Raw genomic sequence first — 230,075 nt, 5'->3', positions numbered from 1 at the left:
AGCGCGGCACGGGCACCAGCACGCCCCGACGGGCGTGATGCCGCAGGAGGACCCCGCCCCCTTCCCCTCCAGCGCATGGGACATGAGGCGGGCCCACCATCCGCCACGACTCCCAGAAGGAGATCGTCATGACCACGACCCTCGAACGGCCCGCGGTCCCCACCACACGGGATCCACGCGAGATCCTGAACGCGGTCGCCCCGCACGTCACCGAACTCACCGCCAACGTTCTCGAGAGCGGCATGAGCATCTGGGACCGCGAGGTCGCCCTGCTCCTGCGCGACCACACGATGGTGCGCGACATGGCCGAGCGCATTCTCGGCAACGCCGTCATGTACGTCCTCGGCTCCATCGAGCACCGCGACGTACACCTTGGCGTCGGCAGGCTCGTCGACGTCGGTGTCCGCCAGCTCATCCTCGACACACCTGTCTGGTGGGGCATCTGCCGCCTGTACAACGGCGGCCGGTTCAAGCACCACGCCCCGTTCATCCAGCGTCGGCCGGCGGCGGCCGGCTCGTGTTCTCCCAGCCGCCGGCCATCCCCGGGGCCTACGGCCCACAGGGCATGTACAGGGGCGGCTTCGCCGGGAAGGACATGTTCACCTACCGCTACAGCTACCGGCCGGCCGTCTGGGAGCGGCTGCTGACCCGCGCCGGCTTCGCCACGGCGGAAGCCACCGTCCTCGACGCGCCGGAGCCGGGCCACATCGGCACCCTCCTGGTCCAGGCACGGGCCTGAGGGCGCTCTCCTCACGGCCCGCCCGGCCGTGCTGTCAGTGCTGGGCCTACGGTCACAGCGTCCCCGTCCACGCTGCTGGCGCTCGTGCCAGGGACTCCGGGGCCGCGCCCGATCTCCAGCCCCTGGGAGCGACGACTTCGGCCCCAGGCCAGAAGACCTCTGACCTGGGGCCGAGCGGTAGGCCGTGTGGGACTCGAACCCACAACCAATGGATTAAAAGTCCACTGCTCTGCCAATTGAGCTAACGGCCCGCAACCTGCAGCATAGCGGGCCGACGTGCGCGGGCCGTGCCCCGTCCTCGGGGGAAACGGGGTGGGCACCCGGGAGGGCGAGGGCCTGGGTGGGGATGTCCGCGCCGGTGAGCGCGTGAAGCTGACGGGGCGGCCGCTGGGGCCACGGCCCCGGGAGCGGGCGCCCTTGGAGCGTCACGGAAGGTGCTGCGGCGGCCGATCACTTGCCGAAGTCCACCGGTCGGACCCGTTCACTCCCGATCCCCCACGACCCACCCGCGCGCATTCCCGGTCACCCCGATGCAACACCCGCACGCGTTGAGTTCGGATGGCCCCACGCACCGTCCCCGTAGGGCGATGCTGGGGCCATGTCTGAGTACGGCGAACACGTGCCTGCGTACCGGAAAGTCAGAGTGGTGGCCCACGAGGACGCACCCGCTGCCGCCCTTGCCGATGTCGAGGCCTGGGAGGCCCGAGAACGCTATCCGGATCTGATGTCCGGCGGAGGGCCGCTGTTCGCCGTGGTCCAGGAGCTGGAGTCCGGCGGCTGGGAGATGCTGACGCGCGCCGACGCCACCCCGCAGAGCGCGCGCGACTCCATGACCGCCATCTTCCGCAAGCGTGCCGAGGAAGTGGCTCTCGCCGGCGACACCGCGGGGCAGCAGGACCTGCTCGCCACCGCCGAACTGCTCGACTGGGAGCGGCACGACGACCTCACCGTGGCCGGCGTCCGCTACCGCGTCGCCCGCGCTGAACCGTTCATCCGCATGGGCCCCGACGGCCCCGAGGGCCCGCGCCCCTCCGACCCCGACCCGGCGCCCGTCGGCAAGTCGCACGAGTTCCGGAGCCCCACCCGCGGCTTCGTGATCGACCCGTTCGCCGGGACGGGCCTGTCCGAGAGCATCCTCCGCCTCGAACTGCTGGGGCTGGTCCGCAAGGCCGGCACCGTCCCCCACGAGGTCCGCTCGGACTCGCAGCTCGCGAAGCACTCGCACCCGGGCGGCGTGCTGCTGCCCGCCGAGTTCGTGACCGCCGAGTGTGTCAACGGGCACTGGCAGCCGACCGCGGGACCCTCCGAGACCCCGCAGGGCGCCCGGGACGCCCTCGCGATGTACCTGCGGGTGATGGCCCCGGTCCTGGAGCGCCTGGACGACGACGAGCGCGCGGAGTACGCCCGGATCGCCGACCGCCTCGACGCCGAACGCTGCGACGAGCTGGAGATCGGCGGCAAGCCCACCCGCATCGTCCGGGTCGAGCGCCTGGTCCGGGTCGGCCCCGACGGCCCCGAGGGTCCGCGCCCCTCCGACCCCGACCCCGACCCGCCCGCCGCCCTCCAGGCCCAGCAGCTGCGCGAGCAGGGCGTGAACCTGGACGACGACGAGGAGGACGACCCGTCCCCCGAGACGAAGGAACTCATCCACCTCTTCGAGCAGGAGCGCAAGCGGCAGGAGAAGCTGGCGGAGGGCTCGTAAGCCGCTTCGTTTCGGTTCTCCCCGGCTCTCGGGGTGACGGCGCGCCCGGGCGCCCTCCACGGCCGCCCGGGCGGGCCCGCCTACCCCCGCCGCTCGGCCTCCCGAGCAGCCTCCCGCGCGCTCTCACGGGCGATGGTCCGCTCGTGGTCCGGGTTGAGGAACCAGTGGCGTGCCGACGCCAGCCACCACGTCGACGCGAAGCCGAGCACGACCAGCACGGCGACCGGCGCGTAGTTGAACGTCTCCCAGGTCACGGGCGAGACCTGCGGCAGCATGAAGAGCACCGTGATCACGCCGACCCAGACCACCGCGACCACCCCGACCGGCCGCGACCAGCTCCCCAGGTGCCAGGGTCCCCGCTCGAACGAGTCCCCCTTGAGCAGCCTCAGCAGCGTGGGGATGACGTAGGCGATGTAGAGCCCGATCACGGCGATCGAGGTCACCGCCGCGTACGCCGTCACGTTGATCAGGTACGGCAGCCCGAGCACCAGCGCCCCCAGGGAGGCCAGCCAGACCGCAGCGACGGGCGTGCGGCTGCGCGGGCTGACGGTGTGCCACACCCGCGAGAGGGGCAGGGCGCCGTCCCGCGAGAAGGCGTAGATCATCCGGCTGTTGGCGGTGACCGAGGCCATGCCGCAGAACAGCTGCGCCCCGATCACCACGAGCAGCAGCAGCTTCCCGGCCGTCGCGCCCAGCGCGTCGAGCAGGATCTGCGCGGGCGGCGCCCCGGTCGGCGAGGCCAGCTCGCCGTCGTACGACTGGATCGCGAAGGTGAAGCCGAGCAGCAGGACGAAACCGGCCACCCACGACGTCCAGATGGACCGGACGATCCCGCGGGGACCTGCCGTCGACGCGTCGTGCGTCTCCTCCGTCATGTGCGCGGACGCGTCGTAGCCGGTGAACGTGTACTGGGCCATCAGCAGCCCGATGAGGACGACGTACACGCCGCTGCCCCAGCCGGTGTTGTTGACGAAGCGGGTGAAGACGAACGACGCCGACTGGTGGCTGTCCGGGGCGATGGCCAGCGCCGCCACGATCACCGCGACGCCCAGCACGTGCCACCACACGCTGACGCTGTTCAGCAGGCCGACGATGCGCACCCCGAAGGTGTTCAGCAGGCCGTGCAGCAGCAGGATCGCCGCGAAGAGCAGGATCGTGCGGCCCGGGGTCACCGTGAAGTCGAACTGGAGGTTCAGGTACGCGCCCAGGAACGACGCCGCACCGAAGTCGATGCCGGCGGTCACCGCGACCTGGCCCAGCACGTTGAACCAGCCCGTGAACCAGGCCCAGGCCGCGGCCGTCCGCTCCGGGGCCAGCCGGTGCGCCCAGAAGTAGAGGCCCGCGGAGGTCGGGTACGCCGAGCAGATCTCGGCCATCGCGAGACCGACGAACAGCGTCATCAGGCCGACGCCCACCCAGCCCCAGGTGATCAGCGCGGGGCCGCCGGTGTTCATGCCGAAGAGGTAGAGGGTGAGGCAGCCGGAGAGGACGGAGATGATCGTGAACGAGACGGCATAGTTGGAGAACGCCGACATCCGGCGGGCCAGGACCTGGGTGTAGCCGAGCTGGGCGAGACGCTCCTCGTCGGAGAGGACGGCGCCGGACGGCGGGGGGTCCTTCGCTTCGGACCGCTGACCCTTTCCGGACCGCTGACCGTCTTCGGGCGGCTGTCCGGGTTCTGGTGGCTGACCGTCCGTGGGCGGCTGACCGTCTTCGGGTGGCTGACCGTCCGTGGGTGGCGGTACGTCGGTCCGGGTCGCGGAGGCGCCCGCCCAGGTCGGGGGCACGTCCGGTTCGGCGGAGGGAGCGGCCGGGCCGGCCGGGGGGACGTCCGGGGCGGGGTCCGGCCGGGAGGGGACGGGGGGCTGCGAGTCCTTTGTCATGCACCCAGCGATTCCCCCACCGGGTCCGCGGCATGCGCACGCGCCACACGCGTATGGCGTGACAGGGGCGCGTGCCGGGGGCGGACGCGGGTGGATGGGGTGGGGATGGGGGTGGATGGGGTGGGGACGGGGGGGGGACGGGGGGGACGGGAGATGGGTGCGTACCGGCCGGGTGCCCGTGTCGGGGACGGTCGGTCGGGCGCGGCCCCGGGACGGCCGAACGGCCGGGGAGGGCCGCCGAATCGGCGGCCCTCCCCGGCCGTTCTCACGCGTTGAGCAGGCCGGACTCAGCCGTTGCGCTTCCAGCGCGGCTTGTCCTCACGGCGGCGGTACGTGCCGCCCGCCCCACCGGACGCGGAACCGGAACCGGAGCCGGAACCCCGGTGGTCGTCGCGCCGGCTGCTGGGACGGTCGTGGCCGCCCGGACGGTGGCCGCCGGAGCGGTGCGTGCCGGCGGGCCGGTCGTCGCGGCGGTCGCGGTTGAACGGCCGGTCGCCGCCGCGGTAGCCGCCGCGGTCGTCGTGGCGGAAGCCGGGACGGTCGGTGCGGTCCCTGTCCTTGTTCCGGTCCCAGTCCCGGCCGCCGGCGGCCGGGCGGCCCCGGTCGCCGTAACCGGCGCGGTCACGGTCGCCGTAGCGGTCGCCGCTCCGGCTTCCGTTGCCGTAGCGGTCCCTGTCCCGGCCGAAACCGGGGCGGTCGCCGTCGCGGCGGCCGTCCGTGCGGTCGCCGTCACGGCGGAAACCGGGCCGGTCACCGTCACGGCGGAAGCCCGGCCGGTCGCCGTCACGGCGGTCGAAGCCGCGGCCCGAGCGGTCGCGGTCCCCGCCGCGGTCGAAGCCGCGGTCACGGTCCCGGCCGAAGCCGCCGCGGTCCCGGTCACGGTCCCAGCCGCGGCCGCGGCCCTGGTCCTGGCCCTGGTCCCGCTGGCCGAAGGAGCGGCCGCCGCGGTCGTCCCGGCGGAAGCCGCCGGAGCGATCGTCGCGCCCCTGACCGCGTCCGTCGCGACGGTCGTCACGGCGGTCGAAGCCGCGGCCGGCACGGTCACGGTCGCCACCGCGGTAGCGGTCACGGTCGCCGTCACGGCGGAAGCCGGGACGGTCACCGTCGCGGCGGTCGAACCCGCGGTCGCGGTTGCGGTCACGGTCGGAATCGCGGTCCCGGCCGCGGCCGAAACCACCGCGGTCAGCGTCGCGGTCCGCGCCGTTCGCCCGGCCGGTGCCGGCGGCGCGGTCGTCGGTGTCCTGCGGACCGGCCTGCCGGGGCACGGAGACGGGCGCCTGAGTCGCCACGGTCGCGGCGGCACGTGAGCCGGCACCGTCCGTCGCGTCCGTCGCCTCGGCGGAGGTGGAGGCGGAAGCGGAGTCGGAAGCCGTCCGCGCACCCGTACCCGCGCTGAGCGCGTCCGGGCCGGAGGTGCCGGCGACGGGCGCGTCCTGGGCGGCGGCATCCGGAACGGCGGCGTCCGAAGCGGACGGCACAGAGGTGACAGATGCAACAGAGGAGGAGTCGGACCGCGCGGACACCGCGCCGGCCGGCACGTCCGCGCCGGACGCGGCCGTGTCCGTCTGTGCGGCGCGCGGTTCCTCGCCCCTCTCGCGGGCGGCCCGGGCCGTCAGCGACTCGGCCTCGTCGCGCAGTTCCACGGCGCGGCGACGGACGCGTTCCAGCTGCTCGGTGAGGTCCCTGACCTCGCGCTCCGCTTGCTCGGCGGCGCGTCCGGCGGACTCGGCCTGCACCTCGGTCATCGACCGGGCACCGGTGATCTCCGCGACCTCGGGGTCGAACACCCCGCCGCCGCCCACGATGTGCCGCGCGGCCTGCACGCCCGCGTCCTCCATGAGGCGGAAGATCTGCCTCCGCTGGTGCGGCAGGGCGAGCGAGACCACCGTGCCGGACCGGCCCGCGCGCGCGGTGCGGCCCGAACGGTGCAGGTAGTCCTTGTGGTCGCCGGCCGGGTCGACGTTCAGCACGAGGTCGATGCCGTCGACGTGGATGCCGCGGGCGGCGACGTCGGTGGCGACGAGGACGTTGACGTAACCGTCCTTGAAGTCGGCCAGGGTCCGGGTGCGGGCGCCCTGGGTCATACCGCCGTGCAGCGCGTCGGCGCGCACGCCGGCGTCACGCAGCTGCTCGGCGACGCGGTCGGCGCCCATCTGCGTGCGGACGAACACGATCGTGCGCCCCTTGCGCGCGGCGATCGCCGCCGTCACCGGCGCCTTGTCGCGCGGCTTCACGATCAGGATGTGGTGGCTCATCGTGGTGACCGCACCGGCCGAGGGGTCCACCTCGTGGGTGACGGGCGCGTTCAGGTACCGCTTGATGAGCGTGTCGATGTCGTGGTCGAGGGTGGCCGAGAACAGCATGCGCTGGCCGCCCTCCGGAACCTGGTCGAGCAGCTCGGTGACCTCGGGCAGGAAGCCCAGGTCGGCCATCTGGTCGGCCTCGTCGAGGACGGCGACCTGGACGCTCTGAAGGGAGCAGGCGCCGCGGCCGATGAGGTCCCGCAGCCGGCCCGGGGTGGCGACGAGGATGTCGACGCCGCGCTCCAGCGCGTAGATCTGGTTGCCCATCGAGGTGCCGCCGCAGACCACCTTCATGCGCAGCCCGAGGACGTCGCCGTAGGGCTGGAGGGCGTCGGCGACCTGCATGGCCAGCTCGCGGGTGGGCGTGAGGATGATGCCGCGCGGCCGCTTCTTCTCGGTGTAGCCGCCCGCGAGGGTGGCGAGCAGCGGCAGGCCGAAGGAGAGGGTCTTGCCGGAGCCGGTCCGTCCGCGGCCGAGGATGTCCCGGCCGGCCAGGGCGTCCGGGATGGTCGCGGCCTGGATCGGGAACGGGACGGTCACGCCGTTCTGCGCGAGCTTGCGGACGACGCCGTCCGGGAGGCCGAGGTCCCTGAAGGTCGGCTCGGCGGGCTCGACGGCCTCCGTGGTCTCGGTGGCCTCGGAGGGTTCGACGGCCTCGGGGGTGGCGGAGGTCTCGGTGATTTCGGCGGTCTCTTGGATTTCGTTGACCTCAGAAGAGTCGGTGGCCCCGGCAGTCTCGGTGGACCCGGGGGTGTCGGTGGCCTCGGAGGTCCCACCGCTTGCAGCGGTGGCCTCGACGGTACGGCCTGGTGTTCCGACCTCGTCGGCCTCGGGCACGGCGACGTGGTCAGGACTGGATACGGACATGCAGCTGCAAACCTTCCGGAGTTCACGGCACGCGCTCGGACTCCGCGAGGTCATACGACCGCCTCAATGCGGTCTGCCACGGCAAGCAAGGAGTACGCGCCACACGCGGCGCGCTTCTGTCCCCCGCTCTAGTTGGGGAGTGCGCCGGGCAAATGGGATCAAACGATCTACCACCTTACGGGTCCCGGGACCCGTAAAGCAAACCAGCAGGGGGACGGCGGACCTCCGCCCCAACGACCACCTACGGTCACCCTGTGCCGATCGGGGCTCGCCACCCGTCACGGATCACGTCCCGGCCTGATCAGCGATCACGTCCGGGGTCGTCACGGATGACGTCCGGGGTCGTCACGGATGACGTTCGGGCCCGTCACGGATGACGTCATGCCAACGCCGCCCGGCGCCGCGGCATTCCGCTGGACATCGCATGGACATCGCGCCTAGACATCGCGTCGCGCGGCGCCGTGCGACGACGGGTCGGCCCACGGCTGCGGGACGTCCCCCTGGGCCGAGGGCGAGCCGTTCTCGGTACCCCTGCCCGCGCCCGCCGGCCTGCTGGCACTCGCCGGCTTGCTCGCTCCGGGGGGTGCCGGGGGCGGGGTGGGCGTGGGGGTCGGATCCGGGGTCGGCTGGGACGGGCCGGTCCCGCCGCCGGCGGGCGGCGGGGTGCCGGTCCCGCCGGAGCCTTCGCCGCCCGGGTCCGAGGGATGGCCGGACGGCGTCCCGGAACCGGAACCGGCGCCACCCGTCCCGGGCCGCGTGGGACCGTCCGGCCGGGGCGTCGTTCCGCCGTGCCCCGCGCGCCCCTTTCCCTTCCCTGCCTCGTGCTCGCCGGACTTCCCTTTCCCCTTGCCGTCCCTGCCGTCCTTGCTGTCCTTGCCGTCGTCGCGGTCGTGCTTCCCGTCACCCTCGGCCTTCTTCCCGGCCGTGTCGCCGGCGCCGTCCGCGTCGCCCTCGCCGGACCGGCCGTCCGTCCCCGGTCCGCCCTGCGCCGCCGCCCCGCCGACGGCCGAGGCGACCTCGGGCTGCACGGCCGACCGCGAGGGCACGGGCGAGCGCACCGACCCCTGATCGCCCTCGGCGGCGAAGCTCATGCACCCGGCGGACGCCGCCACGGCCACGACGGCCGCGGTGAGCCGGAGGGGAACGCGCAGCGGTCTCTGGAAGGCACGCAGCGAACGGTCGGATACGTACAAGGGGCGCACGGAAGCCACCTCCGGGGCACGGGGCACGGATCCACCTGCCCAACTCCCGCCGCCGTCACGAGGACACGCGCCACACCGACCCCAAACGGCCCGGAGGGCCCCACACCGCTCGTTTCCAGCCGTCATGGCCGACCCGGGCCCCGGCTCTCGTGCCGCCGAGCCCACTCACCCGTACCCGAGGGCGTGGAGCCGTGCGTCGTCGATGCCGAAGTGGTGGGCGATTTCATGGACCACCGTGACCTCGGACTCCCGGACGACCTCCTCCCGGGTCGAGCACATGCGCAGCGTCGGACCCCGGTAGATGGTTATGCGGTCGGGCAGCACGCCCGCGTACCACTCGCCCCGCTCGGTCAGCGGCGTGCCCTCGTACAGGCCGAGCAGGCCGGGGTCGGACGGGTCGGGCTCGTCCTCCACGAACACCGCCACGTTGTCGAGCAGGCGCATCAGCTCGGGCGGGATGCGGTCCAGCGCCTCGGCGACCAGTTCCTCGAACTCCTCGCGCGTCATCTCCAGCACACCGCCATTGTCGGCCACCGGGCCGCGGGACGACCGGCCCGCGGCCCGTCCAGATGCCGGGCCCACCCGCCACCGAGGAGCGCGAGGCGAGCCGAGGGCGAGGAGCGCACGGACCGGGCTGGGGACGAGCGCACGAACCGGGGGGCGGAGGCGCACGAACCGGGGGCGCGAGGCGACCGGCCGCGAGTCCGCCGGTCCGCGAGCCGAATGGCCGCATATCCACCACGGCACCTGGGCATTCGGGAGGAACGGGCCGCGCACGGAACCGTGCTGACGCACCGCCCGCCGAAGTGACCGCAACCTCCGAAGTGACCGCAACCCCTGTAGTGACCGCACCGCCGAAGTGACCGCAACCGCGCAACCGACCGCAACCGCCGACGCACCGCAGGAACGCCGCCATGGCCGCCATCTCCGCAGCGATCGCAAAAGCAGCAGCCGCAGTCCGCTCCAGGACGACCGCCGCCCTCCCCGGCGGCCTCCGCGACCTGAGCCGCCTCAAGAGCCTCCTCCTCCGCCGCCCCCGTACCGTCGTCCCCCACCCTCGCGGCCCCCGCGCCGGGGCCCACCCCGCCCGGCAGACGACCCGCACCACCCGTAGCCGCGCCGGGGCCCGCACCCCCCGGGGCCGCCCCAGGGCCAGCACCCCCCGGGGCCGCCCCACGCCCGGCACCCCCCGGCGGGGGCTGCCGGAGCTCGACCTCCGCGACCCGGCGGCGAGCGGCCCCGGACGGCCGTACCTCCGGGCGCTGGCGCTCGTCTGCGTCGTCCTGCTGGGCTCCTGGCTCGGCCTGCTGACGGTCGGCGGGGTGCGGGCCCCGGTCGGCCCGATGGACACGCGGATGACGCTGCGGCCGTCGCTGACCGGTGGCACGAAGATCAACGTGTCGCCGCTCGGCGCCCTGGATCTGGACTCGCACACCGCCCCCATCCGCCTGGACGTGGACGTGGACCGGCTGGATCCGGTGCGCTCCGAGGCCCTGGTCAAGCACCCGGAACGGATCTCGGGGCTCCAGGACGAGGTCGCCCGCGACGTGGTGCACGGCACGGTCGACCTCGCCGTGCGCTCCTGCGTGGCCGTGGTCGCCGGCGCGACGGCGCTCGGCCTCGTCGTGTACCGCCGTCCGCGGCGCGCCGTGGCGACCGGCGGCCTGGCGCTCGCCCTGCTGGCCGCGTCCGGCGGCACCGCGTACGCCACCTGGAACCCGAACTCCGTCCTGGAGCCGAAGTTCTCCGGCCTGCTCAGCAGCGCGCCCTCGGTCGTCGGCAACGCCCGCAGCATCGTCAGCGAGTTCGACGTCTACCAGCAGGAGCTGGCCCGCCTGGTGACCAACATGACCAAGCTCTACGAGGTGACGTCCACGCTGCCGGCCTACAGCCCGGACCCGAGCACGATCCGCGTGCTGCACGTCTCCGACATCCACCTCAATCCGGCGAGCTGGCACATCGTCGCCTCGCTCGTGAAGCAGTACGACATCGACGTGATCGTCGACTCGGGCGACACGATGGACCACGGCACCGCCGCCGAGAACGGCTTCCTCGACCCCATCAAGGACCTCGGCGCCCCCTACGTCTGGGTGCGCGGCAACCACGACTCCGGCACCACGCAGAAGTACCTGGAGCACATGAGGAACGTGCACGTGCTCGACAACGGAGAGGCGCTCTCGGTCGCCGGCCTGCGGTTCGCCGGGACGGGTGACCCGCAGTACACGCCGGACCGCTCGATCAGGCCGGGGGGCGACCCGGCCGAGGTGATCACCGGCGCCCGGCTCGCCTCCGCGATACGCGACCAGAGGGCGGCGGGCACCCCGGTGGACGTGGCGATCGCCCACGAACCGCTGGCCGCACAGCAGACGGACGGGACGGTGCCGCTGGCCCTGGCCGGGCACATCCACCACGAGGAGACCGAGATGCTGAAACTGGGCACCCGGCTGCGCATCGAGGGCTCGACCGGCGGCAGCGGGCTGCGCGCGGTGGAGGGCAAGTATCCGGACCCGATCGAGGCGTCCGTGCTCTACTTCGACCGCGACACCCGGCGCCTCCAGGCCTGGGACGAGATACACCTCGGGGGCCTCGGCCTGGCCACGGCGGAGGTCAGCCGCCACCTCCCGGAGGAGAACCAGCCGGGCGCGAGCCCGTCCCCCGGCACGCCTTCCCCGGGCACGTCCTCCCCGAGCGCTTCCTCCCCTGGCGCGCCGGGACGGGCCACGCCGGGCCGGACCGCGCCGAGCACCCCGAGCCCGACCCACTGATCACCCGCCTCGTGGGACCCCCGGACCACACCCGCCCACCCCGCCACGGACACCGCACCAACCCGAACCCACCCGCACCGGCGCACACGCCCCGGCCCCGGGCGCCGTCCGCCTCCCAAGGCGCGGTCCAAGGCGCCGCCGTCGACCGCCCGGACCAGGGCGTCTACCATCCCGTAAACGGTTTTGGCGATACCAACCGCCATCCCATATGCTTCTCACGTCCCCGACGCGCTGAGAAGCGCCCAGGCGGGCCGATAGCCCTCATCGTCTAGCGGCCTAGGACGCCGCCCTTTCAAGGCGGTAGCACGGGTTCGAATCCCGTTGGGGGCACGCGTCATGATGTGCGAGACTAAGTCCCGCAATCCACGAAGCTTGGTCCTGTGGAGCAGTTTGGAGTGCTCGCCACCCTGTCAAGGTGGAGGCCGCGGGTTCAAATCCCGTCAGGACCGCTGCGGTTCCTCGTGAACCGCGTGGCTGGGTAGCTCAGTTGGTACGAGCGTCCGCCTGAAAAGCGGAAGGTCGCCGGTTCGACCCCGGCCCCAGCCACAACCGCCCTGACCTGGGCAGACGGCCTCACCGAAGATCTTCGGTGAGGCCGTTTCCATGTCCGTCGCGCCCCCAGTTGGCGCAAGCGCCCTCCTCTGCCTCAGGCGTCGCACAAGATGAGTACGTGTACTCAGTCGCGCCCGCCCCGGCGGCGGCAGGCTGGGCGGAAACAGCGACATCGGCATCGACAGCGACAGCGACAGCGACATGTCACCGCGTGGAGGGAACGGCATGAGACGAAGATGGGTGAAGGTCCTGGCGATCACCGTGGTGGTGCTCGCCCTGCTCTTCACGGCGGCCGACCGGATAGCCGTGCACTACGCCGACAAGGAGGTCGCCCAGCTCGCGAAGGAGAAGTACGGCTACGCGAACACCACCGACGGGTATCTGGACCTGTCGATCGAGGGCTTCCCGTTCCTGACCCAGGCAGCCGGTGGGGACTTCGACCACGTCACGCTGGATGCGGGCCGGTTCTACGTCGACACCACGACCAACGCGCAGGGCGGCTACCTGCACATCGACCGCCTCGACCTCGACCTGCGCGGTGTGCGCGTGACCTCGCTGGCCGGCCGTAGCGCCGAGGCGAACCTCGCCACCGGCACCCTGAACCTGTCCTACAAGGAACTGTCCGCCGTGCTGACGCGGCTCGCGGGACACGGCGACCGGCTGACGGTCTCGCCGGCCCCCGGTTCGAGCGGCCAGGCGGCGCACCTCAGGGTCTCGGGCACGATCGAGGGAAGCCCGGTGAACAGCACGGGGACGCTCCTCGCGCAGGGCGAAGAGCTCACCGTGAACATCCCCGGCGCCCAAGCCGCCGACATGGTGTGGCGGGTCGGCCTTCCGGAGGGCGCCGGCTTCACGTCGGCCCGCGCCACCCGGGACGGGGTGGAGATGAGCATCACCGGCCACCAGGTGCGCCTCGGGTCGTCGCGCTACGGCATGTGACCGGTCCTCCGCACCGCGCAGGCCATGGTCACCGACGGGGTTCGTCGGGCGTGCCGAAGGGCCGAGTCCGCCGTCGGAACCCGGACTGGAGCGGGCCGTCGGAACCCGGACGGGAGCGGGCCGAGCGGTCATCCGGGGGTCGTCACCAGGACCGAGTTGGAGGCGTACGGAATCGGGGAGGGCAGCTGCACGTAGGCGGTGTCGGGGTCCCGGCTCGTCACCACCGCGCGGTAGGTCGCGTCGTCCATGAGGACGACGGATACCGTCCGCTTCGATCCCGGTGCGGTGGTGTCGAGGATGGAGTCGTAGGGGTACTCGCCGGGGCCCTCCTGTCCCAGGTCGTACCTCAGCGTGTAGTGGATGCGGGGGTGAGCCGGATCGCCGGTGTCCTTCCGCACCACCCACGAGAGGTGGTTCCCCGGTCCCACCGCACACTTCACCGTGGCGATCAAGTGCGCTGCGGAACTGGTCGGCTCCTCCTTCAACCGCACCGTGATGTCGTGGCCGCTCGACGCCGTGCACGGGGGCGCGGATCCCGCCCGGCCGGTGTCGGTCGTCATCGAGGGCGACGCGGGGAGGCTCACGGTCCCCCGCGGTGCCGAGCCCTTCTCGTCGTGGCCGAAGAGGTCCTGCCAGAACCCCAGGATGAGGCCTGACACGCCGACGATCGCCGTGATCACCGTGCAGATCCCGATGATTCTCCTGCCCCAGGGGCCGATGGTGCCGTTGACGCCGCCGTCGGGGTCACCACCGGCGCCGGCGTCTCCTCCCGGGTCGGGCGCGTCGGTGCTCATGCCATTGATCCCCTTTCCCGGCGTTTTAACAGCGTTTCTCTTCAGGAAACGTGTCTCTTCAGGAAACGCGCTGAACGGCCCGTGCTGGAAGGAGAAGATGCGACGAATCGGCCATGGGTTTCCCGGCTACCGGCGTGCCCCCTGAGGCCTCGGCGCCGCAGGCGCCCCACGCTGCGTTTGTGGCACGCCGGGCCCCGGTGCACCGTGGAGAGGTGGAGTTCCGGCGGCGGTTTGCCGGGGTGCGGCAGTCCTGGCCATCGGGTACGGCGCTGCTGGTGATACCGATCGCCCTCATCGTGGTGATCACGATCGTGGACATCCGTACCCCGCCCAACGTTCACCTGGGGCCGCTGCTGGTGATCGCCCCGGCGATCACACCCTCGTTCGCCGGGCCCCGCCGCGTCGCGCTCATCGGGCTGCTGGCCACCGCGGCGCAGGTGGTCATCGCGCAGTGGCACGGCGGGCTGACGACCGTCAACCACCTGGTGCAGATCCCCGCCATCGCCCTGCTGTCCTTCCTCATCTGGACCTTCTCCGTGGTGCGGGAGCGGCGCAGCAGGCAGCTCGCCCAGGTGCGTTCCGTCGCCGAGGCCGCACAGCAGGTGCTGCTGTGGCCGCTGCCCGAGCGGCTGGGGCCGCTGGACGCGGCCTGCCTCTACCTCGCCGCGGAGGACGAGGCGCAGATCGGCGGCGACATGTACGCCGCCGCGCGCAGCGAGCACGGCACCCGCCTGCTGATCGGCGACGTCCGCGGAAAGGGGCTGCCGGCGCTGGGCGAGGCCGCCCTGGTGCTCGGCTCCTTCCGGGAGGCCGCCCACCAGCACACCACCCTGCCCGAGCTGGCCGCCGCACTGGAGCGCAGCATCACCCGCTACCTCGCGGACTTCGAGCCGGCCGAGGAGGCCGGGGAGCGGTTCGCCACCGCGCTCCTCCTGGAGATCCCCGACGACGACTCGATCGCCCGGCTGACCAGCTGCGGCCACCTCGCCCCGCTGCTCCTCAGCCGCGGGCACCGCGTCACCGAGCCCAGCGTGCACCCCACGCCTCCGCTCGGGGTCGGCATGGCCGGGGAGCCGACCCACCCCCTCGACGTGCTCTCCTTCGAGCCGGGCGACACGCTCCTCCTCTACACGGACGGCGTCATCGAGGCCCGCGACGAGAACGGCGCGTTCTATCCCTTCGCGGAACGGGCCGCGCGGTGGACGGACGACACGCCCGCGGCGCTGCTGAGCCACGTGCGCCGCGATCTGCTCCGACACACCGAGGGGCGGCTCCCGGACGACGCCGCCCTCGTCGCCATCCGGCGCGCCTCCACGCCACGCGGCCCGCCGCCGGGGCCGGGGCAGCCCGGGTGATCTCGCCGCCGGGGCCGGGGGCCATCGGGTGACCTGACCGCCGCGGGTGACCCGCAGGGACCGTCACGGCCCCCGCAGGAACCGTCACGGCCCCCGCAGTAATCGTCACGGCTCCAGGCGACCGCACGCCGGCGAGCCCCGTCCACGCCCACCCGCGGCACCCCGGCCCACGGCACCCTGCCCTCGGCACCGATCCACGGCACCCCGGCCACGGCACCCATCCACGGCACACCACCCTCGGCCCCGCCTCCGCGACGCAGATCACCGCCCTACTGGCTACAGTGCGACGCAATAACTGGGTACTCTCGAACAGACTACATAAGTTACCGCTTAGTAAGGCCGAGAGGCCGGGTAGGCGGCTTGGTATTCCGCTCGCTCCCCCAGCGCTGAACGCGTGGGAGGTACCCCGAGGTTCGAGGAGCCTTCATGCAACTCGCCGCGATCATCGTGTCGCTGGTCCTCGCCGTGGTCGGCGTGGCCCTGTTCGCCAGGGCCATCGGACAGATCTACGGCTTCGTGCGGCTCGGCCAGCCCGTGCCCGCCGGGACAAGGACGGACCGGCCCGGACAGCGCACGGCCACCGTGGCCAGGGAGTTCCTCGGGCACACCCGGATGAACCGGTGGGGTGTGGTCGGCGTCGCGCACTGGTTCGTCGCGGTCGGCTTCTTCACCCTCGTCCTGACCCTGGTGAACGCCTTCGGCCAGCTCTTCCAGGCCGACTGGGCGCTGCCCGTGATCGGGAACTGGGCGGTCTACCAGGTGTTCGTCGAGCTGATCGGCATCCTGACGACGCTCGGCATCCTGACGCTCATCGTGATCCGCCAGCTCTCGCTGCCGGGCCGCGCCGGCCGGAAGTCCCGCTTCGCGGGGTCCAACTTCGGCCAGGCCTACTTCGTCGAGGCCGTCATCCTGATCATCGGCCTGTGCATCCTCACCCTGCGCGGCCTGGAGGGCGGCCTGCACCACGTCACCGGCTACGAGGCGTCGTACCTGGTCTCGTACCCGCTGGTCACCGCCTTCCGGGGCCTGGACGCGGGCACCCTCCAGAACCTCGTCTACCTCGTCGCCCTGATCAAGATCGGCACGTCCTTCATCTGGATGATCACGGTGGCGCTGAAGACGGACATGGGCGTGGCCTGGCACCGCTTCCTGGCGTTCCCGAACATCTGGTTCAAGCGGGAGGCCGCCGGCGGCACGGCCCTCGGCGCGCTCCAGCCCATGACGTCGGGCGGCGAGCCGATCGACTTCACCGACCCCGGCGAGGACGACGTCTTCGGCGTCAGCCAGGTCGAGCACTTCTCCTGGAAGGGCCTGCTGGACTTCTCCACCTGCACCGAGTGCGGCCGCTGCCAGTCGCAGTGCCCCGCGTGGAACACCGGCAAGCCGCTCTCGCCGAAGCTGCTGGTCATGTCGTTGCGCGACCACGCCCACGCCAAGGCGCCGTACCTGCTCGCGGGCGGCGGCAAGAACGCCGAGGGCGAGGAGCAGGGCACCGAGGAGCAGCTCCGCGACGTGCCCGCCGCCGCGCTCGCCGAGGCCGAGCGCCCGCTGATCGGCACGCTGGCCGAGAACGGCGTCATCGACCCGGACGTCCTGTGGTCCTGCACCACCTGCGGCGCCTGCGTCGAGCAGTGCCCCGTCGACATCGAGCACGTCGACCACATCGTGGACATGCGCCGCTACCAGGTGATGATCGAGTCCAGCTTCCCCTCCGAGGCGGGCACGATGCTCAAGAACCTGGAGAAGAAGGGCAACCCCTGGGGCCTCGCCAAGAAGCAGCGCCTGGAGTGGACGAAGGAGCTGGAGCGCGAGACCGGTTTCGCGGTGCCCGTCGTCGGCAAGGACGTCGAGGACCTCACCAAGGTCGACTACCTCTACTGGGTCGGCTGCGCCGGCGCCCTGGAGGACCGGGCCAAGAAGACCACGAAGGCGTTCGCCGAACTGCTGCACATCGCGGGCGTGAACTTCGCGATCATGGGCGGCGACGAGAAGTGCACCGGCGACTCCGCGCGCCGCCTCGGCAACGAGCCGCTGTTCCAGGAACTCGGCATGGAGAACGTCACCTCCCTGAACATGGCGTTCGGCGAGGAGCTCGACGACGAGGGCAACCCCGACCCGGCGACGCGCAAGCCGAAGTCCTCGAAGAAGATCGTCGCGACCTGCCCGCACTGCTTCAACACGATCGCCAACGAGTACCCGCAGCTCGGCGGCGAGTACGAGGTGATCCACCACACCCAGCTCCTCCAGCACCTGGTCGACGAGGGCAAGCTGGTCCCCGTCACCCCGGTGGAGGGCCTGATCACCTACCACGACCCGTGCTACCTCGGCCGCCACAACAAGGTCTACACACCGCCGCGCGAGATCATCGCCAAGGTGCCCGGCCTGCGGAACGAGGAGATGCACCGCCACAAGGAGCGCGGCTTCTGCTGCGGCGCCGGCGGGGCCCGGATGTGGATGGAGGAGCGGATCGGCAAGCGCGTCAACAACGAGCGCGTGGACGAGGCGCTGTCCCTCAACCCGGACATCATCTCGACGGCCTGCCCGTTCTGCCTGGTCATGCTGACGGACTCGGTCAACGGCAAGAAGTCGGCGGCGGAGGCCGCGGCCGGCGCTTCCGGAGCGGGGCCGGCCGGAGCGGCCGGCGGTGGCACGGCGACGGCCGTCAAGGAGACGTTGCAGGTCGTGGACGTCGCCCAGCTCCTCCTGGACTCGGTCAGGAAGGCGCCCGCGGAGGACGGCGGGGAGGCCGGGGACGGTGCCGGGGAGGCCGGAGCGGCCGGGGACGGTGCCGGGGCGGACGACGGTGCGGCGAGTGCGGGCGGTGCGGGTGCCGGCGGTGCGAGTGCCGGTTCCGGTTCGGCCACTGGCTCGGGTTCGACCACGGATTCCGGTTCGCCAACGGACTCCGGTTCGGCAACGGACTCCGGTTCGACCACGGACTCTGATTCGGCAACGAGCTCCGGTTCGGCCACGGATTCCGGTGCGCCCGGCGACGGCGAGGCACCCCCCGCGGCGGCCGGCGACGCGAAGCCCGCGCCGGTGGACTAGCCGGAAGGCCCATCGTTGGCGGCCGGTACCGGCCCGGCCACGTGAGGCAGGCTCGGGGCACCCTCTACAGCGAGGGCGCCCCGACGCGTTTCCGGCGCGCCCGCACCGCATGACCCCAGAACCTCCCGGCCCAGACCTCCCGGCCCAGACCTCCCGATCCCAACTCCCACCTCCACACCCCCATAACGCCCCAACTGCACCACCCCGTACAACCCTTGGCCCTCCCCCGGTGTCGAACACGGGCGGAGCCGGTGCGGGTCCGTCGCCCTCCGCCGGGCGGGGCCCCAGCGCCGCACCCTCCGCCCATCGACGTACCCGGGAGCCGTACGTGCGCACCTACCGCTCGGCCGCGACAACAGCGGCATCGCTACTGCTGATGGCGGGCGCTGCAGTCGCAGCCGCCCCGACCGCCTCCGCCGGAACCCCCGGCGGCACGCACGCCAACGACCGCAACTGCGACTTCAACGGCGACGGCTACGAGGACGTCCTCATCGGCGCGCCCGGCGCGGTCGCCGGCGGCTCCGCGGGCGCCGGTCTCGTCACCGTCCAGTACGGCTCGGCGAAGGGCATCGGCACCGCCCACGCGAAGGCCATCAGCAGGGCCACACCGGGCGTCCCCGGCCCGGCGTCGCCCGGTGACGGCTTCGGCACCGCCGTGGCCAGCGGCGACCTCGACTCCGACGGGTACGACGACGCGATCGTCGGTGTCCCCGGCGACGACCGCTCGGGGGTGAGCGACGCGGGCGGCGCCCTCGTCCTGTGGGGTTCGCCGGACGGCCTTACGGGAGCGGACAGCACCTGGGTCGGGCCGGAGGCCGCCGAGGAGAACGGCCGCTTCGGCGCCGCGGTCGCCGCGGCCCGGCTCAGCGGCGCGACGCCCGGCGACGTCCTCGCCGTGCTCGACCGGGCCGACGTCCGCTTCTTCCTGTTCGACGCGGCGCCCGGGAGCGGTGGCGGTGGGGACGGGGCCCTCGCGCCGGAGCGCCGCCGGGCGCACGGGGCGTTCCGGGCGCTGGACGCCACCACGCGGGACGCCACCACGCGGGGCACCGCGGCTGCCAGGGCGGGCGAGCCCCGGCGCGCGCTCGCGCCACGCTCCCTCACCACCGGCGACTACGACAACGACGGCTACGCGGACCTCGTCGTCTCGGGCGTCACCACCGGAACCGGCACCGACCCCGGCCGTGGCTGGTCCGCGTACCTGGCCGGCGGCCCGGACGGCCCGGCCTGGGTGCGGGACCTGCGCGGCGGCCCCGTGGCGGCCTCCGGCGACATCGACGGCGACGGCTACGACGACCTGGTCACCGGCGAGCCGGACGCCCCCGGCGAGGCGGCCGGCGCCCGGCCCACCGGAGGCGTCGTGACCGTGCACTACGGCAGCCCGCAGGGCCCCGGCGGACCCGGCACCCGCGTCCAGGACTGGACCCAGGACTCCGACCACGTCCCCGGCACCGCCGAGCGCGGCGACGCCTGGGGCGCGGACATCTCCGTGGGCGACGCGAACGGCGACGGTTACGCCGACGTGGCCGTCGGGGCGCCCGGCGAGGACCAGCCGGCGGGAACCGGCGGCTCCGCCGTCGACGCCGGATCCGTGACCGTCCTGCCCGGCACCCCCGCCGGGCTCACCGGCACCGGTTCGCGCGCCTGGTCCCAGAGCTCCCCGCACGTCCCGGGCACGGCCGAGGCCGGCGACCGCTGGGGCGCGCAGGTCCGCCTCGTCGACCCCGACGCGGACGGCCGCTTCGACCTGGTGGCCGCAGCCCCCGGCGAGAACGCCGGCGACGGCAAGGTCTGGCTGCTCCCGGCCACCGCCCGCGGGATCACGGCGACGGGTGCGTGGACGTACGGGGCGGGTGCGCTCGGCGCGGCGCCGCACGGGGCCGCGTTCGGCGCGGCGATCGACGAGTGACGAGTGACGAGTGACGAGTAACGATCGACGAGTAATGAGTGACGAGTAGTGATCTCACCTGGCTCGGCGGACTCGGGCGTCGGCGCACCCGCAGGCGAAGCCCGCCCGAGCCGCCTGAGATCTTCGTCACACCCCTACGCCCGCCGTGCCGGTGACGTCCATGCGAACGCCGTCCGGCGTCCCCCTGAAAGAACCCTCCGGAGGCCGCCGGCAACCGTCGGGGATCCCCCGGCGACCCCCTAGGGGATGTCACAGCTCGGCCGCAAAGAGGGGCGCGCAGGCCGGGCCCCGTACGGCAGTTCGCCGGAACAGGTAGCTTCGAGGACGTGGCTGGATTCAGGATCGGACGCGGCCGGGCGGGCCGTGTCCCGCAAGCACAACCGCAATCGCCGACGCACCCGCGGCAGCAGCCGTACGGACAGGCCCCCCAGGGCCAGGCGCCGTACGGCGCCCCCACCGCGCCTCCGTACGCCCAGCAGCCGGGCCGCTATGGGTACCCCCAGCAGCAGCCGCCGGGCGCCCCGGCGGCCACCCCCTCGTACGGCCGTCCCGAGCAGTGGACGCAGGGCCGGACGGCCGGGGGCGGGGAGGAGCCGGAGTACTTCGGCGACGGGGGCGGCTACGGCCAGGGCCCGGCACCGGACCCGTACGCCGCGGACCAACCGGGGCACACGCAGGCGTTCAGCGTCAACGAGGAGATGTACAGGGACAGCGACACGTACCGCGCCGGGCAGGCCGCCGCCCCGCCCGCCGGCCCGCGGCTGCCCTGGCAGCAGCTGATCACGGGAGTCGTCTTCCGGCCCAGGCAGACGTTCCTCCAGATGCGCGACTACACGGTCTGGCTCCCGGCCCTGATCGTGACGTTCGTCTACGGGCTGCTCGCGGTGTTCGGCTTCAACGGCGCGCGCGAGGACGCGATCCACACCACGCTCTCGTCGGACGTGCCCATAGTCCTCATCACCGCGGTGACGCTGCTGCTCAGCTCCCTCATCCTCGGCGTGGTCACCCACACGCTGGCCCGCCAGCTCGGCGGTGACGGGGCGTGGCAGCCGACGGTCGGCCTCTCCATGCTGATCATGTCGCTGACGGACGCGCCCCGGCTGGTCTTCGCGATCTTCATGGGCGGCAACGCGTCGTTCGTCCAGGTCCTCGGCGGAGTGACGTGGCTCGGCGCGGGCTGCCTGCTGACGCTGATGGTGTCGAGGTCGCACGACCTGCCGTGGCAGAAGGCGCTGGCGGCGTCGGCGATCCAGCTGGTCGCGATCCTGGCGCTGCTGAAGCTGGGCACGTTCTGAGGCGAACGCCCTGACGGCGGGGGGCCGGGGGCTGGTGAGCCCCGGCCGGCCCCGGACAGCCGCGGGCGCCCGGCCCCCGCGTAGCCGCCCCCGGCCGGCGCCCGCGTTGCCGCCCCCGCCCCTACCCTGCGTATCCTCGGGGCGTGCTTCTCTCAGACAAGGACATCCGGGCCGAGATCGACGCGGGACGGGTGCGCATCGACCCGTACGACGAGTCGATGATGCAGCCGTCGAGCATCGACATCCGGCTCGACCGGTACTTCCGGGTGTTCGAGAACCACCGGTACCCGCACATCGACCCCTCCGTCGAGCAGGTGGACCTGACGCGGCTGGTGGAGCCCAAGGGGGAGGAGCCGTTCATCCTGCACCCCGGGGAGTTCGTGCTGGCCTCGACCTACGAGACGATCACGCTCCCCGACGACCTGGCGTCCCGGCTTGAGGGCAAGTCCAGCCTCGGCCGGCTGGGGCTCGTGACCCACTCCACGGCCGGGTTCATCGACCCGGGCTTCTCCGGCCACGTCACCCTGGAACTGTCGAATCTCGCCACCCTGCCGATCAAGCTCTGGCCGGGCATGAAGATCGGCCAGCTCTGCCTGTTCCGCCTCACCTCCCCCGCGGAACACCCGTACGGCTCCGACCGCTACGGCTCCCGCTACCAGGGCCAGCGAGGCCCCACGGCGTCCCGCTCCTACCTGAACTTCCACCGGACGAACGTCTGACGGCCGATGAACGGGGACGCTGAGATACCGATGGACGGAGACGCTGAGGTGCCGGTGAACGGGGACCGCGAGAACCTCGGCTACGAGGAGTTCGGCACCGCCGTCCGGGAGCTCGCGCAGGCCATCGCGGACGACGGCTTCGAGCCGGACCTCGTCCTGTCCATCGCCCGCGGGGGCGTCTTCGTCGCGGGCGGCCTCGCGTACGCGCTCGACTGCAAGAACATCCACCTGGTCAACGTGGAGTTCTACACGGGCGTCGGCACCACCCTGGACATGCCGGTGATGCTCGCACCCGTGCCGAACGCGATCGACTTCACGGACAAGAAGGTCCTGATCGCCGACGACGTCGCCGACACCGGCAAGACGCTGAAGCTCGTGCGCGACTTCTGCGTGGCGGCGGTGGCGGAGGTCCGCAGCGCCGTGATCTACGAGAAGCCGCAGTCGCTGGTGAAGTGCGAGTACGTATGGCGCCGCACGGACCGCTGGATCAACTTCCCGTGGTCCGCACTGCCTCCGGTGAGGAGGTCGGGCACGGCGGTCACGCCGTCGCGGGAGGCGCTGTGAGGTAGGGGCGCTGTGGAGTGGGAGCGCTGTGAAGTGGGGGCGCGCCGGACGTGAGGGGCGCGCCAGGCCGCCGTCTGGCCCCGTTCAGCCGCTGGGTTGCACGTGCAGTTGGCGTTGCAGGTGCCGGAGGGCCCGCGCGTCGGGGGTTCCGGGATCGGCGGTGATGAAGACGACCTGCTGATCGTCGTCGGGGACGGCGAGCACGTCGCAGTTGAGGCGCAGCGGGCCCACCTGCGGGTGGCTGAGGACCTTGGTGCGGTGGCCGGGGGCGTGCACCGGGTTGTCGTCCCAGATCTGTCTGAACTCCTCGCTGTGCGCACGCAGTTCCGTAAGGAGCCGGTTGAGCGCCGGATCATGCGGATAACGATCGGCCGCGCGCCGCAGCCGGGAGACGGCGACGTACCCGAACTCCTCGGTGCTCGAACTCTCCAGGGCGGGCCCGAGGAACCGCCGGCGGGCCAGGTTCGGTTCCGCGACGAGGCCGGCGCCGAGCACGGCCTGGGCGAGCGGGTTGAAGGCGATGACGTCGTAGGCGGCGTCGGTGACGATGGCCGCGGTGTCGGGAAGGCGGCGCAGCAGCTCGGCGACGTGCGGGCGGAGGCGCCGCACGGGCGCGGCGGGCGCCGTCGGGGACGCGCCGGCCAGCCGGAAGAGGTGGCCGCGCTCGGCACGGGTCAGCCGGAGCGCCGTGGAGAGGGCGTCCAGGACGCGCGGTGAGGGGCGCGGGCCGCGCGCCTGCTCCAGACGGCTGTAGTAGTCGACGGACATGTGGGCCAGCTCGGCGACCTCCTCCCGGCGCAGCCCGGGCGTGCGGCGGCGGTGCCCGTCGGCGGGGAGACCGAGGTCGGCGGGGTTCAGGCGCTCGCGCCGGCCACGCAGGAAGCGGGCGAGGTCGTGCCTCGGCATGGGGGTCTCCTTTCGTCGGGCTCGGGGCGGGGTTCCCGTATACAGCTTGCCTCGCGCGCCGCGGGACCGTGCAGACGGCACCACGGTGGTCGGGCCCCGCCGTGGGGGTGCACGAGAATGCCAGGGACGGCCTGTCCCTGGCTCGGTCCGCGCCGGTCGGGAATCGTCAGGTGCATGAGTAATTCGACACGTGACTCGACAGCACTGGTCACCGGGGCCAACAAGGGCATCGGCAAGGAGATCGCGCGGCAGCTCGCGGCAGCCGGCATGACGGTCTACGTCGGCTCGCGCGACGCGGGCCGCGGCGAGCGGGCGGCGGAGGAGATCGGCGGGGACGCCCGCTTGCTGGTCCTGGACGTCACGGACGCCGGCAGCGTCGCGGAGGCCGCGAGGCAGGTCGACCACCTGGACGTCCTGATCAACAACGCGGGCATCATGGCCGACAGCCGCCCGGCGCCGGAGGCGGACATCGACAGTTTCCGGCGCACGTACGAGACGAACGTCTTCGGGGTCCTCACGGTCACGAACGCGTTCCTGCCGGCCCTGCGCCGCTCGGCGAGGCCGCGCATCGTGAACGTCTCCAGCGGAACCGGCTCGCTGACGTGGAGCGCGGACCCGGACCGCGCGTTCGCCGTGCACGCCGGCTCGGGCGCGGCGTACCGCTCGTCGAAGACGGCTCTGAACGCCCTCACGCTCTTCTACGCCCAGACGCTCGCGGAGGAGGGTTTCAAGGTCAACGCGCTGGCACCGGGCCTGCGCAGGACGGACCTCAACGACCGCGCGGCGGCAAGCGAGGGGGACCCGGCGGAGGCGGCGGCAGGCGCGGTACGCCTGGCGACGCTGCCGGAGGACGGCCCGACGGGAGGGTTCTTCTCGGGGGACGGGAGCGGGGTGCCGTGGTAGGCGGGTGGAGGGCGCGGGCGGGGGCTCGGTCCGCCGCCGCCCGCAAGCCGTAGAGCCGACGGGCACCCGCGGCAAGGTGAAGGTGAACGACGAACGGCCCGGTAGCCGCAAACAGGACCACCGGGCCGCCACACCACGCACGCTCAAGGCGCGAAGCTCACCAAGCACCGCCACGGGAGCCGAAGAGCTCACTCCACGGGGAGACCGCCCACGACCCGAAGCGATCCCTCACCACTGCCGCCACCACCCGCCGCACCGACGGCCGCTCCGAGTGACCGGACCGGACCGGGGACCGGAACGGCGTTACGGAGCCGCTGACACTGCGGACACCGAAGAAGCCGGCCAGGACCGAGCCGCTCGGCCTGCTGCATCGGAAATGACGCGGCGCTGAACACATGACCCTCGGCACATTGGACGACGGTGGGCTCCATCAAATCCTCAAGTCCCTTCCCCACGAACAGACATGGCACCAACAACCGCCACATTACGGGACGAAAGGGATCGGGTTCCAGGGGACACCACCGCCCCCCCTCCACCCTCTCACGCTCCCCACCCACCCCCCACGCACAGCACAACGCCCCTCGGCACGAGCACCGGGGGCGAGGCATGAGGTAAAGTGTGCGACGTCGGGAGGGTCGGTTCCGTCGGCTTTGTCCACGTGCGGGTGTAGTTTAATGGTAGAACATCAGCTTCCCAAGCTGAGAGCGCGAGTTCGATTCTCGTCACCCGCTCCAGATTGAAACCCCAGGTCGGCGGCCTGGGGTTTGTTTGTCGTCTAGTCCAATCCGAGGGTGACGTGCCCTCGGCGTGCCCTAAGTCGAGACCGAGCGGCCGTCACGGGTGCACTCAGGCGCCACCCTGAATACCCGAGAGCTCAGCCGTCTCAAATAGCGAGATCCATTTCTTGTGGCCTGCACCACAAGCTGCTGGGTCGCGGGAGAGTTACATGCGCAAAGGCGCAGTTCACGCCTACTCGGCGAGGATGACATGTCATGGACAGCGCCCTATCGCGATGGCCGTCTGGTTGGCCGCTAGTGCACGACGCGTTGATCCTGCAGGGGGTCAGGTCGCCTTGAGCGGGGTGCCGTCGTAGGTCCAGCAGAAGGGTCTGGCTTGGTCGTCGTAGGCGGGGGTGAAGTCGCGGATCTGGTCGATCAGATCCTGGCGCGAGGTGAACTCGCCGCATCGCAGCAGGCGGCGGGTCAGGATCGTGAAGAAGATCTCGACCTGGTTGAGCCGCGAGGCGTGTTTGGGCGTGTGGTGGACGGCAAACCTCGGGTGCGCTGACAGCCAGGCCTGGGTCGCCTTCGAGACGTGAGATGACCCGTTGTCGAGGACCAGGGGCCGGCCAGGATCCGCCCGACCTGAGACGCTGAGATCCCCACGGAGGCCAGACGATGGCCGATGGCGCGGTGAGTCCAGTGACTGTCGATCTCCGGCCGGGCGGAGGTGACGGTGGCGACGATGGCCAGGTGCACGTCAGGGCCGTAGCGGCGGGAGCGGCCCGGCCGGGCCAGTCCTCCAGCGCGGCCAGGCCCTCGGCGGCGAACCGCTTGCGCCAGCGCCGCACGGTGTCCAGATGCACGCCGAGGGAGCGGGCGATGGCCGCATTCGCGTCACCCTCCGCACAGGCCAGTGCGGCCTGGCCGCTGCCTCCGGCGCAACGGCTCGGTCCGCGAACGTGCTAACTCCTCCGGCACCTTGCGCTGTTCAGTGTCCCAGGCCGCCTGGAAAGGACTTGGCACCGACACACCCCCCACCCCATCACCTCCACGAAGCGTTAATCATTGTCCCGGGCAGGGCACACGACCCGCTGGAACACGGCGAGCACGATTGGCAGGATGACCGCCATGGCGAACAGCAGGAGCGCGAAGCCGAACTCGCGGACGGCTCCGAGCAAGACCATCCACAAGATCAAGATCACCTTGCGGGAATCACGACCTCCGATCTGGCGCCGCCTGGAGGTGCCGTCAGGCATCACCCTGCGCGATCTGCACCACATCATCCAGGCCGCCTTCGGCTGGGAGGACTACCACATGTGGGCCTTCGAAACCGGCCGGGACCGATACGGCGTCGTTGACTGCGACCTGGGTATCCGCAGCGCCGCCTCCAAGCGGCTGGACCATGTGGCCCCCCACACCGGCGACCGGCTCCGCTACACCTACGACTTCGGCGATGACTGGGAACATGACCTCCTCATCGAGGACGTCACCGCGCCGGAGGCCGGCACCGCCTACCCCCGATGCCTCACCGGCCGCCGAGCTTGCCCACCCGAGGACTGCGGCGGCATCTGGGGATACGACTACCTCATCGAGGTCCTTGCTGACCCCCACCACGAAGAACACGAAGACCGCCTGGAATGGCTCGGCCTCGGCTCTGCCGACCAGTTCGACCCCGCAGCCTTCGATGCAGCCCAGGTCAACTCCGCGCTGTCCGCCCTGACGAACGTGCCCGTCAAGAGCTGACGCCTCACTACCCGCCGTCAGCACTATCACTTGCTGACGACGTGCACAGTGCCCCGCAAGACCAATACGGCGCTGTACTGGTGCGCTTGATGTCGGTCGGCGGTGCTGGCTGGACCGGGGAGGTCTGATCCCTCAGGCTGGAGGTGGTCTGGGGCTGGGAATCCAGGGAGGGGTTGTCGGCGCGCGGCGCGGACGTGGTGGTGACGGGGAGTCGGTGGGCTGGGCCGGTCGGACGGCCGCCGGTGAGCCTACCGCTGCTCGTTCCCGCTGACGCCGCAGCGAACACGTCAGAAGATCCCATGCCATGCCGTCAGAAGTACTGCCGGCGCGCCACGTAACCGGGCCCAACCGGCCACGTGTCGCCCGTGCCGCCCGTGGAATGCCCGGCTGGGTGTATGAGTGGATGGTTGCGGCGGCACAGTTGATCGGGGAGCGCGGGCATGGGGCAGGGCGGCGGGGACGATGGCAAGGTCCTGGACATCAGGATCTCGGACATCAAGGCGGCGGCCCCGATGTTCCACACCCAGGCCACGAATCTGAGCACGGCGCTGACGAATCTCGTCACGACGCTGGACGGTCTCGGCAAGCCCTGGGGTGACGACGAGCAGGGCAAGGCCTTCGGTGCGAAGTACTCGCCTCAGCAGCACACGATCGAGAAGGCCGCCGGAATCCTGGTGCTCGGGCTGACCAGCATTCACGAGGCTCTGGTGGACATGGCGGACGGCCACGTCGACAACGACCTGTTGATCCAGGGGATGTTCACCAAGGTGAAAGCCACCCGGCCCGGATCCGATGGCGCCGACCAAGCCGGCGGTGGGGGAGCCCGGTGAGCCTGGAGGACGAGGCCAAGGACGTCCTGCTCAAGCTCGGCATGTGGTGGCCCGACGGTGACTCGGGCACGCTGCGCACTGCTGCCGGCGCCTGGCGGACGTTCGCCAAAGCCGTCGACCACGTGCGCGCCCCGGTCGACAACGCCGCTCAGGCGATCATCCACCACAATCGCGGTGAGGCGATCGAGACTTTCGAGAAGTTCTGGGCGCGTTACGCCAAGGGCAAGGACGCGGGTTGGCTCAGCGATCTGTCCGAATCCGCGCGGAACATGGCGCACGCTCTGGACACTCTCGCTGATGCCATCGACGACGCCATCAACAAGCTGTGGACACAGATAGGCATCGACGCCGCAGTGATCGCCGGTGGCATCGCTCTGGCCTTCGTCACGGCCGGCCTCGCCTCCGCCGCCTCCGCAGCGGCGGCCGAGGCCATCATCGAACTCGGCACCACCCTGGGCATCGCGGTCTCCACCACCGTGGCCGACATCGCCGCCACCACCCTGGCGGCGGCGGTCTTCGGCGGCCTGGAGTCGGTCACCGTCGATGTCGCCGTCGCCCAGCCGTTGAAGATCGCCACCGGCATGCAGAGTGGGCTGAGCCTTGACGAGATCAACCAGGCGGCCAAGGACGGCATGCTCTACGGCGCCGCGTTCGGCGCCGGCTTCGGCGTCCTCAAGCCCGGCGTCAACCCTGCCCTGGCCGACTCACCCTTCCTCGCGCACCCGCCCTCCCTGCGGCCCGACCTCGTCGAGCTCGGACCGGCGGCGCGGCAGGCGGAGAAGACACCGTGCGTGGGCGAGCCGGTGGACGTGGCGACCGGCGCCATGCTGATGACGCAGACCGACCTCACCCTCCCCGCCGCCGGCCTGCCCCTGCTCTTCCAGCGCACCCACCTGTCCAGCTACCAGGCCGGACTCTGCTTCGGCCCGCGCTGGGTCTCCACCCTCGACGAGTGCGTGCAGATCGACGGCGAAGGCGTGGTCTTCGCCGCGGCCGACGGCATGCGCCTGGTCTACCCGGTCCCCCGGCCGGGTGTGCCGGTCCTGCCGGCCAAAGGCGCCCGCTGGCCCCTGGAGTGGGACGGCAAACCCGACGGCGTCATGACCATCACCGACCCCGCCACCGGCGTCGTCCGCACCTTCACCACCCCCATACCCTCCAGCACCACAGGCCTGTTCCGGCTACCGCTGGAAAGCTGGCACGACCGCAACGGCATGCGCATCGACGTCGAGCGCACCGACCAGGGCATCCCCACCGCCGTGCGCCACTCCGGCGGCTACTACCTGGCCATCGACACCACCGGCCACCGCATCACCGCACTGCGCCTGCTGGACGAGGCTCCCTCCGCCTACGACAGGCACGACCCAGCGACAGCCGCATCCCCGGGCACCGTGGTCATGCGCTACGGCTACGACGAGGCCGGCCGCCTCACCGACGTCATCAACTCCAGCGGTCAGCCGCTGCGCTTCACCTACGACGGCGAAGACCGCGTCACCTCGTGGACCGACCGCAACGGCACGTCATTCACCTACACCTACGACGCCCACGGCCGCGTCGTGCGCACCGAAGGCAGCGACGGTTTCCTCTCCGGCACCCTCACCTACGACGAGCAGACCCGCACGACGACGTACACCGACTCCCTGGGGCACACCTCACGCCACCGCTACAACGCCGAAGGCCAGGTGATCGAGGAGACCGACCCGCTGGGCCACATCACCAGCACGGAGTGGGACGAGTACGGAGACAAGCCCGTGGCCGTCACCGATCCGCTCGGCCACACCACCCGTTACGTCTATGACGAGGCGGGCAACCTGTCGCAGCTCACGAGGCCCGACGGTTCGGTGGTCCGGGCCACGTACAACGCCTTCAATCAGCCGACACAGGTCGTCGAACCGGGCGGCGCGACCTGGGAGCACGCCTACGACGACCGCGGAAACCTGCTGACGACCGTTAACCCCCTCGGGGCCGAGACCCACTTCACCTACGACGCGGCGGGCCACCTCACCACGGTCACCGATGCCCATGGCCACAGCCGTCGCGCCACGACAGACGCCGCCGGTCTCCCACTGGCCGTCACGGATGAGCTGGGGCGGACGACAACGGTGCTCCGCGATACATTCGGCCGCATCACCGAAGTGACGGACCCACTCGGCCACGTCACCCTGCTGGGCTGGACAGCCGCGGGGCAACCGGAGTGGCGTGAATATCCCGACGGCGCCCGTGAGTCCTGGACCTGGGACAGCGAAGGAAACCTCCGCTCCCACACCGATCCTGCCGGCCTCACGACCCACTACACCGTGGCGCCCTTCGACGTTCAGGCGACTCGAACTGCTCCCGACGGTGCCACCTACACGTTCAGCTACGACACCGAACTGCACCTGACCGGTGTCACCAACCCCCAGGGCTTGACGTGGGCCTACACCTACGACGCAGCCGGGCGCCTGACCACCGAGACCGACTTCAACGGCCGTGCTCTCACCTACACCTATGACGCAGCTGGCCGCTTGATCTGCCGATCAAACGGAGCAGGACAGGCGCTTCACTACACCCGCGACACACTGGGCCGTATCACCGAGCAGAGTTCGGGCGACGGCTCCGCAATCACCACGTATGCCTACGACGCATCCGGCGAACTGATCCACACCGCGAACTCGGATGCAGAGATCAGCTTCGAACGGGATGTGCTCGGCCGCGTCCTGGTCGAGACCGTCAATGGCCGCACCACGACATACACCTACGACCTCCTCGGACGCCGCACCCAGCGCACGACCCCTACCGGCCTGACATCGACGTGGAGCTACGATCCGACAGGCAGGCCCTCCGGACTTTATTCCTCCGCAGGATCGCTCGCCTTCGGGTATGACGCCGCGGGCCGCGAGACAGAACGGCGCCTGGGAGACCACGTCACCCTCACCCAGAGCTGGGACAAGTCGAATCGGCTCACCATGCAGTCGGTCAGTCACCACGCCCCACCGCCTTCCACCGGGACCAACGCATCTCTCCCGGCAGCTGGGCGCCTTCTCCAGCACCGCGCCTTCACCTACCGCCCGGACGACCACCTCACCGAGATCCGCGATCTGACGTCCGGAACCCGGCGCTTCACCCTTGACGCCATGGGACGGACCACCGGTGTCAGCGGACACGGCTGGTCGGAAACGTACGCGTACGACACAACCGGCAACCTGGTGGAGGCGGCTGTACCTGGCCATGAGTCCCCTGGGGAGCGCGAATTCGCGGGCACGCTCATCCGTCGTGCAGGCCGGACGAGTTACGTGCACGACGAGCAGGGCCGTCTCGTAGGAAAAACGCGAAATCTGCTGAACGGGCAGAAACGCACCTGGACGTATTCCTGGAACGCCGAGGATCGCCTGACCAAGGTAATCACCCCTGACGGTGCACGCTGGCACTACGCGTACGACCCGTTGGGGCGGCGGGTCTCCAAATATCGCCTGGCCCCAGATGGAACGAAGGCCGATCGGACCGACTTCTGCTGGGACGACACCCGCTTGGCCGAACAGACTGGTCCGGACGGCAGGGCGACAACCTGGGACTACACACCGGACACGCACCGTCCGCTCACTCAGACGAACCGCACGCCCCCGACCGTCGCGGCGGATGCCTCCTTCCTCGCCCGGCTCGCGGAGGAATCCGATCCAGGACGGTTCTCCAGCTTTCACGCCGTGATCACGGACCCCATCGGTACTCCCACCGAGCTGGTCTCGGGCTCCGGGGAGCTGATCTGGCAGCGACGTACCACGCTCTGGGGCACCCGCCTGTCCGGTCCGGGGGACGAGGGGGGCTCCATCGACTGTCCGCTGCGTTTTCCGGGACAGTACGCCGATTGCGAAACGGGACTCAGCTACAACTACTTCCGCTACTACGACCCGGAAGCAGCCCGCTACATCGGCCCCGACCCCCTCGGCCTGGAGCCGGCGCCCAATCATCACGCCTACGTGCCCAACCCACTTGGCTGGGACGACACCCTGGGCCTGGCCCCGCGGGGGCCGAAGAACCCCCTGCAATTCGGCCTGGGGTACACCGGCCGCCTCGACACCTGGCCGGAAGGGACCAAGGGAACCGACTTCGAGATCCACGTCTACGATAAGTCGATGCGTGAGGTCGGAGTTTTCCGCAGTGACGGCTGGTTCAACAAGCATGGCCACACCGGGGCCGACGTCGAGGTTCCACCGAGCGTGGAGAACGCCATCAAGGGACGTGCCGTCGACACGATGCGAAAGATCGGCCGCATCGGCCCGAAGGGAACCGAGGACATCTCGGGAGATAAATGGCGTCGCCCGCCACTCTCAGCGGAAGGTTGCAAATGAAATTCGTCAAGGCGGATTGGGACGCCGACCTGCAGGGGTTCTACGTCGACCCACAATCCTATCTGGCTGAACTTCCCAAACTGCGCGATCAACTCCCGCCGGGAGCCTGGGAATTTGCATCCGACCCGGCGCATTACAGCATGAGTAGTACACATTGCGTCAAGGACCTCGAACTTTCAGGCATCCACCTGGCCACAGACAAGAGCGGCCGTCTGACGTTGGAATTTGCACCCAATGAGTGGAAGCACGACACTGGCCTCACCATTACCTACTCAGGCGTACGGCATTTCTCGATCGACTATCAGCAGGAAATCGACTGGATGCCGGCCGATGCGATACTGCTCGACGAGATCCTTCCGGATCAGGACGGCGGCTGCATTCACGAGATGGCACTGACGGACGCATCGATCACCGTGCGGAGCAATGATCTGCGAGCGGTCTGGGGGTGACAGTAAGTCCTTGGTCTCTTATCCCGTACCCGATCTCGCGGAAGGTCCCCGTCCCCGTTCACTCATGTTTCTTCCCCGACCGCCCTTGAGATCGGGCCGAAGAGAGCGCCAATGGACCCCACGAGCATCCCGGAACCCAGTGAGTGGACGCAAGCCGCCAGCGACACGACCGACTACCTGGATTACCTCGCACAGAATGTGAGTCTGGGCGCATGGGCTGCCTTCGCGCGAGTTTTCATGCCGCGGTTCGTAGAGGTGGAAGGCTGCGTGCTGTGGGACCGAGTGTACGATCCGGGAAACTTTCGAGACTGGCACGAACGATTGCAGGGCGACAGCAGAGCCATTGAAGCCACGTTGAACCAGTTCCGGTTGTGGCTGTACGTCGACATTCCCGAGGATGCCGCCTCGGAGGCCGGTGCCGCCGCCCTCGCAGAACAGATCTGCGTTTCATGGCGCCACTGTCTGCGAGAAGCGTTCCCGGATCGTACGTTCGAGGTCACGGCATCGAATTCCGAGGACGGGCCTGTCGTACGTTTTGTGACGGCCCGGTGATGCACCAGGGGTAGCCCGTCGGAGCAGGGGCGGGTGACGGAACGCCTTGCCGACGGATCCAAGCGTCCTATCCACTTCCCGGGCCGGGGTTTTCCCGGCGTGAGGTCCCGAGAACTTACAGACACAGGGTGGCCTCCACGGTGACCCGCGCCCCCCTGCCGGCCGGGGCCGAACTCCGGGGATGGTCATGCCTCCGCGCCCCGACGCTGCTCGGCGGCCGGCTCTCGCAGCTGCTGCCGTACTTCGGCGTCGATCCCCTGCGCCAGCCTCCGCTGATGCTTCGTAGTCGAGTGCTGGTAGATCAGCTGGGCACGCTCGGAGGACTGGCCGGCGCGGACCATGAGGTCTTTCAGCTTGGCGCCGGTGTCGGCGGCCAGGGTGTTGCCGGTGCGGCGGAGGTCGTAGAAGCGGAAGTTCTCCGGCATCCCGGCCTTCTTCCTGGCCTTGCGCCACTTGCGTCCAAAGGTCGAACGGCGGAACGGTGCCCCCTTCTCGCCGACGAAGAGGAGCCCGTCCGGTTCCTTCTCGGCGAACCACTGCAGGTGCCGACGAAGCTCCGGCTGCAGGAAGTCGGGCAGGTAGACGCTGCGCTTACCCGCCCGCGACTTGGGATCACCGGTGACCCGTCTGCCGTTCGTCAGCTCCGGGGACGCCTGCGTGATCCGCAGGGAGCACTCGTCGACATCGACACTGTGACGGCGCAGTTCGGCCAGCTCCTCAGGGCGGAGTGAGGCGAAAGCGCCGAGCAGGACCATGAGGCGCCAGCGGGGGCCCATGGCCTCGGCGAGGTCGAAGACCCGCTCGACCGTGGCGATGGGGCGTTCGTCGGCCTCCTCCTTGCCGGCACCCTTGATGCGGCACGGGTTGGTGCGCAGGATGTCGTCGTCGACGGCCGTCTGAAGGACGGCCTTCAGCAGCCGGTACGACTTGGCGACCGTGGTGGCACCGGTCGCCTTCAGGCGTTCGGCTCGCCACGTACGGACAGCGGGCGGAGAGATCTCGTCCAGGTCCTTGCCGCCGAAGACCGGCAGGATGTGCAGGCGCAGCAGACCGTCGTAGCGGTCGAGTGTGGTCGGGGCCAAGCCGCGCTCCTCCACCCAACGCAGTGCGTACTTCTCGAAGTTGACCGCACCGGCGTCCGGGTCACGCCAGTGGTTGCGCTCGATGTCGGCGCGGGTGAGGTTGAGCCAGTCCTGGGCGTCGGACCTGGTCTCGAACGTCTCCGGTGCGCTGTACCGCTCGCCGTCGGGGCCGATGTAGCGGGCCTGCCACCGGCCGGAGGCGAGCTTGCGCACCGTGCCGAACTCGCGCCGCCGCTGCGGCTTGCGTCCCGCCATCAGACCGCCTTCCCGTAGCGGGCACGGCTGCGGCGGACCGGCTCGACGGTGCGTGCCTCGACGTACTCGGCGACCGCGCTCTCGGGGATCCGGACCGGGTGGCCGAGCTTGACGTAGCGGATGCGGCGCTCGGCGATCAGGCGGCGGACGAAGCGTTCGCCAGTGCCTAGCAATTCGCCGGCCTCGGACACGGTCAGGAGGCGGTCAGCCATTCACGATCACCTCCTTGACTGTGCGCTGGGAGCGGGGGTGGGTGTGGGCAGGGGGTATTGCGGGGCGGCGCAAGGGCGATACGTCCTTTACTCGGGGAGCACCGGTTTCGGGGCAGCGATCCGGGCCGGAGACACACGGGCCTGGGCGGCTTGAACCCCGTGGAGAAGGTCCAGGGGTGAGACACGGAGGGCCCGGGCGAGAGCGACGAGGCCGTCGATGTCGCAGCGGCGCTGGGCGCGCTCGATGCGGGACAGCATTGTGTTGGACATCGGACGGCCGAGAGCGGTGACACGGGCGGCGAGCTCGCGCTGGGCGAGGCCGCGCTCGGTGCGGAGGATTTCGAGGGCGCGAGCGGTCCGCATTCCGGCCGGACCTATTTCCAGGGATCGTGCTGCCATGACTCCACTTGTAGCTTGCACTCCCCGATTTCGATAACCGGGGATCGTCGTCTATATTGCGCCCGCCACATGAGCGGGAGGTCCCTCCGAGCTGCGCTCGGGGCATCCGGTGGGGGGGGCGGCTGCGTCAGCCGGATGAGGTGTTCTGACGTGGGGTGTTGTGTTGTAGCTTGCGTCGCGGCCGGGGGTCAACGGTTTCCCGTCGTGACCCTTCTGGCTCCGCCTGATGGGCGGCTGATTTCGGCAACCGGGGATCCGGTCCTATGGTTTTGGCATTGCCGCGCAGGACGCGTTCGCCGACAGCTATCTGATTCCCCGGCTGAATGCTGGACGTGTGCGGCATCGGTGTGGCTGTCTTGGCTATGCGCCCCGGACACCGGCTCCGGGGACCATGTTCCGCCGCACACCGCCACACGAGGGCTCACCAAACCTCCCCGCCCTGATCTAGGAGCCGCCGCCCATGAGCCACGACGCCCGCGAGTGGGTGTGGGACCACAGCCGCAGCAAGGGGACCGCCCGCATGGTGCTCGCCCTGATCGCCGACCGGTGCCGCGACGGGCGCTGCATCGCGTACGCGTCCGTGCCCACCCTCATGAGAAGGGCGAACGCCTCCCGTACAGCCGTACGTGACGCCCTGGCCAAGCTGATCGCCGACGGCGAGCTCGCTCAGATCGCCGACCGTAAGGGGCCTCAGGGAGAGACGTACTACCACCTCCCGGCCGCCGCCCGGTTCCTCGCCGAACAGGTCGCCGGGGGGGACCAGGAACCGGCCCTCCCGGGGGATCGGAATGCGACCCCTGAAGGGTCGGAATCCGACCCTGCTGTCCTCGTCGAAGGGAGGCCGGAATTCAGCCCTGGGGAACGGATTTCGACCCCGGGAGGGTACGGATTCCGACCCGTCGGGGGCACGGATTCCGACCCCCAGAACAGTAGTGAACCAAAGGTGAACGGTAAGAGCCGCAGCTCTGCCCAGCTCATCCCCGCCACCGAGTGGCAGATCGACGACGACACCCGGGCCTGGCTGCAGCACCAGGGCCACCTCGACCGGCTCGGCGAACACGCCCTGCAATCGGCCGACGATAAGTGGCGCTCGTACCGGGCAGCGTGGGCGCCCCGCACCGCCGCCGCGTGGACCGCCGACTGGCGCGCATGGATCGCCCGCGAGCACACCCCCATACCCAGCCGCACGAACCTCTACGCCCTGCCCGGCGGCTCCCCCACCCCCGCAGCGGGCATGACCCGCGCCCAGGCCCACACCGCCGCCTTGCTCGCAGCCCTCGACGAACTGACCGGAACGGAGTAACCGCCCTTGGACCGACTCGAGATCGCCGCCATCCTCGCCTACATCGGCCGCCTCGACCCCCGCACCATCCGCGCCGAGGCGGGCGAGGCCCGTGACCAGATCGCCCAGTGGCACGACCTGCTCCACGACGTGCCCCTCGCCACCACCCACGGCTGGGACGTCCGCGCGGCGATACGGGCCCACATCCTCGACTCCCCGTACCCGATCCTGCCCGTGGACGTCGCCCGCACATGGCGCACCTACCGACGCAACCGCCTCGACCGGCACACCGACCCCACACCGGCCGCTGACCCCGACGACCCGGCCGCCTGGCGGGCCGAACTGCTCGGTACCCGGCAGGCCGTCGCCACCGGACAGACCGCCCCCGCGGTGTTCCGGCAGATCGGCCGCGGTGACCCACGCCCGGACGTCGAGGGCAGCCCACGAGCCATCGAGTCCTGCGTTCCGCCGGCGGTACGAGCCGAGCTTGCCCGCTACCGACCGACCCGTGCCGCACGCGAAGCCACCGTCGCCGGCGGGCGCCCGGACACGCTCAGCGTCGACTGCGTGTGGTGCCACGCCCGCGCGGGCGAACCGTGCCGCCAACGACGCCTGGGCCCCGACGGCACCACCCGAAGCAACGCCGTCCGCGCCACTCCCCACCCCTCGCGCGTCGACCTCGCCGCTGCCCAGCCGAACCAGCAGCAAGCCGCATGACACACCCCACCTCACAGCACAGCCCACCAGTCCCTGGCGGACGGAGCCAAGGAGTATTCCTGCCCGCAGACCATCCCGTCGGAAGGCCCCTGCGGATGGGTGCCACCAAGGCCCAGCGCATCATGATCGTCGCGGGTGCCGCCCTGGTCGCCACCGTGGCTATGGCCGCAAGCGCCGACACCCTGGCCTCCCTCGGTCGCTCCGTGGGCTGGGGCCCCGGGCTCGCATGGTCCCTTCCCGTCAGCGTCGACGTCCTGGCGCTGGTCGCCGGCCTCGCCTGGCTCGCGGCAGGCGCCAGCCAAAGCCTGGGTCGCGTCCTGACACTCATCACCGTGGGGGTATCCGTTCTCCTCAATGCGGTCGGGCACCTCGTATCGACTGGGCACCTCACCACGGGGCCCATCCTCGTGATCGCAGTGTCCGCCGTGCCACCCCTCGCTGCCGCCCTTGCCGTCCACCTCGGCGCCACGGTCAACACGGACCAGACCGCGTTCCCTGCCGAGACCGCTGCACCGCTCGGGACCACAGTCTCCGCCAGCCCTCGCACCCCGGACGCCGACAAGGCCCTGCTCGACAAGCGAACCACCAGAGACCAGCCGCCCTGGGTCGACAGCCCCTCCGGACCAGCGGACCAGGCTGGTCCAGAGGGTCAGGTCCGGACCAGCATTTGGGGCGAGATGGGTGCGCAGGACCGGCTGCGGACCACAGACCATAAGAGAGGGCCCGCACCGGCAGACCACACCTTTGAGGCTCCGGCCCAGCGGACCGAACCCGCCCCGGGCCACGCTGATCAGCCTGCGGACCAAGCTGCTGGTCCTGGTCCGCAGAAGGCCGGTCTCCAGCAGCGGACCAGCAACGCTGCAGGCCAAGCGGCTATCGCCCCCTCGCACCTGGCAGACCACAAGCGGGCCGAACAGGCCGGCGGACCAGCCGATGTACCCCAACCCCTGCCCCAGGACCAGGGGGCGCCTGCGGACCACGTACCGGTCCAAAACCAACCACGGGTCGCGAACCACGCCACGCGGACCACCGGAAAGGTAGGCGCATCCGTCTCTGCGGACCACGGCATTCAGGCTCCGGACCAGCAGACCACTCCTGCTCCGGACCATGCGGGCCAACCGGACCACGACGGCATCCCGCAGGAGGCGATCGAGGTCGCCCGTGCGGCTGCCCTCGCGGAAGGGCGTATGACCCGCCGGGCCATCCGCCCGCACCTGCGCGAACACGGCATCAAGGTCAGCAACGAGCTGTTCAGCCACCTCCAGGCCCACCTCCACACCGACCCCGGGCTCGCACACCTGCCTCGGACGCCGAGGAAAACCCGATGAGGAACCGAAATCCAGCACCGCATATGCATCACGAGGAACGGCACCCGATGACGAACCCCACCCCGACGCCCTGTGAGTCGAACTCCACCTCGGTCTCGGGGCGAGCAAGCTGTAGCACTGGACCGTCCAAGGGTCGGTCCAGTGCGCTTGCCTCCGCCCCGGGGGTGGCGGAGGAGGCCCGGCACCAGGAGGCGCCGGGGCCAGAGGTCGGGGCCGAGGGCGGCCACGAACAGCGGTGGGAGCCGCAAGCTACGACCAGGAGGGGAGGCCGCCGCCGCACCCGCCAGCCCAAGCAGCGCTCCGAACGCCAGACCTTCCGCGCCAGCGCCGCTGAAGCCTCGGAGATCCAGAAGGCCGCCGACACCAAGGGCATCTCAAAGGCCCGCTTCATCGCCCAGGCCGTCCACGCCGAACTTCATGGCCGCCCCCGCCTTGACCACGACGACGCGCTCAACCGCCTCGAAGCCGCCCGCATCCAGCTGGTGCGCGCCGGCACCAACCTCAACCAGATCGCCAAGATCCTCAACTCCGGCGGCGACGCGCTCCACATCGCCCGCGCCGCCGACGCGGTCGCCGGCGCTGCCACCGAGATCCGCGCCGCCGCCCGGAAGCTGGTGAGCTGAGACCTGGTCCCCGACGTCTCCCGCGGCTCCCGCACCATCGGCCTCATCCGCTACCTCTACCGAACCAGCGACATAGAGGCCCACGTAGACCCCCACCTCGTCGCCGCGTACGACCCCCACTTGCCCGACCCCGGCCGCGACCCGACCGCCACCTTCAGCGAACTAGCCGCCGACCTCGACCTGTGGGCCGACGCCCTCGGCGACAAAGCGCCGAAGAAGCACGTGTGGCACTGCCCCGTCCGTACGGCTCCTGGCGACCGGATCCTGTCGGACGAGGAATGGGGCACCGTCGCCCGCCGCGTACTGAACGCCACCGGCATCGCCCCGAACGGCGACGACGAAGCCTGCCGCTGGATCGCCGTCCGCCACGCCCCCGACCACATCCATATCGTCGCCACCCTCGTCCGTGCCGACCGCACCCGCCCCCGTCACCACAAGGACGGCACCCGCGCCCAAGCCGAATGCCGCAAGATCGAGAAGGAGTTCGGGCTCCGCCGCCTCAACGAGGGCGACGGCACTGCCGCCAAGCGCCCCACCAGCGCCGAACGCCACAAGGCCGAACGCCAGGGCAAGCAGCGCACCGTACGGGAAAAGCTGCGCGAGACCGTACGCCAGGCGCTGGCCGGCACCGCCACCGAGACCGAGTTCTTCGACCGGCTCAAGGCCGCCGGGCTCCTAGTCCGCACCAGAGTGCTGCCCTCCGGTGACCTACGCGGCTACACCGTCGCGATGCCCGGCGACCGCAACAAGAACGGCAAGCCAGTCTTCTACTCAGGCTCGACCCTCGCCCCCGACCTCTCCCTACCCCGCATCAGGAACCGATTCGACGCGCCTGGGGTCGTGACAGCGCCGGACAGCGCAGACGGTCCGCAGGACCATTCCCCGCAACGGCTCGCACCGTCCCGCGCACGCCGCGGGGCCACCCACGCAGCCTGGAAGGCCCTGCTCGTCATCAACCGCGGCGACGACGGTGCCGCCGCAGCGCAGATCGCCGCCACCGGCGAGGTCCTCGACGCCCTCGCCAAGACCTCGGCCCTCCACACCCGGCAACAGCTACGCGAAGCAGCCTGGGCCTTCGAACGGGCCTCGCGCTCCCACGCCCGCGAAGAGTTCCGCCACAGCCAGCAGCTACGACGCGCAGCTCGAGACCTGATCCACAGCGGCCCGGCATCCGGCCGAGGCGAAGACGGCGCCACCACCGCCATGCTGATCGACACGCTCTTCTTCCTCGCCCTCGCCACCGCACACTGGCACGCCCAGCACCACCACGCCCAACAAGCCGCAGCCGCCCAACAACCACCGCACCACAGATCGCCGAGCAGGTACTCAGCGAACCGGGCTGGCCCGCCCTGGCCGCCACCATCACGCACGCCCACCAGGCCGGCCACAACCCACAGGCACTGCTACACGAAGCCATCACCCAGCGCGAACTGAACACCGCCGAATCCATCAGTGACGTCCTCGTCTGGCGTCTACGCCGCCTCGCGGATCTACCCGCACAGGCCGAGACACCCGCACGTCCTCAACCCCGCTGGGCCTCTCAACACACCGGAAACGTCACGCCGCACCCACCCAGCCCGAAGGTCCCCGCGATCCGCCGGCCACATCGGTAACACCTGCCATCCAGCCACACGGGCCGAGCTCGGCTCGGCCGCGCTCACATCGGAACCGATGGGGCCTGCGTGGAGGACGAAATCCTCGTGCGTCCCGCGTGCATGGCTCGGATACTCGCTCCATGGAGGCAGTCAATGCGGCACGTGTTGTGGTACGCGAACATCATCCGGACGCTCGGGCGGCGTTCCTGGGCGGCAGCGTCATAACCGACCGCCGCACGCCGACATCCGACCTCGACATCGTGGTGCTGCTCCACGGCAACCCGGCCCCGTACCGCTGGAGTTTCCGGCACGAGGACTGGCCCGTGGAGATGTTCGTGCACACCGAGACGACGTGGCACGCCTATGTAGCACGAGAGGTTCAAAAGCGCCGGTCACCTCTGCTCTGGATGTGTGCCGACGGGCTCCTGCTCTTCGACTCCGACGGACTCGGCGCACGCATCGCAGCAGAAGCCAGCAGGCTGACGGCCGCCGGACCGCCAGCGGTATCCCCCGAAGAGATCGAGGACTTCCGCTACAGCATCACCGACCTCCTCGACGACCTTTCGGGATGCGCTGACCAGGGTGAGCTGCTGTTCATTGCCACGGAGCTGGCGCGACGAACGGGCGAGTTGGCACTCGCTGCCGGTGGCGCCTGGGGTGGAGGCGGGAAGTGGCTGGCACGTCGCCTTGAGACCACGGCACCAGAGCTCACCCTGCGTCTGCACCACGGCATCCGTGCAGTACTGGAGGGGCAGAAAGAGCCCCTCGTAACCGTCGTGGACGAGCAGCTTGCGCAGGTCGGCGGCCGACTCTGGGCCGGCTACAGGCGTGCGGGAACCCCCTGAGTCAGAACCGGCGAAGTCCCGAGAAGCCAGACGTCAGAACTGTAGGAGTCCCTGGGCCTCGTCGGCGCACCCCCACGACAACGTGACACCGGCGCCCCCGTGTCCGTAGTTGTGTACGACGGTGGTGCCGTTCTCCCAGCGCTCTCGCTCCACCCGGACGGTGGCGCGGGTCGGTCGGGCACCGATGCGGTGGTCGAGAATGCGGGCCTGCGCCAGCCGCGGCTCGACCTCCACACACCGGGCGAGAATGCCCGCCGCCGCCTTGTCGTCGGGCGCCAAATCACCCTCGCCGTCGATGGCCGTGCCACCGAGAACGACACTCTCTTCGTGCGGGTAGATGCACAGGAGGTCCGGTGAGGAGCCGGTGTCCTCCGAGAAGAACTCCGTCAGGCCTGGGTTGTCGACGACGACGTGCTGGCCGCGGATCGGCCGGATTTCAGGATCCGGAAGGAGGGTTCCGGAGCCGAGACCAGTGCAGTTCACGATGGCCACGGCAGGGCCGACATCGGCGAGCGAGGCAAGGCGCCGCTGTTCGACCGTTCCTCCGGCGTCGCCGAGCCGGCGCAGGAGGTGGTCCAGGTAGACCGGCATGTCGATCAGCGGCACCGTGAACCGGTAGCCCGCGGTGAAGCCGGCCGGGAGTTCGGCCGGTTCGCATGACCGGAAGCCCGGCAGGGTGGTCGCCCAGTCCGGTGGGCTCTCAGCCGTGCGGGATGCCTCGATGCCGCGGGTGAGCCGCACGCCCGTGGTCGGGTCCTCTGACAACGTTCGAAAGACCTCCAAGGACCGCCGCCCCCACTGGTCGACCTTGTCCTTCGGCTCGACCAGGTACGGGCCCCACATCGCCCCGGCCGCGAGCGAGGTGACGCCCGGGATCTGCTCGGCGATCACATGCACGGGTGTCCCGGCCTCGGCGAGGACAACGGCGGTGGTGAGCCCAGTCACCCCGGCCCCCGCAACGACAACGCGCTCTCCTGAGGTCACGATCCCGACCCTAACGGCCAGGTGGCGCCGACGGGGCGTACCGGGCGAGTGCGTCTTCCAGGGTGGGCAGGAAGGTGCGTACGTGGGGGTTGCGCTGGCGGCGGCGGAGGTCGGCAGCGAGTTGGTGGAGCAGGGCCGCGCTGCGTGGGGAGCGCACGACGTCGAGGCGGTCCGCGGCGATCTTGCCGACCTCGCAGGCCGCCTCCAGGTCTCCGTGGGCGCTGTGGCCGAGTGCCAGCCAGGCGCCCTCGAACATGGCCCTGCGCTGGCTGGGGTCGCCGCGTGGAACATCGTAGGCACCGGACCGGAGCGCTTCGGTCCCCTGCGCAAGGAGGCGGCGGCCCTTCGTGTTGCTGCCAGCTCTCTGCTGCGCGCGGCCCATCTGGACGAGTCCGTAACCGGCTTGGCAGTCGAGGTGGTTGTCGGTGAGGAAGTACATCCAGCGGGGTTCTGCCCGGCCGTCGTCCCGGGCCGAGATCAGTTCACGGGCGGAACCCCGTGCGTGGGCGAAGTCGTTGTCCCGGCCCGCCGTGGCGTACGCGTAGGCGAGACGGGACAGGACTGATGCCCGGACGGCGGGAGGTGCGGCGTCGCTCGCGCGCCGGGCTGCTTCGCCGAGCGCGACGGCGTCCGCCGGGTGTCCCCGGCTGGCTGCTTGGAAGGACAGGTCGCCCAGGATGTGCGCGCACAGCGGTAGGTCGTTGACCTGGTGCGCGGCCCGTAGTGCCGTGGCGAAGTAGCGCTGTGCCAAGCCGTGGTCGGCAGCGTCGAAGGCCATCCAGCCGGCGAGCTGCCCGATCTCCGCGAGAGCGCGGATCAGCCTGCTCACCACGGCCGGCGGGTGACCGCCTTCGTGGATGAGCAGCCCCACCGCGCGGAACTGGGCACCTACGTAGGGGAGGTGTCGCGCCCCTCCGTGTTCGTCATCGAGCATCTGGAGCATGGGCAGGTGCTGCTCGACCTGGTCCACGAGCGGGTCAGCGCCGGTCGGCGTCATCCCAGGCGCGTACTGGCCGCGCCCCGCCGTTCCGTCGAGGTACTGGGAAACGATCGCGAGGAGCCCGGCACCCGAGATCGCGAGGAAGCGGCGCCGGTCGACGAGCCCTCCCCGCACCCAGTCCTCCACGATCGCCTCCATGCCCTGCACGGTCCAGGGCCAGGCGAGATCGGAGTCCGCCGGGACCAGTGCCGGGGAATCGCCCGCGCGGCCCTGCCACAGTTCCGCCACCGGGATCGGTCTACCCAGTTCCTGGGAGAGCACGTACGCGGCCATGGCCGGCAGCGGCGAGCGCGGTAATGACCCGGCGTCCCGCCAGTGGTAGGGCGCCGATTCGGCCACGGTCCCCGCTCCGAACACCCTGTTGAGCTTTCGAGCGAGTGCCTTGGGGCTCCACCCGAGTTCGTCGAGGCACCCCGCCAGCACAGCGTTGGGTCCCCCTGCCTGTGCCATGTGCGACCACCTCCACTTCCCGTGGCTCGTCCGATGTCCTCGCCGCTCTCATGGTGATGCCCCGTGGGGCCTGATCACCTCCGTCGCAAGGAAGTTGACCGAGTTGACCCACTGATGGGGTCCTGCGAGGCCGTGCTCCTCCGGTGTTCTTGGGTTCCGGCAGAAGGCGCCACTTCGACGTCATCGGAGAAGGAGGTGGGCCATGAGACACCACACGAGCACCTCCCGAGACCGTCCGGCCAACGTGCTGGAGCGCGACAGGGAGCGAACGACCTCCGTACCGGTACACCGGCATGCGGATGGCGGCGGCATCACCACCACGCTGATCACTGATCTCCCCTACGGACCGGGAGCGGCCGAGGTCGCTCGGGGTGCCGTCACAGTGGCGCTACATGGCGCCGCGGAGACGGACCTGCTCGACGACGCCCGCCTGATCGGATCGGAACTCGCCACGAACGCGTTCGTCTCGGGCAGCCCACCCCTGGTCCTGTGCGTCGACCGCAGATGTTCGCTTGCCGGCGGCATGGAAGTCGAGATCACCGTCACCGACGGCGGCTGTCTGCTCCCCGTTGCTCCTCTGGCGCCAATACCCGCTCGTCCCGCCGTGCCGATTCCAGAGGAGGAGGCCGAGTCGGGACGAGGACTGGTCATCGTGGAGGCACTCGCAGACGCCTGGTCGCTGACGGCCAGCACCCACGGCACCCGCGCCTGGTGCCTGCTCACCCGCGGGACTGAACCCTCGCCCGCCGGCACTCGCTGATACCCACGCCCAGCGCCCTCTCGAAGGAGGCACAGTGCGTGTCCACCATGCGACTCCGCCGCACCCGCCCGCGGGCGTGCCGGAAGCGGCTCGCCGACCGCGGGTCGTCGTCGCCCTTCACGAAGGCTTGCACGGTGCCCGCTCGGGCACCGGATTCAGCAACCGCTCCTTCCTCACAGCCCTCACCCGCACACTGCCGGCGGGCAGCCTTTCAGTGATCGCCCCTCTTGTTCCCGAGGCGGCTGATGCTCACGATCAGCGCTGGACGAACGAGGTCGGACAGACCCTTCAGAAGGCGCGGGCCGAGGTCATCTCGATCCCCGCGATCCGCGCGCCACTGGACTCGGTGCACGGCTCCGTGCAGCTGTGCGACCTGGTGGGCGAGGCAGCCGTGCGCATCGCAGACCGCGCCAGCCGCTGCCTCCTCATCGGCCTCGACGTCCCCTTCCTCGGGCTTGGCCCCTACGCGTCTCCGACCATGCATCTGCTGCTCGTTCCCCGCTCAACAGCGGCGCTGACCTGGCCCGGGGAACCATCGCGAGTCCAATGGGAGAGGGACTGCCTGCGCGCGGCGACGGCCAGGGGCGGGTGGATCGGCGCCATCTCCACCCACATGCGAGATCACCTCGTCAAGACCTCTTCTGTGCCGCGGGCGAGCGTCGTGAGCATTCCGAACGGGCTGATCAAGGAGGAGATGGCCAGGCCGACGATCACGCCGCCGCTCCCCTTCGCAGCCCGGGCCGGCTTCCTCCTGGCCATGGGGCGGGCCGTGCCTTCCAAGGGATTCGAGGACCTCCTGGAGGCGCTGCACCTTCTCAAGGCACGCGGCCCGGGCGTTCCGCACCTGATCCTGGCGGCCGTGGCCTCGGACGACGACGAGCAGTCCACCGCGTACCAGGAGAACCTGGGCACCCGCATCCACGCCTACGGACTCGACACGACGCTGATCACCCGTTTCACCCCTGCCATCCGCGCCTGGCTGCACAGCCCGGCCCTGCGTGCGGTCGTGGTTCCCTCGCGCCAGGAGCCCTTCGGCCGGATCCCGCTGGAGGCATTCGCGGCGGGCGCGGGCCCGGTCGTCGCGACCACCGCGGGCGGACTGGCCCAGACCGTCGTCGAGGGCGAGACAGGATTCACCGCGGAACCGCGGGATCCCAAGTCTCTGGCCTCCGCCCTTCACCGCGCCCTGACTGTCCTCCCCCGGGAACGCGACCGCCTTCTGAACGCCGGGACGATTCTCGTGCGCTCACGCCACGACTACGAGGCCAGCATCGCTTCCGCCATCGACCGCGTCGCGCCGTGGGCTCTGGCGCCTTCGCCCACAGCAGGGAGCAGGCCCCGATGAAGCGGCAACTGGTGCTGATCAGCCTGGAGTCCCCGCACTCCTTCTGGCAGCTGTCTGCTGAACACGAGCGCTCCCTCAAGGCCGCCTTCCCCGACGTACGGTTCCACACCTCGACAGAGGACGACGTGCCGCACCGGCTGGTCAACGCCGACGTCTACTTCGGCTGGAGGTTCGAACCCTCCTGGCTGGCCAACGCACCGAATCTGCGCTGGATCGCCTCCCCGGCCGCCGGCACCGATCACCTCCCCGTCGCCGAAGCTCACGCCGCGGGAGTGGCTTTGACCCGTTCGTACGGCTTCCACGGCGGGCCCATGGCCGAGCATGCCATGGGCCTGGTCCTGGGCTTCTCACGCGGACTGTTCACCAGCCAGCGCCTCCAGCGGGACCGGACCTGGTGGAAGGACGACCTCGCTGAAGAGTTCTTCGACCTGGCCGGCGCGACGATGACCATCGTCGGCTGCGGCAGCATCGGGAGCCACCTCGCCCGTATCGCCCACGCCTTCGGCATGGACGTGATCGGGGTACGCCGCACCCCTCCCGTGGCTGCCGGCGATGGGATCACATGGATGCCTGGCTCGGCAGTGCACCAAGCGGTCGCCATCGCCGACGTGGTGGTCGACCTGCTGCCCGCCACCCAGGCCACGGACCGCTACTTCGATCACGAGCTCTTCGCGGCCTGCAAGCCCGGATCCCTCTTCCTCAACCTCGGCCGTGCGGCAACCGTCGACCAGCAAGCGCTCCTGAGCTCCCTCAACGTCGGCCACCTTCGCGGCGCCGCACTGGATGTCTTCGAGCCAAGGCCCCTGCCCGCAGGCCACCCGCTGCGGCTGCACCCCCGGGTCGTACTCACGCCGAAGAGCTCGACGCTCTGCCTCACGTACATGGACAGCGCCGTCGCGTTCTTCGCCGAGAACCTGCACCGCTACCTCGCCGGCCGGCAGCTCCGCGGAATCGCCGAGGTGCCCGCTACCCGTTCGCCCCTCACAGGAGGCTGACCCGATGCCCGCCACTCAGCACCGCGACCTCGCCACCGCTTTCGCCGCGACCGGCCGCAACCACCCCTACCTGGCCTTCACTCTGAACTCCCTGTGCAACCTCGACTGCGTGTTCTGCAAGCCCCGCTGCATGCCGGACTACGGGCACAAGGACCGCCCGCTGACCGCATCCGACTACGCGCACATCGCCGCCGAGGCCGGAGCCTGGCAGGTCAGGAAGGCACACTGCTCCGGCGGCGAACCGACCCTTCGGGCGGACATCCTCGACGTGATCGCGGGTCTCGCGGACGGTCTGGGACCCGACGCAGCGATCGGCATGACCAGCCACGGCAACCTGCGCCGCGGACTGACCGTCGAAAAGCTCCAACGCGCGGGTCTCACCTACCTCAACATCAGCCTCCACAGCCTCGACCCCACCAGGTCCGCCACGATCATGGGCGGTGGGGATCCCCGCACGGCCCGCGCAACGGTGGACACCGCGCTCTCCCTCGGCCTGCGCGTGAAGATCAATTGCGTTCTCCAGCGCAGCTACCTGGACGACGCCTTCGCCGTGGCCGAGCTGGCGAGAGAGCTACCGATCGCCGTACGCCTGATCGAGCTCCAGAACATCGGACCAGCTCGGGCACTCTTCGACACCGAGTTCATCAGCGAGGCAGAGGTGCGCGGGCGTCTCGACCAATGGTTCGCGAACGCCGGTGAGGTGTCACGAGGGCAGCTCGGGGTCCGCAGCCCCGGCCGGTACCTGAGCCCAGCAGGCTGGGCAGGCTCGATCGGCTTCATCTCCAACTCCAGCTGCGCCACCTGCTCGGACGCCAACCGGATCAAGATCACCCCCACAGGCGTGGCCCGCCCCTGCATCCTCCACAACCGCGACATCCCCCTGAAGCCCCACCTCGCCGACGGCACCCTCCACGACGCCTTCGCCCACCTCTTCCAGGCCATGCTGGAACGCGACAGGAACGAGGCATGGCAGGGCTTCCACTACGTCGACTACGACCTGCGCTGGGACCGCATGGAGCGCCCCGAAGGCACCCCCGTCCTGCCCCTGCTCCCCATCCTGGCCCCGGACACAGCCCCGCCCTCCTGCACACGCACCGCCACAGGAGAACGGTGATGGCCGTGACCGACGCGCCGCCCATTTCCTACACGGAGCTCGGAAAGCTCTACGAGCACCAGTTGGAGGCCCACGGCGTCGGCGCGGTGATGCTCACCCACAAGTGGCAGCCGGCCGACCTCCTGGCCCCCCACTCCGACATCGACGTTCGCGTCCTCCTGCCCGCTGCCCCTGCGGACTGGGAGGAGTGGAACCACCGCCTGGCCGCCGCACACACCACAGCGGTTGCCCGGGAGGTGTCCAACCGACGGCTCCTGGAGCACCCGCCCGGCTTCGCGTTCACCGTGGCCGAGGTGGACGACCGTCTCGTCTCCGCGCCTGAAGTTGCCACCTGGTCGCTGATCAGCGGGAGCGTCCGGGACTTTCAGCGCTGGAAGTCCCGGGCCCAGATGGCGCCCTGGTGCGATGTCGACGAGCGCTTCTACCGGGGAATCCTCCAGGCCCGTCTCGGCGGCTGGTACCAGCTCGCTGAGGACAGCGCGGACAACGTGGTCGCGGACATCAAGGCGTACCGGCGCCACTGCGTGGCCTGGCACTACGCTGCCCCTTGCTGGTTCGCCGCCGCCTCGCTCGCGACCCGTACCCGATGCCCCGGAAAGACAGCCGCACTCACCCAATGGCGCCCAGACGGGCTGGACCGGTACGCCGAAGTATTCCTCCGACACAACGAGGAAGGACCCAGCGCGTGGCCTCGAAGCCCGCGCCACCTGCTCCGCGAGGCCCATATCGCCCTTGAGGCCGCCATGCGCCTCGTTCCCAGCGCAGGCCGGCCAGCCGACCTCGACGCAGCAACCACTCGCACCGCCTGTGCGATGGCCGCCGGGATGCTCCGAGTACGTGTCGCTCGCTGGCTGTACTACCTCGATCCACCGCCCGGCGTCACGACCGAATACCTGATCCGGCGCGAGGCGAAAGAACTCCGATCCGCCGCGCAGGGTTTGAACGCCTTCGCGGAGCACGCATCCGCTCCCGCCAGACGACTGACCGCTCGGATGGCGGAGCTGATACCCACCGGGCCGACCACCACGGAATCGCTGCGCACCACCCTCCTCCGATGGCACCAGCACAAGTCCACAGTGCAGGACTTCCTCAGCCTCACACTCAGCGACCTCAACCCCTGACACGCAAGGAGCCCGGTATGCACCTGCGCCCATCCATTCCCCGCACCCTCAAGACCGCGAAGATCAAGATCACCACAAAGTGCAACCGGTCCTGCGACTTCTGCATCTTCGCCGACGGCGCCCAGGGCGAGAACATGTCCCTGGACCTGTTCTCCACCATCCTGACCCGGCTGGAAGAGATCCCCTTCCAGCAGCTGCACATCAACGGCGGCGAGCCCACCGTGCACCGGGACTTCCCATGGCTGAGCGAGGCAGCACGGACCCGCCTGCCGGACAAGGTCATGGTCCTGGGCACGAACGCCATCACCCTGGCTCGCAACGCGAAGATCATGGAGGCGGCCCTCCGCTCGTACGACCAGATCCTCATCGGCTGCGACGACGAACACGGGAACTACGACGAGGTGCACACCGTCGTCCCCCGCCTCCGCGCAGCGGGAAAGACCGTGGTCGTCAACAGCGTCCTGGAAGGCATCACCTCCCCCCGCCTGGTACAGCTCGCGGACCTGTGCGACAGGCACGGCGCGATCCACGTCACCAACCACGTGCACCACGTCGACGTCGGCCAGCCGGCCAACGAACTGCGCGGGATCTGCGACCGCTACCTCGACCAGCACCTGATGATCGAGATGGACGGATCCTGCTATCGCTGCTTCAACGCGATGGCCAAGGACGACAGCGAGTTCACCATCTGGGACGAGGACTTCGCCGCCAAGGTGTTCGCCCCGCGCAGCCACCACTTCCGCTTCTGCCTGCGCTGCCACGAGTACACCGACTCGGGGTCCGGTGCCGTCCCCACCCCTGCCCTCACCGCCTGAACCCGAGACCGGAGGTAACCGACCATGCCCGCGGTCCTCGGACTGAACTTCCACCACGACACCGCCGCCGCCCTGATCGTCGACGGCCACCTCTACGCGGCTGAGGAGGAACGCTGGAGCGGCATCAAGCACAACCACCCCACCCGCAAGGGCACACTCACCGCCCCTACCCATGCACTCCAGTGGTGCCTGGAGGCGGCCAGCATCGAACCTCAGGACGTGGACGCCGTCTGGGCGGCATCCATGCGCCCCACCCCCGCAGCCGGCTGGTGGCTGGCCCCGGAACGACACGAACTCGCCACCCTCCTGCCCACCCCGCTCGGCGAACGCCTCCGCCTCCTGTCCCACCACACGGCCCACGTACTCTCCGGCTACCTGCTCTCCGGGCACGACCACGCGGCGGGCCTGGTCATCGACGCCGGCGGCTCCTCCCTCGGCTCCGACTTCGGACCGGGCCGCGAACGCATCACGGGCTACGACCTGCACCCCGACAGCATCGACCGCCTCCACCAGAGCATGCCGACCGTCCTCCCCGGTCCTCTCGGTCCACGGCGCGTCCACTCCTCCCTCGGACACTTCTACCGGAACCTCGCCCGACGGGTGATCCCACCCGGGGACGAACCCGAGGGCAGCATGATGGCTCTCGCTGCCTTCGGCGACCCCCAGCGTTACGAAGCGCAGGTTCGCGAACTCGTCCATCTCGGTGACGACGGCGACATCCGCATCACCGATCCATGGGGCTCAGCAGACAGCACCACGCCACTGCTGCTCGACGGCCGAGCCTGGACAACCGGCAACGTCGCGCAACAACCAGAACGCGAACGTGCCGACCTGGCAGCCGCCGTCCAGCAGGTCTTCTCCGGATCCGTCGTCCACATCGCCCGCCACCTGCAACGGCTCACCGGGGCCGCCACGTTGGTGTTCTCCGGCGGATGCGCCCTTAACTCCCACCTCAACGGCCACCTGGCCGCCGACACCGGCTTCGACACCCTCCACGTGGCGCCCGCACCACACGACGCGGGCACCGCCGTCGGCGCCGCCCTGTACGGCTGGCACTACCAGCTCGGGCAGGAACGCCTTCCGGTGCCGACCGACGCGGCCTGGGGCCCGGAGCCGGGCCCGCTGCCGAGGGGAGCCGTACCTTCCGGCTACCACCTCCTGCCCCACCTCGGCGAGGGCCTCGCCCCGACCGTGGCCGCGCTCCTCGCGCAGGGCAGCATCGTCGGCTGGGTACAGGGCCAGCTCGAATTCGGACCACGCGCCCTCGGACACCGCTCGGTCCTCGTCCACCCCGGCCACGCACGAACCCGGGACCGGCTCAACGCGATCAAGAAGCGCGCCGCCTACCGCCCCTTCGCGCCCGCCGTGCTTGCAGAGCACACGGCGGACTGGTTCGAGACGGAAGGCGATCCGTTCATGAACCGCGTCGCCCGCGTCCGGCCCGGCCAAGCCGAACGCGTGGCCGCGGTGACCCACCACGACGGGACCGCGCGCGTCCAGACCGTCGCCGCTGACCACCGCGGCCTGCGCGAACTCCTGGAGCACTTCCACCAGCGCACGGGCCTACCGCTCCTGCTGAACACCTCCTTCAACCGGAAGGGCACCCCCATCCTGCGCACCGCCGAGCAGGCCGTACCCGCCGCAGCCGACCTCGGACTCGACGCCCTCGCCGTCGGGGACACGCTCCTGCTAGCGGACCACGTCCCTGACCCCCGCGAACCGGCCCGGCCGGGCACACGAGAAGGGTGACGGAGATGGCCTCCATCGATCTCGCCCACCTCCTGGCGACGCTCGGCGCCAGGGCATGGCCGTTCCAGAGCCACTCCCGCGCCCGCGTCGCCGCCGGCCTGGCCCTCACGATCTACGCCGGCCACACCCGGGACCAGGGAACGCCCTACCTCCATCACCCACTCGCCGTCGTAACGATCCTCCGCTCCGAGCTCGGCGTGACACTGCCCGAGACGCTCCTCGTCGGTCTCCTGCACGACGCCTTGGAGGTCGATCCCGGCTCGGAGTCCCTCGTCGTCCACCAGCTCGGTGAAGTCTTCGCCGCCCGCCTGCGCGCCATGACGCCGGACCACCGGCTCGCACGCCGCCCGAAGGAACCCGGCGACGAGATCCGCTGGCGCATGAAGACAGCGGCCCTTCCCGCGGAGGATCTCCTGGTACGTCTGGCCGACCGCGTCCACAATCTCCGGGACCTGGCAGCCTCACCGAACAGCGAGCGCAGGTCGAAATTCATACGGAACCTGGCCGACTTCCACCTCCCGCTCGCCGAGGCTGCCCGGCCCCTGAGCCCGCAGCTAGCAACCGCGCACGCACTGCTCCACCACGAATACGTCCGCCACCAGCAGGAGGTACGTCCATGAAACGGATCGTGTACTCGATGGAACCGATCGGCCGAACCGGCGGACGGGCCTACCTGCGCATGCTCCACGACGTCACGGCCGACGACGTGGAGTGGCGCACGGTGCCGGACCACAAGCGCACCTACCGCGCCCGCCGCTGGCGCAAGCTGCGCCACCTCACCCGCCTGGCTCCCACCATCCGAGCCCTGCACAGCACGACCGGTTCCTTCGTCTGGGACGACCTGAGCCTCCTTCTCTTCACTCCGGCGATGCGAGCCCGCACCGTGCTCCTCCTGCACCACTACGAACCGCTACAGCACGACTCTGCCCCATTCGAGGCCATGCTCTGGGAGCGGCTGTTCCAGGTCCTGCCCCAGTGCGCCGCCGTGGTGTGCGTCGCCCCGTACTGGGCCGAATTCCTTCGCGCCCGAGGCGTGCGCAATGTGCGGGTGATCTACAACGCCTTCGACATGGCAGAGGTGGAACGGGCGCGCGGCTACGACCGGGTGCAGTGCCGAGCAGAGTTCGGACTGCCACCGGACACGATCGCCGTCTACGCGGGCAAGGCCGTGCACTGGAAGGGCACCGAGGAGGTCGCGGCAACACTGGCCGGCGACCCCGGGCTTCGGGTGATCACCAGCGGCAGCAACACCGTCAGCTTCGACGGCGCCCATTACGACCTGGAGCGCGAGCGCTACCTGCGGCTGCTGCGCGCCTGCGACGTCGGCGTCTTCCTTCCCTGGATGCGCGAGGGATGGAGCCGCTGCGCGGCCGAAGCCCTACTGCTCGGCCTGCCCTGCCTGATCCGCCCGGTGGCCGGGCTGGGCGACCTCGCCGCGCTGACGGGGCAGCCGGCCCCCGACCTCGGCCGCCTGCCAGCACAGATCCGGGAACGTGCGGCGGCGCCCCGACCCGAGGACAAGACCGCGTATGAGGCCCTGGCCCAGTTCGACCTGAACTACTTCGGCAACGCCTGGGGCGACCTCCTCGCAAAGGTCGCCTGACAGGACGGCCGGCTACGCCTGCGCGGCCAGCTTCTCGGCCGCGGCGTCCAGCCGGGCCAGAACGCGCTCCCGGCCGAGCAGCTCCATGGACTCGAACAGCGGAAGTCCCACCGTCCGGCCGGTGACCGCGACCCGTACGGGCGCCTGGGCCTTGCCCAGCTTCAGCCCGTGCTTCTCACCAACGGCCAGCAGAACAGCCTTCAGGTCATCCGCCCGCCACTCGGCGACGGCGGCCATCTCGGCGCGGGCGTCGCGCAGCACGTCGTTGGCGCCGGCCTTCATCACCTTGTTCCACGACGCCTCATCCTGGACCGGCTCATCGAGGAACAGGAAGTCCACGTAGTTCGTGATCTCCGACAGCAGCGCCAGGCGAGTCTGCGCCAGGGGCGCCGCTGCCTCGAAGACTTTCCGGTCGAACGCCTCCGGCCGCCACGGCGCGTACGGAGCCACGAGCCACGGCACGCACGCGGCGGCGAACTGCTCCGGTGCCAGGGCGCGGATGTACTCGCCGTTGAACGCCGTCAGCTTCTTCACGTCGAAGAAGGCCGCCGCGGTGTTGACGTCCTCCAGCCGGAAGAGCCGCTCCAGCTCCTCGGACGGCCGGATCTCCTGGTCATCCCCCGGGCCCCAGCCCAGCAGCATCAGGTAGTTCGTCATGGCCTCGGGCAGGAAGCCGTCCGCGAGGTAGTCCTCCAGCGCGACCTTGTCACGGCGCTTGGACAGCTTCTGCCGCTTCTCGTTCACGATCACCGGCAGGTGCGCCCACACCGGCGGCTCGGCACCGAGCGCCTCCCACAGCAACTGCTGCTTCGGCGTGTTCGACAGATGCTCCTCACCACGGATGACCTGCGTGATGCCCTCGTCCAGGTCGTCGACCACGTTCGCGATCAGGAACACAGGGGACCCGTCACCCCGCGCGATCACGAAGTCCTCGATCGCGCTGTTCGGGAACGCAGGCTCCCCGCGGACCAGGTCGACCACGACCGTCGAGCCCTCATCCGGCGTCCGGAACCGCAGCGCCCGGCCTTCCTCGAAGAGCAGCCCCCGATCCCGGCAGAACCCGTCGTACCCGAGATGCTCCGACCCCGTGCGCTCCCTCAGCTGCTCCCGGGTGCAGTCGCAGTAGTACGCCTGGCCCCCCGCGAAGAGCTGCTGAGCGGCCTCCCTGTGTCGGTCGGCGTTGTGCGACTGGAAGTAAGGCCCCTCGAACGCGGGGTCTGCCTCATGAATGCCGATCGCCGCGAGCGCGCTGATGATGCCGTCGATCCACTCCGGCTTGTTCCGGGCCGCGTCGGTGTCCTCTATCCGCAGGACGAACGTGCCACCGGACTGTCGCGCCACCGCCCAGTTGTAGAGAGCGGACCGCGCACCGCCGACATGGAACATGCCAGTCGGAGACGGGGCGAAACGAACGCGAACCGGGGCAGCAGACATGCACTCAAGGGTACCGGCGCCCGGCACCCGCCCGGTCCATTCTGGCTCCACCGGACCCAGCGCATACGTAAAGGCTCGGGGTCCAGGCGTCGCACGCACAAAGGGCGACGATCGAACCAGGTCCGGTTAAGCTCCCGCAGACAGTTGAATTCCTAACGAACGTCAAGGGGTACCCGGTTCGTAGGGTGGCGATGGAGCGCTTCGCCACTCCTCCTCGCGCCAACTCGTTGTTGGGGTCTTCAGCGGATGGGCTCGTCGACGGGCGCGGACGTTCACCATGGCGGTCTTGTCGACCTTGTAGCGGCTCGTGCAGATCTGCAGTCCCTCGGCATCGGTAATCTCGTTGGCGTCGTTTTCGCGGAGTTCGCAGAAGGTGTCGCTTCGCCAGCAGACAGCCAAGCGAGTGATCAACACGGCACCAAGGGTGCATAGGTCGGAGTTAGAATGTGTGCCCTTGCCGGCGGACCGATCGTGGTAGCGGGCGGACAGGGCGGGATCGACGTGCCGGGCGATATCCGCGGCTTTGAAGAGGGCTACGCCTAGTCCAGGGTCTGCTGGCGGGTGGGCGGTCCGTTGCAACCGGCCAGTCCAGACTGGCTGAAGCAGGGGACCAGGCCGATTCCCTGCCACGATCACACGGAAGGAAAGGACTAACCAATAGCGTGGCCATGCACTCACGGCTGCTGAAGAATCGAGGATAGACGTCTCCTGGCGCCACTGCACACGAAACCCCAGGCCCCACCCCAAGAGTCGATCTTGCGCGACACTCCCCTCAAGTGTCGGTGCTCTGTCGGACACTATCTACGGCAATCCGAGACCCAGGAGAGGTGACACCAGCCCATGGAGGGGATGGCGCGTGACGGTTCGGTAGAGCTCCTCAAGTACCTGCACAAGCGACTGCATGACCACTTCCGAACGCTTCACGAACATCGCCGGGCACTCCAGTCGGCGGCTCCCGTCTTTGTGCTGGAGCACAACCTCAGCAGTAACGACTTCGAGTTACTTCTAGCTGCCGTGCGTGGGGCTGTCAGGCAGGGACTCGATATTCACTCTCGCACCTGGTGGCTACCCTTTGTAGTTTACGCAGCAGAGATCGGCTATGAGTATGTTGGAGATGAGTATTGGCCGCTCTTCGCCCAGAAAACACCGGGCTGGGAAAGCAGTCCGGGTTGGAGCGTGACCACCAACCGTCAGCGCATAAAACAGTGGTTCAAGCGATTCGCAGCCGACTACGGCGGGGCCGAGCCGAAGGGAAGCTTTGCGGCCAACTTCAACATCATCGCCTGGCCAATCACGCACGCCATCATACCAGCTGATCTGCAACGACAGTTGGCGCAGCTTCTGTTTGAGTCGCGCGCAGTATTGACCGCAGAGTTGCTTAGTGATCCCCACGCACTGGGTGCATGCCTGGCTTCGCGCACGGGTGGATACAGCGAGCGTTTCCAGATCTTCTGCAGCAACCAGAGCCTCCTCGGTCAGGTGGCGGCCGCAATGCTCTCAGGCGACGACGAGGATTCCCCGTACCTGGTGCGATCGACGCTCGCCCGCCTGGTTGACGACCTGACCAACGAACGCCAGTCGCGAACTTGGCTGACCCGCGCCAAGCACTCGGCCAACCTGATTCGTTCAAGTGGGTTTCTTCCCATGAACTCGGGCAGGAGACCAATGGAGCGGGGGCAGTCACTCACGGCCGTCACTAACCCGAAGCTTCTGCTGCGACAGGAAGACGGCGGTTGGCGGCCATATTTGGAGCTGCCTGACCTTACGCCGCTACAGGCGTTGCAGAATCAAGTTGGTCAGGACCTGCGGAATCTCCGCCCGAAAGTTGAGGGCCGCCGTCAACCGCTTCCCCGTGGGAAACTGCTGTACCCGGGTGAAGTAGCCCTGTCCACGTGGCCTCGGCCCGAGATTCCCATCATCCAACTAGAGCGGGGTTCGTCGGTCGTGAACAGCCTGATCGCGGAGCGTTGCTCCATTACACAGGGGCCGTGGTGGGTGTTCCGGAAGCAACCAGATGGAATTGCCGTCGAGGTAAAGAGCAAGGTCGTGCGACCGGGTCACGAATATTGCTTGATCGGACGACTCGGATGTGGACCGCCCCCGGTACCGTACGTCGCCAAAGCTTCAGTTCTGACCGAAGGAGTGTATGCCCTCGAGATGAAGATGCCGGATATTATCGGCGAAACCGAAATAGCCCAGCTCTCGACGGCCAATCTGTCGGTAGTGACGGATTTATCGGTTCGGCCCGTCGGGCTCATCCCCGGGGCCTGGGACGGCGAGGGTGCTGTCGACTGGCTGGCTGGGGAGCCGGCTTTGCTCGCGGTGCGATCTAGTCGGGCCACGGAGATGTGCGCGGTAACCGTCGATGGTGGGCTCCCTATTGTGCTCGAGTGGCCCGCTAACAAACCGGAATTAATCTTTGCCCTTGAGGACCTCACGGTGGGCACCCATGACGTCGGCATCGCGCTTTTGAACACAGACATGGGCGCGACTGTTACAAGTGGTTCGCTGGCGATCACGATCTGTGACCCCCACACGAATTGGGACGGAACTACAGAGGGGTCAGGGATCCGGCTGTTTGCCACGCCAGCGCGTCCGAAACTGACCGAACTTTGGGATGGTCGGGCGAGCCTCTCGATCGACGGCCCGCCAAATACGAAGGCGGAACTGTTGATCGTGTTGCGAGACGATGCTGGAAATGCACTGGCACAGGCGCATCACAGTATCTCGCTCCCTTTCAGCGACATGGCATGGGAAAGGTTGGCAGATCAGGAACTGCATAAGAGAAAGCTGCTCGCCGCTTACGAGGAGGCCGAGTCGTGCGAAGTATCGGTGTCCCGGAGCGGAGTGGGTTTCGCCTCCCTGGTCTGCGAACGTGGCTTCCATCCGCTCCGCTGGGTGCTCACCAAGCGGCGCAATGGCGAGCACGAGGCACGCCTGATCGATCGGACCGACGGGGATGACACGCAGGTGCTTCTGTATCCGGTGGAGGCTCCTCTGATTGGCGAGCGCTGCGATTCCCGCCGACCGATTGCCGTCCCGCCGAGTGGAGGACTGCTGCAGGCGACATCTGGCAATGTGACCGCGGCCATCGTTTTGCCCCCCGAGCCGAACCAACTGCGCCAGAGACCAAGCAACCGTCCGGTCATCCGGTACACAGACAAGTCGTTGTCCGAGATGAAGCAACTCATCTTTGGCCACCACCGCTGGCTTGACGCCGACGTGCCGGCAGATCCGTTCGCTCATCATCAGCGAGAACAGGTTCTCAACGAGGCCACGACGGCCCTCGTGTCCCTCGCCACCGGAAGCAGGTGGGCCCATCTGGAGCGCAAGCGCGTTCCCGTCGGCACTCGCAGGCCACCTGATGTGCTCGACGAGATGCAGGAACTTGTGGGTCAGGCACCCAAGCAGCGCGCTGCGGCCCAGCAGATTGCCAGCCACCTCTGGCAATGGGCGGACTCGCCGGCAGCGCTGAGCGAGGGATTCGCCAGAGCGATCCACATCATCGCTGCAGCCAGTGGCATCGATGATCCACACACCGCCGCAGACTTCCTGCTTGCCCTAGTGACCAGACCTGGCTCTCTGGCTAGCTGGAACGAGACCGAACGAGACCGGCTCTTGAAGTGCGTGCTGCGTTCTCCCGTGCTCATTCGCGCAGCTCGATTCGCTGTGCTCGGGATTGAAGACCTGCGAGAGGCGTCGAACGAGTTGGTTGTCGGAGGTAGCCGATGAACATAACTCCGGTCAGCGCCCCCGATGCCGCTGAACGTGCGGTCCGAGCTCTGGGGCTGGATGAGACGGCTACCGACCTGTTCTCGACGGAAGCCATATGCGCCTCGCTACGCCGCGCGGCTTCATTCCTGTGTCCGGTGACGCCGCGTCGACTCGTGGAAGCCGTCCTTGAGGCCATTAACCCGCTCGACGAGTCCTGCCTGGTTACTCGCAGCCAGGTCGCGGAGCAGTTGGATCTCTTGGTGTCGATTGGTGACCTGGTCGAACTCCCTCGCCAGCATGATCGGGGCAGTCGCCTGCTCTACCTGGCTCCTCCCTCGTATGTGGCGAAGGCTCGCGGGCAGTACCTCTTGCTGGGGGTACGCCCCAACGCCGCCCCGCTCGTGGATGAGTCTGTGGGCGCGGAGGTGCTGCCCGAAAGCCACACACGGTCCATAGAACTAGACCCAGAAGTGGGTCCTGTCCGACTACGTGCCGCTGGCCTGCATGAGATCCGACGTGAGCACTGGCTCAAACACCCCAGCGCGGAACGCGCAGCCGCTGTCGTCGTTGCGATGGGTCAGCGTCTGGACCAGGCAGCAGAATCTGGCCATGTCAGCGGTCTAACAATCATCGATCCAAAGTCCTCAGTTCGCTACTACCGCAGTCGTTGGCGGCCACCCGAGGATGGCGATTCCGGCGACTTTGTTGCCCGCCGGCCCCAGGCCTACGGTGCAGACCTGTGGTGCCTTGTACGGATTGAGCGTGGCGTGCCTCAAGCCCTTGTGGATCTTCCGGTTGATGCCTCTGATGCGCCAGCGTGCGACGAAGCGTGGCGTTTTCAGGCCGCCAGGGATGTCGTGGTCGGAAACCCGCAGGTGGTGCAAGTCCGGGCTGCTACAGGAGCACCCGGGAGCCGAATGTTGGACCTGTTCGGGCCTGTGCCCGGCTGGGCTCAGCGCTACCTCGAACTCGTAGGAACCCCTGTCTCACGCGCGAAAGGCTCATTGATCTCGTACCGCTTGCCGATCTCGATGATCGGCGAGGTGTCAGCGTTCGTCTCTGACATGCTGTGGATGCACGTCAGAGAAGAGGGAGGGGTGGCATGACAGTGGAAGCGCCAACGATCGCGGAGACGGTCACCAAGATTCAGGCGGCACTTCAGGACTACATCGAGGCGACCTATCACGTGGGGCACCCCACCGTGATCGATCAGCGTCGGGTGTTGCTCGAACAGGAAGGCGTGCTGTTCCGAGCGCCCTTCATCGAGAGCACTCCCCGCTATCAGACGGACCGAAATTTTGGTGACCTCGAACTTGCCACATCTGCACAGGCGCTCTTCGCTACCTTGACGACAGGCGTAGGTGGCCTGAAGCCACTACTGTACGACCCGCCCTACACCCACCAAGCTGAGGCACTTGAGTGGACGACTCGGGACGGCCTTAGCCTTGCGGTCACTACCGGTACCGGCTCGGGAAAGACAGAGTCGTTTCTTCTGCCGATGCTGGCGAAGCTTGCGGCAGAGGCGGCGAATAAGCCTGAGTCGTTCGCAGCTCCGGCTGTGCGGTCCTTGATCCTCTATCCGATGAACGCGCTGGTGAATGACCAGTTGGGTCGTCTCCGACTCCTGCTCGGCGATCCGCGCGTCACGGCCCAGTTCAGCGCGTGGGCTGGCCGTCCAGCACGCTTCGCCCGCTACACCAGCCGAACCCTGTACGCCGGCGTACGGAAGGTCGAGAAGGACCAGGCGCGGCTTCGCTCGATTGAGGACTTCTACGTTGGCCTCATCAACCGGGCAGACGACCCCTCGTCGCAGGGGCACGGCGCGGCGACAGCTCTCATCGACAAGCTGCGATCGCGCGGAAAGTGGCCGGCCAAGCCAGATCTGAAGGTCTGGTACGGCGAAAGTGGCTCCCGTTGGAAGAACAAGGATGGCGAGTTTGCCCGTGCCGTCCTTCAGCCCAACGACCCCGAACTCCTGACGCGCCACGAGGTGCTGGGCGCACCTCCGGATGTCTTGATCACAAACTACTCGATGCTTGAGTACATGTTGATGCGCCCGCTTGAGCGACCGGTGTTCGATGCGACACGGGCCTGGTTGGCGAACAACCCCGATGAGAAGTTCCTCCTGGTCATCGATGAGGCCCACCTCTATCGCGGCGCGGCCGGCGCCGAGGTTGCTCTCCTTCTGCGCCGGCTTCGCGCAAGGCTTGGGATCACCCCCGAACGGCTACAGGTCATCTGTACGAGTGCGAGCTTCGCGAGCCCTGAGTACGCGCGCCAATTCGCTGCACAGTTGAGCGGCAAGTCCGAGGTTGGCTTCAAGACCGTAGAAGGTCGTCTCGCCCTCCGGGACCTCGCTGGCCCGGGGAGCCTCCAGGACGCTCAGGCTCTCGCTGCCGTACCAATGCAGGAATTCTACGACGGTGAGGGAGACGAGGCCCGCATCGCCGCCGTTCAGCGGCTTCTGGACTATCGGAAAGTTGCCGCGAAGGAGGGCGCTACGGTCGGCGAACTACTACACGATGGGCTCAGCGGATTCGGCCCGATGAATCTGCTCGTAAACGAGACGATGCAGCGGGCACAACCGGTAAATGAGCTGGGCGCGCTCATTTTCCCGACCGTTAAGAAAGAGCTCGCCGATAGAGCTGTTTCTTCCCTGGTAGCACTCGGTAGCGCAGCACGACGGTCGGCAGATGAAGCGGGTCTGCTGCCATGTCGCGTGCATGCGTTCTTTCGTGGGCTGCCTGGCCTCTGGGCATGTCTCGACCCCGATTGCCCAGAGGTTGACCGGGAGGCACACCCGAAGCCGGGGCCGGTGGGCAAGCTCTACGCCCAGCCGCGGGCCACCTGTGGCTGTGGTGCCCGAGTCTTCGAGTTGTACACGTGTAGGCACTGCGGCTCAGCCTATGCACGGGCCTATTCCGGCGACGTAGTCGAGCCGTCGTACCTGTGGCACGAGCCGGGAGGATCGTTCGAGTCCGCATCGGGATCCATCCCCGAGCTCCAGCCGCTGGACCTTCTGCTTGAAGATCCGTCCGGTGGCAATGTCGAGCCCGCCGATCTCGATCTTGTTACTGGCCGACTCAACCCAGAAGAACTCGGTGCCCGCATCCGCAGTGTCTTCATTCCTCGGCTTCGAGGGGGAGAAGTAGTCAAGGGTGACGACGATGGCAGTGACGGTGAGGTGGAGGCGAACGGAGAGTTCAAGCCCTGCGGTGTCTGCGGGCAACTCGCCGGGTTCGGCCGCTCATCGGTGCAGGATCACCAGACGAAGGGTGACCAGCCGTTCCAAGCCTTGGTGACACGTCAGCTAGAAGTCCAGCCGCCTGGTGCGCAGCCGTACACCGACTTTGCGCCTCTGCGGGGTCGCAAGGTGCTCGCGTTCTCGGACTCCCGGCAGGTTGCCGCACGGCTGGCGCCCAACCTTCAGAGTTACTCCATGCGCGACGTCATTCGGCCCCTGATCCTGCGCGGTTGGCAGGAACTGGCGAACCAACCGTTCCTGGCGCCATCGCTCAGTTTGGAGCGCTTGTACGTGGCCGTCATGGTTGGAGCGCGAGTGCTGTCGGTTCGGCTGCGTCCGGAACTGCGTCCCATGGAGACACTCCATGTCTTGGACACAGTCGCGCAGGCAATCGACAAGGGTGCGCTGTCAGGCAATCCGGCTGAGATGGTACCTCTACTCACCACCGCCAATCCGCCGCAGTCGCTGTTGCGGGCAATGTACGCAACGCTAACAGACAAGTACTACGGGCTGTCGTCCCTGGGCCTGGCATCCCTCCGTGAGCGGGCAAACCTCACCGATGAATTGTTGGCGGAACTACCTGATATCGACGGGGTTGCAAACAGCGCCGACACCAAGCTCGCGCTTGTTCGGCTATGGCTGGCGCAATGGAACAGCCCAACCCGAGGCATATGGTTCCCATCGATGACCGAAGGTGACTGGTGGAGGACAAAGGGCGGCGTAAAACAGCACGCGGGTAAGTTCGAATCGATCGAGCGTTGGCTCGGTTCGAAGGCGGCGCGGAAGAAGTTCACGGACGACTGGCTGCAGACGTTGCTCAAAACGTTCTGCGAACCAAAGGCCGGCAAGTATCGGTTGCTGGCCCAGAACGTTGCCCTGGAACTTGGTGGAATGTGGGGATATTGCGAGCGCTGCCGCTTCACCCAGCGGCCGTTTCCCGGCGCGACCCGGTGTGTCAACTGCGGGCACGATCGGGTTCGCAAACTGGATCCCGACACCGACCCGGTCTTCCAGGCTCGCAAGGGGTACTACCGGGCCAGTGCTGCCCGGGCGTTGAGCGATCCGCCCGAGCCTCCCCTGAGCATCATCGCCGCCGAGCACACGGCACAGCTCAATGCTGCCCAGTCCGACGCCGTATTCTCCAAAGCGGAAGAGCACGAGCTGCTGTTCCAGGACGTTGACCTCGGCTTGACCCGCGAAGGCGAACAGTCACGCGCCGCAATCGACGTTCTATCTTGCACGACCACCATGGAAGTTGGCATCGACATCGGCAGCCTGACCGGCGTCGCGCTGCGCAACATGCCACCGTCACGTGCCAACTATCAACAACGCGCAGGGCGGGCGGGGCGCCGGGGCAACGCCGTCGCCACCGTGCTGGCCTTCGGAAGCGCCGACACACATGACGACCACTATTTCCGTCAGCCAGAGCTCATGATCCGCGGCGAAGTGGACGACCCGGTGCTGACGATGAACAATGACGAAATCGCGCGTCGTCATGTCATTGCGTTCCTGCTACAGCGCTATCACCAGGATCGGCTGCCAGCAATCGAGCCTGACGAACAGCCGCAGCTCTTCGAAGTCCTCGGCACCGTTGAGGACTTCGTAGGGACAACGTCCCCCCTGAATCGGACCGACTTGGAAGAGTGGCTGAGGTCCGAGGAGCATGCGCTCCGTGAGGAAATTGCATCGTGGCTTCCCGATGAACTGAGTGAGGCAGACCGCGAGGCCGTTCTGAGCGGTGTCGTCACGAACACACTCCGTGCGATCGATAGGGCACTTGACCTGGACGTCGACGGGGATCTGCCAACCAGCTCTGAGGGCGATGCCCCACCGGAGCGCAATGAGGTGGAAGCAGAGGGCCCCGTCGAAGACGGCGCCGAGCAGCCAAGCGCCCGGCGGAGCCAGACGAACCTGCTTGATCGGCTGCTGTACAAAGGGGTGCTGCCGCGCTACGCGTTTCCGACAGACGTCGTGGGCTTCCACGTCTTCGACCTCGATCGGTCAACGCCGTACAAGACCGAGTTCCGCTATGCGCCCAGTCAGGGACTCCCGGTAGCCCTCAGCCAGTACGCGCCTGGCAAAGTGGTGTGGGTCGACAACAAGGAGTGGACCTCCGGGGCAATCTACGCACCGGTCCAAAAGGAACGCTTCCAGGCCTGGCGGGACAAACTGCTGTACTTCGAGTGCCAGGTATGCCACTACGCCAAGCATTTGCCCTACGACCAGGCAGAGCGTGGGGAAGAGCGTAATTGTCCAGCCTGCGGTGCCGAGGGCAAGTTCGGCAAGGCCAAGAACTGGATGCGGCCGCCAGGCTTTGCGCACCCGGCCGATAAGGACCCGGGTACAAGCCCAGACGACACGCCGGCCCGCAGCTACGCCACACGCGCCAAACTCATGGCGCCCGGGCCGACCGAGGAGACTGCCTGGCGACGTGTCACCGATCGCTTGGCACAGACGTACCGCCGCGAAACCCTGCTCGTCACAAACACCGGTCCACGCAACGAGGGATACACCTACTGCACCCGCTGCGGTCTAATCGAGCCAACTGCGACTGCGACTGGGGTGGTCGTCGGTACGCACAAGAAGCCTTACCCCGACGAGAAGGCCCCGGACTGTCCCGGCACGGCCTCAACACGAGGCTTGGTACTAGGAACTGACTTCATTTCAGATGTGCTACTGGTTCGCTTGAAGGTGGCCTCGCCGATCACACTGGGGCCAGCTCTGCTGTCGACGCACATCGCTCTCCGTACCGTCGCTGAGGCGCTGACGATCGCCGCGACCCAAAAGCTCGATATTGAGGCAACGGAACTACAAGCAGAATACCGTCCTGCGCTGACTCCCCTCGGTAAGGAAGGCCTTGAGGCCGAGATCTACGTGTACGACACGCTCGCTGGTGGAGCTGGCTTCGCTCGACGGGTTAACGACTACGGAATGGAAATCCTCGAACGGACGCTGGACCGCCTCGAAGAATGCCCGGCGCACTGCGACGAGTCCTGCTACCGCTGTCTGCGTAGCTTCCGTAACCGATTCGAGCACGGCCTCCTCGACCGGCGCGTCGGTGCCAGTCTGCTGCGTTACCTGATCCACGGAACGCCGCCGATTTTGGACAAGGAGCGACTCGAACTATCGGCCGACAAACTCTACAAGGACCTCATCAGCCGAGAGCTCCACGACGTTTCCTTCGTCCGAGGGCACAGGATCTACGTTGAGGGAGTTGGAACGATCACCGCGCCTATCCTGGCAAGGCGGGGTGACCATCAGTGGATCCTGGGTGTGCACGGCCCGCTCAGTCCGGAACTGGCGCCGACCGACGGGTTGCGTGCGGCGAAGCAGTCAGGCAACGTCCCGGTCCGTCTGATCGACGACATGGTGATCTCTCGCAATCTCCCGTTCGCCAGCCAGCAGATTCTGCAGGCCTTGGCCTGAGTTAAATCAGGATCTGGATCGCCGCCGGCGCAGGGGCGTCGGCGGCGATCCCATCGCCGTCCGATACCGTTAGTCGTCGAAGGAGCGGAAAATCGTATCTGCGGCATGAGACACCAATGGTGCGCCGCCTGGTGGTGTCACGACGGTCACAGGTGAAAGCACAGGTCGCGGGCCGGATTCAGCGCCTGCTTGCACAGACGAACATGACACGACGACAGCCGTCTGCGTCTGCGGCCTGGTGTTGTCGATGGTGACACGACATTCGCCGAGGCAAGCCCCGGTAGACCTCCGAGTCGGTCATTGCGACTGCCGCCAGCGAGCTGATGGCGAGTCAGCGAGCGCCCGCTACCAGGGCGACTGATTGTGTGCGCGACCTGCATGTTCGCCGCGAGCGCTGCTACACCGTCCGGCGGACCACGACCAAGGCTTGGACCGCGCATCACCGACACAGTGCTCGGGGGCGGCATGTAAACGTTCGTGTGGCGAAGCCTACGAACGGAAATGAATAGACTCAGGTGACTTTGACCGCTGGCAGGCATGCCAGGAGGGGGATATATGCCGACAGACGACCTCGAAGACCCCATGGATGAAGACGATCTCGCAGAGGGGCAAGTGCCTATAACGGCACTGCAGGAACATTTCAGCGTCTCGTTCACGCGAATGATCGCCTACGCCGCCGGATGCTCCATAAAGCCTCATGAGACCGACTACGAGGGCGTTGACATTACGATCGTTTCCTCAACAGAGTACCGAGGTTACTACGGACCACAGTTCGAGCTTCAGCTCAAGTGCACTTATCAAGAAAACCTGCTCAAAGATGACAGCATGACCTGGCGAATGAAGGCAAAGCCGTTTCGGAAACTAACGCGCAGAAAACGATACATCCCCGCCTATCTCGGCGTACTCCTCATTCCCCGTGAACCAGAGCCGTGGCTCCGAACCGACGAATGGGGCTTGTTCACGCGGAGCCGCATGTTCTGGGAGTCTGCTGATAATCTAAGACATGAGGGCCCGATCAAGGAATACCACACGGTACATTTGCCACGTCGAAACCTGTTCACGGGCGAACAACTCTTGGGCATAATGAAAACGATCGGCGATCAGGAGGAGGGTTCGCGGTGAACCGATCTACACTCGACAGTTACCGCGATATTGCGTCTGCGTTGACCCCTCTCGCCGTCTCCCAGTTCCTCGCTTCTCATGATTGGGAACTGGAACATCAGCTGCCAGATGTTCGTCAGGTCTGGCGCTACGGCTCAGGGCACTTGTCCACGGCGCCACGCGTCATGATCCCGCTTGCTACGGACTTTGCAGATTTCATGCCGCGCTTCGTGGATGCGCTCGAGTCCCTCGGACACATTCACGACTGGGATGCAGGTCAGCTACTTGAGCACGTCATCGCTACACGCGCGGACCTCTTTTTCGTTCGTCTCGACCAAGGCATGATTGACGGCACAATTCCCTTCCAGCAAGCCGAAAAGACACTGCAAGCCATTTACAAGATGATGAAGGCGGTAGCAACCACAACCGCTGACCCTCATCACTCGCATAAGGGACGAAGGCCGACGGCAGTAGGCGGATTCCTGGATGAAGATGTACGACTCGGGCATACGAAGCGTGGAAGCTTTGTGTTCACTGTCGTCACACGCCTAGGAGACTCTAGCCCTCAGGCCATCGATGACCATGGGCGCCCAACTATTGCCTTTCCTCGGCGAGTCATGGAAACCCTAGCTAGAGGACTTGAGACCACAAAGCGTTTGACGCAATCCTGGGACCAAGGGGTCCTCGAATTTCCAAGCGGTCTCGGACTAAGTGCAGGACTGGTCGAATCACTCGAAGATATGTCGCAGCCTGAGCATCTTCGTTCGCTGGACTTGTCTTTCCAATGGGCAGCAGCTGAACGTAAGCCAGACGTAGGACTCGCAACCATTATGCTGGACCGGGATGTGATTGATGGGCTCCCGCGAGTTCGAGAGCGGCTCGTACGAAGGGAAGAACCCGCACGACGGGAGACGTTGGTCGGACTCGTTAAATCACTCGCGCGGGATGATGCGACGCCTAGCGGCGATGAATCAGCGGTCATCACCGTTGCGGCGGAGGTAGGTGGTAAAACTCTGCGAGTCCAGGTTCCGCTAACAGGAGAGAATCACGGCTGGGCAATAATGGCCTATAGGCGCCAACTTCCCTTTACGGTGTCCGGAGACCTTTCATACGAACGCCGCGCATGGCGTCTGACGGGTGATATCGAAGTCGATTCGAGCTTCCTGCAGCATCTCTCTGGATCGTCAACACCCGACTTGGGTGAGGCATGAAGTAACAGCACTGGAAGCAGCAGGATCCGTCCCCCGCGGGCTGCAATACCCTTCCCGGGGATTGCAGCCCGCGGACACGGACCACCACTTGACAAACTCCTGTACTCAAGCATTCGCGCCCGAGCACGAGATGGTGCGCACCCATCGGTAACCATCGTATCGAGGCCCCCAGTCAACACGCAGGAGGGCGCCGACGTTTGGGACGGTCAGCCGGAGTCTCTTAATTGGAGATAGGGAACATTTCCTCTCCAGCAGCTGACATTCCATCTCCCATGGGCAGCGGTACGCGGGCACCGTGCTCCACTGGGCGGACCAACCGATGCGAGCGCATGGACTCGAGAACATGCTCCTGTGTGGCCCGCCGTTGGCACCAGCGCTCTAGCCACCACTTGGAGACCTTGGCGTCCGCTTCGGTCAGTTCCGGATTCAGCAAGTACTTCGGTTCCCCGTCAATGCCGAGCGAGTAGTCCCTCAAGTTCTCGACCAGAGGAACACCGTAAAGAATGCGCTCGCGTCCGTGCTTGAGAAGTTCGTTGGCGGGCCAGCCAAGCGCGGCCAGCCCCACTCGGACCTTACGCAGGCGGGGGCTGACACCCTCGCCGAAGAGGCTGTTGATCCGGACGAGCGAGCCGCGCAATACCGAGACTCGCACCAGGGCGTCGACTGTCTCATCGGAGAAGTGAGAGGTCCCGAAGGAGCGTGACCGTCCGAGCTCGTGAAATCCCATACGGATGTCGCTATCGCCTCCCATGACGTCAGCAGGCCAAAACAGTCGGTTGTACTGACTTGAACCGGTGCCATAGAGCGACGTGGTTCCGACGAAGGAGAGTCGGGGCTCACGCAGGATCGGTCGGCCCGCCATCGCCGACGCAATCTCGCTTGGGCGTGCATACTTCTCGCGGTAAGCGGACAGCACCTGGGGCGAGACGGCAAGCGCTCCCACCAGCTTGCCCGCCGCTAGAGCGCTGTAGGGCGCCACGGCGCCGCAGACGGTGAGGTCGGCGATGACCGTACCGACCCTCTCTCCACGTGCGCGACGCACCACTCGGCGCATCTGCGTACAGGCCTTCGGATCCGAAAAGGCCTTGGTCAGTCCTTCGACCGTGGGCGGGGAGAGATAGCCTCCGAGCAGACTTGCAACGTCGAGGGTTTCTGCGAGCGCTGAGGAACGTTTGCTCCGAAATAGATCAGTCGTTGCGCGCTCTACCCACGCTTCGCGGTCGATGTTGCGGACCGCACGGATCGTGCTTGCCTGGTGGTGCTTTTGACGGTGCCGATCTGCATCGGCCCGGAGGCGAGCGACAATCTCTGGGGTAGGCGCTGCCAAGTCGGTCGGTTGGAGAATCCCATCACGAAGGAGATCGTCAACGTAGATCTCGCTCTGCTGCCCTTCGATCCGCTGAGCCAGCCAGCTAGCAACGTCAGCGGTAGGATCAGCCCGCACCTGTTCGAGGAACTGATCCGTCTCCCAGCCCATCCAGCGGTCACGCTCGGCAATCTGTACAACGGGGCTGGAGATGGCCGCCAGCCCAATCACGGCGTGGAACTCCGTGGCTGCATCCCGGACCAAGATCGGCATCGAGCGGCCAGGCACGGTCGCGTAAGCGTTGGACCATGTGTGACGGAAGTAGCGCCAGATGTCGTGAAGCTTGAACCCAGTCAGTTCACAAGTCGATGAGTCCACGATCTGAACGTAGGGCTTAATCACGTCCCCAGACGCGCCGGCGCACTGAAGCGCGTCCGCCAGCTCTCGGCCGTCACGCATCAGGTTGAAGACGGAGACCAATCGGTCGCCGTGCTGGTGCGTGCGCTCCATCCCCTCGACGAACCGTCGAACGCTGCTCTTTCTTAGCTGTTCGTCACGGCGGAGATGCTCCTGACGCCGGATCCGGGCCTTCTCCACCTTGCGGTCGCCGTGAACCGAAGGCGGAGTAAAGACAGCCTTAGACCTGTCCACTCGAACCGTCCAGCCTTGATCCACAAGATCGATGGCAACGTGAGCAGTTGCCGCGAGCAGAGGCTGGTCGTACAAGTTGTTGATCTTGGCTGCCTTCATCCACAGATCGTGGTCGCCCACCGCATCAGCCCCCACCTGCGTGCTCGCAAGCTGCGTGCAAAGCCGGGCAAATCCCTGCCGTTCTCGGCGGGAGGCATCGGCCGGAAGGCCGAGAGGAATGAGCTTGGCCTCTTCTTTCATGACTTTTGGAGCATCCGTCCGTAGGTCCTGCTCCACATGCGCAGGAGATCGTCGCAGTTGCGGCCGTCGCGGCTGAGAAGTGTTGTGGTGCGGGCGAAGGACAGGAGGAAGAGTTCGAGAGCGGTACGGAGTTCTCCTGCCGCCTCATCACCCAACGTCTGAAGCGGGCGGTACAACGCTGCGAAGGCAGGGTGGTCAACGTTCAGCGTCACATCGAGCGTGCGCCGCTTCAGAGAGGAGGCGAACATCTTATCGATCGAGAGTTGCTCGGATCCAATCCGGTAACTCAGAGCACCTGATCCCTTACCTGGCGTACGGATGACAGGCAGATCGACATCCGCAGCCGCCGCTATCCGGCACGACGCCTCCGTGGCCGCTTGAAACTTGGCCTCCTCGAAAGCTTGGCGGACACGCGAGTTCAAAAGCCGGGCGATCGCCTCCAACTCCGGCCCGAGGGCCTCCTGGAGTACCTGAGAAGGCCGGATTCCCTGCTTGTTGATCGTGATGCCGAAGTGCTCGTCGAGGATGGGATCAAACTCGATCTCGCAGCGCCACCAGTCGTCGTAGTTCTCTTTGCGCTTCGCGCCCATGAGGTGCCAGCCGCTGGCGATCTCGCGACCGGCGCGGAGGATGGAGACTCCGGCTCCGCCGACGATGCCGATGCGCCGCTTTGTCACGTTGTCCAGATGATGCCAGTGCTGTACCGGCAACATCGCGAACCGAACAGTAACGAAGGCCGTCTTGCCCGACGACGCTGCCAGTTCGTAGCGGAGCGGCTCGAACGCCAAGCGTGGGCCACGCCCCTCGATCTTCGCCGTGAGAAGCATGGGATCGACCGGATCGACCCGCCTCCCATTGAGGGTCAACGTGAGGTCGCCGTTACTGAGGAAGCGGCGGTAGATGCGTCCAAGGTCCCGCCGCAGCGCACGCTCGAGCCACGCGAGGCGCCGGTACTCGATACGGTCACAGTGCTGCCAGGTCACCAGGCAGCCTGACCCCGTGGTGACGCCAGGCTGACGGCGAGCCCGAAGATCAACCGGCGTCCCGGCGGCGATGGCGTCGACGTCCAAGCAGACCTGGTTGGGTGCCTGACCGTTCTGCCATGAGATCACCTCTACCCGCCGCGCCTGGCTGAGGGACGCGGCGGGCAGTCCCATACCGAACCGGCCGAACGACTGCCTTTCGTCGAACCGTGACGAGCCGCCGAAGCGAAGGCATGCCTCGAGTTCGGGGCGCGACATGCCTTCCCCGTCGTCCTCGACACGGATCTCCGGAAGGCCTCCTGGTTTGGGTCTCGTGACCGTGACAGCGACCTCCGTCGCCGCCGCCTGGAGCGAGTTGTCAATAAGTTCTGCGAGGGCGGTCGAGAGGCTGACGTAGCCCGACTCCCGGACTGCACGGATGAAGTTAGAGGAGACCAGGAGGTCGTCCTTACGTTGCGTCTGCCGGCCCATCGCTTCTCCCGATGACGTGCTCAGATTCCTGCGTCGAGAGTAGCTGCATCGAGGCCGCCTGGAAAGCAGGTAATCCGGTACCGCAACGTCACTCAGACCTGGTCACGATCGTGACCGTGACCCGCTTCGTCTTGGCCGGTTCGGTCAAGTCCACGCCTGAGCCGTCAACCATGAGGAGGCGGGCAGTAGGACGGCTGACCCCGGCGGCAAGCCGGTAGGGCTCGGCAGAATCGAGCGTTACAACCCGCCCCGTACGCTGCAGATCGAACGAGATGCGGTGGCCGGCCGTGTGCACGTTGATGATGCGCTCAACGACGTCCACGTCCGTGACCGCCTCCCCCACCACTGCTTCCGGAAGCGGTGAAATGGACTTGAGCGAGTTGACGCCAAGCACCTGGAGCGTGGCGATCTTCTTCCCCTTGAGTCGCTCCAGGAGCGATGCGATCTCGGCTGCTGACTGGTTGGTGGCCATGTGAGCATCATGGCGGAAGAGACAGGACGTGGGCGCCAGGTCGGTCAGGTGGTGTCTCGAGTATCCGCTACCCTTCCTGTCAGCTTGTGGTGAAACAGCCGGTCTATCGGGTAGTCCTCCCTGGGCAAGACGGGATCCCAGCCCCAGATCACCAGCGCGAACGGCCCGATAGCCGAGTCTGGGGACCCAGCCCAGAGACCGATCAGCTACTGCTTCTCCCCGGGGTACAAGATGTGCGTGGTCGCCGAGTACGACGCCGCCCTGGCCGGGATGAAAGGCGCGATTCACACCGCGAGCGCATGCACCACGCGACACGACCTTCGCCAAAGGCGCCTCCCCGTCCGGACCGGAACCCCACCGTGCGGCCATGGAAGCATTGCGCAACCTTACTATCGGCACCTCCACCTGACCGGAAGCGACAACATCGCCACCGGCCTCCGCAAGCGCTCCCGCCAAACCACCCGGCCGCTGAACACCCTCGACATCGCGTAGTGTAATCAAACCAGCCCAAAACGCCAGAACCGCCCTGATCTCGGTCGCCCGGGTGGACCCATGCTGGCCATGCCATGCACCTGGGCTGAGCTTCCTTGAGAGCCAACCGGGAGCCGGCTCTCCCCCCGAGCCGACCCAAGGCCGCGCGAAACTCACTGATGCAACCCGCTGAACAGGGCAAACGACGCCCGCACTGGTAGCAATCTCACCCGAGCCTAATTCGGGACAAAGAGGTCGTAGCTTCCACGCCCGCCACCCAGCAGGGGACGAGCAAGTCAGGGTCCCGATCCAGCGGATCGGGACCCTGAGTGGTTCCGGGGACAGCCGCCCCTTCTCCGTGCGCTTCTGCAATGGCGCCCTTCCGGCCAACCATCGCTTCCGGGCATCTCCTGCCTTCCAGCGCACCCAGAGGAGCGCCCCGCGCCTCCCGACCGACGGCGTGCCCATAGCGTGCCCATGAGACCGGTAAACCACGGTCAACAGCGGTGCGATCACGCGCTCTCGCACACCACACCAGAGCGCATACGCCCAGGTCAGGACCATTAGAGGCTGTCCGACTCCCCAAGCGCCGTCGCTTCCCAAGCTGAGAGCGCGAGTTCGATTCTCGTCACCCGCTCCAGATCGAAACCCCAGGTCGGCGGCCTGGGGTTTGTTCGTTCTCCAGAACAACTTGGGCTTGACGTGCCCTCCACGTGCCGTAAGTCGAGGTCAAGCACCCCCAGGGATTCGAGGACTACGACGGCACGGCGCCTCGAAGACCGACTTTCGGCGACCAGGGTCACAGGATGCGCAAACTGCGAGCTGGCCGACGCCCGCATCCCTGCCCTCTACCACCGCCTCTTCGCTGTCCACACCTGCAGTCCGCCGACCTCCTCATCAGGTCGTCGAATGCCCAGCCACTCGGACCAGACGCACGGCGAGAGTCGACACCGGTCGAGTCTCGCGTCAGGCCACCGGTGAGTTGGTGACGGTACTTTGAGTCCAGCGGGATCGGGCCCGCCGCACAGTGTCCGGGAGGCATGTCATGACTGCCGAGATGGTCGCCCCGGCGTGATGCACGAGCGGATCACGGCGGAGGAATACGAGTCGTGGTCCCCGGAGCAGTGCGCCGGCATCGAGATCGTGGACGGAAGGGTCGTCGGGACCCCTGGCGCGTCCAAGCGGCACAACCGCCTGGCCCGGATCCTGGCGAACGTCCTGGACGCCGCCGCCGGACCCGGCTGGAACGCCGACACGGACTTCGACGTCCGGTTGCAGGACGTCCCGCTCACCAATCGCCGCCCCGACGTCGTCGTCTACCGCGCTGACACGATCGACATCACGCCCACCCGGCCCGAGCACGTACTGCTGGTGGCCGAGGTGGTGTCGCCGGGCTCGGAGACCACCGACCGGATCGTGAAGGTCGACCAGTACGCCAGGGCGGGCATCGGCTTCTACTGGCGGATCGAGCAGGCCGCGACGGGCGTGCCTCTGGTGTACACGTACCTACTCGCCCCCGCCACGAAGACCTACCGGGACGGTGACATGTTCACCGGCGTCGTGAAGGTCACCGCCCCCTTCGCGGCGGAGATCGACCTCGGCCAGGTCTGAACCTGTCCCGCCGCGGACGGAGGGGCTACCCGGCCTGCGACGTAGCGACCGGCAGACTCCCGCGGATCGCGTGCGAACGTGACCGAGGCGCCTTGTTCGACGAGGACGCGTAGGCGTACGGCCGGCACGGACGCCTCCGTACATCGCGGAGCACGTGTCTGCAGGCCAGAAGCGGCGTAGCCGCCCAAGCGGCGTCGATTCCCAAGCTGAGAGGGCGAGTTCGGCCCTCGTCACCCGCTCCACGCCAGGAGTTGGGGCCTCTCCTGAGCGGACGACCCATCGCACGGCTCAGGGGCGCAGGGACACCGATGCGGGATATGCGCGGCCCTGTTTCCGGGGCGGCAGGCCCTACTCTGGTGCCCGTGAGGCAGGCAGGCGCTGGGAAGGGTGATCGGCGATGACGCCCCTGAGCACCGGGGACCCGGAGTCCATAGGCGGGTACACCCTTCTCGGTCGGCTCGGGGCGGGCGGCATGGGAGTCGTCTATCTGGGAGTCTCCGCCTCGGGGAGGCAGGTCGCGGTCAAGCTCGTGCACGGGCCGTATGCCCAGGAGGAAGAGTTCCGGACGCGCTTCCGGCAGGAGATCGCGGCGGCGCGCAGAGTGAGCGGTGCCTTCACCGCGCCTGTCGTGGACGCCGACCCGGACGCCGACCGGCCGTGGATGGCGACGCTCTACGTGCCAGGGCTCAACCTTGCCGAAGTCGTGCAGAGGGACGGCCCGCTGAGCCAGCGGCAACTGCGCGCTCTGGGCCTGGGGCTCACCGAGGCACTGCGCGACATCCACCGGGCGGGCCTGGTGCACCGCGACCTCAAACCGGGCAACGTCCTGATGACCGAGGACGGGCCGCGCGTCATCGACTTCGGCATATCGCACGCTTCTGACAACCAGAGCCTCACCGCCACCGGACGGATGATCGGTACTCCGCCCTTCATGTCGCCGGAACAACTGGCCTCTCCCCGAGACGTCACCTCGGCCTCGGACGTGTTCTCGCTGGGGTCGCTGCTGGTGTTCGCGGCTGCGGGCACGGGACCGTTCGACGCCGACAGCCCCTACATAACCGGCTATCAGGTGGTGCACGGGACCCCGGATCTCGGCGGGGTGCCCGAAGCGCTCCTGGACATTGTCGAGCGCTGCCTGCACAAGGACCCGGCCGCGCGGCCGGAGCTGACGGACATCTACCGGATGCTCCTGGCGCTGCCGGAGTCCGACGTCACCGGGTCCCTGAAGACCGGGCTGTCCACGAAACCCGGGAGCCGCCCCACTTCTCGGAGCGTGACCACCGGCTCCACGGGCGCCTCGACCGCCACCGGCACCGGCACCGGCACCGGCACCGGCACCGGCCAGCGTCGCCGAGCCCGGATGCTGCTCACGGGCCTCGGAGCGGTGCTGGTCGTCGCGGGGCTGGGTGTCGGCGTGGGTGTCTACGTGTCCGACCCGGACACCACCACCATCGCCTCCGACGCCACCGGGACGGCCACCGCCCGTGCCGCGTCACTGCCCGCCGGCTGGCGGCCCTGGCAGACGAAGCTGCGGTACGCCGTAAAGGGCGTCCCTCTCGACTACGACAGCCCCGGCTGCGTGCCGGAGGGAAGCGCCCTGTTCTGTGGCGGTACGGGCTTCACGGCCGCCAGGGTCGACGCGTCCTCCGGCCGCACGATGTGGCGGACCGGCACCCGCCCCCAGGGGGCGCAGCCGATCGGCGTTCGCGACGGGCTGGTCTACATGCCCGAGCAACCGGACGACAAGACCAGGCGCGTGGTGGCCCTCGACGCCGATACCGGGCACCGGCGGTGGCAACGCGACATCAGCCTGTCCGAGGAGGCGGTCCTGTACGACGGCGGACTGCTGACCCTGTCCCCCGACTACTCCTCGTTCGTGGCCTACGGGCCTTCCGGCAAGGAACTGTGGCGGGCGCCCTCGCTGGACGAGTACTGCACGCCGACGGCGCTGGGGGGCGTCCCCTACGCCCTGTGCTCGAAGGGCACCGAGCCCGGCCAGGCCCCGGTCGAGCTGATGAGGCTCGGACCCGGCAGCCTGGCCGAAACTGCCACACTGCCCAAGAAGGCGGAAGCGCTCGGCGCTGTCGGCGGGCAACCCCTGTTCCTCGCCCCCCAGACCGCGAAGGACGTGTACGACGCCGGGTACGAACGGCCGTACAACGCGCTGCTGCGGGTGAACTCAAAAACCGGTCAGGTCAGACGGATACCGCTGGCACATCCGCTGACCGGCGCGGCCACCCTCGTGCACGGCGTCGTCTACTTCGTCCGGTCCAACGGGTCGGTCACCGCGGTGTCGGCGGACAGCGGCAAACAACTGTGGCAGAAGGTGGCGGATATGGAGAGTCTGTCCGCGCCCGCGGTGTCAGCGACGTACAAGCGGGTCTATTTCTCCAACCGCTTCGGCCGTCTGCTGGCGCTGGACAGCCGCACCGGAGCGGAGGTCTGGCGCACCTCCGCACTGGACGACCCCGGTGACAAAGCGCAGGACTACCCGCCGCGAGTGCTGCTCGTCAAGGACGCGATCGTGGCGACGGCCGGCGACACTGCCTTCTCCCGGAGCCCAGCCGGGCCCTTCTGACCGGCCCGGGACCACCTGACCGGCCCAGGCCCATCTGACCGGCCCAGGCCCATCTGACCGGCCGAGGCAATCGCCGCGCACCGTCCGGATCAGGCGTGAGCGGGACGGAACCGGTGCATGACGGCTCGCTGCGGAGAACGCCGGCTTCAGGGGCGCTTGTTCGCGCGTCCGATCGTGCGGGGATGCCACGCCACGGGGAGGTTCAGCGGCGGGTTGTCGGAAGCTGTGCCGTGAGGGCCGGAGGCCACCTGAACGTGAGGTCCTCGCCCGGTGAGAGGGCGGCCCAGGACTCGGCTTGTGCGGTCAGGATTTTCGCCGTTTCGGTGATGGTGGCTTCGGTGTAGGGGAAGGGGCGCTCTTCCACGCTGCCCCACGCCTCCCGCACTGAGGCGTACAAGGGCCTGGTCAGCGTGCCTTCCGCGGCGCGGTGCAGGACGCCGCTGAGTGCTTCGGCCACGGTGATCGATCGGGCGTTGGCCTTGATGATTCGGGTGCTGCGTGCTGCCGCGTCGTGTCGCTGCGAACCGGTGAGCACACGCATGGACGTGAAGACGGCGCCGGCGGCGATGCAGCCGAAGACACCCGCGTTCAGCTTGAGCTCTCGTTCGGTCACGGCGTGCGCGAGGTCGTGGGGTACTCGGAATGTGCGGTCATAGGAGCGCATTTCCAACGTCACGCCGTCGCGGCGGTGCACGATGACGCGGCGGCGTCCGTCCTCGGCCGGTGGAAAGGCAAGGCGCATGCCTCCATCGTGGAGATGTGTGCCGGTGAGCACCATCCGTTTTCTCCCGAGCCCGTCGGGTCGACGCTGTGGTGGGTCACGCCGCGAGAGTCCTCGATCCTGCCCGCTGTTTCACCAGATCGGCCGCCGGTCGGACCCGCGCGTGCTCCGGCGCCAGTGCTGTGGAGTTCGGCCGGCACGCCGGGACGTGGGCAGAGGGCGCGCGCCCGGAGCTTGCGCCCTGTGGCGTGGGTGGAGTGACGTGTGCTCGGCGTCCCGGCTCGTGTGGCTTGAAGTGTGTGGTCCGGTCCCAGCGGTTCAGCCTCCGAGGGGGCAGAGGGCGAGCGTGGCTTGGCGATTCGCGTGACCTTGTTCACAGGGAAACCCTGAAAACGAGGGCAACTGTACCCTTTATCGTCATACGTGAACGACGTTCTGATCTTGGCCGGGATCTGCCGTTGTCGGGTGGCTGTGCACCTCCTTCACCCGGCCTTAACATCAGCACCTGCCGCACCGCGTGTCCCCACCACTGCGACGGCCTCTCCGTTTTCTTCTTGCACAGAAGAGGTCTCATGAAGATTCGCCGTGCCCTGGTGGCCGTTGCGACGACCGCTGTCGTCGCCCCCGCCGCGTTGACGATGGCAAGCGTGGCCTACGCCGATGATGGCTTGAGCTCGGCCACCCCCACCGCGAGCGCAAGCACCTCCGAGGCGCCCTCGGACCCCGCCTCCCCGAGCGCCAGCGCCTCCGACTCCGGCTCCGGCTCCGGCTCCGGCTCCGGCTCCGGCTCAGCAAGCGAGCCCGGCTCCGGCTCCGCGAGCGCCAGTGTCCCCGCCTCCCACGGAGCCCCCGCCCCGGCCGCCTCCACCTCGGCCGTGCCGAGCAGCACGCCGTCCGTGGAGCCCACCGATCTCGGGATCTGCGAGGACCAGGACCCGAACTACAAGGCCACCCTCCGGATCGCGCTCAGCGGCCTGTCCGGCAAGATCGCGAAGGGCAGTGGCTGGCACCCGTTCAAGATGACGGTGACCAACCCCTCGAAGAACGCCATCAAGGACGTCACGCTCGCCGCCGGTGTCGGTCCGCTGGACAGCGATGACCCGTTCACGCTCAAGCAGGCCGTGCTCCAGGCGTACGACCCGGACGGGAAGCGGTGGTTCAACGTCACCGACGACGGCACGTACTCCCTTGGCTCCCTGGGCCCCGGGGACCTGCCCGGCCACACCACGGTCGACCTCAGCTTCCGGCTGAACGTCACCGCCCAGGCCCCGGTCGGCAAGGCCCTCACCATCGGTCTCGGCGTCTACCCGGACACGAAGAACAACTGTGAGGCGACGAGCTTCGCCGCCTACCAGATCAGCATCGTCAAGCCGGGCACCCCGACCACCGGCTCGAACCCGGTCCCGCAGACCGGCGGCGAGGCTCCGCTGCCGTCCGAGGCGCCGGCCAAGGGCGGTTCCTCCCACGTCGTCCCGGCCTCGGACACGACCGCGGTGAGCGAGGGATCGCTGGCCCACACCGGTGCCTCCTCGGCGCTCCCGCTGATCGCCGGGATCGCCGGTGCGGCCGTGGTGGTCGGCGCCGGCACGGTGTTCGCCGTGCGTCGCCGCAAGTCGGGCGGCGCCGCGGTCTGACGCCCCGGCGGGCAGGCGGTCTGGCGTCCTGGCGCCAGGGCGCCCTGGCAGGACTGCAATCAAACGGAGGGGCCCGCGTCCTCAAGACGGCGCGGGTCCCTTTGCGTTCACCGGTCCCTTTGCGGTCACCAGACCCCCTGTGTTCGCGGGTTCCTCTGCGTTCACCAGTCCCTCTGCGTTCGCGGCTCCCTCTGCGTTCGCAGGCCCCTCCGAATTGCCAGCGGCTCCGTCGTCGCCGTCGCCGTCGCCGTCGCCGGTCGGCTTCACCCGGCCGTGCGCGAGTAGACTGGACCCGTGAGTCCATTCGCGGAACCGGACCAGGGAGGTGCCCTCGCATGGGTAAGGAGCTGACCGCCAAGGGGAAGGCCACCCGTCAGCGGATTGTCGAGGGTGCTGCCTCCGTCTTGCGGGAGAAGGGGGTGGCCGCTGTCACTCTCGATGACGTCATGGCTCGGACTCGGGTCAGTAAGAGTCAGCTCTTCCACTACTTTCCCGGCGGCAAGGACGAGCTGCTGCTTGCCGTCGCGCAGTTCGAGGCCGATCAGGTTCTTGAGGACCAGCAGCCCTACCTGGGGTGTCTTGACTCCTGGGAGGCCTGGGACAAGTGGCGTGACGTCGTCGTCGAGCGCTACGAGGAGCAGGGCGAGCAGTGCCCGCTCGGGTCGCTGTTCCATCAGATCGGACGCTCGACCCCGGGTGCCCGCGCGATCGTGATCGAGTTGATGCGGCGCTGGCAGGGGAGTCTGGCTACCGGGATCCGGGCGTTGCAGGACGCCGGGCACCTGCCTGCCGATCTCGACGTCGACCGTCGTGCGGCCGCCCTTCTCGCCGGGCTCCAGGGTGGGGTGGCGATCCTTCTCGCCACCGGGCAGGCCTCGCATCTGAAGGCCGTGCTCGATCAAGGGATCTGGGATCTGCGGCGCGCCGGTCTCGTGAGTGCCTAGGCGGCCACAGTGCGTGGCGGCCACGTTCCTCGATTCCCCGTTCGCCCTCCCCTCCCCCCTCCACTGATTGGACTTGCAAGTCCAATTTTCTCCTCGCACAGTGGCACTGCCGTGTGAGGCCGGGCCCGACTCCCGTCCGCGCGGCTCTGTGCAGGTAGCGAGCATGTGGGAGTGGGTTATGAGTGAGCGGCTGCGGGGCAAGAGGGCTCTGGTCACCGGGGCGACCAGCAATATCGGGCGGGCCATCGCGGAGGCGTTCGCCTCTGAGGGGGCGCATGTCGTCGTTTCCGGTCGTAGCGTCGAGCGGGGTGCCGACGTCGTCGACGGGATTCGGGCGCGCGGCGGGCGGGCCGATTTCGTGAGGGCCGATCTGGACGGGAGCGCCGAGGCCTCGCAGGGCCTGGCACGGGAGGCCGCGTCCGTCCTGGGCGGGGGGATCGACATCCTCGTCAACAACGCCGGGATCTTTCCCGGCGACTCCACCACCGACACCGACGAGAAGACCTTCGACCGGATCTATGCCGTCAACGTGAAGGCGCCCTTCTTCCTGACCGCCGCCATCGCCCCCGCCATGGCCGAGGCCGGCGGTGGCGCCATCATCAACCTGGGGTCGTGGGTCGCCCGCCTGGGGTTCCCCCTGGGCGTGGCCTACAGCTCCTCCAAGGGTGCGGTGGAGACCCTCACGCGGGCCTGGGCCACCGAGTTCGGGCCGCGTGGCGTGCGGGTGAATGCTCTTTCTCCCGGTGTGGTCAAGGACCTTGTGCCCGGTGAGGTGGACCCGGGCGAGGCGATGATGAACGGCACCCCGGCGGGCCGCATCGGCGAGCCACGGGCCGTCGCCCACGCCGCCGTCTATCTCGCCAGCGATGAGGCCGCCTTCGTGCACGGCGTCGTGCTGGATGTGGACGGCGGGCGTACGACGGCGGCGGTCATCGCCGCGTAGAGCGGAGCGGCGGTCATCGCCGCGTAGAGCGGAGCGGCGGTCATCGCCGCGTAGAGCGGAGCGGCGGTCATCGCCGCGTAGGGCCGACCTTGTCCGGGGCGCCCCCTACGCCGCCTCGACCGCCCCCGTCGGCCCCGCCGCGTGCAGGGACTCCACCGCTCGGACCAGCGGCGCCAGCTCGGGGTTCCGTGCCGCCTCGTCCAACGACTCGCGCAGGGCCTTGTCGTTGGTGGGGCGGGCCCGTTCCAGGAGTTCGAGGCCGGCCTCGGTGACGTTCGTGTAGATGCCGCGGCGGTCGGTGGGGCACAGGTAGCGTTCCAGCAGGTCGCGGTCCTCCAGGCGGGTCACCAGCCTGGTCGTCGCGCTCTGGCTGAGGACGACCGCGTCTGCCACCTGCTTCATCTGGAGGTGGCCCCCGTCGCCGTCGTGCTGCCGGCTGAGCACGTCCAGCAGGGAGTACTCCCGCACGCTCAGGCCGTGCCCGGACTGGAGAGCGCGCTCGATGTGCGCCTCGATCCTTCCGTGCAGCAGGGAGAGCGCGCACCAACCCTGTGCCAGGGCCGTGAGCGCGGGGTCGGTCGCTGTCATCGGTGTCTCCTCCGTCCCCACTCCATGGAGCGGCTGCGTTCCAGGATAGGGCAGTGACGCGATTGTCCGCTTTTGCAGGTATAGCGCGTCTGCAATTGATCATTGGGCGGCGGCTGATCGTTGAGCGGCGGAGATGGGTACGGCGTATGTGGGTACGTCGGGGGTTCGTGATCAGCGGCCCGCTGCCCGAGCCACGGCCGACTTCATGGCGAGCCCCCAGAGTGTCCGAGTGCCCGAGTGCCCGAGTGCCCAACGACCCGTCAGGTCCCGCCCCGACGCCGCCCCGGAGCGACCCCCGTCCCGACTCGCCCGCGGCCGGGCCCGGAGCGCCGTGCGGTTGCGCCGCGATGACAGCAGGTCAGCCGTCTTCAGAACATGCTCACGCCCTGTTCACGTTCCCGCGGTGCGTCCCGTCGTGGTGTCGCACCCGCGAACGCTCTATGCTCTCGTGCGTTATTTGGGTCGTTGCGCGATCAATCACCATCGGTCGGTTTCGGCCGGCCTCATCTCGCGGTTGCCCGTGCATCTTTGAGGAGACATCGCACCATGAGCCACCAGAGGACGACGGTCGGTCGGGTACGGACCGTCGTGGGAGCACTGAGCCTGGTGCTCTTCGCGCAGACGACGTTCTGGCTCTTCTACGACGTGGCGCAGCGCGGCCTGTCGGGGGCGTGGACGGTGTGGACCACCGGCACCCCCTCCGGGCTGTCCGCCACCACCTCCATGGACCTGGGCCTCGCCGCCCTCCAACTCGGCGCGGGATGGGCCGCGCTGCGGCAGGGCCGGGGAGCCGGCGGGCTCCTGGTGACCGCGTGCGCGGCGACGATGCTGTTCCGGCTGCCCGTGCTCTGGTACCTGCTGCTGAACTCCCCGTCGAACCCGTGGTTCGGCATGCTCACCGGCGCCTCGCTGAACGTGGTGGGCCTCACCTGCATCCTGGCGATCGTGGTGGACATCGCGCTCGGCATCCTGCTGCTGCGGGCCTGGCAGTTGGAGAACGACATCGCCGAGGCCGAGCTCGCCGCGGAGGCCGAGGACGACTCGCTGCACCACGGCTCGGTCCGCCCCGTGAAGGTCACGGCCACCGCCTCCGGCGTGGTGCTCGCCGTGCTGAACGTCGTCTACATCTTCCGCAACGCCATCACCGCCTACCGGGTCGGCCCCGAGGGGCTCGCTCACCTGCTCGCGGGGCGGGGCACCGGCCGTGCCGTGCTCGCCGTCTCGTCGCCCTGGCAGTGGAGCTGCCTGACCCTGCTGTGCGGCGTGGGTATGGTGCTCGCCGCCAAGCGCCGTCCGATAGCCACCGGCTTCGGGCTCGGCCTCGCGCTGTTCATGGTGCCGTCGTCCTTCACCGACCTGGTGGGCGCGACCGAGGCGCACACGCTGTTCACCGTGCCCGGCGCCTCCGGGCAGAACTTCCTCGAAGTGGTCGGCGGGGTGGCCATGGCCTCGCTCATCCTGGGGGACGCACGGCGCGAGCGGCGCGGCCGGGGCAGCCACATCGAGTTCCCGTCCGCCTCCGTCCCGCTGCCCCCCGCCGGCGTCCCCGGCTCCCCGCCCACCCTCGGGGCGACGATGCCGGGCATGCCGACGTCGTCCCGCACCGTGCAGGTCTCCACCGGTTCGGAGCACGGCAGGACGCAGGGCCTGCACCACCGCGGCACGTCGTCACGCGAGGGCTGAGCCCCGCACCGTACGCGAGTCGAGGAGCCGACGACCCAGGCAGCGGCCGGTCCCCGGATCACCCCGGGACCGGCCGCTGTCGCGTCTCACGGCAACGGCACCCCCCTACCCCAACCGCCGCCGCAGCGCCCTCAACCGGCGCCGTACCGGGCGTGCCAGGCGGCCCGCCCTGCCCCGCCAACGTGCCTTGCGGCGCTGGCGGGCGCGGGTGGTGCGGGTGGCGGCGAGTTCGTCGAAGAGGTCGGAGTAGGTGGCGGCGATGTGCGGGGGGTCGTAGCGGCGGGCGGTGGTCAGGGCCGCATCGCCCATGCGGTGGCGGCCGGGCTCGTCGGCGATCAGGTCGAGCAGGGCGGCGGCCAGCGCCTGCGGGTCGCCCGGGGGGACGAGGCGGCCGTCGACGCCGTCGTGCACGATCTCGGCCGGGCCGAGCGGGCAGTCCGTGGCGACCACCGGTACGCCGCACCGCATCGCCTCGACCAGCGTCATCCCGAACGACTCCCGGTCTGACGCCGACGCCAGGATCGACGCCTTGGCGAACTCGGCCTCGATCGGCGTGACCGTGCCCATCAGCACGGCGCGTCCCGCCAGCCCCCGCTCGTCGATCAACCGCTCCAGGCAGTCGTGCTGCGTTCCGGAGCCGTAGATGCGCAGCGTCCAGTCGTGGTGCTTCTGCGCGACCTGCGTGAACGCCTCGACCAGCAGATCGAACCGCTTGTGGCGGTCGAGCCGGCCGGCCGCCGCGATCACCTTGGCGGTGCCGTCGGCGGGCGGGACCCCGGTGTCGGGGACGCTGTTCGGTATGGCGAGCACGGGTACGCCCGGCAGCCGCATCCGCGCCCGGTACACGGCGGCGTCCGCCTCGGTGACGGTGACGAGGGCGTCCAGCCGGCGGTAGGGGCGGGCGAGCTGGGCGCGCAGCCGCTTGCTGTGGCCGTCGTGGGTGAGGTGCTCCTGGGCGATGCGCAGGGCGCGGGGCGGGCCGAAGAGGGCCAGGTAGACGTTGATGCCGGGCCGGGTGCCGATGATCACGTCCGCGTCGCAGGACCGCAGGTAGCGCTCGGCCCTCAGGTCGGTGAGCAGGTTGTACTGCTTGTAGCGGCCTTCCGCGCTCGGGAACACGTCCGACGGGGACTCGAAGAACGGGTCGTACGGGTCCGCGGCGTCCTCGCGCAGGTCGACCAGCGCCTCCAGGCGCACCCGGGGGTCCACGGCGAACCGGGGGCGGGAACGGTGCCGCATCATGGACACGATCGTGACCTCGTGGTGGTCCGCCAGGGCGGCCGCGAGGTTGAGCGTGGTGCGGTTGGTGCCGCCGATCCCGTAGAGGTTGTGGATCAGGAAGGTGATCTTCACGCCGTGCGCTCCCGGGTGAGGCGTGGGGTGTGGGGTGTGGTCGCGCGAGGGCTTGCGGTCGCGGATGAGCCTGCGGTCAGGGAAGGGCCTGCGGTCAGGGAAGGGCCTGCGGTCAGGGAAGGGCTTTCGGTCACGGAAGGGCCTGCGCGGGAGCCTCCCCTGCATGGATTCGCCGAGGAACCCGTGCGGGAGCCTCGCCGGGCGGGGCCCGCACCGGCGCCCTGCGAGGCGGGCGCGTGTGAGATGCGCCTCGGATGCGCGCGGCGCCTCGGGCGTCTGGAGGTCCTGGGACACCTGGCGGTCCTTTCTGCCCGGCGCTGCCCGGAACCCGGACGGCCGTGAGGCGGTCCTAGGAGAGGGGACGGCCGCGGGGCTGTCCGCGGCCCGGGGGCATGGCACACTCGGAGCACGGCGACTTTTACACCGCCGTAGAAGTTCTACACGACTGTAGAAGAAGAGCGGGAGAACGACAACCCATGGCAGCCAATGCGCGGGGACGCGGGCCGAAGCGGGCCAACGGCGCCCGTGAGGCCGAGATCCTCGGCCTCCTCCAGGACGCCCGGGAGGCCCTGACGCCCGGGGAGGTCACCGAGCGGCTCGGTGATGAGCTGACGTACAGCAGCGTCGTGACGATCCTCACGCGGATGCACACGAAGCAGCTCCTCACCCGGACGCCGCGCGGCCGGGCGTACGCGTACGCGCCGGTCACCGACGGGCCGGGGTTCGCGGCGCGCCGGATGCGGACGGTGCTGGAGGAGCGGCCGGACCGGGAGGCGGTGCTCGCGCGGTTCGCCGACGGGCTGTCCGCGACGGACGCCGATCTGCTGCGGCAGCTGCTGGGCGGGGAGGACGGCGGTGCGGAGCAGGACCGTGGTGCGGCGCGCGACGCCGGTGCGGTGCGGAACGACGGTGCGTTGCGGGACGGCGGTGAAGACGGTGCCGGTGCGGTGCGGGACGGCAGCCGGGAAGACGGTGGCGGTGCGGTGCGGGACGGCAGCCGGGAAGACGGTGGCGGTGCGGTGCGGGATGCCGGTGTGCGGCCGAGTACCCGGCCCGAGCGGGACGACGACCGGTAGAGGGCCCGTCCCATGCGCATCGCCGTCTACGTGCCGCTGCTGCTCAGCCTGATCGCACCGCTGAGCGCGCGCCTGCTGCCGGGCCGCTGCGAGCCGCGTCTCGCCACCTGGCTGCTGACCGTCTCGTCGCTGGTGCTGGGCGCGGCGAGCACGATCTCCCTCGGCCTGCTGGCCGTCGCCGGGCTGATCCGCGTGCCGCTGCTGGCCGCGCTCGGCCACTGGTCCCTGCACGCCGCGCAACTCGACGACCCCACCGAACTGTCCGTGTCCGTGATCGCCGGACTGCTGCTGGGCGGGGCCGCTGCCGCCGCCGTGCGGATGCTGTGGCGCCGTGCGCGGTCACTGGCCAGTGCGGCGCTGGAGGCGGCGTGCCTGCCGGCCCGGGACGGCCTGGTGATCGTCGAGGACGAGACGCCCGACGCGTACGCGCTGCCCGGGCTGCCGGGGCGGATCGTCGTGTCGACGGGCATGCTCGACACGCTGGACGCCGCCGAGCACGACATCCTGGTCGCGCACGAGCGGGCGCACCTGGCGTCGCACCACTACCTCTTCATCACGTTCGCCCAGCTCGGGGCGGCTGCGAATCCGCTGCTGCGGCCGCTTGCGAGTGCGGTGGCGTACACCGTGGAGCGGTGGGCCGACGAGCGGGCGGCGGCCCTCGTCGGGGACCGTGCGCGGGTCGCCCGTGCCGTCGGCAAGGCGGCGCTGGCCGCGCACCGGCGGCCGGCGGGGCGGCTGCCCGGTGCGCTGCTCGGCATCCTCGGCGGGTTCGGGTCCGGGTCCGGGTCCGGGTCCGGGTCCGGGTCCGGGTTCGGTGGCTTCGGGCGCGGGCTTCGCGGGGGGATCGGGGCGGGTGCCGGTGCCGTTGTCGGGCTGGGGCGGTCGCGGGAGGGGCTGAGCGCGGCGGGGCCGGTGCCGCGGCGGGTGGCCGCGCTGCTTGCGCCGCCGCTGCGGCATCACCGGGTGCTGGCGGTCGTGGTGGTGGCGGTCGCGGCGGGGGCCGCTGTGGCGGCGGTGGACGCGAGTGTGGATCTGCATCGGTTGCTGGAGGTCGTCGGGGCGTAGCCCGCCTACGGCGCGCGGGGGGCCGGTGCTTGGTCCTCTGCTCACGTTGTGTGCGGGGCACCCCCGGGGTGGGCGGTTTGCGCGTGGGCCTGCGCGCTTGCTTTCCGGGCTCCGCCCGGGGGGTGTGGTGGCTTGCGCTCTGTGTCTCGGCTGACCGCCGGTGGGGGCTTTTTGCGCAGTTCCCCGCGCCCCTGATCCGGGCCCGGACAGGCCCTTGCGGTCTGTATCCCGGCTGACCACCCGTGCGGGCTCATCGCGCAGTTCCCCGCGCCCCTGAACACGGCCCGGACCAGCCCCCTGCCGTCTGTATCCCGGCTGACCACCCGTGCGGGCTCATCGCGCAGTTCCCCGCGCCCCCGATCCACGCCTCGCGCGCCTCGCGCGCCTCTTGCCGGTTCGGGCGGTGGCTCGTGCCGTCAGGGGTGCTCGTGCGTCTGGTTCGGGGGCGTCGCCGGTGCCGATGCGGTCAGGTCGAGTAGGAGCAGGGCGTCGTGGTCGGGGGTGCCGGGGTCGGCCGTGTAGACGCCGAGGCGTTGGCCGGGGGTGTCCTCCAGCTGCATGGACTGGGCGGCCAGGCTGATGGTGCCGACGTGGGGGTGCTGGAAGGTCTTGCGGGCGGGTTTGCGGCCGGTGACGTCGTACCGTTCCCAGAGCTTGGCGAAGTCGGGGCTCTTGAGCAGGAGCTCGCCGACGAGGTTGGTCAGGTCGGGCGCGTCCGGCGTGGTGCCGGCGATGGCACGCAGCCGGGAGACGCAGGTGCGGACCTGGTTGTCCCAGTCGGGGAACAGCCCGTGGGCGGCGGGGTGGAGGAAGAGGTAGCGGGCGAGGTTGCGCTGCCTGGCGGGCCAGTCGTCCACACCTGCGTACAGGGCGAGACCGCCGGGGTTCCAGGCGAGGAGGTCCGTGCTCCGGCTGATGATGTAGGCCGGGTTCGGGCGGAGGGAGTCCAGCAGCAGCTTCAGGTGGGGGCGCACGGTGCGGCTGGGGGCGGGAGGCGGCTCGGGCGCGTAGCGGGCGGCACGGGCTGCCAGCTTCCGCAGATGGTGGTGCTCCTGGTCGTTCAGTCGCAGGGCGCGGGCAAGGGCGTCCAGGACCGACGGGCTGGGGCGGGTCTCCTTGCCGCGCTCCAGGCGTACGTAGTAGTCGATGCTGATCCCGGCCAGGGTGGCCAGCTCTTCCCTGCGCAGCCCCGGGGTGCGGCGCAGTCCGGGGCCGACGGTGAGGCCGACCTGCTCCGGGCCGGTCTGCGTGCGGCGGGCGCGGAGGAACCGTCCCAGCTCCATGCCGCCGCTCTCGCCGCCGGGGGTGCGCTCAGCTGCCATGGTTCCAGTCTCACACCGCGCTGAGCTGCCCGGCAGCACCGTGGGAGGCCCTGCCATTACCCCCGAACGGTCCGGCCTGCCACCCGCGCCGAATCCGGGCGAGGGTGGGTCACGGCCGCTCTGAGGGGCCGGTACGCGCCTCGTCGGACGCCGACAGCGCCCGTCCCCGGCCCCGTCCCCGGCCGCACGGGGGCCCGAAAGGGGCCCGCCTCATGGGATCCCACGCTCTGAGATCCCGCATTCCGAGACAAGGACACACACCATGGAGTACACCCGGTTGGGAAAGTCGGGTCTGAAGGTCAGCCGTATCGCGCTGGGCTGCATGAGCTTCGGCGACCCGGCCAAGCGCATGCCGTGGGTGCTCGACGACCACGAGGCCGAGCCCGTCTTCCGGCGGGCCCTCGACCTGGGCATCACGTTCTGGGACACCGCGAACGTCTACGGCCTGGGCACGTCCGAGGAAGTCGTGGGGCGGGCTCTCAGGAAGTACACCAGGCGTGACGACATCGTGCTGGCCACCAAGCTGTTCCAGCCCATGCACCAGGGTCCGGGTGGGGCGGGCCTGTCCCGCAAGGCCGTCATGGAACAGATCGACGCCTCCCTCAGGCGCCTGGACACCGATTACGTCGACCTCTACCAGATCCACCGCTTCGACCGCGAGACACCGGTCGAGGAGACGATGGAGGCCCTGCACGACGTGGTCAAAGCCGGCAAGGCCCGCTACATCGGCGCCTCGTCGATGTGGGCCTGGCAGTTCGCCACGATGCAGCACACCGCACAGGCCGGCGGATGGACGCGGTTCGTGTCCATGCAGGACCAGTACAACCTGATCCACCGTGAGGAGGAGCGGGAGATGTTCGGCCTGCTCGCCGCCCAGGGTGTCGGAAGCATCCCCTGGAGCCCGCTCGCGGCGGGGTGGGTCGCGCGCCCCTGGGGTACGCAGTCCGCCACGCGCCGTGGGAAGGACTATCCCGTCGTCGACCGCCAGGGCCGGCCGCTGTTCCTCGACGGCGACCGGGCCATCGTCGACGCCGTGCAGCGGATCGCTGAGGCCCGCGGCGTGCCGATGGCACAGGTCTCGATGGCCTGGGTCCTGAAGAACCCGGTCGTCTCGGCGCCGATCGTGGGGGCCACGAAACCCCAGCACCTGGCGGACGCCGCCGCCGCGCTCGACCTCCGGCTCACCGATGAGGAGATCCGCTCCCTGGAGGAACCCTATGTGCCCCGCACACCCACCTGGTTCTGACGGGCTCTCGGCCGAACGAGACGACCGAACGGGACGATCGAACGAGACCACCAGCCGAACGGGACAGGGGCGCGGGGAACTGCGCGAACGACCACGCCCCACCCCCACCCGCACCCGCACCCGCACCCGCACCCGCACCCGCACCTGACCAGAAAGACCGGCCCGGCACATCAGGGGGGCGGGGAACTGCGCGAAGAACCACGCCCCAGCCGCACCCGGCCCCGAAACGACCAGCCCGACCCTCAAGGGGCGCGGGGAACTGCGCACACGGTCGCCCGACGGACCCCAGCCCGGGTCAGACCGGTGAGCCCCGGACATGGGACCGCACGGTGACCGGGGACAGGTCACCGTGCGGTGGGGGGTGCGGCCTCCGTGGAGGCCCTAGGCCCTAGTGGAACTGCGGGACGATCAGGTAGATCCCGTACGCCACGACCGCCGCACACACCAGAAAGCACAGGCCGGCCTGTGCCATCGCCGCGGCGGACGCGGGGCCTGCCGTGGAGCCCGCTGCCGTGCCCGACGCGGACTCCTCGGTGCGGGAGTCGTCCGTGCGGGCCAGGCCCAGGACTCCGAGGGCGAAGATGGCGACGACCGCGACGGTGACCCCGGCGCTGACGGCGGCGACTTGGCCGAGTGCGGTCCAATCCAGATCCATGAAGTGGTCTCTTCCTGTGCTCGGGCGGCCAGAGGGACGCGGATGGGGTGCGGGCTCAGGCCGCCGCGGGAGCACCGGCGGGGCGGATGCTCACCTGGTTGGAGTCGTTGACGTTCTTCGCGTCCACCGGGTTGCGGCGCGAGGCGAGCACGATGGCGGTGGCGACGGCGAGCGCGACGGCCGCGATCAGCGCCGTGCCGAGGGTCCCCCCGTGGGTGACCGCGCTCGCGGAGAGCGCGCCGACCAGCGCGGCCGCGGGCAGCGTGATCAACCAGGCCACCAGCATGCGGCCCGCGGTGCCCCAGCGCACTTCGGCCAGCCGTCGGCCGAGGCCCGCGCCGAGGATGCCACCCGAGCAGACCTGCGTCGTGGAGAGCGCGAAGCCCATGTGCGCGGACGTGAGGATCACGGTGGTGGCGGCCGCCTCGGCGGCGAAGCCCTGCGGGGACTGGATGTCCGTCAGGCCCTTGCCCATCGTGCGGATGATCCGCCAGCCGCCCAGGTACGTGCCGAGGCCGATGGCGAGACCGGCAGCGGCGATCACCCAGACCGGCGGGCCGGCGTCGTGGCCGAGCGCGCCCGCCGAGATCAGCGTGAGCGTGATGACGCCCATCGTCTTCTGGGCGTCGTTCGTGCCGTGCGCCAGGGAGACCAGCGAGGCCGACGCTATCTGGCCGAGCCTGAAGCCCCGGGTCACCGAGTCCTGGCGGGCCTTGGCGGTGATCCGGTAGGCGAGGTACGTCGCCAGCAGCGCGGCGATGCCCGCCACGATGGGCGAGGCCACCGCGGGGACCAGCACCTTCTCGACGACCTTGTCGAAGTGCACCCCGTGCTGCCCCGCGCCGACCCACACGGCGCCGATCAGGCCGCCGAACAGCGCGTGCGACGAGCTCGACGGGAGCCCGAGCAGCCAGGTCATCAGATTCCACAGGATCGCGCCGATCAACCCCGCGAAGATCATGCCCGGGGTGACCAGGGTGTCGTCCACGATGCCGCCCGAGATCGTCTTGGCGACCTCCGTGGACAGGAACGCGCCGACGATGTTCAGCGCACCGCTGATCAGCACCGCCGTTCTCGGTTTGAGCGCTCCCGTGGCAATGGACGTGGCCATGGCGTTGGCCGTGTCGTGAAAACCGTTCGTGAAATCGAACGCTAGTGCCGTGACGATGACGACCGCCACGAGGAACGTGATGTGGTCCATGTCTCACAGGCAAGCAGGGGGAGGCGTACGCGGGGGTAACCCGAAGCAAAGTGAGGGTTAGTCAGGAGTGGACGTGCGCATGCCAGTGCGCTAGGCGTGCCTGCGACCCGTATGCCTGCGGTACAGGCGTATCACCCGGCACGGCCGGTGCGCACCGGCCGTGCCGGGCCTGTCAGTGCAGGCCCTCCGCCAGCGGCCCCAGCGACAGCGCCGGGAGGAAGTTGAGCAGGGCCAGGATGAGGGCCCGCGGCGGTGGCCAGGGCGACGAAGTTGACGCCGCGGGCCTGGAGCGTGCCGACGGTGACGGCGCCGGGGCGCTGCCGGGCCAGCCGGGCGGCGAGGGCGAGCAGGAACACCATGGGCACGTACCGGCCGATCAGCATCGCCGCCGTCATCAACAGGTTGTGGAAATCGGTGGCGCCGTTGAAGCCCGCCATCGCGCCCGAAGAGGATGCCGACCACCGCGAGCAGCGTCCAGCTCTGCCGCAGCGAGCCGATCATGCGGCCGTAGGTGCGGATGAACGCGGTCGGGATCAGCAGCATCAGCACGATCTCGATGGCGTTCGTGTACGACGACGGGTTCTCGAAGGGGTGCGCGCTGCTGGCGTTGAACGCGCCGCCGCCGTCGCCCGACAGCAGCTTGATGGGCTCCCAGGAGCCGACCGGGCCGCCGAGCAGGGTCTGCCGGCCGCCGGCGACGGTGGCCACGGTGTGCGGCCCGCCGAGGCTCTGCGGCACGCCGAGCGCCACGAGGACGATGCCGGAGAGGACCGCGAGCGGCAGCAGGATCCGCAGGATGGTCCGGATCAGGTCCACCCAGAAGTTGCCCAGCCGGTCGGTGTCGCGGCGCACCAGGCCGCGGACCAGCGCGAGCGCCACGCAGATGCCGACCGCCGCGGACGCGAAGGCCTGGGTGCCGAGGCCGGCCATCACGGCGAGGTGGCCGGTGGTGGACTCGGCCGCGTAGTTCTGCCAGCTGGTGTTGGTGGTGAAGCTGACGGCGGTGTGCAGGGCGAGGCGCCAGGGCATGCCCGGGTGGCCCAGGGACCAGGGCAGGTGGCCCTGGAGGGTGAGGAGGGCGAAGAGCGCGGCGATGCTCGCGAGGGTGAACGCGAGCAGGGCGAACAGGTAGTGGCGCCAGTCCTGTTCGCGGTCCGGGTCCACGCCGCAGGCCCGGTACAGGACCCGTTCCACGCGTCTGTGCGGGCCGCCGTCGAGCGCTCCGGCCATGTAGTCGCCGAGCGGGACGTGCAGGCCCACCACGACCGCGGCGATCAGCGTGATCTGGAGCAGTCCGGGGATCATGACGTGCCCTTCGCGGTGTCGGAGGACGTGGCCTTGGCCGTGCTGGATGAGGGGGCTTTCGCGGCTCCGGCGGCGGTGTCCTTCGCGGTCCCGGCGGACGTGGCCTTGGCCGTGCTGGATGCCGTGTCCCCCGCGGTGCCGGCGGCGGTGCCCGCCACCGGGTGCGTGCGGTCGAGGTCGGCGTTGAGTTCCACGACGTTCACGGCGGGCGCGCCGAGCACGCCGAGGCCGCGGCCGCTGGTGTGCCGGTCGACGGCCGCCCGTACGGCCGCCTCGGGCATGCCGCGCTCGCGGGCGACCCGCGGCGTCTGGAGCCGCGCGTACGCGGGGCTGATCGCCGGGTCGAGGCCGCTGCCGCTCGCGGTGACCGCGTCGGGCGGCACGACCGGGTGCGCGGGCGCGCCGCCGCGCACCGGGGTGGCCACGGCCCTGCCGTAGTCCTCGCCGGGGCGCGCGCACTCGACGCGCACGCCCTGGTATGTGGCGGTGAACGGGCGCGCCGGGCATGCCTGGTTCAGGCTGACGACGCGGGTGGCGCGGCCGGTGGTGCCGCCCGCCTTGAAGACGCCGAGCACCGCGCCGACGCCGTCGGCCGTGCAGAACGGCCGGGCGCCGTCCACGTGCTCCAGGTCGCCCACGGCCTTGCTGCGCGCGCAGACCTGGGTGAGCAGGCTCCGCGTGCCGGAGTCGGGCCTGCCCGGCAGGGGCAGCACGTCGACGGTGGACTCGGGGCCGAGGTTCCCGGCGGCGGAGGCCGAGGCGTCGTAGCCGTCACCCGCGTTGGAGGGCCGGGTCTGGAAGTAGGCCGGGAGCGGATCGCCGTGGCCGTCCAGGAAGGACTGGCCGATCAGCGTGCTGCCGGCCGGCTTCCCGCCGGCACCGGTGAGCGGGGAGCCCTGGGCCTGCCCGTGCAGGCCCGGCACCTGGGCGATCGCGGTCATCGCCAGGGGGTGGGCGAGGCCGGCGACGAGCGTGAGGACGACCACCACGCGGACCGCGGCCACCGGGTGGCGGATCCACGCGGGCGTCCTGGAGAGGAGGTTCACGATCCCATCCCGGGGAGGAACTGGACGACGGCGACGTCGATGAGCTTGATCGCGAGGAACGGCAGCAGCAGGCCGCCGAGCCCGTAGACCCAGAGGTTGCGGGTGAGCAGGGCGTCGGCGCTGCCGGGCCGGTAGCGCACGCCGCGCAACGCGAGCGGGATCAGCGCCACGATGATCACGGCGTTGAAGATGACGGCCGACAGCACGGCCGACGCGGGCGAGTGCAGCCCCATGACGTTCACCGCGCCCAGCGCCGGATACACGCCCGCGAACATGGCGGGCAGGATCGCGAAGTACTTGGCGATGTCGTTGGCGATGGAGAACGCGGTCAGCGCACCCCGGGTGATGAGGAACTGCTTGCCGATCTCCACGATGTCGATGATCTTCGTGGGGTCGGAGTCGAGGTCGACCATGTTGCCGGCCTCCTTCGCGGCCGACGTGCCGCTGTTCATGGCGACGCCGGCGTCCGCCTGCGCGAGGGCCGGCGCGTCGTTGGTGCCGTCGCCGGTCATGGCGACCAGGTGCCCGCCGGCCTGCTCGCGCCGGATCAGCGCCAGCTTCTCCTCGGGCGTGGCCTCGGCCAGCACGTCGTCGACGCCCGCCTCCTCGGCGATGGCGCGCGCGGTCACCGGGTTGTCGCCGGTGACCATCACCGTGCGGATGCCCATCCGACGCAGTTCGGCGAACCGCTCCTTCAGGCCCGGCTTGACCACGTCCTTGAGGTGCACGACGCCCGGCACCCGGGCGCCCCCGCCGGGCGCCCACTCGGCGACGGCGAGCGGGGTGCCGCCGGCGGCTGAGACGCGGGCACCTCGCCGCCCTCGTCCTCCACCCAGCGGGCGACGGCCGCGGCGGCGCCCTTGCGGAGCCGGCGCGTACCGTGCGCGCCGATCCCGCCGGGCAGGTCCACCCCGGACATCCGGGTGGTGGCGGCGAACGGCACCCAGACCGCGTCCGCCGGGCCGTCGCCCTCCACCACGAATCCGGCCGGCACGAATCCGGCCGGCACGGATGCGGTCGGCACGGATGCGGTCGACCCGCCGCCGTCCGCGAAGGGTCCGGCCGGCAGATGGCGTTCGAGGCCGAAGCGGTGCTGCACGTAGGCGACGACGGAGCGGCCCTCGGGGGTCTCGTCGGCGAGGCTGGACAGCAGCGCCGCGTCCGCGAGCTGGCGTTCCGTCACCGCGCCGACGGGCAGCAGCTCGCTCGCGCGCCGGTTGCCGTGGGTGATGGTGCCGGTCTTGTCGAGCAGCAGGGTGTGCACGTCGCCGGCCGCCTCCACGGCGCGCCCCGACATGGCGAGCACGTTGCGCTGCACCAGCCGGTCCATGCCCGCGATGCCGATCGCGGACAGCAGCCCGCCGATGGTGGTGGGTATCAGGCAGACCAGCAGCGACACGAGGACGATGCCGGTGACGTCGTCGGCGGTGAGCGCCAGGGTGTCGGGGGCCGCCGCCATGAAGTCCTTGGAGAAGATCGCCATCGGCTGGAGCGTGACGACCGCGACGAGGAAGACGAAGGTCATCATGACCAGCAGCAGGTTGAGCGCCAGCTCCTTCGGCGTGCGCTGCCGGCCCGCGCCCTCGACCAGCGCGATCATGCGGTCGAGGAAGGACTGGCCGGGCTCCTGCGTCACGCGGACCACGATCCGGTCCGACAGGACACGGGTGCCGCCGGTGACGGCGCACCGGTCGCCGCCCGACTCGCGGATCACCGGCGCTGACTCGCCCGTGATCGCCGACTCGTCGACGCTGGCCGCGCCCTCGACGAACGTCGCCGTCGCCCGGCACCAGCTCGCCGGCCTCGACCACCACGAGGTCGCCGCGCCCGAGTTCGGCCGCGGCCACCAGCTCCTCGACGTACTCGTGAGGTGCGGCGCCCGGCTGCCATCCGGTGAGCCGGCGGGCGGTGCTCTGCTTCCGGGTGCCGCGCAGGCTGTCGGCCTGGGCCCGGCCGCGGCTCTCGGCCACCGCCTCCGCGAGGTTCGCGAAGACGACGGTGAGCCACAGCCAGACGGTGATCAGCCAGCCGAACGTGGTCGGGTGGGCTGCGGCGAGCCCGGTGGTCAGCCCGGCACCGATCTCCGTCACGAACATCACGAAGTTGCGGGCCAGCGTCAGCGGGTTCAGCTTGCGCAGCGCGGCGGGCAGGGCGCGCCACAACTGCGCGGGATCCAGCAGGCCGGCCCCGATCCTGCGGGCCGGTGCCGGTCCGGGCTGTGAGGGCGGTACGGGGATTCGGGGGGCCTGGCGCACGGGGGCGGGAGCGGCCATCAGAAACGCTCCGGCTTGATCAGAGCGACCACCAAGTAGGCAAGGAGGGCTACGGAGACGATCAGCCCGACGATGTTCTCGACAGTCACGGGACCTCGCTGGGATCGGTGTGTGGTTGTGGTTGTGGTTGTTGTCGTGGGTCACGGCGCGGGGACGGGGGCGCGGGGTCCCGTGCGGGCGTGGGCACGGGTGGTGGTCACCTCCGGGCGAGGGCCGGGCCGGGTCGCTCGCCCGGAGGTGGTTCGAGGGGCGGCCGTGGGGGACGGCCTGGGGAGGGTGGGCCCCACGGGGGTGGTGTGGGGCCCACCGGGGCGTGATGGTGTGGGGGCCGCGAGCGAGGCGGGGTGATCCGGCCCCGCCCCGGGAAGGTGGGTACGGGGCCGGATCGTTCGGGCGGGCCTTCAGGACTACGGGCGCCCGGGCTCAGAGGCCGATGTCGCGGCCCCAGATGTCGTCCAGGGACTCGCGGCGGACCAGGAGCCTGGCCTGGCCGTCGCGCACCGCCACCACCGGCGGCCGGCCGACCATGTTGTAACCGGAGGCCATGGACAGGTGGTACGCGCCGGCGACCGGCACGGCGATCAGGTCGCCGGGGTGGGTGTCGCCGGGCAGCGGCACGTCCGGCGCGAGCACGTCGCCGGCCTCGCAGTGCCGGCCGACCACCGTCGCCATGGCCGGGGCCACGGTGCCGACGCGGCCGACCAGCCGCGGCGCGTACCGGGCGCCGTACAGCGCGGGCCGCGGGTTGTCGCTCATCCCGCCGTCCACCGCCACGAACGTGGTCCCGGCGGTGCGCTTGACGGCGAGGACCCGGTACAGGACGACGCCGGCCGGCCCCGCGACCGCGCGGCCCGGCTCGATGATCAGCCGGGGCACGGGGAGCCCGGCCGCGGCGCAGCTCGCGGTCAGCTCCGAGCGGACCTTGCGCGCGAGTGCGGTGATGTCGAGCGCCGGCTCGCCGGGCCGGTAGGCGATGCCGTGCCCGCCGCCCAGGTCGAGTTCGGGCAGCACCAGGCCGTGCTGGTCGCGGATGCGGGCCATCAGCCCCACCAGCCTGCGCACCGCGGCCAGGTACGGCTTGACGGTGGTGATCTGGGAGCCGAGGTGGCAGTGCAGCCCCGTCAGCTCCAGCCGGGGCTGGTCCAGGATGCGGGCGATGGCGTACTGCGCGCGGCCGTCGGTGATGGACAGGCCGAACTTCTGGTCGTCCGTACCGGTGCGGATCTTGTCGTGCCCGCCCGCGGCGACGCCCGGGACCACCCGGACCATGACCTTCTGCCGGCTGCCGGGCCCGACCGCCGCGGCGAGCCGCGCGATCTCCGAGGCGCTGTCGATGACGATGCGCCCGACGCCGAGCCGCAGGGCGGTGGCGAGGTCGGCGGGGGACTTGGCGTTGCCGTGCAGCACGATCTTCTCTGCGGGCAGCCCGGCCGCGGCCGCGATCTGGAGCTCGCCGGCCGAGCAGACGTCCATGCCCAGGCCCTCCTCGACGACCCAGCGGGCCATGGCGCGGCAGAGGAACGCCTTGGCGGCGTAGCGCACGTCCGCGTCCGGGAAGGCGAGGCGGTAGGTGCGGCAGCGTTCGCGCACCTCCTGCTCGTCGAGCACGTACACCGGGGTGCCGAAGCGGTCGGCGACCTCGGCGAGCGGGACGCCCGCGACGGCGATCTCCCCGGGCTCCGGCTCCGTGGTGGAGGCGGGCCACACCGAGAGGTCGCCGGTGGCGGCCACGGTGGCGGACTCAGGAACGGTGATCATGCCCTCGCCCTCTCAGCCGGTCCACAGGACCAGCGCGTCGATCAGTGCGGCGGCCGCGGTGGTGAGGCCCAGCGCTCCCACGCCCTGGAGAGCGGTCCGGGGGCGCGGCTCGGCCTCCGGGTGCCGCGCGGGGGGTAGCGCGGCCGGCTTTGAAACGCTGACGGCGGGTTCCGTGCCGGTGGTGGCGGGGTCGGCGCCGGTGGTGGCGGGTTCCGCTGCGGTGGCGGCGGGCTTCGCTGCGGTGGCGGCGGGCTTCGCTGCGGTGGCGGCGGGCTTCGCTGCGGTGGCGGCGGGCTTCGCGCCGGTTCCGGCGGGCTTCGCGCCGGTTCCGGCGGGCTTCGCGCCGGTTCCGGCGGGCTTCGCGCCGGTGAGCACGGGCTGCGAGCCGGTGAGCACGGGCTGCGAGCCGGTGAGCGCGGGCTGCGAGCCGGTGAGCGCGGGTTCCGGCCTGCGCACCGGGGAGGCGGACGGCGCCGTGAGGAGCGGGTCCACCGTGACGGTGGTGACGCCCAGCGGTTCGGTGAGCGCGCGCAGGGCGGGTTCGGCCAGCCTGATCCACGGCTGTCCCGCGCCGAGGGTGGCGGTCAGCCGCTCCTCGGAGCTGAAGGCGACCGCGGTGCGGTCGCCGAGCGGGGTGCGGAACAGCCGGGTCGTGCACCCTGAGGGTCCCGGCCGGACGGGCACATAGAGCGGTCCGGCCGGGAGAGGATCAGAGGGCTCCGGGTCGTCGCCGTCGATGAGTTCTTTCATGGGATTCCTCCTGGAGGATCCTTGGGCGGTTCGCGCCGCGGGGCCGGCCCGGTCTCCCACCCGAGGTGGGGCGCGCCCGGCCGGATTCGGGCACGTCATGACGCTAAGCCCGGTGTCCGGGGGTTTCCGAGGGCCATGACGGGATGCTGACGGCGGGGCGGTGGATACTGACGCGATGCTGATGCCTGCGGCGGGCCGCGCCGGTGGGTGGTGCGGGTGGGGGTGGGGTGGCCGTTTTTGCGCAGTTCCCCGCGCCCCTGATCCCCCGGGCTGATCCGCCCCCGCACGTGCGGCGCCATCGTGGTCTTTCGCGCAGTTCCCCGCGCCCCCGATCCCACCGGCTGAACCCCCTCCCACGTGCAGCGCCGCCGTGGTTGTTCGCGCAGCTCCCCGCGCCCCCGATCCCCCGGGCCGATTCGCTCGAACGAGCACCGTGGGCGTCGTGCGGTCCTATGTTTGGGGGATGCGCGGAGACCCCATTGACCGGCCGGCCGATCTCGACGTGGTTCGTGAGTCCTATGACCGGGTGGCCGACAACTACGCCCACATGGTGGTGACGACCGGGATGGGCGACATTCGTCGCGACCCGTGGCTCAAGGCGTCGATCGACGTCTTCGCCTACGCCGTGGGCGGGCTCGGGCCCGTGCTCGACGTCGGATGCGGGCCCGGGACGGTGACCGGCTATCTCGCCGAGCGTGGGCTCGACGTCTCCGGGGTGGACCTCTCTCCGCGCATGATCGAGAACGCGCGGCGGCTTCATCCGGGGTGCCGCTTCAGCGTCTCCTCCGCCACCGAGCTCGATCTTGAGGAAGAGTCCCACGGCGGCGTGCTCGGGTGGTGGTCGCTGTTCAATCTCCCCCGTGACGTCCTGCCCCAGGTTCTCGGCATGTTCGCGCGCGCGTTGAAGCCGGGCGGGCACTTCATCACCGGGACGCACGTCGGCGACGAGGACGCGGTGCGCACCGAGGCCTACGGGGGTGTGCCCGTTCGCTGGACGACGCACAAATGGCGGCCCGAGCAGTTCGTGGAGCTGATCGAGAAGGCCGGGCTGGAGCCGGTCGCCGAACTCCGGCTCCCCGCGAACGAGTTCAGCGGTCCGACCGTGGTCGTCATGGCCAGGCGACCCGGCTGAGGATCGGGCGCCGGACTTTCGGGGACCCCTCCCCGCCGCCGCTGGCTACCGTGGATCCGAGACGCCGCGGGGGGCGGCGGCGAGGGAAGGCGGACACCATGGCGACCAAGGTCAGCTTCCTGCCGAAGGGCATGGGCAGCCTCAGCCGCGGACTCCCCCCGGCCCAGCCCGGCACGCTCTTCGTGCTCGGTTCGGACGGCGGGATGAGCGTGGCACCGGACACCGGCTTCCAGCTGCTGTTCGGGCGCAACCAGCCCGACGTGCACGTCTGCGTCGGGGCCGGCGACACCTGCGTCAGCCGCCGGCAGGGGCTCATCACGCACGGGTACTCGCGCTGGTTGCTGCGCAACACCGGCAAGCTGCCGATCCGCTTCCCCGGCTCGCGCCTGGTGCTCAGCGGCGACGAGGCGGAGCTGCCGGGCGGGTACACCCCGCTGTTCGTCGTGGCGCCCCGTCAGGAACACCTCCTCGAAGTCCGGATCGCGGCGGGCGCGCAGGGGCAGGGGGCCGGCGTCACGGACGTGTACGGGGAGGAGACGCTCGACCGGGACGCGCGGGACCTCAGCGAGACCGAGAAGCTCGTCCTGGTCTGCCTCGCCCAGCGCTACCTGCGCGATGACCCCCAGCCGCAGCCCCTCACCTGGGCCCGGGCCGCCTTCGAGCTGAGCGGGCTCCGGCCGGGCGAGCGGTGGACGCCGAAGCGGACCGCGCACGTCGTCGCGCGGGTCCGCAAGCGGCTGAGCACGCGGTACGGCGTTCCCGGGCTGATGGAGGACGAGGTCCCGCAGCCGGTGGGCAACGCGCTCAACCACCACCTCATCACCGACCTGCTCGTCACCACGACCATCGTCAAGGCGGACCTGGCGCTCCTGGCCGGGCGGACGGCGTCGTGATGTCTCCCGGGTGCCGCCTCACCACGTGCCCTCGTGCGCCTCTCTCTTCCCACGCCCGCTCCCCCGCCCGCGGCGTACGTGGACGATCCCCCCGGCCGCCCCGCACACCACCCCCGGCACCACCGTGACGAGCAGCGGTGCGTAGGCCCCGTCCAGCGTCCCTTCGAGGCCGTCCGGCGTGCCGGTGAAGAGCAGCACGAGGACGAGCAGGACGCAGACCAGCATGCCGCACAGGCCCACGGCCGTGCCGACCATCAAGGCGCCGTAGCTCTCGGTGCCGTGCCGGGTGCGCGCGACCCGTACCGCGGTCCCGGGCCTGATCGTCCGCCGGCCGGGGCCGCGGTACCGCTCCCGCGAGACACTCGGGCGCTCCCCGCCGGCTGCTTCCGCCGTTCCTCCTGCGCTCCGCCGTTCACGACCCCTCACCCGCCCGCGTCGCCCTCCGGGCCCGAAGCCCCCCGACCCGACGCACGCTACGGAGTTCCGCCGGAACCGGTCCCGCTGCCAACGGGCGGCCGAGGGGACCCCGCACCCACCACGCGGTCGAAGGGCTCCCGAGCCCGCCGACCGGACCCCGTCCAGGCGTGTCACGCCGCCCCTGGCCGGCGCGAAGGCCCGCCCGCAGCACAATGGGCCGGGCCTCGACCCGCCGCGCGGGCGCCGCGCGGCCCGCCGTCCCGGGAGCCCGCGTGACCGACACCGCCGTCGCCCTGTTCACCTCGGACCTCCGGCTGCACGACAACCCCGTGCTCGGCGGGGCGCTCCGGGGCGCCGACGCCGTGGTGCCGCTGTTCGTGCGGGACACCGGGGTGGGCGCGGCCGGGTTCGACGTGCCCAACCGGCGTGCCTTCCTCGCCGACTGCCTCGCCGACCTGGGCGCCGAGCTGCGCCGCCGGGGCGGCCGGCTGGTGCTGCGCTCCGGCGACGTGGTGGCCGAGACCTGCCGGGTCGCGCGGCAGGCCGGGGCGCGGGACGTGCACGTGGCCGCCGGGGTCAGCGGGTACGCGCAGCGGCGCGCCGAGCGGCTGGCGGCCGCCCTGGCGTCCGACGGGGTCCGGCTGCACGTCCACGAGGGCGTCGTCACCGCGCTGCCCCCGGGCGCGCTCACCCCCCAGGGCAAGGACCACTACGCGGTCTTCACCCCGTACTTCCGCCGCTGGTCGGCGCAGGAGCACCCGAAGCCGGCGGCGGCGCCGCGCAGGGTGCCGGTGCCGGACGGCGTCGCCTCCGAGCCTCTTCCCGAGGGGCGGGACGACATCGCCGGCACCTCCCCCGGGCTCGCGGCCGGGGGCGAGCGGGCGGGCCGCCGGGCGCTGTCCGGCTGGCTCGCGGGCGGCCTGGACGCGTACGCCGACCGGCAGGACGACCTGGCCGGAAACGGTACGTCCCGGCTCTCCCCGCACCTGCACTTCGGCACCCTGTCCGCCGCGGAGGTGGTGTTCCGGGCCCGTGCGCGCGGGGGCGCGGGCGCCGACGCGTTCGTGCGGCAGCTGGCCTGGCGCGACTTCCACCACCAGGTGCTCGCGGCCCGCCCGGCCGCCGCCCACGAGGACTACCGCACCCGGCACGACCGCTGGCGCCGTGCTCCCCGCGAGGCGGACGCGTGGCGTCAGGGGCGGACCGGCTATCCGGTGGTCGACGCGGCGATGCGCCAGCTCCGGTACGAGGGGTGGATGCCGGGGCGGGCCCGGCTGCTGGTGGCGAGCTTCCTCACCAAGACGCTCTACGTGGACTGGCGCGTGGGCGCCCGGCACTTCCTCGACTGGCTGGTCGACGGCGACCTCGCCAACAACCAGCTGAACTGGCAGTGGGCGGCCGGCACCGGCACGGACACCCGCCCGCACCGTGTGCTCAACCCGCTCGTGCAGGCCCGCCGGTTCGACCCCGACGGCAGCTACGTACGGCGCTGGGTGCCCGAACTCGCCGACATCCAGGACGCGGCGGGCGCGGCGGGCGGCGCCGTGCACCGGCCCTGGCTGCTGCGGGATGACGGCGGGAGCGATGGTGGGCGCGGCGGCCGGCACCGCGGCGGCACCGCCCGCTACCCGGACCCGATCGTGGACCTCGCCACGGGCCACGACCGCTTCCGGACCGCCCGCGGCCTGGAGTGAAGAGCGGTCAGGGACGCCCATGCGGACGCCCGCCGTGCGAACCGCGCGCCGCCCGCACCCCGAACCGGGGACCGCCCGCCACCCGGACCCCGTACCGGGAGGCCCACCAGGACCGGGAATGCCACGCGCCGCCCGCAGACCGGCCATCCGTACCGCCGCGCCCCTCACCGCCCCAGGCACCCCCCGACCGCCTCGACCAGGCGGCGGGCGCGGGCGTCGCCGTGGCCGATCATGCGGTTGGCCACGTAGGCGAAGCCGACGCCGTACTCGTCGTCGCCGAAGGCGAACTGGCCCCCCGCGCCGTCGTTGCCGAAGCTGCGCGGCCCGAGCATCGGGCGGAACGGCGAGTCGAGGAGGAAGCCGGCACCCCACCGGGCGCCGGCGTCGAAGCCGAGCCAGCCCGGTCCGGAGGAGAGCTCCCGCACCGCGTCGCCCACCGTCCGGTCGGTGAGCAGCCGGGGGCCGCCGTCCACTCCCGTGGCCGCCGCCGCGTACAGGCCCGCGAGGCCGCTCGCGGAGGCGACCGCGCCCGCGCCGGGCAGCTCCATGCCGAGCAGCGCGGGGTCGTTCCAGCCGTGCGGCTCGTCCAGGCCGGGGAAGACCAGCGCCCCGTTCATCGTGACGATCCGGGTGAGCAGGTGCTCGGGCGGCGGCATCGGCGGACGCCCCTCGGCCTCCACCAGCACCGCCCGCCGCCCCGCCTCCTCCGGCGGCAGCCCGATCCAGGCCCGCAGCCCCAGCGGGTCGCCGATCGCCTCGCGGAAGTACGCGCCGGGGGTGAGGCCGGTGAGGCGGCGGATCACCTCGCCGACGAGGAAGCCGAAGACATGGCCGTGGTACTCGTGCGCGGTGCCCGGCTCCCACAGCGGCTTCTGCTCCTCGATGGCCTCCGCCACCGGCGTCCAGGCGGCGATCTCGTCGAAGGAGAGCACCCGGTCGAGCGCGGGCAGCCCGGCCCGGTGGCCGAGCACCATCCGGGTGGTGACCGCCTCCTTGCCGTGCGCCGCGAACTGAGGCCAGTACCGCGCGACCGGCGCGTCCAGGTCGAGGCGGCCCTCCTGCGCGAGCAGGTGCGCGGCCACGGCGACCAGGCCCTTGGCGCAGGAGAACACCGGGACGGCCGTGTCCCGCTCCCAGGCCCGCCCGGTCCGCTCGTCGGCGAGCCCTGCCCACAGCTCCACGGCCTTGCGGCCGTTCGCGTACACCGTGACCGCCGAGCCCAGGTCGGGGAAGTCGGTGCGGATCCGCGCGAACGCGTCCGCCACGGGCCCGAAGCCCTCGTCGGCCCATCCGTCGTGCTGCACAGCCCCTGCTCCCCGCTCCCGCTTCCCGGCCCCGGCTCGCTCGTCCGGGGCTCCCGCGCCCGGTCGTCGTTCCGGGCGGCCGTGCCCGGTCGCTTCTCCGGGCGGCCGTGCCCGGTCGTTTCCCCCGGGCGGGCGTGCCCGGTCGTTTCCCCCGGGCGGCCGTTTCCGATCGTTTCCCCCGGGCGGGCGTGCCCGGTCGTTTCCCCCGGGCGGCCGTTTCCGATCGTTTCCCCCGGGCGGCCGTGCCCGGTCGTTTCCCCCGGGCGGGCGTGCCCGGTCGTTTTCCGGGCGAGCGTGCCCGGTCGTTTTCCGGGCGGCCGGCCAACGGTACGGGGGCGGGGCGGGGCGTTACGAGCGATTTACGGTGCGGGGCGGACGGACGGCCACGGCGCGGGCTCGGGCCACCGCGGCACCGGTACCGGGTGCGCGGCCAATCTGTGGTCCGTGGCCGCCGACGCGCGCAGGGCCTCGGCGAGCCGGTGGAGCGCCGGGTTCGGGCTGTCCGGGCTCCAGCAGGCGTGCAGGGTGACCGAGTGCGCGTCGGAGGGGGCCAGTTCGCGGTAGCGGACGCCGTGGACGCCCATCGCGGTGATGGAGCGCGGCACGAGGGCGCAGCCCATACCGGCGCGGACCAGCGCCAGCATGGTGGGGACCTGCGAGGTCAACTGGCTGACGGCATAGCGGTCCACGCCGATCATGGCGGCGCAGATGTCGTGCAGGTACTGCGAGCCCTCGGGGCTGTAGCCGATGTACTCGTCGGTGACGTCGGCGAGCGGGACGGGCGCCGCGCCCTCGGCCAGCGGGTGGGCCGCCGGCACCGCGAGGACCAGTTCCTCGGAGTGCACCAGGACCGAGGCGTACGGCTCGGGGATGGGCGGGCGTACGAGGCCGAGGTCGAGCCTCAGGTCGGCCAGGGCGTCGAACTGGTCGGGGCTGACGAGTTCCGTCAACTCCACGGCGGCGTCCGGTATGTGCTCGGTGACGAGCGCGAGGACGTCGGCGAGCACCGCGTACGCGCCGATCGCGGTGAAGCCGATGCGCAGCGTGCCCGTCCTGCCGTCGGCGGCCCGGCGTGCGGCGAGCGGGGCGGCGTCGAGCAGGGCCAGGACGCGGCGGCAGTGCTCCAGGAAGACGCGGCCCGCTGCGGTGATCCGGGCGCCGCGGCCGGTACGTTCGAAGAGGGTCACGCCCAGGGACTTCTCCAGCGCCTGGATCTGGCGCGTCAGCGGCGGCTGCGTCATCGACAGCCGGGCGGCGGCGCGGCCGAAATGCTGCTCCTCCGCGACCGCGACGAAGCCGCGGAGCTGCTGCAAGGACGGGTTCATGCCGTCACGGTATCGGCTCATACGAAAACGGGCTTGGACGCGTATGACAGCACCTGGCTACGGTTTTCGAGCACCGTGGCACGGGCGTTCGGCCCGTGCTTTTCCGGCCAGGTGTTCTGGCTGGTCGTTCGGCCAGCCGTTCTGACCGGTCGTTCCGGCCAGTTGTCCCGGCCGGTCGTCCTCCGTCCCCCGTACCGAGGAGCGCACGTGTACCGACTCGCCGTCGCCATGACCCCCGAGCGTGCCGCCGATGTGATCGGGCCCGGCGCCAGGGAACTGATCGCGGACCGCTTCGAGACGGTGTGGGCCAAGGGCCCGGACGGTGCCGCGGGCGACGGGCCCGTGACCGCCGAGGACGTGGCCCGGATCGCCGCCGGAGCCGATGTGCTCCTGACCAGTTGGGGCACGCCCCACCTGGACTCCGCGCTCTGGGCGGACGGGTCCGGGCCGCGGGTCGTCGCGCACGCCGCCGGGTCCGTGAAGCGGCTCGTGGACCGGGAGATCCTCGACCAGGGCGTGGCCGTGTTCTCGGCGGCCGGGCGGATCGCCTGGTCCGTCGGCGAGTACTGCCTCGCGGCGATGCTCACGCTCAGCCGCCGGCTGCCCGGCCTCGACGCCGCGGTGCGCGGCGGGCGCTGGCGGAGCGACGGGCTGCGCGGCCACGAGCTGGCGGGGGCGCGCGTCGGCATCATCGGCGCCAGCTCCACGGCGCGTGCGCTGCTGACGCTGCTCGCGCCCTTCCAGTGCGACGTGGTCGTCTACGACCCCTACCTGAGCGCGGAGCGCGCGGCGGCCCTCGGGGTGCGGACCGGGAGTCTCAAGGAGGCGGTGAGCTGCCCGTTCGTCTCGCTGCACGTGCCGGATCTGCCCGAGACGCGGGGGATGGTGGGGCGTGAGCTGATCGCCGCCGTGCCGGACGGCGGCGTGGTCGTGAACTCGTCGCGCGGGCCCGCGCTCGATCAGGCCGCGCTGCTGGAGCAGGTGGTTGCCGGGCGGTTGTGTGCGGCGCTCGATGTCTTCGATCCGGAGCCGCCGGGGGAGTTCGGCGAGGACGTGCGCGGGTGCGCGAATCTTCTGCTGAGCCCTCATGTCGCCGGGGACACCCGTGAGGGGCATCTTGCCCTGGCCGGGCATGTGCTCGGGGACGTCGTCGGGTGGCTCGACCACGGGGTTCCGGGGGTGAGTTTCGTGGAGCCCGGCTCCTGGTCCACGGCCGCGTAGTTGCTTGGGGCCGGCTTCATGTGCGGGTTGCGTCCGGGCGCGCGTTTCATCGCCTTGAGGGCTCGTCCTCAATCGCCGGACGGGCTGGATTTGCTGGCCTGGGCCGCCAGCGCCCCGTCCGTTTGCTGACCTGGGCCGCCCAGGTACCCATTCCACCCACCCAGCCCGCGCACCCCCGAAAGGACCCCCATGTCACGCATCGCCGCCGTCGACGTTCTGCCCGTCGACGTTCCCTTCGCCCGGCGCTTCGTGCTGGGTAGTGGGGCGGTGGGGACGCCGGAGCGGGCCGGGACCGTGGTGTTCGTGAAGGTGACCACCGAGGACGGGGTGGTGGGGTGGGGGGAGCAGCGGGCGCTGCCGAGTTGGAGTTACGAGACCGCGGAGACCATCGCCGTGGTGATCGCCCGGCACCTGGCGCCGTTGCTCATCGGGCTGACGCCGTTCGACGTGGAGCTGTTCCACAGCAGGGCGGCGCGGGCGCTGAGTCCGGCGGTGTCGAACGGGTTCCCCTTCGCGCGGGCCGCCGTCGACATCGCCCTGCACGACGCCGCGGGCAAGCTCGCCGGGCTGCCGGTGCACGCGCTGCTCGGCGGGCGGACCAGGGACGAGATCCCGCTCTGCTCGGCGATCGGCGTGGGCAGCCCGGACGCGGTGCGCGAGCACGCCCGGGGCTCCGCCGCGTACCACGCGTACAAGGTGAAGGTCGGCGGCGATCCGGCCGCGGACAGCGCCTGTGTGCGGGCGGTCGCGGAGGTCGCGGACGGCAAGCCGCTGTGGCTCGACGCCAACCAGTCGTACCGTCCGGCCGCGCTGCGGCGGCTGGTGGACGCGGTGCGGGACGTGCCGGGGCTGCACTCGCTGGAGCAGCCGGTGCCGTCCACGGACACCCTGGCGATGCGCCGGCTGCGGCGCCTCGTCGACCTGCCCATCGCCGTCGACGAGGGCAGCTTCACCGCGCAGGACCTGGCGCGGGTGATCGCCCTGGACGCCGCCGACCTGGTGGTCGTCAAGATCTGCAAGTCGGGCGGGATACGCGCCGCCCTGAAGACCGCACAGGTGGCGCTCGCCGGCGGGCTGGAGCTGCTGGCCAGCGGGCTCACCGACTGCGGGGTCGGCTTCGCCGCCGCCCTGCACCTGTTCAGCCAGCTCGACCTGGCCCTGCCCGCGGAGCTGAACGGGCCCGAACTGCTCGCGGACCTGTACGTGGACGGCCTGGTCATCGAGGACGCGGTGGCCCGGGTGCCCACCGGGCCCGGACTCGGCGTCCAGGTCGACGAGGAGCGGCTGCGCGCCGAAGCGCACGACGCGCTCTCCGTGCGCGCGCCCCTGCCCTCCCCCGGCGCACCGCGCCACCCCGAGACGGCGGTCACCACCGCCGGCGACACGGCAGTCCCCATCGCCGATGACACGGCGGTGCCCCGCCGCTGACGACACGCCAGCGGTGCCCCCGCCGCTGCCACGAACCGCCGCCGACCGGCGACCCGAGGAGGAGACGACGATGTCTTCGACGCAACCGGCACGCCCCGCCTGGCTCTCCCCGCGCCCCGGGCGCCACTCCCCGGGCCTCGGGCGCCACTCCCCGGGCCCGTCTCCCGCCGGGCTCTCCCGGCGGGCCCTGCTCAGAGGCGGCGCCGCGGCCCTCGGCGCCGTGGCCGCGGGCGGTGCGCTCGGCGGCTGCTCGGCGGGCCCGCCGCCCGGCACGGCGACCTGGTCCATGTGGTCGAGCAGCCCCCAGGAGCAGGCGGTCTGGGACGACTTCGGGCGGTACGTGGAACGGCGGATGAAGGTGCGGTCGGTCTCCACGCTCACGCCGTCCGAGGGCTACCCGACCAAGCTCGACCTCCAGCTCGTGAGCGGCACCGCCAGCATCGTCACGGCCCTGAACGGCTGGCTGATCCCCACCTACGCCTCCCGCGGCGCGCACCGGCCGCTGGACGACCTCATCGCGGACGACCCCGACTTCGACCTGTCCGACTTCTACCCGGCCATCCGGTCCATCTCCTCGTTCGGCCACAAGACCTACGCCATCGGGTTCGACGTGGCGCCGACCGTCCTCTACTACAACCGCACCCTGCTGGAGAAGAACGGCATCGACCCGCCGTCCCCGACCGAGCCGATGAGCTGGGAGCACTTCAGCGAGCTGGCCGTCGAGCTGAGCCGGAAGCCGGACCAGTACGGCTTCACCTGCGCGCCCGCCATCGACGACCTGGTCTCCTGGATCTACTCGGCCGGCGGCAACGTCATGAACGAGGCGCAGGACGCGGGCGCGCTGCACGAGCCGGAGGCGCTGGAGGCGATCGGCTTCGTCGTCGACCTCTTCGTCAAGAAGAAGGCGGCACCGCCGATCAGCAACCTGGTCACCGAGGACGCCCTGGCCAACTTCCTCCAGGGCAACGTGGCGTTCATGCAGAACGGGCCCTGGCAGGTGGTCAACGTCCGCAAGGCGCCGTTCGAGTGGGACATCGTGCCGTTCCCCGCGGGGCCCGCCGGGAGCAGGCCGCGGGTGTCCGGCTCCTCCTTCGCCATCCCGTCCGGGGTCGGCGGCGACGAGCTCAAGCTGGCCTGGCGGCTGCTGAAGACGCTCACCAGCACCGGGGCGCTCAACATCTACGCACGCGCCGGCCGGAACAACCCCGCGCGCCGGTCCGCGGGCAGCGCGTTCACGCCGCCGCCCCGGAACCTCGGCATCGTGCAGGACATCCTCGCGGGGCGCCTCCCGCATGCCGGCGGCCACCCGTTCGACGTCACCACCAACTGGAACCGGGTCAGGCAACTGCTCGGGCAGGACCTGCCGCGGGCGTTCCTCGGCCAGGTGAGCGTGGCCGACGCGGTGGGCGGGCTCACGACCCGGCTCGACGTGCTGATGCGCCAGCACCAGGACGCTCTGCGCCAGGCCGGCGGCTGACACCCCCCCTGTTCACGGCCACCCCGGTCACCCCGGCCGCCCCGGCCACCCCGGCCGCGATTTCACAGCACCCGCACGCCGCCCCACCCCAGAACGGTCGGCCCCTAGCCGTTCCCCGTCCCCGCCCCCGTCCCACCCGTCCCCGACGTCCAAGGAGGGACGCCATGGCCCTCGAGGCCCACTCCGCCGCCCGCGGAGCCATCCCCCGTACCGCGAAACCGCCGCCGCACCCCGGCAGATGGCAGAGATGGAAGCGGTCCGAGGCGTTCGCGGCGTGGCTCTTCCTGCTGCCGAGCCTGGTCGGCTTCCTGGTCTTCACCGCGGGCCCGGTGCTCGCCGCCGCGGTGATCTCGCTGCTGGACTGGAACCTCTTCAGCCCGCCCTCCTTCGCGGGGCTCGGCAACTTCGCCCGGCTCGGCTCCGACCCGACGTTCTGGACCGCGCTCGGCAACACCGCGTACTTCACGTTCGTCAGCGTGCCGCTGACGCTGCTGGTCAGCCTCGGCACCGCGCTGCTGCTCAACCACGGACTCAGGCGGATGGCGATCTTCCGGTCGCTTCTGCTGCTGCCGTACGCGACGATCACCGTCGCCGTCGCGTTCGTGTGGATCTGGCTCTACATCCCGCACGACGGCCTGGTGAACTCCGTGCTCGGCCTCGTCGGCATCCACGGGCCCGCCTGGCTCGTGTCGGAGGGCTGGGCGATGCCCGCGCTCATCCTGATGAGCGTCTGGAAGAGCTTCGGCTTCGGCATGGTGATCTTCCTCGCGGGCCTCGCGGCCATCCCCCAGCAGCTCTACGAGGCGGCCCGGGTGGACGGCGCCACGCCCTGGCAGAGCTTCCGCAAGGTGACGCTGCCGCTGCTGTCGCCGTCGGTGTTCTTCACCGTCGTCACCTCGGTCATCGGCTCCTTCCAGGTCTTCGACCAGGCGCTGATCATGACCGACGGAGGGCCGGGAGCCCGGACGACGACGCTGGTCATGTACATCTACCAGACCGGTTTCGAGAACTACGACCAGGGCTATGCGGCCGCCCAGTCGCTGGTGCTGTTCGCGTTCGTCGCCGTCATCACCGGGTTGCAGTTCCTGGCCCAGCGGAGGCTGGTGCACTATGACGTCTGACCTCGCACGGGCCACCGGTCCCGCGTCCGCCCACGTTGCGCACCCCGCCTGGTCCGCGCTGCCCGGCGGCGCCCGGCTCTCCCCGCCGGCGGCCCGCCGGCTCCTGCTCTTCGCCTGCTTCCTGGTGACCGCCGTCAGCCTCACGCCGATCGTGATGATGGTGCTGGTGGCGTTCCAGTCCGACACGGAGTCGATGTCGGCGCGGCCCTCGTTCTGGCCGTCCCACTGGCACACCGAGAACATCGGCCGCGCCTTCGACCTGGTGCCGCTCGGCCGCTACCTGCTCAACACGGTGTTCTTCGCGGGCGGCACCACGCTCCTGGAGACCGTCACCGCCGCGCTCGCCGCGTACGCGTTCGCGCGCCTGCGGTTCCGGGGCCGGAGCGCCCTGTTCGGGATCTACCTGGCCACGCTCATGGTGCCCACCCAGGTCACCCTGATCCCACAGTTCATCCTCGTCGCGAAGGCGCACGGCGTGGACACCTGGCCGGGCATGATCCTGCCGCACGCGTTCACCGCGCTCGGCGTCTTCCTGCTGCGGCAGTTCTTCCTCGGCATCCCCCGCGACTACGAGGAGGCCGCCCGGCTGGACGGCGCGAACCGCTGGCAGGCCTTCACGCGCGTGATCGTCCCGCTGGCGCTGCCCGCCATCGCGACGCTCGCCGTCTTCAAGTTCATAGGCCAGTGGAACAACCTGCTCTGGCCGCTGGTGGTGTCCAACAGCGACGCCACCCGCACCGTCGCGGTCGGCCTCCAGGTCTTCCAGGACACCAACGGCACGCAGTGGAACCTGCTGCTGATGGCCGCGACCATCACCACCGTCCCGCTGATCGTGCTGTTCTTCCTGACCCAGCGCTGGTTCGTACGAGGCATCACCATGAGCGGACTCGGAGGCCGCTGAGCACATGACTGCAACCGACACTCCCGGCGCGCCCGGCACGCCCGCCGCCCCCGCGCCGTACGCCTGGTCCGTCTTCACCAAGCCGTGGGCCGAGCTGCCCGCCGACCGGCTCGGCCCGCTGGTGGCCTCGCTCGGCTTCACCGGCGCGGAGGTCCCCGTCCGGGACACCGCCCACGTCACGCCCTCCACCGCCGAGAAGCTGCTGCCCGCGTTCGCGAGCCGGCTGCGGGACGGCGGCGTGGACGTCGTCTCCGTGGCGGGCGACCTGTCCGAGCCGATGTTCGCGGCGTGCCGTGCCGCGGACGTCCCGATGATCCGGATCATGGCGCCGCTGGGCCCGGACGGCTACGCGGCGTCCGCCGCACGGGTCCGCGCGGAGCTGGAGGCGGCGGCGGCGCTCGCCGGCGCGTACGGGGTGCGGGTCGGCGTGCAGCCGCACCACGGCCGGTACGTCTCCTCGTCGCTCGGCGTGCTGGCCCTCCTCGACGGCCTGCCGGACGCGTTCCAGGTGGTGTGGGACGCCGCGCACGACGCCCTGGCGGGCGACGATCCCGGGGTGACGCTGCCGCTGGTGGCGGGGGCCGGGCGGCTGGGCCTGGTCAACCTGAAGAACGCGGTGTACGTGCGGGAGGAGCCGCGCTCCGGCGCTGAGGGGGCCCCGGGGCCGGCGGCTGGGACGGGGTCGCGGCCGGGGCCGGGGCCGGTCGGCGGGGGCTGGCGGACGTGGTTCGTGCAGGGCCCCGAGGGGCTCGCCGACTGGTCCGCGGCGCTCGGCGCGCTGCCCGCGCTCGGGTACGCCGGGCCGGTCTGCCTCACGGGCCAGTACTCGGATCCGTCGGTGCCGACGGAGGACCGGCTGCGGGCGGACCTGGCGGCGGCGCGGGTCGCGGCGGGGGAGGGGGCCGGGGCCTGAGGGTTGCGGGGGCCTGAGGGTTGCGGGGCCTGAGAGGGCGGCGGCGCAGGCGGCCGGCGGACCCCGGGCGGCCGGCCGGAGGGTGCCGGCCGGGGCCCCCGGGGCTCCGTTGGGGTGATCCCCGCGGCACGTCCCGGCCCTGCCCCGCCCCCACCCGCACCCGCCTGACCTGCGACGACAACCCGAACGTCACCCGTTTGGCGGAACTGCGGTGGTGAAGCTCCTAGGAGGCGCACACGCTCGAAATGAGCTAGGGCACGGGCCTCGGGGTCCGTGTCCCCCTCCGAGACATAGGGAGCTCTCTCATGGCACAGACAGCAGCGCCCCGTACGCCGCACCGTCCTCCGCCCACCGGACTGGCCGGCGGTCTGGCCCGGGGCGGCACGATCTTCGCGGGCATCCTGCTCTTCGTCGACGGCATGCTCGGCATCCTCAAGGGCATCGCCGGCATCATCACCAACAACGCGTTCGCGGGCGTGGGGAACTACGTCTACGCGTTCAACACGAACTCGTGGGGCTGGGTGCACCTCGGCATCGGCATCGTCGCGGCCCTGGCGGGCCTTGCCATCCTGGCCAGGGCGCCGATGGCGCGGCTCATCGGTATCGCGTTGGCGTCGCTGAGCCTCATCGCCAACTTCATCTGGCTCCCCTACCAGCCCGTCTGGGCGATCATCTCCGTCGCCATCGACATCTTCGTGATCTGGGCGCTGTGCACGGACCACAAGCGTGCGGCGATGGACTGACCCCGGCGGGGACGATCGGGGTCAGCCCGGCGGGGGTGGCCCGGGAGGTCCCTCCGCACACCCCGGCGGGGGCAGCCCCAGCGGCTCCCCCGCACACCCCGGCGGGGACGGCCCGTCAGGACCGGCCGGCCCCGCCACACCGGGCCCGGGCGGGCCCGCCCGGCTCGCGCCGGCGCGGGTGTACGCGGTGGGACTCCTGCTGGTCGTCGCCATGGTGGTGGCGTACTGGCTGCTTCCGCTGGACGGCCTCGGCCCCCGCCACCCGGGACTGAGCTGGACGGTCTTCGTCGCCGGCCTCGCCGTCGTCGCCGTGCTGCTGGTCTGGGAGATCCTGGCGGTGCTCACGGAACGCCCGGAGAGCAGGCCCGGCCTGGTCATCCCGCTCCTGGTCTGCCTCACCACACTGATCTTCGCGACCACGTACTTCGCCCTGGCGAAGCAGCCGGGCGAGCTGCGCGGCCTGCACACCCGGCTGGACGCGCTGTACTTCACGCTGGTGACGCTGTCGACCATCGGCTACGGCGACATCGCGCCCATCGGCCAGTCGGCCCGCCTGGTCGCGGTGATCCAGATCCTCTACACGTTCGTGTTCCTGACGGCGTCGACGACGGCGCTGTCCCGGTACGTGAAGGCGCGGTTCGGGGCGTAGCCCGGCGAGGCGGCCCGGCCCGGCGAGGGCGACGGGGCCGCGGGGCCGGGGCAACGGGGCCCGCGAGGCGTCGTGGGGGCACTGCGCCGTCCCACGCGCCGCGCACGCCGCCTACGCTGTGCAGGCGCTCCGGCCGGCGAGCCGGACGACAGCTCGGCACCCCGTCCCACCCCTCCGGCTCCCTCCCATTCCCTCCCACCCCCGGATCGCCAGATGTCCTCCTCCGCCTCGTCCGCCTCCTCCGCCTCCTCCGCCTCGTCCGCCTCGTCCGCCTCCCCCCTGGAACCCGACCGTGCCGCGATGACCGACATGGGAAGGGCCGTCCTCGACCGGATCATCGAGCGCACCGAGCAGCTCGCGCTCCGGCCCGCGAGCCATCCGCTGCCGCCGGAGGCCACGAGCGAGCTGGTGGAGTCCTTCCTCGCGCCGCCGCCCGCCCGGGGCGGTGACCTGAAGGCGCTGCTGGAGCGGCTGGACGATGCCGCGGACTGCGCCCTGGAGAGCGCCGGGCCCGGCTCTCTCGCGTACATACCGGGCAGCGGGCTGTTCAGCTCCGCGCTCGCCGAGTTCTACAACCGCGCCACCAACCGCTACGGCGGCGTGGCCATGGCCGCCCCTGTGCTCGCCGCGCTGGAGGAGAGCGTGATCCGCTGGATCGCGGAGGACGTGTGCGGGCTGCCCGCGGGCAGCGGCGGCCTGCTGACCAGCGGCGGTTCCATGGCCGCCTTCTCCGCGACCGTCGCCGCCCGCCACGACCGCCTCGGCGAGGACCTCGCCACGGGCACCGTCTACACCACCGCCTTCGCCCACCACTCCGTCGCCAAGGCCGCCCGCCTCGCCGGCATCCGCGCCGCGCACGTGCGGCTCGTGCCGCACACCCCGGACCTGCGGATGGACGCCGCGGCGGCGGCCGAGGCGATCCGTGCCGACCGTGCTGCCGGACTGCGGCCGTTCCTGCTGGTGGCCACGGCGGGCACCACCGACACCGGCACCGTCGACCCCCTCCCGGAACTCGCCGATCTGGCGCGCCGCGAGGACCTGTGGTTCCACATCGACGCCGCCTACGGCGGCTTCTTCCGCCTCACCGCGCGCGGCCGGGAGCGCCTCGCCGGCTTCGAGCACGCCGACTCCATCACCCTGGACCCCCACAAGACCCTGTTCATGCCCTTCGGCACGGGTGCTCTCGTGGTCCGCGACATCGAGGTACTGCACGCCGCGCACGGCGGCACGGGCAACTACCTCCAGGACGTGAACGACGGCGGCAGCGTGCCCGACTCCGCGCACCTCGGCCCCGAACTGACCCACGAGATACGCGGCCTGCGCGCCTGGCTCCCCCTCCACCTGCACGGCACGGACGCCTTCCGCGAGTCCCTGGACGAGAAACTCGACCTCGCCGAGCACGCGCACGCCGTCCTGTCCGCCATCCCCGAACTGGAGGTCCCGGCACACCCGGACCTCTCCACGGTGATCTTCCGGATCCGCCCGGCGGACGGCACCCGGGCCGCCGCCGACCGCGCCGACGAGGCGAGCCGGCGCCTGCTGGAACGGATCAACGCCCACCGCCGGATCGTGCTCTCCAGCACGGTCGTAGAGGGCCGCCACACGTTGCGCGTGTGCATCGTGTCCCACCGGACGCACCGCGACCGCATCGACGAGGCACTGGAGATCATCGCCACGGAGACGGCCGGGGTCGCCTCGGGCGAGTAGGGGGCCTCGCCCCCATCCGCGCGGTACCCCGGCTGCGGCCCGGCTCCCCCGGGAGATGGCTGGACGCTGCCTTCAACGGGCGCTCGGCTCAGTCCCGAGTGGCCCCCTCCGGCCACACCACCCGCACCGGCACGTCCGCGCCTCGCGCGTAAGCCACCACGTCGGCCGTGCCGCCGTAGCCGCGCGCCGGGAGGCCGTCCCAGACGGCGACGAGTTCGTCCGCCAGGCCCACCAGCATCTCGCTGCCGGCCTGGTGGGCCTTGGAGGTGGACTCCTTCATCCCGGTCGAATGGACCTCGGCGGCACGCCGCAGCAACTCGTCATACAGGGCGTGGTGCTCCTCGGGCAGCCCTTCGCGGTACTCCATGGCCGGGATGACCACCTCGACCCGCCCGCCGTGGGCGAGCACGGCCTCGACGAACCAGGCGTCCGGACCGTCCGCGATGCAGGAGACTCCGACGAGTTCCCCGGGGTCGTGGCCCTGTACCACCTCGGCCAGGGCGACCCGAACCGCCTCTTCGCTGCTGGGAGGCATACCTCGGTGGCCGGTGATGCCCAGTCGCATGGTTTTCCTTCCGGTTGTCGTTACAGGCGGACGCCCGTCGAAGCCAGCCGAAGGCCAGGACACAAACCAGGCCGTTATCCTCACCAGCATGATTCGTGCCGTGGTCTTCGATGTCGGAGAGTGCCTCGTCGACGAGACGCGCGAGTACGGGACGTGGGCCGACTGGCTCGGAGTTCCCCGGCACACCTTTCACGCGATGTTCGGCGCCGTCATCGCCCAGGGACGCGATTACCGCGAGACGTTCCAGCACTTCCGTCCTGGATTCGACCTGGCCGAGCAGCGAGCGGCGCGCGCGGAGGCCGGGCAGCCCGAGACGTTCGACGAGCGCGACCTCTACTCGGACGTGCGTCCGGCCCTCACCCGGCTGCGCGCCGCGGGGCTGTGGCTCGGCATCGCCGGCAACCAGACGGTGCGTGCCGGCGGCATCCTGCGGAAGTTGTTCAGCGACGACGTGGACCTCATCGCCACGTCGGACGACTGGGGTGCCTCGAAGCCGGAAGCCCTGTTCTTCGAGCGCGTCGCCGCCGCGGTCCCGGGCACCGCCCAGGAGACCCTGTATGTGGGCGACCGGCTCGACAACGACATCGCCCCGGCGCGGACTGCGGGAATGGGGACCGCGTTGATCCGGCGCGGCCCGTGGGCGACGATCCAGTGGGAGCGCGAGGACGCGCAGACCTTGCCGACACTGCGGATCGAGAGCCTCGGCGAACTCCCCGCCCGGATCGCGGAACTCAACGGGCAAGCGCGCTGACCGTCGTCCGCCATCCGTACAAATGGTCGTCCAGTTCACGGACGGACGGCTCGTGCTGATGCGGGCCGAGCGCCCGTCGGACCTCACGCACCCGTTGCATACCGGTCGCGTACCAGGTCCGTTCGAGCTGGTCGAGCGCCTGCACCGCGTAGCCACAGGCCTCGTCCGGGCGGCCGTCGGCCACCTCCGTGGCGGCAAGGTCCCCCAGGATGACGGACCGCTGCTTCTCCTCCTCCGGTGGCAGGGTGTCCAGCGCGCCGAGCAGAGTCTCACGCGCCTGCGGAAGATGCCCCGCCTGCAACTGTGTATTGCCTTTGAAGGCAGCGAGTCTGACCGGCGAGAACCAGTCCATCCACTCGGGGGAAGGGATGTGCTCGCCATCCCGGGTGAGCAGGTCCTCGGCGTGCCGGATCAGATGCAGAGCGATCCGAACGTTCCCGCATCGCGTCTCGCACTCCGCCTCCACCGCGTCGAGCCACGCCAGGAATTCCAACGGCGCGTCAGCGCGCCTTGCGTAGGTGCGGGCAGCGACCATACGCTCGACCGCCTCGTCCCTGCGGCCGTCCCAACCGGGTATGAAGGCCGTGTGCGCGAGCACCGCGGCGCCGAGCAGCGCGTCATCCGCCTCGCCGGCAGCTTGCAGGGCGCGTAGCAGGGTCTCTCCGGCACGGTGCGGATCCTGCATGTCGAAGAACTCGATACGCCCCGCCAGCAGGTAGGACTCGGCAACCGCCGCCGCAACCGACTGGCGAACGGCCCCTGTCGTTTCGGACAGGACCCCGCATCCGAGTGCTGCGTGCGCGACGACCGCCGGGTGGAGTGTCGCCGGTGCCACGCTCCAGTAGAGACGCCTGTGTGAGCGCGCTACCGCCTGAAAGTCCTGTGCCACGGTGGCGGGTTGCTGTGCCGCATGGGTTCGGGAGGGCACCGCCACAAGGCCGACCGCCGCCGCCGTACCCGTGACGAGCGCGCGTCGCACCTGGTCAGGAGCGCCATCCGGGTGGCCGAACCCGAGTACTTCCATGTCCTGGCCGAGCACCCGCACCAGACGTTTTTGAATCTCCGGCTGCGGCCACGGCGGATTGGCCGACTCCCATCGGCGCACCTGCCGGACCCCCACGCCCAGGGCGTCGGCGAGGGCCTGCTGGGAACGGTAACCGGCGGCGATGCGGGCGGACCTGAGATGCGTGTTACTGCCGGGGCGGGACACAGGGAACCTCCATGCGAAGCCTGGAGGTTCCCTGTGTCACAGCGAAGTCCTGCCGACTCCGCGGAAAGACCCGATCGAGGGATCAGAAGTCCTTATTCAGACCGCTAGAAGACCCATATAAGTCCTTTCAACCGGACCGCAACAGGGCCAGCCTTGTCCTCACATCGCCCGTCCAACGCCGCGAACCGGCACACCACCGCACAGCCGGGTGTGCGACCCCGAAACGCGGCCTCAGGAGTTCAACGTGACCCAAGTCGGTGCCCGGTCCCGCCACCCCGATCCGCTGGACATCGAGTCGATGCGCGCGACGGCGGGCAAGCTTTCCGCCGGTGACGTGCCGTTCCCTCGATTCGACGATCTCGACGACTGGCTTCTGCTGCTGCGCGGCCACCTGACCCTCCTCGTTCCGGAGGTGGAGGGAATGGCGCGGGCGCTGCCCGAGGAACATGCCTCCCGCGTGGCCGCGCTGACCGCCGTCGCGAACACGCGCGTCCGCCTTGCCGCTTCGCCGGGGCCGGGACTGGTATCCGCAACGCGGCACGCCCGGGAACTCGCCGAGTACCTGGACGCCCTGTGCGACCACCACACCGTCTTGACCGCCGAAAACGCAACGGAGAACCGCACGTGAGCCTCATGTTCTGCGTCCGCTGCGACCGACCCATCCGGCAGGGCGAGCCCTACGACACCCACGTTCACCACGGCGCGACCGGCGCCGGGACGACCAACTACTCGCACAAGCGGTGCCCGGCACCGGACCAGTCCGGGTCGGCACCGTGTGCCCGCCGGCAGGCGGCTGCGACCATGGATCCATGAGTGCCGAAGAGCGTGTCATGGGGCGGGCCGTCGTACTGGACGAGGTGGGGCAGCCCACCGTGCTGCGGGAGTTCCCGGTGCCCGAGGCGCCGCCCGGGGGTGCCGTGGTGGCCCCCGGGTACGGCGGGGTGTGCGGGACCGATCTGCATCTGCAGCAGGGGCACCTGCCCGTGCCCACCCCGCTCGTGCTCGGCCACGAGGGACTGGGCACCGTGCGCGAGCTGGGGTTCGGGCTGACGCACGACGCGACGGGCGCGCGGCTGAGCGAGGGCGACGCGGTGATGTGGGCGTCGTCGATCGCGTGCGGCGAGTGCCCGCCGTGCCGGCTGCACCGCGAGCCGACGCTCTGCGAGAACCGCCGCACCTACGGCGTCAACCGCTCGATCGCCGACGGCCCCGCCCTCTCCGGCTCCTGGGCCGACCACATCGTGCTGCAAGGCGGAACGACACTGGTCCGCGCCCCCGGCGACGTGCCGCCGCTCGCCGCGATGGCGCTGGCCTGCGCGGGGCCCACCGTCGTGCACGCCCTGTACGAGCGGCGCCCGGTGCGGCTGGGGGAGACCGTGGTGGTGCAGGGCAGCGGTCCTGTGGGGCTGGCCGCCGCGGCGTGCGCGCAGCTCTCCGGCGCGGGGCGGGTGATCATCGTCGGCGGCCCGGCCCAGCGGCTCCGGGTCGCCGCCGCGGCCGGCATCGGCGACGTCCACCTGAACATCGTCGATGACAACGACCCCGACGCCGTCCTCGCCGAGGCGCGCGCGGCCACCGGGGGCGCCGGCGCCGACCTGGTGATCGAGTGCGCGGGCGTCCCGGCGGCCGTCGCCCAGGGGATCACGCTGGCCAGGCGCGGCGGCGCGTACCTGGTGATCGGCCAGTACACCGACGCCGGCGACACCGTGCTCAACCCGCACCAGATCGTCCACCGCCAGCTCGACGTGATCGGCTCCTGGGCCTTCTCCGGCGCGCACCTGGTGGAGTACGTACGGCTCCTGCCCGCGCTCACCGCCCGCTTCGACCTCGCCGGCCTGGTCACGGCGTTCCCGCTGGCCGAGCACGCCCGCGCGCTGGCGGCGGTCGCGGACGGGTCGGTGATGAAGGCGGTGCTGACGAGCTGAGCCGCGGGGCCGGCGGCGCACCGAAAACGCGTGGTCCCCGGCCACCCGGCTCGGGCACCCTGCCCGCATGACGGACACTCCCCGGCCCGCGCGGCCGGCGTTCCTCCCCGGGCTCGAACTCTCCCGCGCCTTCTACGCCGAGGCCGTCCGCCCGCTGCTGGACGAGGCCGTGCCGGGGCTCGTGCACTCGGCGGCGCGGCTCGGCACCGGGTCCGACGTGCTGGGCTTCGACACGGAGCGGTCGGCGGACCACGACTGGGGGCCGCGGCTGCAGGTCTTCCTCCGTCCACAGGATGTGGACGCGCACGGGGCGCGGCTGTCGGCGGTGCTCTCCGAGCGGCTGCCGAAGACGATCCGCGGCTATCCGACGCACTTCGGCGCCACCGAGGAGGCGCATGTCCGGGTCATGCGGATGACGGACGGGCCCGTCCAGCACCGGGTGGACATCGTCTCCCCCGGCGACTGGCTCACCGGCGCGCTCGGCTTCGACCCGCGCGAGCCGATCGGCCTGGCGGAGTGGCTGACCACGCCCGCCCAGCGGCTCGCCGAGGTGACGGGCGGGGCGGTGTTCCACGACGGGCTCGGCGAGCTGGAGCCTGCGCGTGCCGCGCTCGCCTGGTATCCCGAGGACGTCTGGCGGTACCTGCTGGCCTGCCAGTGGCAGCGGATAGCGCAGGAGGAGGCGTTCGTCGGCCGGTGCGGCGAGGTCGGCGACGAGCTCGGCTCGGCCGTCGTCGCGGCCCGGCTGGTCCGCGACCTGATGCGGCTCTGCCTGCTGATGGACCGCCGCTACCCGCCCTACGGCAAGTGGCTGGGCAGCGCCTTCGCCCGCACCGCCGCCGCGCCCCGGCTCACCGCCGACCTGACGGCCGTGCTCGCCGCCGCCGAGTGGCAGGCGCGGGAGGCGCACCTGTGCCGGGCCTACGAGACGGTGGCCCGCGCGCACAACGCGCTCGGGCTCACCGCACCGCTCGACCCCGCCGTCCGCCCCTTCCACGACCGGCCGTTCCAGGTACTGGACGCGGGACGGTTCCGGGCGGCGCTGGCGGACGGCATCGTGGACCCGGCCGTGCGCCGGCTGCCCGCCACCGGGGGCGTCGAGCAGTTCGTGGACGGCACCGACGCCCTCGGCTCGGACGACGTCCGGTCGGCTCTCCGCGTCCTCTTCGAGTGAGGGGGCCGGGCAGCAGTGAGGGGGCCGGTCCCGGCTGCGGGAGTCGGTCCCGGGTGACGGGTTGCCGGTCCCGGGTGCGGGTTGCCGGTCCCGGGTGCGGGTGTCGGTCCCGGGGTCAGAACCCGCGGAAGACGCCGTCCTCCTCCGCGGCGTCGACGAACTCGCTCCAGTCCATGTTGGCCAGGGAGATGTTGTTCTCGATCGACCACAGCTCCTCGGCTATGACGCGCAGCTCGCCGTGATCCCCCTCCCCTTCGTCCTCGTCCCAGTACCGCAGCACGGTGAGCAGCGGCATCCCCGGCGCCGTGAGGGCGGTCCTGTCGGCGACGATCAGCAGGCGCTTGTCGGGCGCCAGCGCGAGGAGCTGCTCCGCGGTCAGGTCGCCGTGGTCGGGATCGTCCACGACGTGGACGTACGCGAGGAAGTCGTCCTCGCTCGGCGTCTCGACCGCCGTCCGCAGCGCCTGCCAGGCCGCCTCGTCGGAGAAGTCGGTGCGGATCAGCAGGGTTTCGTCCGTCTGCGGCAAGCTCTTCAACACGATCTCTCCCTCAGTGCGCACGGCGACTCAACGGGCCGGCCCGCGCCGGCCCGTCGCACCATCTGAGAGGGAAGGTATCCGCCGGGTCGGACAGTCCGGCTCAGGCAGCCCAGCTCGGAGCCCGGCTCGGGCAGTCGCCCAAGCCCTCCGCGCTCACCCGTCCTACGAGCCCCCGGCCCCCTCCGCGTCCTCCGTGCCCTCCTCCAGTGACGCCTCCGCCTCCAGGAACGCCTCCCGGAGGGCCGCGAGGACCGCCGGGTCCGGCTTGGACCACATGCCGCGGGACTCTGCCTCCAGGAGGCGTTCCGCGATGCCGTGCAGGGCCCAGGGGTTGGCGTCCTGGAGGAACGCGCGGTTCTCCGGGTCCAGGACGTACGTCTCGGTGAGCTTGTCGTACATCCAGTCGGCGACCACGCCCGTCGTCGCGTCGTAGCCGAAGAGGTAGTCGACGGTGGCGGCCAGCTCGAAGGCGCCCTTGTAGCCGTGCCGGCGCATCGCCTCGATCCACTTCGGGTTGACCACCCGGGCGCGGAATACCCGCGAGGTCTCCTCGGTGAGGGTGCGGGTGCGCACCGTCTCGGGGCGGGTGGAGTCGCCGATGTACGCCTCGGGGGCGTCGCCGGTGAGCGCGCGGACGGCGGCGACCATGCCGCCGTGGTACTGGAAGTAGTCGTCGGAGTCGGCGATGTCGTGCTCGCGGGTGTCGGTGTTCTTCGCGGCCACCGCGATCCGCCGGTACGCCGACTCCATCTCGGTGCGCGCCGGGCGCCCTTCGAGCCCGCGGCCGTACGCGTAGCCGCCCCACACGGTGTAGACCTCGGCGAGGTCCGCGTCCGTGCGCCAGTCGCGGGAGTCGATGAGCTGGAGCAGGCCCGCGCCGTACGTGCCGGGGCGGGAGCCGAAGATGCGGGTGGTGGCGCGCCGTTCGTCGACGCCTGCCGCCAGGTCGGCGCGGGTGTGGGCGCGCACGTGGTTCTGCTCGTCCGGCTCGTCGAGGGAGGCCGCCAGCCGTACCGCGTCGTCGAGGACGGCGACGGTGCCCGGGAACGCGTCCCGGAAGAAGCCCGAGATGCGCAGGGTGACGTCGATGCGGGGGCGGCCGAGGTCGGCGAGCGGCACCGGCTCCAGGCCGGTGACCCGCCGCGACGCGTCGTCCCACACCGGGCGCACCCCGAGCAGCGCCAGCGCCTCCGCGACGTCGTCGCCCGCGGTGCGCATCGCGCTGGTGCCCCAGAGCGACAGGCCCACCGACGTCGGCCAGGCGCCGCCGTGGTCGGCGCGGTAGCGCTCCAGGAGGGAGTCCGCGAGGGCCTGGCCGGTCTCCCACGCGAGGCGGGACGGGACCGCCTTCGGGTCGACGGAGTAGAAGTTGCGGCCCGTCGGGAGCACGTTCACCAGGCCGCGCAGCGGCGAGCCTGAGGGGCCCGCGGGCACGAAGCCGCCGTTCAGGGCGTGCAGGGTGCGGTCCAGTTCGTCGGTGGTGGCGGCGAGCCGGGGCACCACCTCGCGGGCCGCGAAGAGCAGGATGCCCGCGACGGCCGCCGGTTGGCCCGCGGACACCCCGGGGACGGCCGCCTCGTCCCAGCCCGCGTCCTCCATCGCCTGGACGAGCGCGCGGGCACGCTCCTCGGCGGCGTCGGCCGCGCCGCGGGTCGCCGCGGACTCGTCGAGGCCGAGCGCCTCCCGCAGGCCGACAAGTGCCTCGCTGCCGCCCCAGATCTGCCGGGCCCGCAGGATCGCGAGCACCAGGTTGACCCGGTCGGCGCCGGCCGGCGGCGCGCCCAGCACGTGCAGGCCGTCGCGGATCTGCGCGTCCTTGATCTCGCAGAGCCAGCCGTCCACGTGCAGGATCAGGTCGTCGAAGCCCTCGTCGTCCGGGCGGTCCACGAGGCCCAGGTCGTGGTCGAGGCGGGCGGCCTGGATCAGGGTCCATATCTGGGCGCGGATCGCGGGCAGCTTCGCCGGGTCCATCGCGGCGATCTGCGCGTGCTCGTCGAGGAGCTGTTCCAGGCGGGCGATGTCGCCGTAGGAGTCCGCGCGGGCCATCGGCGGCACGAGGTGGTCGACGAGGGTGGCGTGCGCGCGGCGCTTGGCCTGGGTGCCCTCGCCCGGGTCGTTCACCAGGAACGGGTAGACGAGCGGCAGGTCGCCGAGCGCGGCGTCCGGCGCGCACGCCGCGGACAGGCCCGCGTTCTTGCCGGGCAGCCACTCCAGGTTGCCGTGCTTGCCCAGGTGGATCACGGCGTCGGCGCCGAAGCCGCCGTCCGCGGCGCGCGCTCCGAGCCACCGGTAGGCGGCCAGGTAGTGGTGCGAGGGCGGCAGGTCGGGGTCGTGGTAGATCGCGATGGGGTTCTCGCCGAAGCCGCGGGGCGGCTGGATCAGGATGAGGACGTTGCCGTGCCGCAGTGCGGCCAGCACGATGTCCCCGGCGCCGTCCGCGCCGTCCGCCCCGGCCCGGCTGCGGTCGACGAACATCTCCCCCGGCGGCGGCCCCCAGTGCCGCTCCACCGCGCCGCGCAGCTCCTCGGGGAGCGTGGCGTACCAGCGCCGGTAGTCGGCGGCCGGGATGCGGACGGGGTTGCGGGCCAGCTGCTCCTCCGTCAGCCAGTCCTGGTCGTGGCCGCCCGCGTCGATCAGTGCCCGGATCAGCTCGTCTCCGTCGCCGGAGGCGAGCCCCGGCACGGCGGGGGCGCCCGTCTCTGGGTCCGGCTCGCCGAGATCGTACCCGTCCTCCACCAGCCTGCGCAGCAGCGCGACCGCGGAGGCCGGGGTGTCGAGGCCGACGGCGTTGCCGATCCGGGAGTGCTTCGTCGGGTACGCCGACAGGACCAGCGCGAGGCGCTTGTCCGCCGCCGGGATGTGCGCGAGGCGCGCGTGCCGCACGGCGATCCCGGCGACCCGCGCGGCGCGCTCCGGGTCGGCGACGTACGACGGCAGCCCGTCCTCGTCGATCTCCTTGAACGAGAACGGCACCGTGATCAGCCGCCCGTCGAACTCGGGCACCGCGATCTGGCTCGCCGCGTCGAGCGGGGAGACCCCTTCGTCGTTCTCCTCCCACGCTTCCCGCGGGCTCGTCAGGCAGAGCGCCTGGAGGACCGGCACGTCAAGACCGGCCAGCGCGCCCGCGTCCCACGCGTCATCGTCCCCTCCCGCCTGCGCCTCGGCGGGCCTGCTGCCGCCGGCGGCGAGCACGGTCGTGACGATGGCGTCGGCGGCTCGCAGCTCGTCGATGAGCTCCGGTTCCGGGGAGCGCAGGGAGGCGACGTAACGGGGGAGGGGGCGGGCGCCGGCGTCCTCGATCGCGGTGCACAGCGCCTCGACGAAGGCGGTGTTGCCGCTCATGTGGTGGGCGCGGTAGTAGAGGACGGCGACGGTGGGGGCGGGGGCCGCTCCGGTTCCGGTCGACGGGGCGGTTCCGGTCGCCGGGGTGCCGGGGGTGCGGGGCGTGCGCTCCAGCGGGCCCCAGGTGGGGGCGGGCGCGGGCGGTTCGAAGCCGTGGCCGGTGAGCAGGACGGTGTCGGAGAGGAACCGGGCCAGCTGCTCCAGGTTGCCCGGGCCGCCGTGCGCGAGGTAGGCGTGCGCCTCGGCCGCGATGCCGATGGGAACCGTGGAGGCGGCCATGAGCTGGGCGTCCGGGGCCTGCTCGCCGGTGAGGACGACGACGGGGAGCCGGCGGACGGCGTCCCCCTCCGCGCCGGAGTCCGCGCCGCCCGCGCCGAGGAGCAGGTCGAGCCCGTCCTGCCAGGCGCGGATGCCGCCGAGGAGGCGGACGACCACGAGGTCGGCGCCGTCCAGGAGGGCGGGCAGGTCACCGAGGGGCAGCCGGGTCGGGTTCGCGTACCGGTACGGGACGGGGCCGGCGGCGGCGCGGGCGCTGAGCAGGTCCGTGTCGGAGGTCGACAGCAGCAGGATCATGCGGGGCCTTCCTCGGGGTGTCCACGCCCCGGGTGGTCGTGAGGACGGCGGGAGTTCCTGACTCACCCGGCCCGGGGTCACCCCGGACCGCGCTCACAGTGGCGGGACCGCGCCGGATTCACACCGGCTTCCTCCCTCGGACCCTCATCAAGGGCCCGCGCCGTCTCGGTCACCCGAATGGTACGGGGCGCCGGGGCACCTGCGGTGGGCTCTTCCCGGCCCGCACCCTCACCGCCGTACTCGCGACCCTGCGGCCGGGTCCGTCGCGCGGCCTCTTCGTCCCGCCCTTACCGGGGCCGAACAGCATGCTGACAGCTCGCTGACATGGAGGCGCCATTGTCGTGCGCGACCGCTCTGACCACGAGAAGGGCCCCGTATGAAGTCTGGTCGAACGCCACCGCCGGGGAGGACGACCGTGCCTGGGATCCGCCGGGCCGACCCCGCCTGCCGGACCGACCGCGCCCGCCGCGCCCGCGGTGCCCGCCGTGCCCGCGGCCTCGGCATCGCCGCCGTTCCGCTGGCCGCGGTCGGCGCCCTCCTGCTGGGGGGCGTGCCCGCCGCGGCGGTCATCGGGGGCCCTGGCGCCGGTGATCCGTACTTCCCCGACGACGGCAACTCCGGTTACGACGTGACGCACTACGACGTCCGTCTCGGCTACGACCCCGCACACCCCGGCCACCTGGACGGCGACACGACCGTCTCGGCGCTGGCCACCGACGACCTGGACCGTTTCGACCTCGACCTCAAGGGCTTGAAGGTCGCCGAGGTCCTCGTCGACGGGCACCCGGCGCGGGCGGTGGAGCGCGCGGGCGACCACGAGCTGGTCGTCACGCCCTCCGGGCGGCTGCGCCGCGGCCAGGAGTTCACCGTCCGCGTCCGCTACTCCGGCAAGCCCGACGCCGAGGGCTGGCATACCCTTCAGGACGGCGGCGCCGACGCGCTGGGCGAGCCGCACGGGGCGAGTTCGTGGTTCCCGGGCAACGACCACCCCTCCGACAAGGCGACCTTCGCCCTGACCGCCACCGTCCCCACGGGCTGGACGGCGATCGGCAACGGCAGGCCGGGGCCGACCACGGTCGACGGCGGGCTCACCACGTACCGGTGGTCCGAGGACCGGCCCATGGCCACGTACCTCGCGACGGTCGCGATCGACAGGTTCACGGTCCAGAGGTACTCGCTGGCCGACGGGACACCCGTCGTCGACGCCTACAGCCCGGGCGCGCTCGTCGATCCCGGGACGCCGAAGCTACAGGCCGAGGTGATCTCCTTCCTCTCCTCGGAGTTCGGGCCCTACCCCTTCGACTCCGCCGGCGGCATCGTGGTCAGCGGCCTCAGCGATCCGAACGCGCCGATAGACCTGGAGACGCAGGGCCGGCCCACCTACAGCGGCGGCATGTTCGACGCCTCGATGGCCCACGAGATCACCCACCAGTGGTTCGGCGACAGCGTCTCGTTCAGTGACTGGCGCGACGGGTGCATCGCCGAGTGCGTGGCGCAGTACGCGAACCAGCTCTGGAACGAGCACGAGGGGATGGATCTCGACGCCGACTTCTACGAGGCCGTCCTCAAGGACAACCTCGACGATCCGTCCTTCTGGAACGTCCCGCTCTACGACGCCGGTGCGGGCCACGAGTTGGATCCTGCCCTCTACGACAAGGGCTCGCTGATGATGCACGCGCTGCGGCGCACCGTGGGCGATGCGGATTTCTTCGCGACCCTCAAGGGCTGGACCTCCCGGTACCGCTACGGCAACGCGTCCTGGCCCGATTTCGAACGGCTCGCGTCCGAGGTGTCCGGCACGGACCTCGGCGGGTTCTTCGCGGCGTGGGCGCATGGCACGACGGTGCCGCCCGACACGTACCTGTACCCGGGAAGCCTCGCTGAGTTCCGGACCCCCTAGGTCGTGTCCGCAGAGGAGTTCGGTCGTTGGCCGACCGGGGCGGACTTCCGCGCACCGACGTCGCTGAAGTGCACAGCGAACTGGCTGGTGCGGTCAGCTCTCACGCTCCGCCAGGAGCCGCTGCTGTCAGGCCTGCTCGCTGTCGACGACACCGCCCGGCTGGACCCGTACCGACGACTGGCCGCCCGGGGCAGAGGCTGACCGGGCTGGTGTCGCCGGACGCCGGGTGGGTCAGGGGGGAGTGAGGTTGTCGAGTTGGGCGGCGAGGTCGGGGTGGGTGGCGGCCAGGTGGGGTCGGGTGGCGGCCAGGGGGGCGATGAGGTCGGCGGGATCGTTGTGGGCGAGGGCCGCGTGGAGCTCGCCGAGCGGGCGGCGGGCGGCTGTGGGCAGGTCGGTGAGGGCGGTGATCCGGCCGGCGAGGCGGCGCAGGTCGGCGGCGTTGTGGCGGGCCCAGGTGGCGGTGGTGCGCCTGGCGGCGCGGGCCTGGCGGGTGGCGGTGACGCGTTGTTCGCCGGTGGTGCCGGCGGGGCCGGGGCGGCCGCGCAGGTAGCGGCGTTCGGCGGCCTGGCGGCTGGTGACGCCGAGGGGGTGGGCGAGGTCGGCCCAGCTGGCGCCTGCGTCGCGGGCGGTTTCGATCAGGCCGGTCTCCCATCCGGCGAGTTGTTCGCGCACGTGCCGCAGCAGCAGCAGGGAGGCCAGGGCCTGCTCCGGACCCGGCTCGGTGCTGGGGCTGTCAGGGGTCTCGTGCTGGGCCGTGTGCAGGGTGTCGTTGATGGCGGTGAGGGCCGCCGCGGCGGCGAGGAACGACGCCGGGCTGTGGGCGTCGCTGCTGCTTGTGGACGGCTGGTCTGCTGCGGGCATGGGCACCTCCCTCATGCTGTCATCGTTTTGACGACATCGTGTTTGTCATCCATTGGATGACATGTTACAACGGTGTCGGTGAAGCGCATTGGCAGCAACTGCCTGAACCTGCTGGAGGTGTTTTCACGATGTTGATGCGCACTGATCCCTTCCGTGAGCTGGACCGGCTGACGCAGCAGCTGATGGGCCCGGGCACCTGGTCGAGGCCGTCGGCGATGCCGATGGACGCCTACCGCGAGGGCGACGAGTACGTGGTGGCCTTCGACCTCCCCGGCGTGAGCGCGGACGCGATCGACGTCGACGTCGAGCGGAACATGCTGACCGTCAGGGCCGAACGGCGTCCGGCGGCGAAGGCCGACGACGCGAAGGTGGAACTGTCCGAGCGGCCGCTGGGGGTCTTCTCCCGCCAGATCGTGCTCGCCGACACCCTCGACACCGAGCGTATCCAGGCCGACTACGACGCGGGCGTGCTCACCCTGCGCATCCCGATCGCCGAGCGCGCCAAGCCCCGCAAGATCTCCATCGGCGTCGGCTCCGGCCGCAAGGAGATCTCCGGCTGACACCGGCCGGACGGGTGCGGAGGACGGGCACCCGGTCTCCCCCTGCATCCCGCCCTCCGCACCCCCGGGCACCACCCCATCCTGGCTCTGATGAAAGGCATGCACCGCAGTGAGCACCGACGTGCGCGTACCGCTTGACCACCAGCAGCCGTACTCGACGGCGTACGAGCAGATGCTGGAGAAGGTCCGCTACGAGGGCGCCTACCCCACCCGGGAGCGAGCCGACGAGGTCGTCCGCCTGGTCCTGGCGGGGCTCGGCCGCCAGCTGACCGGCGACGAACGCGTCGACCTGGCCGCCCGCCTGCCCCTGGAAGCCGCGCGCATCCTGGCCTCACCGTCCCCCGACACCCAGCCGCTGAGCGGCTGGGCATTCGTCAAGGACCTCGCCGCCCGCTCCGGCGCCTCCCTGGCCACCACCCGCTGGAACACCGGCTCCGTTCTCGCCGCCGTCACAGCCCATGCCGGCCCCGAGCTGATCACTCGCATCCTCCACCAGCTCCCCACCGGCTACGCGTTGCTCTTCGGCCGCGCCGAACTCGCTCCGGCCGCGTAAACGGGCACCCGACACCCGGTGCCGTGACATCTGCCCGGCCCCGACCCCCTGCGGCCGGGCTCGTACGGTGAGGTTCCCGATCCGCGCGATCGGGGACCTCACCTTTGCCAGGCACCGTCCTGGCCGCGCCGGCCGGGAAGTGGTCGACCAGCGGGAGGACAGGCCCTGTTCGGCGTGCGCGTCGGCCGGGTCGTGTCCGCAAAGACCTCCATGTGGAGGACCTCCCCTACAGGGTCCTTGCACTATGCCCGCCCGGGGCCGTCGGCGGCTCCGCCGCCGGGAGCCGGCGTGAGAGGTCGGGCGACGGGCTCCGGTGCGTCGGAGCGGGGTCCGGGTATGCGAACGGGCCGGCATGGTTGGCCATGAGGAGCAGCACCACCGCGATGCCGACGAGGGTCACCGCGATCAGGACGCGGCCCACGGGACTGCGCGGGTTGTACACCCAGTGGTTCGTCCGCGACCTGTCCCGCATGAACACCGGTTCGTCGTCAGAGCGCACGCCACGGACCCCTTTCGAGCATCGGGCGCCTCGCGGGGCCGGTCAGGTGCAGCCCTGCTTCCTGACCGCACCGGGCACGCGGGATTTCAAGGCTGGGATCCCCGGCCCCCGCGGCCCTCGGCCGGGGCTTCGGTCGGTGGCTTCGGCGGGGGTGTCCCGGCAGGGGCACGTCCCTTGGGGCGGGCGGGGCCGCCCCCTCAGGCCCCCGGGACCGCGCCGTTCAGCGGGACGCGGCGCGGGCACACCTTGCGGTAGCGGATGCGCCAGCCGTCGGGGGTGCGGACCACGACGTCCTCGTACGAGACGGAACCGCAGACGCCCTCCGCGGTGATCCCGAGGCCCTTGGAGCGGACCCGGACGCATCCGGCCCCGTCCGCCCGGTCGCCGACGACGACATTCGTGACGTGGTGCGCCACCGGGTTGGCGGCGCCCAGCGCGAGAGCCGCCTCGCGGATCGCGGCGACACCCGCCAGGCGGCCCTGGTCGAACTCCGTCAGGTCGTAGAGGGCCTCCGCGGTGAACAGCTCGCCGAACCGGTCCAGGTGGCCGTCGTCCACCAGGTGGCCGTGCAGCGAGATCAGCTCGGTGATGGCCAAGCGGTCCTCCAGCGTCAGCGGGGTGGCGGTGCCGGTCTTCTCGGCGCCGTGCTCTGGCATGTGGACTCCTCCTGTCCTTGGTCCTCCGGCCGTCCTTCGTCCTTCGCCCTTCTGCCGGGTCGTCCCGTAGACGTGGAACGGTAGCGGGCCGGGGCGCCCCCGCTCCCGTTCCGCGCGTCGTGGCGCGCGGTCCTGCTCCGGGGTTCCGCTGCCCGCGATCCGCCGCCCCGAACGGTGCCGTACATATCGGCCGAAGCCCGTAGGTATGCTCGCCGACATGCCCCCACCCACCAGGTCGACCCCCGACGCCTGCCCGGGCGCGCTCAGGCTGCACCGCGCCGAGGACGGCCGGGTGGCCCGCATCCGGGTGCCCGGCGGCGTGTTGACGGGCAGGCAGGCCGAGCTGCTCGGGGACGCCGCGGAGCGCCTGGGGGACGGCCGCCTCGGCATCACCTCGCGCGGCAACGTGGAGATCCGCGGCCTCGCCGAGCGCGACGCCCCCGAGTGGACCGCGCTGCTCACCGGCGCGGGCCTGCTGCCCTCGTACCGGCACGAGCGGGTCCGCAACATCGTCGCAGGCCCGCTCTCCGGCCTGGACGGCCGCGGCCACGCCGACGCCCGGTCCTGGGCCGCGGAGCTCGACGCGCTGCTGTGCGGGCAGGAGTGGACGGCGGAGCTCTCGGGGCGCTTCCTGTTCGTGCTCGACGACGGCCGCGGCGACGTCAGCGGCCTCGGCGGCGACGTGACGGCGGCGGCCGCGCCGGGCGGGCGGGCCGTGCTGTGCGTGGCCGGGCAGCGGGTCGCTCTCGCCACCTCCGACGTTCCCCGTGCCGCGCTCGCCGCCGCCGGGGCGTTCCTCGACGCGGCGCGAGCGGCCGGCACCGGCGCCTGGCGGGTGGGCGAGCTGCCCTCCGGTCACGTTCCCGACCTGGGCGCCGCGCTGCGGCGCGCGGGGCTCTCCTGCGACGAGGCCGGTGTGCCGTCCGAGCCGGGAGCACCCGCGGCGGGCCCCGCGCCCGGACTGCTGCCCGCGCCCGACGGCACCGCCGTCCTCTCCGTGTTCCCCCGGCTCGGGCGGCTCTCCGTGGCGCAGTGGCGGGCGCTGCTGCCGCTGCCGGGCGGGGAGCTGCGGCTCACGCCGTGGCGGGGGATCGTGCTGCCCGGGTGCCCGGCGGCCGGCGCGGAAGGGCGGCTGGCGGAACTGGAACGCGCCGGGTTCGTCACCCGCGCCGACTCCCCCTGGTACGGCGCCGGCACGTGCACCGGCCTGCCGGGCTGCGCCAAGTCCCGCACCGACGTGCGGTCCGACGCGGCGGCCGCCGTGGCGTCCGGGGCCCGGGTGCCGGGGGGCGCGGACGGTTCGGCCGTCACCCCGGCCGACGCCGCGGTCCCGGCCGCGGAGCGCCACCTGCCCGTGTACTGGTCCGGTTGCGAGCGGCGCTGCGGGCATCCGGGCGGCGACTGGGTCGACGTCCTCGCGACCGGCGCACCCTCTGCATCTGCCTCCGACGCCTACCGCGTCACCGTCCACCGCGCACCCGCCCCGGACGCCGTGTCCGGCACCCCGCCCCGTCCCGTCACCGTCCCCACCCCACCGACCCGAGCGAGCGCACAGTGACCGTGTTCGAGTATGAGAAGGACGGGGCCGCGATCTACCGGCAGTCCTTCGCGACCATCAGGGCGGAGGCGGATCTCGCGCATCTGCCCGCCGACGTGGCCCAGGTCGCGGTCCGGATGATCCACGCCTGCGGCATGGTCGACCTGGTGCGCGACCTCGTCCACACGCCGGGCGTGGTGGCCCGGGCGCGCGCCGCGCTGCGTGCCGGGGCGCCGGTGCTGTGCGACGCGCAGATGGTCGCGAGCGGCGTCACGAGGCGCCGGCTGCCGGCCGCCAACGACGTCGTCTGCACGCTCTCGGACCCGTCCGTGCCGGCCCTCGCCGCCAAGCTGGGCACCACGCGCAGCGCCGCCGCGCTGGAGCTCTGGCGCGACCGCCTCGACGGCGCAGTGGTCGCCGTCGGCAACGCCCCCACCGCCCTCTTCCGGCTCCTGGAGATCCTGGCCGAGGGCGGTCCGGACGGTCCCCGCCCGGCGGCCGTCATCGGGGTGCCCGTCGGGTTCGTGGGCGCCGCGGAGTCCAAGGAGGCGCTCGCCACGGACCCGTCGGGCGTCGAGCACCTGGTGGTGCGCGGCCGGCGCGGCGGCAGCGCCATGGCCGCGGCCGCCGTCAACGCGATAGCGAGCGAGGCGGAGTGAGCGCGCGGGAGAACGAACCGGAGGTCCGTGCCCGGGAGAACGACCCGGGGACCGGTGCCGGGCACGGTGACCCGGAAACCCGTGCCGGGCAGAGCGTCCCGGAAACCCACCAGCCGGAGACCCGCGCCCCGGAACCCGGGCGGCTGTACGGCGTCGGGCTCGGCCCCGGCGATCCGGCCCTGCTCACCGTGCGCGCCGTCGAGGTGATCGGCGAGGCGGACGTGGTCGCGTACCACAGCGCGCGGCACGGGCGGTCGATCGCGCGGTCCATCGCCGCGCGCTACCTGCGCCCCGACCACATCGAAGAGGCCCTGGTGTACCCGGTCACCACGGAGGCCACCGACCATCCGGGCGGGTACCGCGGGGCACTGGACGAGTTCTACGAGGAGGCGGCGGCCCGGCTCGCCGCGCACCTGGACGCGGGGCGGGGTGTCGCGGTGCTCGCGGAGGGCGACCCGCTCTTCTACGGCTCCTACATGCACATGCACAAGCGCCTCGCGCACCGCTACCCGACCGAGGTGGTGCCCGGCGTGACGTCGGTGAGCGCCGCAGCGGCCCGGCTCGGCACCCCGCTGGTGGAGGCCGACGAGGTGCTGACGGTGCTGCCGGGCACGCTGTCCGAGGAGGAGCTCGCGGCGCGGATCGCGGCGACGGACGCGGCGGTGGTGATGAAGCTGGGGCGCACGTTCACCGCCGTGCGCGGTGCACTGGAGCGGGCCGGGCGGCTCGCGGACGCGCACTACGTGGAGCGGGCCACCATGCCCGGCGAGCGCACCGGCGAACTCGCCTCCGTCGACCCGGACTCCGTGCCGTACTTCTCGGTGGCCGTCCTGCCCAGCCGCCGCACGCCCCCGCCGGCCCGTCCCACCGCCACGACCGCTCCGGACGCGACGCCCGCCTCCGGGGCCACTCCCGCCACGGGACCGGCACCCGCGGGCACTCCCGCCACCACGCCCGCCCACGCGCAGGCTCCCACCGACGCCCCCACCCCCGTTCCCGCCCCGCGCGGCGAGGTCGTCGTGGTGGGCACCGGGCCCGCCGGGCCCCTGTGGCTGACGCCGGAGAGCCGGGGCGCGCTGGCCGCGGCCGAGGATCTCGTCGGCTACACGACCTATCTGGCGCGCGTGCCGGTCCGCCCGGGCCAGCGGCGGCACGGCAGCGACAACAAGGTGGAGGCGGAGCGTGCCGAGTTCGCGCTCGACCTGGCGCGGCGCGGCCGGCGCGTCGCGGTCGTCTCGGGGGGCGACCCGGGCGTCTTCGCGATGGCGACGGCGGTGCTGGAGGCGGCGGCGCAGGACGCCTACCGCGACGTTCCGGTGCGGGTGCTGCCGGGCGTCACCGCCGCGAACGCCGCCGCCGCACGGGCCGGGGCACCCCTCGGGCACGACTACGCGGCGCTGTCGCTGTCGGACCGGCTCAAGCCGTGGGAGGTCATCGCGGACCGGCTGCGGGCCGCCGCCTCGGCCGACCTGGTGATCGCCCTCTACAACCCGGGCTCCCGCAGCCGCACCTGGCAGGTCGGCAAGGCCCGCGAGGTCCTGCTCGAACACCGTGCCCCGGACACCCCGGTGGTCGTCGCGCGGGACGTCGGCGGGCCCGGGGAGCAGGTCCGCGTGGTGGGGCTCGGCGAGCTGGACCCGGCCGAGGTCGACATGCGCACCCTGCTCATCGTCGGCTCCTCCCGGACCCGCACCGCGCGCCGCGGCGGCCCGGACGGCGAGGAGACGGTGGTCGCGTGGACGCCGCGCAGCTACCCGGAGGACGGTCCGCTCCCCGGCCGTGCTGAGGGGAGCGGCCGGCTCACCGATCGTGCCGATCCGAGCGGCCGGCTCCCCGGCCGTCCCGATCCCGGCGGCGTCCCGCTTCCGTAGCAGCGGCGGGACGGTGGACCTGGCGACCGTGCCGGACCGGCTGCCGGGCCGGGGAGCGGTCGGCCGAACGCAGCATCTCCACGACGGCGGCGTTGCCGACGGTGCGTTGCAGGGCGAGGAGTGCCGCGGGGGCGGGGGCCGGCCGCGATGGGTGGCCCTTCGGGCCGCTAACCGCCCCACCGCACCCGCATCCACGCCACCGCCTCCTCCGGCGTGCTGACCTCCGGCACGTCCTCGGGCGGCAGCGGGCGGCGGATCATGATGACCGGGATGCCCGCCTCGCGGGCCGCGGTGAGCTTGGGCGCGGTGGCGAGGCCGCCGCTGTCCTTGGTGACGAGGACGTCGATGCCGTGCCGGCGCAGCAGGTCGCGCTCCCCGTCGAGGGTGAACGGGCCCCGGTCCAGCAGGACCTTCATGTACGGCGGGCAGGGCGGCCCCGGCCGGTCCACGGAGCGCACGAGGAACCAGGACATCTCCAGCCCGGCGAAGGCTGCCAGGCCGGTGCGCCCGGTGGTGAGGAAGATCCGCTCGCCGAGCGCGGGCAGCATCGTCGCCGCGTCGCCGAGCGAGCCGGCCGGATGCCAGCGGTCACCCGGGACGGGCACCCAGCCGGGGCGGCGCAGTGCCAGCAGGGGAACATGGGCCATGTCGGCGGCCTCGGCCGCGTGGAAACTGATGGTCCTGGCGAAGGGATGGGTGGCGTCGATGAGCAGGTCGACCCGGTGCTCGGTCAGCCAGCGCGCCATGGGGCCGATCCCGCCGAAGCCTCCGACGCGCACCTCGCCGGGGGGCATCCGGGGCGCGGCGACCCGCCCGGCGAGCGAGGTGGTCACCCGTGTCACGGCGCCCTTGTGCGGGAACCCCGCCAGGGTGCGCGAGGACGGTCCGCGGGCCGGCGGCCCGCCGGGCACCGGCCGGGTGGCGCCCGGCACGCCAGGGACCGCGGCGCCGAACCCGCCCGTGCCGGGGGCCGTGCTGGCCGGGGAGCGGGCGCCCGCCGCTCCCGCCGCGCCTCCGTCGGCCAGCAGTTCCGCCACCCTCCGGCCCTCCGTGGTGCCGCCGAGGACGAGTACGTGCATCGCGGGGAGGTCCTTCCGTTGAGCGAGGCGGCGGACGGCGCGCCGCGGGGCGGGCGCCGGGGTCAACTGAAGCACAGCGGTCTGAGGCCCGGATGGACCACCGGTGCCTGCGCGACGGCCGCGGCCACCGCGGCGTCCGTCGCGCTGCGCACCGGCGAGTTCCCGGACCCGGTGCGGATCGTGCTGCCCGACGGCCGGACGGTGGCGTTCGCGCTGGCCGTGGAGGAACTGGACGAGGACCGCGGCGAGGCCATGGCGGGGGTGGTGAAGGACGCCGGGGACGACCCGGACGTCACGCACGGCGCGCTGGTCAGGGCGAGGGTGCGGGGCCTTCCGCGCGGTTCCGGCGTGGTCTTCAGGGCCGGCCCCGGCGTCGGCACCGTCACCCGCCCCGGCCTGCCGCTCGACGTCGGCGAGCCCGCGATCAACCCCGTGCCGCGGCAGATGATCCGCGACAACCTGGCCCGCGCGGCGCGAGACGCACGCGCCGCGGCGGGCGCCGGTCCCGTGGTGGACAACGGCCCCGTGGCGGACGCCGATCGCGTGGCGGACGCCAGTGCCGGGGCGGACACCGGCCCCGGAGTGGACGCCGATCCCGGGGCGGACGCCGCCCCCGAAGCGCACGCCACCCCCGAGGCGGGCACCCGCCCCGCGGCGGACGCCGACCCCGACGTGGACGCCGAGGTGACCCTCTCCATCGACAACGGCGAGGAGATCGCCCGCTCGACGTGGAACCCGCGGCTCGGCATCCTCGGCGGCCTCTCCGTCCTCGGCACCACCGGCGTCGTCGTGCCGTACTCGTGCTCCGCGTGGATCGACTCGATCCGCCGCGGGGTGGACGTCGCGCGCGCCGCGGGGCGCCGGCACGTGGCCGGATGCACCGGGTCGACGTCGGAGCGGACCGTCGTCGACGAGTACGGGCTGCCCGAGGACGCCCTGCTCGACATGGGGGACTTCGCGGGCGCCGTCCTCAAGTACCTGCGCCGGCACCCCGTGGAACGGCTCACCGTCTGCGGCGGCTTCGCGAAGCTGTCGAAGCTGGCGGCCGGGCACCTCGACCTGCACTCGGCGCGTTCGCAGGTGGACAAGGGCTTCCTCGCCGGACTCGCCCGGCACGGCGGGGCCGGCGAGACGCTCGCGGAAGCGGTCGCGTCCGCCAACACCGGCCTGGAGGCGCTCCGGCTCTGCGCGGCGGCGGGCGTGCCGCTGGGCGACCTGGTGGCGGGGGCGGCCCGCGACCACGCCCTGTCCGTGCTGCGCGGCGCGCCCGTGGCGGTGGACGTGATCTGCGTCGACCGCGCGGGAACGGTGGTGGGGCGCAGCACCGTGCGGTGAGGCCCCGCGAGGGGGTGCGGCGGAGAAGGTGTGCCGAGCGTGACACCGGGGGCGCCTGGACGTATCCGCGGCGCACGCTTAGCGCTCGGCGGGTGACAGAACGACGCGCGATCCTGACCGGTTCCCCCTTCGAGGAGCAGATCGGCTACGCCCGGGCCGTCGTCGACGGCGACTGGGTGCACGTCTCCGGGACCACCGGTTTCGACTACACCACCATGGCGATCTCCGACGACGTGGTGGAGCAGGCCGAGCAGTGCCTGCGCACGATCGGGTTCGCCCTGGCCGAGGCGGGGTGCACGTTCGCGGACGTGGTGCGGGTGCGCTACCTGCTCCCCGACCGGGACGACTTCGAGCCGTGCTGGCCGGTCCTGCGCCGCACGTTCGGCGAGGTACGGCCGGCGGCCACGATGATGGTGTGCGGGCTCGCCGACCCCCGGATGAAGATGGAGATAGAGGTGTACGCGCGCCGGACCACGTCGTAAGCCCCGCGCACCCGCTAAGCCCTGGGCCTTGGCGAACCGGCCCTAACCGGGCGTGAGCGGCCCCCCTTGCCACGACCCGAACACGAGGTGGGTCTCCACGCGCCCCACCTCCCTGCGCCCGGTGAACTCCAGGACGAGTTCCTGGAGATCCTCCGTGTCGCTGCACGCCGCCTGCACGAGGAAGTCGAAGGCGCCGGTGACGTGGAAGAGCGCGCGCGTCTGGGGACGGCTGCGCGCCCACGCCACGAACGGGTCCACCAGCGGGCGTGAATGGGAGACGAACTGCACGGCGAGCACGGCCTGCACCTGCCGGCCGATCGCCGCCGCGCTGACCTCGGCCCGGAAGCCGAGGATGACCCCGGAGTCGATCAGCCGCTGGGTGCGCGCGAGGCACGTCGACGGCGCCACGCCGATCCGCTGGGCCAGCGTCTTGTTGGGGAGCCGACCATCGTTCTGCAGTTCCCGCAGAAGGGCGAGGTCGACCGAATCCAGGACAACGTCTTTCGCCATGGCCCGAATTCTGTACGGCGCCGGCCCCGGACGCGCGGCCAGGTGCCGAGGATGCCCCCATGACCTCGCATCACTGGACCACCCGCGCCATCCACGCGGGACGTGACGATCTCGTCGATCTCGGGCTGCACGCCCCTCCCCTCGACCTGTCCACCACCTACCCCTCACGTGACACCGCGGCCGAGGCGGCACGGCTCGACGTGTTCAGCGCCGGAGTCGACGACGGTGGTCCGCCGATCTACGGCCGGGTCGGCAACCCCACGGTCAGCCGCTTCGAGTCGGCGCTCGCCGAGCTCGAAGGGGCCGAGGCGGCGGTCGCCTTCGCCAGTGGCATGGCGGCACTGGCGGCCTGCCTGCTCGCCCTGGTCATGCGGGGACGCCCGCACGTCGTGGCGATCCGCCCCCTCTACGGGACCAGCGACCACCTGCTGGAGACGGGCCTGCTGGGCACCTCGGTGACGTGGGCGGAGGCCCGTGACGCCGCAGGCGCCATCAGGGGCGACACGGGGATGGTGATCGTCGAGTCACCCGCCAACCCGACCCTCACCGAGGTCGACATCCAGGCGCTGTCCGCCGCGTGCGCGCCCGTGCCCGTGCTCGTGGACAACACCTTCGCGACCCCGGCACTCCAGCGTCCCCTGGACCGCGGCGCCGGCATCGTCCTGCACAGCGCCACCAAGTACCTGGGCGGCCACGGTGACGTCATGGGCGGCGTCATCGCCTGCGACGAGCTCTTCGCCCGGAGCCTGCGGCAGATCCGCTTCGCCACCGGAGGCGTGCTGCACCCGGTCGCCGGCTACCAGCTCCTCCGGGGCCTCTCCACCCTCCCCGTCCGGATGCAGCGTGCCTCGGCCACCGCCGCTGAGCTGGCCCGCCGTCTCGCGGCCCACCCGGCGGTCACGCGGGTCCACTACCCCGGGCTGAACGGTGCGCCGCGACCCGACAAGCAGATGGACGGGGGCGGTGCGATGGTGTCCTTCGAGGTGGCCGCCGACCCGCACGCGGTCGTCGGCGCCGTCCGCCTCCTCACCCCCGCCGTCAGCCTCGGCAGCGTGGACAGCCTCATCCAGCATCCCGTCTCGCTCACCCACCACGTGATGGAACCGGACTCGCGCGAGAAGGCCGGGATATCCCCGCGGCTGCTGCGCGTCTCCACGGGCCTGGAGCACGTGGACGACCTGTGGGCCGACCTCGCGGGGGCGCTCGCACGCGCGCAGGCCCTTGCGCCCTCGCAGGTGCCCGCATGAGACCGTCGCGGCTCGGCCGCCCTCAGTCCCGCGCGCGCTCCGATGAGTAGAGGTGGCTGTCGCGGAACTCCGCCGCGGCCAGGGTCCGGCCCACGATGATCACGGCGGTCCGGGTGATCCCGGCCCGGCGCACCTGCTCGGCGATGCCGGCGAGGGTGCCGCGCAGCACCACCTCGTCCGGCCGGCTGGCGAAGGCCACGACCGCGGCCGGGCAGTCGGCGCCGTAGTGCGGCAGCAGTTCGGCGACGGCCTCGTCGGCGTACCGCACCGCCAGGTGCAGCACCAGCAGGGCGCCGCTGCGGCCCAGCGTGGCGAGGTCCTCGCCGTCCGGCATCGCGGTGGCCTGCCGGGCGAGCCGGGTGAGGATCACGGTCTGGCCGACGGTCGGCACGGTCAGCTCCCGCCCGAGCGCCGCCGCGGCGGCCGCGAACGCGGGCACGCCCGGCACCATCTCGTACGGCACGCCGGCCGCGTCCAGCCGCCGCATCTGCTCGGCGACGGCGCTGAAGACGGACGGGTCACCGGAGTGCAGCCGCGCCACGTCCTGCCCGGCGCGGTCCGCGTCGACCAGTTCGGCGGTGATGCGGTCCAGGTCGAGCTTCTGGGTGTCCACGAGCCGGGCGTCCGGCGGGCAGGACTCCAGCAGTTCGCGCGGCACGAGGCTGCCCGCGTACAGGCAGACCGGGCAGGTGGCGAGCAGCCGCGCGCCCCGCACGGTGATCAGGTCGGCGGCGCCGGGTCCCGCGCCGATGAAGTAGACGGTCATGAGGGGCCTCCTCGCGGCTCGGGTGCTACGGCACCGGGGTCACCCGGGGCTGCGTCCCCGGCCTCCCCCGTCTCCCCCGGCTTGGTCACCGCCCACTGCGTGACCGGCATGGCCTGCCGCCAGCCGGTGAACGTGCCCACGGGGACGGCGTGCGCCACGGCGAGGCGCACCAGGTCGCCGCCGTGCCTGCGGCGGGCGTCGGCGAGGAGGGCCTCGGACTCCAGGGTGACGGTGTTGGCGACCAGCCGGCCGCCGGGCGGCAGCGCGGCCCAGCAGGCGTCGAGCAGGCCGGGCGCGGTCAGCCCGCCGCCGACGAACACCGCGTCGGGGGCGGGCAGGTGGGCCAGCGCGGCGGGGGCGGCGCCGGTGACGACGTCCAGCGCGGGCACGCCGAGCCGGGCGGCGTTGCGCGCGATCCGCTCGGCGCGCACCGGGTCGCGTTCGACCGTGACGGCGCGGCAGGACGGATGGGTGCGCAGCCACTCGACGCCGATCGAGCCGGAGCCGCCGCCGATGTCCCAGAGCAGTTCGCCGGGCGCGGGGGCGAGTGCCGCGAGCGTGGCGGCGCGGACGTGCCGCTTGGTGAGCTGCCCGTCGGATTCGTAGGCCTCGTCGGGCAGCCCCGGCACCGCGCCGAGGCGCAGCGCCCCGGGCGCCCTGCGGCACTGGACCGCCACGATGTTCAGGGGGTCCCCGGGCGGCTCCGCCCACGCGTCGGCGCTGGTCCCGGCGTCCCCGCCGACGACCCGCTCCCGGGGCCCGCCGAGCTGTTCGAGTACGCGGAGCCGGCTGGGCCCGAAGCCCCGGTCCCGGAGCAGCGCGGCGACCTCGGCGGGCGTGCCGGTCCCGGCGCTCAGCACCAGCAGCCGGCGGCCGTGGTGCAGCGCAGCGGCGAGCCGGTCGGTGGGGCGGCCGACGAGGGTGACGACGCCGGTGTCCTCGACGGCCCAGCCGAGCCGGGCGCAGGCGTACGAAACGGAGGAGGGGTGCGGGAGGATGCGCGGGACCCCGACACCGCGGTCACCGAGCGCCGCCGCCTCCTCCGCGACCGCGCGCCCGATGCCGTAGAAGAGCGGATCCCCACTGGCGAGAACGACGATCCGCCGCCCGGCATGCTCCACGAGCAGCCGCCCTACGGCGGGCCGCAACGGCGAGGGCCACACCACCCGCTCGGCACGGCACTCGGCGGGCAGCAGGGCCAGTTGCCGGGCGCCCCCGATCACGACATCGGCGGCAAGCACCGCATCCCGCGCACCCCCGCCAAGCCCGCCCCACCCGTCGGCCCCGATACCGACAACACTCACACCGGCGAGCGGCACGGGCTCGGGTTCGGGGTCGGTGACCATGGGTGCGGTGCCTCGTGAGAGTTCGGGGGTACGGGGGCTGACGGGGTGACTCGGTTCGGCCCGGGTCCACCGAGCGAGGCCCCGAGACCCGACCGGCCACTCTACGTGGGGCTGCGCCCCGAAAGGGGCGCGGGACTGTGTCGATATGCGGCTCTGCCGCGTGGGCGCGAGCAACCACAACGAACGGGCAGCGAACCAACCACCGCAAGAGGCACCACCCCGATCAGGGGCGCGGGGAACTGCGCAAGAAGGATGCCCCGGCAGCGCGGGCCAGAGGCGGTCAGGGGTCACCCCGCACAACGGCTGACCGAGGGCTCCGCCCTCACCAGCAGCAACGCGATGTCATCACTGCTCTCAGGCACCACCGTCTCCTCGGCCCACCGAACAACCGCGTCGGCGAACACATCGAGCCGCTCACCCCCCGCCCGCGCCACCTGCTCGGCGAGGGAGTCGATGGACACCCCCAGATCGACACCGGGCCGCTCCACGAGCCCGTCGCTGTAGAGGGCGAGCATGCTGCCGGGCGGCATCGGCACCTCGACCGACTGGAAGCGCGGCTCCTCCTCGACACCGAGGAGCAGCCCCGGCGGCAGATCGACGACCTCGGTGTGGTGGTCCGGATGCCGCAGGATCGGCGGTGGATGCCCGGCGCAGGCCAGCACGACCCGCTGCCCCGGCACGTCGAGATGGGCGTAGAGGCAGCTGCAGAACATGCTGCCGCTCAGCTCGATCAGCAACCGGTTGGTGCGGGCAAGGATCTCCTCGGGCGGCGCGCCCACCCGCGCATGGGTGTGCACGGCGGTGCGGATCTGGCCCATCAGGGCGGCCGCCTGGACGCTGTGCCCCTGGACGTCGCCGATCACCGCCCCCACGGAGTCGTCGCCGAAATCGATCAGGTCGTAGAAGTCGCCGCCGACGTCCAGGGCGTGGGTCGCGGGACGGTACCGTGCGGCGACCTCAACGCCCCGCACCTGCGGCAGGCGGCGCGGCAGCAGCCCGTCCTGGAGGCCGCGCGCCACGCGGGCGTTGGCGTCGTGGAGCCGGGCCCGTTCCAGCGCCTGCGAGATCATCCCGGCGAGCGAGGTCAGCTCGGCGCGTTCGTCCGCCGGGAAGGCCCGCTGCTCGTCGTAGCCCAGCACCCAGCACCCGAAGGTGCCGCTGGAGACCGTCAGCGGCAGGAAGGCGAAGGCGGCCATGAGGCGGTAGTGCCGGTGCTGGGGGAGGTCGCGCACCAGCTCGGTGTTGTCGGAGTGGAAGCGGGCGGTGCCGGTCTCTATCGTCCGTATGCCCTCGGTCTGGGTGGCCAGCGGAATGCCGTCGAGGTACCCGCTCATCTCGGGCGGGAAGCCGCGCGAGTCCACCACACGCAACCGGCCCTCGTCGGCGACCATCAGCGCCAGGCCCTGGGCGCCCAGGACCGGCATCATCTGCTCCATCAGCGACTCGGTCACCTCCCGCACCCCCGAGGCCTCCGTGAGCGCCGCGGTCAGGTGCAGCAGGTGGAAGAGGGTGCCGGTGGTGACGGGGGCGGAGCGGAGGGAGTCCTCGGACGCCCGCTGCGACCCGGCCGCGCTGTCCGCTGCGGACGCGGACCCGATCCTCACGCTGATGCCGGTGTCGTCCGGGCAGAGCTGGACGGACAGCCGGGCGCCGTCCGGCCGCCTGGCGGTGAAGTCCGTGGGCACGCGGCTCAGGAATGCCGAGAGGTAGGCGTTGTCGTGATCGGGGTCGGCCATCCAGGGCAGCACGTCCACGATGTCGGCGCCCAGCAGCTCGGCGCGGTCGCGACCGAGCAACCGGGCCGCACGGGCGGAGACGAAGGTCATCCGGCAGTGCAGGTCGAGCGCGACGAACCCTTCGGCGAAGCGCTCGGTGAGCGCGGCAGCGTGGTCGTGGGTGACGGGCGGCGGCGGCACGGCGAACGGCTCGTCCCTCGGGCGCACCGGATACCCGTGGTCGGCGGCCTCCTTCAGCGTCCGGGCCATCCGGTCGGCGGCCTCGCCGGTCGTCGCCAGCTCCGCGTCGGACAGTTCGGCGTGGCTGCCGGGCCACAGCACCTGCATGACCCCCCAGCAGGCGCCGCCGGCGACCAACGGCACGGCGTAGATGGCCACCGAGTACGGGAACACGAGCGCGGCGCGGGGGAAGCGGCGGGCCAGCTCCTGCTGGTCGGCGAGGTGGACGGGCGCCTGGGACCGGGCCGCCTCGGCCGCCGGTATCGGCGCCGCCAGCGCCACCGGTGACCACGGTTCGGCGAGCCTGCTGGGCCCTCCGATCACCGCCGTCATCTGCAGCACCTGCTGGTCCGGGACGTGCAGGAAGAGGTTGCCCACGTGCGCTCCCACGGCACGCGCGGTGTCGGCGAACGCCTGGTCGACGAGCACCGCGGCTCCCCGCACCGCCTCCTCACCGGCCGCGGCGCCGACGGCGCTCTCCTCCCGCCCGCGCACGTCCCACCTCCTTGCACGCACCCTTACCGCACAGACCCCCACTGCAACATTTGACCGAATTAGACCATTATAGATTCCCCCGCTCCGGCTGGTTTCTGCCGCATCCGGACCACCTGCGGGTGGATGGCTGGTCGCTCCCCCACTGCCTTGAAGGCGTGGGAGGTACCCCCATCCCCGCGCCCCTGAAAAGACGGGGCTCCGCCCCGATCAGGGGGCGCGGGGCTGTGTCGATATGCGGCTCCGCCGCGTGGGCGCAAAAACCGGCGTACCCGCACAATCGCACAACCGAGCCCCGGCCCCGGCCCTACCAGTTCCGCACCGCACCCACATACCCGACCGGCTTGTCCCCCACCTTGACCCCGGGGCTGATCACCCACCCCTGGTACTCGGGCGTGAACATCCGGTACACCGACCGCGGCGGCACCGCACTCGCCGCGTCGAGCCGGCCCCGCAGCTCCGCCGGAATCTCGAAGTCGAGCGCGGCCATGTTCGCGTCAAGCTGCTCGGGCCTGCTCGCGCCGACGATCGCCGACCCGATCCCGGGCCGGGTGGCGACCCAGTTGACGGCGACCTGCGCCATCGTCACGCCGAGCCGGTCGGCGACATCCCGCAGGACCTCAAGGAGTCCCCACTCCCGGTCACCCAGGGAGAGCCCGGACGGCGCCCCCTCGCCGAGCCGCCCCTCACCGCTGAGGCCGAGCCCGCCCGAGGCACCCGGGTCCGCGTCGTCGCGCCGGTACTTGCCGGTGAGGAAGCCGCCGCCGAGCGGGCTCCAGGCGGTGATGCCGAGGCCGAGGCTCTGGCCCATGGGCACGTGCTCGTCCTCGACGGTCCGCTCGACGAGGGAGTAGGGGAGCTGGAGGCTCACCAGGGGAACGAGGGAGTGCGCCTCGGCGTACGTCTGGGCGCGGGCCGCGTACCAGGCGGGCACGTCCGACAGCCCCGCGTAGCGGATCTTGCCAGCCCGGGTGAGGTCGTCGAAGGTGCGCAGGACCTCCTCGACGGGGGTGATCCGGTCCCAGGTGTGCAGCATGAACAGGTCGACGTAGTCGGTGCGCAGCCGGCGCAGGGAGTCCTCGACCGCGCGGATCATGTGCTTGCGGCCGTTGCCGCCGGCGTTGGGGTCGCCCTGGTCGACGCTGTTGGTGAACTTGGTGGTGAGCACCACCCGCTCGCGCACCTTGGCCTCGGCGATGAGGTTGCCGAGGATCACCTCGCTCTGGCCCGCGGTGTAGAAGTCGGCGGTGTCGACGAAGTTGCCGCCCGCTTCGAGGTAGCGGCGGAAGAGGGGCCGGGCCTGCTCCTCCGTCTTCCCGTAGGAGGCGTGGAATCCCGCGACGCCGAAGTTCATGGTGCCCAGCGCCAGCCGGCTGACGCGCAGCCCGGAGCGTCCGAGCAGGTAGTACTGGTCGAGAGCCATCAGGAAGAACACTCCGTTCGCACGGCCCGCTGCCGGGCCCGGTTGTCCGGGCCCTTCATCCGGGCCCGCCTCACGGACCGCCTCCGACGGGGATCGGGCGGCCCACTCGCGGCCCACCGTGCATCACAGAAAATGGACTAGCAAGTCCAGAGTGAGTCCAGAAACCAGCCCGCAAGCCCTGGCCCCGCGGTCAGTCCCGCGCGGTCGATCGCCCCAGATACGTCACGGTGGCCGGATCCGGCACGTCCAGCTCCCGGAAGCCGAGCCGGTCGTAGAAGGCACGGGCCTTGACGTTGGCGGTGACCATGCTGAGGTGCACCGCGGGGACCCCGCGCCCGTGCAGCTCGTCCAGGAAGCGGTGCATCAGGGCGCGGCCGAACCCGCGGCCCTGCCACTCGGGGAGCAGGTCGATGTGCAGGTGGGCGGGGTACTCGGCGAGTCCGGGGCGGACCATGCGCTCGGGGTGGTGGAGCAGCATCACCATGATCTCGGTGGGGGTGGTGGGCGCCTCGGTCGGGACCGGGTAGCGCCCCGTGACCTGCGGCAGCCACTCGTCGCGGAACCGGTCGGCGAAGCGGGGCGTGTCCGCGGTGCCCAGCACGTAGCCGACGGCACGCCCGGTGCCGTCGTCCAGGACGAACGTCAGCTCCGGCTCCATCTCCGCGTAGGGCGCGGCGAAGATCGTGGACAGCAGGGCGGGGTCCGTGTAGAGCTCCCGCGCGTCGCCGCCCTGGTGGCCGGTGCGGATGCAGATGTCGTCCAGCGCGGGACGGTCATCCGGGCGGTAGCGGCGCACGGCCGGTTCGATGCTCACCCTGGCATGGTCACTCGCCAGAGAGCGCTCCCACAAGGGAGCACCGCTCCACCCCGGGGTGATGAGGTGCACCTCACGGATCGGGGACGGCCAGGCACTCGCGCGGGACAGGCGCGGGCGCCGGGATGTGGGCACCAGAGGCAGGCCCCGCATGAACCCCGGCGCAGGGCCTCAGAAGCGCGGCATGTCGGCAATCGCCTTCTCCGCGAGTTCGATCAGCGACTCCGCCTTGGGCAGGTCTGCCGCGACTTCTTCCGTGGTGACGGTCGGAGCCTCGGACGAGCGGTACTCGACTTCGTTTCGGCGGGCGCGCATCCGGTTGAACGGACGCAGGACCGAGCCGAGTGGAGGGTCGAGCTGGGCCCGCACCGCTTCGTAGACGGATCGGTGGCCACCGCGGCTGGTGGCGCGCAGGCCCTGGTTCTGGAGAACCGCAGCCAGTGCGCGTCGCGCCGCGTCGTACGCCAGCGTGTAGGCGCCCTCCGGGTCGGAGGTCAGGAGTTGCCCGGCGGAGCGAATGTGTGTCCGGCTCCTGGCCATTTCTGCTTCGGCGGCCTGACGGGACGCGGGGACACGTTCGAGGTCACCTTGGGCGAGCATCTCGTCGATGGTCGCCCTGCCCTTGTTCCAAGGGGGCACGCTCAGGCCCCTCCCTTCGGTTAGTCTTCGTCTTCGGATTCAGATTCGAGTTCGAGTTCGACCAGCGGACGCTCCCGAACGCTGGTGAGGAACGGATCGGTCGATGGTGACGCCCAAGCGGTAGGGCTGACACGGTGGACGTTGACCTCACGGCGCAGTCGGCGACCGGCGTGTTCCGCGACGTCGAAGAGTTCGTCCGGGTCCGGGCTGCCGACAACCAGCACGTCGACGTCGCCTGGAGGCGGGCCGGATTCTCCGTGATAACGCGCGGCCCACGAGCCGTAGATGTATGCGCGCTCGATCCCCGCGACCCCCCGTAGCGCATCGGCCAGCAGGGGCCGGGGGCCGAAGGACACCTCGATCAGTTCAGTGAGCGGCCGCGCCACAGGCGTGTCCGTACGGGCGGTCACCAGACGCGCGCGGCCGACACGGCGGTCGGCCAGGATTCCGGCCTCCACCAGCCGCTCGATCTCACGCAGCACGGTCGTGTGCGAGACGCCCAGATCACGGGCCAGGTCGGTCAGGCTGAACTCCTGATCAGGATGGAGCAGGACGAGGGCCAGAAGCTCCCCTTGCAGGCGGGACCGCAGCAGCGGCAGAAGTGAGGGCGAATTCTTCATTGGACGCACAATATCGTGCGCCCAATGAATATAACAATGAGTGATAGAACCTCACTCGGAGCAAGGTGCCGGGATCCGTGGCGGGCGTCAGGGCTCCAGGACCGCCAGGACCAGTCGGCCCCGGGTACGCCGCCCTCGGCCGCCGCGTCGAGCGTCTGGGAGGCGTGCAGCTCGGCGACGTCGCCGCCCTCGCCGAGACCGACGACGAGGCGCGCGAATGGGCGCTCACCGAGCCCCTGATCAACGAGGTGCGCGCCGCGCACACCCTGCTCATCGGCTCCCCGATGTACAACTTCTCCGTGCCGGCCACCCTCAAGGCCTGGATCGACCGGCTCACCTTCCCCGCCGCCTTCCACGCCCCCGGCACCGGCGCGTCCGTCCTCGACGGCACCCGCGTCGTCGCCGTCCTCAGCCGAGGCGGCGCGTACGGCCCCGGGACACCCCGCAACGGCCACGACTTCCAGGCCCCCTACCTGCGCACCTACTTCACCAACCTCGGCGTCCCCGAGGACCGCCTGCACATCGTGAAGGCCGAGATGACCATCGCGGGACTCGTCCCCGAACTCGCCCGCTTCCAGGGGTTCGCGGCGGACTCCCTGGAGGCGGCGCGCACGGCGGTACGGTCCCTTGCCACTGACGGCTTCCGGTGACTCAGACGGCGGCGGTCACCGCGCCCGCGAGGAACGCCGCGAAGGCGGCGGTGCTCACGGTCACGGTGCCGTGGTCGGGGTTCTTCGAGTCACGTATCGCTACGTGGGCGGGGGTGGGGGCGAGTTCGACGCACTCGCCCCCGTTGTCTGCGCTGTACGACGACTTGCGCCACTGGATGGCACCGAGCGGTGCGCATTCAACGCATTGACCGCCGTTATCTGCGCTGTACGACGACTTACGCCACGTTGCCGCCGCCAGACCCTGGGACTTTCCCATAACGCTCCTCCATTACTCGGGCGATCAGGGCCGCCGAGTCCTCAACGGAGAGTGCAGCAGCCTGAAGTCGAGCGTAACGGAGCCAACCCTCCCTGACCGCCTCCGGATTTGCCGTCATGTGGCCGGTGTGGAAGTCCTCGGTATAGACGACGTCCGGATCGTCAGGGAAGCGTAGAAGCGTGAAAGTGCCTGGTAGGCCAGCGTGTTGCCCGACGGAGAAAGGCAGCACCTGGATGAACACCTGTCGCTGACTCAACAGGTGTTCAAGTTGCCTTCGCATGATGCCCTTGTTGCCGATCTCCCGGTGCAGCACAGCTTCATCCAGAACGGCCCACGCCAACGGCGGCCCATCCTTCGTCAGGATTTGCTGTCGCTCCAGTCGAGCCGCGACCAGCTCCTCATGGTTGTCCGAATGACCACTCGCACCAAGTACTGCCCTTGCATACTCCTCGGTCTGGAGAAGCCCGTAGACCAGTTGTGCCTGATACGTCGCGATGTAGGTCGCCTTCGCCTCCATCGCCGCATACGGCCGGAACCAGGAAGGCAGCTGGCTCCGCAGAACCAACCCCAGCAACCGGCACATGTGACCGTCTGTCTTGAGCGCTGCGTCCGCCGCCTCGGAGAACTGCCGTGTCGGCACCTTGCTGGCCGTTTCGACCTGCCCAACGAGCGATGCCGTGCAGTACATCAGCTCGGCCAACTGCTTCTGCTGGAGGCCCGCGGCCTCTCTCAGGCGGCGCAGCTCCGACCCGTAGAAGTCGAGCGGAGAAGCGTCGGGATCGAGTTGGCGGATGTTGACCACGGGCGGGCCACCCCCTAGCTCACGCCTGAAGGCGTCGTTTTCGGAAGGTAGCCGAGCGTAGTCGAGTGTGCGCACTCTTGGGGGGTGAATCCCACAACGAATCGGTCGGAGCCCGTACTTGGCACGACATATGGCGTTAGCTTCACCATGAGTGAGCATTCGGCGCGGCATCTGCGCCGGATTCTCCGGGCCTATCTGCTGGCCTGGGAGATGCCGGAGGTGATCGACGCGGGAACGCTCGCGATGACCGAGCTGGTGGCGAACGTCGTGCGGCACGTGCCGGGGCGCCGCTGCTCGTTGCGGATCCTGCGGGAGCCGAAGGGGCTGCGGGTGGAGGTGGCGGACGACGCGCCAGGGCTGCCGCGGATCCCACCGGCCGCGTGTCCGGCGGAGCAGGGTTCCGGGCCCGGGGAGCTGGCCGAGGACGGGCGGGGGCTGCTCCTGCTGGCCGGGGTGGTCGACCGGTGGGGGGTGGTGCCGGAGAAGGGCGAGCCGGGGAAGTCGGTGTGGTTCGAGTGCGACGCGGGGGGTGGCTGAACCCTCCCGTACCCACGGGGAAGCCGGTCTGCCCTCTCGTGTGCGAACGGGCGGGGGCGCAGGGGCGTGCAGCCGGGCGCATGCGGAAGCCCGAGCGGCGGCAGGCCGGCTCCGAGGACGCGGCCGGCCAGCTCCTGAGCGACCACGAACAGGACCCACGCTTCCCCGGGCGGAGCTGGCGATGGCCGTGCTGGGACTGCTCGACATTCACGTGGTCGAGGAGTCCAACGAGCAGGAGCATCTGGTGGACAACCAGAGACCCATGGGCCCCAGCCCCCTACCCCGCCGCAGTCGCCGACGAGACGCGAGGGGACGTGGGGGGATGTGCGCCCTGGGGGTACCTCCCAGGCCCTTAAGGCGCTGGGGGAGGCCGGCGCCAGGCCCAGGGAACGATCCGGGAAACGGGAGGGCGCCGGACCGAGCACGTACATCCCCCCGCGGCCCCGCCCCACAACGACGCAGCCCGCGCCCCACAAGGGGCGCGGGGAACTGCGCAACAAGCCACAGCGAACCCGCAGCAAAAGAACCACCGCAAGGGACAGCGCCCCGATCAGGGGCGCGGGGAACAGCGCAACAGACCACGCCAGACCGGCACCGAAAGGGCGAGCGAGGGGGGTCGGACCCCAAAGGGGGCGCCGGGGGACCCCCACACCCGGCGAACCCGAGTCAGTGGCAGTGGCCCTGCCGGCCAAGGGTCTCCACCGGGGTCGCGCCGGGGCGGGTCCACTGGGGCACGGGGCGGCTGGTCGGGCCCCACGTGTCGTTGCCGTCGGCGTCCGTGCGCCAGTACCAGCACGGTGCGTTCCCCTCGGGCCAGCCCTCGGGGTTGTCCTGCCACGCCTCACCGCGGCCGTAGGGGGTCATGTCGAGCAGGGCGAGGGACGGGGTGAGCGGTTCGTTGCCGCGGCCCGTCGTGGAGTAGGTGAGGAACGTGCGGTCGCCGTCGCGCAGGTAGGAGGTGATGTAACCCATGTGTCCGCCGGCCGGCCCGGCGACGTCGCGCACCGAGTACCAGGGCTCGGTGTAGCCCATGAACGCGACGAAGGGGGCCACCTCGTCCCACCGGCCCGTGGTCACGACGGCGAAGGAGACACCGCGGGCGGCCAGATAGACCATGTCCCTCAGGTGCCAGGCCGCCATGGTGCAGCCCTCGCACTGGCCCTGGTGCGGCGCGCCGTCGTGCCACATGTGCTTGTAGACCATGAGCTCGTCGCGCCCCTGGAACAGGTCAAGGAACGGGACCGGGCCGTCGGGTCCGACGACCTCGACCGTCCCGTCGAACTCCACCATCGGCAGCCGGCGGCGGGCCGCGGCGATGGCGTCGCCCTCGCGGGTGTGGGCCTTCTCCCGGACCAGGAGCTCGTCTCGGGCGGCCTGCCAGGTGGCCAGGTCGACGATGGGCGGGCGGCCGGGCCGTTCGGTGGTCGGTGTGGTGGTCATGGCGTCCTCCGTGGGGTCTCGTGCCGGGCGGCGTCGTACGCGTGGGGTCGTACGCGTAGGGCGCACGACGACGGTCACCGGTACAGACTCCCGACCCACCCGGAACTCATCGCCGCACGTTTCCCCGCGCCCCAGATCCCCACCCGACCAGCCCCTTCCCGTCTCTGTCCCGGCTGACCACCGGCGGGGGCTCTTTGCGCAGTTCCCCGCGCCCCTGATCACGGTCCGACCAGCCCCCTGCCGTCTCTGTCCCGGCTGACTGCCGGTGGGGGTTGCTCGCGCAGTTCCCCGCGCCCCCTTCGGGGCGCCTTCGTGCAGGTGGACAGCCTGCTCAGCCCCGCCGATCAGGGGCGCGGGGAACTGCGCAAAAAACCACACCCAAGCCGCACCCGACCAAAAAGACCAACCCCACACCCCAGGGGCGCGGGGAACTGCGCGAAAAACGGCCCACCGCACCCGAACGAAGCGACCACCCCGACCGGCCAGGACGGAGCCGCGCCCGGCCGGAAGCTACTCGGGAGCGGGTGGGAGGGGGATCCCCGTGAACGCCCCCTCCGGGTCATACCTCCGCTTCGCCGCCCCCAGCCGCGCCGCATTGGGCCCATACGCATGGGCGATCTGCTCATGATGGTCGGCGCCGAGCAACCCCGCGTACCCCCCGGGCAGCGCATGCGGACCGAGCACGTCGGACACCCGCCCGGTCCACGCCCGCTCCGCCGCCCCGTCCCCCTCGTCCCAGCTCGCCACGATCTCCACGACGAAGTGCGGCCTGCGGAACCCGAACGCCGTCCCGACGTCCGGCACTCGCGAGGCCGAGCCGTGGAAGTGGTGGATCGCGATGCCGGTCGACGCGGACGGCAGCCCGTCACCCGCGTCGATCAGCGCCGCGATCACGTTCGGGCTGAACCGGGTGACGGTCCTCGTCCGCAGGTCGTAGCTGCGGTCCCTGGTGGCCCAGCCGTCCGTGAACGCGAACAGCTCGTCGTAGCGGCGGGGTACCACATCCGCCAGCACCGGCGTCCCGAGCTGCTGGAGCTCGTCGACGTACTTGCGCCCCTCCTCCAGGTCCCCGCACCACACCGGGCTGAGGAACACCGCCAGTTCACCGTCGGGGCCGGTGATCAGGCCGCTCTGGACGGTGAGTTCGTCGGGTGAGGAGTGCAGGACGGCACCGAGGCGGTCGAAGACGTCCGCCGCCTGCCCCCACGGGTAGAGGATCATGCCGCCGAGCACCCGGGACACCGGGTGGAGCCTCACGCGCGTCTCCGTGACCACGCCGAAGTTCCCTCCGCCGCCCCGCAGCGCCCAGTACAGGTCGGGCTCGTGCCGGGCGTCGGCGGTCACGGTGCTGCCGTCGGCGAGCACGACCTCCGCGCCGAGCATGTTGTCCGCCGCGAGGCCGTAGCGGCCCATCAGCGGACCGTAGCCGCCACCGAGGGTGAGCCCGGTGAAGCCGACGGTGCGGACGGTTCCGGTCGCGGCGACCAGGCCGTGCGGCACGGCGGCCGCGATGACGTCGTCCGTGGTGGCGCCGCCCTGCACGGTGGCGGTGCGGCTCCCCTCGTCGACGGTGACGGTGCGCATCCGGGTCAGGTCGACGACGAGGCCGTCGGTGCGCAGGGACCGGCCCGCCCAGTCGTGGCCCCCGGCGCGCACGGAGAGCGGGAGCCGGTGCGCGCGGGCGGCGCGGACGGCCGCCTGCACACCGGAGGTGGTGGTGGGGCGGGCCACCAGGGCGGGCCTGCGGGTGACCGCGGCGTTCCAGACGCGGACGGCCTCGTCGAAGCCGGGGCCGCCGTCGAGGAGGACGCCGTCCGCGGGGAGGTGGTCGCGGAGGTGCTGGGCCGCGGCCTCGGCACGGGCGCTCTGCTGGGTGGATGTCATCTCGGGTGCTCCTCCGGGACGGGGTGCACATTCAGCGACGTTCAGCTTCAGCGACGTTCAGCGACATTCCCTGTATACCCAGCGTAGCCCCCGAAGGAACAAACGGGACGAATCGTTCGACTCCGGGGGCCGACTCCGGGTTCCGCCCCCGGGTTCCGACCCCGGGTTCCGGCCCCGGTTCGTCCTGGCAGGTCCGGATCAAGCCTCCGGCTTCCGCCACACCGACACATGGGAACGGCTCTCCGCGGTGAACGGGGTCTCCCCCCAGTCCTCCCACCGCTCGCTCGGCTCCAGGCCCGCGAGCCTGGCCATCAGGTCGAGCTCGGCGGGCCAGACGTAGCGGTGGTGGGAGAGGAACGTGTCCGCGCGGCCCTCGGTGAGCCGGTAGTGGTGCGAGATGAGCCGCTGGGTGACCATGTCGTACGTGTCGAAGCCGACGTGCCCCGCCCCGATGTGGAAGGGGCGCGCCGTCTCCCCGGGGGGCAGGCGCCTCAGTTCGGGGACGAAGACCTCGACGGCGAACCGGCCGCCGGGCCGCAGGTGCCGGGCGGCGTTGCGGAAGCACTCGACCTGCTTGTCCTGGGAGAGCAGGTTGCTGATGGTGTTGAAGACCACGTAGACGAGGGCGAACTCGCCCGGCACCCGGGTGGTGGCCATGTCCCCGACGGTCACCTCGAACTCCGCGCCGGCCGGCTTCGCGCGCAGCTCGGCCACCATCGGCTCCGAGAGTTCGATGCCCGCCACCCGCAGGCCGCGGGCCGCCAGCGGCAGCGCCACGCGGCCGGTGCCGACGGCGAACTCCAGGACCGGTCCCCCGTCCGCGCGGGCGGCCAGGAAGTCGACGGCCGGGTCCAGGACCTCCGGCCGGAACATGAACGCGGAGGACTCGTCGTAGTCCCGCGCCACCTGTTCGCCCCACAGCTGGGTGTCGGCCGGGGCCGTCCCCGCCTGCGCCGGCGCCCGCTTCTCTTTCGTGCCCGTCTGCGTCGTACCCGTCTGCGTCGTGCCCGTCTCCGTCTCCACGACCCGGAAGGCTGCCATGCCGCCGGACCGCCCGGCCACCGGTTTTCGCCCGGCGGCCGGGCGTGGCGCGTGAGGGCGTCCCGCGCTCCCGCGCGTGAGCGCGTCCCGCGCGGGTCGGGCGCGGAGCCCGAGACGACGACACCGCCGCCGAGACCGCCGACGCCGCCGCCGACGCCGCCCCCACGGAGACCGCCCAGCCGGGAGCTTACGGAGGTGTGACGCCCGGCCCCGGTACCGGCCGCACGGGCGCCGCGGACCATAGCGTGAGCGCATGCACGTACTGGTCACCGGCGCAGCCGGGTTCATCGGATCGCAGGTCGTGGAGGTGCTCCAGGAGCGCGGGCACGACGTCGTCGGGTACGACGTCCTGCTGCCCGCGGCGCACCACGGACCGCCCCCGCCCCCGCCGGAGGGCGTGCCGCGCGTCGTGGCGGACGTCCGCGACCGGGACGCGCTGCGGGTCGCGCTCGCCGGCGTCGACGTGGTCTGCCACCAGGCCGCGATGGTCGGCCTCGGCAAGGACTTCGCCGACGCCCCCGACTACGTCGCCTGCAACGACCTCGGCACCGCCGTGCTGCTCGCCACCATGGCCGAGCAGGGCGTCAAGGGACTCGTGCTCGCCGGGTCGATGGTCGTGTACGGGGAGGGCCGCTACGAGTGCGGCCGGCACGGCGTCGTCCGGCCCGGGCCGCGCGCCGCGCACGACCTGGAGGCCGGCCGCTTCGAGCCGCTCTGCCCGCGGTGCGGCGCCGAGCTGCGCCCGGGGCTGGTCGGCGAGGACGCCCCGATGGACCCCCGCAACGTCTACGCCACCACCAAGCTGACCCAGGAGCACCTGGCCGCGTCCTGGGCGCGCACCACCGGCGCGCGCGCCACCTCGCTGCGCTACCACAACGTCTACGGCCCCGGCATGCCCCGCGACACCCCCTACGCGGGCGTGGCCTCCCTCTTCCGCTCGGCGCTCGCGCGCCGCGAGGCGCCGCAGGTCTACGAGGACGGCGGGCAGCGGCGGGACTTCGTGCACGTCCGCGACATCGCCGAGGCGAACGCGCTGGCGATCGAGGAGGTGGCCGCCCTCGGCGGTGCCGACGGCGCCGCGGGCCCCGGCGGCGGCGCCGGAACCCTGACCGCGTACAACGCCGGCAGCGGCACCCCGCACACCGTCGGCGAGATGGCCCAGGCGCTCGCCGACGCGTACGGCGGGCCTGATCCACAGGTCACCGGCGCATTCCGGCTCGGCGACGTGCGGCACATCACCGCCGACTCCGCGCGGCTCCGCGCCGACCTCGGCTGGCACCCCCGGGTGGGGTTCGACGAGGGCATGCGGGACTTCGCCAAGTCCCCGCTGCGCGGAACGGTTTGATCCGGCGACGGCGGTCACGGGTGCCGGATGACGGAGCGGCACCCGGTGATCGCCATCCGTGTTCACTTGATGAACGAGCCGACGCATTGCCATCTCGTTAAGGCTTAGCTCCTTGACGCCATGCGACACCCGGGGTTGGCTTTCTAGCCACTTGGGCCCGTGTAGTGGCCACGCAGGGGAGGAGCCGGGGGAGTGAAGAGCTTTTTTCGTGGAACGGCGCGCGGAGTCAGGGCCGAAGCGGTAATGGGGCCGGGCGACCGGCCCACGGCCGCCGGGGTGCCGGTCGCACGGAATCCGTTCGGGCGGCGTCCGCTCGGGCGGGGCGGCTCGTCGTTCGGCGGGGCCGCCGCCGCGGCGATGTGCGCGCTGGCGCTCGTCCTCACCTCCTGCTCCCACCTGACGGGCTCCGACGACCCCGACGCGCACCGCTCGGTCTCGGGCGACGACGTCAAGGTGGGGCTGCTGCTGCCCGAGAAGGAGACGGCGCGCTACGAGAAGTTCGACCACCCCGGCGTCGAGCGCGAGGTCAAGGCGCTGACGCACGGCCAGGGCACGGTCCTGTACGCGAACGCCGAGTCCAGCGCCAGCAGGCAGCGGGCCCAGATGGACGACATGGTCGCCAAGGGCGTCGACACCATCCTCGTCGACGCGGTGGACGCCAAGTCGATCGCCCCGGCCGTCCGGCGGGCCAAGACCGCCGGCGTCAACGTCATCGCGTACGACCGGCTCGCCGAGGGCCCGGTCGACGGCTACATCACCTTCGACGGCCAGCTCGTCGGCCAGGTGCAGGGCCAGGCGCTGGTGGACGCGCTGGGCGAGGGCGCCGGCAAGAACACCAAGATCGTGATGATGAACGGCTCGCCGACCGACCCGAACGCCGCCCTGTTCAAGGAGGGAGCGCTCTCCGAGCTCCAGGACGTGACGATCGCCAAGTCCTACGACACGGTGGACTGGAAGCCGGAGAACGCCCGCGCCAACATGGCCGCGGCGATCAAGTCCATCGGCGTCAAGAACATCGCGGGCGTCTACTCCGCGAACGACGGTATGGCGGGCGGCATCATCCAGGCCCTCAAGGCCGCGGGCGTCACCAAGATGCCCCCGGTCACCGGCCAGGACGCCGAGCTGGCCGCGGTGCAGCGGGTCCTCACGGGCGAGCAGTACATGACCGTGTACAAGCCCTACCGCGAGGAGGCGGCCGTCGCCGCCGACATGGCCGTCAAGATCTCCAAGGGCCGCATGATCGAGTACGACGCGCTCGCCATGGCCCACTCCAACAACGCCACCACCAAGGGCATCCCCTCGCACCTCGTCCCGGTGCGGCCGCTGACGCAGAAGGCGATCGACTCGACGGTGGTGAAGGACAAGATCTACACGGTCAAGGACATCTGCACGGCCGCCTATCAGGCGGCTTGCCGGTCGATCGGGCTGGAGTAGTACGGGGGCTTCCGGGGCCGGCCCCCCGTCGGACCTCGCCGTTTTCGGCCGTCCCCGGCCCGGGGGACGGGGACGGGGGCGGGGCGGGGGCGGCAGAGACTGCCCCTCCAGGACGGTGGCGGTCTGACGGTCTCGTCGTGGCTGAGCGCTCCCCCACTGCCTTGAGGGCGTGGGAGGTGCCCCCACCCCGCGCCCCTCTGGGGCGCGGGACGACCACCCGTACCCCTCCCGGAGCGCGGAAGAATGCCCCGCACCCCTCAGGGCGCCGGGTGTTGGAGGCGGGCCAGTTCGTCCTGCGAGAGGCGCAGTGCGCCGGCCGCCACGTTCTCGGTCAGGTGGTCGGGGTTGGCGGTGCCCGGGATGGCCAGGACGTGTGGTCCGAGGTGCAGCGTCCACGCCAGCCTGACCTGGGCGGGCGTCGCGCCGTGTGCGCGGGCGACGGTGAGCACGGCGTCGTCGTGCGTGTCGCTTGCCGGTGCTTCGAGCCGATCCCCGGAGATCGCGAAGAACGGCACGAACGCGATTCCCTGTTCGCCGCACGCCTCCACCAGCGCCTGGGTGCCCGCGGGCCGGCGGTCGAGGCTGTACGAGTTCTGTACGCAGACCACCGGGGCGATGGCCTGGGCCTCGGCGAGGTGCTCGGGCCTGACGCCGGAGATGCCCAGGTGGCGGATGAGGCCGGCGTCGCGCAACTCGGCCAGGGCGCCGAAGTGGTCGGAGATCGAGTCCTGGCGCATCCTTCGCAGGTTGACGACGTCGAGGTGGTCGCGGCCGAGCTGGCGCAGGTTCTCCTCGACCTGCCCGCGCAACTGCTCGGGCCTCGCCGCGGTCACCCACCCGCCCGACGGGTCCCGTCCCGGTCCCACCTTGGTGACGATGACCACGTCATCGCGGTACGGGGAAAGCGCCCGGTTGATCAGCTCGTTGGCGGAGCGCAACGGGGAGAAGTAGAACGCTGCGGTGTCCACGTGATTCACGCCGAGCTCGACCGCGCGGCGCAGCATTCCGATCGCCACGTCGCGGTCGATGGGGGCTCCGTCGGAGTTCCCCCTCATGCCGTTGCCGGTCAGGCGCATCGCGCCGAAGCCGAGGCGGTTGACCTCCCGGTCGCCGAGCTTCCAGGTGCCCGCGGCCGCCGCGGTGATCTTCTCCGAGTTCAAGACTGAGGCCCCCTTGTGGTCTGCCACCACTGCCGGCCTCGGAGTATGGGTCACGGCCACAGCGAAGAGAAGGCGCGGACAGCGCGGTGAACGTCACCTGGAACGGCGGAACGAATCGGCCTCGTGTGCGCGTTGGAGATGGTGGTTGGACGTTGTTAGACGTCATTGGACGTTGTTCGACGTTGTTCGACGTTGTTGGGCATTGTTGACGTCATTGGACGTTGTCGGACGTTGCTGGTCGTCGGCACCACGAACGGCAGAAACCGCCACCTCAAGGGTGGCGGTCCCGCTTGTTCCGGGAACGGGGTCCGCCGCTTGTCAGTCCTTCGCTCGTCAGTCCTTCGTGCCGAACGAAGAGAGGTACGTGACCGCGCTCCCCGGCGCCCCCTCCGACATGCACGCCGCGAGCCCCCGCGCCGACCGCTTGACGGCGCGCCCGCCACGGGGCACCGCCTCCCGCTCGTACCGCGCGACGGCTTCGGGCACCGAGGAGGAGCGGGCGACGGCCACGGCCAGTTCGGCGCCGTCCAGCATGGCGAGGTTGGCCCCCATCCCCGCGAACGGCACACGGCGGGGCAGTGGAACGCCGAGAAGTCCCTCGCCGCCTTCGCGGACTTCCCCGAACTGGCGGCCGGCCTGGCCGACTTCGAGGCGTCGAGCCCCGACGAGCGCTTCGCCGACGGCGTGGGCGGCATCCTCGACGGGGTGCGGTACCGGGTGGGGGCGCGGGAGGGGTGAGGGCCGCGGGAAGGGGGAGGGCCGCGGGGGAGGTGAGGGCGCGGGCGGCTTCGGTGGGGCTTCGGGTGCGGGTCTCGGGTGTGCGTCTCGGGTGCGCGTCTCGGGTGCGCGTCGCGAGTGCGCGTCGCGGGGCGGTTTCCGGGTGGGCCGGGGCCTCAGCCCGCCGCCGGCTGTGCGGCCGGCAGGGTGACCTCGAAGCGGCAGCCACCGGTGACGTTGCGGACGCTGGCCTTGCCGTGGTGGGCCTCCACGATGCCGCGCACGATGGCGAGGCCGAGCCCCGCGCCCGCGGGTGGCGTCCGGGCGTCCGAGCCGCGCCAGCCGGTGTCGAAGACGCGCGGCAGGTCGTCCTCGGGGATCCCCCCGCAGCCGTCGGTGACCGACAGCACCACGCCCTGCCCGGCCCGCCGCGCCTCCACGGCCACCGTGCCGTCCGCCGGGGTGCGGCGGATCGCGTTGATGAGGAGGTTGCCGAGCACCCTGCTCATCTCCTTGCCGTCGACCTCCACCGGGACCGCCTCGATCCCGTCCCCCACCAGCCGCACGCCGTGCTCGCGCGCCAGCGGGTCCGCACCGGCGAGCGCGTCGCCCACCAGGTCGTAGACCGACATCCGGGACGGTGTGAGCGCCAGGGTCCCGGCGTGGATCCGGGAGAGTTCGAAGAGGTCGCCGACCATGTCGTTGAGGCGTTCCACCTCGGTGCGCATCCGGCGCAGGTAGCGGTCCGGGTCGGCCACCACGCCGTCCTCCAGCGCCTCCGACATGGCCCGCAGCCCGGCGAGCGGGGTGCGCAGGTCGTGCGAGATCCAGGCGACCAGCTCGCGGCGCGAGGTCTCCAGCGCGCGCTCGCGATCCCGGGAGGCGGCCAGCCGGGCACTGGTGAGTTCCAGTTCGCGGGTGAGGTCGGCCAGCTCGGCGGTGGCCGGCTCCTCGGGGGCCGCGAAGCTGCCCGCCTCGCCGAACGAACGCGTCGCCGCGGCCAGGGCACGGCCGCTGGCCACCACCCAGCGGCCCAGCAGCAGCGCGGTGGCGAGCGAGACGACGGCGGCCATCGCGTCCACCGTCGTCACCACCGAGAGGTCGTGCTCCGACAGGAACATCGCCCAGGCCACCGCCAGCGTGCCCGCCAGCATCGCGAACACCGTGACCCCGGCGACCACCATCAGCGACACCATCAGCGAACGCCGCCGTAGCGCACGGAGCACCACGACACCGAGCAGTCCCGCGGCGGCGGAGCCCAGGAAGGCGAAGAGCGCGATGAGGAGGGTGTCGTACACGGGGGTGTGTCCTTCGGTGGGTTCTTCGGTTTTTGGTCGGGGGCTTGGTCCGCTAGACCGCCGCGGTGCCGCCTGCCTCGCCGGAGACGTCCATGCGGTAGCCGACGCCCCAGACCGTCTGGATCAGGGTGGGCCGGGCCGGATCGTCCTCGACCTTTCCGCGCAGCCGGCGCACGTGCACGGTGACCGTGGAGAGGTCGCCGAAGTCCCAGCCCCAGACCTCCCGCATCAGCTCCTCCCGGCTGAACGCCCGGCCGGGGTTGCGCAGGAAGAAGGCGAGCAGGTCGAACTCGCGGACGGTGAGGGCCAGTTCGGCACCGGTCTTGGTGGCACGGCGCCCCGCCGGGTCGAGGGTCAGACCCGCCGCACTCAGCTGCCCGCCGGGCGGGCGGGCACCGGGTGCGGACAGGCGGCTGCGGCGCAGCACGGACTCGACGCGGAGCACCAGCTCGCGGGGGCTGAAGGGCTTGGTGACGTAGTCGTCCGCGCCCACTTCCAGGCCGAGGATCCGGTCGTCCTCGTCGCCCCGCGCCGTCAGCATGATCACCGGTACCGGGCCCTCCGCGCGCAACCGGCGGCACACCTCCAGGCCGTCCATGCCCGGCAGCATCAGGTCGAGCACGACGAGGTCGGGGCGGTGCGCGGCGGCCTGGGCGAGGGCGGTGGGGCCGTCGGCGGCGCGGTCCACCGTGTGGCCTGCGCGTTCCAGGTAGCCGGAGACCACCTCGGCGACTGTGGGGTCGTCGTCCACTACCAGGACCCGGGCGGGCCGGTCCGACGACACGGGCCGGTCTGGCGACGCGGGGTGAGCCGGGGTGGGGGGTCGGGTCCCCGACTCGGGACCGTCCGGGGGGAGGGAGGGGTACGGCATAGGGATCAGCGTCGCATCCCGGGGGGTCAGGGGTGGGGGGCCGGAGGGGGTGCGGGGGTGATGTCCGCGATTCGTAAGAAAGTGGGGGCGGCGTTTCCGGGGTGGCCGGGGTGCCTCGTTCCGGTGGGGCGGCCTGTGCGGGCACCTCGGGGCGGTGGGGCCATTTGCGCGGTTCCCCGCGCCCCTTTTGCCGTCCTGCCCTTGCTCGGTTCCTTCCACCTCGGGGCGGTGGGCCTTTTTTGCGCAGTTCCCCGCGCCCCTTATCAGCGGCCTTCCCCTGCTCGCTTCCTTCCACCTCAGGCCGGTGGGGCCTCTTTGCGCAGTTCCCCGCGCCCCTTATCAGCGGCCTTCCCCTGCTCGCTTCCTTCCACCTCAGGCCGGTGGGGGACTTCGCGCAGTTCCCCGCGCCCCTGTCGGAGGCCCGGCCCTCGCTGTTCTCCTTCCAGCTCAGGTGCGTGGGGCTTCTCGCGCAGTTCCCCGCGCCCCTTGTCGGGCGCCGTTGCCTCGCCCCTTCACCCGGTCATGGATCGGAGCAGGTCCGCCGTGCGGGTGTCTGCCGGGAAGAAGGTTTCTATCGCTATTTCGTCCAGGGTCACGTCTCGGGGGGAGCCGAAGACCGTGGTGGTGTAGAGGAGGCTGAGGTCGCCGTGGTCCGTGGAGAGGAGGAGGGGGACGACCAGGTCCGTGGTCGGGTCCTTCTCGATGTGGTCCTCGGGGGCCGGGTAGGACTCGATCTCGGACAGCAGGTCCGCCAGGCCCTCCGCTGCCGTGCGGGCGAGTTGGCGGCCGACGCGGCGGCGGACGTGTGCGCGCCACTGGGTGAGGTTCCGGATCCGCCGGGACAGGCCGTCGGGGTGCAGGGTGGCCCTGAGCACGTTCATCGGCGGGTCGCACAGTGCGGGCGGGAGGTCCGCCAGGAAGAACGTCGCGGCGCGGTTCGCGGCGAGCAGTTCCCACCGGGCGTTGACCGCGAGTGCCGGGCTGGGCTCGTGGCCGGCGAGCACGGCCGTCACGGCGGCGCGGGCCGCGCCGAGGTCGGCGAGCGGGCGTTCGCCGTGCACCGGCGCGTAGCCCGCGGCCAGGTACAGGGCGTTGCGCTCGCGCAGTGGCACGTCGAGCTCGTCGCAGAGCCGCTCGATCATGTTCCGGCTCGGGGTGGCGCGCCCGGTCTCGATGCAGCTCAGGTGCCGGGTGGAGAGGTTGGCCGCGAGCGCGACGTCCATCTGCGAACGGCGGCGGCGGGTTCGCCAGCGTCGCACCAGCGATCCGACCGGTTCCGTCCGCGTCGTGGTGAGCGTGTTCCGCCTGACGGCTGTGGTTTCCGTGGCGGCAGTAGTCGCCGTCACGGCTCTGTTCCCCGTACCCGCCATGTTCCCCCCACCGATCGCGCTCCCCGTACCGGCCATGCTCCGAGGGTGGCCGATCCTCGGTACGCCCGGCAATGACCTCGGGGGTCATCGACGCCCGGTGGCCGCGGGCCGCACAGTCTCGGTGCGGACGCACCGCGCCGCACCGACGACACGGAGACGGAGCCGACCATGACCGAGACCACCGAGACCGCAGGTGCCGCAGGTGCCGCAGGTGCCGCAGGTGCCGCAGGTGCCGCCGAGGCGCCGGACGCCGGGCAGCGGGAGACCATCGACGCCTACCTGCGGTTCTGGAACACGGCGGACGCCGAGGAGCAGCGGCGCCTCGCGTCCGAGGTGTTCAGCGACGACGTCCAGTACCACGCGGTGATCGGCGCCCTCAGCGGCTCGCCCGCCCTGATCGGCTTCCGCGACCAGTTCGCCGAGCACATGGGCGCCTACGCCTTCCGCGCCCGGCGGGACCCGGAGGTCCACCACGGCCGCGCACGCCTGCTGTGGCAGCTCGACGCGGGCGGCAGGGAGCCGTTCGCCACCGGCACCGAGGTCATCGTCTTCGCCCCGGACGGCCGCATCGCCACGATCAGCGGCTTCCTCGACCAGGCCCCCGAGGGCTTCGACCCGAACGCCCACCACTAGGGCCTGTCGTCAAACTCCCGTCTGCCGCGCGACGCCATGCACGCCCTCTCGCCGCACCGGGCGCAAGCCCAAGTACGTCCAGTACGAGGACTTACGCCCGGCACGTCGGCGGGGGTCGCCGCGGGCCGGCGCGGCCGCCCGCGGACGTCCGAGTTTCGTAAGGCGTCGCCACCCGATTTGCCCGAATTGCGTCCGTAGGGTGAGGGGCGTGACTCCCTCAGATCCCCTACCCCACCCGGCCCCTTCGGCTCCCTCGGACCCGTCGGCGGTACCGGACCCCGGCGGCGCACCCGCCGTCGACGTCGTCCTCCCCTGCCTCGACGAGTCCGAGGCGCTGCCGTGGGTGCTCTCCCGCGTTCCCGCCGGATGGCGCGCGATCGTCGTGGACAACGGTTCCACGGACGGCTCCGCCGAAGTGGCCCGGACACTCGGGGCCACCGTCGTGCACGAGGCGCGGCGCGGTTTCGGAGCCGCCTGCCACGCGGGCCTGACCGCCGCCACCGCGGACATCGTCTGCTTCTGCGACTGCGACGCGTCGATGGACCCGGGGCTGCTGGCCCCGTTCGTCCGGGAGGTGACGGCGGGTCAGTCGGATCTGGTGCTCGGCCGCAGGAGGCCGCAGCGGCGGGACGCGTGGCCGCCCCACGCGCGCGCCGGCAACTTCGCGCTGGCGCGCATGCTGCGCCGGCGCACCGGCGTGCGGCTGCACGACCTCGGCCCGATGCGCGCCGCCCGGCGCACCGCACTCCTCGACCTGGACCTCACCGACCGGCGCAGCGGCTACCCCCTCCAGATGGTCGTGCGCGCCGCTGACGCGGGCTGGCGGATCGCCGAGCACGACGTGCCGTACCTCCCCCGCACCGGGAAGTCCAAGGTCACCGGCACCTGGCGGGGCACCTGGCACGCGGTGCGCGACATGCGCAAGGTCCTGCGGGAGCCGGCGGGCCCGGGGCACGGCCGCGGGCACCAGGCCGTCCCCGGCACCACGGCCGCCGCCAACGCAGAAGCCTCCCCCCGCACAGAAACCCCCACCGCATGAGCGCCCGGCAGAACCGCGGCCCGGGCGCGGAGACGGACCCGGGCACGCGCACGGAGACGGGCACGCGCACCGGTCCGCGCGCGGCGGCGGCGGCCCCGACCGGCCGCCCCGGCGGCACCACCGTGCTGGTCATCGCGAAGGAACCCCGGCCCGGGCGGGTGAAGACCCGGCTCACCCCCCGGTTCACCCCCGAGGAGGCCGCCCAACTCGCCGCGGCCTCGCTCGCCGACACCCTGGACACCGTGCTGGCCGTCCCCGCGCGCCGCCGGGTGCTCGTGCTGGACGGTGAGCCCGGCCCCTGGCTGCCGCCCGGCATGGAGGTGATCCCCCAGGTGGCGGGCGGGCTCGACGAGCGGCTCGCCGCGGCCTTCGGGCAGTGCACGGGCCCCGCGCTCCTGGTCGGCATGGACACCCCGCAGCTCACGCCCGCCCTGCTGGCGCCCGCACTCGGCGCGCGGGCGTGGCTGGACTGCGACGCGTGGTTCGGGCCGGCGGAGGACGGCGGCTTCTGGGCGCTCGGCCTCGCCGCCCCCGACCCCGCGCTGCTGCGCGGCGTCCCCATGTCCACCGCCGGCACCGGCGCCGCCCAGCGCGCCCGGCTGACCTCCGCGGGGCTGCGGGTGCGGGACCTGCCCCTGCTGCGCGACGTGGACACCCCGGACGACGCCGAGAGGGTCGCCGCGGACGCCCCCGCCACCCGTTTCGCCGCCGCCCTGGCCGGCCTCACCCGGACCGGCGCCCGGTGAGCGCGGCCCGGGGCGGGCAGCGGCCGGCCGGGAGCACGGCCCCCGTGGCGCGTACCGCGGGCCTGGCCCGCGCGGGCCAGGCCGGGGCAGGGTGGACGGCGGAGCAGGTGCCCTGGTCCGCCCGGATGGTCGATCCGTACGCGGAGGCGCTGCGCAGCGGGCGCGGGCCGCTCTTCCTGCGGCGGCCGGACGGCTGGCTGCTCCCGCTTGAGGTGGAGCGCTGGTGCGCCGGGCCCGACGCGGCCGACCTGTCCGCGCTGCGGGAGTGCCGGGGCGCCGTGCTCGACATCGGCTGCGGCCCCGGCCGGCTGGTCGCGGAGCTGGCGGCGCGCGGGCACCTCGTGCTCGGCATCGACGTCAACGAGGCGGCCGTCGCCCACACGAGGCGGCTCGGCGGGCAGGCCCTGGTGCGTTCCGTCTTCGATCCGCTGCCCGCCGAGGGCCGCTGGGACACCGCCCTGCTGATCGACGGCAACATCGGCATCGGCGGCGATCCGCTCGCCCTGATCCGCCGCGTCGGCGCCCTGCTCTCGCCCGGCGGGCTGCTGCTCGCCGAGACCGCGCCCGTCGACGTCGACGAACGCGCCCGGGTCCGCATCGACGACGGCCGGGGCGCCGCGGGCTCCCTGTTCGACTGGGCCCGGGTCGGCACCCCGGCACTGCTCCGCCACGCCCGCACGCTGGGCTGGTACCCGGTGCGTCAGTGGGCCTCGGAAGGACGGTCCTTCGTGGCGCTGCGCCGCCGCGCCAGCAGGCTGCCCGCGGCCCGTACCGCCAGCCAGAGCGCGGACAGCACGAACAGCGCGGCCGTGATCAGCAGCCAGCGCGGCAGGAAGCCGCTGCCGGTGAGGGCGGTGGCCGACTCGTAGTGCTCCCTGCGCTGACCCGAGATCAGCGGGAAGTACACGAGCAGGAGGAGGGCGGAGAGGAGGGCCGGGACCCGGACGTGGTTCAGCCATGTGGTGCGGCGCCGCAGGAGGGCGTCCACCGGGACCGGCCCCGCGGCCTGGTCCGCGGCCACGGTCCGGCCCGCGCCGCCCTCCGCCTGGCCCGGGTCCTGGTCCTGGCCCGGGTCCTGGTCCTGGCCATCGGCCTGATCAGCGCCCGCGCCTGGGACCTGGCTCCGGCTCCCCGACTCCCCTATGTCCGCGCCCGCACGCCCGCGGACGCGGCCGGCCGGGGCGAACGTGCCCGCCGCGAACAGCGCCTGGACGGCGCGGTCGGCGAGGCCGTACAGGGGAACCAGCACCAGGTCGTGGATGAGGGCCGCGCCGACGAACCACACCACCAGCGTGACGACGCTGTCCGCGCCGCCCACCAGCCGCACGCCCGCGTACGCCGCCACCACGAACGACGCGACGAGCAGCACGAACTGGAGCGGTCCCTCGCCGTACCACCGCGCAGCGCGCCGGCCCAGCGCGGCGACGGGCGCGCGGAGCCCGCGGGCGTGGGCGCGGGCGTCGGCGTGAGGGTCGTCGTCGGACGCACCCCCGCCCCGGCCACCCGGGGAGCCCGGTTCCCGGGAGCTTCCCGAGGCGCCCGAGCCACCGGAACCACCCGCGGGACCGTGCCCGTCCTGCGAGCCCTTGCCGTCCTGCGAGCCCGTGCCGCCGGACGGACCCGTGCCGCCGGACGGACCCTCGCCGCCGGAGAAACCGTGGCCGTCCTCCGGCGAACCGTTGCCGTCAGCGGGGTCGTGGTCGTCTGCCATCAGAGGTCTCCGAAGGTCATGGATGCCACCCACTTGGTGTTCAGCACGCCGGGGGCGGCGGGGACGATGACGCGGGCCGGGAAGCCGTGGTCGGGGGAGAGGTCGGCGCCGTTGACGTGCAGGGCCAGCAGCGAGCGGGGGTCGCGCACCTGGTTGGCGCGGAGTGCGGCCTTCCGGAAGGCGCCCCCGCGCTGGAGGGACTCGACGAACACGTCGGGCGCGGGCCGGGCCCCGCCGCGGACGCCGCCGCGGTCCGTGTAGTCCGCCTCGGACGCGTACCCCACGAGCGCCGCGAGGTCGCGCAGCCGTACGCCGCTCCAGTGCTGGTCGTCCGTCGACCAGCCCTCCACGCAGGCGATCGGCAGGGCCGCCGTGTGCTGCGGCATCCTCAGCAGCGCCTCGCGGTCGAGGCGTACGACGCCGCCCGGGCCCTTGACGACGAGCCGCCAGGCCTCGCCGGTCTCCCGGGAGTCGATCGCTATGGAGGCGGCGGTCTTGTTGATCTGGAAGGAGTTCGCGCCGCGGTTGAGGCCCGAGTCGGGGCTGCTCCAGCCGTGCGGGGCGAGCAGCGCGACGCGGCGCAGCGACCCTCCGATGCTCTGCCCCGCGGTCACCACCAGCAGCGCCAGCGAGCCCGCCCCGACCAGGCCGAGCGCACCGCGCCGGCCGAGCGTGGCCGCGGCGGGCCGGGGCGAGGTGAGGCCCTCGGCCTCGGCGGCCACCCGCCGGGTCGCGGGACCCGCGGCGGCGCTCCGCCAGCCGCCGTCCCGCAGCACCCGCACGGCCTGCGGCGCCCGCAGCACCACGTGCAGCACGAACGCGGCGAAGAACACCCACGCCCCGTAGAAGTGCAGGGGGTAGAACGAGCCCGGGAAGAGGTAGTCGAGCTGGACGTTGAGCACGCCCGTGACCAGCTCGAAGAGGATGCCGCCGACGAGCAGCAGCAGCGAGACCCGCTCCAGCGCATGCCCGATCGAGCGGGCCGGCGGAAGCTCGAACAGCTTGGGGACCACCGACCAGAGCTTGGCCAGCACCACCGGGATCAGCACGATCCCGAGCGTGACGTGCACCCCCTGCGTCAGCCGGTACAGCCAGTGCGGGTGGGTCGGCCAGGAGAAGAGGTAGAAGCCGAGGAGCCCCTTGTCCGGGGTCTGGTCGTTGACGCCGCGGAGCAGGTTCGGGTTGTAGGCGGCGTACGAGAGCAGGCCCGTGACGAAGACCAGGGTGATCCCGCCGAGCAGGACCACACCCAGCAGCGACGTCAGCCAGGGGCCGCGCAGCGGGCTCCGCCAGAAGCGCGGAGAGGTGGGAAGCGCGTCGTTCTCCAGGTCGAGGCGTCGCGGATCGAGACGTCGGGGATCCAGGCGTCGGGGATCCAGGCGTCGGGGATCCAGGCGTCGGGGATCCAGGCGTCGGGGATCGAGGCGTCGAGGGTCGAGGTGCCGTAGGTCGAGCATGGGGCGACCGTAAGCCGGTGCCGGGCCGGCGCAGCGGTCATCGCCGATGACGAAACGCTGACGTCGTGGCGGGTACGGCCGGTCGGCCGCCATGATCTGACGGTTCGGTGACGGCGGCCCGTCGAGCGGCCCCGGGAGGCGGTTTCGCGCCTAGCGTGCCGGGGGTGACACCCGTGATCCCCGACGACGACCGCCCCCCGGCCCGCACCGGCGACCCCGGTGCCGGCGACGCGCCGACTCCCGCCGACGCCCGCAGTGCAGCCGACGCCCCCGCTGCCGCCGAAGCCCCCGGCGAACCCGCTGTCCCTGAGGCCGGTGAGGCCGGTGAGGCCGGTGAGGCCGGTGAGGCCGGTGAGGCCGGTGCAGCCGCTGCCCCCGGCACGCGGCGGGCGGACCTGCTCGCCGTCGGCCTCGCGGCCCTCCTCTTCGCCACCGCGGCGGGCGTCGGCACCTACATCGAGCACACCCGCCACACCCTCTTCCTGGGCTGGCCGCCACTCTTCGCCTCCTGGGACCCGCACCTGGGGCCCGGGACCCCGGCGGCGCTCGCCGTGGCCGCCGCGGTGGTCGCGTACGGGCCCTCGCTCGCCGCCCGGCTGCCCTGGCGCGCGCTGCTGCCGGCCGCCTGGGCCACCGCGCTCGCCTGGACGCTGTCCCTCGCCCTCGTCGACGGCTGGCACCGGGGTGTCGCGCGGCGGCTCACCACGGGCAACGAGTACCTGCAGTCCGTCGGCAGCTTCCACCACGTCGGCCCGGCGCTGCGCGACTTCACCCACCACATCCTGCTGCACTCCCCGCACCACTGGCCCGCGCACGTCGCCGGGCACCCGCCCGCCGCCACGCTCACGTTCGTCTGGCTGGACCACCTCGGGTTGCACGGCGGCGGCTGGGCGGCCGTCTTCGTCCTCGTCACCGGCACCTCCGCGGTGGCCGCCGCGCTCGTCGCGCTGCGCGCGCTGGCCGGCGAGGACCTGGCACGCCGGGCCGTGCCGTTCCTCGTCCTCGTGCCCATGGCCGTCTGGGCCGGGGTGTCCGCGGACGCCTACTTCAGCGCGGTCGCGGCCTGGGCCCTCGCTCTGCTCGCGCTCGCCGCCACCCGCACGACCCGGGCACCGGCCGCCTGCGCGCTCGGGGCGGGCCTGCTCCTCGGCCTCACCTGCTACCTCTCCTACGGCCTCACCCTGATCGCGGTGCCCGCCGCCGCGATCCTGCTGCTCACCCGGACGCTCCGGCCGCTGCCCTTCGCCGTCCTCGGGGCGGCGGTGGTACCGGTCGCGTTCACGGTGGCCGGCTTCGACTGGTGGGAGGCGTACCGGCTGCTCGTCACCCGTTACGACGAGGGCGCCGGCGGCGTACGCCCCTACGGCTACTGGATCTGGGCGAACCTCGCGTGCACGGCGCTGATCGTGGGACCGGCGGTGGTGGCGGGACTGCGGCGGGTGCTCGCGGCCGCGCCGGGGGCGGCCTCCCGTGTCGTACGGGATCTGGGCGGCCGGCGCGCGCGGGCCGCGGACGCCGATCCCGCACGGGTCGTGGACGCCGATCCCGCGCGGGTCGCGGGGGGCGTTCGGGGCGTCTGGCACGTTCGGGGCGTGGACGCCGTGGTGGTCCTGGCGCTGGCCGGGCTCGCGGCCGTGCTGCTCGCCGATCTCTCCGGGATGAGCAAGGCGGAGACGGAGCGGATCTGGCAGCCGTTCGCGCTGTGGCTGCTGCCCGCCGCGGTGCTGCTGCCCGCCGCGGCCCGGCGGAGGTGGCTGGTGGCGCAGGCCTGCGTGGCGCTGGTGGTGAACCACCTGCTGCTGACGGGGTGGTGACGGCGACCGCGGCACGCGCGCCGGCGGGCGGGTGCGTCCCCGTCACCAGGGCCGGGGCCGGGACCGGGACCGGGTACGTCACCGGAACCGGGGCCGGAACCGCAGGTCAGAAGTGGTCCAGGCGCTCCGGTGGGACTTCCGTGACGTGGTACCAGTAATAGGTCATCGCCATCGTGCCGGCCGCCGTCAGGATGCTGATGATGACCGTCCGGATGTGCGGGGCATCGGTCAGGCTGTAGATCCAGCCGAAGGTGATCCCGGCGAAGGCACCCCAGGAGAAGGCGCGCAGTTCGCGGGGGAGCAGCGGTGAGGCCTGGTGGAGCGCGTAGCAGAGCAGGGCGACCGCGAGGCCGTTGAAGACGCCGAAGAGGACGTTCCCGGTGGTGATGGGGCCGGCGTCGCGCTCGATCATGCTGGACCAGAAGCCGTAGGCGATGCCGAGCGTCAGCGGGAGCGACCAGGCGCCGGTGCTGCGCGGGCGGATGCCGCGGGGCAGGACAGCGGCCCGGTTGTCGCGTGCGGTGATCGCGTAGGTCATGGCGGACTCCTCGGGTGTCCGGATTCCGGGTATCCGGACCTCTCGGGTATCCGTTCCTCCCGCACTACACCTTCTGCCCGCGCTGACGCCTCCGGCGGCCGCGCTGACGCGCGCGGCGCCCGAGTGCCGGGGTCGGCGCCCACGACCGGGTCCCGGGCCGCGGCGGGCGGGCGGCACCCGGATGCAGTCCCCCCGGTCGCGCCCCGCGCACCAGGGCTTTTGCCTTGAGGGTATGTCCCAGCGACGCACCACCCTGCGGATCATCCTGTCGACGGTGCTCCTCACCGTCGCCTGCGCCCTGGTGCCCCTGGCGGCGGTCTCCGCGTGGGCCGTCCACGACATCGCCGACACCGACACGTACGTGGCGACCATGGAGCCGCTGGCCTACGACACCGCCGTCAAGGACGACGTGGCGAACGCCGTCACCGGTGCGATCATGACCTACCTCAGCCACAACGAGCGTGTCGGCGGCGAATCCGGCGGACGCGGCCCCCTGCACGGCAGCGTCCAGACCTTCGTGAACGACGCGGTGCGGTCGTTCACCGGCACCAAGGCGTTCCGGGCCGCCTGGAACGCGGCGAACCGCGCCACCCACGACGCGGTGCTCCAGGAGCTGCGCAGCGGGCACAGCGGCAAGGTCGGCTTCGACCTGGCGCCGATCAGCGCCCACGTCAAGCAGCAGCTCCTCGACGACTCCGTGCCGTTCGCCGAGCACATCCCGGTGGAGCACTCCGACGTGACGGTGCTCGGGGCCGACGATCTGGCGGTGTCACGGAAGGGGTTCCGGATGCTTCAGGTGATGGGGGTGTGGCTGCCGATCGCGGCCGTGGGGTGTGCGGCGGGGGGTGTGCTGGCCGCGGTGCGCCGACGACGCGCGGTGGCGGCCACCGCGCTGGGGACCGCGCTGGGTGCCGCGGTGCTGCTGGGGGCGATCGCGGTGGGGCGGGGGTTCGCGCTCGGGGATCTGCCGCCGGATGTCTCGCGGGCGGCGGCCGGGGCCGTCTACGACGCGTTGACGCATTCGCTGTGGGTGGCCGCGTGGAGCATTCTGGGGGCGAGTCTTGCGGTGGCCATGCTCACGTATCTGACCCGGCGTCGGCCGCCCCCGCCGTGACCGGCTTTCGCCGGGTCGGCCGGGTTCGTCCCCTGCGGTCGGGGGTCGGCTGCCTGCCGGTGGGGGCTTTTCGCGCAGTTCCCCGCGCCCCTGACCAGCGGGCCTGACGGTCGCGTATCGGCTGCCCGCCGGTCGGGGATTTTGCGCACTTCCCCGCGCCCCTGACCAGCGGGCCTGACGGTCGCGTATCGGCTGCCCGCCAGTCGGGGATTTTGCGCACTTCCCCGCGCCCCTGACCAGCGGGCCTGACGGTCGCGTATCGGCTGCCCGCCAGTCGGGGGTCTTGCGCAGTTCCCCGCGCCCCTGATCAGGGCCCACTGATCAGGGGCAACCGGGGTCGGAGCGGGATGCGAGAGGATGCGGGCAGGAATGGGTGGGTGGACCGAGCGCCGGACGCGGCCCGGTGCTGCCCTGCTCGCCGGGGTCCTCCTCGCCGCCGTGAGTGCCGTCATCGGCTGCCGGGCCGCCGGTACCGACGGTGTCACGCCAGATCGACCACGTCATCGTCAGCGCCGACTTCTCGGCCCGCCACGCCCGCTTCCTGAAACTGCCGGGCACCGACCACCGGGCCCTGCTCGCGGATCTCGTCCTGCACAGCACACCGCACCCGGCTCCGGGCATGGAGCCGGCCTCCCCGGACCGTCCATGACGACACGAACCGCACGGTGGGAGAGCGGTTCGCACCGGTGGGGGGTGACGGCCGGGGGAGGCCGGAGCTAGCGGAAGAGAGCAGAAGAGACAAGGGCGCGGGGCGCTGCCGACGTCCCGATGTGCGGCCCCGCCGCGCGAGCGCGAACGACGCACGACGAGACCCGCGGATTCCACCGGCAGGAGGGGGCACGCGTCCCTGACAAGGGGCGCGGGGAACTGCGCAAAACACCACGACGAGCCCGCGGATACCCACCAGCAGGAAGGGGCACAGCCCCGATCAGGGGCGCGGGGAACTGCGCAATCCCCCCACCGGCGGTCAGCCGGCAGACCACCCGCGGGGGAGGAGAACCCAGCCGCCCGAGCCGGCCGGCCCCACCGAGCGGGAGGGCCCGCAAGAGCCCACCCACCCGGCCGGAACCGGCCGACAGGCCGGACTACCGGACTAGCGAACCGCGCTCAGCTTCTCCAGCGCCTTGTCGAACCCATTCGCCCAGAGCTGGTCCACCCGCGCCCGCTCGTTCGCGTCGGGGTTCCGGTTCGTGCAGGACGGGCCGGGCCCGCCCCCGGACATCAGCTCGCTGCACGGACCCTCGTAGTGGTCCGGCAGCCCGAGCACGTGACCGGTCTCGTGCGCCACGATCCGGATCTGGTCGTACTGCTGGCTCTGCGCGTGGTCGATGAAGATGAACCCGCTGCCGTGGCCGTCCGTGGACGCGTACGAACCGCGCGGGTCGTCGCCCTCGGTGTAGTAGAAGTCCGAGCCGCCGCCGCCCGCGGCGAGCTTGACGTTGGACACGGCGCCGTTCCAGATCGAGGCGGCGCTGGATATCTGCGACCGGTAGCTCGGCGCGTCGGAGGGGTCGTACGTGAGGGTGACGGCCTTGAGCTCGGGGTGCTCCGCGTGCTTCTTCGCCGCCGCCTTGAGCACGGCCTCGAAGAACGCGCGGTTGTTCGCCGCGTTCTCGCCCGAAGCCTCGTACCGTGCCTGCGAGGCGGTGGTGGAGGCGTGGGAGGCGGCGGGCTGCGCGACGGCGGGGCCGGCGGTGGTCAGCGCCGCGGAGGCGAGACCGAGACCGAGCGCCAGGGCGAGGATTCTCTTCGAGGGCTTCCTGTTCATGGACATGTGGGGGGCTCCTGAATTCGTTCGGGTGTGGGGTCGAGAACGAACGATTGGTAGCAGGAGTCTCACGGAGCCCACCGTCCTCGCGGATGATGGCACTTGGGGATAGCGCGGAGCTATCAGCTCCCGACTGGCAGAACTTTGGCCCCATTTGACCATCTGGCGCGGCGCCGGGGCCGGGCCTAACCTCGGTGGCCATGGAGCTGGAGGTCAGGCACCTTCGCGTACTGTGCGCCATCGCCGACACGGGCAGCCTGCACAAGGCCGCACGCGAACTCGGCATGGCCCAGCCGTCGTTGAGCACCCAGCTCCGCCGTATCGAGCATGCCCTGGGCGGCCAGCTCTTCGCACGCGAGCGCACCGGCTGCCGCCCCACTCCGCTCGGCAGGGCGGTGCTCAGCCGGGCCCGGCCGCTGGTCGCGGAGCTGTCCGCGCTGGTACGCGAGGCGCGCTCGGCCGCGGCGCGCGCCGCCGGCGGGCCGAACCTGCGGATCGGCGCCACCGCGAGCCGCGCCATACCGGGATGGCTGCGCCGGCTACGCGCGGGCCCTTCCGGCCGCGAACCCACCCTCCAGATGGACGTCTCCGCCAACGCGCTCCTGCGCATGGCCGCCGCCGGCCAGCTCGACGTGGCGTTCGTCCACGAGGTGGAGGGCACCCCGCTGCGCGTCCCTCCCGAACTCGACGTCCGCGTGCTGGTGGAGCGCGAGCCGCAGTTCGTGATGATCGCCGCGGACCACCCCGCGGCGGCCCACCCTGTGGTGCGGCTCGGGGACCTCGCCGCGGACCGGTGGATGGTGGACGCCACGGTCGACGGCGAATGGGACGCCCTGTGCCGGGTGTTCCGGAACGCCGGGCTCGACCCGTTCATGCTGCACGGCGACTACCTCACCGCGTCCTCCCTGGTCGCCAGCGGCGAGGTGGTCACGGTCAGCCAGCCCTCCTCGCGCGCCCGCCCCGAGCTGGTGATCAGGCCGCTGGAAGGGGATCCCATCGGCGTACGGCTGCTGCTCGCCGCCCGCTCCGAGGCGGAGGCCGACGCGGTCTTCCCGCAACTGGAGGAGGCGTACTGGGAGGTGGCGTGGGAAGCGCCCGCCTACCGCGAGTGGTTGCGGCGGACGCACACCCCGCCGGGGGCGGAAGCGCCCTCGCCGCGCGAGGAGGAGATGCCGTTCCTGCGGGCCGAGGTGACAAACCTCTAGAGGTTCGCGAACCGGAACAGACGTTTGCGGACGTCCCGGAGACCCCCGCCACCCTCGCCAAGATCCAGTCTCGTGGGGGCTAACCTTACGTGTCCGTCCTGGCCATGGGTTACCAGGGATCTTGGGAAGCACGTCACGCGGAGGGTTGTGCACATGGGCATTCTGAGTCGGCTGCGGGATTCGTGGGGAGGGCGGTCCCGGAAGCGGGGGCAGTCGGGTGTCCCGGTGGACGACTCGTCCTCTTCTGCGGCGTCCACTGAGGCCACATCCGCCGAGACCACGTCCACCGAGACCGCGTCGGCCGAGAATGCGTCGGCCGAGACCGCGTCGGCGTCTGCCGCGTCCGCCGCGGAGGGCTCGGCTCCGGCGGAGGGGTCCGCCGCGAACGATCTCGTGGCCGCGGCCTTCGACCGGGCGGAGGCGGGGTCGGACGCGCCGAAGCGGACGGCCACCGCTGAGGCCCGGGAGGAGACGGTGGACGTCGTCGCCGCGGAGGCACCCGAGGCGTCCACCACGGCTCCGGCCGTCACCGAACCCGAGCCGGAGACGGAGACGGCGGCCACGCCGGAACCGGAGCCGTCTGTGAAGGCCGAGGCGGAGGCCGAGAGCGCACCGGAGCCCGTGGTCGTGGCCGAGGCCGCGCCCGAACCCGTGGCCGACGCGGTGCCGGATGCGGAATCCCAGGCCGAGCCCGAGACCGAGACAGAGACAGAGCCCGAGACCACGCCCGCCCAGGACGCCCCGGAGCCGGAAGCAGTCGCCGGAGCCCCGGAACCCGCCGCGGAGACCGCCGAAGCCGCGGCCCCCGAGCCGGAGCCCGAGCTGGCCGCTCCCGAACCCGCCGCCACCGCGGAGCCGACCGTCACGGAACCGACGGCCACGGAACCGGCCGCCGCGGAACCGGCCGCCACCGAACCGGCGACCGCGGAACCGGCCGTCACGGAGCTGACCGCTCCGGAACCGACCGTGACCGAACCCCCCGCCGACCCCGCCGCCCCCGAACCCGCCGCCGCCCCCGAACCGGTCGCCGTCACCGCCCCCGCAGCCGTCGCAGGCGGGAACGCCGAGCGCGTCGACGAGGTCGCGCCGGGGCTGGCCGTGGCCTACCGGGCCGCCGGTGACGCGCTGGAGCGGGCCGGGATCGCCGGGGCGCGGGCACGGGTGTACCTCGTGCTCGACCGCTCGGGGTCCATGCGCCCGTACTACAAGGACGGCTCCGCACAGAGCCTCGGTGAGCAGGTGCTCGCGCTGGCCGCGCACACCGACCCCGAGGCGACCGTGCACGTCGTGTTCTTCTCGACGGACATCGACGGGACGGGCGAGCTGGCCCTCGACTCCTACGACGGCAAGGTCGACGAGCTGCACGAGGCCGCCGGCCGGATGGGGCGCACCAGCTACCACCGGGCGGTCGAGGAGGTCGTCGCCGACTACGAGAAGTCGGGTGCCACGGGCCCGGCGCTGGTGGTGTTCCAGACGGACGGCCCGCCGGACACCAAGGGCCCGGCCACCGAGGCGCTGGCGAACGCGGCGCGGCTGCCGCTGTTCTTCCAGTTCGTGGCGTTCGGCGAGCACGACTCGAAGGGCTTCGACTACCTGCGGAAGCTCAAGGCGGACAACGCCGCGTTCTTCCACGCCGGGCCCGAGCCGCGCGAGCTGACCGACGCCGAGCTGTACGACGGCCTGCTCGCCGCCTGGCGCCCGTAGGCACCGCGCGTCTCCTGGAGAGCTGACCCCTCAGGGGACTCGCTCAGGGAATCCCTCAGGGAATCCCCTGAGTGAAGCCCCTGGGGGAGTCCCTGGTGGGGGGCCGGAGCGGCCCCGTGTCCGGCCCCCGGCCCCGCCCCGGTGCCGCCTCCCGCGGGGCCACGCCCCATCACCGTGCGTAACGCATGTGAGCCGCCTCCTTCCGGGCCAGTAGGATTTCGACCATGGCGGCCACTGGATCAGAGAAGCAGGGTGGCAAGGCGTACTACGTCTCCACCCCCATCTATTACGTCAACGACGCTCCTCACCTGGGCCACGCCTACACGACCGTCGCAGGCGACGTGCTCACCCGCTGGCACCGTCAGCGCGGCGAGAAGGTGTGGTACCTCACCGGCACGGACGAGCACGGTCAGAAGATCATGCGCACCGCCCAGGCGAACGGCGTCACCCCCCAGGAGTGGTGCGACAAGCTCGTCGAGGAGGCCTGGAAGCCCCTCTGGGAGCACCTGGAGATCGCGAACGACGATTTCATCCGCACCACGGAGAAGCGGCACACCGACCGCGTGCAGGAGTTCGTCCAGGCGCTGTACGACAAGGGCGAGGTCTACAAGGGCGGCTACGAGGGCCCGTACTGCGTGGGCTGCGAGGAGTACAAGCTCCCCGGGGAGCTGCTGGACGGCGAGGGTGCCTTCGCCGGGCAGAAGCTGTGCCCCGTGCACAAGACGCCGGTGGAGATCCTCAAGGAGGAGAACTACTTCTTCCGGCTGAGCGAGTACGGCCCGAAGCTGCTGGAGCTCTACGAGGCGCACCCGGACTTCGTCCAGCCCGAGTCCGCGCGGAACGAGGTCGTGAATTTCGTCCGGCAGGGCCTCCAGGACCTGTCGATCTCGCGCTCCACGTTCGACTGGGGCATCAAGGTGCCCTGGGACGACAAGCACGTCATCTACGTGTGGATCGACGCGCTGCTGAACTACGCGACGGCCGTGGGCTACGGCGCCGACCAGGACAGGTTCGACTCGATCTTCCCGGCCGACATCCACCTCGTCGGCAAGGACATCCTGCGCTTCCACGCGATCATCTGGCCCGCGATGCTGATGGCGAACGGCCTGCCGGTGCCCGGCCGGGTCTTCGCGAACGGCTGGCTGCTCGTCAGCGGCGAGAAGATGTCGAAGTCCAACCTCACCGGCATCAAGCCGCAGGACCTGACGTCGCACTTCGGCGTCGACGCGTACCGCTGGTACTTCCTGCGCGCCATCGCCTACGGCCAGGACGGATCGTTCTCCTGGGAGGACTTCTCCGCCCGGTACACGAGCGAGCTGGCCAACGACTACGGCAATCTGGCCTCGCGGGTGACGGCGATGGTCAGCCGCTACTTCGACGGGACGCTGCCGGAGGCGACGGCGGTGGGCGCGGCGGAGACCGCGGTGCACGAGGGCCTGGCGAAGGCGGTCGCGGAGGCGGACCGGAGGATCGGCGAGGAGCTGGACTTCTCCGGCGGCATCGCCGCGGTCTTCGAGTTCGTCCGGCTGGTCAACGGCTACCTGACCGAGCAGGAGCCGTGGAAGGTGGCCAAAGACAAGAGCGAGGAGGGGCAGGCGCGCCTCGCCACGATCCTCTACACCGCGGCGGAGGCGCTGCGGGCGGTCGCCGTCCTGCTGAACCCCGTGATGCCGGACACCTCCCGGAAGCTGTGGGAGTCCCTGGGCGCGGAGGCGGCCCTCGGCGCGCTCGCCGATCAGCGGGTCGCCGAGGCCGGCGAGTGGGGGCGCCTGCCGGCCGGGGCCACGGTCACCAAGGGGGAGGCGCTCTTCCCGCGCCTGGAGGAACGCCCGGAGGCCTGACGGCCCCGTTCACCCCTCGCCCGGTCCGCCTCGTTCGGGGCCACCTGCCGGTGGCCGCCGGCGGACCGGGCTGCCCCTTTCGGCCGGCGGCGATGCGCGGGTCTCGTCGTGGTTCTTCGCGCAGTTCCCCGCGCCCCTCATCAGGGGCTGCCCCTTTCGGCCGATAGTGATCTGCGACTTTCGTCCTGGTTGCTCGCGCCGTTCCCCGCGCCCCTTCAGGGCGCCTTGCGTGCCGGTGAAGTCGCGCCCCGAAAGGGGCGCGGGGCTGTGTTTGATATGCGGCTCCGCCGCGTGGGCGCGACCAGCCACGACGAGACGCGCGTATCGTCACCGGCCGAAAGGGACAGCCCCTGATAAGGGGCGCGGGGAACTGCGCGACAAAGGGGCGCGGGGCTGTGTCCGACATGCGGCTCCGCCGCGTGAGCGCAAGAACGGCCACGGCCCGCAGCCGGAGACGGAACCGCAACCGACCGCGGGCCAGGACGCCAGGCCTTACCGCACCGCTACTGAGCCGGACGCCGCAGCGAGATGTGCAGCTCCCGCAGCCGTGCCTCCGTCAGCTCGGACGGCGCGCCCATCATCAGATCCTGCGCCTGCCCGTTCAACGGGAAGGCGATCGTCTCCCGGATGTTCGGCTCATCCGCGAGCAGCATCACGATCCGGTCCACCCCGGGCGCGATCCCACCGTGCGGCGGCGCCCCGAAGCGGAGCGCCCGCAGCATGCCGGCGAACTCCCGCTCCACCGTCTCCCGCTCGTACCCGGCGATCTCGAACGCCGTCAGCATGATCTCCGGCTCGTGGTTCCTGATCGCGCCGGAGGACAGCTCGACGCCGTTGCACACGATGTCGTACTGCCAGGCCAGCACATCCAGCGGGTCCTTGGTCTTGAGCGCGTCCAGGCCGCCCTGCGGCATCGAGAACGGGTTGTGCGAGAAGTCGATCTGCCCGGTGTCCTCGTTCCGCTCGTACATCGGGAAGTCCACCACCCAGCAGAAGCGGAAGACGTCCTCGGTGAAGTTGCCGGAGCGGCGGGCGGTCTCCACGCGGACCGCGCCCATGATCCGGGAGACCTCGTCGTACTCCCCCGCGCCGAAGAAGACGGCGTGCCCCGGGACGAGCGCGAGCCGCTTGGTGAGCTCGGCGATGTCCTCCTCGGTGAGGAACTTCGCGATCGGGCCCGACAGCGCGCCGTCCGCGCCGACCCGCACCCACGCGAGGCCCTTGGCGCCCTGCTCGACGGCGAACTCGCCGAGCTGGTCGAAGAACCGGCGCGGCTGGTCGTCCACGCCCGGCACCGGCAGCGCCCGCACGTGCTTGCCCGCGAAGGCCTTGAAGCCGGAGGAGGCGAAGACGTCGGAGACGTCGACGAGCTCCAGCTCCGCCCGCAGGTCCGGCTTGTCGGAGCCGTACTTGTCCATCGCCTCCCGGTAGGGGATGCGCGGGAACGGCGAGGAGACGTGCCGGCCGCCGCCGAACTCCTCGAACAGCTCGGTCATCAGCTTCTCGACCGGCTGGAAGACGTCCTCCTGCTCGACGAACGACATCTCCAGGTCGAGCTGGTAGAACTCGCCGGGCGAGCGGTCCGCGCGGGCGTCCTCGTCGCGGAAGCAGGGCGCGATCTGGAAGTAGCGGTCGAAGCCGGCGATCATCAGCAGCTGCTTGAACTGCTGCGGCGCCTGCGGGAGGGCGTAGAACCTGCCCGGGTGGATCCGGGACGGCACCACGAAGTCGCGGGCGCCCTCGGGCGAGGTGGCGGTGAGGATGGGCGTCGCCAGCTCGTTGAAGCCGAGCGCGGTCATCTTCTGGCGGATCGCGGCGATCACGGCCGTGCGCAGCATGATGTTCCGGTGCATCCGGGCGCGGCGCAGGTCGAGGAAGCGGTACTCCAGGCGGCGCTCCTCGTTGACGCCGTCCTCGGCGTTCACCGTGAAGGGCAGCGGGGCGGCCTCTCCGAGGACCTCCACCTCGGACGCCTCGATCTCGATCTCGCCGGTGGGCAGCTCGGGGTTGATGTTCTCCGCGCCGCGGGAGACCACCGAGCCGTCCACGCGGACCACGGTCTCCTTGGAGAGCTTGTCCAGCGCCTCGGCCGCCGCGGTGCCGGGGCGGGCGACGAGCTGGGTGATGCCGTGGTGGTCGCGGAGGTCGATGAAGAGGATGCCGCCGAGATCCCGGCGATTGTGCAGCCAGCCGCTCAGCCGGACGTCGGTGCCGACGTCGGTGGACCTGAGTTCGCCGCACGTGTGGGACCTGTATCGGTGCATCGTCTATCCCAGTCGTCGTATGTCGTCGGATGTTGTTCGGATGTTGTTCGGACGTTCGTCGGACGTCGTCGTGGAGCAGAGGCCGTGCCCGGCCCCGTGCCGCCGGTGGCCCGGGGGCCTGAGGGCGCCCCGGCGGGCGGGGCGCGGTGGTGCGGACGGCCGAGGGCCGTGCCGTGCCCTCGCGGGGGCTCCGGGCGGCGATGGCCGGCCCTCAAGGTTACCGTCCGGACCGTACGGACCGGGGCCCCGGCAGAGTCACAGTCAGTCGCCCTTTACGCGCACATGTTCCTAGAGTGGAGTGATGCGCACCAATAATCCCCTCCGGCCCGTAGGGGATGACTCACGCCCGCGGCACGCGGGAGACGCGCCACCCGAGGACCGGTCGCTGCCGGGCGCACCTGAGCCCGACGGCCGGGCCCCGGACGCCTCGGGCTCCCCGGCCGCCGGGGCCGCGGGGACGGACACCGAGGGCACGGAGGCTGACGCCGGGGGCACAGAGGCCGACACCGAGGCCGCGAAGACCGGCACCGAGGGCGCAGAGGCCGCGACCGAAGGCACAGAAGCCGCCACCGAAACCGCCGCGCCCGCCGCCGAGGGCACAGAAGCCGACACCCGATCCGCGGAGCCCGCCGCCGAGGCCGAGGAGCCCGCCGCAAGGGTCGGCAGGCCGGCGCAGGGCGCGCTGCCCGACGCGGCCACCGTGCTGTCAGCGGTGAGCACCGGCGTGTGGCGCTGGGACGAGGAGGCGGGCCTGGTCACGCTGGACGCGCAGGCGGCCCGCCTGGTCGGCCTGCCCGCCCGGGCGGTGACCATGCCGTCGGCGAACATACGTCCACGCTTCCACCCCGTCGACTGGAACGAACTCGACAGCGTCTCCCGCCTGGCCATCACCGAGGGCACCGTCGCCGAGGTCCGGCTGCGGATCATGGACGACCGCAACCACGTGATCCGGGTGGTACGGGCGCGCTGCATGCCGTTCGTGGACGCCGCGAGCGACAGCTACGAGATGACCGGAACCCTCCAGGAGGTCACAGGATCGTCCCCGGGACTCGACGAGATCACCGGGGACTGGCGACGCTCCCGGGAGGCGTTCCTGCTGGACGCGGGCCGGGCGCTGGCGGAGGCGCGGTCCACGGCCGAGGTGCTGCGGGTGGCCGCGGGACTGTCCATGCCGGGCTTCTCACCGGACGGCCTGGCGGTCTTCGGCACCGAGGGCGACCGGATGGTGCTGGTCGGGCACCACGGGCACAAGCCGGGCGACATGGACCCGTTCATGGAGATGCCGCTCGCCTCGGGCCACCCCGCCGCGGAGGTGATACGCACCGGTCACGCGCTCTACATCTCGCCGGAGGAGTACCAGAGGCGTTACCCGGGCTTCTGGCCGCTGGCCAGGCGGTTCAAGCGCGGGGCGTGGGCCGTCATGCCGCTGACGTCGGGCGGCCGGACCCTGGGCGCGTGGCTTGCGGCGTTCACGAACCCGGTGCAGTTCACGCCGGACGAGCGGTCCGTGCTGACGACCGTCGCCAGGATGCTCGGGCAGGCGCTCTTCCGGGCGGGTGCCGAGGAGACGCAGAAGGAGCTCACCGAGGGCCTCCAGCGCTCGATGATGCCGGACCTCGGCCCGCGGGTGCCCGGCCTCGGCGTGTCGGGCCGGTACGTGCCGACCGGCGGCGGCATGGAGGTGGGCGGCGACTGGTACGACGTGATCACGCTGCCGACCGGCCGGATCGCCCTGGTCATCGGCGATGTGCAGGGGCATGACGTACGGGCCGCGGGACTCATGGGGCAGCTGCGGATCGCGCTGCGCGCCTACGCCGCGGAGGGGCACAGCCCGGACGCCGTGCTCAGCCGCGCCAACCGCTTCCTCGCCGACATCTCCAGCGCCGGCGGCTCCCGGACCCAGGGCGGGTCGGCCGACAACGGCGGTGGCGACGACGACTACGGCGTCAGGCCGGCCGGCGGCCCCGCGCACCCCGCGGACGATCGCTTCGCCACCTGCCTGTACGTGGAGGTGGACCCGTCCTCCGGCACGCTCACGATCGCCCGCGCGGGCCACCTCGACCCGGTGGTGCACATGCCGGACGGCACCACGCTGCTGCGGCCCACGACCGGCGGGCTGCCGCTCGGCATCGACGAGGACGCGGACTTCCCGATCACGCACCTCGTCCTGGAGCCCGGCGAGACGATGCTGCTCTGCACGGACGGCCTCGCGGAGACCGGCGGTCACGACCTGCTGACCGGCTGGGGCCGGATCAAGTCCCTGCTGGAGACCTACGGCCCCCAGGACCTGGAGACGCTGGCGGACACCCTCATCGAGGCCGTGCACGGCCCCGCGTCGCACCACACGACCGGCCCGTACATCGACCGCCGCGACGACGACATCGCCCTGATGCTGCTGCGCAGGACCGGCGAGCCGCTGCCGGGCCAGGCGGCCCGGCGCACCACGCTGGCGGTCGCGCAGGCGGAGCCGGAGCGGATCGCGCAGGCCCGCACGCAGCTCCGCGAGCTGCTGCACGACTGGCCGGACCGCGAGCAGGTCGACTCGGCGGAGCTGCTGGTGTCGGAACTCCTCGCGAACGTCCTCAGGCACACCGACGGCGACGCCCGGCTCGTCGCGGAGGTCACCGGCATCCCCGGACAGGAGTGCATGCGGGTGGAGGTCACCGACAGCAGCATCGAGCCACCCCACAGGCGCCGCCCCGGCGAACTGGCGTCGTCCGGCCGCGGCCTGCTCCTCATCGAGTACCTGGCGAACTCCTGGGGCGTGGCCCCCCGCGGCGACGGCAAGACCATCTGGTTCGAACTGAACGAGTCGGAGGAGGAAACGGAGGAGGACGCCCTGGAGAACTGGGACGACCTCTAGCCGCGAAGGGGGCCGAAGGCCCCAGAAGGGCCGCAGGCCCAAAAGGGGCGCGGGGAACTGCGCGACCAGCCACGACACCGCCGCAGACCGCAACAAACCCGAATGACCAGAACGGACCGAGGCCAAGGCCGCAGGCCGAAAAGGGGCCGCAGGTCCAAAAAGGGGCGCGGGGAACTGCGCGACCAGCCACGACGAACCCGCAGACCGCAACGAACCGGAAGCCCCACCCGAAACCGCAAAGGACCGCAGGTCCAAAAAGCCCGGCACGCCCCAGCCAAAGGAAACGGGGAAACCAAGGACCCGGCACACAGCGGCGACAGCCGCTACTCGTACCGGTCACGCAACTCCGCCAGCACCCCGAACGCCGCCGCCGTCAACGGCACCGCCAGCAGCAGCCCGAGGATCCCGGCCACCGAAGCCCCGGCCGTAAGCGCAAGCAGCACCGCCGCCGGATGCATCTGCACCGTCCGGCTCTGGATGACCGGCTGGAGCACGTGCCCCTCGATGACCTGCACGGCGAGCACGACCCCCAGCGCCCACAGGGCGATCGCGAAACCGCGGTCCGCGAGCGCGACCATCACCGCCACCGCCCCCGAGATCACCGCCCCCAGGTAGGGGATGTAGGCGCCCACGAAGACCAGCGCACCCAGCCCCACCGCACCCGGCACCCGCAGGATGACCAGCCCCACGGCGATCAGCACCGCGTCGATCAGCGCGATCAGGGTGGTGCCCCGCATGAAGCCCTCCACGGCCCCGAACGCGCGCCGCGCCACCGCCTCCAGCACCGCACCGCTGTCGCCCGGCGCCAGCACCCGCAGCGCGCGCAGCGCACGGCCGCCGTCCCGCAGGAAGAAGAAGACCAGCAGCAGCGCGAGGATCCCGGTGGCGATCCACTCCGCCACCACGCTCAGCCCGCTGATCACCCCCGACGCGGCCGTCGCGCCGAACTTCGACAGCAGCTTCCCGGCGTTCGCGGCCACGTCGTCCAGGGAGGTGCCCGCGGCGCCGAAGTGCCGGGCCACGGAGTTGCCGGCGTGCTTGAGCGAGGTGGTGATCTGGTGCCCGTTGTCGACCAGCGAGGCCACCACGACGTAGACCGCGCCGCCGACGACGCCGACCACGGCGACACAGGTCAGCCCGGCGGCGAGCGAACGGTTGACGTGCGCCCGCACCAGCCGCCGGTACAGCGGCCTCAGCAGCGCCGTGCCGAGCAGCGCGAGCAGCACCGGCGTGACCGCGGTCTGCAACACGATGCAGAGCCAGACGCCGACCGCGGCGACCCCGGTGACCAGCAGGACGACGACACACCAGGCCGCGGTGCGCCGGACCGGTTCCGGGAGCAGGGGCGGCACGGGCTGCACCCTGACAGCCGATCACGCACCCGGTCCGCCGTCATCCGGGCCGGGCCCACGGGGGTGAAGCCCGCCACGCCGGCCCCGGCCCGCACCCCGCGCACGGGCAGCGCCCGCCGCCCCCACCCCCGACAGAATGTGTCATGAATCACATCATCCCGATATAGCGGACATCCGGGCACGCTGCGAATCTGCTCCCCCACGGGGCGTGACGCCCTGGGGTGGGGGAGAGCGCCGTCGAGCACGTCCGGCCACGGGGGGACGCACAGTGCCGATCCGCACAGCCAGCACCGGCGAGACACCCGACGGCGCGCCCGGAGCCCTGTCCGCCGCAGCCCCGCACCCGGCGTACCGGGGAGCGTGCTACGCGCTCTCGACGGCCGTGCTCAGCACTCTCGTGTACCTGGCCTACCGGACGGCGGACGCCTGGCAGTTCGACCTCTCCGTCTACCGGCAGGGCGCCGCCCAGGTACTCCACGGAGCACCCCTCTACCGGAACGACATCGACTTCACCTATCCGCCGTTCGCCGCGCTGCTCCTCGCCCCGCTCGCGCTGCCCGGCAAGGCGCTCTGCGCGGTCCTGGTGCTGTGCGCGTCGACGGCGCTGCTGCACGCGGCGGTGGGCGCGTTCCTCGGCCACGCCGGGTGGCCGGCGCCACGGGTGCGGCACCGGGCCGTGATCGCGTTCAGCGCCGCGTTCGTCTGGCTGTTCCCGGGGCGCACCAGCCTGATGCTGGGCCAGGTCACGTTCCTCATCCTCGCCGTGACGGCCTGGGACCTGACCCGGCCGGACGGCTCCCGCGCCAAGGGCGTCGGCATAGGGCTGATGGCGGGACTGAAGCTGATCCCGGGCATCTTCGCCGTCTACTACCTGTGCACCGGGCGGCGGGTCCCGGCGCTGGTCGCGGCGGGCACCTTCGTGGCGACGGCCGCGGTCGGCTGGCTGGTCCTGCCGGGCGACTCCGCCGACTACTGGACCCGCTACGTCTTCGCCAGCGACCGCATAGGGGCACCCCAGACCGCGGACAGCGAGACGATAAGGAGCCTGCTGGTCCGCGCGGTGCACGGCACCCAGGGCACGACCCTGCCGTACCTGCTGGCCGCGGTGGCGGTCCTGGCCGCCGGGCTGCTGCTCGCCAGGCGGTGCCGGCGGCACGGCGAGGAACTTCTCGGCATCACGGTCCCCGCCACCCTGATGCTGCTCGTACTGCCGGTGGCGTGGACGTTCTACTGGACCTGGGCCCTGGTGCCGCTCATGCTGCGCCTGACCCAGCTCGCCGCGGTGGACCGCTCACGGCCGGCGGCGGCGTTCCTGCTGATCCTGCTGGCCCTCTTCGCACCGGACACGGTCACCCGGATCCGCGCCGGCGAGGCGGAACTGACGCTGGCCACGGGCGACCAGCTCCTGGCCGCGACGCACGCCGCGGCGGCGGTCCTGGTCCTCGCCATGACGGCGTGGCTGGTACGGGGCGGGGAGGGGGCCCGCACATGAGAACGGGCCCCGTAGGGGCCCGCTGCTCTTAGGACGACCGGCGGGGCCTGCCGCGACCACCGCACCCCGAACCACCCGACGCGGTCGGCCGGCAGAGCCAGACGCGGGACCGGGTCAGGTGCGAGACCGCATCCGGGGTGGGCCCGAATCCGGGGTGGGACGGGATCCGGGAACCCGGCTCAGGTGTGGGGCACCGGGACGGTGCCGAGCCGCCCCTTCTGGAAGTCCTCGAAGGCCTGCTGCAACTCCTCCTTGGTGTTCATCACGAACGGCCCGTAGTGCACCATCGGCTCCCGGATCGGCAGCCCGCCGAGGAGGACCACCTCCAGGTCGGGCGCGCTGGAGTCCTGCTTCTCGTCGGCCCGCACGGTCAGCGAGGAGCCGGTGCCGAACACCGCGGTCTGCCCGGTGTGCACGGGCCTGCGGTCGGTGCCGGCGCTGCCGTGGCCGGCGAGGACGTACGCGAGCCCGTTGAAGTCGGCGCGCCAGGGCAGGGTGACCTCGGCGCCGGGCCGGATGCTGGCGTGCACCATCGTGATCGGCGTGTGGGTGATCCCGGGGCCCTCGTGCCCGTCGAGCGAGCCGGCGATGACGCGCAGCAGGCTGCCGCCGTCCGGGGTGGTCAGCAGCCGCACCTGGCCGCCGCGGATGTCCTGGTACCGCGGGTCCTTCATCTTGTCCGCGGCCGGAAGGTTGACCCAGAGCTGGAGCCCGTGGAAGAGGCCGCCGGAGACGACCAGCTCCTCGGGCGGCGCCTCGATGTGGAGCAGGCCGCTGCCCGCGGTCATCCACTGGGTGTCGCCGTTGGTGATGGTGCCGCCGCCACCGTTGGAGTCCTGGTGGTTGAAGATCCCGTCGATGATGTACGTGACGGTCTCGAAGCCGCGGTGCGGATGCCACGGGGTGCCCTTGGGCTCGCCCGGCGCGTACTCCACCTCGCCCATCTGATCCATCATGATGAACGGGTCGAGGTGCCGGTAGTTGATCCCCGCGAAGGCACGGCGCACGGGGAAGCCCTCGCCCTCGAACCCGCTGGGGGCCGTGCTCACCGCCAGCACGGGGCGGGGGGTGGCGTCGGCCGGGGGTGCCACGCGCGGGAGGGTCAGAGGGTTCTCGACGGTCACAGCAGGCATGGTCGTACCTCCTTCTGCTCGGAGTTTAGTTGAACGTAGAACTTTCTGCCAGCACCCGGCATTCCCACACGCCTTGACCTGGCCTTTCGCCCTGTGCCCACGGGAAGGGGGCGCGCAAGCGCCCGCTACAGGGGCGCGCGGAACTGCGACGGATCCGACCGGGTATCGCCCCCCGGCGGCCCCCCGCCCTGGGTACGCTTGCGGGCATGTACGGCTACGACCAGCAGGCGGCCCAGGGCCAGCAGTACGCTCACCAGCCGCCGCACCAGATGCCCGGCGACTACGGACAGCCGCCGCCTCCGCTGTACCCGGAGCCCTCGCCGCCCTCCCTGGCCGACGCCGTACGCGCCTTCACCACCGGCTCGATGGCGTCCGAGGACTTCCAGTCGATCTTCGCCACGTCCAAGGTGTACTGCCCGCGCGGCGACACCCCGGGCTTCCTGGCCCTGCACAACACCCAGCAGCCGGTGATCCCGATGTTCACCTCCCTCAAGGAGCTGCGCCGCTACGCCGGCAAGGACTCGAAGTACTTCGTCATCACCGGCGCCGAGGTGATCGACCTGCTCCCCACCGGCTACGGATTCGTCCTGGACATGGAGGGCGACCACCGCATGGTCTTCGACGCCAAGGCGGTAGAGGAAATGGTCGACTTCGCCATGCGCCGCATGTACGGCTGACCCTTACCTCTCCTCAGCCCCGGCCCCACTTCCACCCGGCCGCCGTACGCTCAGCCGACCACGCACGTGCCCCCTCGCGCTGCCGCGTCCCCGCCCACCCACGCAGCGGACCGCCGGAGACAAGACACCCCCCACAGACGGGCCTTCCACACCCGCCCCCACCGGCCCGCAGCCGCGTACGAGACAGGAGGGGACAAGGGGGGGATGTGCGCGCTGGGGGTACCTCCCAGGCCCTCAAGGCACTGGGGGAGGCCGGCGCCAGGCCCACAGAACCCGTCCGGACAACAGTGGGGCGCCGGACCGTGGGGGCACCTCCCAGGCCCTTGAGGCGCTGGGGGAGTACATCCCCCCGGGGCCCCGCCCTGAACGACACGGAAGGCGCCCCACGAGGAACCGGCAGACGCATGCGCACCGCGAAGACGCATGACGAAGGCGCAACCGCTCAGGCGCACGACGCAGGCGCACCGCCAACAAGACAGAATCAAACAGCGCGCCCCCACAGCCCCGTGTCCCCAGCCACAAAACCCCAGGAAGGGGTTGTTTTTATTACCCACGGGTAGCATGATGACTGCTACCGACTGGTAGACAAGCCGGTCATCCGCGCCCACACCGTGGCGCCCCCGCACGAACCACGAGGTACCCACCCCTCCGACCCGCCTCCGGAGCCGTAGCCATGGGCCACTACAAGTCGAATCTTCGCGACGTCGAGTTCAACCTCTTCGAGGTGCTCGGCCGGGACAAGCTGTATGGCACCGGCCCGTTCGCGGAGATGGACACCGACACCGCCAGGAGCATCCTCTCCGAGGTCAGCCGCCTCGCCGAGCGCGACCTCGCGGAGTCCTACGCCGAAGCCGACCGCACGCCCCCGGTCTTCGACCCCGAGACCAGCACGGCCCCCCTCCCCGAGTCGTTCAAGAAGGGCTACCGCACCTTCATGGACTCGGAGTACTGGCGCCTCGGCATCCCCGAGGAGATCGGCGGCACCAACACGCCCCCGTCCCTGATCTGGTCGTACGCGGAGATGGTGCTCGGCGCCAACCCGGCGCTGTGGATGTACGCCTCGGGCCCGGCCTTCTGCCGCATCCTCTTCGAGGAGGGTACCGAGCAGCAGAAGCACATAGCGCAGGTCGCCGTCGACAAGCGCTGGGCGTCCACGATGGTGCTCACCGAGCCGGACGCCGGCTCCGACGTCGGCGCCGGCCGCACCAGGGCCGTCCCGCAGGACGACGGCTCCTGGCACATCGAGGGCGTCAAGCGCTTCATCACCTCCGGCGAGCACGACCTGGAGGAGAACATCCTCCACTACGTCCTCGCCCGCCCCGAGGGCGCGGGACCCGGCACCAAGGGCCTCTCCCTCTTCCTGGTGCCCAAGTACGAGTTCGACCCGGAGACCGGCGAGCTGGGCGAGCGCAACGGCGTCTACGCCACCAACGTCGAGCACAAGATGGGCCTGAAGGTCTCCAACACCTGCGAGCTCACCTTCGGCGACCGCCACCCGGCCAAGGGCTGGCTGATCGGCGACCGGCACGACGGCATCCGGCAGATGTTCCGGATCATCGAGTTCGCCCGGATGATGGTCGGCACCAAGGCCATCTCCACCCTCTCCTCCGGCTACCTCAACGCGCTGGAGTACGCCAGGGAGCGCGTGCAGGGCCCGGACCTCGCCCAGTTCATGGACAAGACGGCGCCCAAGGTCTCCATCACGCACCACCCCGACGTCCGCCGTTCGCTGATGACGCAGAAGGCGTACGCCGAGGGCATGCGGGCGCTGGTGCTGTACACGGCATCCGTGCAGGACGAGATCGCCGTCAAGGAGGCCCGCGGCGAGGACACCGCGCAGGCGCACGCGCTGAACGACCTGCTGCTCCCGGTCGTCAAGGGCTACGGCTCGGAGCGGGCCTACGAGCAGCTCGCGCAGTCGCTCCAGATCTTCGGCGGCTCGGGCTACCTCCAGGAGTACCCGATCGAGCAGTACATCCGGGACGCCAAGATCGACACCCTCTACGAGGGCACGACCGCCATCCAGGGCCAGGACTACTTCTTCCGGAAGATCGTCCGCAACCAGGGCCAGGCGCTGAACTCGCTCGCCGAGGAGATCAAGAAGTTCCTCGCGGTCGGCAGCGGCGGCGAGGAGCTGGCCTCGGCACGCGAGGAGCTGGCCAAGGCGGCCGTCGAGCTGGAGGCGATCGTCGGCGCGATGCTCACCGACCTCGCCGCCACGGAGAACGACGTCAAGAGCATCTACCGCGTCGGCCTCAACACCACCCGCCTGCTGCTGTCGTCCGGCGACGTGATCACCGGCTACCTGCTGCTGCGCGGCGCGGCGGTGGCCACGGAGAAGCTCTCCGACGGGCAGGGCCTGACCGCCAAGGACGTCGCGTTCTACCAGGGCAAGATCGCCGCGGCGAAGTTCTTCGCGCAGAACGTCCTGCCGGGCGTGGCCGTGCAGCGGGGCATCGCCGAGTCGGTGGGCCTGGACCTGATGGAGCTGGACGAGACGGCCTTCTAGGTCGTGTCCGGCGGATCTTCGTGGATCAGCCTGCGGCGTCTGGTGCCGTGCATCGCAAGGCGGAGGATCATCCTCGTACTGGGCGTACCCGGATGACTCCGACAACGCGGCGAGGTGCGGTGCTGGGGGCACTCCCCCACTGCCCTGAACCGGCGTGGGAGGTACCCCCACCCACGCCCTTCAGGCAGTGGGGGAGTCGCGGGCCCACGAAGATCCGCCGGACACGACCTAGCCGGCACGGGCACGTTCACCGGCGGCACGGGCACGTGACCGGGAGCAGTCCGGCAGGTTCACCGAAGAGCGTCGAGACCCGCACACCGCCCCGAAGCGCCAGCCGGCCGACCCGCGACACCGACCCCCGAAGCCGACCCGCGACACCGGCCGGCACGGACCACCAGGCAGACCGCCAGGCAGACACCGCCACACGGACCCCCTGCCCCCGCGCCCCGCACCCGCGCCCCGCACCCGCGGGCCGATCCCCCAGAGGCCCGCACCCTGGGGAAACGGCCCGTTTCCCACCCCCGTTCGAGGGCCCGTTCCGCAACCCCGGGAACGGGCCCTCCGGCGTCGTTAAGGTGAACCCATGAGCACTAGCGCCCGTCCGTCGTCCGCCACCCCGCCGAGGGGCGTTCCGCGCGCGTCCCTCGGCTTCGACCGCGGACACACAGACGACCTCATGTCGTTCCTGTCCACCAGCCCCTCGCCGTACCACGCGGTGGCGAACGCGGCCGAGCGGCTGGAGAAGGCGGGATTCCGGCAGGTCGCGGAGACCGACGCCTGGGACGGCTCGACGGGCGGCAAGTACGTACTGCGCGGCGGGGCCCTGGTGGCCTGGTACGTGCCGGCGAACGCTGAGGCGCACACCCCTTTCCGGATCGTCGGCGCTCACACCGACTCCCCCAACCTGCGGGTCAAGCCGCTGCCGGACACCGGGGCGCACGGCTGGCGGCAGGTGGCGGTGGAGATCTACGGCGGGCCGCTGCTCAACTCCTGGCTGGACCGCGACCTCGGCCTCGCCGGCCGGCTCACGCTGCGGGACGGCAGCTCCCGGCTCGTCAACGTCGACCGGCCGCTGATGCGGGTGCCGCAGCTCGCCATCCACCTGGACCGGGGCGCGAACACGGAGGGCCTGAAGCTCGACAAGCAGCGGCACCTCCAGCCGGTGTGGGGCCTCGGCCAGGCCCACGAGGGCGACCTGATCGCATTCCTGGAGGAGGAGTGCGGCCTGCCGGCGGGCGAGGTCACCGGCTGGGACCTGATGGCGCACTCCGTGGAGGCCCCGTCCTACCTGGGGCGGGACGGCGAGCTGGTCGCCGGGCCGCGCATGGACGACCTGCTCTCGGTGCACTCGGCCACGGCCGCGCTGGCCGCCGTGACGGCGGGCGACGGCAGTGGCGCGGGCGGCTCCGAGCCGCCGCACGCGCTGGAGCTGCCGCACATCCCGGTCCTGGCCGCGTTCGACCACGAGGAGAACGGCTCGCAGTCCGACACCGGCGCCGACGGCCCGCTGCTCGGCTCGGTGCTGGAGCGCTCCGTCTTCGCCCGCGGGGGAACGTTCGAGGACCGCGCGCGGGCGCTGGCCGGCAGCGTCTGCCTCTCCTCCGACACGGGCCACGCGGTGCACCCCAACTACCCGGAGCGGCACGACCCGACGCACCACCCGATGGCGGGCGGCGGCCCGATCCTCAAGGTCAACGTGAACAACCGCTACGCCACGGACGGCAGCGGGCGTGCCGTGTTCGCCGCGGCCTGCGAGAAGGCGGGCGTGCCGTTCCAGTCGTTCGTGTCCAACAACGCGATGCCCTGCGGCACCACGATCGGCCCGATCACCGCCGCCCGGCACGGCATCAAGACCGTCGACGTGGGTGTGGCCATCCTCTCCATGCACAGCGCCCGCGAACTGTGCTCCGCGGAGGACCCGTTCCTGCTGGCGGGAGCGCTCAAGGCGTTCCTGGAGGGCTGAGCGGGCGCGACCCCGGCGCCACCCCGGCCCCATGGACCGTTGTTTCCCCTTTCGTGCGGCATGCCTGCCGGCACCGGGGGTACCTGGACGTCGGTCCGGATGAACCACGTGGCACTCCAGTGGAACTCATCCGGACTCACGTGCCGGGCGGGGCACCCGTCCTGACCCGGGGTCACCGGCCGGGGTGGGGCGGCATCGAGTCTCCCGTCCCGGCTCCAGGAGCCAACTTCCCAGCGGAAGGACAGGAGGGAGCGAATCATGGGTCTCGGCGGATGCATCATCCTGATCGCCGTGGGCGCGATTCTCACCTTCGCCACCAACTGGCACATGAAGGGCGTCAACCTCGATCTCGTCGGCGTGATCTTCATGGCCGTCGGCCTGATCGGAATCGCCACCTTCAGCAGCATCGCCAGGCGGCGCCGTGTCGTCGTGCCCAACGCACCGGTGGTGGAGGAGGAACGGCACCACCACCATCACCCGGATGGGACGTACGGCGGCTACGAGTAGGACGCGCCACACGAGTCATCCCCTACACGGACCACACACGATGCCGGGCGGGGCGGGCCGGGTGCCGGGCGGGGCAGCCGGCCCCCGGCCGTCCTGAAGGCGCTTCAGGAGCGCACCGTCAGCACCAGCTTCCCCGTGACCCGGCCCGTCTCACCCTCCGCGTGCGCCTTCGCGGCCTCGGCCAGCGGATACGTACCGGAGACATGCGGGCGCAACTGCCCGGACTCCACCAGCGCGGCGACGCCCTCCATGCCCGCGTGGTCGTACTCGACCAGAAGGGCGGTCGCCCGCACCCCCAACTCGGCCGCCCGCGCCTGAACCTCGGCGAACTGGGCGGGCAGGATCGACACCAGCAGGCCGCCCGGCTTCAGGGTTTCGAGCGAACGCAGCCGGTCCTGGCCGAGAAGCGGGTCGAGGACCATGTCCATCTCGCGGGCCTCGGCGACGAAGTCCTGGGTGCGGTAGTCGACGACCTCGTCGGCGCCCAGGCTCCGTACCAGGTCGTGCTTGGCGGCGGACGCCGTGCCGATGACGTACGCACCGCGCGCCTTGGCGATCTGCACGGCGAGGTGTCCCACCCCGCCGGCCGCCGCCTGCACCAGCACCCGCTGCCCCGGCCGCACGTCAGCCACATCGACGAGCGCCTGCCACGCGGTCATCGCCGCCAGGGGGAGCGCGGCGGCCTCCACATGGCCGAGCGCGGCCGGCTTGGGCACGAAGGCGCGGGCGGGAGCGGTCACGTACTCGGCGTGCGCGCCGTGCCCCTTCGGGTAGGGCAGCATCCCGAACACCTCGTCGCCCGGCTGGTGCAGCGTGACGCCGACGCCGACCGCCTCGACGACACCCGACACGTCCCAGCCCAGCGTGAGCGGCGGCTCGCCCAGTTCCATCTCGCGAGCGCGGTGTTTGAAGTCGGTGGGGTTCAGCCCGGCGGCGTGGACGGCGACGAGGATCTCGTTGCCGATGGGCTCGGGCCGCGGAACCCGGACCTCCCTGAGGACCTCGGGCCCTCCATAGGCGTCCTGGCTGAGGGCACGCATCGTGTTCTCGCTCATGGCACCACCCTGTGTCCTGGCCGGGGAGCCTCGCAACGCCGGGCGGGCCAATAAACGATAGGACCGGGCCATGGCCAACGGGCCATGGGCCGTGTGCCCCACGGGATACGGCCCACGGGGCATGGGCAGCCGCACCGGCCCGCCGAGGGGGTTACCTGGCGGCCGGGACCTCCGGGCCCGCGGCGGGGTCCTCGGGAAGGCGGGTGGCGATGGCCTGGATGCCGGCGAGGACCGTCGCGAAGGTGGACTGTACTTCGGCGAAGCCCGAACGGACCTCGGTCCGGAGTCGGCCGATCTCCTGCTGCTGCTCCAACTGCGTCTCCCGCAGCGCCTGGAGAGTCTGCCGGTGAGCCCTCAACTCGGTCTTGAACTCCGAGACATCGCGATCGTTTATGGCGACGACCGCCCGCGTCGTGGTGATCTGGTCGCGCAGGGCGTCCATCTCCGCCTCAAGAGCGCTCATGCGCTGGTCCATGATGCGACGGTACTCGTCAAGCTCACTCATGTGGACCAGCCTAACGGAACGGACATAACGCAAAGTCGTTACTGCATCACTTGATGTCGCCCATCACACCCGAACCGGTGACCTCCGGGCCGCCCTACTCCTCGACCGCGTCCATGCCCGCCAGCACCAGCGGCAACCGCGCCGCTCCACCCGCGGCCACGCGCACCGGAACGCCCCAGTCCTGCTGGTGGACATGGCAGGCGGGGAACTCCGTGTCGGGGGAGTCGTCGCAGGACGCGGCCATCGCGGAGATGTGCAGGACGCCTTCCGTGACGTCGGGGTTGAGCGCGAGGGCCCGGGTCAGGGCGCTGTCCGGACCGGCGCCGTCGAGCAGCAGCTCGGGCGGGGTCGAGGAGACCAGCAGGCGGGTCGCCGGGCCGTAGCGCTCGTCCAGCTTCTGGCCCGCCGGGGCCTGGAAGATCACGTCGAGCCGGAGGTCGCCGGGGGCCACCTCGGTCGCGGCGCGCTGCGTGCGGTGCGCGACGGGCGTGACGCGCACGGCCTCGTCCGGCAGCCGGAGCCGGGTCAGCCGGTGCCGGGCCGACTCCACGACCACGATCTCGCCGCCGTCGACCACGGCGCCGGAGGGCTCCCGCAGGTCGGTCGCGAGCGTGCTGACCTCGCCGGTGGCCGGGTCGTAGCGGCGCAGGGCGTGGTTGTACGTGTCGCTGACGGCGACCGAGCCGTCCGGCAGGGCGGTCACGCCCAGCGGGTGCTGGAACAGCGCCTGGCCGGCGGGCCCGTCGCGGTGCCCGAAGTCGAAGAGGCCGGTGCCGACGGCGGTGTGCACGGCGCCGTCCGCGTCCACCCAGCGCAGCGCCGAGGTCTCGGAGTCGGCCAGCCAGAGCCGGTCCCCGGCCGCCGCGAGCCCCGAGGGCTGCGCGAACCAGGCCTCGGCGCCGGGCCCGTCGACGAGCCCCTCGTTCGTGGTGCCGGCGGCGACGGCCACGGTGCGGTCCGCCGGGTCGTACGTCCAGAGCTGGTGGACGCCGGCCATGGCGATCCACACCTTGCCGCCGAAGAGGGCGACGTCCCACGGCGAGGAGAGCGCCACCTCGCACGCCGGGCCGCTGGTGGGCGAGCCCTGCATCCACTGCCGGCCGGTGCCCGCGAGGGTGGTGACGGCGCCGGTGGCGAGGTCGAGCGCGCGCAGCGCGTGGTTCACGGTGTCGGCGACGACGACCGTCCCCTCGTCGAGCAGCGCGAGGCCCTGCGGCTCGTTGAAGGCCGCACCGTCGGCCGACCCGTCCAGGAACCCGCGGTGGCCGGTGCCGATCCGCCGCACCACGCTCTCACCGTCGTCGGCGAGCTCCACGAGCTGGTGCCGGGTGGTGTCCGACACCAGCAGATTCCCCGACGGCAGCAGCAGCGCCTTGCCGGGGAACCGGAGGTGCGTGGCCACCGGCTCGGGCGCCACATAGGGGCCGTCGCCACGCCGCAGCGTCCCCTTGGCGTCGTGCTCCTCCTCCAGCTCCGCCACCAGCCGCTCGATGGCGTGCGCGTGCCCCTCGCCGGCGTGCTGGGCGACCACGTAGCCCTCGGGGTCGATCACGACGAGCGTCGGCCAGGCCCGCACGGCGTACTGCTTCCAGGTCGCGAGCTCCGGATCGTCGAGCACCGGGTGCTCCACGCCGTACCGCTCCACCGCGTCCACCACGGCCTGGTGCTCCGCCTCGTGCACGAACTTCGGCGAGTGCACGCCGACGATCACCACCGTGTCCCGGTGCTTCTCCTCCAGCTCGCGGAGCTCGTCGAGGACGTGGAGGCAGTTGATGCAGCAGAACGTCCAAAAATCCAAGATCAATGTGCGGCCTCGGAAGTCGGCCAGCTTCAGCTCCTTGCCACCGGTGTTCAGCCAGCCGCCCTTGCCGACCAGCTCGGGCGCCCTCACGCGGGCGCGCCGGGGGGCGGGGGCGGAGGCGGAGTCTGCGGCGGAGGCGGAGTGGCTCATACGTCCCAGAATGCCATCACTGTGGGTGAGTATTCCCCGGGGTCACCCTCCCTGGGCACCCGCCCCGGACGGCCCGGGTGCCCCGGGTGCCCCTCGGGCGGCGGATGGCCGCACGGGTGCCCCGGGGGCCGCACCCGGTACCTCTCAGGAAACCGTCGCCGGCGGCGGCGTCCAGCGCTTCGCGCGCGGGACCGTGTTCGTCACGCCGTAGTCCTTCTTCAGCTCCTCCGGGATGGCGTAGTGCATGACGCGGCCGCGGGTGAGGGAGGACAGTTCGAGGACCGTGGTGAGGTGGCCGAGGCGGTCCAGGGCCCAGGCGCCCAGCGGGGAGCGGTCCTCGATCGTCTCCAGGACGCCGAGCAGGCGGGGGACGGCCTTGACCACCGTGTCCCAGGCGGTGCGGGGGACGCGGAGCCAGTCCGCGCAGGTGTCGCCGACGAGGTGGCGGATCAGGGCGGAGACGATCGGGTCGAAGAAGGTGCCGGGGACCACCTCCTCGTACAGGTCGATGAGCTGCCTGGTGAGGTGCGCGCCCTCGTCGGAGGGGCCCATGTGGCGGAGCATGTAGAGGTCGAGGAAGCGGCGGGCCTCCGCGAGCGTCCTGGGGACGGCGTCCTGGTCGACGCCGAGGATGGCGCCGACCACGCGCCAGGCGTAGTAGTAGGACTCCGCCCCGTCGGTGGTCATGTGGATGCCGAGGCGGTGCAGGCTGTCCAGGACGAGGATCGAGAAGAACATCTGCCCGCCGATCATGTCCTCCTGGCAGATCGGCACGCCGAGCGCCGCGGTGTCCCAGCGGTCCTCCCGGATCAGGTGGTGGCGGATGGCGGCGTGCAGCAGGCGCACCTTCTGCGCGGCCGGCAGGAAGCGTCCGCCGGCCTCGAACGCGTCGGGCTGCATGAGGTGGACGGTGAACTGGCCGGTCTCCGCCATCCGCCTGGAGGGGTAGCTGAGGCCGTGGGTCGCCGACAGCAGCTTCGCCACGTGCGGGACGAGGTAGCAGGCGGGCATCGACGCGAACGACAGCGCGGTGGAGATGTGCACGTTGTTGTCGATGAAGAACAGCCGGGCCTTCTCCATCTCGTTCCAGTCCACCCAGGACGGCGGCGCGCTGGTCTCGCGGAGGTACTCGCGCGCCACGTCGGGCAGGCCCTCGGGGAGGTCCTGCCCCGCGGTGGTCACGAAGCGCATGAGCGTGTTGAACGTGCCGACCTCGCCGCGTTCGAAGAGGGTGGCGACCACGGAGTCGGCCAGCTCGTCGCCGCTCAGCCGCAGGTCGTCCGTCGGTGTGTCGGTGCGGGGCATCGTCGTCTCCTGCGGTCGGTTGCCGCGGTCGGGCCGCGGTCAGTTGCTGCGGGCGGTGGCACGGAGGGCGAGGTCGGCCAGGGTCCGCCGGGCCGGGGCGGGGACGTCGGCGTCGTCCAACGCGCGCGTGGCCTCTTCCACGCGGGTGCGGATCATGTGCTCGATCCGTTCCGGCGCCTTCAGCCGGAGCATCAGGTAGCGCACCCGGTGCAGGTGGGCCTCCTCCAGGTCGCTCCGCCCGAGCAGCCGGCCGAGTTCTTCGCGCTGTGCGGCGTCGGCGGCCTTCCAGGTCTCGGCGAGCAGGGCGGTGGGCCGCTGGGCGGACAGGTCGTCCAGTCCGGCCTTGCCCGTCCGCTCGGGGTCGCCGAACAGTCCGAGCAGGTCGTCCCGGAGCTGGAAGGCCTCGCCCAGGGGCAGTCCGTAGGCGGACAGGCACTCCCGCAGGGTGGGCCCGGCGCCGCCGAGCAGGGCGCCCATGAGGAGCGGTTGCTCGACGGTGTACTTGGCGGTCTTGTAGCGGATGACCTGCAAGGACGCCTCGGTGTCCGGGCGGCCGCCGGTGCGCAGGATCTCCAGGCACTCGCCGGCGATCAGGTCGCGGGCGAGGTCGCCCCACAGGCCCCGGGCCCGCGCGAGGTAGGCGGCGGGCAGGCCGCTCGTGGCGAAGAGGTGGCCGGCGAGCGCCATCAGGTGGTCGCCGACCAGCATCGCCAGGGACCTGGCGGCGGCGCGGGCCCGGGGGCGTCCGTGCAGGTCCTTCTCGAAGGCGAGGTGGACGGTGGGCTGCCCGTGCCGCAGCGGGCTGTCGTCGATGAGGTCGTCGTGGACGATCGCCGCGGCGTGCACGAGTTCCATGGCGGCCGCGGCGCGCACGAGGGCGTCGTTGTCGGGTTGCCCGGCCGCCCGCCAGCCCCAGTAGCAGAAGGCCGACCGCAGCCGCTTGCCGTGGCCCGCGGCGCCCCGCAGCCGCTCGGCCACGGGTGCGAGGTCGTCGTCGACGGCGGCGAGCCGGTCCGCCTCGCCGCCCAGGAAGTCCCGCAGGACGGCGTCGATGCGGGCTCGGAAGACGGCGGTACTCCAGTGGCCGGGGTCGGCGGGGTCCGGGCGGTCGGGGGCCGGATGCCAGGGGGCGGGGGCGGGTGTGGGTTCTGTGGTTTCGCGGTGGTCGCGTGACGGGTCCGGGCGGTCGAGCCCCGGGGCCGCCCGGTCAGTCATCGGCGCCGTCGCCGGCCTGGCGCAGCTTGTGCCGGGCGAGCACCTCCAGGTGGGCGGGCGGCCGGCTCCCGCAGCGGTCCAGCGCGAGGCGGCCCCGCGCCTGAAGGTCCAGCTCGGCGTCGCGTGCCAGGTCGGCCGTGTCCGAGCGGCGCAGCAGCCCGCGCAGGGTGCCCACCGCCGAGCCGGCCGTGCTCACGGCCAGATCGGCGAGGCCCGCGGCCACCAGCACCACCCGCTCGTCGAGGCCCCGGTCTCCATCGGTCGCATGCGTCATGCCCCACCCACCCATGCCCAGGAATCGTCTCTTTCCGGCGGGTGCGCCAGTGCGCCGCGCACCCTCTCAGAGCATGACGGCACAGACGGGACGAAATTGTCGGATTACCCCATTGGGTGATGGAGAGAACGTATGTCCACGCCCCCCCACGGCCCTCCGCTGCGGACGGGCGGACGGGCGGACGGGTGGACGGGTGGACGGGTGGACGGGGGGACTGGTGGACGGGGGGACTGGTGGACGGGTCGACGGGTGCTAGCGCTCGTCCAGGGCGTGGCCCGTGGTGGCGTCCACATGGGCGGGAACGGGGTCGTGGCGGTCGCCGACCGTCGAGGTGCCGGTGGGCTCCAGCAGCAGGATCGAGGCGCCGCCGGGCGCGAGGGGCTTGTGCTCGGTGCCGCGCGGGACGGTGAACACGGCGCCCTTGGGGAGGGTGACCGTGCGCTCGCCGGACTCCTCGCGCAGGGCGATGGCCAGCTCGCCGTCCAGGACCAGGAAGAACTCGTCGGTGGAGTCGTGCACGTGCCACACGTGCTCGCCCTCGACCTTGGCGATCCGGACGTCGTAGTCGTTGACGCGGGTGACGATCCGCGGGCTCCAGAGGTCGTCGAACGTGGTCAGCGCGGTGGAGAGCAGGACGGGGAGGGAGGAGGGGGCGGGGGCCTGCGCGGCGGGGGCGGGGGCCTGCGCGGCGGCCGGCCGGCCGGATTCGGTGGTCATGCAGCGATCGTCCGCCGTGGCCTCCCCGCCCTGCGAGTGCTAGAAATCGCATATGCCGCAAGATTTCTCGCACGCAGGTGCCGGCACGGACCCGGGGACGGAAGCCCGCGGCACCGCCGGAGCCACCGCAACCGCCCCCGGCACCCCCGCCACCCCCGGCACCCCGCACCGCGTCGTCGTGCTCGTCGACGACAACTCCAACCCCTTCGAGCTGGGCTGCGCCACGGAGGTCTTCGGCCTGCGCAGGCCGGAGCTGGGCCGGCCGCTGTACGACTTCCGGCTCTGCGCGACCGAGCCCACCGTCCGGATGCGGGACGGCTTCTTCGCGCTCACCGGCGTCGCGGGCCTGGAGGCCACCGAGGACGCGGACACCGTGATCGTGCCGAACCGCCCGGACACCGACACCCCCCGCACCCCCGAGGTGCTGGCCGCGATCCGCCGCGCGGGCGCCCGCGGGGCGCGGCTGGTCGGGTTCTGCAGCGGCGCGTTCACGCTCGCCGAGGCGGGCCTGCTGGACGGGCGCAGGGCCGCGTGCCACTGGATGTGGGCGGACTCGTTCCGCGCCCGTTTCCCGCGGGTGCGTCTCGAACCGGACGTCCTCTTCGTCGACGACGGCGACATCCTCACCGCGTCCGGCAGCGCCTCCGCGCTCGACCTCGGGCTGCACCTGGTGCGCCGGGACCACGGCGCCGAGATCGCGAACGCGGTCAGCAGGCGGCTGGTGTTCGCCGCGCACCGGGACGGCGGCCAGCGGCAGTTCGTGGAGCGGCCGATGCCACAGATCGCCGACGAGTCCCTCGCCCCGCTGCTGGCGTGGGCCCAGGAGCGCATCGGGGACCCGCTGACCGTGGCGGGCCTCGCCGAGCGCGCCGCCGTGAGCACCGCCACCCTGCACCGCCGCTTCCGCGCCCAGCTCGGCACCACCCCGCTGGCCTGGCTGACCGGCGAGCGCGTCCGCTACGCCTGCCGCCTCATCGAGCGCGGCGAGGACCGGCTCGATACCGTGGCCCGGCTGAGCGGCCTGGGCACCGCGGCCAATCTGAGGGAGCGGCTGCGCAGGGAGACGGGGCTCAGCCCGTCGGCATACCGCCGGCGTTTCGGACAGGCGGCAGGGGAACGGGTAACGGTATGAAATTCCAGGTGCGGGACCGGATCTTCGGGATCGGCGAGGACTACTGGATCGAGGACGAGCACGGCTCCAAGGTCTTCCTCGTCGACGGCAAGGCACTGCGCCTGCGGGACACCTTCGAGCTGAAGGACCGGCAGGGCAACGTACTGATCGTCATCAAGAAGAAGATGTTCTCGCTGCGCGACACGATGGTCATCGAGGACGGGAACGGCAAGCTCGCCACGGTACGGCGCAAGCACCTCTCGCTGCTGCGCAACCACTACCGCGTGGAGCTGACGGACGGTTCCGAACTGGACGTCAGCGGCAAGATCCTGGACCGCGAGTTCGTCATCGACCACGACGACAACATGGTCGCCCACATCTCCCGCCACTGGCTCCACGTCCGCGAGACGTACGGCGTGGAGATCGTGCGCGAAGACGCGGACCCGGCGCTCATGATCGCGGTCACCGTGTGCGTGATCCACCTGGCCGAGGAGCAGCACGACGACTGAGGAGCACAGCGACTGAGGAGCACAGCGACCAGGGCCGTCCGCAGGAGCGTCCCAGGTGCCCGGCCACCCGAACGGGGTCCCGTTCGGGTGGCCGACGCACCTGCGCCGGGCGCGCGCGGCGGGTTCAGGGCGGCCCTGCCTCGGGACGGCGGCCGTCTGACGGCCCGGCATCGAAGGCCAAGCCTCAGCGACGCGGCAACCCCACGTCGAACACCCGGTCCTTGAGGACCGGGAACCGCTCCCGGGCGCTCCCGACCCTGGCCGGGTCCAGGTCGACCGTCAGGATCTCCTCCCCGGCGCCCGCCTCCCCCAGCACCTCGCCCCAGGGGTCCACGGCGATGCTGTGCCCGGCCTGCGGGACGCCCGCGTGGGTGCCGGCGGTGCCGCAGGCCAGGACGTACGACTGGTTCTCCACCGCACGCGCCTGGGCGAGCACGGTCCAGTGCGCGCGGCGCCGTTCCGGCCAGCCCGCGGGGACCACCAGCACCTCGGCGCCCTCGTCGACCAGGCTCCGGAACATCTCCGGGAACCGCAGGTCGTAGCAGGTGGCCATGCCCACGGTGGCCTCCGGCAGGCGGACCGTGACCAGCTCGGAACCGGCGCCCATGAGCACCGCCTCGCCCTTGTCGAAGCCGAACCGGTGGATCTTCCGGTAGGACGCGGCGAGTTCGCCGTCGGGGGAGAAGACGAGGGAGGTGTTGTAGAGGGTGCCTTCACCGGATCCCGGGGAACCCTCCCCGGAACCGGAACCGGAACCAGGCCCAGGCCCGGGCCCACCCTCGCCGTCGCCGGCCGGGCCCCGTTCCGGAACGGACCCCGCGTGCAGCCACACGCCCGCGTCGCTCGCCGCCTTCGCCATGATCTCGTACGTCGGCCCGCGCAGCGGCTCCGCACCGCTCGCGAACGACTCGTACGCGAACGCCCCGACCGTCCACAGCTCGGGCAGGACGACCAAGTCGGCGCCGGAGTCGCGGGCCGCGTCGGCGACGAGGGACGCCGCGCGCCGCCGTCGGGTCGCGACCGGTTCGTCGTCGCTCACGGCGATCTGGATCAGAGAGGCGCGCACACTACCACCGTCCTGGCTCGTCAGCCGTCCGAACCGGCCTACCATCGTCACGAAAGGACTGCCGGTCCAGCTCCGGGCAGCGTACTGTGCCTTTCCGGGGGGATCCGGGGGGATCCCCGAGAACCCCGGCCCTCGCCTGCCTGCCGACGCCACCGCAGCTCGCAGTCCGTCAAGTCCCGTACCCGACCAGTACCCGACCAGTCCGCACCGCCACGCAGCCGTACGCACCAACCGCCCGAGGGGTCCCGTGAGTCTCCATCCCAGCCTTCAGACCTATGCCGACGCCTGGACCCACTCCGTGGAGTCGATAGCCGAGCTGGTGCAGCCACTCGACGAAGGGGAGTGGAGCAAGGCCACACCCTGCCCGGGGTGGTCCGTGCGGGACATCGTCTCGCACGTCATCGGCCTCGACTGCGAGCAGCTGGGGGACCCCCGGCCGATCCACACGCTGCCGCGCGACCTGTACCACGTGAAGACGGACCACCAGCGGTACATGGAGATGCAGGTCGACGTGCGCCGGCACCACACCGCGCCGGAGATGACCGCCGAGCTGGAGTACACCATCATCCGCCGCCAGCGGCAGCTGCGGAACGAGAACCGGCAGCCCGGCGACACCGTGCGGGGCCCGCTGGGCTCGGAGCTGACGCTGGAGACGTCCATGCGCCGGCGGGCGTTCGACATCTGGGTGCACGAGCAGGACCTGCGCATGGCCCTCGACAAGCCGGGCAACCTCGACTCCCCCGGCGCCCTCGTCGTCCGCGACATGCTCCTGGAGGCGCTCCCGCGGGTCATCGCCAAGCGGTCCGGCGCCCCGGCGAACTCCGCCTTCGTCTTCGACGTGCACGGCCCCGTCGAGTTCCTGCGCACCGTCCGCATCGACGCCGACGGCAAGGGCAGCATCGACGGCGCCCCGTCACTCGGTCCGCTCGCCACCGTCAGCACGGACTGGGAGACGTACGTGCGGCTGGCCTGCGGCCGCATCACGCTCGAAGCGGCCGAGGAGCACATCAAGGCAGAAGGCGATCAGGGGCTGGCGAAGGCCATCCTCTCCCACTTCACCATCACCACCTGAACGGCGGGGCCAGGCGCCCCGGGTGACCCGGGGCAGGCCCCGCGACACCACCCGCGCCCTGACGTCACCGTGACCGCGCCGCGACCGGAGCCATGACTCGGGCCGTGACCGGGACGCTAGCGGGGCCACGACAGGAGCCGCGACCGGGACGGGCCCCGAGGCCCTCACCGATGCACGGGCTTGCGCCACGCCTCCACCCGGCTGACCACCAGCCGTTCCCGCTCGATACGGGCCACCCGGCCGCGCAGCCGCAGGATCTGCGTCATGCCCAGCGCCTCCAGGACGAAGATCACGGAGAACGCGGCGCGGTAGTCGTCGCCGGTCGCGTCCAGCAGCACCCCGACGGCGAGCAGGGTCGTCATGGAGGCCGTGAAACCGCCCATGTTGACGATGCCGGAGGCGGTGCCCTGCCGCTCGGGCGGGTTGGCCGGGCGGGCGAAGTCGAAGCCGAGCATGGACGCCGGCCCGCAGGCGCCCAGCACCGTGCAGAGCACCACGAGCACGCCGATCGGCACCCGCTCCCCCGGGTATCCGAGCGTGAGCCCCCACACCAGCGCCGTCGCGCCGACCGTGCCGAGCGCCAGCGGCAGCCGCGCCGCGTGGTGCCGGGCCACGACCTGGCCGTAGACAAGGCCGACGACCATGTTGGAGAGGACGACCAGCGTGAGCAGGTCGCCCGCGCCGGCCGCGGACAGCCCCTGTGCCTGCACGAGGAACGGCAGCCCCCACAGCAGCAGGAAGAACATCGCCGGGAACTGCGTGGTGAAGTGCACCCACATCCCCAGCCGGGTGCCCGGCTCCCGCCAGGCGGCCGCTATCTGCCGGCGCACGTACGCGGCACCCCGGTGGAGCGCCGGCGCGGGCTCGTACCCCTCCGGATGGTCCTTGAGGAACAGCACCAGCAGGACGAGGACGACCACGCCCGCGAGCGAGCTGCCGGCGAACGCCGCGGTCCAGCCGACCGAGTGCAGCAGCCGGGCGAGCAGCAGCGTCGAGACGAGGTTGCCCGCCATGCCCACCAGGCCCGCGAGCTGCGCGATCAGCGGGCCGCGCCGGGCCGGGAACCAGCGGGTGCCGAGCCGCAGCACGCTGATGAACGTCATGGCGTCCCCGCAGCCCAGCAGCGTCCGCGCCGCCAGCGCCATCCCGTAGGAGGGAGCGAGCGCGAACGCGAGCTGCCCGGCGGTGAACAGCACGGCGCCGATGCCCAGCACCTTCTTGGTGCCCAGCCGGTCCACCAGCAGGCCGACGGGGATCTGCATCCCCGCATAGACGAGCAGCTGGAGGATCGAGAACGTGGACAGGGCCGAGGCGCTGACGTGGAAGCGGGCGGCGGCATCCAGTCCCGCGACGCCGAGCGAGGTGCGGAAGGTGACGGCGACGAAGTAGACGGCGACCCCGATGGACCACATCACGACGGCCCGCCGGCCGCCGCGCGGGTCACCGTGCAGGCCCATGCCTCCGGACGGGCCGGAGGACGGGGGGAGGGACGACGACGAGGAGGACGAGGAAGAGGCGGCGGTCATCGCTCCTCGCCCCGGGCGAGGTTCGAGAACCAGCTCACGTGCCGGTGCACCAGCGCCACGGCGCCGTCCGCGTCCCCGGAACGCAGAGCCGTCAGCAGCTCCGCGTGCTCGGTGAGGGTCTTCGCGATGCGGTCCGGGTGCGCGTGCATCACGGCGACGCCCATCCTCAGCTGGCGGTCGCGGAGCTGGTCGTAGAGCCGGGAGAGGATCTCGTTGCCGCCGCTGCGCACGATCTCGGCGTGGAAGCACCGGTCGGTGATCGCCGCCTCCGCGAACTCGCCGGCCGCCGCCTGCCGCTTCTGCTGCTCCAGCAGCTCTTCCAGGCGCGCGATCAGCCGCGGTGAGGCCGGCACCGCCTTGCGTGCGGCGTGCGCCTCCACGAGCTGCCGGGTCTCGACGACGTCGGCGATCTCCTGCGCGGAGACCGGCAGGACCAGGGCGCCCTTCTTCGGGTACAGCCGGATGAGCCCCTCGACCTCCAGCCGCAGCAGCGCTTCCCTGACGGGTGTCCGCGACACCCCGACCGCCTCGGCCAGTTCCCCCTCGGTGAGGAGCGTCCCGCCCTCGTACCGCCGCTCCAGCACGCCCTTCTTCACGTGGTCGTAGACCCGGTCGGCGGCCGGCGGCTGCTTGGCGCCGGGCGGCGTCTCCGGCGCCGTGCCGGTCGTGCCGATCGTCGTGGTCGCGGTGGTCGGGGTCGTGAGCTGGGCGGCGGATGGCATGCGTACAGCATAGATACAAGATGTACGTATGCTTTTTCTCGTCCACCATCCGGACGAGAGCGCCCTGAGCAGACCGAGGACCGTCTCCGTCGCACCGATCGCACCGGATCGCACCGGATCGCGCCGCCGCGAACAAGATCCCTGGCCGACCCGACAGCGCCGGATCGGCGACGCGTGCGGGACCTGAACGGAAGCTGAACCGACCGCGTCAGGTGCCGCTCGAAGCCGGCACCACGTCGCCCGCACTCCGGACGAACGCGACCCAGACCTCCGGCCGCACCCGCAGGATCGACCCGCCCGGCGCCTTGGAGTCGCGGACGGCCACGACGCCGGGGATGTTGCGGGCGACCTCCAGGCACTCGCCGCTCAGGGCGCTGAAGCTGGACTTGGTGAAGCGGAAGTTCATCAGTCGCTCATCTCCTTTGCCAGGACCTCGATGTACTGCTCCGATTCGCTCGGGGAAAGGCTCACTTGGGCCATCCGTGCGAAGAGTGTTCCGTAATGTGCGCTCTCCTCGGCGCTCTCGGCCCAGACCGTGGAGTGCAGGCCATCCATGTGGACCACGTCGAGGGCGTCGTCCTCGGCGAAGGACAGGATGTTGAAGGGGCCGCCGATGCACGGGTGGCCGCCGGCGCTGTAGGGCAGCACCTGGAGCGTGACGTTCTCCCTGCGCGCCGTCTCGACGAGATGGCCCAGCTGCGCGGCCATGACGTCCCGCCCGCCGACCAGTTGCCGGAGCGCGGCCTCCCAGACGATGGCGTGGACCCGTAACGGATGGTCGCCGGACAGGCGCTGCTGCCGTCTGGCCCTGCTCTCCACGATGTGCTCGATCCGGTCGAGTTCGTCCCAGGAGAGGTCGGAGACGGCCAGGGCGCGAACATAGTCCGCGGTCTGGAACAGCCCCGGCACCAGGGACGTCTGCCAGGCCCTGAGCCGGAGTGCGACATCCTCCAGCGCGATGTACTCGGCCAGCGAGACGCTGTGCGAGCCGTCCCACCATCCGCGCGCACGCCGGCGCTCGCGGTCCGTCTGCGCCAGGGCCAGCAGCCGGCTCACGAAGTCACCGTCGCGCTGCCCGTAGAGATCGCAGAGCGCGCGGATGTCCGGTTCCCGCATCGGCACGAGGCCGCGCTCCATCTTCGCCACCTTCGACACGGAGGCCGTGAGGACCTCCGCCGCGGAGCCCTGGCGCAGGCCGCGGGCCTCCCGCATCAGCAGCAGCTCACCACCGAGTCGCCGCCCAAGAACCGTGGACGCCATATGCCCTCGATCGGGACCGATACCCGTCACGACGCGCTCCTCCCTCGCTCCGGTCCACCCGCGGCGGCGCATTCCCCACCCGGCTCCTTGCCGCCTCCGGCTCGGATAGCTACGTTGAGTGCCCAACTGCCCACGCAGCGGCATTACTTCCGGTAAACATAGATACAATCACTGAGTGAGTCAATCATCTATTGAGAAAGCCATTGGCCCACCTATGATGGGGACGTGACTTCCGAAGCGCATGCCCCTGCCGCCGACGAGCTCGCCACCGAGGCGTGGCGGCGGGTCCGCTCGATCTGCAACGACCCGGTGACGGAGGCGGCGTGGCAGCAGATCATGCACGAGACCGGTCTGACGGCCGGCCCGATGCGGGCCCTGCGCTTCCTGCCCCTGGCCGAGCCGCTGCCCATGCGCCGGCTGGCGGGCCGCATGGGCTGCGACAACTCCTACGTCACGTCGCTGGTCGACACCCTGGAGGAACGCGGCCTGGCCCGCCGCGAGTCACACCCCACCGACCGCCGCATCAAGGTCATCGTCCTCACCGAGAAAGGCCGCGGCCTGGCCGAAAGGGTGCAGCGTGCGTACACGGCACCACCGGCCGCGTTCTCGGCCCTGACGGATACGGAGGTCGCCACCCTCTGCGCCCTGCTCCGCAGGCTGGACCCTGCGGGCGCGGGGGGTTGACGGGCGGGTCCGCGGCACCGGCCGAGACGGCCTTGGGCCTTGCGGAGGTCGGGGCCGTCGACTGCTTCACCGAGGTGAGCGCCGCCCGCGCCGGCGCGAGCCGAATGGACCCGGCTTCCACGTACTGCCCTGAGCAGCTTGCCTTCGCCAATCGACCCCCGGGAGCATGAAAGGGTCAGCAAGGGCCTACGCGTTGATCCGAGGAATCGCAGTGGCTGTCATCCACCACACCACGATGAGCCCCACCAAGATGGAACTGCTCACCGAATGGCTGCCGACCCAGTCCTGGTATCGAGGCGGACCGGAGGCGGAGCTGGCGAAAGCCGGCGGCTTCCGCCTGGACGACCCGGACGGGGAGGTCGGCATCGAGTTCATGATCGTCGCTGATGCCTCGTCGGACGAGCCGGTCGCTTATCTGCTGCCACTGACCTACCGTGGGGCTCCGATCGACGGTTTGGACGAGGCACTGATCGGGACGTCCGAGCACGGCGTCCTCGGGACGCGCTGGATCTACGACGGCGTTCACGACCCGGTACTGGTCGGGCGCCTGACCGCGCTGCTCCGCGGCGAGACAGTCGCGCAGGCGCAGGACGTGACCGACACCCCGGACCCGTCCGTACGGGTGCGCGTCGCCGACCTTGAAACCGCGGTGCCTGTGGTCCACCGGGTGCTCCCCCATATCGCGTCCGCCGACGCGTCCGGAACGGTCGTCGCATCCTGGCGGCGCCCTGATGGGACGCGCGCCGAGGGCGTCGTCGCCTCCGCCTGAGGTGCGTTTCGAGTCTGATCATTCTGTGGGATTCGCCCTGGGCCCCGCCGACCGCCCCCGCGTCCCCGTGGCCGTGTCGATCGTGGTGCGCGGTGCCGAGGGGATCAGGGCCCTGTCACCCCACGCGGCGCCGGTCGCCGCCGCCCCCTGTTCCCTCCGCACCCCGGACGAACTCGGACCACGCCGCGGGCCGCACCCGAAGCACGGCGCCGTCCTGCGCCTTGGAGTCACGGACGGCTATGACGCCGGGTATGTTGCGGGCGACTTCCACGCACTCGCCGCCCGACGTGCTGTAGCTGGACTTCACGAAGTCGAACTCGGTCATGTGTCCATCCCCTTGTTGATCTCGTCGAGCAAACCGATGGAGTCCATCGGAGCCAGGCTCCGTCGTGCTGTGCCGTCGAAGAACGCGCGGTAGTTCGAACTCTCCCCATTCTCCATCCACACGGTGGACGTCGTGGTGTCGATGTGCACGACGTCCACGGCCTCAGCCTCGGCGAACGAGAGGATATTGAACGAACCGCCCACGCAGGGGTGGCCACCGGACCGAAAGGCCATGATCTGGAGCCGCACATTCGGAAGTTCGGCAACATCGCGTAGATGTTGGAGCTGCGCCCGCATCACGCTGACCCCGCCCACGAGCTGACGCAGCGCCGCCTCCCACACCACCGCGTGGACCTGGAGAGGTTGGTCGCCACCGACCCTGGCCTGCCGCTTCATTCGCACTTCCACGACCCGCTCGATCTCGTCGGGGTCCTCCCACACTCCGTCGCTGACGGCCAGCGAACGTGCATACTCCGCCGTCTGGAACAGCCCCGGAATCAGCGAGAGCTGCCACGTCCTGACCGACATCGCCGCATCCTCCATGGCAATGTACTCCGACATCGCCCCGGCGTGAGGCGGATGCTGCCACCAGCCCTTCGCCTTGCGACGATCCCGGTCCAGCCGCGCGAGACAGAGCAAGCTGCTCAATGCCTTCTGCTCCGCCCCGTACAACTCGCAGAGGGCCTTGATGTCCAGGTCCCGCATCGGCACCCAGCCGCTCTCCATCTTCACGATCTTCGAGTTGGTGGCCCCGAGCACCTCGGCAGCCTCGATCTGAGTCTTCCCGGATGCATCCCTCAGCCGTAGCAGTTCGCTGCCAAGCCGGCGTCCGAGGACGGTTGACACCCGGTTTCCCACCCGCGTCGGGCTCCGACCGCCCGCAGCGTCACCCTCGCCCGCAGGCGTGCGGAGCGCCTGGTCACGGAGTGGGGTCGCCCCTCACACGCGGAGGACACCGCGCTCATCGTCAGCGAACTGGCCACCAACGCCCTGCTGCACGGCTGCGTCCACGACCGCCTCTTCCAGGTAAGGCTCGTCCTCACCGAGAAGGTCCTCCGGATCGAGGTAAGCGACCCGCGCGGCGACCGCCCCGTAAGGGTGCGAACCACGGAGCGGACGGACACATTCGGACGCGGTCTCCTCCTGGTCGACCACCTGGCCACCCGCTGGGGCACCGCGCCCCGCGTCGTCGGCAAGACGGTGTTCGCGGAACTGGCGCTGGCGCTGTAGAGGAAGAGCAGGAACGCATGAAGCGCTACCGGGACATGAGGGGCCCCATGCCCGAAACGCCGGTCAGGCCCTTGCCCTGGATCGCTTCTCTGCCGGAAGGCGGCACGGAAGCGATGAGAGCCGAACTCGTTGAGTCGGCGCAGGCGGCGCGGGCCGCCCAGGGGATCGACACGGCGACTCCCGTGGCACAGGTGCTCGTGGAGTGGCGTCACACGGCCGAGATCTACGCGGACCCCGAACTGCTCGCCGAGCTGACCCGCGACCGGGATGGTGACGCCGGCCCGGTGCCCTGCCCCCGGCCAGGGGACGGTCAGGAGCAGGATCCGTTCCGGTAACTGCACGTGGCGGGCTCAGAAGGGCACCGACCTGTGCCAAAAGCCCAGCCACGCCGGGGCACCCGGGAATCGACGGGGGCACCGCCCCCGTCGACCCACTGGCCCCTAGCCCCAGGAGATCAGCCTCTTCGGCTGTTCCATGACCGCCGCCACGTCCGCCAGCACCTTCGACCCCAACTCCCCGTCCACGAGGCGGTGGTCGAAGGAGAGGGCGAGTGTCGTCACCTGGCGGGGCACCACTTCGCCCTCGTGCACCCACGGCTGGAGCTTGATCGCGCCGACCGCGAGGATCGCGGACTCGCCGGGGTTGAGGATCGGCGTTCCGCTGTCGATGCCGAAGACGCCGACGTTGGTGATGGTCACCGTGCCGCCCTGCATCGCGCCCGGTGACGTACGGCCCTCGCGGGCCGTGCTCACCAGGTCGGCCAGGGACTGCGCCAGCTCGGGCAGCGCCATGGCGCCCGCGTCCTTGATGTTGGGGACGATCAGGCCACGGGGGGTGGCCGCCGCGATGCCGAGGTTCACGTAGTGCTTCCGGACGATCTCCTGGCGCTCCTCGTCCCAGGAGGCGTTCACCTCGGGGTTGCGCTTGATCGCCACCAGCAGCGCCCTGGCGATCAGCAGCATCGGGTTGATCCGGAGCCCCTCCAGGCCGTACAGCGCGGCGTCGCGCTTCAGTTCGTCGACGAGTTCCATCGTGCGGGTGACGTCGACGGTCACCCACTCCGTGACGTGCGGCGCGGTGAACGCGGAGGCGACCATCGCCTGCGCGGTGGCCTTCCGCACGCCCTTGACGGGGATCCGCGTCTCCCGCGCCCCGAAGGCGGGTCCGGCTGCCGCGGCCTCGCCGGTGTCGGCGCCGAGGCCGGCCGGCGCGGCGGGCGCCTGGGGTGCGGGCGCCGGGGCCGCGGCCTCGGGAGCCGGGGCCGCCGCGGCGTGCACATCCTCACGGGTGATGATCCCCTCGGGACCCGACGGGACGATCCCCGCGAGGTCGACCCCGAGGTCCTTGGCGAGCTTGCGCACCGGCGGCTTGGCAAGCGGCCGGCCACCGGCCACGGCGGAACCCGCCGCGGGAGCGGCGGCCGCGGTCGCGGGGCCGGCGGCCGGAGGAGCCGGTGCCGCGGCCTCCGCGGGTGCCGTTCCCGCGGGAGCGGCCGCGTCCACCGGCGCCTGCCCGTTCAGCTCGGCCTGGAGGGCCGCCCCGGCCGCCTCCGCCCCCGCGGCGACGGGGCTCTTCCGCGGCCGCCGCTTCGACGAGGTCTGCGCCACGCCGTACCCGACCAGCACGGCCTGCCGCTCCCCGGCGGCCTCCGGCGCCTCGGGAGCGGGCGCCCCGCCGGAGGTGCCCGGCTCGGCTCCGCCGTCCGCGGGACCGGCCGCGCCGGAGACGTCCACCGAGATGATCACCTGGCCGACGTCGACCGTGGTGCCCTCGGCGAAACGGAGGTCGCGCACCACGCCGTCGTAGGGGATGGGCAGCTCGACGGCCGCCTTGGCGGTCTCCACCTCGCAGACGACCTGGCCGTCCGAGACGGCCTCCCCGGGCTGGACGTACCACTTCAGGATCTCGGCCTCGGTCAGCCCCTCGCCCACGTCGGGCATCCGGAACTCCCTGACCGCACCGCTCGCGTTGCTCGTGTTACTCGTGCTAGTCACCGTGCGCGCTCCTCAGTACGCCAGCGCGCGGTCGACGGAGTCGAGCACGCGGTCCAGACCCGGCAGGTACTCCTCCTCCAGGCGTGCGGGCGGGTACGGGGCGTGGTAGCCGCCGACCCGGAGCACGGGCGCCTCGAGGTGGTAGAAGCAGCGCTCGGTGATGCGCGCGGCGAGCTCCGCGCCGGCGCCCAGGAACACGGGTGCCTCGTGCACGACGACGAGCCTGCGGGTCTTCTCGACGGAACGCTGGACGGCGTCGAAGTCGATCGGCGAGACCGAGCGCAGGTCCAGCACCTCCAGGGAGGTGCCCTCCTCCTCGGCGGCGGCCGCGGCCTCCATGCAGACCTTCACCATCGGGCCGTACGCCGCGAGCGTGAGCTGCGTGCCCTCGCGGACCACGCGGGCCGCGTGCAGGGGGCCGGGGATGGCCTCCATGTCGACCTCGCCCTTGTCCCAGTAGCGCCGCTTGGGCTCGAAGAAGATCACCGGGTCGTCGCTCTGGATGGCCTGCTGCATCATCCAGTAGGCGTCGGACGCGGTGGAGGGCGAGACCACCTTCAGGCCCGCGACGTGCGCGAACAGGGTCTCCGGGGACTCGGAGTGGTGCTCGACGGCGCCGATGCCGCCGCCGTAGGGGATCCGGATGACGACGGGCATCTTGACCTTGCCCAGAGCGCGCGCGTGCATCTTCGCGAGCTGGGTGACGATCTGGTCGTAGGCCGGGTAGACGAAGCCGTCGAACTGGATCTCCACGACCGGGCGGTAGCCCCGCAGGGCGAGGCCGATGGCCGTGCCGACGATGCCGGACTCGGCGAGCGGGGTGTCGATCACCCGGTCCTCGCCGAAGTCCTTCTGCAGGCCGTCCGTCACCCGGAAGACGCCGCCCAGCTTGCCCACGTCCTCACCCATGAGGAGGACCTTGGGGTCGGTCTCCAGCGCTATGCGCAGCGACTCGTTGAGCGCGCGCGCGAGCGGAAGCTTCTGTACCGCCATGATCACCGGCTCCCTTCGGTCGCAGCGGTCTCGTCGGCGTCGGCGAACGACGCCTGGTACGCGGCGAACTGCGCGCGCTCCTCGTCCACGAGCGCGTGGCCGTCCGCGTACACGTGCTCGAACATGGCGAGGTGGTCCGGGTCGGGCATGGACCGCACCACCTCGCGCACTCGCCTGCCCAACGCTTCGCTCTCCGTTTCGAGTTCCGCGAAGAATCCCTCATCAGTGTGGTGTTCCGACTCCAGATGGCTGCGGAGGCGCCCGATCGGGTCCTTCGCCTCCCAGGAGGCGTACTCCTCGGCGTCCCGGTAGCGCGTGGGGTCGTCGTTGGTGGTGTGCGCGCCCATGCGGTAGGTGAAGGCCTCGACGAGCGTGGGGCCCTCGCCGCTGCGGGCCCGCTCCAGCGCCCACTTGGTGACCGCGAGGCAGGCGAGCACGTCGTTGCCGTCGACGCGCACGCCGGGGAAGCCGAAGCCCTGGGCGCGCTGGTACAGCGGCACCCGGGTCTGGCGGGCGGTGGGCTCGGAGATGGCCCACTGGTTGTTCTGGCAGAAGAACACCACGGGGGCGTTGTAGACGGCGGCGAAGGTGAACGCCTCCGCGACGTCGCCCTGGCTGGAGGCGCCGTCGCCGAAGTACGCGATCACGGCGGAGTCCGCGCCGTCCTTGGCGACGCCCATCGCGTAGCCGGTGGCGTGCAGGGCCTGGGAGCCGATGACGATCGTGTAGAGGTGGAAGTTGTTGCTGGCGGGGTCCCAGCCGCCGTGGTTCACCCCGCGGAACATGCCGAGCAGGTTCGTCGGGTCGACGCCGCGGCACCAGGCGACACCGTGCTCGCGGTAGGTCGGGAAGACGTAGTCGTCCTCGCGGGTGGCGCGGCCCGAGCCGATCTGGGCGGCCTCCTGGCCGAGCAGCGAGGCCCACAGACCCAGTTCGCCCTGCCGCTGGAGGACGGTGGCCTCGGCGTCGAAGCGGCGGGTCAGCACCATGTCGCGGTAGAAGCCGCGCAGGTCGTCGGCGGTGAGGTCGGCGATGTACTCGGCGAGCTCCTCGGGCGTGGGGCTGTCCGGGGTGCGGGAGGCCCGCGCGCCGCGGGAGCCCTTCGAGGGGGTGATCCGCCTGCCCTCGGGAGTCAGCAGCTGGATGAGGTCGGGGTCGGGCGCGTCGCCCGGCGGCTTCTTCGCCCCTGTGCTCTTGCGCGGCTTGCGCGCGGCAGTGCTCTCCACGGTCACGTGTGCTCCTCCGTCGTCTCCGGCCCCCGGGATCGCCGGGAACTGGGAACCCCCCGGTCCTGCTGGACCGGAGGGAGCGGCTCGCCCGGACCCGGCCCCGCACGGGGTGGGCGCGACTCGGCCGGGAACAGGCGTGACAGGTGCTCCGGCGAGTCCCTGCAAAAGGCACGTTACCCAGAGCTTCGCACATCTGCGAAACCCCGTCTGACCTGCGATTTTGCTTGGATTTCCAAGTAAAACCCGAGATTCGGACAACGCTGCTGGTCAGGGCTGTGGACCAGCCCGTACTCAGCCTCGCAGGGCGCCGGAACACCGGCACGTTATCCCGCCGACCGGAGCAGCGGAAGAGATCGTGGGAGGACTCCGGCCGCGCCTGCGGGCGCCCGGCGGCCCCATACGCGCGCGTGGCCCCGTGACCGAGCGGTGCGGGTCGTGCCGGCCGCCCGGCGGCCCTACGCGCGCGTGGCCCACGCCCGCCTCACGCTCGGCCTGTGTCCGGTCCGTGGCCGGCTCGTGCTCGGCCCATGGCCGGTTCGTGCCCGGTCCGTGCCGGACGCGGCGCCGCGCCCCCGCAGGCGTGTACGGGTCCGGGGAGGGGGTACCGGTGACCTCCTGGAAGACCACGGGGGAACGGTCACGAAAGACGGGTGCAACGCGCGCGTGGGGGCGCGGTTTCGAACCCTCCGGAAGGACCGGGGCCCGGGGCCCGGCGCTGTGGGGGCGCAGGGGCTCCGGGCCGTAGGAGTGTCCGGGGTTCCGGGCCGTAGGAGTGTCCGGGGTTCCGGGCCGTAGGAGTGTCCGGGGAGCTTCGGTCAGCCCTGTCCGGGGCCGCCGGGTTCGTCCGTGCCGCCGGTGCCGCCCGTCGGGCCGGGCGGCTCGCTGCTCGGCTCGTCACTGGGCGTGGGCGGGTTGTCGGTGGGCTTCTGGGACACCGGGGGCTTCTGGTGGGTCTGCGAGGGGCGGCCGGACGGGGCGGAGTCGCTGGGCGTCGGGTTGCTCTGGTCGCCGCTCGTCTCGGGCGAGGAGGGCGTGAACTCGCTGCCGCCGTCCGAACCGCTGCCGGGCTGCGTGGCGTCGTCCGAGTTCTGGTCGTCCTGGGGCTGGCTGGGCTGCCGGTCGTCGGTGCTCTGCGTGTCGGACGGCGTGTTGTGCGTGGAGGGCGTGTCGGAGCCGCCGCCCGCCTGCTGGAGCGCGAAGACGACGCCCGCGACGACCACCAGGACGGCGAGCACCGCGAACAGCCACGCCTTGGTGTTCCGCCTGCCCCGGCCGCCGTGCCCGTCGCCCGGCCCGCGCGGCGGCATGACCGGGACCTGGGTGGTGCCGTGCTCGCCGGGGTGCGGCAGCGCGGTGGTGCCCGCGAGGCCCATGGCCGGGGTGTTGCCGCCCTCGTGCACGTCGACGGGGCCGGTGTTCCAGGTGCCGGTGTGGCCGCCGTGCTCGTAGAGCATCTGGAGCGCGTACTGCGCGAGGCCGCGCATCTCCTCGGCCGTCTGGAACCGGTCGTCCGGCTCCTTCGCCAGCGAGCGCATCACGAGGCCGTCCAGCTCGGGCGGCACCTCGCCGGAGGTCCGCGACGGCGGCACCGGCGGGTCCTGGACGTGCTGGTAGACCACGGACAGCGGGGTCTCGCCGGTGAACGGCGGGCGGAGCGCGAGAAGTTCGTAGAGCAGGCAGCCCGTCGCGTACAGGTCGGAGCGGTGGTCGACGGTCTTGCCGAGCGCCTGCTCGGGAGAGAGGTACTGGGGCGTGCCCATGACCATGCCGGTCTGGGTCATCGTCTGCTGCGCGCCGTGCAGCGCGCGGGCGATGCCGAAGTCCATCACCTTGACCGCGCCGGTGCTGGTGATGATCACATTCGCGGGCTTGATGTCGCGGTGCACGATGCCGTGCTGGTGGGAGTACGCCAGCGCCTCCAGCACCCCGGAGACGATGATCAGCGCCTGCTCGGGTCCCGGCGCCTCGGCGTTCAGCAGCAGGTCCCGGATCGTGCGGCCCTCGACGAGCTCCATGACGATGTAGGGGACCGTGTTCCCGGCGACGACGTCCTCGCCGGAGTCGTAGACCGCGACCACCGCGTGGTGGTTGAGGCCGGCCACCGACTGCGCCTCGCGCGTGAAGCGGGCCTTGGAGACCGGGTCCTCGGCGAGGTCGGCCCGGAGCAGCTTGACGGCCACCGTGCGGCCGAGGCGGACGTCCTCGGCGGCGAAGACCTCGGCCATGCCGCCGCGGCCGAGTCTGTGTGTCAGCCGGTACCGGCCGTCCCCGATAAGGCCGCCGTTTCCCCACATCTCCGGCGCATCTGACATTCCACCGCCAGTCGCCTCGGGGTCGGACGGGCCCTGGGCGCGCTGCGTCTGTGCCATCTGTCCTCGCCGTCGTTTCTGCCCGCGTCCGTGCGGTGTTGCTCCCGCGACCGCGCGGTGGTTGTTACGGTCCTCCGGGGGTCTCCCACGGGTCACGCTACAGCCTTCACAGCCCCTGCCGTCCCGAGACGGTGCACCCGATGACCGGACCGGGAGCCCGCCGGCGAGCCGACCGCTTGCCCCAGCGCACCGCAAATCCGCCCCGTACCAGCGAAGAGGGCCGTGTGGAGGGCCGCTGGAGGAAGCGACGATCCGGTGGAGGACCGGAGCGTGCCGTTTGCAAACCCGTAAGAAAAGCAAAGAAAAGGGTGCTAAGCCGAAGGAAAGGGAAGGGAAACCGGCCCGTTCCGCCGGTGCCGCGCCGACCGCCCCGAGAGCGGCGCATCGCGTCCCGCGCGGGCGCGCTTGAGCGCCGTGCACGGCGTACTGGGTGTTGCGGGTTCCGGGCGAGCCCCTCAACCTCCGTGAGCACCCATGGACCCCCGTTGGTGAAGCGGCCGTGAGCCCCCGTGAGTCCAGCCGCCGCGAGCCACCGTGAACGGCCGTGAGCCGCCGGGCGCCGCGCCCCGAAGAGGGGGCCCTTGGTGGGCCCTTGGTGGACCCTTGGGGCGCCGCCGCACCCCCGTACCGGCGCCCGTTCTGCCCCTGTAACGCTTCCGCGACGCTTGCCGACCGTAGGGTCACGGAACGGGCATCGAGCTTGACGTGTCAGTGCCCTCGGGCAGACTTGGCCGGGAATAAGGGGTTCGATCACAGTCGCGGAGCGCCCGAGCTGCTGCCGCACGCGCCAATGGGGGAAGCAGAACATGAGCCAGGACGGCGCACAGGGCCGGTATGCGGGGCGTGCCATCGCGGGCGGGCGGTACCAGCTCCGCGACCTGCTCGGCGAGGGCGGCATGGCCTCCGTGCACCTGGCGTACGACGCCGTGCTGGACCGCCAGGTCGCCATCAAGACCCTGCACACGGAGCTGGGCCGCGAGCAGGCGTTCCGCGAGCGGTTCCGCCGCGAGGCGCAGGCAGTGGCGAAGCTCACGCACACCAACATCGTCTCGGTCTTCGACACCGGCGAGGACGTCCTCGAAGGCGTCGGCGCCACCCCGTACATCGTCATGGAGTACATCGAGGGCCGCCCGCTCGGCTCGGTCCTCGAAGAGGACATACGGCAGTACGGCGCGATGCCCGCCGACAAGGCCCTGAAGATCACCGGCGACGTCCTCGCGGCGCTGGAGATCAGCCACGAGATGGGCCTCGTGCACCGGGACATCAAGCCGGGCAACGTGATGATGACCAAGCGCCACGTCGTCAAGGTCATGGACTTCGGCATCGCGCGCGCCATGCAGTCCGGCGTCACCTCGATGACCCAGACCGGCATGGTCGTCGGCACCCCCCAGTACCTCTCGCCCGAACAGGCCCTCGGCCGCGGCGTCGACGCCCGCTCCGACCTCTACTCGGTCGGCATCATGCTCTTCCAGCTGGTCACCGGCCGGCTCCCGTTCGACGCCGACTCCCCGCTGGCGATCGCGTACGCGCACGTGCAGGAGGAGCCGGTCGCGCCGTCCTCGATCAACCGCTCGCTGCCCCCGGCGGTGGACGCGCTGGTCGCCCGCGCGCTGCGGAAGAACCCGAACGAACGCTTCCCGAGCGCCGAGACGATGCGCGACGAGTGCCTGCGCGTCGCGCAGTCGCTCCAGCCCTCCGCACCGAGCATCGTGCCGGGCGCACCGTCGGCGAGCGGGCAGGGTGTGGGCTCCGCGGTCTTCCCGCCCGTCGACCAGGGCACCCCGGCACCCACGGGGCCCGTCCAGACCCCGTACCAGCCCGGTCCGTACGGCGCCCCCGGCGCGGGGTACGGCTACCCGCAGCAGGGCGGCTACCAGACCCCGACGCCGTCCGTGGGGGCCCCGGGCGGTCCGGGCATGTACGGCGGGCAGACCCCGCCACCGTACACCCAGCCGATGGGTGCGCAGGCCGGCGCCCCCAAGGGCGCGCGCAAGAGCAGCACGTGGGTGGTCGTCGTCTGCGTCGCCCTCGCGGTGCTCAGCATCGGCGGCCTGGTCACGGCCCTCACGCTCAACCACAACAACGATGACGGTGACGGTGGCAAGGGCGGCGCCCAGGCGGGCAAGACCGCGTCGGCGGTCCCGGGACACCGCGGCCCGGACCTGACGAAGACCATCGACACCGACAAGTGCACCGACCCGCAGGAGTCGTACAACGACCCCGACAAGGTCCAGATGCCGGACTTCCAGTTCAGGAACTGGAAGTCCGTCCAGGCGTGCCTCCAGGCCGCCGGGTGGCACTACACGACGACCATGGTCGACGAGAACGTCTACGGCCAGGACTCGGTCATGCACCAGTTCCCGGAGGCGGGCACGGACGTCGACCCGAAGAACCCGGGCAGCATCCAGCTCGACATATCCACCGGCAACCCGGCGTGAGCGTGAGCCGCTCGGCGTGAGCGTGAGCCGCTCGGCGTGAGAAACACTCGACATGAGGGGCCGGTCGGCGTGACAAGCCACCGGACATGAGGGGCCACTCGATGTGGGGGCCTACTCGGTGTGACGGGCCCCGCCGGTGTGAGGGGCGCTTGTCGTGAGGTCGGTGCGGGCGCCCTGTGCGCCGGGGGCGCGTCTCAGGGGGCTCCGGGAGCCCCCTGAGCGACGTGCTGCCTACAGGTACGGGCCGCCCGAGCGGCCGCCGGTGCGCTGCTCGTCGCCGTCCTCGCCGGCGGGGACGACGCCGGGCGGCAGCGCGCGGCGCATCTGCTCGAGCTGGGCGCGCGCGGCCATCTGCTGGGCGAACAGCGTGGTCTGGATCCCGTGGAAGAGGCCTTCGAGCCAGCCGACCAACTGGGCCTGCGCGATGCGCAGTTCCGCATCGGTGGGCGTGGTGCCGTCGGTGAACGGCAGGGAGATGCGCTCCAGCTCCTCCACCAGCTCCGGCGCCAGACCGTCCTCGAGCTCCTTCACGGAACTGGAGTGGATCTCCTTGAGGCGCTGCCGGCTCGCTTCGTCGAGGGGAGCGGCACGCACCTCCTCCAGGAGCTGCTTGATCATGCTGCCGATGCGCATGACCTTGGCGGGCTGCTCCACCTGATCCGTAACCGAGACCTCGCGGGAGTCCTCGTTGTCTCCGCCGCCGAGCGCCATCCCGTCCTGGCCCACTACCAGAACCTTGGGGCTCTCCTGCGACCTTTCGTTCCTCGGCTTCTCCATACAGCCATTGTCTCCCATACCCCCACCGGCCGGGGCGCCAGCCCCTCCACGATCTCGCTGCATTCACCACCTACATGCGCAGGTCATGGTTCGTGCCGGCGGCCGGGCCGGATCCGCACGCCGGGGCAGGGCGTACTGGCGCGCGGTGAACGGGAGGGGGTGCTCGGGGCGCGAAGAGGGGGTTTCCGTGCGCCGCGCCCCTACTCCTTACTCCTTACTCCCTACTCCCTGCGCAGCCGTACGCCCAGGAAGCCGATGCCCAGGCCGATCAGCAGGAGGCCGGCTCCGAACGAGAGCAGCCCGGACGTCGATGCCCTGACCCGGACGCGGTCCGTGCTGTCTCCGGCGGCGTCGACGTCGCGCCGGGTCCGGTGGTCGCTGGCCGTCCGGTTGCCGTCCCGTTGTGCGTTGCGTTCGGCGTTCCGTTCAGTGGCGCCGCGGCGGTCCGCGGGTGTCCGGTCCTGCTTCGGGAAGGAGTCCTCCGCCTTTCCGGGGCCCCCGCCTTCCCGGTCGCGTCCGGATCCCGGCGCGGACGGGTCCGCGGGCGCCCGACGCTCGGGGGACTGCCGGGTCTCCGGGTTCCCATGTCCGCGGTGCTCTCCGTGCGCCCGGTGCTCGGCGGCGGAGCCGGGGGGTGCCGGCTGGCGGTCGGACGCGTCCCTGCCGTCGCGGCCTGCCCCGTCTCGGCCGGTCATGTCCCGGCCGACCCCATCTCGACCGATCCCGTCCCGGCCTGCCCCGTCGCGGGTGGCGCCCTGGTGCCGGTCGCCGGGGCTCCCGTCACGGGCCCGGTCCGGGTCCTCATTGCGGTCGTGGTGGCGTTCCTTCCAGGGGTGGTGCCCCTGCGCGTCGGAACGCCGGTTCCCGTCCTCGTCGCCCTGCTCGCCCGCGCCGCCGGGGCCTCCGGTCCGCGGACCGGAGTGGCGCGCGGGTGCGTCGCCGGGGGCGGCGTCGTCCCGGACGCCTCCGCCGCCGAGGGGCTCGCGGTCGGAGCGGGGGCCGGCCGGGTCGACGTCGGTGAGCGGGGAGCCGTTCCCGATGCGTCGCGGGTCCCCGGCGGGCTCCTGAGCGGTGGGAGCGGTACGCGCGGCCGTGGCGAGCCCGTCTCCCGTCGTGGGGCGCGACCATCGCAGGGCGGCCAGGTCGCCGCCGCGGGCGTGCGCTCGCGCGATTCCCGGGTCTCGCTCAGCCCGGAGTCCCTGGTCGCCGGCCGGCACCGCGGTCATCGCCGCGCTGGCCGAGACGGGGGCCATGTCGGAGCCCACGCGGTACTCGGCGCTTCCCCCGCTCCCCCCGCTCCCCGTCGCGGCGCCGTACGCGGGGAGGGCCTGCCAGAGCAGCGCGCCGAGCGTCAGGAGCACGGCGAGCGTCCGGGGCCCGATCCGTCCCGGTAGGCGACCCCCAGGGGCCTCGCCCAGCTCATCCGGCTCACCGGGTCCATCCGGCCCACCGGGCCCACCCGGTCCACCCGGTCCACCCGGTCCACCGCCCAGGTGAGGCATCCGATCCTCACGGACTGCACGGCGCTTACGGAACCTGCTGAACCGCGGAGCCACCGGCGTGACCCCCTCCCGGGAGGAGCCTCAAGACGTACGCCAATAAGCGTTACATGGCTGGACAATCCCGGCATCTTGTGGGCTGGGTGGGCCGGAGGTCCCGCGTCCGACGCCCGAGGGGCCGGACGGCCGCGTGGTCCGCGGCCGTCCGGCCCCTCGTATCGCGGTGGGGAAGTGCTGAGGGGAAGTGCTGAATGCTGAATGGAGAGGCGCCGATACGCCCGCGCGCCTACAGCGCCCGCAGGTCCTTCGCGCCTACAGCGTCAGCAGCACCTTGCCCACGTGCCCGCTCTCCTCCAGCACCCGGTGCGCGGCCGGCGCCTCGTTCATCGGCAGGGTGCGGTCGATGACGGGCCGTACCTGACCGGTGCCGATCAGCGGCCAGACGTGCTCCCGCACCGCGGCGACGATCGCCGCCTTCTCGGACACGGGGCGCCCGCGGAGCGAGGTCGCCGTGACCGCGGCACGCTTGCCGAGCAGCGCGCCGAGGTTCAGCTCGCCCTTGGCCCCGCCCTGGAGACCGATGATCGCGAGGCGGCCGTTCACCGCGAGCGCCTTCACGTTCCGTTCGAGGTACTTCGCGCCCATGATGTCGAGGATCACGTCGGCGCCCGCGTCGTCGGTGGCCTTGTGCAGTTCGGCCACGAAGTCCTGCTCGCGGTAGTTGATCAGCACGTCCGCGCCGAGTTCCGCGCAGCGCTCCAGCTTCTCCGCGCTGCCCGCCGTGACGACGACCCGCGCGCCGACCGCCTTGGCCAGCTGGATCGCCATGGTGCCGACCCCGCTGGAACCGCCGTGCACCAGCAGGACCTCGCCCGGACGCAGGTGGGCGACCATGAAGACGTTCGACCAGACCGTGCAGGCCACCTCGGGCAGCGCCGCCGCCTCGACCAGGCTCGTGCCCGGGGGCACGGGGAGCAGCTGCCCGCTGGGCACGACGGTCTTCTCCGCGTACCCGCCGCCCGCGAGCAGCGCGCACACCTCGTCGCCGACCGCCCAGCCGGACACGCCGGGGCCGATCGCGGCGATGCGGCCCGCGCATTCGAGACCCGGGTACGGCAGGGAGCCGAGCGGGGGATCGTAGAAGCCCTGCCGCTGGAGGATGTCGGCACGGTTGACCGCGCTGGCCACCACCTCCACCAGCACTTCGCCCTCACCGGGCACCGGATCGGGGACCTCCGCCCACACGAGCGCGTCAGGACCACCGGGTTTGGGAATCGTGATCGCATGCATGAGGGGGACGCTACCCCCCGGCGCCCCGGCCGGACGTGCGCATGGGGCCCACCGTGTGCACGGGCTCCTCGGCGGCGGGGGCGGCACGGACGATGGTGATCAAGCGGTCGGTCAGCTGGAGGCTGCCGACGGCGGGGTCGTCGTACCCCAGCACCCGGTGCCCCCGGATCACGCTCACGACCAGGTCGTCGGTCTCCCGGGCGCTCCGTCCCGCCTCGGCCTTGACCACCGGGCGCTCGACGAGGTCGAGCCCGCTGCCCTGCTGGATGAGGTCCTCCATGACCATGCCCGCGCTCGGGCTGAGCACCGAGAGGCCGAGCAGGCGGCCGGCCGCGCCCGCACTGACGATCACCGCGTCGGCGCCGGACTGCCGGAGCAGGGGCGCGTTCTCCTCCTCGCGCACCGCCGCCACGATCTTCGCGCCGGCGTTGAGCTGGCGCGCCGTCAGGGTGACCAGCACCGCCGTGTCGTCTCGCTGGGTGGCGATGATGATCCGCCGCGCCCGCTGCGCCTCGGCGCGCAGCAGGACGTCACTGCGGGTGGCGTCGCCGACGACGCCGGCGAACCCGGCGGCCGTCGCCGCCTCGACGGCCTTGCCGCTGGGGTCGACGACCACCACCTGCTGCTCCTTCAGGCCGGTGGCACGCACGGTCTGGATCGCCGAGCGGCCCTTGGTGCCGAAGCCGACGACGACGGTGTGGTCACGCACGGATCCTCCAGCGGAGCGGCGGGGGCGACCGGTGAGCGAGGTGCTTCCGGTGCGGCGGTAGGCAGTCAGTCAGTACGGCAGTCAGTCAGTACGGCGAGGGCGGTCTCGGTGCGGACGAGGGGCGCCCTCCCGAAACACGGCGATTCGGACATTCGGACACGGACTTGGGCGCGACCATGGGAACGGACACCCGCCTTCGCGCCACGTCTTGCGGGAACGTGCCCGCTCAACGGCCCCCGAAATCCCTGGGGGAGCGTCCGTTCCGCGATCCGTTTCCTACGGGCCATGAGTCCACCGGATTCCCCGACGACCCACCGGCTTCCCGACGACCCACGGGCCTCGCCACGGGCCCACCCGCCTCACCACGGGCCCGTCGACCTCACCACAGACCCACCGGCCTCACCACGGGCCCGTCGACCTCACCACAGACCCACCGGCCTCACCACAGACCCGTCGACCTCGCCACGGGGCACGTCGGCCTCCGCAATGCGTCCGCCCTCCCCCGGACGCCTCTCCTCTCCCGAACACGGGCCGTCCCCGAATGCCGAACGGAAAGCTTCTCCAGCGTTCAGGTATTTTTGCAGCGGTGTTTAATTATCCCGGTTTTTCCATCTCGGCAGATCTCACGGTATATCCGGAATGCCTTTTTCCACTCATCTTTTGACCACTGCATTTGCTTGCGCCACACCGCTCTCGCAGCTAATTTGATGGCGCGTCACCGGAAATCCTGCGCCGTGAGACCCATGTCCAGAATTCCGGCGCAACAAGGACATTCCGTTGCACTGAAACCCCCACCGAACAGGCGCATGGAATTCATACGGGGTCCGCGCGCCGTATGTGTTGCTGAGGAGCTGGTGTGCGCAGCCTGATGTCATCGACGACCAATACCGGGAATTCGTCGGACCGCCCCGGACGCCGGGGAAGAGTCGGCCGGTCCCTGCTCGTGAGCACGATCGGCGCCGCGGCCCTGGTCATGGCCGTCCCGGCCATCGCGAGCGCGAACGTCCTCCAGCCCCTGCCGCAGAACGCCGACGGCCTGGAGCAGACGTTCTCCCCCGCGTACGACTACGACGGCGACGGCTGCTACGCCACCGCCGCGATCGCCCCCGACGGCACCCTCAACCCGGGCCTGAAGCTGGGCGGCGACGTGAACGGGCACTGCCACGACCAGGCCCAGCTCGACGCCGCCAACACCTACTCGCGCGAGAAGTGCAACAACGACTGGTGCGCCGTCGTCTACGCCAGCTACTTCGAGAAGGACCAGGCGACCCTGGGCCCCGCGGCCATCGGCCACACCCACGACTGGGAGCACGTCGTGGTGTGGATCAACAACAACCAGGTGCAGTACGTCTCGGTGTCCCAGCACTCGGGCTACCAGGTGGCGGCCAGTTCCTCGGTGCGCTTCGACGGCACCCACCCGAAGATCGTTTACCACAAGGACGGCGTCTCCACGCACGACTTCCGGTTCGCCAACAACAACGACGAGCCCCCGGAGAACGCCACCGGCGGCTGGTTCTACCCCCGTCTCGTGGGGTGGAACGGCTACCCGTCCGGGCTGCGCGACAAGCTCATGAACGCCGATTTCGGTGACGCCACCATCAAAATCAACGACGCCCGCTTCAACGACGCGCTGAACAACTCGAAGCCCTCGGGAATCCCCTTCGACCCGAACGCCTGAGCAGGTCCGGACCGGCCCGGCCCGGACCTGCGCCGAGCCATGCTGACGCCGACCTGAAGCGCACAGGGACCGCCGGCCCACCCCGGCGCTTGGCGAGCTTTCCTCGATTGACGAGGTGTCCTCACTCGACGAGTCAACGTGTCCCCGCTTGACGAGGCGTCAAGGAGCCCTCCGCCGACCACGCGGAGGGCTCCTTCATGCGCACGATCTTCCCTTTTCGTGAGCACGATCTTCCGCACCCGTACTTCTTCCGCGACCATGGTCACCGTGCTGATCCACACGACCATGGCCGCGGGGAGCGAGCGATGAGGGACGGCGACCGCGCATCCCTCAGGGAGAACCGGACTGACCGGGCGAACCGAACGGACCGGGCGCAACGGGCGGACCGGGCGGACCGGCTGTCGATCGTCCGGTCGCTCTGGCACAGAGAGCGCTCCAACGCGCACGAGGCCGAGGCCGGACGGACCATCACCCTGCCGGTGGAGATCACCCCACCCCTCCAGCAGGTGCTTCGCCGCCTGTCGATGGCCCTGCTGCTCCTCGTCCTCACCACGTTCCTCGTCTGGATCGACCGGGCCGGCTACAACGACAACTCCGACGGCAGCGTGGACCTGCTGGACGCCGCGTACTACTCGACCGTCACCCTCTCCACCACCGGTTACGGCGACATCACCCCCGTCAGCGACGGGGCCCGGCTCACCAACATCCTCGCCATCACACCGCTGCGCGTCCTGTTCCTGATCATCCTGGTCGGCACCACGCTGGAGGTGCTCACCGAACGCACCCGCCAGCAGGTGCGGGTGCACCGCTGGCGCTCCCGGATGCGCGACCACGTCGTCGTGGTCGGCTACGGAACCAAGGGGCGCCACGCCGTGGAGACGCTGATCGGGCAGGGAATCGCCAGGAACCGGATCGTGGTCGTCGACGCCCAGCGCAAGGCCGTCGAGGCGGCGGCCAACGACGGCCTGGTCGCCGTCCTCGGCGACGCCAGCCGTACCGACACCCTGCGCCGGGCCGAACTGCCCAGCGCCGCCCAGGTGATCGTCGCCCCACAGCGCGACGACACCGCCACGCTGGTCACCCTCACGGCCCGCCAGCTGAACAGGCGCGCCACCATCGTCGCCGCGGTCCGCGAGGACGAGAACGTGCCCCTGCTCAAGCAGAGCGGCGCCACCACCGTCATCAGCAGTTCCAGCTCCGCCGGGCGCCTGCTGGGTGTCTCCATGGCCAGTTCCCATGCGGCCAGCGCCCTGGAGTCGTTGATGACCAAGGGCAGCAGGCTGGAACTGGTGGAACGCCCGGTGGCCAACGACGAGGTCGGGACCTCCCCGCGCGGCTGCGCCGATCTCGTGGTGGCCGTCGTACGCCGCAAGCGGGTACTGGACTACACCGATCCCGAGGCCGCGACACTTCAGAGAGCGGACCGGGTGATCACGATCAGGAGGTCGCTGTTCGGCACGGATGGGGGCTGAGGTGGCGGGTGGGAGCTGATGAGGGCTGAGGGGTGCTGGTAGCAGGCTGGTGGATGTCTGGGGCGCGACGCCAGGAGCGTGTCAGTGCTTGACAGCCGCGTGGACCGGGTGTTTCACGTGAAACACCCGACGTCACCAACGACGATCGGCCCTCCGATCAGCTCTCTCCGGCCTCCCGGGCCGCGGTTCCGCCGCGCGCCCAGGGCAGGTCCAGGATGTCCAGCTCATCCCCTGCCTCCGCACCACCGGGCGGGACGACGGCCAGGGCGTCGGCCTCGGCCACGCCGCGGAGCATCGCGGGCCCGTTGAAGTGCAGCGGCAGCGCATCGCCGCGGCTGAGGGTCACGGGCACCAGGCGAGTGTCCCGCGGATGCCCCTGGACCGCGTCCCGGACCACGGCCGTATGCCCCGGCGACCAGGCGCCCACGGCCTCCCGCCCGCGGTCCGGGGACTGCCGGTACCAGGAGTGGCCGGACGAGTAGGAGGACCGTGACGACGAGGGCGGGGGAGACGCCGGCGACGAGAGTCCCGGGTCGCCGAGGCCCCGGAGCGCGCGGATCAGGGGCTCGGCGAGGGTGAGCAGGCCGGAGACGGCGGCGAGCGGGTTGCCGGGGAGGCCGACCAGGTGCTGGTGCTCCCCGGTGCGGGCCAGCAGCATCGGGTGACCGGGGCGCACCGCGACCCCGTCCACGAGGAGTTCGGCACGGATCCGCTGGAGCGTGGGGTGCACATGGTCGACCGGGCCCGAGGCCGTGCCGCCCGTGGTGACCAGCAGGTCCGCCCGGGAACCGGAAACGGCCCGGTACAGCGCCCGGGCGTCGTCGCCGAGCCTGCTGACGGCGGTGACCTCGACGCCGAGGGCACGGAGCCAGTGCGGCAGCATGGGGCCGAGGGCGTCGCGGATCAGCCCGTCGTGCGGCAGGCCCTCCGTCAGCAGCTCGTCGCCCAGGATCAGCACCTCGACCCGCGGCCTGCGTACCGTCGGCAACTCGTCGTACCCGGCCGCCGCCGCGAGTCCCAGCACCGCCGGGGTGATCACGACACCGCCCGGCAGCAACCGGTCGCCCTTGCGGCACTCCTGTCCGCGCGGCCGGATGTCCTGGCCGTGCACCACCTCGCGGGTCGCGTAGAGCCGGCCCCGGTGGTCGGCGTGGCCGTGCTCGCTGCGGATGACGGCGGTCGCGTCGTGCGGGATGGGGGCGCCGGTCGCGATCCGGACGGCGTTGCCGTCGCCCAGGAGTCCCGGTCCGCCGTGGCCGGCGAGCAGTCCAACAGCGTCCCGGGCGGTCGCGAACGCCCTGTCGGGTGCGGCGGCCCCGCCGTCCTCGCCCACCAGGAGCCAGGGCCCCGGGCCCGCCACGGCCCAGCCGTCCATGGCCGAACTGTCGAACGACGGCAGATCCGTGAGCGCGATCAACGGCGCCGCCGTCACCAGCCCGAGCGCCGCGTCGAGGCCCGTCCACCCGGCGCCCGGCACAGCCTCCGGCTCGTCGGCCTTGCCCACGGGCGGGTGGGCGGCTCGCCCGCCCGGACCCGGTCCCCCGGGCGCACCGGCCTCTTCGGAGCGCGGGGTACGGGCGAGGTGCTGGTCCCGGCCCGCCCGTGCCGCGATGGCACGGGCCTCGGGCCAGGAGGTGGCGTCGTGGTGGTGATCGTGGTGCTGCTCGTGGTGGTGCTGGTGGCCGGGGGAGGTCGTCCGTGGTGCCTGAGACACCTGGGACGCCTGAGGGAAGGTCTGGTGGCCGCCCGGGGTGGTGGGGTGCCCAGGCCCGGACTGTGATCCCGCCGGGGTCTGGCCCCCCGGGGTCGCGTACCCCGGGGCGGCCGGGCGCCCCTGGGGGCTCCGGGGGGCGGAACGGCCGGTCATCCCGCCTCCGGTTTCTCGGGCCGGTCCCCGTCCTTCTCGGGTCGGTCCTCGTCCTCCCAGCGGACAGCGAGCGCGGCCGCCTTGCGGGTCGCCTCGGCGACCGCCTCACGGCCACCGCCGTTCAGTGCGGCTGCGTAGCCGACGAGGAAGGACGTCAGCGGCGCCGCGGGCCTGGCCACACCGTGCGCCACGTCGCGGGTGAGGTCGAGCAGGAGGCCCGTGTCGACATCCAGATCGAGGCCGAGCTCATCCTTGACTGCGGTCATCCATTCATCCAGCACGTGCCCATGCTCCCTGATCCGTGATCGCGCGGTGGCAATGTCATCCCAGGTGTCGCAGTCGAACGACGCTACCGGGTCGGACATTCGTGTGAGGGAAAGTTCCGCGGTGAGCAGCCGCAACGGCAGCCCCGTCAGACCGCCGTGTTCGGCCGCGAGCAGCGCGATCTCACGCCGCAGCGGCTCACTCAGATAGGCCCCGACCAGCGGCTGTTCCCGCCCCCCGGCGTCCACGAGCAGCACGCCCTCGGGGCGCGGAAATCTGCCGTGTGCGCCATGTGCGCCGTGAGCTCCGTGTGTGCCACCACCGTCGGCGGCTCGATCGCGCTCGCCGGCGCCCGGGCGTGTCCCGGTCCGCCTGCCCGGAGGGGGCTTTCCCTCCGAAGCGGGCCCGCCACTCGGAGCAGGTACGTCACTCGGGGCGGGCGCTTCACTCGGGGCGGGCCCGCCACTCGGGGCAGGGGCTTCACTCAGGGCCGGCACTCGGCCAGGAGCGGGCTCTCCACGCGTGGCGCTCCCGCCGGCGGTACCCGTGCCTTCGCCCCCACCGGGCCGACCGACGCCACCGGGCCAACCGGCCCCATCAGCCCTGTCGGCGTCTGCACCGCCACCGGCATCCTCACCGCCACCGGCCTCCGCATCGTCACCGGCGTCCTCACCGCTCTCGGGGAGTGCCGTCAGCAGTTGGCGTACCGTCTGTTCGCCGAGGAACGGGAGGTCAGCGGAGAGCACGACGACGCGGTCGGCCGTGGTGCGGCGCAGGCCGGCGTGGAGTGCCGCGAGGGGGCCGCCGCCACGGGGCTCTTCCAAGGTCCACTGCACCGCCCGCAGCGTGGGCCTGCGAGCGCCGACGACCACGGTGGTGGCCGCACCGGCGCAGGCGGCCAGGACACGGTCGAGCAGCGACCGGCCGCCCACGCTCACTCCCGGTTTGTCCGCCCCTCCGAGCCGCCGGGCCGCGCCGCCCGCCAGAACGACGGCGTCGAAGACGGGCCAGGACGCCCCGGCATCCGCACTCCCGGGCTCGGGCACGGCCGCCCCGGGAGCGCCACCCCCGTCGGCTGCGGAGCCCGGCTCACCCGCGGGCTCGGGCGCATACGCGGTCATCCCCCGAGTATGAGTGCCCGAGCGATCTTTGCCACCCCCACGCAGACCCCCAACCGGTCGAAACCCGCCTCACATCCCGTCACAGGGTGCGCAGCAACACCGCAGGCTGCTCCACGCACTCGGTGACGAAGCGGAGGAAGCCGGCCGCCGTGCCGCCGTCGCACACCCGGTGGTCGAACGTGAGCGAGAGCTGCACCACCTGGCGCACCGCCAGCTCCCCCTCGTGCACCCAGGGTTTGGGGGTGATCCTGCCGACGCCGAGCATGGCCGCCTCGGGGTGGTTGATGATCGGGGTGGATCCGTCGACACCGAACACGCCGTAGTTGTTCAACGTGAAGGTGCCGCCGGTGAGTTCTGCCGGGCTGAGGGTGCCCGCGCGTGCGGCGTCGGTCAGCCGCGCCAGTTCGACGCTCAGCGACTCCGCGTCCCGGCCCTGGGCGTCCCGCACCACCGGCACCACCAGGCCCCGGTCGGTCTGTGCCGCGAAGCCCAGGTGCACGTCATCGAAGCGGACGATCTCGCGTGCCTCCGCATCCACCGTGGAGTTGAGCTCCGGGTGCCGGGCCAGCGCGGCGGTGCATATCCGCGCGAAGAGCGCCAGGACGGAGATCTTCGGCCCCGCTACGGCGTTCATCGCGGCCCGTGCCGCCAGGAGCTCCGTCGCGTCGGCGTCGACCCAGCAGGTCGCCTCGGGGATCTCGCGACGGCTGCGGGCCATCTTCTCGGCGACCGCGCCCCGCACGCCGCGCAACGGGATCCGCTCCCCGGAGCGCGCCTCTGGGCGGGAGCGGCTGCCCGTGTCCCCGCCCGCCGCCTGACCAGCACTGACCGTCTGCCCCGCGCCGACCGTCTGCCCGGTGGGCGTGGCCCGGTCGGGGGGCTCTGCCTGGGACGGGGGCCGGCCCGCGGGAGCGGACGGGGCTGTGGGCGCCGGCCGCGTGGGGGCCGTGCGGGAAGTCTCGGGCGCCCGGGTACCGGCGGCGGCCCGGACCGCGTACTCCACGTCGGCCCGCAGGATCAGCCCGTCGGGCCCTGATCCGGCCAGCTCGCGCAGGTCGAGACCGTGATCGCGGGCCAGCTTGCGCACCAGCGGCGAGATGACCGGGACCGGGCCCCTGTTCTGCGCCGGCTCCGGCGGACGCACCCTGCGCCGGCGCGCCGGCGCGGCTGCCGTGCCATATCCGACGAGGACGTTGCCGGAGCTCTCCTCTGCGCCCGACGACGGGCGCCCCGACTCCCGGCCGGCGGGCTCGGCGGGCTCGGCCTGCCGGGTACCGGTGGCGTCCGCGGTCGTCCTGGCC

At 71.5% G+C, this 230,075-nt stretch carries 188 protein-coding genes, 5 tRNA genes, 9 pseudogenes and 1 riboswitch (1 of these 203 running past the window's edge); of the genes and pseudogenes, 107 read left to right on the top strand and 95 right to left on the bottom strand.

Annotated elements, in window-relative coordinates:
- Window positions 1-128 precede the first annotated feature (128 nt).
- Together Sm713_RS29550 and Sm713_RS40815 are read left to right on the top strand one after the other, a co-directional pair.
- Window positions 129-647, top strand: a complete 519-nt coding sequence (locus Sm713_RS29550) for a hypothetical protein (protein ID WP_249416777.1) — start codon at window positions 129-131, stop codon at window positions 645-647.
- A complete protein-coding gene (locus Sm713_RS40815; RefSeq protein ID WP_249416776.1) occupies window positions 596-739 on the top strand; it encodes a hypothetical protein in 144 nt (47 codons plus the stop codon). Before Sm713_RS29550 ends, Sm713_RS40815 begins: the two co-directional genes overlap by 52 nt.
- A gap of 178 nt (window positions 740-917) precedes the next feature.
- On the opposite strand, the gene Sm713_RS29540 is transcribed toward Sm713_RS40815, so the two are convergent.
- A tRNA-Lys gene (locus Sm713_RS29540) sits at window positions 918-990 on the bottom strand.
- Between the two features lie 347 nt (window positions 991-1,337).
- Here Sm713_RS29540 and Sm713_RS29535 point away from each other — a divergent pair.
- On the top strand, window positions 1,338-2,441 hold the full coding sequence (locus tag Sm713_RS29535) for a DUF5954 family protein (RefSeq protein WP_212913050.1): 1,104 nt from the start codon (window positions 1,338-1,340) through the stop codon (window positions 2,439-2,441).
- A gap of 80 nt (window positions 2,442-2,521) precedes the next feature.
- On the opposite strand, the gene Sm713_RS29530 is transcribed toward Sm713_RS29535, so the two are convergent.
- From Sm713_RS29530 to Sm713_RS29515, 4 genes are all read right to left on the bottom strand, one after another.
- Window positions 2,522-4,324 (bottom strand): amino acid permease, encoded by a 1,803-nt coding sequence (locus Sm713_RS29530; protein WP_283249829.1) that lies wholly within the window; start codon window positions 4,322-4,324, stop codon window positions 2,522-2,524.
- 287 nt (window positions 4,325-4,611) lie between these two features.
- A complete protein-coding gene (locus Sm713_RS29525) occupies window positions 4,612-7,494 on the bottom strand; it encodes a DEAD/DEAH box helicase (protein ID WP_249416774.1) in 2,883 nt (960 codons plus the stop codon).
- Window positions 7,495-7,931: 437 nt separating this feature from the next.
- The gene (locus tag Sm713_RS29520; RefSeq protein WP_212913049.1) at window positions 7,932-8,687 is read right to left on the bottom strand and encodes a hypothetical protein; all 756 of its coding nucleotides are present in this window, start codon (window positions 8,685-8,687) and stop codon (window positions 7,932-7,934) included.
- Window positions 8,688-8,861: 174 nt separating this feature from the next.
- The gene (locus tag Sm713_RS29515) at window positions 8,862-9,212 is read right to left on the bottom strand and encodes a metallopeptidase family protein (protein WP_212913048.1); all 351 of its coding nucleotides are present in this window, start codon (window positions 9,210-9,212) and stop codon (window positions 8,862-8,864) included.
- A gap of 398 nt (window positions 9,213-9,610) precedes the next feature.
- Here Sm713_RS29515 and Sm713_RS29510 point away from each other — a divergent pair, with 398 nt between their 5' ends.
- The 5 genes from Sm713_RS29510 to Sm713_RS29490 all read left to right on the top strand — a co-directional run bounded on the left by Sm713_RS29510 (window position 9,611) and on the right by Sm713_RS29490 (window position 12,952).
- Complete coding sequence (locus tag Sm713_RS29510) at window positions 9,611-11,461, top strand: metallophosphoesterase (protein ID WP_249416773.1); 1,851 nt, start codon at window positions 9,611-9,613, stop codon at window positions 11,459-11,461.
- A gap of 257 nt (window positions 11,462-11,718) precedes the next feature.
- Window positions 11,719-11,791 (top strand) — tRNA-Glu (locus tag Sm713_RS29505).
- A 44-nt stretch (window positions 11,792-11,835) separates the two neighbouring features.
- Window positions 11,836-11,910: transfer RNA gene (locus Sm713_RS29500), tRNA-Asp, on the top strand.
- A 23-nt stretch (window positions 11,911-11,933) separates the two neighbouring features.
- Window positions 11,934-12,007: transfer RNA gene (locus Sm713_RS29495), tRNA-Phe, on the top strand.
- A 231-nt stretch (window positions 12,008-12,238) separates the two neighbouring features.
- Window positions 12,239-12,952, top strand: coding sequence for a DUF2993 domain-containing protein (locus tag Sm713_RS29490; RefSeq protein WP_212913047.1), 714 nt, complete (start codon window positions 12,239-12,241; stop codon window positions 12,950-12,952).
- A 128-nt stretch (window positions 12,953-13,080) separates the two neighbouring features.
- On the opposite strand, the gene Sm713_RS29485 is transcribed toward Sm713_RS29490, so the two are convergent.
- On the bottom strand, window positions 13,081-13,746 hold the full coding sequence (locus Sm713_RS29485) for a hypothetical protein (protein ID WP_212913046.1): 666 nt from the start codon (window positions 13,744-13,746) through the stop codon (window positions 13,081-13,083).
- Window positions 13,747-13,925: 179 nt separating this feature from the next.
- Between Sm713_RS29485 and Sm713_RS29480 the strand changes: the two genes are divergently transcribed.
- The 6 genes from Sm713_RS29480 (at window position 13,926) to Sm713_RS29455 (ending at window position 22,636) form a co-directional block, all read left to right on the top strand.
- The gene (locus tag Sm713_RS29480; RefSeq protein ID WP_374196088.1) at window positions 13,926-15,101 is read left to right on the top strand and encodes a PP2C family protein-serine/threonine phosphatase; all 1,176 of its coding nucleotides are present in this window, start codon (window positions 13,926-13,928) and stop codon (window positions 15,099-15,101) included.
- Window positions 15,102-15,527: 426 nt separating this feature from the next.
- Complete coding sequence (locus Sm713_RS29475; RefSeq protein ID WP_249416772.1) at window positions 15,528-18,149, top strand: (Fe-S)-binding protein; 2,622 nt, start codon at window positions 15,528-15,530, stop codon at window positions 18,147-18,149.
- A 376-nt stretch (window positions 18,150-18,525) separates the two neighbouring features.
- Window positions 18,526-20,058, top strand: a complete 1,533-nt coding sequence (locus tag Sm713_RS29470) for an FG-GAP repeat protein (RefSeq protein ID WP_374196087.1) — start codon at window positions 18,526-18,528, stop codon at window positions 20,056-20,058.
- A gap of 326 nt (window positions 20,059-20,384) precedes the next feature.
- Window positions 20,385-21,353, top strand: a complete 969-nt coding sequence (locus Sm713_RS29465; RefSeq protein WP_212913043.1) for a Yip1 family protein — start codon at window positions 20,385-20,387, stop codon at window positions 21,351-21,353.
- Window positions 21,354-21,496: 143 nt separating this feature from the next.
- Window positions 21,497-22,072: a dCTP deaminase gene (gene dcd, locus Sm713_RS29460; RefSeq protein WP_212913042.1), complete on the top strand. Its 576-nt coding sequence runs from the start codon at window positions 21,497-21,499 to the stop codon at window positions 22,070-22,072.
- Between the two features lie 30 nt (window positions 22,073-22,102).
- The gene (locus tag Sm713_RS29455; protein ID WP_212913041.1) at window positions 22,103-22,636 is read left to right on the top strand and encodes a phosphoribosyltransferase; all 534 of its coding nucleotides are present in this window, start codon (window positions 22,103-22,105) and stop codon (window positions 22,634-22,636) included.
- Between the two features lie 84 nt (window positions 22,637-22,720).
- Here the strand turns inward: Sm713_RS29455 and Sm713_RS29450 are convergent, their stop codons facing one another.
- Window positions 22,721-23,542, bottom strand: coding sequence for a helix-turn-helix transcriptional regulator (locus Sm713_RS29450; RefSeq protein WP_212913040.1), 822 nt, complete (start codon window positions 23,540-23,542; stop codon window positions 22,721-22,723).
- 174 nt (window positions 23,543-23,716) lie between these two features.
- Here Sm713_RS29450 and Sm713_RS29445 point away from each other — a divergent pair, with 174 nt between their 5' ends.
- Together Sm713_RS29445 and Sm713_RS29440 are read left to right on the top strand one after the other, a co-directional pair.
- Complete coding sequence (locus Sm713_RS29445) at window positions 23,717-24,445, top strand: SDR family oxidoreductase (RefSeq protein WP_212913039.1); 729 nt, start codon at window positions 23,717-23,719, stop codon at window positions 24,443-24,445.
- Window positions 24,446-25,105: 660 nt separating this feature from the next.
- Window positions 25,106-25,179, top strand: a tRNA-Gly gene (locus Sm713_RS29440).
- 328 nt (window positions 25,180-25,507) lie between these two features.
- On the opposite strand, the gene Sm713_RS41780 is transcribed toward Sm713_RS29440, so the two are convergent.
- Window positions 25,508-25,735 carry a hypothetical protein gene (locus Sm713_RS41780; RefSeq protein ID WP_374196128.1) on the bottom strand — a complete coding sequence of 76 codons (228 nt, stop codon included), beginning with the start codon at window positions 25,733-25,735 and terminating at the stop codon, window positions 25,508-25,510.
- Between the two features lie 226 nt (window positions 25,736-25,961).
- A pseudogene (locus Sm713_RS41290) lies at window positions 25,962-26,081 on the bottom strand (helix-turn-helix domain-containing protein); the annotation flags it as partial.
- Window positions 26,082-26,295: 214 nt separating this feature from the next.
- Between Sm713_RS41290 and Sm713_RS29425 the strand changes: the two are divergent.
- The 5 genes from Sm713_RS29425 to Sm713_RS29405 all read left to right on the top strand — a co-directional run bounded on the left by Sm713_RS29425 (window position 26,296) and on the right by Sm713_RS29405 (window position 33,066).
- The gene (locus Sm713_RS29425) at window positions 26,296-26,910 is read left to right on the top strand and encodes a plasmid pRiA4b ORF-3 family protein (RefSeq protein WP_212913038.1); all 615 of its coding nucleotides are present in this window, start codon (window positions 26,296-26,298) and stop codon (window positions 26,908-26,910) included.
- Between the two features lie 440 nt (window positions 26,911-27,350).
- Window positions 27,351-27,740: a hypothetical protein gene (locus Sm713_RS29420; RefSeq protein ID WP_212913037.1), complete on the top strand. Its 390-nt coding sequence runs from the start codon at window positions 27,351-27,353 to the stop codon at window positions 27,738-27,740.
- Window positions 27,737-32,065 carry an RHS repeat-associated core domain-containing protein gene (locus tag Sm713_RS29415; RefSeq protein WP_283249828.1) on the top strand — a complete coding sequence of 1,443 codons (4,329 nt, stop codon included), beginning with the start codon at window positions 27,737-27,739 and terminating at the stop codon, window positions 32,063-32,065. Before Sm713_RS29420 ends, Sm713_RS29415 begins: the two co-directional genes overlap by 4 nt.
- Window positions 32,062-32,514, top strand: coding sequence for a hypothetical protein (locus tag Sm713_RS29410; protein ID WP_212913036.1), 453 nt, complete (start codon window positions 32,062-32,064; stop codon window positions 32,512-32,514). The genes Sm713_RS29415 and Sm713_RS29410 overlap by 4 nt, the downstream gene beginning before the upstream one ends.
- Before the next feature lie 111 nt (window positions 32,515-32,625).
- Window positions 32,626-33,066 (top strand): hypothetical protein, encoded by a 441-nt coding sequence (locus tag Sm713_RS29405; RefSeq protein WP_212913035.1) that lies wholly within the window; start codon window positions 32,626-32,628, stop codon window positions 33,064-33,066.
- Window positions 33,067-33,251: 185 nt separating this feature from the next.
- Here Sm713_RS29405 and Sm713_RS29400 read toward each other — a convergent pair whose 3' ends face one another.
- The 3 genes from Sm713_RS29400 to Sm713_RS29390 all read right to left on the bottom strand — a co-directional run bounded on the left by Sm713_RS29400 (window position 33,252) and on the right by Sm713_RS29390 (window position 35,014).
- Window positions 33,252-34,403 carry a site-specific integrase gene (locus Sm713_RS29400; protein WP_212913034.1) on the bottom strand — a complete coding sequence of 384 codons (1,152 nt, stop codon included), beginning with the start codon at window positions 34,401-34,403 and terminating at the stop codon, window positions 33,252-33,254.
- Window positions 34,403-34,615, bottom strand: a complete 213-nt coding sequence (locus tag Sm713_RS29395; RefSeq protein ID WP_212913033.1) for a helix-turn-helix domain-containing protein — start codon at window positions 34,613-34,615, stop codon at window positions 34,403-34,405. The genes Sm713_RS29400 and Sm713_RS29395 overlap by 1 nt, the downstream gene beginning before the upstream one ends.
- A gap of 87 nt (window positions 34,616-34,702) precedes the next feature.
- Window positions 34,703-35,014: a helix-turn-helix domain-containing protein gene (locus Sm713_RS29390; protein WP_212913032.1), complete on the bottom strand. Its 312-nt coding sequence runs from the start codon at window positions 35,012-35,014 to the stop codon at window positions 34,703-34,705.
- Window positions 35,015-35,474: 460 nt separating this feature from the next.
- Between Sm713_RS29390 and Sm713_RS29385 the strand changes: the two genes are divergently transcribed.
- From Sm713_RS29385 to Sm713_RS29360, 7 genes and pseudogenes are all read left to right on the top strand, one after another.
- A complete protein-coding gene (locus tag Sm713_RS29385; RefSeq protein ID WP_212913031.1) occupies window positions 35,475-36,317 on the top strand; it encodes a helix-turn-helix domain-containing protein in 843 nt (280 codons plus the stop codon).
- Between the two features lie 6 nt (window positions 36,318-36,323).
- The gene (locus tag Sm713_RS29380; protein WP_212913030.1) at window positions 36,324-37,013 is read left to right on the top strand and encodes a hypothetical protein; all 690 of its coding nucleotides are present in this window, start codon (window positions 36,324-36,326) and stop codon (window positions 37,011-37,013) included.
- Window positions 37,010-37,462 (top strand): annotated as a pseudogene (locus Sm713_RS41775) (DUF2637 domain-containing protein); the annotation flags it as partial. The gene Sm713_RS29380 and the pseudogene Sm713_RS41775, both read left to right, overlap by 4 nt.
- 738 nt (window positions 37,463-38,200) lie before the next feature.
- On the top strand, window positions 38,201-38,341 hold the full coding sequence (locus Sm713_RS40795) for a hypothetical protein (RefSeq protein ID WP_249416770.1): 141 nt from the start codon (window positions 38,201-38,203) through the stop codon (window positions 38,339-38,341).
- 164 nt (window positions 38,342-38,505) lie between these two features.
- Window positions 38,506-38,964, top strand: coding sequence for a plasmid mobilization relaxosome protein MobC (gene mobC / locus Sm713_RS29370; protein WP_212913028.1), 459 nt, complete (start codon window positions 38,506-38,508; stop codon window positions 38,962-38,964).
- A 3-nt stretch (window positions 38,965-38,967) separates the two neighbouring features.
- A pseudogene (locus Sm713_RS29365) lies at window positions 38,968-40,577 on the top strand (relaxase/mobilization nuclease domain-containing protein).
- 122 nt (window positions 40,578-40,699) lie between these two features.
- A complete protein-coding gene (locus Sm713_RS29360) occupies window positions 40,700-41,404 on the top strand; it encodes a nucleotidyltransferase domain-containing protein (protein WP_212913027.1) in 705 nt (234 codons plus the stop codon).
- Between the two features lie 33 nt (window positions 41,405-41,437).
- Here Sm713_RS29360 and Sm713_RS29355 read toward each other — a convergent pair whose 3' ends face one another.
- Both Sm713_RS29355 and Sm713_RS29350 read right to left on the bottom strand, forming a co-directional pair.
- Window positions 41,438-42,388, bottom strand: coding sequence for an FAD-dependent oxidoreductase (locus tag Sm713_RS29355; RefSeq protein WP_212913026.1), 951 nt, complete (start codon window positions 42,386-42,388; stop codon window positions 41,438-41,440).
- Window positions 42,389-42,398: 10 nt separating this feature from the next.
- Window positions 42,399-43,838, bottom strand: a complete 1,440-nt coding sequence (locus Sm713_RS29350) for a carph-isopro domain-containing protein (protein ID WP_212913025.1) — start codon at window positions 43,836-43,838, stop codon at window positions 42,399-42,401.
- 202 nt (window positions 43,839-44,040) lie between these two features.
- On the opposite strand from Sm713_RS29350, the gene Sm713_RS29345 reads away from it, so the two are divergent.
- The 9 genes from Sm713_RS29345 to Sm713_RS29305 all read left to right on the top strand — a co-directional run bounded on the left by Sm713_RS29345 (window position 44,041) and on the right by Sm713_RS29305 (window position 53,340).
- Complete coding sequence (locus Sm713_RS29345) at window positions 44,041-44,598, top strand: ATP-binding protein (protein ID WP_212913024.1); 558 nt, start codon at window positions 44,041-44,043, stop codon at window positions 44,596-44,598.
- A gap of 214 nt (window positions 44,599-44,812) precedes the next feature.
- Window positions 44,813-45,943, top strand: a complete 1,131-nt coding sequence (locus tag Sm713_RS29340) for a glycosyltransferase family 4 protein (protein ID WP_249416769.1) — start codon at window positions 44,813-44,815, stop codon at window positions 45,941-45,943.
- The gene (locus Sm713_RS29335; RefSeq protein WP_212913022.1) at window positions 45,940-46,938 is read left to right on the top strand and encodes a D-2-hydroxyacid dehydrogenase; all 999 of its coding nucleotides are present in this window, start codon (window positions 45,940-45,942) and stop codon (window positions 46,936-46,938) included. Before Sm713_RS29340 ends, Sm713_RS29335 begins: the two co-directional genes overlap by 4 nt.
- A gap of 4 nt (window positions 46,939-46,942) precedes the next feature.
- Window positions 46,943-48,052 carry a radical SAM protein gene (locus tag Sm713_RS29330; protein WP_212913021.1) on the top strand — a complete coding sequence of 370 codons (1,110 nt, stop codon included), beginning with the start codon at window positions 46,943-46,945 and terminating at the stop codon, window positions 48,050-48,052.
- On the top strand, window positions 48,052-49,173 hold the full coding sequence (locus Sm713_RS29325) for a hypothetical protein (protein WP_212913020.1): 1,122 nt from the start codon (window positions 48,052-48,054) through the stop codon (window positions 49,171-49,173). Before Sm713_RS29330 ends, Sm713_RS29325 begins: the two co-directional genes overlap by 1 nt.
- A gap of 17 nt (window positions 49,174-49,190) precedes the next feature.
- Window positions 49,191-49,988 carry a radical SAM protein gene (locus Sm713_RS29320; protein WP_212913019.1) on the top strand — a complete coding sequence of 266 codons (798 nt, stop codon included), beginning with the start codon at window positions 49,191-49,193 and terminating at the stop codon, window positions 49,986-49,988.
- A gap of 24 nt (window positions 49,989-50,012) precedes the next feature.
- Window positions 50,013-51,737, top strand: coding sequence for a carbamoyltransferase C-terminal domain-containing protein (locus Sm713_RS29315; protein WP_212913018.1), 1,725 nt, complete (start codon window positions 50,013-50,015; stop codon window positions 51,735-51,737).
- 5 nt (window positions 51,738-51,742) lie between these two features.
- Window positions 51,743-52,357, top strand: a complete 615-nt coding sequence (locus tag Sm713_RS29310) for an HD domain-containing protein (protein ID WP_212913017.1) — start codon at window positions 51,743-51,745, stop codon at window positions 52,355-52,357.
- Window positions 52,354-53,340, top strand: a complete 987-nt coding sequence (locus tag Sm713_RS29305; RefSeq protein ID WP_212913016.1) for a glycosyltransferase — start codon at window positions 52,354-52,356, stop codon at window positions 53,338-53,340. Before Sm713_RS29310 ends, Sm713_RS29305 begins: the two co-directional genes overlap by 4 nt.
- Before the next feature lie 12 nt (window positions 53,341-53,352).
- On the opposite strand, the gene gltX is transcribed toward Sm713_RS29305, so the two are convergent.
- Both gltX and Sm713_RS29295 read right to left on the bottom strand, forming a co-directional pair.
- Entirely contained in the window at window positions 53,353-54,726 is a 1,374-nt protein-coding gene (gene gltX / locus Sm713_RS29300; protein WP_249416768.1) for a glutamate--tRNA ligase, read from the bottom strand.
- Between the two features lie 210 nt (window positions 54,727-54,936).
- A complete protein-coding gene (locus Sm713_RS29295) occupies window positions 54,937-55,188 on the bottom strand; it encodes a hypothetical protein (RefSeq protein WP_212913014.1) in 252 nt (83 codons plus the stop codon).
- Window positions 55,189-55,614: 426 nt separating this feature from the next.
- On the opposite strand from Sm713_RS29295, the gene Sm713_RS29290 reads away from it, so the two are divergent.
- The 5 genes from Sm713_RS29290 to Sm713_RS29270 all read left to right on the top strand — a co-directional run bounded on the left by Sm713_RS29290 (window position 55,615) and on the right by Sm713_RS29270 (window position 67,470).
- Complete coding sequence (locus Sm713_RS29290) at window positions 55,615-58,506, top strand: hypothetical protein (RefSeq protein ID WP_212913013.1); 2,892 nt, start codon at window positions 55,615-55,617, stop codon at window positions 58,504-58,506.
- Entirely contained in the window at window positions 58,503-59,594 is a 1,092-nt protein-coding gene (locus Sm713_RS29285; protein ID WP_212913012.1) for a hypothetical protein, read from the top strand. Before Sm713_RS29290 ends, Sm713_RS29285 begins: the two co-directional genes overlap by 4 nt.
- Window positions 59,591-65,158 (top strand): DEAD/DEAH box helicase, encoded by a 5,568-nt coding sequence (locus tag Sm713_RS29280; protein WP_212913011.1) that lies wholly within the window; start codon window positions 59,591-59,593, stop codon window positions 65,156-65,158. Before Sm713_RS29285 ends, Sm713_RS29280 begins: the two co-directional genes overlap by 4 nt.
- Before the next feature lie 555 nt (window positions 65,159-65,713).
- A complete protein-coding gene (locus Sm713_RS29275; protein ID WP_212913010.1) occupies window positions 65,714-66,280 on the top strand; it encodes a DUF4365 domain-containing protein in 567 nt (188 codons plus the stop codon).
- The gene (locus Sm713_RS29270; protein WP_212913009.1) at window positions 66,277-67,470 is read left to right on the top strand and encodes a hypothetical protein; all 1,194 of its coding nucleotides are present in this window, start codon (window positions 66,277-66,279) and stop codon (window positions 67,468-67,470) included. The genes Sm713_RS29275 and Sm713_RS29270 overlap by 4 nt, the downstream gene beginning before the upstream one ends.
- Before the next feature lie 220 nt (window positions 67,471-67,690).
- Here the strand turns inward: Sm713_RS29270 and Sm713_RS29265 are convergent, their stop codons facing one another.
- The 3 genes from Sm713_RS29265 to Sm713_RS29255 all read right to left on the bottom strand — a co-directional run bounded on the left by Sm713_RS29265 (window position 67,691) and on the right by Sm713_RS29255 (window position 71,593).
- Window positions 67,691-69,667, bottom strand: a complete 1,977-nt coding sequence (locus tag Sm713_RS29265; protein ID WP_212913008.1) for a Druantia anti-phage system protein DruA — start codon at window positions 69,665-69,667, stop codon at window positions 67,691-67,693.
- Entirely contained in the window at window positions 69,664-71,121 is a 1,458-nt protein-coding gene (locus Sm713_RS29260) for an ATP-binding protein (protein ID WP_212913007.1), read from the bottom strand. Before Sm713_RS29260 ends, Sm713_RS29265 begins: the two co-directional genes overlap by 4 nt.
- Window positions 71,122-71,209: 88 nt before the next feature.
- A complete protein-coding gene (locus Sm713_RS29255) occupies window positions 71,210-71,593 on the bottom strand; it encodes a hypothetical protein (RefSeq protein WP_212913006.1) in 384 nt (127 codons plus the stop codon).
- A gap of 1,516 nt (window positions 71,594-73,109) precedes the next feature.
- On the opposite strand from Sm713_RS29255, the pseudogene Sm713_RS29250 reads away from it, so the two are divergent.
- Window positions 73,110-73,675, top strand: a pseudogene (locus Sm713_RS29250) (Uma2 family endonuclease).
- Between the two features lie 397 nt (window positions 73,676-74,072).
- Window positions 74,073-76,253, top strand: coding sequence for a PQQ-binding-like beta-propeller repeat protein (locus tag Sm713_RS29245; protein WP_212913004.1), 2,181 nt, complete (start codon window positions 74,073-74,075; stop codon window positions 76,251-76,253).
- 202 nt (window positions 76,254-76,455) lie between these two features.
- Here the strand turns inward: Sm713_RS29245 and Sm713_RS29240 are convergent, their stop codons facing one another.
- Window positions 76,456-76,995, bottom strand: a complete 540-nt coding sequence (locus Sm713_RS29240; RefSeq protein WP_212913003.1) for a hypothetical protein — start codon at window positions 76,993-76,995, stop codon at window positions 76,456-76,458.
- A gap of 631 nt (window positions 76,996-77,626) precedes the next feature.
- Window positions 77,627-77,881, bottom strand: coding sequence for a hypothetical protein (locus Sm713_RS29235; RefSeq protein ID WP_212913002.1), 255 nt, complete (start codon window positions 77,879-77,881; stop codon window positions 77,627-77,629).
- On the opposite strand from Sm713_RS29235, the gene Sm713_RS29230 reads away from it, so the two are divergent.
- The 3 genes from Sm713_RS29230 to Sm713_RS29220 all read left to right on the top strand — a co-directional run bounded on the left by Sm713_RS29230 (window position 77,871) and on the right by Sm713_RS29220 (window position 80,495).
- Window positions 77,871-78,608: an LAETG motif-containing sortase-dependent surface protein gene (locus tag Sm713_RS29230; protein ID WP_212913001.1), complete on the top strand. Its 738-nt coding sequence runs from the start codon at window positions 77,871-77,873 to the stop codon at window positions 78,606-78,608. The genes Sm713_RS29235 and Sm713_RS29230 overlap by 11 nt on opposite strands.
- Window positions 78,609-78,943: 335 nt before the next feature.
- Window positions 78,944-79,552 carry a TetR/AcrR family transcriptional regulator gene (locus tag Sm713_RS29225; RefSeq protein WP_212913000.1) on the top strand — a complete coding sequence of 203 codons (609 nt, stop codon included), beginning with the start codon at window positions 78,944-78,946 and terminating at the stop codon, window positions 79,550-79,552.
- Between the two features lie 178 nt (window positions 79,553-79,730).
- Window positions 79,731-80,495: an SDR family NAD(P)-dependent oxidoreductase gene (locus Sm713_RS29220; RefSeq protein WP_212912999.1), complete on the top strand. Its 765-nt coding sequence runs from the start codon at window positions 79,731-79,733 to the stop codon at window positions 80,493-80,495.
- Between the two features lie 105 nt (window positions 80,496-80,600).
- On the opposite strand, the gene Sm713_RS29215 is transcribed toward Sm713_RS29220, so the two are convergent.
- The gene (locus Sm713_RS29215) at window positions 80,601-81,083 is read right to left on the bottom strand and encodes a MarR family winged helix-turn-helix transcriptional regulator (protein ID WP_212912998.1); all 483 of its coding nucleotides are present in this window, start codon (window positions 81,081-81,083) and stop codon (window positions 80,601-80,603) included.
- A 546-nt stretch (window positions 81,084-81,629) separates the two neighbouring features.
- On the opposite strand from Sm713_RS29215, the gene Sm713_RS29210 reads away from it, so the two are divergent.
- Entirely contained in the window at window positions 81,630-82,766 is a 1,137-nt protein-coding gene (locus Sm713_RS29210; RefSeq protein ID WP_212912997.1) for a hypothetical protein, read from the top strand.
- Window positions 82,767-82,871: 105 nt separating this feature from the next.
- Here the strand turns inward: Sm713_RS29210 and Sm713_RS29205 are convergent, their stop codons facing one another.
- The gene (locus Sm713_RS29205) at window positions 82,872-84,119 is read right to left on the bottom strand and encodes a glycosyltransferase family 4 protein (protein ID WP_212912996.1); all 1,248 of its coding nucleotides are present in this window, start codon (window positions 84,117-84,119) and stop codon (window positions 82,872-82,874) included.
- A gap of 476 nt (window positions 84,120-84,595) precedes the next feature.
- Between Sm713_RS29205 and Sm713_RS40790 the strand changes: the two genes are divergently transcribed.
- Both Sm713_RS40790 and Sm713_RS29195 read left to right on the top strand, forming a co-directional pair.
- Complete coding sequence (locus tag Sm713_RS40790; protein ID WP_249416767.1) at window positions 84,596-85,195, top strand: BlaI/MecI/CopY family transcriptional regulator; 600 nt, start codon at window positions 84,596-84,598, stop codon at window positions 85,193-85,195.
- A gap of 12 nt (window positions 85,196-85,207) precedes the next feature.
- Window positions 85,208-86,260 (top strand): M56 family metallopeptidase, encoded by a 1,053-nt coding sequence (locus Sm713_RS29195; protein ID WP_212912995.1) that lies wholly within the window; start codon window positions 85,208-85,210, stop codon window positions 86,258-86,260.
- A 416-nt stretch (window positions 86,261-86,676) separates the two neighbouring features.
- On the opposite strand, the gene Sm713_RS29190 is transcribed toward Sm713_RS29195, so the two are convergent.
- Window positions 86,677-87,582, bottom strand: a complete 906-nt coding sequence (locus Sm713_RS29190) for a helix-turn-helix transcriptional regulator (protein ID WP_212912994.1) — start codon at window positions 87,580-87,582, stop codon at window positions 86,677-86,679.
- A gap of 262 nt (window positions 87,583-87,844) precedes the next feature.
- Between Sm713_RS29190 and Sm713_RS29185 the strand changes: the two genes are divergently transcribed.
- Window positions 87,845-88,828: an aldo/keto reductase gene (locus Sm713_RS29185; RefSeq protein WP_212912993.1), complete on the top strand. Its 984-nt coding sequence runs from the start codon at window positions 87,845-87,847 to the stop codon at window positions 88,826-88,828.
- A gap of 388 nt (window positions 88,829-89,216) precedes the next feature.
- Here Sm713_RS29185 and Sm713_RS29180 read toward each other — a convergent pair whose 3' ends face one another.
- The 9 genes and pseudogenes from Sm713_RS29180 to Sm713_RS29140 form a co-directional block, all read right to left on the bottom strand.
- Complete coding sequence (locus Sm713_RS29180) at window positions 89,217-89,483, bottom strand: hypothetical protein (RefSeq protein ID WP_212912992.1); 267 nt, start codon at window positions 89,481-89,483, stop codon at window positions 89,217-89,219.
- A 55-nt stretch (window positions 89,484-89,538) separates the two neighbouring features.
- A complete protein-coding gene (locus tag Sm713_RS29175; RefSeq protein WP_212912991.1) occupies window positions 89,539-90,684 on the bottom strand; it encodes an inorganic phosphate transporter in 1,146 nt (381 codons plus the stop codon).
- Between the two features lie 131 nt (window positions 90,685-90,815).
- Window positions 90,816-91,067 (bottom strand): potassium-transporting ATPase subunit KdpA, encoded by a 252-nt coding sequence (locus tag Sm713_RS41515; protein WP_308293219.1) that lies wholly within the window; start codon window positions 91,065-91,067, stop codon window positions 90,816-90,818.
- A gap of 121 nt (window positions 91,068-91,188) precedes the next feature.
- A pseudogene (locus tag Sm713_RS41510) lies at window positions 91,189-91,914 on the bottom strand (potassium-transporting ATPase subunit KdpA); the annotation flags it as partial.
- Between the two features lie 71 nt (window positions 91,915-91,985).
- Window positions 91,986-93,035 (bottom strand): potassium-transporting ATPase subunit C, encoded by a 1,050-nt coding sequence (locus tag Sm713_RS41505; RefSeq protein ID WP_212912990.1) that lies wholly within the window; start codon window positions 93,033-93,035, stop codon window positions 91,986-91,988.
- Window positions 93,032-95,308: pseudogene (kdpB, locus tag Sm713_RS29160) on the bottom strand (potassium-transporting ATPase subunit KdpB). Before kdpB ends, Sm713_RS41505 begins: the two are co-directional and overlap by 4 nt.
- Entirely contained in the window at window positions 95,308-95,397 is a 90-nt protein-coding gene (kdpF, locus tag Sm713_RS29150) for a K(+)-transporting ATPase subunit F (RefSeq protein ID WP_212912988.1), read from the bottom strand. Before kdpF ends, kdpB begins: the two are co-directional and overlap by 1 nt.
- 334 nt (window positions 95,398-95,731) lie before the next feature.
- Window positions 95,732-97,066, bottom strand: a complete 1,335-nt coding sequence (gene lysA, locus Sm713_RS29145) for a diaminopimelate decarboxylase (RefSeq protein ID WP_212912987.1) — start codon at window positions 97,064-97,066, stop codon at window positions 95,732-95,734.
- 438 nt (window positions 97,067-97,504) lie between these two features.
- Window positions 97,505-97,816, bottom strand: a pseudogene (locus Sm713_RS29140) (SAV_915 family protein); the annotation flags it as partial.
- Between the two features lie 463 nt (window positions 97,817-98,279).
- Between Sm713_RS29140 and Sm713_RS29135 the strand changes: the two are divergent.
- Together Sm713_RS29135 and Sm713_RS29130 are read left to right on the top strand one after the other, a co-directional pair.
- Complete coding sequence (locus Sm713_RS29135; RefSeq protein ID WP_212912986.1) at window positions 98,280-98,948, top strand: class I SAM-dependent methyltransferase; 669 nt, start codon at window positions 98,280-98,282, stop codon at window positions 98,946-98,948.
- Between the two features lie 98 nt (window positions 98,949-99,046).
- A complete protein-coding gene (locus Sm713_RS29130) occupies window positions 99,047-99,841 on the top strand; it encodes a hypothetical protein (RefSeq protein ID WP_212912985.1) in 795 nt (264 codons plus the stop codon).
- Between the two features lie 18 nt (window positions 99,842-99,859).
- On the opposite strand, the gene Sm713_RS29125 is transcribed toward Sm713_RS29130, so the two are convergent.
- Entirely contained in the window at window positions 99,860-100,096 is a 237-nt protein-coding gene (locus Sm713_RS29125; RefSeq protein ID WP_212912984.1) for a hypothetical protein, read from the bottom strand.
- A 434-nt stretch (window positions 100,097-100,530) separates the two neighbouring features.
- Between Sm713_RS29125 and Sm713_RS29120 the strand changes: the two genes are divergently transcribed.
- Window positions 100,531-101,952: a deoxyribodipyrimidine photo-lyase gene (locus tag Sm713_RS29120; protein WP_249416766.1), complete on the top strand. Its 1,422-nt coding sequence runs from the start codon at window positions 100,531-100,533 to the stop codon at window positions 101,950-101,952.
- 164 nt (window positions 101,953-102,116) lie between these two features.
- Here Sm713_RS29120 and Sm713_RS29115 read toward each other — a convergent pair whose 3' ends face one another.
- Both Sm713_RS29115 and Sm713_RS29110 read right to left on the bottom strand, forming a co-directional pair.
- Window positions 102,117-103,256 (bottom strand): serine hydrolase domain-containing protein, encoded by a 1,140-nt coding sequence (locus Sm713_RS29115; RefSeq protein ID WP_212912982.1) that lies wholly within the window; start codon window positions 103,254-103,256, stop codon window positions 102,117-102,119.
- Between the two features lie 359 nt (window positions 103,257-103,615).
- Window positions 103,616-104,581 (bottom strand): LysR family transcriptional regulator, encoded by a 966-nt coding sequence (locus tag Sm713_RS29110; protein ID WP_249416765.1) that lies wholly within the window; start codon window positions 104,579-104,581, stop codon window positions 103,616-103,618.
- Window positions 104,582-104,788: 207 nt separating this feature from the next.
- Here Sm713_RS29110 and Sm713_RS29105 point away from each other — a divergent pair, with 207 nt between their 5' ends.
- The 9 genes from Sm713_RS29105 (at window position 104,789) to Sm713_RS29065 (ending at window position 114,741) form a co-directional block, all read left to right on the top strand.
- Window positions 104,789-105,802: a hydroxyacid dehydrogenase gene (locus Sm713_RS29105; RefSeq protein WP_212912981.1), complete on the top strand. Its 1,014-nt coding sequence runs from the start codon at window positions 104,789-104,791 to the stop codon at window positions 105,800-105,802.
- A gap of 189 nt (window positions 105,803-105,991) precedes the next feature.
- Window positions 105,992-107,230: a mandelate racemase/muconate lactonizing enzyme family protein gene (locus tag Sm713_RS29100; protein WP_212912980.1), complete on the top strand. Its 1,239-nt coding sequence runs from the start codon at window positions 105,992-105,994 to the stop codon at window positions 107,228-107,230.
- 70 nt (window positions 107,231-107,300) lie between these two features.
- Window positions 107,301-108,707: a sugar ABC transporter substrate-binding protein gene (locus tag Sm713_RS29095; protein ID WP_212912979.1), complete on the top strand. Its 1,407-nt coding sequence runs from the start codon at window positions 107,301-107,303 to the stop codon at window positions 108,705-108,707.
- Window positions 108,708-108,871: 164 nt separating this feature from the next.
- Window positions 108,872-109,828: a carbohydrate ABC transporter permease gene (locus tag Sm713_RS29090; RefSeq protein WP_212912978.1), complete on the top strand. Its 957-nt coding sequence runs from the start codon at window positions 108,872-108,874 to the stop codon at window positions 109,826-109,828.
- Entirely contained in the window at window positions 109,818-110,729 is a 912-nt protein-coding gene (locus Sm713_RS29085; protein WP_212912977.1) for a carbohydrate ABC transporter permease, read from the top strand. Before Sm713_RS29090 ends, Sm713_RS29085 begins: the two co-directional genes overlap by 11 nt.
- Window positions 110,730-110,733: 4 nt before the next feature.
- A complete protein-coding gene (locus Sm713_RS29080; RefSeq protein WP_212912976.1) occupies window positions 110,734-111,642 on the top strand; it encodes a sugar phosphate isomerase/epimerase in 909 nt (302 codons plus the stop codon).
- A gap of 305 nt (window positions 111,643-111,947) precedes the next feature.
- A complete protein-coding gene (locus tag Sm713_RS29075) occupies window positions 111,948-112,385 on the top strand; it encodes a hypothetical protein (RefSeq protein ID WP_212912975.1) in 438 nt (145 codons plus the stop codon).
- Window positions 112,386-112,596: 211 nt separating this feature from the next.
- Complete coding sequence (locus tag Sm713_RS29070) at window positions 112,597-113,034, top strand: potassium channel family protein (RefSeq protein WP_212914928.1); 438 nt, start codon at window positions 112,597-112,599, stop codon at window positions 113,032-113,034.
- A 300-nt stretch (window positions 113,035-113,334) separates the two neighbouring features.
- Complete coding sequence (locus Sm713_RS29065; RefSeq protein ID WP_249416764.1) at window positions 113,335-114,741, top strand: aminotransferase class V-fold PLP-dependent enzyme; 1,407 nt, start codon at window positions 113,335-113,337, stop codon at window positions 114,739-114,741.
- A gap of 88 nt (window positions 114,742-114,829) precedes the next feature.
- On the opposite strand, the gene Sm713_RS29060 is transcribed toward Sm713_RS29065, so the two are convergent.
- Window positions 114,830-115,306, bottom strand: coding sequence for a hypothetical protein (locus tag Sm713_RS29060; protein WP_212912973.1), 477 nt, complete (start codon window positions 115,304-115,306; stop codon window positions 114,830-114,832).
- Window positions 115,307-115,394: 88 nt separating this feature from the next.
- Between Sm713_RS29060 and Sm713_RS29055 the strand changes: the two genes are divergently transcribed.
- Window positions 115,395-116,057, top strand: a complete 663-nt coding sequence (locus Sm713_RS29055) for an HAD family hydrolase (protein WP_212912972.1) — start codon at window positions 115,395-115,397, stop codon at window positions 116,055-116,057.
- Here the strand turns inward: Sm713_RS29055 and Sm713_RS29050 are convergent.
- Window positions 116,038-117,267, bottom strand: coding sequence for a helix-turn-helix transcriptional regulator (locus Sm713_RS29050; protein ID WP_212912971.1), 1,230 nt, complete (start codon window positions 117,265-117,267; stop codon window positions 116,038-116,040). The genes Sm713_RS29055 and Sm713_RS29050 overlap by 20 nt on opposite strands.
- Before the next feature lie 244 nt (window positions 117,268-117,511).
- On the opposite strand from Sm713_RS29050, the gene Sm713_RS29045 reads away from it, so the two are divergent.
- From Sm713_RS29045 to Sm713_RS29035, 3 genes are all read left to right on the top strand, one after another.
- Entirely contained in the window at window positions 117,512-117,895 is a 384-nt protein-coding gene (locus Sm713_RS29045; protein ID WP_212912970.1) for a DUF6415 family natural product biosynthesis protein, read from the top strand.
- 181 nt (window positions 117,896-118,076) lie between these two features.
- Window positions 118,077-119,192 carry a zinc-binding dehydrogenase gene (locus tag Sm713_RS29040; RefSeq protein ID WP_212912969.1) on the top strand — a complete coding sequence of 372 codons (1,116 nt, stop codon included), beginning with the start codon at window positions 118,077-118,079 and terminating at the stop codon, window positions 119,190-119,192.
- 67 nt (window positions 119,193-119,259) lie between these two features.
- Window positions 119,260-120,366 (top strand): DUF4037 domain-containing protein, encoded by a 1,107-nt coding sequence (locus Sm713_RS29035; RefSeq protein ID WP_212912968.1) that lies wholly within the window; start codon window positions 119,260-119,262, stop codon window positions 120,364-120,366.
- A gap of 115 nt (window positions 120,367-120,481) precedes the next feature.
- Here Sm713_RS29035 and Sm713_RS29030 read toward each other — a convergent pair whose 3' ends face one another.
- Window positions 120,482-120,904 (bottom strand): hypothetical protein, encoded by a 423-nt coding sequence (locus tag Sm713_RS29030; RefSeq protein WP_212912967.1) that lies wholly within the window; start codon window positions 120,902-120,904, stop codon window positions 120,482-120,484.
- A gap of 162 nt (window positions 120,905-121,066) precedes the next feature.
- The gene (cobN, locus tag Sm713_RS29025) at window positions 121,067-124,819 is read right to left on the bottom strand and encodes a cobaltochelatase subunit CobN (protein ID WP_212912966.1); all 3,753 of its coding nucleotides are present in this window, start codon (window positions 124,817-124,819) and stop codon (window positions 121,067-121,069) included.
- 30 nt (window positions 124,820-124,849) lie between these two features.
- Window positions 124,850-124,997: riboswitch (cobalamin riboswitch) on the bottom strand.
- 237 nt (window positions 124,998-125,234) lie between these two features.
- On the opposite strand from cobN, the gene Sm713_RS29020 reads away from it, so the two are divergent.
- Both Sm713_RS29020 and Sm713_RS29015 read left to right on the top strand, forming a co-directional pair.
- The gene (locus Sm713_RS29020; RefSeq protein ID WP_249416763.1) at window positions 125,235-126,719 is read left to right on the top strand and encodes a M1 family metallopeptidase; all 1,485 of its coding nucleotides are present in this window, start codon (window positions 125,235-125,237) and stop codon (window positions 126,717-126,719) included.
- A gap of 3 nt (window positions 126,720-126,722) precedes the next feature.
- Window positions 126,723-126,920: a hypothetical protein gene (locus Sm713_RS29015; protein WP_212912964.1), complete on the top strand. Its 198-nt coding sequence runs from the start codon at window positions 126,723-126,725 to the stop codon at window positions 126,918-126,920.
- Between the two features lie 30 nt (window positions 126,921-126,950).
- Here the strand turns inward: Sm713_RS29015 and Sm713_RS29010 are convergent, their stop codons facing one another.
- Window positions 126,951-127,580 (bottom strand): type III effector protein, encoded by a 630-nt coding sequence (locus Sm713_RS29010; protein ID WP_212912963.1) that lies wholly within the window; start codon window positions 127,578-127,580, stop codon window positions 126,951-126,953.
- Window positions 127,581-127,708: 128 nt separating this feature from the next.
- Between Sm713_RS29010 and Sm713_RS29005 the strand changes: the two genes are divergently transcribed.
- Window positions 127,709-128,140 (top strand): Hsp20/alpha crystallin family protein, encoded by a 432-nt coding sequence (locus tag Sm713_RS29005; RefSeq protein WP_212912962.1) that lies wholly within the window; start codon window positions 127,709-127,711, stop codon window positions 128,138-128,140.
- A gap of 109 nt (window positions 128,141-128,249) precedes the next feature.
- The gene (locus Sm713_RS29000) at window positions 128,250-128,693 is read left to right on the top strand and encodes a DUF2267 domain-containing protein (protein WP_212912961.1); all 444 of its coding nucleotides are present in this window, start codon (window positions 128,250-128,252) and stop codon (window positions 128,691-128,693) included.
- A 226-nt stretch (window positions 128,694-128,919) separates the two neighbouring features.
- Here Sm713_RS29000 and Sm713_RS28995 read toward each other — a convergent pair whose 3' ends face one another.
- Together Sm713_RS28995 and Sm713_RS28990 are read right to left on the bottom strand one after the other, a co-directional pair.
- Complete coding sequence (locus Sm713_RS28995) at window positions 128,920-129,192, bottom strand: hypothetical protein (protein ID WP_212912960.1); 273 nt, start codon at window positions 129,190-129,192, stop codon at window positions 128,920-128,922.
- 197 nt (window positions 129,193-129,389) lie between these two features.
- Window positions 129,390-129,848: a nuclear transport factor 2 family protein gene (locus Sm713_RS28990; protein ID WP_212912959.1), complete on the bottom strand. Its 459-nt coding sequence runs from the start codon at window positions 129,846-129,848 to the stop codon at window positions 129,390-129,392.
- A 217-nt stretch (window positions 129,849-130,065) separates the two neighbouring features.
- On the opposite strand from Sm713_RS28990, the gene Sm713_RS28985 reads away from it, so the two are divergent.
- From Sm713_RS28985 to Sm713_RS28975, 3 genes are all read left to right on the top strand, one after another.
- Window positions 130,066-131,406 (top strand): cobalamin biosynthesis protein CobG, encoded by a 1,341-nt coding sequence (locus Sm713_RS28985; RefSeq protein WP_249416762.1) that lies wholly within the window; start codon window positions 130,066-130,068, stop codon window positions 131,404-131,406.
- Between the two features lie 2 nt (window positions 131,407-131,408).
- Complete coding sequence (locus Sm713_RS28980) at window positions 131,409-132,044, top strand: precorrin-8X methylmutase (protein WP_212912957.1); 636 nt, start codon at window positions 131,409-131,411, stop codon at window positions 132,042-132,044.
- Between the two features lie 143 nt (window positions 132,045-132,187).
- Window positions 132,188-133,915, top strand: a complete 1,728-nt coding sequence (locus Sm713_RS28975) for a precorrin-2 C(20)-methyltransferase (RefSeq protein ID WP_212914927.1) — start codon at window positions 132,188-132,190, stop codon at window positions 133,913-133,915.
- Between the two features lie 167 nt (window positions 133,916-134,082).
- Here Sm713_RS28975 and Sm713_RS28970 read toward each other — a convergent pair whose 3' ends face one another.
- Window positions 134,083-134,994: a cobalt-precorrin-6A reductase gene (locus Sm713_RS28970; RefSeq protein ID WP_212912956.1), complete on the bottom strand. Its 912-nt coding sequence runs from the start codon at window positions 134,992-134,994 to the stop codon at window positions 134,083-134,085.
- On the opposite strand from Sm713_RS28970, the gene cbiD reads away from it, so the two are divergent.
- Entirely contained in the window at window positions 134,989-136,329 is a 1,341-nt protein-coding gene (cbiD, locus tag Sm713_RS40775; protein ID WP_249416761.1) for a cobalt-precorrin-5B (C(1))-methyltransferase CbiD, read from the top strand. The genes Sm713_RS28970 and cbiD overlap by 6 nt on opposite strands.
- 92 nt (window positions 136,330-136,421) lie before the next feature.
- Window positions 136,422-136,811, top strand: coding sequence for a RidA family protein (locus Sm713_RS28955; protein ID WP_212912955.1), 390 nt, complete (start codon window positions 136,422-136,424; stop codon window positions 136,809-136,811).
- Window positions 136,812-136,853: 42 nt separating this feature from the next.
- Here the strand turns inward: Sm713_RS28955 and Sm713_RS28950 are convergent, their stop codons facing one another.
- Window positions 136,854-137,321 carry an Lrp/AsnC family transcriptional regulator gene (locus Sm713_RS28950; RefSeq protein ID WP_212912954.1) on the bottom strand — a complete coding sequence of 156 codons (468 nt, stop codon included), beginning with the start codon at window positions 137,319-137,321 and terminating at the stop codon, window positions 136,854-136,856.
- Window positions 137,322-137,380: 59 nt separating this feature from the next.
- Between Sm713_RS28950 and Sm713_RS28945 the strand changes: the two genes are divergently transcribed.
- Window positions 137,381-138,568 carry a PLP-dependent aspartate aminotransferase family protein gene (locus tag Sm713_RS28945; protein WP_212912953.1) on the top strand — a complete coding sequence of 396 codons (1,188 nt, stop codon included), beginning with the start codon at window positions 137,381-137,383 and terminating at the stop codon, window positions 138,566-138,568.
- A gap of 22 nt (window positions 138,569-138,590) precedes the next feature.
- Here Sm713_RS28945 and cobM read toward each other — a convergent pair whose 3' ends face one another.
- From cobM to Sm713_RS28910, 7 genes are all read right to left on the bottom strand, one after another.
- The gene (gene cobM / locus Sm713_RS28940; protein ID WP_212912952.1) at window positions 138,591-139,334 is read right to left on the bottom strand and encodes a precorrin-4 C(11)-methyltransferase; all 744 of its coding nucleotides are present in this window, start codon (window positions 139,332-139,334) and stop codon (window positions 138,591-138,593) included.
- Window positions 139,331-140,680 (bottom strand): precorrin-6y C5,15-methyltransferase (decarboxylating) subunit CbiE, encoded by a 1,350-nt coding sequence (cbiE, locus tag Sm713_RS28935; protein ID WP_212912951.1) that lies wholly within the window; start codon window positions 140,678-140,680, stop codon window positions 139,331-139,333. The genes cobM and cbiE overlap by 4 nt, the downstream gene beginning before the upstream one ends.
- A gap of 287 nt (window positions 140,681-140,967) precedes the next feature.
- Window positions 140,968-143,130, bottom strand: a complete 2,163-nt coding sequence (locus tag Sm713_RS28930) for a SpoIIE family protein phosphatase (protein ID WP_249416760.1) — start codon at window positions 143,128-143,130, stop codon at window positions 140,968-140,970.
- A gap of 304 nt (window positions 143,131-143,434) precedes the next feature.
- Window positions 143,435-144,550 carry an aldo/keto reductase gene (locus Sm713_RS28925; protein ID WP_212912950.1) on the bottom strand — a complete coding sequence of 372 codons (1,116 nt, stop codon included), beginning with the start codon at window positions 144,548-144,550 and terminating at the stop codon, window positions 143,435-143,437.
- A gap of 190 nt (window positions 144,551-144,740) precedes the next feature.
- Entirely contained in the window at window positions 144,741-145,364 is a 624-nt protein-coding gene (locus Sm713_RS28920) for an N-acetyltransferase (RefSeq protein ID WP_212912949.1), read from the bottom strand.
- A 171-nt stretch (window positions 145,365-145,535) separates the two neighbouring features.
- A complete protein-coding gene (locus Sm713_RS28915) occupies window positions 145,536-146,003 on the bottom strand; it encodes a hypothetical protein (RefSeq protein ID WP_249416759.1) in 468 nt (155 codons plus the stop codon).
- A gap of 20 nt (window positions 146,004-146,023) precedes the next feature.
- Entirely contained in the window at window positions 146,024-146,623 is a 600-nt protein-coding gene (locus Sm713_RS28910; protein ID WP_212912948.1) for a helix-turn-helix domain-containing protein, read from the bottom strand.
- A gap of 77 nt (window positions 146,624-146,700) precedes the next feature.
- On the opposite strand from Sm713_RS28910, the gene Sm713_RS28905 reads away from it, so the two are divergent.
- Window positions 146,701-147,273 carry an NAD(P)H-dependent oxidoreductase gene (locus Sm713_RS28905; protein ID WP_249416758.1) on the top strand — a complete coding sequence of 191 codons (573 nt, stop codon included), beginning with the start codon at window positions 146,701-146,703 and terminating at the stop codon, window positions 147,271-147,273.
- Window position 147,274: 1 nt separating this feature from the next.
- Here Sm713_RS28905 and Sm713_RS28900 read toward each other — a convergent pair whose 3' ends face one another.
- Window positions 147,275-147,550, bottom strand: coding sequence for a DUF397 domain-containing protein (locus Sm713_RS28900; RefSeq protein WP_212912946.1), 276 nt, complete (start codon window positions 147,548-147,550; stop codon window positions 147,275-147,277).
- The gene (locus tag Sm713_RS28895; RefSeq protein ID WP_212912945.1) at window positions 147,510-148,352 is read right to left on the bottom strand and encodes a helix-turn-helix transcriptional regulator; all 843 of its coding nucleotides are present in this window, start codon (window positions 148,350-148,352) and stop codon (window positions 147,510-147,512) included. Before Sm713_RS28895 ends, Sm713_RS28900 begins: the two co-directional genes overlap by 41 nt.
- A gap of 147 nt (window positions 148,353-148,499) precedes the next feature.
- Here Sm713_RS28895 and Sm713_RS28890 point away from each other — a divergent pair, with 147 nt between their 5' ends.
- The gene (locus Sm713_RS28890; protein WP_212912944.1) at window positions 148,500-148,889 is read left to right on the top strand and encodes an ATP-binding protein; all 390 of its coding nucleotides are present in this window, start codon (window positions 148,500-148,502) and stop codon (window positions 148,887-148,889) included.
- 666 nt (window positions 148,890-149,555) lie between these two features.
- Here Sm713_RS28890 and Sm713_RS28885 read toward each other — a convergent pair.
- The 3 genes from Sm713_RS28885 to Sm713_RS28875 all read right to left on the bottom strand — a co-directional run bounded on the left by Sm713_RS28885 (window position 149,556) and on the right by Sm713_RS28875 (window position 153,086).
- Window positions 149,556-150,329, bottom strand: a complete 774-nt coding sequence (locus tag Sm713_RS28885; RefSeq protein WP_212912943.1) for a DUF899 family protein — start codon at window positions 150,327-150,329, stop codon at window positions 149,556-149,558.
- A 510-nt stretch (window positions 150,330-150,839) separates the two neighbouring features.
- Window positions 150,840-152,213, bottom strand: coding sequence for an FAD-binding oxidoreductase (locus Sm713_RS28880; RefSeq protein ID WP_212912942.1), 1,374 nt, complete (start codon window positions 152,211-152,213; stop codon window positions 150,840-150,842).
- Window positions 152,214-152,411: 198 nt separating this feature from the next.
- Window positions 152,412-153,086 carry a class I SAM-dependent methyltransferase gene (locus Sm713_RS28875; protein ID WP_249417031.1) on the bottom strand — a complete coding sequence of 225 codons (675 nt, stop codon included), beginning with the start codon at window positions 153,084-153,086 and terminating at the stop codon, window positions 152,412-152,414.
- Between the two features lie 421 nt (window positions 153,087-153,507).
- Between Sm713_RS28875 and Sm713_RS28870 the strand changes: the two genes are divergently transcribed.
- Window positions 153,508-154,599 (top strand): NAD(P)-dependent oxidoreductase, encoded by a 1,092-nt coding sequence (locus Sm713_RS28870; protein WP_212912940.1) that lies wholly within the window; start codon window positions 153,508-153,510, stop codon window positions 154,597-154,599.
- A 357-nt stretch (window positions 154,600-154,956) separates the two neighbouring features.
- Window positions 154,957-156,033, top strand: a complete 1,077-nt coding sequence (locus Sm713_RS28865) for a substrate-binding domain-containing protein (protein ID WP_212914924.1) — start codon at window positions 154,957-154,959, stop codon at window positions 156,031-156,033.
- Window positions 156,034-156,290: 257 nt separating this feature from the next.
- On the opposite strand, the gene Sm713_RS28860 is transcribed toward Sm713_RS28865, so the two are convergent.
- From Sm713_RS28860 to Sm713_RS28840, 5 genes are all read right to left on the bottom strand, one after another.
- Complete coding sequence (locus Sm713_RS28860) at window positions 156,291-157,193, bottom strand: oxidoreductase (protein WP_212912939.1); 903 nt, start codon at window positions 157,191-157,193, stop codon at window positions 156,291-156,293.
- Window positions 157,194-157,526: 333 nt separating this feature from the next.
- Window positions 157,527-157,745 carry a hypothetical protein gene (locus tag Sm713_RS28855; protein WP_212912938.1) on the bottom strand — a complete coding sequence of 73 codons (219 nt, stop codon included), beginning with the start codon at window positions 157,743-157,745 and terminating at the stop codon, window positions 157,527-157,529.
- Window positions 157,746-158,086: 341 nt separating this feature from the next.
- A complete protein-coding gene (locus Sm713_RS28850; protein ID WP_212912937.1) occupies window positions 158,087-159,208 on the bottom strand; it encodes a sensor histidine kinase KdpD in 1,122 nt (373 codons plus the stop codon).
- Between the two features lie 52 nt (window positions 159,209-159,260).
- Window positions 159,261-160,079, bottom strand: coding sequence for a response regulator transcription factor (locus Sm713_RS28845; RefSeq protein WP_212912936.1), 819 nt, complete (start codon window positions 160,077-160,079; stop codon window positions 159,261-159,263).
- A 512-nt stretch (window positions 160,080-160,591) separates the two neighbouring features.
- Window positions 160,592-161,338: a helix-turn-helix domain-containing protein gene (locus tag Sm713_RS28840; RefSeq protein ID WP_249416755.1), complete on the bottom strand. Its 747-nt coding sequence runs from the start codon at window positions 161,336-161,338 to the stop codon at window positions 160,592-160,594.
- 279 nt (window positions 161,339-161,617) lie between these two features.
- Here Sm713_RS28840 and Sm713_RS28835 point away from each other — a divergent pair, with 279 nt between their 5' ends.
- From Sm713_RS28835 to Sm713_RS28820, 4 genes are all read left to right on the top strand, one after another.
- Window positions 161,618-162,082, top strand: coding sequence for an isomerase (locus tag Sm713_RS28835; RefSeq protein ID WP_249416754.1), 465 nt, complete (start codon window positions 161,618-161,620; stop codon window positions 162,080-162,082).
- Window positions 162,083-162,290: 208 nt separating this feature from the next.
- Entirely contained in the window at window positions 162,291-163,121 is an 831-nt protein-coding gene (locus tag Sm713_RS28830; RefSeq protein WP_212912935.1) for a glycosyltransferase family 2 protein, read from the top strand.
- A complete protein-coding gene (locus tag Sm713_RS28825) occupies window positions 163,118-163,867 on the top strand; it encodes a DUF2064 domain-containing protein (RefSeq protein ID WP_212912934.1) in 750 nt (249 codons plus the stop codon). The genes Sm713_RS28830 and Sm713_RS28825 overlap by 4 nt, the downstream gene beginning before the upstream one ends.
- 125 nt (window positions 163,868-163,992) lie before the next feature.
- Window positions 163,993-164,736 carry a bifunctional 2-polyprenyl-6-hydroxyphenol methylase/3-demethylubiquinol 3-O-methyltransferase UbiG gene (locus tag Sm713_RS28820; RefSeq protein WP_212914921.1) on the top strand — a complete coding sequence of 248 codons (744 nt, stop codon included), beginning with the start codon at window positions 163,993-163,995 and terminating at the stop codon, window positions 164,734-164,736.
- A gap of 841 nt (window positions 164,737-165,577) precedes the next feature.
- Here the strand turns inward: Sm713_RS28820 and Sm713_RS28810 are convergent.
- Entirely contained in the window at window positions 165,578-167,035 is a 1,458-nt protein-coding gene (locus Sm713_RS28810) for a molybdopterin-dependent oxidoreductase (protein WP_212912933.1), read from the bottom strand.
- 164 nt (window positions 167,036-167,199) lie between these two features.
- Between Sm713_RS28810 and Sm713_RS28805 the strand changes: the two genes are divergently transcribed.
- A complete protein-coding gene (locus Sm713_RS28805; RefSeq protein WP_374196085.1) occupies window positions 167,200-168,849 on the top strand; it encodes a hypothetical protein in 1,650 nt (549 codons plus the stop codon).
- Between the two features lie 106 nt (window positions 168,850-168,955).
- On the opposite strand, the gene Sm713_RS28800 is transcribed toward Sm713_RS28805, so the two are convergent.
- Window positions 168,956-169,387, bottom strand: a complete 432-nt coding sequence (locus Sm713_RS28800; protein ID WP_212912932.1) for a hypothetical protein — start codon at window positions 169,385-169,387, stop codon at window positions 168,956-168,958.
- A 232-nt stretch (window positions 169,388-169,619) separates the two neighbouring features.
- Between Sm713_RS28800 and Sm713_RS28795 the strand changes: the two genes are divergently transcribed.
- Together Sm713_RS28795 and Sm713_RS28790 are read left to right on the top strand one after the other, a co-directional pair.
- The gene (locus Sm713_RS28795) at window positions 169,620-170,501 is read left to right on the top strand and encodes a hypothetical protein (RefSeq protein WP_212912931.1); all 882 of its coding nucleotides are present in this window, start codon (window positions 169,620-169,622) and stop codon (window positions 170,499-170,501) included.
- Between the two features lie 478 nt (window positions 170,502-170,979).
- Entirely contained in the window at window positions 170,980-171,150 is a 171-nt protein-coding gene (locus Sm713_RS28790; RefSeq protein ID WP_374196084.1) for a hypothetical protein, read from the top strand.
- 444 nt (window positions 171,151-171,594) lie between these two features.
- Here Sm713_RS28790 and snpA read toward each other — a convergent pair whose 3' ends face one another.
- Entirely contained in the window at window positions 171,595-172,275 is a 681-nt protein-coding gene (gene snpA / locus Sm713_RS28785; RefSeq protein ID WP_212912930.1) for a snapalysin, read from the bottom strand.
- A 194-nt stretch (window positions 172,276-172,469) separates the two neighbouring features.
- Between snpA and Sm713_RS28780 the strand changes: the two genes are divergently transcribed.
- The 3 genes from Sm713_RS28780 (at window position 172,470) to metG (ending at window position 177,019) form a co-directional block, all read left to right on the top strand.
- Entirely contained in the window at window positions 172,470-173,474 is a 1,005-nt protein-coding gene (locus Sm713_RS28780; protein ID WP_212912929.1) for a LysR family transcriptional regulator, read from the top strand.
- Window positions 173,475-173,699: 225 nt separating this feature from the next.
- Window positions 173,700-175,178, top strand: a complete 1,479-nt coding sequence (locus tag Sm713_RS28775) for a VWA domain-containing protein (RefSeq protein WP_308293198.1) — start codon at window positions 173,700-173,702, stop codon at window positions 175,176-175,178.
- A gap of 224 nt (window positions 175,179-175,402) precedes the next feature.
- On the top strand, window positions 175,403-177,019 hold the full coding sequence (gene metG / locus Sm713_RS28770) for a methionine--tRNA ligase (protein WP_212912927.1): 1,617 nt from the start codon (window positions 175,403-175,405) through the stop codon (window positions 177,017-177,019).
- A gap of 503 nt (window positions 177,020-177,522) precedes the next feature.
- Here the strand turns inward: metG and aspS are convergent.
- On the bottom strand, window positions 177,523-179,283 hold the full coding sequence (gene aspS / locus Sm713_RS28765; protein ID WP_212912926.1) for an aspartate--tRNA ligase: 1,761 nt from the start codon (window positions 179,281-179,283) through the stop codon (window positions 177,523-177,525).
- Window positions 179,284-179,584: 301 nt separating this feature from the next.
- Here aspS and Sm713_RS28760 point away from each other — a divergent pair, with 301 nt between their 5' ends.
- Window positions 179,585-182,146, top strand: coding sequence for a SpoIIE family protein phosphatase (locus Sm713_RS28760; RefSeq protein ID WP_212912925.1), 2,562 nt, complete (start codon window positions 179,585-179,587; stop codon window positions 182,144-182,146).
- A 323-nt stretch (window positions 182,147-182,469) separates the two neighbouring features.
- Here the strand turns inward: Sm713_RS28760 and Sm713_RS28755 are convergent, their stop codons facing one another.
- Window positions 182,470-183,507, bottom strand: a complete 1,038-nt coding sequence (locus Sm713_RS28755; RefSeq protein ID WP_212912924.1) for an AI-2E family transporter — start codon at window positions 183,505-183,507, stop codon at window positions 182,470-182,472.
- Window positions 183,508-183,766: 259 nt separating this feature from the next.
- On the opposite strand from Sm713_RS28755, the gene Sm713_RS28750 reads away from it, so the two are divergent.
- Window positions 183,767-184,990: a glycosyltransferase 87 family protein gene (locus Sm713_RS28750; RefSeq protein WP_212912923.1), complete on the top strand. Its 1,224-nt coding sequence runs from the start codon at window positions 183,767-183,769 to the stop codon at window positions 184,988-184,990.
- 179 nt (window positions 184,991-185,169) lie between these two features.
- On the opposite strand, the gene Sm713_RS28745 is transcribed toward Sm713_RS28750, so the two are convergent.
- Window positions 185,170-186,123, bottom strand: a complete 954-nt coding sequence (locus Sm713_RS28745; protein ID WP_212912922.1) for a pirin family protein — start codon at window positions 186,121-186,123, stop codon at window positions 185,170-185,172.
- A gap of 206 nt (window positions 186,124-186,329) precedes the next feature.
- Here Sm713_RS28745 and Sm713_RS28740 point away from each other — a divergent pair, with 206 nt between their 5' ends.
- From Sm713_RS28740 to Sm713_RS28725, 4 genes are all read left to right on the top strand, one after another.
- Window positions 186,330-186,800, top strand: a complete 471-nt coding sequence (locus Sm713_RS28740) for an SseB family protein (RefSeq protein WP_212912921.1) — start codon at window positions 186,330-186,332, stop codon at window positions 186,798-186,800.
- 673 nt (window positions 186,801-187,473) lie between these two features.
- Window positions 187,474-189,309: an acyl-CoA dehydrogenase gene (locus Sm713_RS28735; protein ID WP_212912920.1), complete on the top strand. Its 1,836-nt coding sequence runs from the start codon at window positions 187,474-187,476 to the stop codon at window positions 189,307-189,309.
- A 583-nt stretch (window positions 189,310-189,892) separates the two neighbouring features.
- Entirely contained in the window at window positions 189,893-191,272 is a 1,380-nt protein-coding gene (locus Sm713_RS28730) for a M18 family aminopeptidase (RefSeq protein WP_212912919.1), read from the top strand.
- Between the two features lie 258 nt (window positions 191,273-191,530).
- The gene (locus Sm713_RS28725; RefSeq protein WP_212912918.1) at window positions 191,531-191,779 is read left to right on the top strand and encodes a hypothetical protein; all 249 of its coding nucleotides are present in this window, start codon (window positions 191,531-191,533) and stop codon (window positions 191,777-191,779) included.
- Window positions 191,780-191,883: 104 nt separating this feature from the next.
- On the opposite strand, the gene Sm713_RS28720 is transcribed toward Sm713_RS28725, so the two are convergent.
- The 7 genes from Sm713_RS28720 to Sm713_RS28690 form a co-directional block, all read right to left on the bottom strand.
- Window positions 191,884-192,834, bottom strand: coding sequence for an NADP-dependent oxidoreductase (locus tag Sm713_RS28720; protein ID WP_249416753.1), 951 nt, complete (start codon window positions 192,832-192,834; stop codon window positions 191,884-191,886).
- Between the two features lie 151 nt (window positions 192,835-192,985).
- The gene (locus tag Sm713_RS28715; protein WP_212912917.1) at window positions 192,986-193,339 is read right to left on the bottom strand and encodes a hypothetical protein; all 354 of its coding nucleotides are present in this window, start codon (window positions 193,337-193,339) and stop codon (window positions 192,986-192,988) included.
- Window positions 193,340-193,433: 94 nt separating this feature from the next.
- Entirely contained in the window at window positions 193,434-195,290 is a 1,857-nt protein-coding gene (locus tag Sm713_RS28710; protein ID WP_212912916.1) for an NHL domain-containing thioredoxin family protein, read from the bottom strand.
- A gap of 144 nt (window positions 195,291-195,434) precedes the next feature.
- A complete protein-coding gene (locus Sm713_RS28705) occupies window positions 195,435-196,595 on the bottom strand; it encodes an oxygenase MpaB family protein (RefSeq protein WP_212912915.1) in 1,161 nt (386 codons plus the stop codon).
- A 39-nt stretch (window positions 196,596-196,634) separates the two neighbouring features.
- Window positions 196,635-197,810: a polyprenyl synthetase family protein gene (locus Sm713_RS28700; protein ID WP_212912914.1), complete on the bottom strand. Its 1,176-nt coding sequence runs from the start codon at window positions 197,808-197,810 to the stop codon at window positions 196,635-196,637.
- Complete coding sequence (locus Sm713_RS28695; protein ID WP_212912913.1) at window positions 197,803-198,084, bottom strand: polyprenyl synthetase; 282 nt, start codon at window positions 198,082-198,084, stop codon at window positions 197,803-197,805. Before Sm713_RS28695 ends, Sm713_RS28700 begins: the two co-directional genes overlap by 8 nt.
- Before the next feature lie 252 nt (window positions 198,085-198,336).
- Window positions 198,337-198,801: a cupin domain-containing protein gene (locus Sm713_RS28690; RefSeq protein WP_212912912.1), complete on the bottom strand. Its 465-nt coding sequence runs from the start codon at window positions 198,799-198,801 to the stop codon at window positions 198,337-198,339.
- Between the two features lie 52 nt (window positions 198,802-198,853).
- Here Sm713_RS28690 and Sm713_RS28685 point away from each other — a divergent pair, with 52 nt between their 5' ends.
- Together Sm713_RS28685 and Sm713_RS28680 are read left to right on the top strand one after the other, a co-directional pair.
- The gene (locus tag Sm713_RS28685) at window positions 198,854-199,933 is read left to right on the top strand and encodes a GlxA family transcriptional regulator (RefSeq protein ID WP_212912911.1); all 1,080 of its coding nucleotides are present in this window, start codon (window positions 198,854-198,856) and stop codon (window positions 199,931-199,933) included.
- A complete protein-coding gene (locus Sm713_RS28680; protein WP_212912910.1) occupies window positions 199,930-200,421 on the top strand; it encodes an LURP-one-related/scramblase family protein in 492 nt (163 codons plus the stop codon). Before Sm713_RS28685 ends, Sm713_RS28680 begins: the two co-directional genes overlap by 4 nt.
- A gap of 184 nt (window positions 200,422-200,605) precedes the next feature.
- Here the strand turns inward: Sm713_RS28680 and Sm713_RS28675 are convergent, their stop codons facing one another.
- A complete protein-coding gene (locus Sm713_RS28675) occupies window positions 200,606-201,487 on the bottom strand; it encodes a carbon-nitrogen family hydrolase (RefSeq protein ID WP_212912909.1) in 882 nt (293 codons plus the stop codon).
- Between the two features lie 247 nt (window positions 201,488-201,734).
- Here Sm713_RS28675 and Sm713_RS28670 point away from each other — a divergent pair, with 247 nt between their 5' ends.
- Window positions 201,735-202,559: a maleylpyruvate isomerase family mycothiol-dependent enzyme gene (locus Sm713_RS28670; RefSeq protein ID WP_212912908.1), complete on the top strand. Its 825-nt coding sequence runs from the start codon at window positions 201,735-201,737 to the stop codon at window positions 202,557-202,559.
- A 164-nt stretch (window positions 202,560-202,723) separates the two neighbouring features.
- Here the strand turns inward: Sm713_RS28670 and Sm713_RS28665 are convergent, their stop codons facing one another.
- From Sm713_RS28665 to Sm713_RS28650, 4 genes are all read right to left on the bottom strand, one after another.
- Window positions 202,724-204,016 (bottom strand): nitrate/nitrite transporter, encoded by a 1,293-nt coding sequence (locus tag Sm713_RS28665; protein ID WP_249417026.1) that lies wholly within the window; start codon window positions 204,014-204,016, stop codon window positions 202,724-202,726.
- A 65-nt stretch (window positions 204,017-204,081) separates the two neighbouring features.
- On the bottom strand, window positions 204,082-204,807 hold the full coding sequence (locus tag Sm713_RS28660) for a GntR family transcriptional regulator (protein ID WP_212912906.1): 726 nt from the start codon (window positions 204,805-204,807) through the stop codon (window positions 204,082-204,084).
- Between the two features lie 208 nt (window positions 204,808-205,015).
- Window positions 205,016-205,213 (bottom strand): DUF397 domain-containing protein, encoded by a 198-nt coding sequence (locus tag Sm713_RS28655; RefSeq protein ID WP_212912905.1) that lies wholly within the window; start codon window positions 205,211-205,213, stop codon window positions 205,016-205,018.
- Window positions 205,213-206,067, bottom strand: a complete 855-nt coding sequence (locus tag Sm713_RS28650) for a helix-turn-helix transcriptional regulator (RefSeq protein WP_249416752.1) — start codon at window positions 206,065-206,067, stop codon at window positions 205,213-205,215. The genes Sm713_RS28655 and Sm713_RS28650 overlap by 1 nt, the downstream gene beginning before the upstream one ends.
- A 225-nt stretch (window positions 206,068-206,292) precedes the next feature.
- On the opposite strand from Sm713_RS28650, the gene Sm713_RS28645 reads away from it, so the two are divergent.
- Complete coding sequence (locus Sm713_RS28645) at window positions 206,293-206,751, top strand: MarR family winged helix-turn-helix transcriptional regulator (protein WP_249416751.1); 459 nt, start codon at window positions 206,293-206,295, stop codon at window positions 206,749-206,751.
- Window positions 206,752-206,962: 211 nt separating this feature from the next.
- Entirely contained in the window at window positions 206,963-207,520 is a 558-nt protein-coding gene (locus Sm713_RS28640; RefSeq protein WP_212912903.1) for a 1,4-alpha-glucan branching protein, read from the top strand.
- A gap of 115 nt (window positions 207,521-207,635) precedes the next feature.
- Here the strand turns inward: Sm713_RS28640 and Sm713_RS28635 are convergent, their stop codons facing one another.
- Both Sm713_RS28635 and Sm713_RS28630 read right to left on the bottom strand, forming a co-directional pair.
- A complete protein-coding gene (locus Sm713_RS28635) occupies window positions 207,636-207,845 on the bottom strand; it encodes a DUF397 domain-containing protein (RefSeq protein WP_212912902.1) in 210 nt (69 codons plus the stop codon).
- Window positions 207,842-208,690 carry a helix-turn-helix transcriptional regulator gene (locus Sm713_RS28630; RefSeq protein WP_212912901.1) on the bottom strand — a complete coding sequence of 283 codons (849 nt, stop codon included), beginning with the start codon at window positions 208,688-208,690 and terminating at the stop codon, window positions 207,842-207,844. Before Sm713_RS28630 ends, Sm713_RS28635 begins: the two co-directional genes overlap by 4 nt.
- A 69-nt stretch (window positions 208,691-208,759) precedes the next feature.
- Between Sm713_RS28630 and Sm713_RS28625 the strand changes: the two genes are divergently transcribed.
- Together Sm713_RS28625 and Sm713_RS28620 are read left to right on the top strand one after the other, a co-directional pair.
- Entirely contained in the window at window positions 208,760-209,074 is a 315-nt protein-coding gene (locus Sm713_RS28625) for an ATP-binding protein (RefSeq protein ID WP_212914917.1), read from the top strand.
- A 113-nt stretch (window positions 209,075-209,187) separates the two neighbouring features.
- Complete coding sequence (locus tag Sm713_RS28620) at window positions 209,188-209,409, top strand: hypothetical protein (protein WP_212912900.1); 222 nt, start codon at window positions 209,188-209,190, stop codon at window positions 209,407-209,409.
- Between the two features lie 105 nt (window positions 209,410-209,514).
- Here Sm713_RS28620 and Sm713_RS28615 read toward each other — a convergent pair whose 3' ends face one another.
- From Sm713_RS28615 to Sm713_RS28600, 4 genes are all read right to left on the bottom strand, one after another.
- Window positions 209,515-211,014: a dihydrolipoamide acetyltransferase family protein gene (locus tag Sm713_RS28615; RefSeq protein WP_212914916.1), complete on the bottom strand. Its 1,500-nt coding sequence runs from the start codon at window positions 211,012-211,014 to the stop codon at window positions 209,515-209,517.
- Window positions 211,015-211,080: 66 nt separating this feature from the next.
- A complete protein-coding gene (locus Sm713_RS28610; protein ID WP_212912899.1) occupies window positions 211,081-212,061 on the bottom strand; it encodes an alpha-ketoacid dehydrogenase subunit beta in 981 nt (326 codons plus the stop codon).
- Between the two features lie 2 nt (window positions 212,062-212,063).
- The gene (gene pdhA / locus Sm713_RS28605; protein ID WP_212912898.1) at window positions 212,064-213,293 is read right to left on the bottom strand and encodes a pyruvate dehydrogenase (acetyl-transferring) E1 component subunit alpha; all 1,230 of its coding nucleotides are present in this window, start codon (window positions 213,291-213,293) and stop codon (window positions 212,064-212,066) included.
- Window positions 213,294-214,105: 812 nt separating this feature from the next.
- The gene (locus Sm713_RS28600; RefSeq protein WP_212912897.1) at window positions 214,106-215,659 is read right to left on the bottom strand and encodes a protein kinase; all 1,554 of its coding nucleotides are present in this window, start codon (window positions 215,657-215,659) and stop codon (window positions 214,106-214,108) included.
- Window positions 215,660-216,465: 806 nt separating this feature from the next.
- On the opposite strand from Sm713_RS28600, the gene Sm713_RS28595 reads away from it, so the two are divergent.
- Window positions 216,466-218,097, top strand: coding sequence for a Stk1 family PASTA domain-containing Ser/Thr kinase (locus tag Sm713_RS28595; protein ID WP_212912896.1), 1,632 nt, complete (start codon window positions 216,466-216,468; stop codon window positions 218,095-218,097).
- A gap of 231 nt (window positions 218,098-218,328) precedes the next feature.
- Here Sm713_RS28595 and Sm713_RS28590 read toward each other — a convergent pair whose 3' ends face one another.
- From Sm713_RS28590 to Sm713_RS28570, 5 genes and pseudogenes are all read right to left on the bottom strand, one after another.
- A complete protein-coding gene (locus Sm713_RS28590) occupies window positions 218,329-218,874 on the bottom strand; it encodes a bacterial proteasome activator family protein (RefSeq protein WP_212912895.1) in 546 nt (181 codons plus the stop codon).
- A gap of 221 nt (window positions 218,875-219,095) precedes the next feature.
- On the bottom strand, window positions 219,096-220,235 hold the full coding sequence (locus tag Sm713_RS28585) for a hypothetical protein (protein WP_212912894.1): 1,140 nt from the start codon (window positions 220,233-220,235) through the stop codon (window positions 219,096-219,098).
- On the bottom strand, window positions 220,226-220,396 hold the full coding sequence (locus Sm713_RS28580) for a hypothetical protein (protein ID WP_212912893.1): 171 nt from the start codon (window positions 220,394-220,396) through the stop codon (window positions 220,226-220,228). The genes Sm713_RS28585 and Sm713_RS28580 overlap by 10 nt, the downstream gene beginning before the upstream one ends.
- A gap of 289 nt (window positions 220,397-220,685) precedes the next feature.
- Window positions 220,686-221,663 (bottom strand): NAD(P)H-quinone oxidoreductase, encoded by a 978-nt coding sequence (locus Sm713_RS28575; RefSeq protein WP_212912892.1) that lies wholly within the window; start codon window positions 221,661-221,663, stop codon window positions 220,686-220,688.
- Window positions 221,664-221,673: 10 nt separating this feature from the next.
- Window positions 221,674-222,375 (bottom strand): annotated as a pseudogene (locus tag Sm713_RS28570) (TrkA family potassium uptake protein); the annotation flags it as partial.
- 970 nt (window positions 222,376-223,345) lie between these two features.
- Between Sm713_RS28570 and Sm713_RS28565 the strand changes: the two are divergent.
- Both Sm713_RS28565 and Sm713_RS28560 read left to right on the top strand, forming a co-directional pair.
- Window positions 223,346-224,050, top strand: coding sequence for an NPP1 family protein (locus Sm713_RS28565; protein WP_249417024.1), 705 nt, complete (start codon window positions 223,346-223,348; stop codon window positions 224,048-224,050).
- Between the two features lie 305 nt (window positions 224,051-224,355).
- Window positions 224,356-225,522: a TrkA family potassium uptake protein gene (locus Sm713_RS28560; protein WP_212912891.1), complete on the top strand. Its 1,167-nt coding sequence runs from the start codon at window positions 224,356-224,358 to the stop codon at window positions 225,520-225,522.
- A 157-nt stretch (window positions 225,523-225,679) separates the two neighbouring features.
- Here Sm713_RS28560 and Sm713_RS28555 read toward each other — a convergent pair whose 3' ends face one another.
- The 4 genes and pseudogenes from Sm713_RS28555 to Sm713_RS28540 all read right to left on the bottom strand — a co-directional run.
- Window positions 225,680-227,389, bottom strand: a complete 1,710-nt coding sequence (locus Sm713_RS28555) for a molybdopterin molybdotransferase MoeA (protein ID WP_212912890.1) — start codon at window positions 227,387-227,389, stop codon at window positions 225,680-225,682.
- Window positions 227,386-228,348, bottom strand: a complete 963-nt coding sequence (locus Sm713_RS41770; RefSeq protein WP_374196127.1) for a DUF6457 domain-containing protein — start codon at window positions 228,346-228,348, stop codon at window positions 227,386-227,388. The genes Sm713_RS28555 and Sm713_RS41770 overlap by 4 nt, the downstream gene beginning before the upstream one ends.
- Window positions 228,349-228,375: 27 nt before the next feature.
- Window positions 228,376-228,774, bottom strand: a pseudogene (locus tag Sm713_RS28545) (molybdenum cofactor guanylyltransferase); the annotation flags it as partial.
- Between the two features lie 79 nt (window positions 228,775-228,853).
- Window positions 228,854-230,075: the 3' portion of a 2-oxo acid dehydrogenase subunit E2 gene (locus Sm713_RS28540; RefSeq protein ID WP_249416749.1), read on the bottom strand. It continues 629 nt past the right edge of the window; 1,222 of the gene's 1,851 nt are visible here — the last part of the coding sequence; its start codon lies beyond the right edge, outside the window; it ends in the stop codon at window positions 228,854-228,856.

This window comes from Streptomyces sp. TS71-3, assembly GCF_018327685.1.
In the GTDB taxonomy this organism is placed as follows: Bacteria; Actinomycetota; Actinomycetes; order Streptomycetales; family Streptomycetaceae; genus Streptomyces.
This window is presented reverse-complemented; position numbering and strand designations above follow the sequence as displayed.

What these genes read in the sequence shown, in the direction of transcription:
- Sm713_RS29550 (WP_249416777.1), top strand. Translation starts at nt 129, where the DNA reads ATGACCACGACCCTCGAACGGCCCGCGGTCCCCACCACACGGGATCCA.
- Sm713_RS40815 (WP_249416776.1), top strand. Translation starts at nt 596, where the DNA reads ATGTTCACCTACCGCTACAGCTACCGGCCGGCCGTCTGGGAGCGGCTG.
- Sm713_RS29535 (WP_212913050.1), top strand. Translation starts at nt 1,338, where the DNA reads ATGTCTGAGTACGGCGAACACGTGCCTGCGTACCGGAAAGTCAGAGTG.
- Sm713_RS29530 (WP_283249829.1), bottom strand. Translation starts at nt 4,324, where the DNA reads ATGACAAAGGACTCGCAGCCCCCCGTCCCCTCCCGGCCGGACCCCGCC.
- Sm713_RS29525 (WP_249416774.1), bottom strand. Translation starts at nt 7,494, where the DNA reads ATGTCCGTATCCAGTCCTGACCACGTCGCCGTGCCCGAGGCCGACGAG.
- Sm713_RS29510 (WP_249416773.1), top strand. Translation starts at nt 9,611, where the DNA reads ATGGCCGCCATCTCCGCAGCGATCGCAAAAGCAGCAGCCGCAGTCCGC.
- Sm713_RS29490 (WP_212913047.1), top strand. Translation starts at nt 12,239, where the DNA reads ATGAGACGAAGATGGGTGAAGGTCCTGGCGATCACCGTGGTGGTGCTC.
- Sm713_RS29485 (WP_212913046.1), bottom strand. Translation starts at nt 13,746, where the DNA reads ATGAGCACCGACGCGCCCGACCCGGGAGGAGACGCCGGCGCCGGTGGT.
- Sm713_RS29475 (WP_249416772.1), top strand. Translation starts at nt 15,528, where the DNA reads ATGCAACTCGCCGCGATCATCGTGTCGCTGGTCCTCGCCGTGGTCGGC.
- Sm713_RS29470 (WP_374196087.1), top strand. Translation starts at nt 18,526, where the DNA reads ATGGCGGGCGCTGCAGTCGCAGCCGCCCCGACCGCCTCCGCCGGAACC.
- Sm713_RS29455 (WP_212913041.1), top strand. Translation starts at nt 22,103, where the DNA reads ATGGACGGAGACGCTGAGGTGCCGGTGAACGGGGACCGCGAGAACCTC.
- Sm713_RS29450 (WP_212913040.1), bottom strand. Translation starts at nt 23,542, where the DNA reads ATGCCGAGGCACGACCTCGCCCGCTTCCTGCGTGGCCGGCGCGAGCGC.
- Sm713_RS29445 (WP_212913039.1), top strand. Translation starts at nt 23,717, where the DNA reads ATGAGTAATTCGACACGTGACTCGACAGCACTGGTCACCGGGGCCAAC.
- Sm713_RS29425 (WP_212913038.1), top strand. Translation starts at nt 26,296, where the DNA reads ATGGCGAACAGCAGGAGCGCGAAGCCGAACTCGCGGACGGCTCCGAGC.
- Sm713_RS29420 (WP_212913037.1), top strand. Translation starts at nt 27,351, where the DNA reads ATGGGGCAGGGCGGCGGGGACGATGGCAAGGTCCTGGACATCAGGATC.
- Sm713_RS29410 (WP_212913036.1), top strand. Translation starts at nt 32,062, where the DNA reads ATGAAATTCGTCAAGGCGGATTGGGACGCCGACCTGCAGGGGTTCTAC.
- Sm713_RS29405 (WP_212913035.1), top strand. Translation starts at nt 32,626, where the DNA reads ATGGACCCCACGAGCATCCCGGAACCCAGTGAGTGGACGCAAGCCGCC.
- Sm713_RS29400 (WP_212913034.1), bottom strand. Translation starts at nt 34,403, where the DNA reads ATGGCGGGACGCAAGCCGCAGCGGCGGCGCGAGTTCGGCACGGTGCGC.
- Sm713_RS29395 (WP_212913033.1), bottom strand. Translation starts at nt 34,615, where the DNA reads ATGGCTGACCGCCTCCTGACCGTGTCCGAGGCCGGCGAATTGCTAGGC.
- Sm713_RS29390 (WP_212913032.1), bottom strand. Translation starts at nt 35,014, where the DNA reads ATGGCAGCACGATCCCTGGAAATAGGTCCGGCCGGAATGCGGACCGCT.
- Sm713_RS29385 (WP_212913031.1), top strand. Translation starts at nt 35,475, where the DNA reads ATGAGCCACGACGCCCGCGAGTGGGTGTGGGACCACAGCCGCAGCAAG.
- Sm713_RS40795 (WP_249416770.1), top strand. Translation starts at nt 38,201, where the DNA reads ATGACCCGCCGGGCCATCCGCCCGCACCTGCGCGAACACGGCATCAAG.
- Sm713_RS29360 (WP_212913027.1), top strand. Translation starts at nt 40,700, where the DNA reads ATGGAGGCAGTCAATGCGGCACGTGTTGTGGTACGCGAACATCATCCG.
- Sm713_RS29350 (WP_212913025.1), bottom strand. Translation starts at nt 43,838, where the DNA reads ATGGCACAGGCAGGGGGACCCAACGCTGTGCTGGCGGGGTGCCTCGAC.
- Sm713_RS29345 (WP_212913024.1), top strand. Translation starts at nt 44,041, where the DNA reads ATGAGACACCACACGAGCACCTCCCGAGACCGTCCGGCCAACGTGCTG.
- Sm713_RS29335 (WP_212913022.1), top strand. Translation starts at nt 45,940, where the DNA reads ATGAAGCGGCAACTGGTGCTGATCAGCCTGGAGTCCCCGCACTCCTTC.
- Sm713_RS29330 (WP_212913021.1), top strand. Translation starts at nt 46,943, where the DNA reads ATGCCCGCCACTCAGCACCGCGACCTCGCCACCGCTTTCGCCGCGACC.
- Sm713_RS29325 (WP_212913020.1), top strand. Translation starts at nt 48,052, where the DNA reads ATGGCCGTGACCGACGCGCCGCCCATTTCCTACACGGAGCTCGGAAAG.
- Sm713_RS29320 (WP_212913019.1), top strand. Translation starts at nt 49,191, where the DNA reads ATGCACCTGCGCCCATCCATTCCCCGCACCCTCAAGACCGCGAAGATC.
- Sm713_RS29315 (WP_212913018.1), top strand. Translation starts at nt 50,013, where the DNA reads ATGCCCGCGGTCCTCGGACTGAACTTCCACCACGACACCGCCGCCGCC.
- Sm713_RS29310 (WP_212913017.1), top strand. Translation starts at nt 51,743, where the DNA reads ATGGCCTCCATCGATCTCGCCCACCTCCTGGCGACGCTCGGCGCCAGG.
- Sm713_RS29305 (WP_212913016.1), top strand. Translation starts at nt 52,354, where the DNA reads ATGAAACGGATCGTGTACTCGATGGAACCGATCGGCCGAACCGGCGGA.
- gltX (WP_249416768.1), bottom strand. Translation starts at nt 54,726, where the DNA reads ATGTTCCATGTCGGCGGTGCGCGGTCCGCTCTCTACAACTGGGCGGTG.
- Sm713_RS29290 (WP_212913013.1), top strand. Translation starts at nt 55,615, where the DNA reads ATGGAGGGGATGGCGCGTGACGGTTCGGTAGAGCTCCTCAAGTACCTG.
- Sm713_RS29285 (WP_212913012.1), top strand. Translation starts at nt 58,503, where the DNA reads ATGAACATAACTCCGGTCAGCGCCCCCGATGCCGCTGAACGTGCGGTC.
- Sm713_RS29280 (WP_212913011.1), top strand. Translation starts at nt 59,591, where the DNA reads ATGACAGTGGAAGCGCCAACGATCGCGGAGACGGTCACCAAGATTCAG.
- Sm713_RS29275 (WP_212913010.1), top strand. Translation starts at nt 65,714, where the DNA reads ATGCCGACAGACGACCTCGAAGACCCCATGGATGAAGACGATCTCGCA.
- Sm713_RS29265 (WP_212913008.1), bottom strand. Translation starts at nt 69,667, where the DNA reads ATGAAAGAAGAGGCCAAGCTCATTCCTCTCGGCCTTCCGGCCGATGCC.
- Sm713_RS29260 (WP_212913007.1), bottom strand. Translation starts at nt 71,121, where the DNA reads ATGGGCCGGCAGACGCAACGTAAGGACGACCTCCTGGTCTCCTCTAAC.
- Sm713_RS29255 (WP_212913006.1), bottom strand. Translation starts at nt 71,593, where the DNA reads ATGGCCACCAACCAGTCAGCAGCCGAGATCGCATCGCTCCTGGAGCGA.
- Sm713_RS29245 (WP_212913004.1), top strand. Translation starts at nt 74,073, where the DNA reads ATGACGCCCCTGAGCACCGGGGACCCGGAGTCCATAGGCGGGTACACC.
- Sm713_RS29240 (WP_212913003.1), bottom strand. Translation starts at nt 76,995, where the DNA reads ATGCGCCTTGCCTTTCCACCGGCCGAGGACGGACGCCGCCGCGTCATC.
- Sm713_RS29225 (WP_212913000.1), top strand. Translation starts at nt 78,944, where the DNA reads ATGGGTAAGGAGCTGACCGCCAAGGGGAAGGCCACCCGTCAGCGGATT.
- Sm713_RS29220 (WP_212912999.1), top strand. Translation starts at nt 79,731, where the DNA reads ATGAGTGAGCGGCTGCGGGGCAAGAGGGCTCTGGTCACCGGGGCGACC.
- Sm713_RS29215 (WP_212912998.1), bottom strand. Translation starts at nt 81,083, where the DNA reads ATGACAGCGACCGACCCCGCGCTCACGGCCCTGGCACAGGGTTGGTGC.
- Sm713_RS29210 (WP_212912997.1), top strand. Translation starts at nt 81,630, where the DNA reads ATGAGCCACCAGAGGACGACGGTCGGTCGGGTACGGACCGTCGTGGGA.
- Sm713_RS40790 (WP_249416767.1), top strand. Translation starts at nt 84,596, where the DNA reads ATGGCAGCCAATGCGCGGGGACGCGGGCCGAAGCGGGCCAACGGCGCC.
- Sm713_RS29195 (WP_212912995.1), top strand. Translation starts at nt 85,208, where the DNA reads ATGCGCATCGCCGTCTACGTGCCGCTGCTGCTCAGCCTGATCGCACCG.
- Sm713_RS29190 (WP_212912994.1), bottom strand. Translation starts at nt 87,582, where the DNA reads ATGGCAGCTGAGCGCACCCCCGGCGGCGAGAGCGGCGGCATGGAGCTG.
- Sm713_RS29185 (WP_212912993.1), top strand. Translation starts at nt 87,845, where the DNA reads ATGGAGTACACCCGGTTGGGAAAGTCGGGTCTGAAGGTCAGCCGTATC.
- Sm713_RS29180 (WP_212912992.1), bottom strand. Translation starts at nt 89,483, where the DNA reads ATGGATCTGGATTGGACCGCACTCGGCCAAGTCGCCGCCGTCAGCGCC.
- Sm713_RS29175 (WP_212912991.1), bottom strand. Translation starts at nt 90,684, where the DNA reads ATGGACCACATCACGTTCCTCGTGGCGGTCGTCATCGTCACGGCACTA.
- Sm713_RS41515 (WP_308293219.1), bottom strand. Translation starts at nt 91,067, where the DNA reads ATGCTGATCGGCCGGTACGTGCCCATGGTGTTCCTGCTCGCCCTCGCC.
- lysA (WP_212912987.1), bottom strand. Translation starts at nt 97,066, where the DNA reads ATGATCACCGTTCCTGAGTCCGCCACCGTGGCCGCCACCGGCGACCTC.
- Sm713_RS29135 (WP_212912986.1), top strand. Translation starts at nt 98,280, where the DNA reads ATGCGCGGAGACCCCATTGACCGGCCGGCCGATCTCGACGTGGTTCGT.
- Sm713_RS29130 (WP_212912985.1), top strand. Translation starts at nt 99,047, where the DNA reads ATGGCGACCAAGGTCAGCTTCCTGCCGAAGGGCATGGGCAGCCTCAGC.
- Sm713_RS29125 (WP_212912984.1), bottom strand. Translation starts at nt 100,096, where the DNA reads ATGGTCGGCACGGCCGTGGGCCTGTGCGGCATGCTGGTCTGCGTCCTG.
- Sm713_RS29110 (WP_249416765.1), bottom strand. Translation starts at nt 104,581, where the DNA reads ATGAACCCGTCCTTGCAGCAGCTCCGCGGCTTCGTCGCGGTCGCGGAG.
- Sm713_RS29100 (WP_212912980.1), top strand. Translation starts at nt 105,992, where the DNA reads ATGTCACGCATCGCCGCCGTCGACGTTCTGCCCGTCGACGTTCCCTTC.
- Sm713_RS29095 (WP_212912979.1), top strand. Translation starts at nt 107,301, where the DNA reads ATGTCTTCGACGCAACCGGCACGCCCCGCCTGGCTCTCCCCGCGCCCC.
- Sm713_RS29090 (WP_212912978.1), top strand. Translation starts at nt 108,872, where the DNA reads ATGGCCCTCGAGGCCCACTCCGCCGCCCGCGGAGCCATCCCCCGTACC.
- Sm713_RS29085 (WP_212912977.1), top strand. Translation starts at nt 109,818, where the DNA reads ATGACGTCTGACCTCGCACGGGCCACCGGTCCCGCGTCCGCCCACGTT.
- Sm713_RS29080 (WP_212912976.1), top strand. Translation starts at nt 110,734, where the DNA reads ATGACTGCAACCGACACTCCCGGCGCGCCCGGCACGCCCGCCGCCCCC.
- Sm713_RS29075 (WP_212912975.1), top strand. Translation starts at nt 111,948, where the DNA reads ATGGCACAGACAGCAGCGCCCCGTACGCCGCACCGTCCTCCGCCCACC.
- Sm713_RS29070 (WP_212914928.1), top strand. Translation starts at nt 112,597, where the DNA reads ATGGTGGTGGCGTACTGGCTGCTTCCGCTGGACGGCCTCGGCCCCCGC.
- Sm713_RS29065 (WP_249416764.1), top strand. Translation starts at nt 113,335, where the DNA reads ATGACCGACATGGGAAGGGCCGTCCTCGACCGGATCATCGAGCGCACC.
- Sm713_RS29060 (WP_212912973.1), bottom strand. Translation starts at nt 115,306, where the DNA reads ATGCGACTGGGCATCACCGGCCACCGAGGTATGCCTCCCAGCAGCGAA.
- Sm713_RS29055 (WP_212912972.1), top strand. Translation starts at nt 115,395, where the DNA reads ATGATTCGTGCCGTGGTCTTCGATGTCGGAGAGTGCCTCGTCGACGAG.
- Sm713_RS29040 (WP_212912969.1), top strand. Translation starts at nt 118,077, where the DNA reads ATGAGTGCCGAAGAGCGTGTCATGGGGCGGGCCGTCGTACTGGACGAG.
- Sm713_RS29035 (WP_212912968.1), top strand. Translation starts at nt 119,260, where the DNA reads ATGACGGACACTCCCCGGCCCGCGCGGCCGGCGTTCCTCCCCGGGCTC.
- cobN (WP_212912966.1), bottom strand. Translation starts at nt 124,819, where the DNA reads ATGATCCTGCTGCTGTCGACCTCCGACACGGACCTGCTCAGCGCCCGC.
- Sm713_RS29010 (WP_212912963.1), bottom strand. Translation starts at nt 127,580, where the DNA reads ATGCCCGCAGCAGACCAGCCGTCCACAAGCAGCAGCGACGCCCACAGC.
- Sm713_RS29005 (WP_212912962.1), top strand. Translation starts at nt 127,709, where the DNA reads ATGTTGATGCGCACTGATCCCTTCCGTGAGCTGGACCGGCTGACGCAG.
- Sm713_RS28990 (WP_212912959.1), bottom strand. Translation starts at nt 129,848, where the DNA reads ATGCCAGAGCACGGCGCCGAGAAGACCGGCACCGCCACCCCGCTGACG.
- Sm713_RS28985 (WP_249416762.1), top strand. Translation starts at nt 130,066, where the DNA reads ATGCCCCCACCCACCAGGTCGACCCCCGACGCCTGCCCGGGCGCGCTC.
- Sm713_RS28970 (WP_212912956.1), bottom strand. Translation starts at nt 134,994, where the DNA reads ATGCACGTACTCGTCCTCGGCGGCACCACGGAGGGCCGGAGGGTGGCG.
- Sm713_RS28950 (WP_212912954.1), bottom strand. Translation starts at nt 137,321, where the DNA reads ATGGCGAAAGACGTTGTCCTGGATTCGGTCGACCTCGCCCTTCTGCGG.
- Sm713_RS28945 (WP_212912953.1), top strand. Translation starts at nt 137,381, where the DNA reads ATGACCTCGCATCACTGGACCACCCGCGCCATCCACGCGGGACGTGAC.
- cobM (WP_212912952.1), bottom strand. Translation starts at nt 139,334, where the DNA reads ATGACCGTCTACTTCATCGGCGCGGGACCCGGCGCCGCCGACCTGATC.
- cbiE (WP_212912951.1), bottom strand. Translation starts at nt 140,680, where the DNA reads ATGGTCACCGACCCCGAACCCGAGCCCGTGCCGCTCGCCGGTGTGAGT.
- Sm713_RS28925 (WP_212912950.1), bottom strand. Translation starts at nt 144,550, where the DNA reads ATGGCTCTCGACCAGTACTACCTGCTCGGACGCTCCGGGCTGCGCGTC.
- Sm713_RS28910 (WP_212912948.1), bottom strand. Translation starts at nt 146,623, where the DNA reads ATGAAGAATTCGCCCTCACTTCTGCCGCTGCTGCGGTCCCGCCTGCAA.
- Sm713_RS28900 (WP_212912946.1), bottom strand. Translation starts at nt 147,550, where the DNA reads ATGGGAAAGTCCCAGGGTCTGGCGGCGGCAACGTGGCGTAAGTCGTCG.
- Sm713_RS28890 (WP_212912944.1), top strand. Translation starts at nt 148,500, where the DNA reads ATGAGTGAGCATTCGGCGCGGCATCTGCGCCGGATTCTCCGGGCCTAT.
- Sm713_RS28885 (WP_212912943.1), bottom strand. Translation starts at nt 150,329, where the DNA reads ATGACCACCACACCGACCACCGAACGGCCCGGCCGCCCGCCCATCGTC.
- Sm713_RS28880 (WP_212912942.1), bottom strand. Translation starts at nt 152,213, where the DNA reads ATGACATCCACCCAGCAGAGCGCCCGTGCCGAGGCCGCGGCCCAGCAC.
- Sm713_RS28875 (WP_249417031.1), bottom strand. Translation starts at nt 153,086, where the DNA reads ATGTTCCGGCCGGAGGTCCTGGACCCGGCCGTCGACTTCCTGGCCGCC.
- Sm713_RS28870 (WP_212912940.1), top strand. Translation starts at nt 153,508, where the DNA reads ATGCACGTACTGGTCACCGGCGCAGCCGGGTTCATCGGATCGCAGGTC.
- Sm713_RS28865 (WP_212914924.1), top strand. Translation starts at nt 154,957, where the DNA reads ATGTGCGCGCTGGCGCTCGTCCTCACCTCCTGCTCCCACCTGACGGGC.
- Sm713_RS28855 (WP_212912938.1), bottom strand. Translation starts at nt 157,745, where the DNA reads ATGGGGGCCAACCTCGCCATGCTGGACGGCGCCGAACTGGCCGTGGCC.
- Sm713_RS28845 (WP_212912936.1), bottom strand. Translation starts at nt 160,079, where the DNA reads ATGCCGTACCCCTCCCTCCCCCCGGACGGTCCCGAGTCGGGGACCCGA.
- Sm713_RS28835 (WP_249416754.1), top strand. Translation starts at nt 161,618, where the DNA reads ATGACCGAGACCACCGAGACCGCAGGTGCCGCAGGTGCCGCAGGTGCC.
- Sm713_RS28825 (WP_212912934.1), top strand. Translation starts at nt 163,118, where the DNA reads ATGAGCGCCCGGCAGAACCGCGGCCCGGGCGCGGAGACGGACCCGGGC.
- Sm713_RS28820 (WP_212914921.1), top strand. Translation starts at nt 163,993, where the DNA reads ATGGTCGATCCGTACGCGGAGGCGCTGCGCAGCGGGCGCGGGCCGCTC.
- Sm713_RS28810 (WP_212912933.1), bottom strand. Translation starts at nt 167,035, where the DNA reads ATGCTCGACCTACGGCACCTCGACCCTCGACGCCTCGATCCCCGACGC.
- Sm713_RS28800 (WP_212912932.1), bottom strand. Translation starts at nt 169,387, where the DNA reads ATGACCTACGCGATCACCGCACGCGACAACCGGGCCGCTGTCCTGCCC.
- Sm713_RS28795 (WP_212912931.1), top strand. Translation starts at nt 169,620, where the DNA reads ATGTCCCAGCGACGCACCACCCTGCGGATCATCCTGTCGACGGTGCTC.
- snpA (WP_212912930.1), bottom strand. Translation starts at nt 172,275, where the DNA reads ATGTCCATGAACAGGAAGCCCTCGAAGAGAATCCTCGCCCTGGCGCTC.
- Sm713_RS28780 (WP_212912929.1), top strand. Translation starts at nt 172,470, where the DNA reads ATGGAGCTGGAGGTCAGGCACCTTCGCGTACTGTGCGCCATCGCCGAC.
- metG (WP_212912927.1), top strand. Translation starts at nt 175,403, where the DNA reads ATGGCGGCCACTGGATCAGAGAAGCAGGGTGGCAAGGCGTACTACGTC.
- aspS (WP_212912926.1), bottom strand. Translation starts at nt 179,283, where the DNA reads ATGCACCGATACAGGTCCCACACGTGCGGCGAACTCAGGTCCACCGAC.
- Sm713_RS28760 (WP_212912925.1), top strand. Translation starts at nt 179,585, where the DNA reads ATGCGCACCAATAATCCCCTCCGGCCCGTAGGGGATGACTCACGCCCG.
- Sm713_RS28745 (WP_212912922.1), bottom strand. Translation starts at nt 186,123, where the DNA reads ATGCCTGCTGTGACCGTCGAGAACCCTCTGACCCTCCCGCGCGTGGCA.
- Sm713_RS28740 (WP_212912921.1), top strand. Translation starts at nt 186,330, where the DNA reads ATGTACGGCTACGACCAGCAGGCGGCCCAGGGCCAGCAGTACGCTCAC.
- Sm713_RS28735 (WP_212912920.1), top strand. Translation starts at nt 187,474, where the DNA reads ATGGGCCACTACAAGTCGAATCTTCGCGACGTCGAGTTCAACCTCTTC.
- Sm713_RS28730 (WP_212912919.1), top strand. Translation starts at nt 189,893, where the DNA reads ATGAGCACTAGCGCCCGTCCGTCGTCCGCCACCCCGCCGAGGGGCGTT.
- Sm713_RS28725 (WP_212912918.1), top strand. Translation starts at nt 191,531, where the DNA reads ATGGGTCTCGGCGGATGCATCATCCTGATCGCCGTGGGCGCGATTCTC.
- Sm713_RS28720 (WP_249416753.1), bottom strand. Translation starts at nt 192,834, where the DNA reads ATGAGCGAGAACACGATGCGTGCCCTCAGCCAGGACGCCTATGGAGGG.
- Sm713_RS28715 (WP_212912917.1), bottom strand. Translation starts at nt 193,339, where the DNA reads ATGAGTGAGCTTGACGAGTACCGTCGCATCATGGACCAGCGCATGAGC.
- Sm713_RS28710 (WP_212912916.1), bottom strand. Translation starts at nt 195,290, where the DNA reads ATGAGCCACTCCGCCTCCGCCGCAGACTCCGCCTCCGCCCCCGCCCCC.
- Sm713_RS28705 (WP_212912915.1), bottom strand. Translation starts at nt 196,595, where the DNA reads ATGCCCCGCACCGACACACCGACGGACGACCTGCGGCTGAGCGGCGAC.
- Sm713_RS28700 (WP_212912914.1), bottom strand. Translation starts at nt 197,810, where the DNA reads ATGACTGACCGGGCGGCCCCGGGGCTCGACCGCCCGGACCCGTCACGC.
- Sm713_RS28695 (WP_212912913.1), bottom strand. Translation starts at nt 198,084, where the DNA reads ATGACGCATGCGACCGATGGAGACCGGGGCCTCGACGAGCGGGTGGTG.
- Sm713_RS28690 (WP_212912912.1), bottom strand. Translation starts at nt 198,801, where the DNA reads ATGACCACCGAATCCGGCCGGCCGGCCGCCGCGCAGGCCCCCGCCCCC.
- Sm713_RS28685 (WP_212912911.1), top strand. Translation starts at nt 198,854, where the DNA reads ATGCCGCAAGATTTCTCGCACGCAGGTGCCGGCACGGACCCGGGGACG.
- Sm713_RS28680 (WP_212912910.1), top strand. Translation starts at nt 199,930, where the DNA reads ATGAAATTCCAGGTGCGGGACCGGATCTTCGGGATCGGCGAGGACTAC.
- Sm713_RS28665 (WP_249417026.1), bottom strand. Translation starts at nt 204,016, where the DNA reads ATGGGCCTGCACGGTGACCCGCGCGGCGGCCGGCGGGCCGTCGTGATG.
- Sm713_RS28660 (WP_212912906.1), bottom strand. Translation starts at nt 204,807, where the DNA reads ATGCCATCCGCCGCCCAGCTCACGACCCCGACCACCGCGACCACGACG.
- Sm713_RS28655 (WP_212912905.1), bottom strand. Translation starts at nt 205,213, where the DNA reads ATGAACTTCCGCTTCACCAAGTCCAGCTTCAGCGCCCTGAGCGGCGAG.
- Sm713_RS28650 (WP_249416752.1), bottom strand. Translation starts at nt 206,067, where the DNA reads ATGGCGTCCACGGTTCTTGGGCGGCGACTCGGTGGTGAGCTGCTGCTG.
- Sm713_RS28635 (WP_212912902.1), bottom strand. Translation starts at nt 207,845, where the DNA reads ATGACCGAGTTCGACTTCGTGAAGTCCAGCTACAGCACGTCGGGCGGC.
- Sm713_RS28620 (WP_212912900.1), top strand. Translation starts at nt 209,188, where the DNA reads ATGAGAGCCGAACTCGTTGAGTCGGCGCAGGCGGCGCGGGCCGCCCAG.
- Sm713_RS28615 (WP_212914916.1), bottom strand. Translation starts at nt 211,014, where the DNA reads ATGCCCGACGTGGGCGAGGGGCTGACCGAGGCCGAGATCCTGAAGTGG.
- Sm713_RS28610 (WP_212912899.1), bottom strand. Translation starts at nt 212,061, where the DNA reads ATGGCGGTACAGAAGCTTCCGCTCGCGCGCGCGCTCAACGAGTCGCTG.
- Sm713_RS28600 (WP_212912897.1), bottom strand. Translation starts at nt 215,659, where the DNA reads ATGGCACAGACGCAGCGCGCCCAGGGCCCGTCCGACCCCGAGGCGACT.
- Sm713_RS28595 (WP_212912896.1), top strand. Translation starts at nt 216,466, where the DNA reads ATGAGCCAGGACGGCGCACAGGGCCGGTATGCGGGGCGTGCCATCGCG.
- Sm713_RS28590 (WP_212912895.1), bottom strand. Translation starts at nt 218,874, where the DNA reads ATGGAGAAGCCGAGGAACGAAAGGTCGCAGGAGAGCCCCAAGGTTCTG.
- Sm713_RS28575 (WP_212912892.1), bottom strand. Translation starts at nt 221,663, where the DNA reads ATGCATGCGATCACGATTCCCAAACCCGGTGGTCCTGACGCGCTCGTG.
- Sm713_RS28565 (WP_249417024.1), top strand. Translation starts at nt 223,346, where the DNA reads ATGGCCGTCCCGGCCATCGCGAGCGCGAACGTCCTCCAGCCCCTGCCG.
- Sm713_RS28560 (WP_212912891.1), top strand. Translation starts at nt 224,356, where the DNA reads ATGAGGGACGGCGACCGCGCATCCCTCAGGGAGAACCGGACTGACCGG.
- Sm713_RS28555 (WP_212912890.1), bottom strand. Translation starts at nt 227,389, where the DNA reads ATGACCGGCCGTTCCGCCCCCCGGAGCCCCCAGGGGCGCCCGGCCGCC.